At 61.3% G+C, this 230686-nt stretch carries 197 protein-coding genes, 1 other RNA gene, 1 pseudogene and 1 riboswitch (2 of these 200 running past the window's edge); of the genes and pseudogenes, 87 read left to right on the top strand and 112 right to left on the bottom strand.

From position 1 onward, the window contains the following. Positions 1–4307: the 5' portion of a hypothetical protein gene (locus ACWHXD_RS06065; protein ID WP_138761380.1), read on the bottom strand. 292 nt of this gene lie to the left of the window's left edge; 4307 of the gene's 4599 nt are visible here — the first part of the coding sequence; its start codon is at positions 4305–4307; its stop codon lies beyond the left edge, outside the window. Between the two features lie 790 nt (positions 4308–5097). On the opposite strand from ACWHXD_RS06065, the gene ACWHXD_RS06060 reads away from it, so the two are divergent. Beyond that, positions 5098–8187, top strand: coding sequence for a transglycosylase domain-containing protein (locus ACWHXD_RS06060; RefSeq protein ID WP_138761379.1), 3090 nt, complete (start codon positions 5098–5100; stop codon positions 8185–8187). 140 nt (positions 8188–8327) lie between these two features. On the opposite strand, the gene ACWHXD_RS06055 is transcribed toward ACWHXD_RS06060, so the two are convergent. The 6 genes from ACWHXD_RS06055 to ACWHXD_RS06030 all read right to left on the bottom strand — a co-directional run bounded on the left by ACWHXD_RS06055 (position 8328) and on the right by ACWHXD_RS06030 (position 15329). Continuing rightward, positions 8328–9572 carry a hypothetical protein gene (locus ACWHXD_RS06055; RefSeq protein WP_032893363.1) on the bottom strand — a complete coding sequence of 415 codons (1245 nt, stop codon included), beginning with the start codon at positions 9570–9572 and terminating at the stop codon, positions 8328–8330. A 43-nt stretch (positions 9573–9615) separates the two neighbouring features. Then, positions 9616–10098: a CS1 type fimbrial major subunit gene (locus ACWHXD_RS06050; protein WP_032893364.1), complete on the bottom strand. Its 483-nt coding sequence runs from the start codon at positions 10096–10098 to the stop codon at positions 9616–9618. A gap of 5 nt (positions 10099–10103) precedes the next feature. Beyond that, positions 10104–10862, bottom strand: coding sequence for a pilus assembly protein (locus tag ACWHXD_RS06045; protein ID WP_098949469.1), 759 nt, complete (start codon positions 10860–10862; stop codon positions 10104–10106). A gap of 60 nt (positions 10863–10922) precedes the next feature. Next, positions 10923–12017, bottom strand: a complete 1095-nt coding sequence (locus ACWHXD_RS06040; RefSeq protein ID WP_138761378.1) for a hypothetical protein — start codon at positions 12015–12017, stop codon at positions 10923–10925. 176 nt (positions 12018–12193) lie between these two features. Further along, the gene (locus ACWHXD_RS06035; protein ID WP_138761377.1) at positions 12194–14716 is read right to left on the bottom strand and encodes a CS1-pili formation C-terminal domain-containing protein; all 2523 of its coding nucleotides are present in this window, start codon (positions 14714–14716) and stop codon (positions 12194–12196) included. Positions 14717–14831: 115 nt separating this feature from the next. Next, positions 14832–15329: a CS1 type fimbrial major subunit gene (locus ACWHXD_RS06030; protein WP_032893367.1), complete on the bottom strand. Its 498-nt coding sequence runs from the start codon at positions 15327–15329 to the stop codon at positions 14832–14834. A gap of 493 nt (positions 15330–15822) precedes the next feature. On the opposite strand from ACWHXD_RS06030, the gene ACWHXD_RS06025 reads away from it, so the two are divergent. Together ACWHXD_RS06025 and ACWHXD_RS06020 are read left to right on the top strand one after the other, a co-directional pair. Then, positions 15823–16332: a PadR family transcriptional regulator gene (locus ACWHXD_RS06025; protein ID WP_078802544.1), complete on the top strand. Its 510-nt coding sequence runs from the start codon at positions 15823–15825 to the stop codon at positions 16330–16332. Continuing rightward, positions 16329–17096, top strand: a complete 768-nt coding sequence (locus ACWHXD_RS06020) for a siderophore-interacting protein (RefSeq protein ID WP_138761376.1) — start codon at positions 16329–16331, stop codon at positions 17094–17096. The genes ACWHXD_RS06025 and ACWHXD_RS06020 overlap by 4 nt, the downstream gene beginning before the upstream one ends. 636 nt (positions 17097–17732) lie before the next feature. Here the strand turns inward: ACWHXD_RS06020 and ACWHXD_RS06015 are convergent. Then, the gene (locus tag ACWHXD_RS06015; protein WP_032893371.1) at positions 17733–18359 is read right to left on the bottom strand and encodes a Pr6Pr family membrane protein; all 627 of its coding nucleotides are present in this window, start codon (positions 18357–18359) and stop codon (positions 17733–17735) included. Positions 18360–18363: 4 nt separating this feature from the next. Next, positions 18364–18597: a VF530 family protein gene (locus tag ACWHXD_RS06010; protein ID WP_032893373.1), complete on the bottom strand. Its 234-nt coding sequence runs from the start codon at positions 18595–18597 to the stop codon at positions 18364–18366. Between the two features lie 170 nt (positions 18598–18767). Here ACWHXD_RS06010 and ACWHXD_RS06005 point away from each other — a divergent pair, with 170 nt between their 5' ends. The 4 genes from ACWHXD_RS06005 to ACWHXD_RS05990 all read left to right on the top strand — a co-directional run bounded on the left by ACWHXD_RS06005 (position 18768) and on the right by ACWHXD_RS05990 (position 26126). Continuing rightward, on the top strand, positions 18768–20786 hold the full coding sequence (locus tag ACWHXD_RS06005) for a TonB-dependent receptor (RefSeq protein ID WP_138761374.1): 2019 nt from the start codon (positions 18768–18770) through the stop codon (positions 20784–20786). A 466-nt stretch (positions 20787–21252) separates the two neighbouring features. After that, positions 21253–23670, top strand: coding sequence for a glucose/quinate/shikimate family membrane-bound PQQ-dependent dehydrogenase (locus ACWHXD_RS06000; RefSeq protein WP_044272077.1), 2418 nt, complete (start codon positions 21253–21255; stop codon positions 23668–23670). A 169-nt stretch (positions 23671–23839) separates the two neighbouring features. Continuing rightward, a complete protein-coding gene (locus tag ACWHXD_RS05995) occupies positions 23840–24685 on the top strand; it encodes a 2OG-Fe(II) oxygenase (RefSeq protein ID WP_138761373.1) in 846 nt (281 codons plus the stop codon). A 34-nt stretch (positions 24686–24719) separates the two neighbouring features. Then, positions 24720–26126, top strand: a complete 1407-nt coding sequence (locus ACWHXD_RS05990) for a pyridoxal phosphate-dependent decarboxylase family protein (protein ID WP_138761372.1) — start codon at positions 24720–24722, stop codon at positions 26124–26126. On the opposite strand, the gene ACWHXD_RS05985 is transcribed toward ACWHXD_RS05990, so the two are convergent. The 9 genes from ACWHXD_RS05985 to ACWHXD_RS05945 form a co-directional block, all read right to left on the bottom strand. Continuing rightward, entirely contained in the window at positions 26123–28459 is a 2337-nt protein-coding gene (locus ACWHXD_RS05985) for a putative bifunctional diguanylate cyclase/phosphodiesterase (RefSeq protein WP_138761371.1), read from the bottom strand. The two genes, ACWHXD_RS05990 and ACWHXD_RS05985, sit on opposite strands and share 4 nt — an antisense overlap. Positions 28460–28666: 207 nt before the next feature. Then, positions 28667–29842, bottom strand: a complete 1176-nt coding sequence (locus ACWHXD_RS05980; protein ID WP_032893382.1) for an ABC transporter substrate-binding protein — start codon at positions 29840–29842, stop codon at positions 28667–28669. Continuing rightward, positions 29839–30813: a CobW family GTP-binding protein gene (locus tag ACWHXD_RS05975; RefSeq protein WP_032893385.1), complete on the bottom strand. Its 975-nt coding sequence runs from the start codon at positions 30811–30813 to the stop codon at positions 29839–29841. The genes ACWHXD_RS05980 and ACWHXD_RS05975 overlap by 4 nt, the downstream gene beginning before the upstream one ends. Positions 30814–30923: 110 nt before the next feature. Further along, a complete protein-coding gene (locus tag ACWHXD_RS05970) occupies positions 30924–31226 on the bottom strand; it encodes a hypothetical protein (protein ID WP_056789941.1) in 303 nt (100 codons plus the stop codon). A 13-nt stretch (positions 31227–31239) separates the two neighbouring features. Further along, positions 31240–31989, bottom strand: a complete 750-nt coding sequence (locus tag ACWHXD_RS05965; RefSeq protein WP_032893388.1) for an SDR family NAD(P)-dependent oxidoreductase — start codon at positions 31987–31989, stop codon at positions 31240–31242. Between the two features lie 69 nt (positions 31990–32058). After that, positions 32059–32820, bottom strand: coding sequence for an SDR family NAD(P)-dependent oxidoreductase (locus ACWHXD_RS05960; protein ID WP_032893390.1), 762 nt, complete (start codon positions 32818–32820; stop codon positions 32059–32061). A gap of 10 nt (positions 32821–32830) precedes the next feature. Then, on the bottom strand, positions 32831–34171 hold the full coding sequence (locus tag ACWHXD_RS05955) for an MFS transporter (RefSeq protein WP_138761370.1): 1341 nt from the start codon (positions 34169–34171) through the stop codon (positions 32831–32833). 142 nt (positions 34172–34313) lie between these two features. Continuing rightward, positions 34314–35192 (bottom strand): polysaccharide deacetylase family protein, encoded by an 879-nt coding sequence (locus ACWHXD_RS05950; RefSeq protein WP_032893393.1) that lies wholly within the window; start codon positions 35190–35192, stop codon positions 34314–34316. An 11-nt stretch (positions 35193–35203) separates the two neighbouring features. Next, positions 35204–36535, bottom strand: a complete 1332-nt coding sequence (locus ACWHXD_RS05945) for an amidase (protein ID WP_032893395.1) — start codon at positions 36533–36535, stop codon at positions 35204–35206. A 347-nt stretch (positions 36536–36882) separates the two neighbouring features. Here ACWHXD_RS05945 and ACWHXD_RS05940 point away from each other — a divergent pair, with 347 nt between their 5' ends. From ACWHXD_RS05940 to cmoB, 6 genes are all read left to right on the top strand, one after another. Continuing rightward, the gene (locus ACWHXD_RS05940; RefSeq protein WP_032893397.1) at positions 36883–37872 is read left to right on the top strand and encodes a GntR family transcriptional regulator; all 990 of its coding nucleotides are present in this window, start codon (positions 36883–36885) and stop codon (positions 37870–37872) included. A gap of 145 nt (positions 37873–38017) precedes the next feature. Beyond that, positions 38018–40438 (top strand): endopeptidase La, encoded by a 2421-nt coding sequence (gene lon, locus ACWHXD_RS05935; protein WP_044272071.1) that lies wholly within the window; start codon positions 38018–38020, stop codon positions 40436–40438. A gap of 185 nt (positions 40439–40623) precedes the next feature. Then, positions 40624–41013 carry a protease inhibitor I42 family protein gene (locus ACWHXD_RS05930; RefSeq protein ID WP_138761369.1) on the top strand — a complete coding sequence of 130 codons (390 nt, stop codon included), beginning with the start codon at positions 40624–40626 and terminating at the stop codon, positions 41011–41013. Between the two features lies 1 nt (position 41014). Continuing rightward, a complete protein-coding gene (locus ACWHXD_RS05925) occupies positions 41015–41671 on the top strand; it encodes a lysoplasmalogenase (protein ID WP_138761368.1) in 657 nt (218 codons plus the stop codon). A 36-nt stretch (positions 41672–41707) separates the two neighbouring features. Continuing rightward, positions 41708–42451: a carboxy-S-adenosyl-L-methionine synthase CmoA gene (gene cmoA / locus ACWHXD_RS05920; RefSeq protein WP_014717080.1), complete on the top strand. Its 744-nt coding sequence runs from the start codon at positions 41708–41710 to the stop codon at positions 42449–42451. After that, the gene (gene cmoB, locus ACWHXD_RS05915; RefSeq protein ID WP_499083608.1) at positions 42448–43404 is read left to right on the top strand and encodes a tRNA 5-methoxyuridine(34)/uridine 5-oxyacetic acid(34) synthase CmoB; all 957 of its coding nucleotides are present in this window, start codon (positions 42448–42450) and stop codon (positions 43402–43404) included. The genes cmoA and cmoB overlap by 4 nt, the downstream gene beginning before the upstream one ends. 138 nt (positions 43405–43542) lie before the next feature. Here the strand turns inward: cmoB and tadA are convergent, their stop codons facing one another. The 10 genes from tadA to lptF all read right to left on the bottom strand — a co-directional run bounded on the left by tadA (position 43543) and on the right by lptF (position 54138). Next, on the bottom strand, positions 43543–44043 hold the full coding sequence (gene tadA, locus ACWHXD_RS05910; RefSeq protein WP_032893402.1) for a tRNA adenosine(34) deaminase TadA: 501 nt from the start codon (positions 44041–44043) through the stop codon (positions 43543–43545). Further along, a complete protein-coding gene (locus tag ACWHXD_RS05905; RefSeq protein WP_138761366.1) occupies positions 44043–45425 on the bottom strand; it encodes a multicopper oxidase family protein in 1383 nt (460 codons plus the stop codon). The genes tadA and ACWHXD_RS05905 overlap by 1 nt, the downstream gene beginning before the upstream one ends. Before the next feature lie 224 nt (positions 45426–45649). After that, positions 45650–46393 (bottom strand): pyridoxine 5'-phosphate synthase, encoded by a 744-nt coding sequence (gene pdxJ, locus ACWHXD_RS05900; RefSeq protein ID WP_003188860.1) that lies wholly within the window; start codon positions 46391–46393, stop codon positions 45650–45652. 51 nt (positions 46394–46444) lie between these two features. Then, positions 46445–47134, bottom strand: coding sequence for a DNA repair protein RecO (gene recO / locus ACWHXD_RS05895; protein WP_032893405.1), 690 nt, complete (start codon positions 47132–47134; stop codon positions 46445–46447). 167 nt (positions 47135–47301) lie between these two features. Then, entirely contained in the window at positions 47302–48204 is a 903-nt protein-coding gene (gene era / locus ACWHXD_RS05890; protein WP_028618988.1) for a GTPase Era, read from the bottom strand. Further along, complete coding sequence (gene rnc, locus ACWHXD_RS05885; RefSeq protein WP_003188856.1) at positions 48197–48886, bottom strand: ribonuclease III; 690 nt, start codon at positions 48884–48886, stop codon at positions 48197–48199. Before rnc ends, era begins: the two co-directional genes overlap by 8 nt. Before the next feature lie 144 nt (positions 48887–49030). Continuing rightward, positions 49031–49885, bottom strand: a complete 855-nt coding sequence (gene lepB, locus ACWHXD_RS05880; protein ID WP_003188855.1) for a signal peptidase I — start codon at positions 49883–49885, stop codon at positions 49031–49033. A 5-nt stretch (positions 49886–49890) separates the two neighbouring features. Continuing rightward, positions 49891–51690, bottom strand: coding sequence for a translation elongation factor 4 (lepA, locus tag ACWHXD_RS05875; RefSeq protein ID WP_029297480.1), 1800 nt, complete (start codon positions 51688–51690; stop codon positions 49891–49893). 257 nt (positions 51691–51947) lie between these two features. Further along, positions 51948–53027: an LPS export ABC transporter permease LptG gene (gene lptG / locus ACWHXD_RS05870; RefSeq protein ID WP_138761365.1), complete on the bottom strand. Its 1080-nt coding sequence runs from the start codon at positions 53025–53027 to the stop codon at positions 51948–51950. Beyond that, positions 53020–54138, bottom strand: coding sequence for an LPS export ABC transporter permease LptF (gene lptF / locus ACWHXD_RS05865; protein WP_003188848.1), 1119 nt, complete (start codon positions 54136–54138; stop codon positions 53020–53022). Before lptF ends, lptG begins: the two co-directional genes overlap by 8 nt. A 284-nt stretch (positions 54139–54422) precedes the next feature. Between lptF and ACWHXD_RS05860 the strand changes: the two genes are divergently transcribed. From ACWHXD_RS05860 to rlmF, 5 genes are all read left to right on the top strand, one after another. Then, complete coding sequence (locus ACWHXD_RS05860; protein ID WP_032893406.1) at positions 54423–55913, top strand: leucyl aminopeptidase; 1491 nt, start codon at positions 54423–54425, stop codon at positions 55911–55913. Between the two features lie 141 nt (positions 55914–56054). Further along, complete coding sequence (locus tag ACWHXD_RS05855) at positions 56055–56483, top strand: DNA polymerase III subunit chi (protein ID WP_003188845.1); 429 nt, start codon at positions 56055–56057, stop codon at positions 56481–56483. A 7-nt stretch (positions 56484–56490) separates the two neighbouring features. After that, on the top strand, positions 56491–56865 hold the full coding sequence (locus ACWHXD_RS05850) for a hypothetical protein (RefSeq protein WP_044272055.1): 375 nt from the start codon (positions 56491–56493) through the stop codon (positions 56863–56865). Between the two features lie 210 nt (positions 56866–57075). After that, positions 57076–59922, top strand: a complete 2847-nt coding sequence (locus ACWHXD_RS05845; protein ID WP_032893408.1) for a valine--tRNA ligase — start codon at positions 57076–57078, stop codon at positions 59920–59922. Positions 59923–60160: 238 nt separating this feature from the next. Next, a complete protein-coding gene (gene rlmF, locus ACWHXD_RS05840) occupies positions 60161–61177 on the top strand; it encodes a 23S rRNA (adenine(1618)-N(6))-methyltransferase RlmF (RefSeq protein WP_047712663.1) in 1017 nt (338 codons plus the stop codon). A gap of 78 nt (positions 61178–61255) precedes the next feature. Here rlmF and ACWHXD_RS05835 read toward each other — a convergent pair whose 3' ends face one another. Next, the gene (locus ACWHXD_RS05835) at positions 61256–61537 is read right to left on the bottom strand and encodes an HU family DNA-binding protein (RefSeq protein WP_003188840.1); all 282 of its coding nucleotides are present in this window, start codon (positions 61535–61537) and stop codon (positions 61256–61258) included. 397 nt (positions 61538–61934) lie between these two features. Between ACWHXD_RS05835 and yejK the strand changes: the two genes are divergently transcribed. Both yejK and ACWHXD_RS05825 read left to right on the top strand, forming a co-directional pair. Further along, positions 61935–62939, top strand: a complete 1005-nt coding sequence (yejK, locus tag ACWHXD_RS05830; protein ID WP_032893412.1) for a nucleoid-associated protein YejK — start codon at positions 61935–61937, stop codon at positions 62937–62939. Beyond that, the gene (locus ACWHXD_RS05825; protein WP_069558070.1) at positions 62939–63289 is read left to right on the top strand and encodes a glutaredoxin family protein; all 351 of its coding nucleotides are present in this window, start codon (positions 62939–62941) and stop codon (positions 63287–63289) included. The genes yejK and ACWHXD_RS05825 overlap by 1 nt, the downstream gene beginning before the upstream one ends. Positions 63290–63909: 620 nt before the next feature. Here ACWHXD_RS05825 and ACWHXD_RS05820 read toward each other — a convergent pair. From ACWHXD_RS05820 to ACWHXD_RS05795, 6 genes and pseudogenes are all read right to left on the bottom strand, one after another. Further along, a pseudogene (locus ACWHXD_RS05820) lies at positions 63910–66145 on the bottom strand (TonB-dependent receptor domain-containing protein). 154 nt (positions 66146–66299) lie between these two features. Beyond that, entirely contained in the window at positions 66300–67277 is a 978-nt protein-coding gene (locus tag ACWHXD_RS05815; protein WP_138761362.1) for a FecR family protein, read from the bottom strand. Then, complete coding sequence (locus ACWHXD_RS05810; protein WP_032897601.1) at positions 67274–67852, bottom strand: RNA polymerase sigma factor; 579 nt, start codon at positions 67850–67852, stop codon at positions 67274–67276. Before ACWHXD_RS05810 ends, ACWHXD_RS05815 begins: the two co-directional genes overlap by 4 nt. A gap of 10 nt (positions 67853–67862) precedes the next feature. Then, positions 67863–68189, bottom strand: coding sequence for a DUF3325 domain-containing protein (locus ACWHXD_RS05805; protein WP_138761361.1), 327 nt, complete (start codon positions 68187–68189; stop codon positions 67863–67865). Beyond that, positions 68189–69763 (bottom strand): PepSY-associated TM helix domain-containing protein, encoded by a 1575-nt coding sequence (locus ACWHXD_RS05800; protein ID WP_138761360.1) that lies wholly within the window; start codon positions 69761–69763, stop codon positions 68189–68191. The genes ACWHXD_RS05805 and ACWHXD_RS05800 overlap by 1 nt, the downstream gene beginning before the upstream one ends. Continuing rightward, positions 69760–70062 carry a DUF3649 domain-containing protein gene (locus ACWHXD_RS05795; protein ID WP_056789881.1) on the bottom strand — a complete coding sequence of 101 codons (303 nt, stop codon included), beginning with the start codon at positions 70060–70062 and terminating at the stop codon, positions 69760–69762. The genes ACWHXD_RS05800 and ACWHXD_RS05795 overlap by 4 nt, the downstream gene beginning before the upstream one ends. Positions 70063–70233: 171 nt before the next feature. Here ACWHXD_RS05795 and ACWHXD_RS05790 point away from each other — a divergent pair, with 171 nt between their 5' ends. The 3 genes from ACWHXD_RS05790 (at position 70234) to fecA (ending at position 74201) form a co-directional block, all read left to right on the top strand. Continuing rightward, a complete protein-coding gene (locus tag ACWHXD_RS05790; protein ID WP_138761359.1) occupies positions 70234–70722 on the top strand; it encodes a sigma-70 family RNA polymerase sigma factor in 489 nt (162 codons plus the stop codon). Continuing rightward, on the top strand, positions 70719–71660 hold the full coding sequence (locus tag ACWHXD_RS05785) for a FecR domain-containing protein (RefSeq protein ID WP_138761358.1): 942 nt from the start codon (positions 70719–70721) through the stop codon (positions 71658–71660). Before ACWHXD_RS05790 ends, ACWHXD_RS05785 begins: the two co-directional genes overlap by 4 nt. A gap of 204 nt (positions 71661–71864) precedes the next feature. Beyond that, entirely contained in the window at positions 71865–74201 is a 2337-nt protein-coding gene (gene fecA, locus ACWHXD_RS05780) for a TonB-dependent Fe(3+) dicitrate receptor FecA (protein ID WP_138761357.1), read from the top strand. 132 nt (positions 74202–74333) lie between these two features. On the opposite strand, the gene ACWHXD_RS05775 is transcribed toward fecA, so the two are convergent. Next, positions 74334–75206, bottom strand: a complete 873-nt coding sequence (locus ACWHXD_RS05775; protein WP_032893424.1) for a LysR family transcriptional regulator — start codon at positions 75204–75206, stop codon at positions 74334–74336. Positions 75207–75310: 104 nt separating this feature from the next. Between ACWHXD_RS05775 and ACWHXD_RS05770 the strand changes: the two genes are divergently transcribed. Beyond that, entirely contained in the window at positions 75311–76822 is a 1512-nt protein-coding gene (locus ACWHXD_RS05770; RefSeq protein WP_138761356.1) for an MFS transporter, read from the top strand. Between the two features lie 56 nt (positions 76823–76878). Here the strand turns inward: ACWHXD_RS05770 and ACWHXD_RS05765 are convergent, their stop codons facing one another. Together ACWHXD_RS05765 and ACWHXD_RS05760 are read right to left on the bottom strand one after the other, a co-directional pair. Beyond that, entirely contained in the window at positions 76879–77289 is a 411-nt protein-coding gene (locus ACWHXD_RS05765; protein ID WP_003188815.1) for an HPF/RaiA family ribosome-associated protein, read from the bottom strand. A gap of 213 nt (positions 77290–77502) precedes the next feature. Further along, positions 77503–78450 carry a LysR substrate-binding domain-containing protein gene (locus ACWHXD_RS05760; RefSeq protein WP_032893426.1) on the bottom strand — a complete coding sequence of 316 codons (948 nt, stop codon included), beginning with the start codon at positions 78448–78450 and terminating at the stop codon, positions 77503–77505. A 137-nt stretch (positions 78451–78587) separates the two neighbouring features. On the opposite strand from ACWHXD_RS05760, the gene ACWHXD_RS05755 reads away from it, so the two are divergent. The 3 genes from ACWHXD_RS05755 to ACWHXD_RS05745 all read left to right on the top strand — a co-directional run bounded on the left by ACWHXD_RS05755 (position 78588) and on the right by ACWHXD_RS05745 (position 81910). Beyond that, positions 78588–79964 carry an L-serine ammonia-lyase gene (locus ACWHXD_RS05755; protein ID WP_032893429.1) on the top strand — a complete coding sequence of 459 codons (1377 nt, stop codon included), beginning with the start codon at positions 78588–78590 and terminating at the stop codon, positions 79962–79964. 61 nt (positions 79965–80025) lie between these two features. Then, positions 80026–81315 (top strand): serine/threonine transporter, encoded by a 1290-nt coding sequence (locus tag ACWHXD_RS05750; protein WP_089041336.1) that lies wholly within the window; start codon positions 80026–80028, stop codon positions 81313–81315. A gap of 277 nt (positions 81316–81592) precedes the next feature. Further along, complete coding sequence (locus tag ACWHXD_RS05745) at positions 81593–81910, top strand: DUF3509 domain-containing protein (RefSeq protein ID WP_078466754.1); 318 nt, start codon at positions 81593–81595, stop codon at positions 81908–81910. On the opposite strand, the gene ACWHXD_RS05740 is transcribed toward ACWHXD_RS05745, so the two are convergent. From ACWHXD_RS05740 to ACWHXD_RS05725, 4 genes are all read right to left on the bottom strand, one after another. Beyond that, the gene (locus ACWHXD_RS05740) at positions 81907–82395 is read right to left on the bottom strand and encodes a phosphate-starvation-inducible protein PsiE (protein WP_014717052.1); all 489 of its coding nucleotides are present in this window, start codon (positions 82393–82395) and stop codon (positions 81907–81909) included. The genes ACWHXD_RS05745 and ACWHXD_RS05740 overlap by 4 nt on opposite strands. A gap of 170 nt (positions 82396–82565) precedes the next feature. Further along, positions 82566–82835, bottom strand: coding sequence for a type II toxin-antitoxin system RelE/ParE family toxin (locus ACWHXD_RS05735; protein ID WP_138761355.1), 270 nt, complete (start codon positions 82833–82835; stop codon positions 82566–82568). Then, the gene (relB, locus tag ACWHXD_RS05730; RefSeq protein ID WP_138761354.1) at positions 82825–83013 is read right to left on the bottom strand and encodes a type II toxin-antitoxin system RelB family antitoxin; all 189 of its coding nucleotides are present in this window, start codon (positions 83011–83013) and stop codon (positions 82825–82827) included. The genes ACWHXD_RS05735 and relB overlap by 11 nt, the downstream gene beginning before the upstream one ends. A 151-nt stretch (positions 83014–83164) precedes the next feature. Beyond that, entirely contained in the window at positions 83165–83410 is a 246-nt protein-coding gene (locus tag ACWHXD_RS05725) for a DUF6124 family protein (RefSeq protein ID WP_138761353.1), read from the bottom strand. Positions 83411–83830: 420 nt separating this feature from the next. On the opposite strand from ACWHXD_RS05725, the gene ACWHXD_RS05720 reads away from it, so the two are divergent. Next, positions 83831–84091 (top strand): YebG family protein, encoded by a 261-nt coding sequence (locus tag ACWHXD_RS05720; protein WP_003188807.1) that lies wholly within the window; start codon positions 83831–83833, stop codon positions 84089–84091. A gap of 55 nt (positions 84092–84146) precedes the next feature. Here ACWHXD_RS05720 and ACWHXD_RS05715 read toward each other — a convergent pair whose 3' ends face one another. Beyond that, positions 84147–85166: a Glu/Leu/Phe/Val dehydrogenase family protein gene (locus tag ACWHXD_RS05715; RefSeq protein ID WP_044272022.1), complete on the bottom strand. Its 1020-nt coding sequence runs from the start codon at positions 85164–85166 to the stop codon at positions 84147–84149. 187 nt (positions 85167–85353) lie between these two features. On the opposite strand from ACWHXD_RS05715, the gene ACWHXD_RS05710 reads away from it, so the two are divergent. Further along, on the top strand, positions 85354–86157 hold the full coding sequence (locus ACWHXD_RS05710) for a SirB1 family protein (protein WP_138761352.1): 804 nt from the start codon (positions 85354–85356) through the stop codon (positions 86155–86157). Positions 86158–86265: 108 nt separating this feature from the next. Here the strand turns inward: ACWHXD_RS05710 and ACWHXD_RS05705 are convergent, their stop codons facing one another. From ACWHXD_RS05705 to hmgA, 4 genes are all read right to left on the bottom strand, one after another. Beyond that, complete coding sequence (locus ACWHXD_RS05705; protein ID WP_138761351.1) at positions 86266–87618, bottom strand: MFS transporter; 1353 nt, start codon at positions 87616–87618, stop codon at positions 86266–86268. Between the two features lie 148 nt (positions 87619–87766). Next, a complete protein-coding gene (gene maiA / locus ACWHXD_RS05700) occupies positions 87767–88402 on the bottom strand; it encodes a maleylacetoacetate isomerase (protein ID WP_138761350.1) in 636 nt (211 codons plus the stop codon). Positions 88403–88414: 12 nt separating this feature from the next. Continuing rightward, complete coding sequence (fahA, locus tag ACWHXD_RS05695) at positions 88415–89701, bottom strand: fumarylacetoacetase (protein WP_138761349.1); 1287 nt, start codon at positions 89699–89701, stop codon at positions 88415–88417. A gap of 3 nt (positions 89702–89704) precedes the next feature. Beyond that, positions 89705–90988, bottom strand: coding sequence for a homogentisate 1,2-dioxygenase (hmgA, locus tag ACWHXD_RS05690; protein WP_098949497.1), 1284 nt, complete (start codon positions 90986–90988; stop codon positions 89705–89707). A 120-nt stretch (positions 90989–91108) separates the two neighbouring features. Here hmgA and ACWHXD_RS05685 point away from each other — a divergent pair, with 120 nt between their 5' ends. Further along, positions 91109–91888, top strand: coding sequence for an IclR family transcriptional regulator (locus ACWHXD_RS05685; protein ID WP_098949498.1), 780 nt, complete (start codon positions 91109–91111; stop codon positions 91886–91888). 1 nt (position 91889) lies between these two features. Here the strand turns inward: ACWHXD_RS05685 and dacB are convergent, their stop codons facing one another. From dacB to ACWHXD_RS05650, 7 genes are all read right to left on the bottom strand, one after another. Continuing rightward, positions 91890–93344 (bottom strand): D-alanyl-D-alanine carboxypeptidase/D-alanyl-D-alanine endopeptidase, encoded by a 1455-nt coding sequence (dacB, locus tag ACWHXD_RS05680; RefSeq protein WP_138761348.1) that lies wholly within the window; start codon positions 93342–93344, stop codon positions 91890–91892. 555 nt (positions 93345–93899) lie between these two features. Then, a complete protein-coding gene (locus ACWHXD_RS05675; protein ID WP_138761346.1) occupies positions 93900–96314 on the bottom strand; it encodes a TonB-dependent siderophore receptor in 2415 nt (804 codons plus the stop codon). A 590-nt stretch (positions 96315–96904) separates the two neighbouring features. Next, positions 96905–97846 carry a glutathione S-transferase family protein gene (locus tag ACWHXD_RS05670; protein WP_098949501.1) on the bottom strand — a complete coding sequence of 314 codons (942 nt, stop codon included), beginning with the start codon at positions 97844–97846 and terminating at the stop codon, positions 96905–96907. 75 nt (positions 97847–97921) lie between these two features. Further along, a complete protein-coding gene (locus tag ACWHXD_RS05665; protein WP_032897605.1) occupies positions 97922–98194 on the bottom strand; it encodes a GIY-YIG nuclease family protein in 273 nt (90 codons plus the stop codon). Positions 98195–98230: 36 nt separating this feature from the next. Beyond that, positions 98231–98701, bottom strand: a complete 471-nt coding sequence (locus ACWHXD_RS05660; protein WP_003188784.1) for a nuclear transport factor 2 family protein — start codon at positions 98699–98701, stop codon at positions 98231–98233. A 90-nt stretch (positions 98702–98791) separates the two neighbouring features. Continuing rightward, a complete protein-coding gene (locus ACWHXD_RS05655) occupies positions 98792–99427 on the bottom strand; it encodes a response regulator (protein ID WP_032893444.1) in 636 nt (211 codons plus the stop codon). A gap of 198 nt (positions 99428–99625) precedes the next feature. Continuing rightward, positions 99626–100444, bottom strand: a complete 819-nt coding sequence (locus tag ACWHXD_RS05650; protein WP_138761344.1) for a response regulator — start codon at positions 100442–100444, stop codon at positions 99626–99628. Positions 100445–100828: 384 nt separating this feature from the next. Here ACWHXD_RS05650 and ACWHXD_RS05645 point away from each other — a divergent pair, with 384 nt between their 5' ends. The 9 genes from ACWHXD_RS05645 to ACWHXD_RS05605 all read left to right on the top strand — a co-directional run bounded on the left by ACWHXD_RS05645 (position 100829) and on the right by ACWHXD_RS05605 (position 109177). Beyond that, positions 100829–101452, top strand: a complete 624-nt coding sequence (locus ACWHXD_RS05645) for a DUF1120 domain-containing protein (protein WP_138761343.1) — start codon at positions 100829–100831, stop codon at positions 101450–101452. A gap of 15 nt (positions 101453–101467) precedes the next feature. Next, a complete protein-coding gene (locus ACWHXD_RS05640; RefSeq protein WP_138761342.1) occupies positions 101468–102097 on the top strand; it encodes a DUF1120 domain-containing protein in 630 nt (209 codons plus the stop codon). Positions 102098–102125: 28 nt separating this feature from the next. Continuing rightward, a complete protein-coding gene (locus ACWHXD_RS05635; protein WP_098949504.1) occupies positions 102126–102746 on the top strand; it encodes a DUF1120 domain-containing protein in 621 nt (206 codons plus the stop codon). Positions 102747–102757: 11 nt separating this feature from the next. After that, complete coding sequence (locus tag ACWHXD_RS05630; protein WP_138761341.1) at positions 102758–103378, top strand: DUF1120 domain-containing protein; 621 nt, start codon at positions 102758–102760, stop codon at positions 103376–103378. Between the two features lie 3 nt (positions 103379–103381). Then, positions 103382–104065, top strand: a complete 684-nt coding sequence (locus tag ACWHXD_RS05625; protein ID WP_138761340.1) for a DUF1120 domain-containing protein — start codon at positions 103382–103384, stop codon at positions 104063–104065. A gap of 33 nt (positions 104066–104098) precedes the next feature. Beyond that, complete coding sequence (locus tag ACWHXD_RS05620; RefSeq protein WP_044271993.1) at positions 104099–104803, top strand: fimbria/pilus chaperone family protein; 705 nt, start codon at positions 104099–104101, stop codon at positions 104801–104803. Between the two features lie 119 nt (positions 104804–104922). Next, positions 104923–107358, top strand: a complete 2436-nt coding sequence (locus tag ACWHXD_RS05615; RefSeq protein ID WP_192901618.1) for a fimbria/pilus outer membrane usher protein — start codon at positions 104923–104925, stop codon at positions 107356–107358. Between the two features lie 11 nt (positions 107359–107369). After that, positions 107370–108509, top strand: coding sequence for a DUF1120 domain-containing protein (locus ACWHXD_RS05610; protein ID WP_050499445.1), 1140 nt, complete (start codon positions 107370–107372; stop codon positions 108507–108509). 23 nt (positions 108510–108532) lie between these two features. After that, a complete protein-coding gene (locus tag ACWHXD_RS05605; RefSeq protein WP_032893461.1) occupies positions 108533–109177 on the top strand; it encodes a DUF1120 domain-containing protein in 645 nt (214 codons plus the stop codon). On the opposite strand, the gene ACWHXD_RS05600 is transcribed toward ACWHXD_RS05605, so the two are convergent. The 6 genes from ACWHXD_RS05600 to ACWHXD_RS05575 form a co-directional block, all read right to left on the bottom strand. Then, positions 109174–110439 carry a CynX/NimT family MFS transporter gene (locus ACWHXD_RS05600; protein WP_138761339.1) on the bottom strand — a complete coding sequence of 422 codons (1266 nt, stop codon included), beginning with the start codon at positions 110437–110439 and terminating at the stop codon, positions 109174–109176. The genes ACWHXD_RS05605 and ACWHXD_RS05600 overlap by 4 nt on opposite strands. Further along, positions 110429–111088, bottom strand: coding sequence for a FadR/GntR family transcriptional regulator (locus tag ACWHXD_RS05595; protein ID WP_032893463.1), 660 nt, complete (start codon positions 111086–111088; stop codon positions 110429–110431). The genes ACWHXD_RS05600 and ACWHXD_RS05595 overlap by 11 nt, the downstream gene beginning before the upstream one ends. Before the next feature lie 365 nt (positions 111089–111453). Next, complete coding sequence (locus ACWHXD_RS05590) at positions 111454–112218, bottom strand: amino acid ABC transporter ATP-binding protein (protein ID WP_003188759.1); 765 nt, start codon at positions 112216–112218, stop codon at positions 111454–111456. Positions 112219–112228: 10 nt separating this feature from the next. Then, the gene (locus ACWHXD_RS05585) at positions 112229–113326 is read right to left on the bottom strand and encodes an amino acid ABC transporter permease (RefSeq protein WP_003188758.1); all 1098 of its coding nucleotides are present in this window, start codon (positions 113324–113326) and stop codon (positions 112229–112231) included. Between the two features lie 10 nt (positions 113327–113336). Then, a complete protein-coding gene (locus ACWHXD_RS05580; RefSeq protein WP_098949510.1) occupies positions 113337–114518 on the bottom strand; it encodes an amino acid ABC transporter permease in 1182 nt (393 codons plus the stop codon). Positions 114519–114590: 72 nt separating this feature from the next. Beyond that, a complete protein-coding gene (locus ACWHXD_RS05575) occupies positions 114591–115622 on the bottom strand; it encodes an amino acid ABC transporter substrate-binding protein (protein ID WP_044271982.1) in 1032 nt (343 codons plus the stop codon). A gap of 346 nt (positions 115623–115968) precedes the next feature. Between ACWHXD_RS05575 and ACWHXD_RS05570 the strand changes: the two genes are divergently transcribed. Beyond that, positions 115969–116625, top strand: a complete 657-nt coding sequence (locus tag ACWHXD_RS05570) for an alpha/beta hydrolase (RefSeq protein WP_138761338.1) — start codon at positions 115969–115971, stop codon at positions 116623–116625. A gap of 95 nt (positions 116626–116720) precedes the next feature. Next, positions 116721–118187, top strand: coding sequence for an ATP-dependent RNA helicase RhlB (rhlB, locus tag ACWHXD_RS05565; protein WP_032893471.1), 1467 nt, complete (start codon positions 116721–116723; stop codon positions 118185–118187). Positions 118188–118319: 132 nt separating this feature from the next. Here the strand turns inward: rhlB and moaE are convergent, their stop codons facing one another. The 6 genes from moaE to ACWHXD_RS05535 form a co-directional block, all read right to left on the bottom strand. Next, entirely contained in the window at positions 118320–118769 is a 450-nt protein-coding gene (moaE, locus tag ACWHXD_RS05560) for a molybdopterin synthase catalytic subunit MoaE (protein ID WP_138761337.1), read from the bottom strand. A gap of 2 nt (positions 118770–118771) precedes the next feature. Beyond that, positions 118772–119014 (bottom strand): molybdopterin converting factor subunit 1, encoded by a 243-nt coding sequence (gene moaD, locus ACWHXD_RS05555; RefSeq protein WP_014717016.1) that lies wholly within the window; start codon positions 119012–119014, stop codon positions 118772–118774. Beyond that, positions 119011–119484 carry a cyclic pyranopterin monophosphate synthase MoaC gene (gene moaC / locus ACWHXD_RS05550; RefSeq protein ID WP_032893473.1) on the bottom strand — a complete coding sequence of 158 codons (474 nt, stop codon included), beginning with the start codon at positions 119482–119484 and terminating at the stop codon, positions 119011–119013. The genes moaD and moaC overlap by 4 nt, the downstream gene beginning before the upstream one ends. Before the next feature lie 181 nt (positions 119485–119665). Beyond that, positions 119666–123394 carry an autotransporter domain-containing protein gene (locus ACWHXD_RS05545; protein ID WP_138761336.1) on the bottom strand — a complete coding sequence of 1243 codons (3729 nt, stop codon included), beginning with the start codon at positions 123392–123394 and terminating at the stop codon, positions 119666–119668. 296 nt (positions 123395–123690) lie between these two features. Further along, complete coding sequence (locus ACWHXD_RS05540; protein WP_003188745.1) at positions 123691–125085, bottom strand: PhoH family protein; 1395 nt, start codon at positions 125083–125085, stop codon at positions 123691–123693. Positions 125086–125425: 340 nt separating this feature from the next. After that, the gene (locus tag ACWHXD_RS05535) at positions 125426–126550 is read right to left on the bottom strand and encodes a polysaccharide deacetylase family protein (protein WP_138761335.1); all 1125 of its coding nucleotides are present in this window, start codon (positions 126548–126550) and stop codon (positions 125426–125428) included. 204 nt (positions 126551–126754) lie between these two features. Between ACWHXD_RS05535 and ACWHXD_RS05530 the strand changes: the two genes are divergently transcribed. The 16 genes from ACWHXD_RS05530 to ACWHXD_RS05455 all read left to right on the top strand — a co-directional run bounded on the left by ACWHXD_RS05530 (position 126755) and on the right by ACWHXD_RS05455 (position 148010). Further along, positions 126755–127663, top strand: coding sequence for a hypothetical protein (locus ACWHXD_RS05530; RefSeq protein ID WP_138761334.1), 909 nt, complete (start codon positions 126755–126757; stop codon positions 127661–127663). Positions 127664–127798: 135 nt separating this feature from the next. Beyond that, entirely contained in the window at positions 127799–128578 is a 780-nt protein-coding gene (yaaA, locus tag ACWHXD_RS05525) for a peroxide stress protein YaaA (protein WP_138761333.1), read from the top strand. A gap of 878 nt (positions 128579–129456) precedes the next feature. Beyond that, positions 129457–130773, top strand: a complete 1317-nt coding sequence (locus ACWHXD_RS05520) for a nucleotide sugar dehydrogenase (protein ID WP_138761331.1) — start codon at positions 129457–129459, stop codon at positions 130771–130773. Between the two features lie 83 nt (positions 130774–130856). Beyond that, positions 130857–132338, top strand: coding sequence for a mannuronan synthase (gene alg8, locus ACWHXD_RS05515; protein ID WP_003188740.1), 1482 nt, complete (start codon positions 130857–130859; stop codon positions 132336–132338). 37 nt (positions 132339–132375) lie between these two features. After that, positions 132376–133542 (top strand): alginate biosynthesis protein Alg44, encoded by a 1167-nt coding sequence (locus ACWHXD_RS05510; RefSeq protein WP_138761330.1) that lies wholly within the window; start codon positions 132376–132378, stop codon positions 133540–133542. Positions 133543–133550: 8 nt separating this feature from the next. After that, on the top strand, positions 133551–135071 hold the full coding sequence (gene algK, locus ACWHXD_RS05505; protein WP_414478928.1) for an alginate biosynthesis TPR repeat lipoprotein AlgK: 1521 nt from the start codon (positions 133551–133553) through the stop codon (positions 135069–135071). After that, on the top strand, positions 135068–136558 hold the full coding sequence (locus tag ACWHXD_RS05500) for an alginate export family protein (RefSeq protein WP_138761329.1): 1491 nt from the start codon (positions 135068–135070) through the stop codon (positions 136556–136558). The genes algK and ACWHXD_RS05500 overlap by 4 nt, the downstream gene beginning before the upstream one ends. Next, positions 136558–138126, top strand: coding sequence for a mannuronan 5-epimerase AlgG (gene algG / locus ACWHXD_RS05495; RefSeq protein ID WP_138761328.1), 1569 nt, complete (start codon positions 136558–136560; stop codon positions 138124–138126). The genes ACWHXD_RS05500 and algG overlap by 1 nt, the downstream gene beginning before the upstream one ends. Before the next feature lie 11 nt (positions 138127–138137). Beyond that, positions 138138–139586, top strand: a complete 1449-nt coding sequence (locus ACWHXD_RS05490; RefSeq protein WP_138761327.1) for an alginate O-acetyltransferase — start codon at positions 138138–138140, stop codon at positions 139584–139586. An 8-nt stretch (positions 139587–139594) separates the two neighbouring features. Continuing rightward, positions 139595–140704: a mannuronate-specific alginate lyase gene (locus tag ACWHXD_RS05485; protein WP_032893490.1), complete on the top strand. Its 1110-nt coding sequence runs from the start codon at positions 139595–139597 to the stop codon at positions 140702–140704. A 226-nt stretch (positions 140705–140930) separates the two neighbouring features. Further along, complete coding sequence (locus ACWHXD_RS05480) at positions 140931–142463, top strand: MBOAT family O-acyltransferase (RefSeq protein WP_032893491.1); 1533 nt, start codon at positions 140931–140933, stop codon at positions 142461–142463. Positions 142464–142474: 11 nt separating this feature from the next. Further along, positions 142475–143647: an alginate O-acetyltransferase gene (locus tag ACWHXD_RS05475; protein ID WP_032893492.1), complete on the top strand. Its 1173-nt coding sequence runs from the start codon at positions 142475–142477 to the stop codon at positions 143645–143647. A 17-nt stretch (positions 143648–143664) separates the two neighbouring features. Then, positions 143665–144321 carry an alginate O-acetyltransferase AlgF gene (locus ACWHXD_RS05470; protein WP_032893493.1) on the top strand — a complete coding sequence of 219 codons (657 nt, stop codon included), beginning with the start codon at positions 143665–143667 and terminating at the stop codon, positions 144319–144321. Positions 144322–144544: 223 nt separating this feature from the next. Further along, positions 144545–145996 (top strand): mannose-1-phosphate guanylyltransferase/mannose-6-phosphate isomerase, encoded by a 1452-nt coding sequence (locus ACWHXD_RS05465; protein ID WP_032893494.1) that lies wholly within the window; start codon positions 144545–144547, stop codon positions 145994–145996. A gap of 722 nt (positions 145997–146718) precedes the next feature. Continuing rightward, positions 146719–147183: a multidrug transporter gene (locus ACWHXD_RS05460; protein ID WP_138761325.1), complete on the top strand. Its 465-nt coding sequence runs from the start codon at positions 146719–146721 to the stop codon at positions 147181–147183. Positions 147184–147197: 14 nt separating this feature from the next. Further along, positions 147198–148010, top strand: coding sequence for an SDR family oxidoreductase (locus ACWHXD_RS05455; protein ID WP_138761324.1), 813 nt, complete (start codon positions 147198–147200; stop codon positions 148008–148010). Here the strand turns inward: ACWHXD_RS05455 and ACWHXD_RS05450 are convergent. After that, positions 148007–148864 (bottom strand): LysR family transcriptional regulator, encoded by an 858-nt coding sequence (locus ACWHXD_RS05450; RefSeq protein ID WP_032893497.1) that lies wholly within the window; start codon positions 148862–148864, stop codon positions 148007–148009. The genes ACWHXD_RS05455 and ACWHXD_RS05450 overlap by 4 nt on opposite strands. Positions 148865–148975: 111 nt before the next feature. Between ACWHXD_RS05450 and ACWHXD_RS05445 the strand changes: the two genes are divergently transcribed. Together ACWHXD_RS05445 and ACWHXD_RS05440 are read left to right on the top strand one after the other, a co-directional pair. After that, positions 148976–150163 carry an MFS transporter gene (locus tag ACWHXD_RS05445; RefSeq protein WP_138761323.1) on the top strand — a complete coding sequence of 396 codons (1188 nt, stop codon included), beginning with the start codon at positions 148976–148978 and terminating at the stop codon, positions 150161–150163. Further along, complete coding sequence (locus tag ACWHXD_RS05440; protein ID WP_138761322.1) at positions 150156–150557, top strand: nuclear transport factor 2 family protein; 402 nt, start codon at positions 150156–150158, stop codon at positions 150555–150557. The genes ACWHXD_RS05445 and ACWHXD_RS05440 overlap by 8 nt, the downstream gene beginning before the upstream one ends. A gap of 916 nt (positions 150558–151473) precedes the next feature. Here ACWHXD_RS05440 and ACWHXD_RS05435 read toward each other — a convergent pair. The 4 genes from ACWHXD_RS05435 to ACWHXD_RS05420 are packed head-to-tail and all read right to left on the bottom strand — an operon-like array spanning position 151474 to position 156246. Next, positions 151474–152334 carry an efflux RND transporter periplasmic adaptor subunit gene (locus tag ACWHXD_RS05435; protein WP_032893500.1) on the bottom strand — a complete coding sequence of 287 codons (861 nt, stop codon included), beginning with the start codon at positions 152332–152334 and terminating at the stop codon, positions 151474–151476. 10 nt (positions 152335–152344) lie between these two features. Next, entirely contained in the window at positions 152345–152545 is a 201-nt protein-coding gene (locus ACWHXD_RS05430) for a DUF1656 domain-containing protein (RefSeq protein ID WP_003188711.1), read from the bottom strand. Beyond that, the gene (locus tag ACWHXD_RS05425; RefSeq protein ID WP_138761321.1) at positions 152535–154724 is read right to left on the bottom strand and encodes an FUSC family protein; all 2190 of its coding nucleotides are present in this window, start codon (positions 154722–154724) and stop codon (positions 152535–152537) included. The genes ACWHXD_RS05430 and ACWHXD_RS05425 overlap by 11 nt, the downstream gene beginning before the upstream one ends. Positions 154725–154734: 10 nt before the next feature. After that, positions 154735–156246, bottom strand: coding sequence for an efflux transporter outer membrane subunit (locus ACWHXD_RS05420; RefSeq protein WP_138761320.1), 1512 nt, complete (start codon positions 156244–156246; stop codon positions 154735–154737). A gap of 181 nt (positions 156247–156427) precedes the next feature. Here ACWHXD_RS05420 and ACWHXD_RS05415 point away from each other — a divergent pair, with 181 nt between their 5' ends. The 5 genes from ACWHXD_RS05415 to ACWHXD_RS05395 all read left to right on the top strand — a co-directional run bounded on the left by ACWHXD_RS05415 (position 156428) and on the right by ACWHXD_RS05395 (position 161421). Then, the gene (locus ACWHXD_RS05415; RefSeq protein WP_032893503.1) at positions 156428–157396 is read left to right on the top strand and encodes a LysR family transcriptional regulator; all 969 of its coding nucleotides are present in this window, start codon (positions 156428–156430) and stop codon (positions 157394–157396) included. 199 nt (positions 157397–157595) lie between these two features. Further along, the gene (locus ACWHXD_RS05410) at positions 157596–158570 is read left to right on the top strand and encodes a 2-hydroxyacid dehydrogenase (RefSeq protein WP_032893504.1); all 975 of its coding nucleotides are present in this window, start codon (positions 157596–157598) and stop codon (positions 158568–158570) included. A 610-nt stretch (positions 158571–159180) separates the two neighbouring features. Then, a complete protein-coding gene (locus tag ACWHXD_RS05405) occupies positions 159181–160083 on the top strand; it encodes a chemotaxis protein CheV (RefSeq protein WP_032893505.1) in 903 nt (300 codons plus the stop codon). A 3-nt stretch (positions 160084–160086) separates the two neighbouring features. Beyond that, entirely contained in the window at positions 160087–160569 is a 483-nt protein-coding gene (locus ACWHXD_RS05400; protein WP_138761318.1) for a GNAT family N-acetyltransferase, read from the top strand. Between the two features lie 108 nt (positions 160570–160677). Beyond that, the gene (locus ACWHXD_RS05395; protein ID WP_138761317.1) at positions 160678–161421 is read left to right on the top strand and encodes a YkgJ family cysteine cluster protein; all 744 of its coding nucleotides are present in this window, start codon (positions 160678–160680) and stop codon (positions 161419–161421) included. Positions 161422–161989: 568 nt separating this feature from the next. On the opposite strand, the gene ACWHXD_RS05390 is transcribed toward ACWHXD_RS05395, so the two are convergent. Both ACWHXD_RS05390 and ACWHXD_RS05385 read right to left on the bottom strand, forming a co-directional pair. After that, complete coding sequence (locus ACWHXD_RS05390) at positions 161990–162772, bottom strand: transporter substrate-binding domain-containing protein (protein WP_032897617.1); 783 nt, start codon at positions 162770–162772, stop codon at positions 161990–161992. 161 nt (positions 162773–162933) lie between these two features. Next, positions 162934–163167: a hypothetical protein gene (locus ACWHXD_RS05385; protein ID WP_044271955.1), complete on the bottom strand. Its 234-nt coding sequence runs from the start codon at positions 163165–163167 to the stop codon at positions 162934–162936. Positions 163168–163360: 193 nt separating this feature from the next. Between ACWHXD_RS05385 and ACWHXD_RS05380 the strand changes: the two genes are divergently transcribed. The 6 genes from ACWHXD_RS05380 to ACWHXD_RS05355 all read left to right on the top strand — a co-directional run bounded on the left by ACWHXD_RS05380 (position 163361) and on the right by ACWHXD_RS05355 (position 173051). Continuing rightward, positions 163361–164527: an efflux RND transporter periplasmic adaptor subunit gene (locus ACWHXD_RS05380; protein WP_138761316.1), complete on the top strand. Its 1167-nt coding sequence runs from the start codon at positions 163361–163363 to the stop codon at positions 164525–164527. Further along, the gene (locus ACWHXD_RS05375; protein WP_138761315.1) at positions 164524–167619 is read left to right on the top strand and encodes a multidrug efflux RND transporter permease subunit; all 3096 of its coding nucleotides are present in this window, start codon (positions 164524–164526) and stop codon (positions 167617–167619) included. Before ACWHXD_RS05380 ends, ACWHXD_RS05375 begins: the two co-directional genes overlap by 4 nt. A gap of 7 nt (positions 167620–167626) precedes the next feature. Further along, positions 167627–168319 (top strand): heavy metal response regulator transcription factor, encoded by a 693-nt coding sequence (locus tag ACWHXD_RS05370; protein ID WP_032893511.1) that lies wholly within the window; start codon positions 167627–167629, stop codon positions 168317–168319. After that, entirely contained in the window at positions 168309–169673 is a 1365-nt protein-coding gene (locus ACWHXD_RS05365; protein ID WP_032893512.1) for a heavy metal sensor histidine kinase, read from the top strand. The genes ACWHXD_RS05370 and ACWHXD_RS05365 overlap by 11 nt, the downstream gene beginning before the upstream one ends. A gap of 396 nt (positions 169674–170069) precedes the next feature. Next, a complete protein-coding gene (locus ACWHXD_RS05360; protein ID WP_138761314.1) occupies positions 170070–171392 on the top strand; it encodes an OprD family porin in 1323 nt (440 codons plus the stop codon). Positions 171393–171554: 162 nt separating this feature from the next. Then, complete coding sequence (locus tag ACWHXD_RS05355) at positions 171555–173051, top strand: GGDEF domain-containing protein (RefSeq protein WP_032893514.1); 1497 nt, start codon at positions 171555–171557, stop codon at positions 173049–173051. A 168-nt stretch (positions 173052–173219) separates the two neighbouring features. Here the strand turns inward: ACWHXD_RS05355 and lpxC are convergent, their stop codons facing one another. The 18 genes from lpxC to rsmI form a co-directional block, all read right to left on the bottom strand. Beyond that, positions 173220–174131: a UDP-3-O-acyl-N-acetylglucosamine deacetylase gene (gene lpxC, locus ACWHXD_RS05350; RefSeq protein WP_003171886.1), complete on the bottom strand. Its 912-nt coding sequence runs from the start codon at positions 174129–174131 to the stop codon at positions 173220–173222. Between the two features lie 112 nt (positions 174132–174243). Continuing rightward, entirely contained in the window at positions 174244–175440 is a 1197-nt protein-coding gene (gene ftsZ / locus ACWHXD_RS05345; RefSeq protein WP_032893515.1) for a cell division protein FtsZ, read from the bottom strand. Positions 175441–175515: 75 nt separating this feature from the next. Further along, on the bottom strand, positions 175516–176778 hold the full coding sequence (gene ftsA / locus ACWHXD_RS05340; protein ID WP_003188682.1) for a cell division protein FtsA: 1263 nt from the start codon (positions 176776–176778) through the stop codon (positions 175516–175518). A gap of 15 nt (positions 176779–176793) precedes the next feature. Beyond that, positions 176794–177663 carry a cell division protein FtsQ/DivIB gene (locus ACWHXD_RS05335; RefSeq protein ID WP_032893516.1) on the bottom strand — a complete coding sequence of 290 codons (870 nt, stop codon included), beginning with the start codon at positions 177661–177663 and terminating at the stop codon, positions 176794–176796. Between the two features lie 4 nt (positions 177664–177667). Continuing rightward, positions 177668–178624 carry a D-alanine--D-alanine ligase gene (locus tag ACWHXD_RS05330; RefSeq protein WP_003188679.1) on the bottom strand — a complete coding sequence of 319 codons (957 nt, stop codon included), beginning with the start codon at positions 178622–178624 and terminating at the stop codon, positions 177668–177670. After that, positions 178621–180069, bottom strand: coding sequence for a UDP-N-acetylmuramate--L-alanine ligase (murC, locus tag ACWHXD_RS05325; RefSeq protein ID WP_003188677.1), 1449 nt, complete (start codon positions 180067–180069; stop codon positions 178621–178623). The genes ACWHXD_RS05330 and murC overlap by 4 nt, the downstream gene beginning before the upstream one ends. Continuing rightward, entirely contained in the window at positions 180062–181132 is a 1071-nt protein-coding gene (gene murG, locus ACWHXD_RS05320; RefSeq protein WP_032893519.1) for an undecaprenyldiphospho-muramoylpentapeptide beta-N-acetylglucosaminyltransferase, read from the bottom strand. The genes murC and murG overlap by 8 nt, the downstream gene beginning before the upstream one ends. Further along, on the bottom strand, positions 181122–182345 hold the full coding sequence (ftsW, locus tag ACWHXD_RS05315) for a putative lipid II flippase FtsW (protein ID WP_003188673.1): 1224 nt from the start codon (positions 182343–182345) through the stop codon (positions 181122–181124). Before ftsW ends, murG begins: the two co-directional genes overlap by 11 nt. After that, positions 182342–183688 carry a UDP-N-acetylmuramoyl-L-alanine--D-glutamate ligase gene (gene murD, locus ACWHXD_RS05310; RefSeq protein ID WP_032893520.1) on the bottom strand — a complete coding sequence of 449 codons (1347 nt, stop codon included), beginning with the start codon at positions 183686–183688 and terminating at the stop codon, positions 182342–182344. Before murD ends, ftsW begins: the two co-directional genes overlap by 4 nt. Before the next feature lie 6 nt (positions 183689–183694). Continuing rightward, positions 183695–184777 (bottom strand): phospho-N-acetylmuramoyl-pentapeptide-transferase, encoded by a 1083-nt coding sequence (mraY, locus tag ACWHXD_RS05305; RefSeq protein WP_003188670.1) that lies wholly within the window; start codon positions 184775–184777, stop codon positions 183695–183697. Then, entirely contained in the window at positions 184777–186147 is a 1371-nt protein-coding gene (locus ACWHXD_RS05300; protein ID WP_032893522.1) for a UDP-N-acetylmuramoyl-tripeptide--D-alanyl-D-alanine ligase, read from the bottom strand. The genes mraY and ACWHXD_RS05300 overlap by 1 nt, the downstream gene beginning before the upstream one ends. After that, entirely contained in the window at positions 186140–187603 is a 1464-nt protein-coding gene (locus ACWHXD_RS05295) for a UDP-N-acetylmuramoyl-L-alanyl-D-glutamate--2,6-diaminopimelate ligase (RefSeq protein ID WP_138761313.1), read from the bottom strand. Before ACWHXD_RS05295 ends, ACWHXD_RS05300 begins: the two co-directional genes overlap by 8 nt. Further along, complete coding sequence (locus ACWHXD_RS05290; RefSeq protein ID WP_169918656.1) at positions 187603–189345, bottom strand: peptidoglycan D,D-transpeptidase FtsI family protein; 1743 nt, start codon at positions 189343–189345, stop codon at positions 187603–187605. The genes ACWHXD_RS05295 and ACWHXD_RS05290 overlap by 1 nt, the downstream gene beginning before the upstream one ends. Continuing rightward, positions 189345–189638 (bottom strand): cell division protein FtsL, encoded by a 294-nt coding sequence (ftsL, locus tag ACWHXD_RS05285; RefSeq protein WP_003188663.1) that lies wholly within the window; start codon positions 189636–189638, stop codon positions 189345–189347. Before ftsL ends, ACWHXD_RS05290 begins: the two co-directional genes overlap by 1 nt. Continuing rightward, a complete protein-coding gene (gene rsmH, locus ACWHXD_RS05280) occupies positions 189635–190582 on the bottom strand; it encodes a 16S rRNA (cytosine(1402)-N(4))-methyltransferase RsmH (protein WP_003188661.1) in 948 nt (315 codons plus the stop codon). The genes ftsL and rsmH overlap by 4 nt, the downstream gene beginning before the upstream one ends. Next, positions 190579–191034 (bottom strand): division/cell wall cluster transcriptional repressor MraZ, encoded by a 456-nt coding sequence (gene mraZ / locus ACWHXD_RS05275; protein WP_003171868.1) that lies wholly within the window; start codon positions 191032–191034, stop codon positions 190579–190581. The genes rsmH and mraZ overlap by 4 nt, the downstream gene beginning before the upstream one ends. A 355-nt stretch (positions 191035–191389) precedes the next feature. Continuing rightward, positions 191390–191743: RNase P RNA component class A (rnpB, locus tag ACWHXD_RS05270), an RNA gene on the bottom strand. 96 nt (positions 191744–191839) lie between these two features. Next, positions 191840–192745, bottom strand: coding sequence for a 16S rRNA (cytidine(1402)-2'-O)-methyltransferase (gene rsmI, locus ACWHXD_RS05265; RefSeq protein ID WP_125969538.1), 906 nt, complete (start codon positions 192743–192745; stop codon positions 191840–191842). A gap of 176 nt (positions 192746–192921) precedes the next feature. On the opposite strand from rsmI, the gene ACWHXD_RS05260 reads away from it, so the two are divergent. The 4 genes from ACWHXD_RS05260 (at position 192922) to ACWHXD_RS05245 (ending at position 196369) form a co-directional block, all read left to right on the top strand. Continuing rightward, positions 192922–194733 carry a penicillin-binding protein activator gene (locus ACWHXD_RS05260; RefSeq protein ID WP_138761312.1) on the top strand — a complete coding sequence of 604 codons (1812 nt, stop codon included), beginning with the start codon at positions 192922–192924 and terminating at the stop codon, positions 194731–194733. Continuing rightward, positions 194733–195104, top strand: coding sequence for a YraN family protein (locus ACWHXD_RS05255; protein WP_003188656.1), 372 nt, complete (start codon positions 194733–194735; stop codon positions 195102–195104). The genes ACWHXD_RS05260 and ACWHXD_RS05255 overlap by 1 nt, the downstream gene beginning before the upstream one ends. Before the next feature lie 93 nt (positions 195105–195197). Beyond that, positions 195198–195791 (top strand): phosphoheptose isomerase, encoded by a 594-nt coding sequence (locus ACWHXD_RS05250; RefSeq protein ID WP_007904374.1) that lies wholly within the window; start codon positions 195198–195200, stop codon positions 195789–195791. Further along, a complete protein-coding gene (locus tag ACWHXD_RS05245; protein WP_003188655.1) occupies positions 195788–196369 on the top strand; it encodes a BON domain-containing protein in 582 nt (193 codons plus the stop codon). The genes ACWHXD_RS05250 and ACWHXD_RS05245 overlap by 4 nt, the downstream gene beginning before the upstream one ends. Positions 196370–196591: 222 nt before the next feature. On the opposite strand, the gene ACWHXD_RS05240 is transcribed toward ACWHXD_RS05245, so the two are convergent. Together ACWHXD_RS05240 and ACWHXD_RS05235 are read right to left on the bottom strand one after the other, a co-directional pair. Beyond that, positions 196592–197362: a YiaD family glycine zipper/OmpA-like lipoprotein gene (locus tag ACWHXD_RS05240; protein ID WP_020301258.1), complete on the bottom strand. Its 771-nt coding sequence runs from the start codon at positions 197360–197362 to the stop codon at positions 196592–196594. Between the two features lie 178 nt (positions 197363–197540). Next, a complete protein-coding gene (locus ACWHXD_RS05235; protein WP_003188651.1) occupies positions 197541–198185 on the bottom strand; it encodes an MBL fold metallo-hydrolase in 645 nt (214 codons plus the stop codon). Positions 198186–198341: 156 nt separating this feature from the next. Between ACWHXD_RS05235 and ACWHXD_RS05230 the strand changes: the two genes are divergently transcribed. From ACWHXD_RS05230 to ACWHXD_RS05215, 4 genes are read left to right on the top strand one after another with little or no spacing between them, the layout of a single operon-like run. Beyond that, on the top strand, positions 198342–198932 hold the full coding sequence (locus ACWHXD_RS05230; RefSeq protein WP_014716964.1) for a paraquat-inducible protein A: 591 nt from the start codon (positions 198342–198344) through the stop codon (positions 198930–198932). Beyond that, positions 198929–199573, top strand: coding sequence for a paraquat-inducible protein A (locus ACWHXD_RS05225; RefSeq protein ID WP_034134887.1), 645 nt, complete (start codon positions 198929–198931; stop codon positions 199571–199573). Before ACWHXD_RS05230 ends, ACWHXD_RS05225 begins: the two co-directional genes overlap by 4 nt. Beyond that, the gene (locus ACWHXD_RS05220; RefSeq protein ID WP_032893527.1) at positions 199554–201203 is read left to right on the top strand and encodes a PqiB family protein; all 1650 of its coding nucleotides are present in this window, start codon (positions 199554–199556) and stop codon (positions 201201–201203) included. Before ACWHXD_RS05225 ends, ACWHXD_RS05220 begins: the two co-directional genes overlap by 20 nt. Before the next feature lie 14 nt (positions 201204–201217). Further along, on the top strand, positions 201218–201775 hold the full coding sequence (locus ACWHXD_RS05215; protein ID WP_138761311.1) for a PqiC family protein: 558 nt from the start codon (positions 201218–201220) through the stop codon (positions 201773–201775). A gap of 9 nt (positions 201776–201784) precedes the next feature. On the opposite strand, the gene ACWHXD_RS05210 is transcribed toward ACWHXD_RS05215, so the two are convergent. The 5 genes from ACWHXD_RS05210 to ACWHXD_RS05190 form a co-directional block, all read right to left on the bottom strand. Further along, positions 201785–204514, bottom strand: a complete 2730-nt coding sequence (locus ACWHXD_RS05210) for a winged helix-turn-helix domain-containing protein (protein WP_499083582.1) — start codon at positions 204512–204514, stop codon at positions 201785–201787. A 271-nt stretch (positions 204515–204785) separates the two neighbouring features. Beyond that, a complete protein-coding gene (locus ACWHXD_RS05205) occupies positions 204786–206150 on the bottom strand; it encodes a DUF1329 domain-containing protein (protein WP_003188642.1) in 1365 nt (454 codons plus the stop codon). 42 nt (positions 206151–206192) lie between these two features. Beyond that, complete coding sequence (locus ACWHXD_RS05200) at positions 206193–208052, bottom strand: DUF1302 domain-containing protein (RefSeq protein ID WP_056789674.1); 1860 nt, start codon at positions 208050–208052, stop codon at positions 206193–206195. Between the two features lie 332 nt (positions 208053–208384). Further along, positions 208385–210067: a fatty acid--CoA ligase gene (locus ACWHXD_RS05195; RefSeq protein WP_138761308.1), complete on the bottom strand. Its 1683-nt coding sequence runs from the start codon at positions 210065–210067 to the stop codon at positions 208385–208387. 624 nt (positions 210068–210691) lie between these two features. Further along, complete coding sequence (locus ACWHXD_RS05190) at positions 210692–211324, bottom strand: LysE family translocator (protein ID WP_014716957.1); 633 nt, start codon at positions 211322–211324, stop codon at positions 210692–210694. 84 nt (positions 211325–211408) lie between these two features. Here ACWHXD_RS05190 and ACWHXD_RS05185 point away from each other — a divergent pair, with 84 nt between their 5' ends. From ACWHXD_RS05185 to ACWHXD_RS05175, 3 genes are all read left to right on the top strand, one after another. Then, positions 211409–212374: a 2-hydroxyacid dehydrogenase gene (locus ACWHXD_RS05185; RefSeq protein ID WP_138761450.1), complete on the top strand. Its 966-nt coding sequence runs from the start codon at positions 211409–211411 to the stop codon at positions 212372–212374. 30 nt (positions 212375–212404) lie between these two features. Next, positions 212405–213403, top strand: coding sequence for a methyltransferase (locus ACWHXD_RS05180; protein WP_138761306.1), 999 nt, complete (start codon positions 212405–212407; stop codon positions 213401–213403). Positions 213404–213453: 50 nt separating this feature from the next. Beyond that, positions 213454–213575: riboswitch (yybP-ykoY riboswitch) on the top strand. 87 nt (positions 213576–213662) lie between these two features. After that, positions 213663–214247 carry a TMEM165/GDT1 family protein gene (locus ACWHXD_RS05175; RefSeq protein WP_032893536.1) on the top strand — a complete coding sequence of 195 codons (585 nt, stop codon included), beginning with the start codon at positions 213663–213665 and terminating at the stop codon, positions 214245–214247. A gap of 122 nt (positions 214248–214369) precedes the next feature. Here ACWHXD_RS05175 and ACWHXD_RS05170 read toward each other — a convergent pair whose 3' ends face one another. From ACWHXD_RS05170 to ACWHXD_RS05155, 4 genes are all read right to left on the bottom strand, one after another. Beyond that, positions 214370–215188 (bottom strand): M48 family metallopeptidase, encoded by an 819-nt coding sequence (locus ACWHXD_RS05170; RefSeq protein WP_014716953.1) that lies wholly within the window; start codon positions 215186–215188, stop codon positions 214370–214372. A gap of 120 nt (positions 215189–215308) precedes the next feature. Then, positions 215309–215929, bottom strand: a complete 621-nt coding sequence (locus ACWHXD_RS05165) for an SOS response-associated peptidase (protein WP_138761305.1) — start codon at positions 215927–215929, stop codon at positions 215309–215311. 37 nt (positions 215930–215966) lie between these two features. Continuing rightward, positions 215967–216227, bottom strand: a complete 261-nt coding sequence (locus ACWHXD_RS05160) for a putative signal transducing protein (RefSeq protein ID WP_032893538.1) — start codon at positions 216225–216227, stop codon at positions 215967–215969. 12 nt (positions 216228–216239) lie between these two features. Then, positions 216240–216422 carry a CPXCG motif-containing cysteine-rich protein gene (locus tag ACWHXD_RS05155; protein WP_003188623.1) on the bottom strand — a complete coding sequence of 61 codons (183 nt, stop codon included), beginning with the start codon at positions 216420–216422 and terminating at the stop codon, positions 216240–216242. A 132-nt stretch (positions 216423–216554) separates the two neighbouring features. Here ACWHXD_RS05155 and ACWHXD_RS05150 point away from each other — a divergent pair, with 132 nt between their 5' ends. After that, positions 216555–217718: a 1-acyl-sn-glycerol-3-phosphate acyltransferase gene (locus tag ACWHXD_RS05150; RefSeq protein WP_169918655.1), complete on the top strand. Its 1164-nt coding sequence runs from the start codon at positions 216555–216557 to the stop codon at positions 217716–217718. Between the two features lie 433 nt (positions 217719–218151). Here the strand turns inward: ACWHXD_RS05150 and ACWHXD_RS05145 are convergent, their stop codons facing one another. Next, positions 218152–218409, bottom strand: a complete 258-nt coding sequence (locus tag ACWHXD_RS05145; protein ID WP_044271660.1) for a GNAT family N-acetyltransferase — start codon at positions 218407–218409, stop codon at positions 218152–218154. Positions 218410–218591: 182 nt separating this feature from the next. Here ACWHXD_RS05145 and ACWHXD_RS05140 point away from each other — a divergent pair, with 182 nt between their 5' ends. Continuing rightward, positions 218592–218801, top strand: coding sequence for a hypothetical protein (locus ACWHXD_RS05140; RefSeq protein WP_003188620.1), 210 nt, complete (start codon positions 218592–218594; stop codon positions 218799–218801). Between the two features lie 59 nt (positions 218802–218860). Here the strand turns inward: ACWHXD_RS05140 and ACWHXD_RS05135 are convergent, their stop codons facing one another. Then, entirely contained in the window at positions 218861–219445 is a 585-nt protein-coding gene (locus ACWHXD_RS05135) for a YajG family lipoprotein (RefSeq protein WP_014716946.1), read from the bottom strand. Positions 219446–219627: 182 nt separating this feature from the next. Between ACWHXD_RS05135 and ACWHXD_RS05130 the strand changes: the two genes are divergently transcribed. Together ACWHXD_RS05130 and mqo are read left to right on the top strand one after the other, a co-directional pair. Further along, positions 219628–219861 carry a hypothetical protein gene (locus tag ACWHXD_RS05130; RefSeq protein WP_003188617.1) on the top strand — a complete coding sequence of 78 codons (234 nt, stop codon included), beginning with the start codon at positions 219628–219630 and terminating at the stop codon, positions 219859–219861. A gap of 728 nt (positions 219862–220589) precedes the next feature. Then, positions 220590–222128 (top strand): malate dehydrogenase (quinone), encoded by a 1539-nt coding sequence (gene mqo, locus ACWHXD_RS05125; protein ID WP_138761304.1) that lies wholly within the window; start codon positions 220590–220592, stop codon positions 222126–222128. A 103-nt stretch (positions 222129–222231) separates the two neighbouring features. Here mqo and ACWHXD_RS05120 read toward each other — a convergent pair whose 3' ends face one another. The 3 genes from ACWHXD_RS05120 to ACWHXD_RS05110 all read right to left on the bottom strand — a co-directional run bounded on the left by ACWHXD_RS05120 (position 222232) and on the right by ACWHXD_RS05110 (position 223742). Continuing rightward, entirely contained in the window at positions 222232–222519 is a 288-nt protein-coding gene (locus ACWHXD_RS05120; protein WP_032893541.1) for a PA4642 family protein, read from the bottom strand. Positions 222520–222713: 194 nt separating this feature from the next. Next, positions 222714–223181, bottom strand: coding sequence for a WbuC family cupin fold metalloprotein (locus ACWHXD_RS05115; RefSeq protein WP_138761303.1), 468 nt, complete (start codon positions 223179–223181; stop codon positions 222714–222716). A 3-nt stretch (positions 223182–223184) separates the two neighbouring features. Beyond that, the gene (locus ACWHXD_RS05110; RefSeq protein WP_003188610.1) at positions 223185–223742 is read right to left on the bottom strand and encodes a hypoxanthine-guanine phosphoribosyltransferase; all 558 of its coding nucleotides are present in this window, start codon (positions 223740–223742) and stop codon (positions 223185–223187) included. A gap of 164 nt (positions 223743–223906) precedes the next feature. On the opposite strand from ACWHXD_RS05110, the gene upp reads away from it, so the two are divergent. Next, complete coding sequence (upp, locus tag ACWHXD_RS05105; RefSeq protein ID WP_003188608.1) at positions 223907–224545, top strand: uracil phosphoribosyltransferase; 639 nt, start codon at positions 223907–223909, stop codon at positions 224543–224545. Positions 224546–224547: 2 nt separating this feature from the next. Next, positions 224548–225825 (top strand): uracil-xanthine permease family protein, encoded by a 1278-nt coding sequence (locus ACWHXD_RS05100; RefSeq protein WP_032893544.1) that lies wholly within the window; start codon positions 224548–224550, stop codon positions 225823–225825. 114 nt (positions 225826–225939) lie between these two features. Here the strand turns inward: ACWHXD_RS05100 and hisC are convergent, their stop codons facing one another. The 5 genes from hisC to ACWHXD_RS05075 form a co-directional block, all read right to left on the bottom strand. Then, on the bottom strand, positions 225940–226992 hold the full coding sequence (gene hisC / locus ACWHXD_RS05095) for a histidinol-phosphate transaminase (protein ID WP_138761302.1): 1053 nt from the start codon (positions 226990–226992) through the stop codon (positions 225940–225942). 3 nt (positions 226993–226995) lie between these two features. Next, on the bottom strand, positions 226996–228312 hold the full coding sequence (gene hisD, locus ACWHXD_RS05090; RefSeq protein WP_003188601.1) for a histidinol dehydrogenase: 1317 nt from the start codon (positions 228310–228312) through the stop codon (positions 226996–226998). Positions 228313–228440: 128 nt separating this feature from the next. After that, positions 228441–229076, bottom strand: coding sequence for an ATP phosphoribosyltransferase (gene hisG / locus ACWHXD_RS05085; protein ID WP_003188599.1), 636 nt, complete (start codon positions 229074–229076; stop codon positions 228441–228443). A gap of 234 nt (positions 229077–229310) precedes the next feature. Continuing rightward, positions 229311–230576: a UDP-N-acetylglucosamine 1-carboxyvinyltransferase gene (gene murA, locus ACWHXD_RS05080; protein WP_003188598.1), complete on the bottom strand. Its 1266-nt coding sequence runs from the start codon at positions 230574–230576 to the stop codon at positions 229311–229313. A gap of 23 nt (positions 230577–230599) precedes the next feature. Then, positions 230600–230686: the final stretch of a BolA family protein gene (locus ACWHXD_RS05075; protein WP_032893547.1), read on the bottom strand. It continues 153 nt past the right edge of the window; 87 of the gene's 240 nt are visible here — the last part of the coding sequence; the start codon falls outside the window, past its right edge; its stop codon occupies positions 230600–230602.

Below are 230686 nucleotides of genomic sequence, written 5' to 3'. Positions count from 1 at the left end.
TCCCGAGGTTTGCCTTTGATCGGCACACGTGCGCCCTGCCTCACAATGCGTACCTCATTGAGTGAGTGCAGAAAATCCACATCTTCCGCGCTGCTCAACTTGAGCTTGCTGGCATGCACCCGCGCCTGTACACCCGCTGCATCCAGGCGCACCGCCGCGGCCCGAAGGTCGCTGGCTCGGACGCGGGCGTTGGCCTGTTGCGTCGCCGCCAACCTCGACACGTCCAACTGGCGCAGTTTGCTGTCGATATCGGCGGCGAGCATCCGCCGGCTGTTGGCCTGCGCCACGAGCAAGGCCTGCAGCGACTGCGGCTCGCACTTGCCAGTCATGGCCTGCACGTTGTCGATGGCTTTGTCGACATCTGCCAGCAAGCGTTGCCCCTTGTTCATCAACGCACCCAATTGCGGGTTGGCCACACGCGGCCTGGCCGGCGGCTCCAGCGGCTCCCATACACCGTCCTGCGCCTCGGTGAAGGTGGCAATCACAGTGCCTTTGTTATCCACCAGTTCCGCCGTGCCGGTGTCGCCGACCTGGGTCGGCGCTTTGATACGGGCGACGTACACATCACGGTTGCGGGTACGAATGATCTTTTTCTGTCGTGCACCCGTCGCCTGGGCTGGCTTAGCCGGCCTGGTGCCTGGTGGCGGCGCGAGCAAATCGGCCAGCGCTTGCTCCACATGCTGATGCAGGCTGGCCAGCAAGGCCTGGAGTTTTTCCAGGTTAGCCAGGTCGAAGGTGTCCGGGGCCATGGCGCGCCAGAAATGAATATGATCATCGGTCGTGGCATAGACATGACTGAAGCTCTTGAGCAGCTCGACCCGCTCTTCACGGGTGGCGGGCATGTTTTCCAGCTCGGCCAGGGAGCGACTGGCCCAGCGGGCACGATTGATCACCTGGTTAAAGCTGTCGAAAAACTCTTCCTCCAAGGGCGGGCCCTCGATACTGATGGTGATGCCCCACAAGGTGACCAGTTGCAAGGCTTGCAGGTCGAGGATCGATGGGCGCGCCGGTACATCCGCCGCCAGCGCACGCGCCTTGTTACGCCCCAGGCGTGGCACCGCTTGCAGTTGGTCCAGGTAGGCGCGCTCCAGGGTGCGCCAATGGATCGCAGACTCTTCGGCGTCGACCTGTTCACGCATGCGCAAGTCAAGGTCGGCGTGGGCCTGGCGGTTGAGGTCGGAGCCGGCTTCGTCTTCGCTCTCGTTCTCCAGCACCTCCAGCAGCGGCTTGATGCGATCATTGATCTGCGCCATCTGCTCACGCATGTGCACATCCAGCAAACGCAGGCTCAAAATCAGCGACTCAAGGACTTCACACAGCTCCTGCTCATAATGGGGGCGTGGCTTGATTTCACGCATGCGCATCAGCAATTGCAGCTCCTCTTGGGAACATTGCACCTTGTTTTGCAGCTCCTTGCGGTAACGCTCGCGCAACGTGGCCCGTTGTTCCTCGCTGACCTTGCTGGTTGTCTCCCGCGCCAGATGACGTGCCACTTCCATCGTCGCGTTGGCCCTTGCCCGCCTGCGACCTGCCTCGCGGTATTGCTGCGCAAGGCTCGACAGCGACGCCTCGCCGGCCTTCAACTTGGCGTCGACGGCGGCGTCGGCATTGCCGCCCGCCAGGCGCAACTGCCCATCGAAATCCCATTGCCCCTCGCCCAAAGGTTTCAACCAGGGCCCCAGGGTGCTGCCATCGGCGCTGACTACCCGCACCGCACCGGCTTTGACCGTGACGCGGTACAGGTGCCCGCGTATCAGCGCCTGCCACTGCGCCGGGGTGTGCGAGGTATCGCGCAGCAAGCCACGCTGCGGTCCGCTTTGCTCGGCCCCGGCCCATGAACCGGAGAAAGCCCGGAGACTGAGGCCGCGCGCCCGTGCGATCTGTGCGGCATTCAGATTGCCGCGGGCATTGGCCCAGCCGGCCGGCGCAGTGAAGCGCATGGGCACCGGCACCTGCGTCGGCACCGGCGGGCTCGATTCTGGCCGCGCCAGCGAGGCAAACACCGGCGCCTCCAGTTGCAGAGGCCGCAGGGGGTCGTGGGGCGCCGCCTGATGAGCGAGGATCACCATGAGGTTGGTCAACACATCCATCACCGCCGCGCTCTTGGCCTGCGGATCATCGCTGGCCAGGCGCTGGATATCGCTTTGCAGGCTGTCCACCAATTGCAGCAACCACCCGCCCAGCATCAACGGCTCGCCGGCAAACGGCAGCACGGCACCCAACAGCAACCAGCCGGCCTGTTTCAACTGCGCCCAGCGTTGCTCGGCATTCGACACCGATTGCCGGTCGGCCAACGCCACCAGCGCCTTGGCAGTGCAGTGGAAAATCAGGCGGGCGGGGTCCTCGGTACTCAGTTGCTTGCTGAGTTGCACCGGCGCCGGTTTTTCATAAGCGGTGAACTCATCGCCAGGCAAAAAGTGGCGGATATGCGGCTCGTTGAAACCACCGTGGGCATACACCGCTTGCCGCGCCGGGGCCAGCCACGCCAGTACCTGGTCTTGCAAGGCACCCGGGGCCTTGATCGCGTCAAGCAGTGCCCGGATGGACACGAACGCCTGCAGCGTCGGCGTCAGCAAAGGTCGGTACAACAGGTGCACGCCAACACTTTCATCCCGAGGCCCGATGATGAACTGGTTGGTCACCTCGTCCGTCACCGCACCGGGCGCAGCCTTGAACGCCAACGGCCACACGGCCATGGCCCGGCCTTGCACTTTGCGTTGAGCAGCCGAGGCTTGCAACGCGGCGTGCACACATTGAAAGCCAGCTTCGGTCAGGCCCTGTTCGGCCTTGATCTTCAACGCCAGCGCCAGCATCGGCAGTTGCACCCGCAACTGGGCCTGGAACAACTGCAAACGGCGCGCCGACTCTTGCGGGTCATCCAGCAGTTTTTTCTTCAGCAGGTCCGGGTAGGCCTGGCCCACGTCGGCCTTGGTCACACAGCGTTGGAGCAGGCTGTAGGTCAGCCACTTGGGAGCTTTGGCGCCCTTGAGGGTGATGTCGCTGGCGGTATGGGGAAAGCCGGCCAGGTTTTCCAGGGCCAGTTCGGTCAAGGTCAGGGTGACCGGGTCCACTTCGCCGGCGATAAAGCCTCCCTCCACCGGGACGGCGGCGGCAACCACGCGATTGAATGTCAGTTGGATATCTTGCGCGCGCAGCTTCTGGGCAGCGGGCTCAGTGTGCAGACAGGTTTGCAAGGCGTTGTCGGCAAACTGCCGGATCGAGTCAATGCCGTCCAGAAAGTGCTGGCCGTTGCTGCGCTGGCGGGCCAGCACCAGGTTCTGGAGCAGGCGCGCATAGGCGATGCTGTCGGCATCGTCGGCCTGGGCAAGCCAGTTTGGCATGGCGCTGCGCAGGGTCTGTTGCAAGGGAGTCAGGCTGGCAACGAACCAGCGACGTGGGTCGGTGATGTGGTCCAACAGCCTCTGATGCTGCCCCGACAACAGGGGTTGGTGGCGGTCGATGCTGTCGATGTCGCGCAATTGCTGCGCCAGGTAACTGGCCGCCAGGGCATCGAAGGGATCGCCCTCAACGTCCTGGACAAACCATTGGCCTACCGCACCATAGGCCGGTAATAGCGCGGCGACGTCGTCCAGGCGGGCTAGCGGGTGGATACCACTGGCGGGGCTGAACACCAGGGCTTGCTGCCCATGGCTGAGCACCAGCACCGGCAGCATCTGCGGCCCGTCCGGGCCTGGCTGGTACAACGCCTGTACGCGCAAGGCTTCACCCTGAGCATTCCATTGTCGGTCTGGCCGCACGGGGTGCAGCAGATGCCTGGGGAACAGCGTGGCAAATTGCACTTGGCTCAAGCCAGGCGGTTTGGGTGAGTCGTACAGCAAGGCCAGCAGGTCGTCCGAGAGGTAACCCCAGCGCGTCATCTCCACCGGCAATGCTTCACGCCACCAGGCTTGCAGCCGTTGCGCATAGGCGCCGAGCAAGAGCGCGCCGCAGCGGTTGATCAGCGGCTCAAGCTGCGCAAGGGCCGGCCCGCCCGGCTCGAAGACCTCGCGACGCCGCTGCACGACCTTATGAAACTCCGGCACCAGCAACATGGTTTTCGCGCTGGCCAGCCGCTGCACCACACGCTCGGCCAGGGATTGGTAAGCCAGCGTGCCGTCGCTGTCGTTGGGAGTGCCGATGTAGATCAGGCCGGCTCGCCATATGCCGCTACCCAGGTGCTGGTCCAAGTAGGCCTGGGCGCTGTCTTGCGCAACCACTAGCAATGAGGGCGGCTCGCGAAACAGGGTTTCGATTTGCTCGAGGGTGGTTTGGCGGGGTGAGTCTGCAGAAGTATCGGGGGGCATCATGGAGGGCTCGGTATGCGGCTAAACCGCAGACGCTACTGGCTGGCGCAGCGTTGACGGCTGTAAACAGTTAGCGCTGTGAGAGATATGCCAGGCGCTAATTTTGTGAGCCATACATGACCACTGCGGGAGCTGGCTTGCTTGCGATAGCCATAGGTATCTACACAACTCTGCAGCGCTCAAAGGTAACCACGATGCGAAGCGAGTCGCTCTTGATCTGCTTTTGATCTTGATCTTAAGCGCCCCGTTAAACCACGCTGGCCGGAATTCGACAGGGATTTGGAGGGTAAACCGGCAGGGATGCCGGTTTAGCCGCCCCGCGCCATGGATGGCGCGTGGCGGCGGCCCCCCCAAATCTCTGGCGGATTACGGGCACACCGAGCCTAGGCGAGGTGCCGAGTGGTGGGGCAAGAGCGTTTTGCTTACTTTGCCGCTTTTGCAAAGTGAGCCGCCGTCAGGGCGGAACCCTAAGTGGCCGTTACGGCAGAAATGGATATGTACTCGGTATCTGTGTCGCCTGTCAGGCCGCCTTCGCGAGCAAGCCCGCTCCCACAGTTGGATCGCGGGGCGTCTGGTAGATAAGCGTTGGCTGTCAGGCCGCTATCGCAGGCAAGCCAGCTCCCACAGTTTGATCGCGGGGCGGCAGGTAGATGAGTGTCGGCTGGCAGGCCGCCTTCGCGAGCAAGCCCGCTCCCACAGAAAAATCCTCTGCCCGACAAACCTCGTGACGCAGGCAAACTGCGTCTACGCTTCAGACAAGTCCGATCAATCTGTAGGAATGGATCAATCGACTATGGGCGCTCTGCAGCACACCAATGCCACCCAGGCTGACCTCGACCCCGACAGCCCGTCACCAGCGCCTTTGCCGAAAAAAAACAGACCCTGGCGTCGCGTGGGCTGGCTGATTGTGTTGATGGCCTTGGTCGCCCTGGCTTTCGCCGTGCATCGGGAGGTGCAGACCTCACGCTGGCAGGCCCGCGTATTCAGCGAATGGGCGGCGAAGTTGACCTACCAGGTGGCCCCCGGCGCCAGCGATGCAATCGTGTACCCAGGCGCAGGCCCCTTCGATCAGCGCCTGGGCTATAGCGCACTGGGCGAGTTCCTGCCGCGCTTGCTCAAGCGCAACTACATGATCGAGTCCCAGGCACGCTTTTCCGAGGCGTTGATGGACTACAGCCGTCATGGCCTGTTTATCCCCTACGCCGAGAAAATCCAGGCCGGCTTGACCCTCACCGATTGCCGCGCAGCACCGCTGTATCAATTCAATTACCCGACCCAGCTTTACGCCCGCTTCGATGACATTCCGCCGCTGATGATCCACAGCCTGCTGTTTATCGAAAACCGTACGCTGCTCGATCCCGAGCCCGCGCAAGCCAACCCGGCCGTGGACTGGCCGCGCTTTGCCAAGGCGGCGTGGTCGCAGGTGGCGCGCCAGTTGCACCTGCCGGGGCAGGCGGCGGGCGGTAGCACCCTGGCCACCCAGCTGGAAAAGTACCGCCACTCGCCCGACGGCCTGACCCTGTCGGGCAGCGAAAAAATCCGCCAGATGCTCTCCGCCAGCGTGCGCGCTTACCAGCATGGCCCCGATACGCTTGCGGCGCGGCGCAACATAGTGCGCGATTACCTCAACAGCGTGCCTCTGTCGGCCGTGCCGGGCCATGGCGAAGTGCATGGCATGGCCGAAGGGTTGCGGGTGTGGTACGGCGCCGATTTCGCCCAGGTCAACCGCGCTCTTCAGGACACCGCCACCACACCGGCCAGCCTGGCGGCGCGGGGCTTGGCGCTGCGTGAGGTGTTGTCGTTGATGATCGCCCAGCGCCGCCCTTCCCATTACCTGGCCAACGGTCGCGACGAACTCAAGCAACTTACCGACAGCCACCTGCGGCTGCTGGCGCAGAACGCGGTGATCGACCCGCCGCTGCTCAAGGCCGCCCTGGCCGCGCGCGTCACTTATCGCGACTGGCTGCAACAGCCCACACTGCAACCGATCGACAGCAACAAGGGCGTGAGCGTGGCCCGCAGCCGCCTGGCGGCCCTGCTCAACCGGCCCCTGTACGACCTCGACCGCCTTGACCTCGCAGCCACCAGCACCTTGCAGGCCGAGCTGCAAACCCAGGTCACCGCCTACCTCAAGCAACTGGCCGACCCGGTATTCGCGGGCAACATCGGCCTGCTCGGCGAACGCCTGCTGACGCCTGCCAGCACGCCGCAAGTGCGCTACAGCTTTACGCTGTTCGAACGCACCGCCGACGGCTCACGGGTGCGGGTGCAAACCGACAACACCGACCAGCCCTTCGATATCAACGAAGGCAGCAAGCTGGAACTGGGCTCCACCGCCAAGTTGCGGGTGCTCACCACCTACCTGCAAATCATCAGCGAACTGCATGATCGCTACGCCACCCAAACCCCGGCGGCGTTGAAAAAAGCCGATATCGCCGAGCAGGACCGGCTCAGTCGCTGGGCCATCGATTACTTGCTGCAGGCCCCGGACAAATCCCTGGCAGCCATGCTAGAGGCGGCCCTGGACCGCACCTATTCAGCCAGCCCTAACGAAGGGTTTTTCACGGGTGGCGGGATGCATTACTTCCACAACTTTCGCAACGAAGACAACGGCCGCAGCCCCACATTGCGTGACGCGCTGCGCGAGTCGATCAACCTGCCGTTCATTCGCCTCATGCGCGACCTGACGCGCTACGTCACCTACGCGGGCGCCAACAACAGCGCACAATTGCTCAAGGATGACGGCGACCCACGCCGCCAGGAATACCTGGCCCGATTCGCCGACCGCGAAGGCACCACCTTCCTGCTCAAGTTCTGGAAGAAGTACCAGAAAAAAGACACCCAGGCGCGCCTGGAAACCTTCCTCGACAGCCTGCATCCCACCGCGATCCGCTTGGCGGCCGTGCATCGCTACCTGTTTCCTGAGGCAAACCCGGACACCTTCAACCGCTTCGTGCGCTCCCACCTGACCGGCGTCAAAACCACCGCTGCCCTCAGCGACGAGCGCCTGCAACGCCTGTACAAGGATTACGGCCCCGGTACCTACGACCTGCCCGACCAGGGCTATATCGCCAAGGTCCACCCCCTGGACCTGTGGTTGCTCGGCTACCTGCTCAACCATCCGCAAGCCACCTTCACCGAGGTGGTCAAGGCCAGTCAGTTCGAGCGCCAGGAGGTGTACAGCTGGCTGTTCAAGAGCCGTCATCAAGGCGCGCGTGACAGCCGGATCCGCACCATGCTGGAAGTCGAAGCATTCCTGGACATTCATCAGCGCTGGCAAGCGGTGGGGTACCCTTTCGATCATCTGGTGCCGTCACTGGCCACCGCCATTGGCAGCTCGGGAGACCGCCCCGCCGCGCTTGCCGAACTGATGGGCATCATCCTCAACGACGGGGTGCGCGGCAAAGTGCTGCGCATCGACAGCCTGCATTTTGCCGCCGGCACCCCTTACGAGACCCGCGTGGTCAACACACCCGACCCCGGCAAACGGGTGATGCCGTCCGAAGTCGCCAGTGCCTTGCGCGGGGCGTTGTCACGGGTGGTGGACGCTGGCACGGCCAAGCGCGTGTCGGGCAGTTTCACCCAGGCCGACGGCACGCCAATGGCCATGGGCGGCAAGACCGGCACGGGCGATAACCGCATCCAGGCAATGGGCGCGGGCGGGCGCTTGATCAGTTCCAAGTCGATCAACCGCACTGCCACGTTTGTGTTTTTTATCGGTGACCATCACTTCGGCACGCTCACCGCATTTGTGCCTGGCAGTTCGGCGCAAGGTTTCAAGTTCACCTCGGCGTTGCCGGTGCAAGTGCTCAAAGGCATGGCGCCGATGTTGATGCCTTATCTGCAAGGGTCGGGTGGGATGATGTGTCAGTCAAGTCAGTGATTGGCCGGGCGACCGCTTTCGCGGGCAAGCCCGCTCCCACAGGGACCGTGTGCGCCGCCAATCTTAGGCACGACACAAAACCAATGTGGGAGCGGGCTTGCCCGCGAAAGCGATGGATCAGCCACCGCACTATTTCAAACCTAGACCTCCGAATCCCAGATCACCGTGACCACCCCCGTGTAGGTGCTGCCGGGTTGTTTGAGCATTTCCTTCACGTCATCTCGCTCCACGGCAAAATGCAGGCTCGCGGGGCGGTTGTTGACGTAATAGCCGGGTTGGAACAGCTCGGTGCCGCTACCGTCCAGGCGCAAGGGCAGCTTGTTCACGGCTTGGCCGTACTGGTCTTGCAAGCCATAAGGCAAGGTCACCCCGACCTGCAGCGGCACCTCGTCGCCCGCGCCGTTGCGCAGGCCGCAGGTGTTGCCGATGGCCAGGCTGCATTCGAGCTGCATCTTGAAACGTCCGCTGGCGGAGATGACGAAGGTCTGGTCACGGAACAGTTTCGCCGGTTGTCGCCCGCGATTGAGCCAGGCTTGCCAGCCGCCTTCGGGCAGTAGTTCGATGCGATTGCCTCCCGGTGGCAGATCTACCTTGAGGTTGTGCTCGACCGACAGGGTGAAGTTGAAGGTCAACGTATTGTCGTTGGGCATCATCACATCGCCGAGGTCAAAGTCCCCGCCTGGCCCGATGCTGTACGTGACCGAACCGCGGTATTCACCACTGGCCATGCCCAACGGGTTGGGGGTCTTGAGCTCATAGCCATACTCGACGGGGTTATACCTCATCCGCGGAATAGGCGCGCCTGGGACCACATTGCACGCTCCGGCATTTTCCGGAATGGTCCAGAAATACAGCGCGTAAGTACTGGCAGCGGCGATGTACCTGACACCCTGGCAAGGCCCCATACCGTACAGCCAGGGATAGTTCCAAGCGTACCCATTGTTTGTCCACACGCTCACCCTGGCGCCACCGCCCAGGCTCCATCGGCCGCCGAAGCCGGCGATGCGCACCTGCACCGTTTCGATTTCGCCGGTCGCGACGTGGCGCACCTGCACGTCGCGCCAGGCAGAGGGCACCTTGAAGTACGCGCCTTTACGCGGGTCTTCATGGTTCGCCTCGATGGGCGCGATCGAGTCGAACGCCAACGCGTCGGTACGAATACTGAAGGTGTTGAGTGACTCGCAAAGCGCCGGCACGTGCCAGGCGCAGATGCCACTATGGGGTGTGGTGTTCTGGAATTTATTGACCATGGGGTTGGTCGGGTCCGGGCGAAACACCGCCGAGATATTTTGTTCCAGCGCCTGCACGGGCAGGCTCGCCCACCCGACGCCTAGCGCCAGCGCCCAAGGCCCCAGCCATTTTTTGGTTGCGGTGATCAACTGCATAAACACTCCGAATCTGCGGCGCTGGGGGTTTCACACACCGGGCTCACGGCGCGGGGAAATCGAACATCAAGTGCACCGTGCCGTAATAATCCCCGCCCTTGTAACCGTCCTGCGGCTCGATGGCTGAGATCTCCAGTTCGGCGCGCCGGCCCGTGCGCGCCTCGTCGGCGTTGAGTACCTGGGTCGAGTCCAACGTCAACGGCACCCGATTGAACAGCACCTGCAAGTCGATACGGTTGCGCCCACTCAGCAAATACGGCATGTCGCCCAGGCGCGCGGTCACGCCGCCATTGATGTTCTTGACGTCGAAATTCTTGCGCAGGCGGCCCAGACGCGCCGTCGCCAAGTCCCACGCCAAAACCTGGTCATGGCCCATCCAGTCAGGTTCGGAGGGCAGCACATAGGCCTCTTCGATCGGGATGGTCACCGACACATCGAAGCTGTGCCGCTCCTGGAACGCCTGCGCCGGCTCGCCCAGGAACACAGGGGTCATCAGTACCGCCAGTGCCGTCAGTTGCTTGAACATTGTCATCACCCGTTGCTGTTGACCGTCATCGGTTTTTTGTCGCGGCCTTCGATCAGCTGGAAACTGAACTGGCGCTCGGGCTTTTTCTCGAACACCAGCTGGCGGCCGGGCAGGATGTGGTGCTTGGTGGTGGCTTCACAGTCGGTTTTCTTCACCACCGAGCAATCCCTGAATTCATCGAGCACCACCACACTGTTGCCAGCGTTACGCAAGGTGTACTGGTTGGCGGTCTGGCTGATCTGCGTGTCGAAACGGGTGTTCTGTGGGCGTACGAAGAACACCGTGCCGTAACCGGCCATGACGTTGACCCCGGCCGCCAGCGCGTCCTTGTAATCGGCCCGCTCTTCGTCGGTGACGGCAAAGTCGTCTTCTTTTTCCGGCACCACCGGAATGAAGCGCACGCGGAAATACCGCTCCTTGTCACGCTGGCCCATGTACAGCAACCGCGTGCCCTGGCGCCCGCCGGCCGGCACGATCAGCCGCGCCGGGCTGGCCATCAGGCCGTCGCGGTTGGTGGCGGCGCCCTTGGCGTCGGTCATCGAGGCAACGGGCACTTCCCTGGACGTGCCATCGGCGTTGTAGACGATCTCCAGCACATTGACCTTGATAAACGCGGTGCTGGTGCCACCGTTGTAGACACGCTTGAGGTAGGAACTGCGATCACCTTCCAGGTAGTCATACACCACGCCGACATTGATTGCCGGCCCCGCCTGAGCGGTCAACGACAGCAGCAACAGCCCGACCGATAACACTGCATGTTTCATGTTTGATTACGCCTCAATGATTGAACCCAGCCCAGGGGCTGATATGCGGTAAATGCCCGCCTAGACTTCCGAATCCCAGATCACGGTGACCACGCCGTTGTAGGTGCTGCCCGGGTGTTTGAGCATCTCCTTGACGTCGTCGCGCTCCACGGCAAAGTGCAGGCTGGCCGGGCGGTTATTAACGTAGTGGCCGGGCTGGAACAGCTCGGAGCCGCTGCCGTCCAGGCGCAGGGGCAGCTTGTCCACCGCCTGGCCGTACTGATCACGCAGGCCGAAAGGCAGGGTCACGCCGACCTGCAACGGCACCTCATCCCCTGCGTCATTACGCAGGCCACAGGTGTTGCCGATGGCCAGGCTGCATTCCAGTTGCATCTTGAAGCGGGTACTGGCGGAGATGACGACGGTCTGGTCGCGAAACAGCCGCGCCGGTTGCCGCCCGCGATTGAGCCACGCCTGCCAGCCCCCCTCGGGCAACAGCTCGACACGGTTGCCCCCCGGTGGTAGGTCCACCTTGAGGTTGTGCTCTACCCGAAGGTCGAAGTTGAAGGTCAACACATCATCGTTTGGCTGGTAAATGTCACCAAAATCGAAATCCTGATGCGGCCCGACTCCGTAAGTAATCGACCCTCTGTATTGCCCAGCGTCCATGTCCAGAGGATTAGGCGTCCTCAGCTCATACGTGTACTCAAGCATGCTGAAACTGGAGGAGGGAACATCGAACGGCGTCACTAAATTGCACGCACCGGCACCTTCCGGTACCAGCCAGAACCACAGCCTAAATGTGGGGGCCGCCGCCCACATGCCGGTGTATTGGCACGGGGAAGGTGCATGCGTCCAGTTGGCGGGTAACGAACTCCAGGCATGCACGCCCGGAGGGTTGGTTGTATTGAAACGGCTGCCAATACCAGAGATGCGCATCTCCACGGTTTTGCGGTCGCCCTTGGGTGAGACCACCTCGAAACTGCGCCACTCGGAGGGAACCTTGAACATCAGGCCTTGACGCGGATCCGCATGGTTGGCGGCTATCGGGCCGCTGGCGACAAAGTTGATGTCCCAGGTGCGGATACTGAAAATCCCCAACGCCTCACAGCGTGCCGGCATATGCCCGGGGCACACCCCGCTCTGTGGGGTGGTATTGGTGAACCTGTTCACCATGGGATTGCTGGGATCCGGTCGGAATTCAGCGGTGATGTCTTGCGTGGCCGCAAGGCTCAAAGGGATGAACGAACACAACAAAGCGGCCAATACGACAGCGCGCCACGTTGTGTTGCCAGGCTTGTTCATGCTGATCAACTCGTTGCTGCGAACACAGGTTGTTGTGGGTGAAAAATTCATCCGGCCGCCTCTGACGCATGGGCGACTTCGGCCAAGGTATCCGGCGTACAGCGCAGATCACCGATCATCAACACGTCGCTTTCACTCGGCACGTTGCTCGGGTCCAGACGGAACTGGCACAGCAACTGGTTCTGGTAGCGCACTTGCAGGGTGGGCGAGCTGGAGCTCATTTCCATGGAGAAGAACCCGTCCACTTCGCTGACCCCGCGGCTGGCATGGTTGATCACGTGATGGCCGCGCAAGGGTGCGCCGCGTTCATCCAGCAATCGGCCCAGCACGGTGACGGTTTTCATCACGCTGACCTTGCGATAGTCCACGCCGCCCTTGTTCAGGTGGTAACTGGAACGTGCCGGCTGGATATTGGCCGCCGGTGGGTGGTTGCCTTCAAAGTCGAACGCCACACTGCTGCTCTTGTAGGCCGAGACCGGCACGTAGTTGCGCCCAGGCCTCAGCAGGGTGCTGCCGCCGCCCATGTCGTCGGCGCGCAGGGCGATCTCGTCGAGGTCGGTTTCTACATCGATGATCATGCCGGCGCCGTTGCCCTGGTACTGGCTGCTCAGCAATACCTTGCCGGCCCCGGCAACCAGGGTGCTGTTGAGGTTCAAGCCGCCGCTGAGGTCGCCGTTGAAGGAACTGCGCTGCACAAAACCGTCGCCGCTGACCGCGTCCGTACTGAAGCTGGCCATGCCGGACAGGCCAACGCCATAGGTGTCGGTGATCGCCGTGGCCGAGACGCTTTGCAGGAAGTGGTCGGTAAGGTCTTGGCGCAGGGTCACCGAAGCGTTGTTGTCGCGCCCGCCATCACGGGCGGTGCGGGTGCCGATGCTGCCGGAGATCTGCCGACCGTCACGGCCCAGATTGACGCTGACGCTCACATCCACGCCTCGGTTGCGCCGGTCGTTGGTGCCCGCGCTGCCGGGCCGGTCGAACACCGAGAAACGCCAGTTGGCATCGCTGCCGAACAGGTTGTCGTGGCGGCTCCAGCCCAGGTCGATACCGGCGCCCTCGACATTGCCTTCGCTGTGGGACAGGCGCATGTTCAGGGTGTTTTTCGCATCGAGCCGGTGGTTGACCGACAGCGCCGTGTTGCTGGCCTCGCCCACGAAGGTATTGCGGCGCAGGCGGGTGCCGTCCGGCAGGGTTTCGTAGGTGTCGCGGGTGTCGAGCCAACTGCGGTTGTGGCTGAACACCAGGTTGGTGGCGCCCAAGGTGTAGAGCGCTTGCAGGTCCATGCCGGTGCCGTGGTCCTGGGTTTGATACAGGTTGGTGTAGAGGCTGGTGTTGTTGGCCACCGTCCAGTCCACCGAACCGCCGTATTGCAATTGTTCACGCACTTGGCGCGCCGACAGGCCGAGGATCACCCGTGGGTGCAGCAGGTAGTTGATGGAGGCACCGGCGGTCATTGCGCCAGAGGCTTGTTCGTCCCAGTTACTGAACAGCTTGGTCTCGCGCCCGGCGAACAGGTTGTAGCGCCATGGGTCTTCGGCGTTGCGCCAGTTGCTGGGCTTGTACACCAGCTCCTGGGTGGTGCTGGTGGTCAGGCCATCTTCTACCAGGCGCACTTCCACTTCATAGATGCCGCCGGGCAGTGTCCGGGTGTCGAGGGTTTGCAGGCCAGCCGCCACGGCTTGAGTGTTGATCAACAGGCCGTTGCGGTAGATCTCCACCGCCGCCTGGCGGTTGGCGGTGACGTAGATCGGGTACACGCTGGGCTTGGCATTGTTGATGGCCAGGCTGTCGGAACTGCCATACATCAGGCCCAGCGCCGTATCGGGGCTGGCGCCGAAGCTGCGCAGTTGACGGGTCAGGCCATCGGAATTGGGGGTGAAATGGCCCAGGCGGAAAAACTGCCCTTGCATTTCTCGTTGGGTGTACAGCTCATGGACCGCGTGGCGCATCTGTTCGTTATCGCCACTCTGTCGCGCCAGTTGCAGGTTGAATACCTGGCTCCAGTTGCCGACGCTGGAACTGGCTTGCAACCCGTAGCGCCCGCCCAGTTTGTTGTCCTGGCCACCGTTGAGGTTGAGCTGGTTGTTGACGATCAGCCCGAGGCTGCCGCCTTCCGGTTGCGCGTAGAAGCGCGGTGCATCGTCGTTGAGCTCGACATTCTGGGTGATGATCGCCAACTGGGAGTTTTCCAGGTTGTAGAACGCCGAGAGCATTTTTTCCGGGCAGGACTGGGTACAGGTGCCCAGCGCCACGCCTTTTTCCAACAGTGCTTGCCAGGTGTCGCGGGTAGCGGCGGGCACTTTGCTGTCAGCGGTGTCGGTGAATTCGAGCAAGGTGACGCGATCATCCCGGGTCAACACAATCAGCGCCTCGCCCAGCAACTGCTGGTCAAGGTCTATGCGCACGGCCAGCGGCACGTCGAAAAAGTGATCGGTAAAACCAGCCGGCAGGCCTTGGGCCTGGCTCAGCAGGCTGCCCGTCGTCAAAGCGCCCGAGGCAGCAGGTGCGGCCAGGGCACTCGTACACATCAACAGCGCAAGCGCAGCCGCGATAGGCGTCATCGGAAACATGAACGGAACACTCTGTATGCCAAAAGACTGGAGAGAAAATCAGGCCGGCGGACCGAGGAGGGAAAGTCAGCCGACCTGCAAGTAAATGCCCGTGTTCAACGGGCATTCATTGGCATCAAGGCGTTGGCAATACCGCGTCGAATACCACCGGCATCACCGCGGTGTAGGAACCGCGTTGATTCGCCGAAGGCTTGGCCGCGACGATGCGCATTTCAGCGCCAATACCTGGGGTGGAGTCGGCTTCGTTGACCACTTCCTGCGGGGAGCCGGTCAGGGTCACGCCATTGAAGGTGGTGGTCAGCGCAATGTTTTGCGCGGCATCACCGTTGAACAGTACAGCCGGGCCACCTTCGATGTAGGCAGCAACCGAACCGTTGGTGTTCTTGACGTCGTAGATAGCGCTCAGCGGCGCCAACTCACCGCTGACCAGGTTGTAGGTCATGGTTTCGTCACGGCCCCAGTTCGGGTCACGTGGCTGGGCGTGGAACACGGTGGTGGGGATGTTTGCCTTGAGGTTGACGGTGTGGCTGGCTTCACCGGCAGCGATAGCCGTTACCGAGGAAGACAGCGCGAGTACAGCCAGGGGAACAGCGACAGCAAACTTCTTGAACATGGTCAATACCTGTAGTTGACAACATTGAGTGGTTCATTGCCAAGGAGGTCCCTAACAAAGAATTAGCAGGCGTGGTTAGTTGAACTACGCACTGCCAGACAATGATCAACCGAAACTAAAAGCAGGTATGCAGGCACATTCGAATACGCACGTAGCCCTTGTAAACAGGGCTTGAGCGAAAAAGATGGCATTTCGCCAAAACTTTAAAAGTATCCGTAGGAAATAAGCTACACGCTAAAAATACGCTAAAGAAGTTGCTGTAAGAAGCGTACCACAAGACTAAGCAGCGCCTGCCAGATAACAAGTTCAGATATAAATTCGAGCCACAACTCTAATTAAAGTTATAGCTCTAAAATTCAATCAGGTCCAATAGTTGTTAGTTGCTTCGTGGACCAAGCCTGTGCAGCCGCCAACGACCGTTGGTCGCCAGGCACTATCCTTGGAATTAAGATATATCTTACGTTATATCTAAACCTGCACAGAGGACCTGCCCATGAAACACGAACATCGCGGCGAGTTTGAAAAACGCGGCGGCCGCGGCCCACGGGTGTTCGCCCCTGGGGACCTGAAGCTGCTGCTGTTGTCACTGATCGCCGAGCAACCTTGCCATGGCTACGACCTGATCCGCCGCATCGAGGGCCTGTTCGACGGCGCCTACAGCCCCAGCCCCGGCGTGATCTACCCCACCCTGACCTTCCTTGAAGAGAGCGAGCTGATCAGCGGCGACGCCGATGGCGGAAAAAAACGCTACACAATCACCGACCCCGGTCGTCTCTTCTTGAGCGAGCAAGCCGTTGCCCTGGACGGTGTGCGCATGCGCCTGGATGTCAGCAAGCGCTCGCTGCGTGGCCACGACCGCCCACCCGAGATTCATGAGGCGGTGCACAACCTGCGTCACGCCTTGCATTCGCATAACGGGCACTGGAGCCCGGAAGAAATCATTCGTGTCGCGGCGCTGCTCAATCGCACCGCCCAAGCCATTGCCGACGGGACAGACCAATGAACACTCAAACCATTCATCGCGTAACCCACGAAATCAAACGCCGCCGCCTGCAAGTACTGCGGGTAGTTGATATCACCCCACGCATGCGCCGCGTCACCCTGGGCGGCCCGGAACTGGCGGGTTTTATCAGCCTGGGCAGCGACGACCACATCAAGCTGTTGTTCCCGCAGAACGCCCAAGAGCAAGCAGCGCTGGAAAGCCCGAGCTTCAGCATCAAGGGCGACGGCCCGCAACCGGCGATGCGCGACTACACGCCACGGCGTTACGACCTGAGCATTGGCGAGTTGGACATCGACTTCGTGCTGCACGGCGATGGCCCTGCCTCCACCTGGGCCGAGCAGGTTCAGGTCGGCCAGCATCTGTACATAGGCGGGCCACGTGGCTCGATGATCGTGCCGGATATCTTCGACAGCTACCTGCTGATTGGTGATGAAACGGCGATCCCGGCCATCGCTCGGCGCCTGGAAGAGCTGCCCGCGGGGCGCAAGGTATTGGCGGTGATTGAAATCGCGGATGCGGCGGAACAGCAGGTGCTCAGCAGCGCAGCCAAGGTGGAAGTGATCTGGGTGCTGCGCGGCCAGGATGACCTGCTCGACGTGGTGCGCAACCTGACGCTGCCCAGCGGCACGCTGTACAGCTTCGTCGCCACCGAAACCAAGCTGTCGCGCCAGGTACGGCGGGTGCTGCTGGACACGCACAAGGTCGACGAGCAATACCTCAAGGCCGTGGGTTACTGGCGTGCCGAGGGCAGCGAGGAAGAATAAATAATGTGGGAGCTGGCTTGCCTGCGATGCAAACACCTCGGTTTATCAGTTACACCGAGGTGATGCTATCGCAGCATAGGTATCTACATAACTTTGTGGGCTTTAGCAGCCGACGGTAACCACGATGCGAAGCGAGCCGCTCTTGATCTTGATCTGCTTTTGATCTTAAGCGCCCCGTCAAACCACGCTGGCCGTAATTCGACAGGGATTTGGGGGGTAAACCGGCAGGGATGCCGGTTTAGCCGCCCCGCGCCATGGATGGCGCGTGGCGGCGGCCCCCCAAATCACTGGCGGATTACGGGCACACCGAGCCTAAGCGAGGTGCCGAGTGGTGGGGCAAGAGCGCTTTGCTTACTTTCGCGCTTTTCGAAAGTGAGCCGCCGTCAGGGCGGAACCCTAAGGGGCCGTTACCGCAGCAATGGATATGTCCACAATCCAACTGTGTTGCCTGCCAGGCCGTCATCGCAGGCAAGCCAGCTCCCACAGTTTGATCGCGGGGCGGCAGGTAGATAAGTGTCAGCTGTCAGGTCGTCACGGGAGCAAGCTCCCTCGCCACAGGTTCAGCGTCGCACCAGAATTGTGTGGATACCTATGGCTATCACAGGCAAGCCAGCTCCCACATTAATGGTGCTCACTTTAAATCGAGGGGGATTTGAGGTGCTTGTCCAGGCCAATGATCGCCAGCGCGATGACGATGAACCCTGCCAAAATACCTGCGGCATTCACAAACACCTGTGGATAACCGAGGCTGTCCACATCCATGAACGGGTACTGATACTGCCCGAGCATATGCCCGCGCAGCAGCACATAACCGAAGTACACCAATGGGTAAATCACCCAGCCGGCAATGTGCTTGAACCGCAAGGTGCCCTTGGGCACACACCGCCACCAATACACCACAAACAGCAACGGCATGACGTCGTGCAGCAACTCATCGGCGATAAATTGAAAGCCTTGCGGGCTCCACAGATGCCGCAGCAGCAGGTTGTAGGCCAGGCTCACCACCACGATGCTCGCCGCTATCGCACTACTGATGCGGGGCGCGAGGAAAAACCGCTTGGCGCCAGAGTCGCGCTCGACCAGTGAGTAGCTGAGCACCACGACCACCAGGGTATTGGTCAGCACGGTGAAGAAGCTGAAAAAACTGATCAAGCCGCCCAGCAAGCTCGCGCCGCTGGTCCAGCGCGAATAGAGAATCAGGTATTGCTGGATCGCCAACCCCACCCAACCGGCCAAGGCGGCCGCCGCGACAAAGCGCTTCATGCTTTCAATCCAGGGGGCGCTTGGTACGCATCAGTTTGACGTACAAGCCTTCGACTTTTTCCCGCGCCCAAGGGGTTTTGCGCAGGAAGGTCAGGCTCGACTTGATGCTCGGGTCACTCTTGAAGCAGCGGATATCAATGCGCTCGGCCAAGCCGCTCCACTCGTAATGGTCCACCAGGGTGGTGAGCACGTGTTGCAGGGTCACACCGTGGAGCGGGTCGTTGCTTGTCGCGGTCATGCCGGGCCTTTTGCAAAAAGAGGAAACACAGCCGCGCACCTTAGCCGACGAGGCCTGCAGGTGGAAGCATCGCATTGAATATAGCCAGTGAAGAAAAGTTCCCCTTTTTCGCAAAAAAGAGATGTTATATTGTAACTTTACTTAACAACCTTTTTGCCTAGGAATATCCGATGTCGCTGCCTTCTCTCTGGTGCTTGTCGCCCCTCGCCGCCGCCCTGTTGATCGGCTCCCAGGCCCATGCCCTGGAACTGCCACCCCAAGTGGTCACCGGCAACCCGCTGGGCAGCGAACAGCTGGCCTCGCCCACCACCGTGCTGGAAGGCGATGACCTGACCCTGCAACAAAAAGGCAGCCTCGGTGAAACCCTGAACAAGCAGCCGGGCGTGTCGTCTTCGTACTTTGGCCCGGGGGCCAGCCGCCCGATCATTCGTGGCCAGGACGGCGACCGTATTCGCATCCTGCGCAACGGTGTGGGCGCGCTGGACGCCTCGTCGCTGTCCTATGACCACGCGGTGCCGCTGGACCCGGTCAACGTTGACCGCATTGAAATCGTGCGCGGCCCGGCCGCCCTGCTGTATGGCGGCAGCGCCATCGGCGGGGTGGTCAATACCTTCGACAACCGCATCCCCACCGAAGCCATCGAGGGCATCCATGGCGCGGGCGAGTTGCGCTACGGCGGCGCCGACACCACTCGCAGCAGCGCAGGCAAGCTGGAAGCCGGCAACGGCACCTTCGCCTTGCATCTGGACGCCAATGCGCGCGAGTTTAACGACCTGAAAATCCCAGGTTATGCGCGCAGCCGGCATGCCCCGGAGAGCGAGAACGGCCCCGGCAAAAACGGGCGCCTGGGCAACAGCAATGGGCGCCAGGACGGCGGTGCGGTGGGCGGCTCCTACACCTGGGACGATGGTTATGCCGGGCTGTCCTACAGCAATTACGACAGTAACTACGGCTCGCCGGCAGAGCAGGATGTGCGCATCCGCATGAAACAGGACCACTACGCCTTTGCGTCCGAGATCCGCAACCTGCAAGGGCCGTTTACCTCGGTGAAACTCGACGCCGGTTACACCGACTACGAACACCGCGAAATCGAAGGCGGCGAAACCGGCACCACCTTCAAGAACAAAGGCTATGAAGCGCGGGTAGAAGCGCGTCACCAGCCCATTGGCCCGTTCGATGGCGTGGTCGGCGCCCAAGTGACCCGCAACGAGTTCTCGGCCTTGGGCGAAGAAGCCTTCGTACCGCAGACCGACACCAACGCCGGCGCGCTGTTTATCCTCGAAGAAATGCAAACCACCGAGCGCCTCAAACTCAGCCTCGGCGCACGCCTGGAACACACCAGCGTCGACCCGAACGCCAAAGGCAACGAGCGTTTTGCCAATGCCGACAAGAGCAGTAACTTCACCGCCGGCAGCCTGTCATCCGGCGCGGTGTACACCCTCACGCCGATCTGGTCCCTGGCCGCCACCCTGGGCTACACCGAACGTGCGCCGACCTTCTACGAGCTGTACGCCAACGGCGCCCACGTCGCTACCGGTACCTATGAGTTGGGCGATGCCAACCTGAAGAAAGAAAAGGCCGTGTCCAGCGACCTGGCCCTGCGCTTTGACAATGGCACCCACAAGGGCAGCTTCGGCGTGTTCTACAGCCGCTTCTCCAATTACATCGGTTTGTTGGGCACGGGTCGCACCTTGAACGATGAAGGCGAAGAGGACGCGGGTGGTATTCCCGAGTATGAATATTCTGGCGTGCGCGCACGTTTTGCCGGCTTCGAAGCCCAGGATCACTGGAAGCTCGGCGAAGGCGCCTACGGCAAGTTTGCGCTGGAACTGTCGGGCGACTACACCCGTGCCACCAACCTGGACACCGGCGAAGCCTTGCCACGCATTGCCCCCCTGCGCATGAGCAGCGGCTTGCTGTGGGAACTGGACCGCTGGCAGGCGCGTATCGATGTGGAACATGCGGCAGGCCAGGGGCGTGTGCCGGATAACGAAAGCGGCACCGACGGCTACACCACCCTTGGCGCCAGCGCGGGGTATCGCTTCAATGTGGGCAGCAGCCAGTGGCTGGCCTTCGTCAACGGTGAAAACCTGACCAACCAGACCGTGCGCTATGCCAGCTCGATCCTGCGCGACATCGCGCCGGCGCCGGGGCGCAGTGTGCAGTTCGGCGTTCGCACCACCTTCTAACCGTCACCTCAACCCCCTGTAGGAGCGAGCTTGCTCGCGAAAAACGCCAACGATAACGCGCGCTTCCTGAATAAACGTGGCGCCTGTGAGTTTTTCGCGAGCAAGCTCGCTCCTACAGGGGGGCGTGCCCAACCCCTATTTTTGCAGCGACTATCTGTCACTGTTACCAAAACTGAAATGATGCATCTTGCGATTCACCCTTTCTCAAAACGCCCCGCCGCATTATCCTTCGCAACAATCTGAAACGCTTCACCTCCGGGTCGATCCCATTTGCTGAATTTCCCTGCACGCAAAGACAGCGCTGTCTTAAACCGACCTGCGCCGGGGAATCTGTTGCCCGCCTGTGGATAACCCGGTTATCCACAGAAAAACCCGAAAATAACGATGAACCAAGCCCGTGCTGAATCGTCATCTACAGTGAAGCACGGGGTTACATAATTATTCCAACGTCACGGAGAAACACACTATGAGCACTGATGGTGCTTCAAGCCCAAGCCGCCTGCTGCCCAGGCTGCTAGGCGTCTTGCTGCTGATCATGGGGCTGGCCTTGCTGGCTGGCGGCGTCAAGCTGAGCATGCTCGGCGGGTCGCTGTACTACCTGCTCGCCGGTATCGGCATCACCCTGACCGGCGTGTTGCTGCTGGCCACCCGCCGCGCTGCGCTGGGCTTGTACGCACTGGTGTTGTTCGCCAGCACCGTGTGGGCACTGTGGGAAGTCGGCCTGGACTGGTGGCAGTTGGTGCCGCGCCTGGCCCTGTTGTTCGCCTTGGGCATCGTCATGCTGCTGCCGTGGTTTCGCCGTCCGTTGCTGCGTGGCCAAGCCGCGCCGCTGGGCACTGGCGCGCTGAGCGTGGCCGTGGTGCTGGCGGGCGCTACTGCCCTGGCCAGCCAATTCACCAACCCAGGTGAAATGGTCAAGACCGGCCAACTGGACCGCGACGCGGTACCGGGCATGGCCAGTGCTGCGCCGACTCAAGCCGATGGCGACTGGAACTCCTATGGCCGTTCGGCCTTCGGTGACCGTTACTCGCCACTGGCACAGATCACCCCGGAAAACGCCCACAAACTGGTGCCGGCGTGGACCTATCGCACTGGCGACATCCCTGGCCCAGGCGACCCCGGTGAAACCACTGCGGAAAACACCCCGCTGAAAGTCAACGGCATGCTGTATGTGTGCACACCGCACAGCCAAGTGATTGCCCTGGACCCGGACACCGGCAAGGAAATCTGGCGTTTCGACCCGAAGATCACCACCCAGGGTGCTGAGAGCTTCAAAGGTTGGGCGCACATGACCTGCCGTGGCGTGTCGTACCACGATGACGCTGCCTACGCTTCCGAGCAAAGCCCGACTGGCACAGCCAGCCCGGCCGCCGCACCGAATGCCTGCCCGAAACGCATCTTCGTGCCGACCGCAGACACCCGTCTGATCGCCCTGAACGCCGACACCGGCAAGATGTGCGAAGACTTCGGTGACAAAGGCCAGGTCGACCTGCGTGCCAACATCGGCAGCTTCGCCCCAGGCGGTTACTACTCCACCTCGCCACCGGCCGTGACCAAGAACCTGGTCGTGATCGGCGGTCACGTCACCGACAACGTTTCCATCGACGAGCCAAGCGGCGTGATCCGTGCGTTCGACGTGCACACCGGCAAGCTGGTGTGGAACTGGGACAGCGGCAACCCGGACGACACCACCCCGTTGGCCGAAGGCAAGACTTACACCCGCAACTCGCCGAACATGTGGTCCATGTTCGCCGTGGATGAAAAACTCGGCATGCTCTACCTGCCGATGGGCAACCAGATGCCCGACCAGTACGGCGGCGACCGTACCGATGACTCCGAGAAGTACGCCGCGGGCCTGACCGCCCTGGACATCGACACCGGCCACGTGAAGTGGACCTTCCAGTTCACCCACCACGACCTGTGGGACATGGACGTGGGCGGCCAGCCTTCGCTGATCGACATCAAGACCGCTGCGGGCGTGAAGCAGGCCGTGATGGCGTCGACCAAGCAAGGCAGCATCTACGTGCTCGACCGCGCCACTGGCCAGCCAGTGGTGCCCGTCAATGAGATTCCGGTGCCACAGGGCGCAGTGGCGGGCGACCGCACCTCCCCTACCCAACCCAAGTCCGACCTGAACTTCATGCCGCCGCCGTTGAAAGAACGCGACATGTGGGGCGTGACACCGTTCGACCAGATGCTGTGCCGGATCGACTTCAAATCCATGCGCTACGACGGCCCGTTCACGCCGCCGTCCCTGCAAGGTTCGATCGTGTACCCAGGCAACTTCGGCGTGTTCGACTGGGGCGGCATCTCGGTTGACCCAGTGCGCCAGATCGCCTTCGTGAACCCAAGCTACATGGCGTTCAAATCCAAGCTGATCCCGGCGGCCGACATCGCCAAGCAAGGCCCACGCGTCAGCGAAACCGAAGGCGTGCAGCCGAACAAAGGCGCGCCGTATGGTGTGATCCTTGAGGCGTTGCTGTCGCCGATGGGCCTGCCGTGCCAGGCACCGGCCTGGGGCTACGTGGCCGCGGTCGACCTGACCACCCACCAGACCATCTGGATGCACAAAAACGGCACCGTGCGTGACAGCTCGCCGGTTCCAATCCCGCTGACCATGGGCGTGCCTAGCCTGGGCGGTACGTTCACCACCGCCGGTGGCGTCGCGTTCCTCAGCGGCACCCTGGACCAGTACCTGCGTGCCTATGACGTGAAAAACGGCAAGCAACTGTGGGAAGGCCGCCTGCCTGCAGGCGCGCAAACCACCCCGATGACCTACACCGGCAAGGACGGCAAGCAATACGTGCTGGTCATGGCGGGCGGTCACGGCTCCCTGGGCACCAAGCAGGGTGATTATGTAATGGCGTTCAAACTGCCAGATTAAGTAGTACTGGCGGTATAAAAGGCGGCTGCCCCGAATGGGCAGCCGCTTTTTTTTGCCTGTCGAAAATGCCCCGGCGGTCTCCCCTCAGCCCTTTAAAACTAATTTAGTGCGCACGCCCTGCGTAATACAAAAAGGCGTACGGATAACACTTTAAAGGGAGCTTCACTGCATGACGGACCATGTCGCTACAAAACCGATTTTTTCCACCCCCACAAAAATCCTGGAACTTGAACACCTCACTACTGCCAGTTTGAAAAAACTCATCAGTGGTGAAGTGCTCGCCATTCGCGTACCTGAATTTGCCAACGCAACCACCAGCGCACGGTTGATTCAGGCCATCGACGACACCGCCACCCTGGAACACTACGGCCATGAAACCTACGAAGAGGGGCGCGTGGTTCAGCACTTCTATGGTGTGCATCGCTGGGGCACCCCGTTCAACTCCACGTACGGCAAGGCCGCCGGCAGTGATGCCCAAGAGAAATATTATGCTGACGCGGCCCGTATGCGTGGCCTTATCGACAGCCTCTGTGCACCGCAAAAACCGCCCATTCAACAGCTGATGGAACAGTTCCAGGCGCTCTGGCCGCAAGGTGTAACAGCCGCTGCGTTCCAGGGCCAACCGATGTTTTGCGGGATCATCCGCGTCATGTTCCCGGAGACGGCGCACCTCTCGGAAACGGTGCCCCATGTGGATTGTCTGCCCCGTTCAATCGCTGAGTTGCAGCAGCAATTCAGCGCCAATATCTATCTTGAAACGCCGCCTTCGGGAGGCGAATTGATCATCTGGGATACCCAAGCCTTTAGCTATGACGAGGTCCAGCGCTTCGAGGGTGCCCAACTGCCCGAACAGTGTTTACAAAAACCGCTGCGCATCCGCCCGCGCCAGAACGAACTGGTGCTGATCAATACCCGCCGCCCCCACGCCATCTGCGGGTTCGATTCGGGAAAACGCGTCAGCATGCAGTCGTTTATCGGCTATACCCCCGGTGAACCGTTTTACTTCTGGTGCTAATACTTTTATCGCTCGTGCACATGGACGTTTATCTATGACCCCCGAAGAATTCCGCCAACATGGCTATGCCATGATCGACCTGATTGCAGACTACCGACAGAACATCGAACAACGCGGCGTGCAGCCCACCACCCAGCCTGGCGAGATCAAAGCTGCCCTGCCGGCCAGCCCGCCTGACACCGCCGAACCCTTCGAACAGATCATGGGCGACGTCGAAAAACTGATCATGCCCGGCTTGCTGCATTGGCAGCATCCCAGTTTCTTCGGGTTCTTCCCTTCCAATGTGGAACTGTCCTCAGTGCTCGGCGATTGCCTGAGCACCGGCCTGGGCGTGATTGGGTTGTCCTGGCAATCCAGCCCAGCCCTCACCGAAATCGAGGAAGTCACCACCGACTGGCTGCGCGACATGCTCGGCCTGGGCAACACATGGAGCGGTGTGATTCAGGACTCGGCGTCCACCTCCACGCTGGTGGCGCTTATCAGCGCCCGGGAACGCAGCTCCGATTACGCGCTGATGCACAACGGCCTGCAAAACAGCGGCGCGCCCCTGATCGTCTACACCTCAGCCCATGCCCACAGCTCGGTCAACAAGGCGGCGATCCTGGCCGGGTTCGGCCAGAACCATATCCGCACCATCGCCACCGATGCACACAATGCAATGTCGCCCCAGGCACTGGCGCACGCCATCGAACAGGACCTGGCCGCCGGCAACACGCCCTGCGTGGTGATTGCCACCACCGGCACCACGGCGGCCATGGCGATCGACCCTCTGGATGCGATTGGCGAGCTCACCCAACGCCATGGCCTGTGGCTGCACGTGGACTCGGCCATGGCTGGCGCGGCAATGATCCTGCCGGAATGCCGGGCCCTGTGGGATGGCATCGAAAAGGCCGACTCGCTGGTGCTCAACCCGCATAAATGGCTGGGCGCGGCCTTCGATTGCTCGGTGTATTTTGTACGTGACCCCGAGCATTTGATTCGCATCATGACCACCAACCCGAGCTACCTGCAGTCCAGCGCAGACGGCCAAGTGCGAAACTACCGTGACTGGCGGATCTCCCTGGGCAGCCGCTTTCGCGCCTTGAAGCTGTGGTTCCTGATACGCGAGCAAGGCGTCAGCGGCCTGCAAGCGCGGCTGCGGCGAGACCTGGCCAATGCGCGCTGGCTGGCAGAGCAGATCGAAGCCACTGAACACTGGACACTGGTGGCCACGCCCGCCTTGCAAACCCTGTGCATTCGCCACGAACCGCCGGGGTTGGATGGCCAGGCGCTGGATACTCACACCCGAGCCTGGGCAGAAAAACTCAACCAGTCAGGCGATGCCTACGTCACCCCCGCCCTCCTCGATGAGCGCTGGATGGTGCGGGTGTCCATCGGCGCGCTGGGCACCGAACGCCAGCATGTCCAAAGGTTGTGGGCGCGACTGCAAACACTGGTCTAAGTAGGCACCCGCTCACGCCGCATCCACCGCTCGAACGCCATGGCATTGAGCGGCCGGCTGATCAGGTAACCCTGGGCGGTGTCGCAGTTCCAGCGTTTGAGCAAGGTGAGGCTGTGTTCGAACTCCACGCCCTCGGCCACCACCTTGAGCCCCAGGCTATGGCTCATCTCGATGGTGGAACGCACGATCACGCCGTCGCCGCTGGTGCTGTCGAGGTTGCGTATAAAGGACTGGTCGATCTTCAGTTCTTGCACCGGCAGGCGCTGCAGCTGTGCGAGGGAGGAGTAACCGGTGCCGAAATCATCCACCGACAGGCTGATCCCGCAGTTGCGCAACTGCTCCAGCACGCTGAGGGCCTGCTGCGGGTTGTGCATGATGGCGCTCTCGGTGATTTCAAAAATCAAATGCTCGGCGCCCACGTGGTATTGGGCCAATAGCGCAGTGACGCGAATGGCCAAGTCGTCATCCGCCAAGTCGTTCACCGAGATATTCACCGACAGTTGGATCACCAGCCCACGCTGCGCCCATTCGGCAATCTGGCGGATGGCTTCCTCGATCACCCACAGCGTTAGCGCGCCCATGCTGCCGGTGCGTTCGGCCAGGGGAATGAACTCCCCGGGGGACACTTGCCCCAGCGTCGGGTGTTGCCAGCGCAGCAAGGCTTCGGCCTGGCTCACGTGCCCGTGCCGCAGGTCAAGCTTGGGCTGGTAGCACAGGAACAACTCGCCTTCGATCACGGCGCGGCGCAGGTCGCGAATTAGGCTGATCTGGCGTTGGTAGGCGAGGTCGCGGTCCGGTTGGTAGATCTGCAAATGCCCCGGCAGGTTGGCCGCGTCGTGCCGGGCGATGGCCGCGCGGTTGATCAATTCTTCCACCTGCTGCCCGTCAGCAGGGTACGCGGCGATGCCGATGCTCACCTCATGGCGCACTTCGTCATTGCCGATGCGCAGGGGTTCGGTCAATGCCCCATGCAACTGGTCGGCGCGGGCTACGGCAGAGTCGATCTCGGTGTTTTCCAGCAACAACAGAAACTCACTGCCGGCGATGCGCGCGGCGGTGTCGCTGGCCAACAGGCTGCTGGACAAGCAGCGGCTGGCCTCGCACAACATGTGCTCGACCCCTTCAGGGCCAAACCCTTCGTTGATGAGCCGGTAGTTTTCAATGCCTACGTACAGCAATACCACCGGCCGCCTCGCACTGATCGCACTGCCCAGGCGCTCCATGGCCAGGGCGCGGTTGGGCAGGCCGGTGAGCGGGTCATGCAAGGCATTGTGGGCCAGTTGCCGCTCACGCAGGGCAATGCCGCTTTGCATGGCATTGAACGCACGCGCCAGCAGGCCGAACTCGTCGTGGCTACGCACCCGCACCGGGGTGCGGTAGTCACCGGCCCCGATCCGTTCAGCGGCTTGCACCAGCGCATTGAGCGGGCGTGACACGCGCCGCGCCAGGAATAACGCCACCGCCAGGGACACCAGCAGCACCCCCAGGGCAATCCCCATGAACTGCCGGTCCAGCGGCGCGAAGGATTCCAGCGCATGGTCCAGCGGGCTTTGCAGCAACACGCGCACTTCATCGCCTTCGCCGCTGTTGGCCAAGGGCAATACCTGGCTGAGCACACGCTGACCATGGAACAGCTGGATCTTCGCCTCAGGATCGACCTGCGTGCCATGCAAGAGGCTGATAATGCTTGGGCGCCAATTGCCAGGGTGGGTGGTGAAGAGTTGACCGAGATGGCCGTCCTGCACGCTGAGAAACGACACCTCCAGGTTGCTCATGGAGCGCAGTTCATGGGCGAATTGCGTGTCCATGGGAAAGCCCATGACCACGCGGGCGATAGGCACAGGCCCGAGCACATCCTTTTGCACCAGCAAATAGGGGCGCCCGGCCATGGCGACGATCAACATTTGCTGGCCGCTGCGCCGCGCCTTGCGCAAAGCATCGGCATACGGGAACAACTGGCCGCGCGTCTGCACCAGCAGGGTACTGACCATGACCTTGTCATCCAGGCCCAGCACCACCACTTCGCTGGAACTGACCCCGGTGCCATGGGTGCCCAGCGCCTCCAGGATAGGCACCGTGCGGCCACCGGCCACCGCCTGCTTGAACGGCCCATCGGCGGTGAGCCAGTCCAACCCGTACTGCAAGCGCCGCCCGCGCAGGTCCAGCAGGCGCTCGAACACCTGCCGCCCCGTGTTCAGCTGCACGTCGGCCTGGTTCTCCACCGCGCGAGTGGTGGCGGCCTTCACGGCAAAATAGGTGGCGACCACGACCACCAGCAACAACAGCGCCAGCACCCCGGCTATGCGGGTCTGAAACGTGTGGCGCCAGTGCATGGCCGTACCCTCGGGCCGTGCTCGTCGCTCTTGGCCGTGCTTTCCTGATGTCATACGCGTCCCTGCCGACTGCTAACCGGCGTCAAAAAAACATCCTTTTTTATGGGGGATTTTATTAAAGCAGGTTAGCTGGGACTGGGGATAAGTAAACCCAATAAATAGAGGGGGTTTAGCGTCACATTATTGACTCGATTTTCACCAAGCCGACTAGTTACCTCGTGCCCGCATGAAATCCCCCCAACGCCTCACCAGATAGTTGTGTTCATCCATCACCGAGTTCCACACCGCAATATGCCCCATGCGTTGCTCATAAGAGCCTCCATCGCGCACCTCTCCAATATCAATCAACGGCAAGCCATCGCTGCCCAGCAACTCTTCGCGCGCGGGTTTGCCCGCGTACCAGTAATCCCATTCGGCACTGCTCAAGTGGTCTCGCGTACGCGCCGGGTTGCCGATGTAGTAACCCTGGCGGGCCATCACCGCGCCAGGCCAGCCGGACAGCCACCAATTCAAATATGCGTAGGCCGCATCCAGCACCGGCCCCTTGGCATGCCGTGACAGGGACAGGCCGCCGAACCAGGCGCGGTAGCCCTCGCGAGGCACGGCCAAGCGGTATTTCACCCCCGCGCGGTGCAGACGCATCAAGGTCGGCGACCAAAGGCTCTGGATATCGATGCTCGGGCTGAGCATCAATTGCGCGGCCTCTTCATCATCCGACCAGAACGCGGCGAAGTGCCCTTGTTTCTGCTTGCGCACCAGAATGTCGGCCAGCACGTCGATCTCTTCGATGCTCATGTTGCCGATGTCCTTGAACGTGGCGAGGCCGGCGCCCTGCACTGCCAACGCTGCATCCAGGGCGCCGATGGCGGCGTCGCTTTGCAGCGCAGTGCGGGCGCCCCAGGCCGGGTCGAGCAACCAGCCCCAGCTTTCATTGCCATGACAGAAACCATCGGGCAAACGTTCAGGGCGGTAGGCGAAGCTGTCGGCGTTGTGGGTCAACGGCAACATACTGATGCGCTCAGTGACGGTGCTGCCCAGGCTGCCATCGTGCTGCACGAACAGCCGCTCACTGGGCACACTGCCGCCGCCCAGGCGGTCATCGGCCGAGAGGCGGCCGCGCTTGGGCAGGTCATTGATCTCGTGCCACAGGGCGATACGCCGCGTGTCGATGGGCTGAATCGCCCGCGCCGGCCACACAAAGTCCACGTTATGGAACCATTGGTCATACAGGTCGTAGCTATCGGGCTGCATCACTGCAATGCGCTGGGCCTGCTCGACGTCATGCACTTGGTACACCAGGCGAATGCCCAACTCCTGCTCGGCGCGTCTACGCAACGTTTCGAGCAGGGTCACGGAAGTGCCGAGGACGCGTAAGGTGATCATGCCGCGAACCGCCGGGAGAACACCTCAAAGGAGCGGCGCAACAATGCCGGGTCAAGGCCGCGCAAAATAAACACCAACCGCGATTGCCGGTCGCTTCCCGGCCACGCGGGCAAATGGGTCGGGGTATGCAGGCAGTGCTGCACGCCATGAATGACGATGGGAGCGTTACTGGCGTTCACGTTGAGCAGCCCTTTGACACGAAGGATTCGTTCGCCGTGGCATCTTAGCAGCATCGACAGCCACACCCCGAAACCGACCCAGTCCAGCGGCTGATCGAAGGTCAAACAGCACACCTGCGCGGCGCCGTGGCAGGCCGTGGTGGTTTGATGCAGTTGCCAGCGGCTGACTTCCAGGGCCGGCTCGGCGCTGCGCAAGCCTTCCCCCAGCAGCAGTTGCTCACCGCTGTGGACAGCCTGGGTATCGAGGATCGGAGTACCGGCGTTGAGGGCCCGCAGGTGCGTGCGCAGGGGCTCGCAGTCGTCGACCAGGTCGGTCTTGCTCAGCAGCAAACGATCCGCTGCCGCCACTTGCGCCAACCACTCCGGGTGCAGGCGCTCTTGCAGAGCGGCATGGCTGGCATCGACCAGCGTGATGACCAGGCCGATATGAAAGCGCCCGCGCAACTGCATGTCGTTGTTCAAAGTTGCAAGGATCGGCGCCGGGTCGGCCAGGCCGGTGGTTTCCAGGATCACCCGTTTGAACGCCGGAATCTCCCCGCGCTCGCGACGCTGCAGCAGGCCAAGCAGCGCATCTTTCAACTCACCGCGAATCGAGCAGCACACGCAGCCGCTGGGCAGCAGCACGGTGTCGGGCGCGACCTCTTCCACCAGCAGATGATCGATCCCGACGTCGCCGAATTCATTGATCAGCAAAGCGGTGTCACCGAGGCTCTCGCCTTGCAGCAGGCGGGTAAGCAAAGTGGTTTTGCCACTGCCGAGGAAGCCGGTGATTACATTCAGGGCGATGCTCATTTTCTACCTCCACTCACTGTAGGAGCGAGCTTGCTCGCGAAAAACCTGAGAGCGCCGCGTTCATCCAGGCAGCGCGTTATCGTTAACGTTTTTCGCGAGCACGCTCGCGCCTACAATGGGTTGTGTTCCAAATGGTCGAGCAGGGTGGGATCGAGGGGATCCAAGGGCCGCCCCAGCATGCTTTCAGCTGCTTGCCAGAGTGGGTCTAAACCGCTCGCCAGTGCCTGTTTACCGGTGGCACCGATTAGCAGGTAAGAGGCACCTTGAAAGTCTTCGACCTTGAGCCGGAACACCGCCAGCACCTGGTTGATCGCCGCAATGCGGCGCAGGCGCTCACGCCGTCGCGGCAAGGCGTCGCCCAAAGGGTCGCTCCAATGCAGGTCTTCACCCAACAGCCCGCAGAGTCCACACATGGCTACACCCCGCTCATGGCATGACGTCGCCGGAATTCGGCCCCAGGGTCTGGCCCACGAACAGGTTGCCGCCGGGCTCGCTGGCCAGCAGTACCGCCACCGGCGCGACTTCATCCGCCAGGCCGAAGCGGCCCAGCGGCAGCTCGGCGGCCTTGGCGCGTTTCCAGGTGTCGCTGATGCCGCCCACCAACGGCGTTTCGATGGGCCCGGGGGCGATGGCGTTGACCAGCACATTGTCCTTGGCCACTTCCAATGCCAGGGATTTGGTAAAGCCGATCACCCCGGCCTTGGCTGCAGCATAATGGGTCAGCTCGGCGCCGCCCTTGATACCCAGTTGCGAGGCAACGTTAATGATCCGCCCCCAGCGCTGCGCAAGCATATGCGGCAAGGCGCGCTGGCTGGCGATAAAGACGCTGGTGAGATCGACGCGCAGCATGTCGTTCCACATCTCAATGCTCAGGTCGACACAACGCGCCTGGGTGAGCATGCCGGCGTTGTTGACCAGGATGTCGATGCCGCCAAAGTGTTCGACGCAGCGGTCGACACTGGCCTGGGCGCCTTCGACGCTGCCGACGTCGGCCAGGCATTCGACCACCTCGGCCCCCAGGTTGCGGCAGGTGATCGCGGTTTCAGCCAGACTCGCGGCATTACGGTCGGCCAGCAGCAGGCGTGCGCCTTCAGTGGCGTAGGCGCGGGCGATGGCGGCACCGATGCCGCTGCCGGCGCCGGTGATGACGGCGCGGCGGTGAGTGAGTTGACTCATAAAAACTCCTGAAAAAACACGGTTCCCTGTGGGAGGGGCTTGCCCCCTCCCACATTTAGGTTGAGCACGTCAGTCCGGCCAGCGCACGGTCAGGCCACCGTCGATCACAATGCTTTGGCCCGTCAGGTAGCTCGACGCATCACTGGTCAAGAACTGCACCAGCGACGCCACCTCATCCGCCCGCCCGACTCGCCCCAGCGGGATCGCCCGCGCCGCTTTCGCCAGGCCCTCAGGCCCCAACGAGTTCTGCGCATCCAACGACTGCGGCGTCTCGATCAAGCCGGGAATCACCGCATTGCAGCGAATCCCCAAGGGCGCCAACTCCACCGCCAATGAACGACACAGCCCCGGCACGCCGGCCTTGGCCGCCGCGTAATGGCTGTGTTCCTGCCAGCCATACACCCCACCGGCAATCGACGATATCGCCACCAGCGCACCGCCTTCGTTCATGTGCCGAGTCGCGGCGCGGAAGGTGCGCATTACCCCGGTCAAGTCGACATTGAGCATCTCGTCCCACAGCGCGTCGGTCATCTCCAGCAACGGCGCGCGGCGCAACAACCCAGCGTTGGCCACCGCGTAATCCAGGCGTCCGAAATGCTGCACGGCCTGCTCGGCCAGGGCGTCAACCGAGGCGCTATTGCCCACGTCCAAGGGCAGCATCACGCACTCGCCACCCGCCGCTTGCACCTGCGACACGGTGTCCTGCGGGTCATGGGGGTCAGCCGGGTAATACCCGCCCACCACCGCCACGCCATTGCGCGCATATGCCACGGCGAGGGCTTGGCCGATGCCGCTGGCGGCACCGGTAATCAAGGCAACTTTGCGTTTCATCGAACACTCCTTACTGGACAGTTTCCGGGCGTACGTGGCGCGCGGAGAACATCAGGGCTCCGGACAGGAAGCACGGCAACGCACCGAACCACAGCGCGGCGGTCTGCCAGTCACTGCCGGCGGCCAATACTTGGGTGGCACCAAAGCCTGCGATCACTGCACCAATCGGGCCCATGGCATGGATGATCGCGCCGCCGGTGGCGCGGATGCTGGTGGGAAAACTTTCGCTGATAAAAAACAGCGCCGCCGAGTACGGTCCGATCAAAAAGAACAGGCCCAGGCTATACAGCCCGACCACCATCGGCATATTGCTGGGCCCAAACAGCATGCCGGCGAACGCCAGGCCGCCGAGCATCCAGCCAAGGCCGATCACATTGCGGCGGCCGATCTTGTCGCCCATCCAGCCGTGGCTGAGGTAGCCGCAGTAACCCACCAGGTTCGACAGCACCAGGATGATCAGCGAATTCTCAAACGAGATGTGGTGCACGCTGACAATGACCGACGTTCCCAACACGCTGAACACCTGGATGGCCGCCCAGTTGAGCAGCAGCGCGGCACCGATCACCAGGGTGGCACGGCGCGCCGGGCCACGGAACGCGGCTTTGAGGCCGGCTTTGCTGTGCTCGTCGTAGTCCACGCCGTAAGTTTCAGCGACGTTCTGTGCTTCTTTTACCGCACCGCTTTTGCGCAGTTGACTGATGCGCTGGTGGATCTGGAACTGCGGGCTCTCCTTGAGCTTGCGCGCCATGATCGCGATCACAATGGCCGGGACGGCGGCGAAGATAAAGCAGCCCTGCCAGCCGACAATCGGCAGCAACAGCGCGGTCAAACCTGCGGCGATCAATGCACCGACCGGCCAGCCGCCCTGCACCAGGCTGTAGATAAACCCGCGCCGCTTGGTCAGCCGCGAATCCTCTGAGGCGCCATACAGTTCGCTCAAGTAGGTGGCGTTGACGGTTTCCTCGGCATAACCCAGGCCGCCCAACGAACGGATCAGAATCAGCGGCGACTTGCCCCACGCGCCGCCAATGGCGGTGAGTGCCGAGCACAACGCGGAGCCGGCCACGGTGAAGATAATGCCGGTGCGCCGCCCCAATTTATCGACCACGGGGCCAATGGCAAAGGCCACCACCGCCGTGCCCACTGCCACCCAGGTCGCAATCTCAGCTTGCTCGACTTCACCCCAACCGAAGTGCCGGCCAATTTCCGGCAGCAAGGTGCCGAACAGAATGAAGTCATACACCGCAAACACCCAGGCAAAAAACGCGATCCAGGTGGCAAAGCGCACTTCCTTGGATGTCAGTTGCCGGGGTTTCCAGCCAGTCAGGTCAAGCTTGTTGTAGATAGACATGAATCGCGCCTCAAGGGATAGGGGTTGCCCTTCTGTAAGAGCGTGCTTGCTCGCGAAGAACGCACAGGCACTGCGTAAAACCAGGTGGCCTGCGTTATCGTTGACGACCTTCGCGAGCAAGCTCGCGCCTACCGGGTGGACGTCAGGTACGCGGTTGGCGGCGAATAAAATCGTCGGCGATTTCGTTGAAGGTGACGAAGCGCACGCCGGCATGGCTCTGGATGTGTTCGATCAAGCGCTCCAGCATCAACAGCACTTGCGGGCGGCCAGACACGTCGGGGTGGATGGTCATGGTGAACACGGCATGTTCGTGTTCGCGGTAGACCCAGTCGAACTGGTCACGCCACATTTCTTCCAGATGGCGCGGGTTGACGAAGCCGTGGCTGTTGGGGGCTTTCTTGATGAACATCATTGGCGGCAGGTCGTCCAGGTACCAGTTCGCCGGGATCTCCACCAGGTCGGTTTCTTCGCCGCGCACCAAAGGCTTCATCCAGGTGTCGGGGTGCTGGCTGTAGTCGATCTTGGTCCAGCTATCCCCCTTGCGCACGTAGTAGGGGTGGAAGTCGTTGTGCATCAAGCTGTGGTCGTACTTGATGCCTTTTTTCAGCAGCAGCTCGTTGGTGACCTTGCTGAATTCCCACCATGGCGCAACGTAGCCGGTGGGACGTTTGCCGGTGACCTGGGTGATCAGGTCGATGGATTTGTCGAGCACGATCTCTTCTTGCTCGGCGGTCATGGCGATGGGGTTTTCGTGGCTGTAGCCATGCACACCGATTTCGTGGCCAGCGTCGGCCACAGCCTTCATCTGCTCGGGAAAGGTTTCCATCGAGTGGCCCGGGATAAACCAGGTGGTGCGCAAGCCGTAGCGTTCAAACAATTTGAGCAGGCGCGGCGCGCCGACTTCACCGGCGAACAGGCCACGGGAGATGTCGTCGGGCGAATCTTCGCCGCCATAGGAACCGAGCCAACCGGCGACGGCGTCCACGTCAACGCCAAATGCACAGAGAATATCTTTAGCCATGGTGTGTCTCCTTAACGAGTCAGTACGGATTCAACGGCCAACGCCGCGCCTAACAGGCGTGCGTCTTCGCCAGTCGGGGCGCTGAGCAGCAACCCGGTGGGCAAGCCCAGGGCGTCGCGGCCGCTGGGCAAGCTGACGCCTGGCATGTCGAGCAAACTGCCCGGCATGGTCAGGCGCAGGGTGGCGAGGTTGGTGGTGACGAACAGCTCGTCGTCGGCCTCCAACGCTGCCAAAGGCGGGGCGACGTGGGCGACGGTCGGTGTTATCAACAGGGCACCGTCGAGGTCATCGAGCAATTGCTGTTGCAGCCGCCGACGCGCGTCGATCACGTGCAGGCGTTGACTGGCCGGCAGCGCGCGTGCGGCTTCGAGGCGGCGGCGCACACGGGGGTCGAGTTGCTCGGCGTCGGTGCTTTTCAGCAAGGCTTCGTGCAGGGCAAACGCTTCGAATGAACCGAGCCAGCCGTGCTCTTTGATCAGCGCCAGGGTGGCCTGGAACGTGGCGGATGGGCGCACCTCGATCAACGCACCAGACGCCCTCAGCTGGTCGGCGGCGTGCAGCAGGTTATCGCGCACGGCCGGCTCGATACCTTCCAGCGCGCCTTGCTCCAAGACCAGGCGCAGGCCCTTGAGGCTAGTGGCGACATGGCGCTGGCTTCGGCCATGGAGCACGTCGTCGAGGGCCAAGGCATCACGCACACTGCGCGTCAGCGGCCCGAGGCTGTCGAGGCTGTGCGCCAGAGGAAAAACGCCCTCGCGACTGTAGCGCTGGCAACTGCTGCGATACCCCACCACGCCATTGAGTGCCGCAGGGATACGGATCGAGCCCGCGGTGTCGGTGCCCATGGCAATCGGCACAATGCCCGCCGCCACGGCGACCGCCGACCCCGAGGACGAACCGCCGGGAATGCGTGGCTGATCGCTGCTGCTCGGGTTATGGGGTGTTCCGAAATGCGGGTTCAGGCCCAGACCGGAGTAGGCCAGTTCGCTGAGGTTGGTCTTGCCCAGGCTGACCATACCGGCGCGACACAACCGTTCAACACAGGGCGCATCTTGCACGGCAGCCGGCGCATGGCGACGGTAGGCAGCACCGGCCGTGGTGACACTGCCGGCCATGTCGAACAAATCTTTCCAAGCCAGAGGCACGCCGTCGAACTGGCTCAAAGGCTGCCCGGCGCGCCAGCGTGCGGCGGATGCTTGAGCCTCACGCCGAGCACGCTCAGCCGTCAGAGAGATGAAAACGCTGGGGGCCATGCTTGCATGAAGAAGGGCTTGCTCAAGCACCTGCACCGGATCACTGCGACCACTGGCGAAGGCTTCGGCCATGGAAGTGGCATCTGACATCAAGATGACCCTCTAAAACGTACAAATTAATAAAATGTACATTTTATAAAGGCAGCTTTCGTGCCAGTCTCATCAAGGCGTGGTCCCCACGCTTCAGGTTTTATCTGCTGAGGTACGGGCTAGATACCTTTTGATAAGGTGAAAAAAATTGACGAAGGGATGGACATGCGTCCCGAATGAAATAATGTATCTTTTATTATAAAATACATTTTGGTGCAGAAAAGTAACATCCTGTCCTGCACAGCCCCAAAAATGTGCCGCCGACGTGGCGCAGAGTGACAGCCCATCTATGAGAGAATCCCCGGCCAGCGTCCTGCAAGCCCAGAGCTTTTTACTTAGAGAAACAGATGAAAACAGTGTCCGCCTCGGCCTCCCGTTACGCGATGATTCACCAGATTTTGCGCGACGCGATCGTCAACGGCACCGCCCGTCACGGGTTGGTATTGCTTGAAGCGCCGCTGGCTGAACTGTTCGGCACCAGCCGTGTGCCGGTGCGCAAGGCGCTGGACCTGTTGCATGCCGAAGGGCTGATTTGCCGCTTCAATGGCCGCGGTTACCTGATCAATCCTGACGGCCTAAACATGGAGCCTCTGCGCCTGCCCTTGAGTCATGGGCACCTGGGCCTCAACCACGATGATGAGCTGGTGGACACCCGGCCATTGGGCGAGCGAATTGTCGAGGAGATCGGCGCGGCGCTGTCCACCTGCATCGCGTTCGGCCATTACCGCCTGGACGAGCAAGCCGCGGCTGACCACTACGGCGTCAGCCGCGCCGTAGTGCGCGAAGCGCTGATGCGCCTGCGCGACCGCGGCCTGGTAGAAAAGGAGCCGTACTCCCAATGGCTGGCCGGGCCCTTGACCGCCCGCGAAGTCACCGAAGACTACGAGCTGCGTGCCTGCCTGGAGCCCGAAGCCCTGCGCCAGAGCGCGCCTGACCTTGACCGCGACCTGCTCCAGGCAATGTTGCAGCGCGTACTCGACGCCCAGGCCAGCCCCCATTGCAGACTGGAAGCCATCGAACAAATTGAAGAAGACTTGCACCAGCGCTGCCTGGCCGGCCTGCAAAACCGCAAGATCGCCGCACTGATCCGCCAGGGCCAGAGCCCGATGATCATCAGTCGAATCTTCTACCGTTTACTGGGGATCGGCGCCGATCCTGCCATGTTGGCCGAACATCGGCTGATACTTGAGCTGTTGCTGCATGGGGCATTTGATGCTGCGGCGCTGAACCTGCGCGAGCATTTGCAGCGGGCCAGCCAGCGCATGTTGCAGCGCCTGAAAGTGCTCTCGGTACTCCCCGAACAACCGCTGCCTGCCTACCTGCACAAAATCAGCTGAGAAGGTGAGTGAGGCTTGCTCCCTCCCCCACCTTGGCCGCACCTCTCCCGTTATTTCATGCAAATTGTTGCTAACGACGCCCCGCCATTGAAACCACCGCAACCCCGCCCCATCTAACCTGCATACTTACTGATGCAGGTGCCCCATGAGCGACCAGCAAGAATTTCCAGATTACGACCTCAACGATTACGCCGACCCCGAAAACGCTGAAGCCCCCTCGTCCAATACTGGCCTGGCGCTGCCTGGGCAAAACCTGCCGGACAAGGTCTACATCATCCCGATCCACAATCGGCCGTTTTTCCCGGCCCAAGTGTTGCCGGTGATCGTCAATGAAGAACCCTGGGCCGAAACCCTGGAGTTGGTGAGCAAATCCGACCACCATTCCCTTGCGCTGTTTTTCATGGACACGCCGCCCGAAGACCCACGGCACTTCGACACCTCCGCCCTGCCGCTGTACGGCACCCTGGTGAAGGTGCACCACGCCAGCCGCGAGAACGGCAAGCTGCAGTTCGTGGCCCAGGGTCTGACCCGCGTGCGCATCAAGACCTGGCTCAAGCACCACCGCCCACCGTACCTGGTGGAAGTCGAATACCCGCACCAGCCCAGCGAGCCGACCGATGAGGTCAAGGCCTACGGGATGGCGCTGATCAATGCGATCAAGGAACTGCTGCCCCTCAACCCGCTGTACAGCGAAGAGTTGAAGAACTACCTCAACCGCTTCAGCCCCAACGACCCGTCGCCGCTCACCGACTTCGCCGCCGCCCTTACCTCGGCCACCGGTAATGAGCTGCAGGAAGTGCTGGACTGCGTGCCCATGCTCAAGCGCATGGAAAAAGTGCTGCCGATGCTGCGCAAAGAGGTGGAAGTCGCGCGCTTGCAAAAAGAACTCTCCGCCGAAGTGAACCGCAAGATCGGCGAGCACCAGCGTGAGTTCTTCCTCAAGGAACAACTCAAGGTCATCCAGCAGGAGCTGGGCCTGACCAAGGACGACCGCAGCGCCGACGTCGAACAGTTCGAACAACGCCTGCAAGGCAAGGTGTTGCCGGCCCAGGCACAGAAGCGCATCGATGAAGAGCTGAACAAACTGTCGATCCTGGAAACCGGTTCGCCGGAGTATGCCGTCACTCGCAACTATCTGGACTGGGCCACCTCGGTGCCGTGGGGCGTGTACGGCGCAGACAAACTCGACCTCAAGCACGCGCGCAAGGTGCTGGACAAGCACCATGCGGGCCTGGATGACATCAAGAGCCGCATCCTCGAGTTCCTCGCCGTGGGCGCCTACAAGGGCGAAGTCGCCGGTTCCATCGTGCTGCTGGTGGGCCCGCCGGGCGTGGGCAAGACCAGTGTGGGCAAGTCCATCGCCGAATCCCTGGGGCGGCCGTTCTATCGCTTCAGCGTCGGCGGCATGCGCGACGAGGCCGAGATCAAGGGCCACCGCCGCACCTACATCGGTGCCCTGCCCGGCAAGCTGGTGCAGGCGTTGAAAGACGTGGAAGTGATGAACCCGGTGATCATGCTCGACGAGATCGACAAGATGGGCCAGAGCTTCCAGGGCGATCCGGCGTCGGCGTTGCTGGAAACCCTGGACCCGGAGCAGAACGTCGAATTCCTCGACCATTACCTGGACCTGCGCCTGGACCTGTCCAAAGTGCTGTTCGTGTGCACCGCCAACACTCTGGACTCGATCCCGGGCCCGTTGCTGGACCGCATGGAAGTGATTCGTCTGTCGGGCTATATCACCGAAGAAAAAGTCGCCATTGCCAAGCGTCACCTGTGGCCCAAGCAGCTGGAAAAAGCCGGCGTGGCTAAAAACAGCCTGACCATCAGCGACGGCGCCTTGCGCGCGTTGATCGACGGTTATGCGCGAGAGGCCGGCGTGCGTCAGTTGGAGAAGCAACTGGGCAAGCTGGTGCGCAAGGCGGTGGTCAAGCTGCTGGATGAACCGGACTCGGTGATCAAGATCGGCAACAAAGACTTGGAAAGCTCCCTGGGCACGCCCGTGTTCCGTAACGAGCAAGTGCTGTCCGGCACCGGCGTGATTACCGGCCTGGCCTGGACCAGCATGGGCGGCGCCACCTTGCCGATTGAAGCGACGCGCATCCACACGCTCAACCGTGGCTTCAAGCTCACCGGGCAGTTGGGTGAGGTAATGAAAGAGTCCGCCGAAATCGCCTACAGCTACATCAGCTCCAACCTGAAGTCGTTTGGCGGCGATGCGAAGTTCTTCGATGAAGCCTTCGTGCACTTGCACGTACCGGAAGGCGCCACCCCCAAAGACGGCCCGAGTGCCGGCGTGACCATGGCCAGTGCGTTGCTGTCTCTGGCCCGCAACCAACCGCCGAAAAAAGGCGTGGCGATGACTGGCGAACTGACCTTGACCGGGCATGTACTGCCGATTGGCGGCGTGCGCGAGAAGGTGATCGCGGCGCGGCGCCAGAAGATTCACGAATTGATCTTGCCGGAGCCCAACCGTGGCAGCTTTGAAGAGTTGCCGGACTATTTGAAGGAAGGGATGACGGTGCACTTTGCCAAGCGGTTTGCGGATGTGGCGAAGGTGCTCTTCTGACGGGTATGTAGTGCCTGAGCTGGCCCTTTCGCGAGCAAGCCCGCTCCCACATTTGGAATGCGATCAAATGTGGGAGCGGGCTTGCTCGCGAAGAGGCCAGCCAGATCAACGCAAAACCCCGCCTTGTCACACCTTGTCTCATCTTCGGTTATGCTCCCCCTTCGTCGTGTATTAACGGAGCCTTCATGACCGCTGCCCGCCTGTTTCTCCCCTTGAGCCTTGCCCTGCTGGCCGGATGCGCCAGTGCCCCTAAGCAAAACGTCAGCGTGGACAACCAGAGCGCCTGCCCGCTCCAGCTTGAAAACGGGCAAAACCTGATCCTCACCCTGCCCAGCAACCCCACCACCGGTTACCGCTGGGCCATCCAGGACTCCGCGGGCGGCGTGTTGCGCGCCTTGAGCCCCGAGGTCTACAGCAGCACCGAATCCGGCGTGATCGGCGGTGGCGGCCAGTCCACCTGGCGCTTCCAGGCGTTTGCCAAAGGGCAAGGGCGTTTGCGCCTGACGTCCCAGCAACCTTGGGAGCCGGAGGCCGAACCTGTCGAAACCTTTGACTGCACCATTACGGTGAACTGATATGCCCTGGCTGATCCTTGCCTTGATGAGCGCCGGCACCTTTGTCTACGGCCTGGCGACCCACGCGACGCTGCTGTGCCTGTTGGTCAAGCCACTGCCGGTGCTGGCGCTGCTGGGTTGGCTGCATGACGCGCCGCCCACCGAATATCGACGCTGGATCAGCCTGGGGTTGATTTTCTCCCTGGTGGGCGACGTGTTGCTCGCCTGGCCGGGCGACTTGTTTATCTTTGGCCTGGGCGCGTTTCTGTTCGCGCATCTGGCCTATCTCAAAGCCTATTTCAGTGACTGTCGGCGCTTAGCCTTGCTGCCACTGGTGCTGGCCCTCGGCGTGGGCGCAATCTTGCTGAGCATCCTGATCGCCCACGGCCTCGGAGAATTGCTGATACCCGTGGTGGTTTACGCACTGGTGATCAGCGCCATGCTCTGGCGTGCGTTGGCGCGACTGGGCAGCCAGGTGCCCAAACGTTCGGCATGGCTGGCGGCGGCGGGTGCGGTGTCGTTTGTGGTATCCGACGCGCTGATCGGCATCAACCGGTTCGTGCTGGCGTTCGAGGCAGCGCCGTATTTACTGATCGCCACCTACTGGCTCGGGCAGTGGGGCATCACCGCCTCGGCTTTCCATCAGACAACCCGCGCATCCGAGGAGCAACTTGGCTAAAATGCCGGCCTTTCCCCCATCGTCGCCGGAACAGCCGTGAGCAAAGAACCCGATCGCCTATTCGCCCAGCCCCTGCCCCAGGTGCCGGACTTCGCCTTTAACGAGGATGTGGTGCGGGTGTTCCCGGACATGATCAAGCGCTCGGTGCCGGGTTACCCCACCATCGTCGAAAACCTCGGCGTGCTGGCCGCGCAATTTGCCCAGCCGGGTAGCGTGCTGTATGACCTGGGTTCTTCCCTGGGCGCCGTGACCCAAGCCCTGCGTCGCCATGTACGCACCGAGGGTTGCCGGGTAATCGCTGTGGATAACTCGGCCGCGATGGTCGAGCGCTGCCGCGAATACCTCAATGGCCAAGACTCGATGTTCCAGGAGTTGCTGCCCGTGGAGGTGATCGAGGGCGATATCCTTGCCTTACAATTCAAGCCTGCCTCGGTGGTGGCGTTGAACTTTACCCTGCAATTTATCGCCCCCCAGGAGCGCCTGGCGTTGCTGGGGCGCATTCGCCAGGCGCTGCTGCCGGGCGGGGCGTTGATCCTGTCGGAAAAGCTGCGCTTTAACGATGTTGAAGAGCACGCACTGCTGACCGACCTGCATATCGCCTTCAAGCGCGCCAACGGCTACAGCGAACTGGAAATCGCCCAGAAGCGCAGCGCCATCGAAAACGTCATGAAGCCCGACAGCCTCGAAGAACACCGCGAACGCCTGCTGGCGGCCGGGTTCTCGAAAGTCGTGCCGTGGTTCCAGTGTCTTAACTTTGCCTCGTTGATTGCCTTGCCATGATTGATTTGTCCCCCCTCGCCCGCCATCTGGTCGGCACTCCCCTGGCCGTGTGGGCCCAGGGCCTGCAAGCGCAGCTCGATAGCAAGATGGAAAAGGGTCATGGCGACCTGGAGCGCTGGCAGAGTGCGTTGGATGCACTGCCGAAGATCCAGCCCAGCGAAGTCGACCTGTTGAATGGCCTGGTGCTCGACACTGATTGCGACGACGCCACCCGTGAGCAAATGCACACCGCCTTGATGGGCCTGAGCCCGTGGCGCAAAGGGCCGTTCCATCTGTTCGGCGTGCATGTGGACACCGAGTGGCGTTCGGACTGGAAGTGGTCGCGGGTGGCGCCGCACCTGAACCTCAAAGGCAAGCGCATCCTCGATGTGGGCTGCGGCAACGGCTACTACATGTGGCGCATGCTCGGCGCCGGGGCCGACAGCGTGATTGGCGTGGACCCCAACTGGCTGTTCTTCTGCCAGTTCCAGGCGGTGCAGCGTTACCTGTCCGAGCCCAAGGCCTGGCACTTGCCGTTCCCGTTCGAAGACTTGCCGGCGAACCTGGAAGGCTTTGACACGGTATTTTCCATGGGGGTGTTCTACCACCGCCGCTCGCCCATCGAGCATTTGCTGGCGCTGAAGGACACCTTGGTGAAGGGCGGCGAGCTGGTGTTGGAAACATTGGTGGTGGACGGCGATCAGCAACAAGTGCTGGTGCCGGAAGACCGTTACGCGCAGATGCGTAACGTGTGGTTCCTGCCGTCGGTGCCGGCGTTGATGCTATGGCTGCGCCGCGCCGGTTTCAGTGATGTGCGTTGTGTGGATGTGAGCGTGACCACGGTTGAGGAACAGCGTGGAACAGAGTGGATGAAGTATCAGTCGCTCAGTGACTTCCTCGACCCTGAAGATCACAGCAAGACCATCGAAGGGCTGCCGGCGCCGATGCGAGCGGTGATCATCGCGCGCAAATAACCCGCCGATCTTCTTGAATAAAGGGAGATCAAACTGTGGGAGCGGGCTTGCTCGCGAATGCGGTGTGTCAGTCAAAGATAATGTGACTGAAACACCGCATTCGCGAGCAAGCCCGCTCCCACATGGGTTTTTTCAGCGTTAGTTAGATTGTGGTTTGGCTCGGCGGGCTTTGAAGAACTCGCTGAGGACAGCCCCACACTCCTCGGCCAACACCCCACCTTCAAACAACACCCGATGGTTAAGAAAACCCTGGGTAAAAAACTGCCCCTGGCTCTGCACGATTCCCGCCTTCGGCTCCAACGCGCCATACACCACCCGCGCCACCCGCGAATGCACGATCAGCCCCGCACACATGCTGCACGGTTCCAGCGTCACGTACAGCGTGCTGCCCACCAGCCGATAGTTGCTGATCGCTTGCGCAGCGGCGCGGATCGCGACCATTTCGGCATGGGCGCTGGGGTCGTTGCCGCTGATGGGGCAGTTGAAACCGCGGCCGATGATTTCACCGTCCTGCACCAGCACGGCGCCCACCGGCACCTCGCCCAATGCCGCGCCTTGGGCGGCGAGCGCCAGGGCTTCGCGCATAAAGTCTTGGTCGCGGCTGCGGTCGATAATCGCGGCGGGGCGAATCTGGCGCATCACGCCACCTCGATGGCGGCCATCAGGCCGGTTTCCATGTGGTCGATCACATGGCAATGGAACATCCACACCCCGGGGTTATCCGCCACCAAGGCCACGCGGGCGCGTTCGTTCTTGCCCAGCAGGTAGGTGTCGGTGAAATACGGGATCACCTTGTGGCGGTTGGACGCGAGCACCTTGAAGCTCATGCCGTGCAGGTGGATCGGGTGCTGGTACTGGGTCATGTTCTTCAATTCGAAAATATAGCTCTTGCCCTTTTCCAGCTTGGCAATCGGGCGGTCGGCGCAGGTCTTGTCGGTGATGTCCCAGGCCTGGCCGTTGATCTGCCACAGGCTCGGCGGCTTGCCGTTCTCGACATTGACCGACACCGAGCCGACCCATTCGAAATTGAAGTTGAGTTTCTCGGCATTGGCCAGGTCTGGCTCGGCAACCGGGTTGGCCGGCAATGCCGGCGGCCACACGGTAGGCGCGTCGGTATTGGCGACCGAGCGGAAGGTGCCAAGACGCACCGGGCCGTTGCGCAGCGACAGTTCTTCGCCCGCCGGCGGTGCCTTGATCGCCAGGCAAATGCGCATGCCCGGGCCCAGCCAATATTCCTTGCCCAGCGGGCGCGGCTCGATGGGGTTGCCGTCCAGAGCATAGATCTGCGCTTCGACCCCGGGAATATTGAGACGATAAGTCAGGGTGTTGTCGAGGTTGAGCAGGCGCACGCGGGTGATTTGCCCGGCAGGCAGATCGATGACCGCCTGGGGCACGCCGTTGATGCTCGAGAGGCGCCCGGCCGTGCCGCCACGCGCCGCTTCACGGGGGATGCTGAATTCGACAAACTCGCCCTGTTCGTCGATGTGCCAGTTCTTCAGGCTCAAGGTGCGTTCGTACTTGAAACCGGTGGGTTCGCGCTCTTCCACGATCAACGGGCCGACCAGGCCACGGCCGAGTTCTTCACTGCTGCTGACATGGGGGTGGTACCAGTAACTGCCGGCATCGGGCACGCGGAATTTATAGTCGAAGTATTCGCCAGGCAGCACCGGCAATTGCGAGACGTAGGGCACGCCGTCCATTTCCAACGGCAGGCGGATACCGTGCCAGTGGATGGTGGTGGCGACTGGCAGGTGATTGATAAAGCGTACCCGCAGCCATTCGCCTTGGCGCACCCGCAACTCAGTGCCCGGCGCCGAAGGACCGAACGCCCAGGCCTGGGTCTTGTGCCCCGGCACCAACTCTACGTCCAGGGGGGCGGCGATCAGCTCGTAATCGTGCCCGGCCTCGGACTCAGCGACTTTCCCCAGCCAGTAGCGGTAACCACCGCCGGCACCGACGCCTACTACGGCCAGGCCAGCAAGACCACCCAGGATTTGTCGACGGGAAAAGGATCGGGACACAACAACCTCGCGTATCTGCCGCAGGCCAAGGGCCCGCAAAGGGCAGATACGATACACCTGCGCCGGCTAAACAGTAAGGCTTCGCATTGCCGCATGCCAAAAACACGACGGCTCATCCTGTGGGAGCTGGCTTGCCTGCGATTGCGGTGGGCCTGCTACGAATGCGTCAACTGACACTCCGCTATCGCAGGCAAGCCAGCTCCCACATTGATCTTCATTGGTTATTAATGCTTGGCAGCGGCCAAAATCAGGGCTTTCATCTCGGCCACCGCGCCTTTGAAACCAACGAACAGCGCGTGGGCCACCAGCGCATGGCCGATGTTCAGCTCGTTGATGCCTTTGATTGCGGCTACGGCTTCGACGTTGTGATAGTGCAGGCCATGGCCGGCGTTGACGATCAAGCCTTCGTTGAGGCCGCAGTTCACGCCGTCGATGATGCGTTGCAGTTCGTCGGCCACTTCGGTCGGCGTGGTGGCATCGGCATAACGGCCAGTGTGCAGCTCGATCGCAGGGGCGCCGACACGGCGGGAAGCTTCGATCTGGCGTTCGTCGGCGTCGATAAACAGCGAGACTTCACTGCCGATCCGCGACAAGCGCTCCACCGCAGCCTTGATCCGCGCTTCCTGGCCGGCGACGTCGAGGCCGCCTTCGGTGGTCAGTTCCTGGCGGGTTTCCGGTACCAGGCAGATATGCGCCGGGCGGATGCGCTCGGCGAACGCCATCATTTCTTCGGTGACGCCCATTTCGAAGTTCATGCGGGTTTGCAGCACGTCCTTGAGCAGCAATACGTCACGCTCCTGGATGTGACGGCGGTCTTCGCGCAGGTGCACGGTGATGCCGTCGGCGCCCGCTTCTTCGGCGTCCAGCGCGGCCTTGACCGGGTCAGGGTAACGGGTGCCCCGGGCCTGGCGCAGGGTGGCGACGTGGTCGATGTTGACGCCAAGAAGAATGCGATTGCTGGTGGTCACGGAAGCGCTCCTGAAAAGGGAAAGAATCGGTGCACAGCATACACGGGGATGTCAGGGCTTTCGAAACAACTCGCGACTGACCAGCGGCCGCCCGCCCAGATGCACGGCCAGGGCCTGGCGCATCAGGCGCTTGGCCGCAGACAGCGCGCCGGGAGCGTGCCAGTCGGCTTCGCTCATGGCCAACAGTTCGGTGCCCTGGAACAGACCGGGCTGCAGCAGGTACACACGCTCAAGCCCCGCATCGACTTGCAGGCGATACATGCCATCGGCGGCGATGGGCTCGCCGTGCAAGTCGTTGGCCAGTTCGAAGCCGTAGCCAAGGTCGTCGAGCAAACGCCATTCGAAAGCGCGCAGCAACGGCTCCAACGGACGGCCTTCAGCGAGGGCCAGCAAGGTGGCAGCGTAGTGATCGAAGACCGCCGGGTGCGGGTCTTCGGCGGGCAACAGGCGGATCAGCAGTTCATTGAGGTAAAGGCCGCTGAACAGCGCATCGCCATTCAGCCAGGCCGAGGTGCCGACGCTTTCCAGGCGGCCGACGTTTTTCAGCTCGCCCTTGCCGCGAAACTCCACGTCCAGCGCCACGAACGGCCGCGCCAAGGTGCCAGCCTTACCGCGCGCGCTGCGCAAGACTGCACGCAGGCGGCCTTGGGGCGTGAGGAAGTCCACCAGCGCGCTGGTTTCGCGGTAGGCGCGGCTGTGCAGGACGTAGGCGAGTTGGCTGGGGGGTTGAGTTGAGGACATAGGCTCTCGCTGCTGGAATGCGATTGTGACAACAACATAAACCTAATGTGGGAGCGGGCTTGCTCGCGAAAGCGGTGGGTCAGCCAATACATGTACCGACTGAAGAACCGTCTTCGCGAGCAAGCCCGCTCCCACATTTTTCGTCCTGCTGTGTGACTGGAGGCCGATTACAGGTCGCCGTAGCCCAGGGAGCGCAACGCACGCTCATCATCGGACCAGCCACCCTTCACCTTCACCCACAGGTTGAGCATGATCTTGGAGTCGAACAGCAACTCCATGTCCTTGCGCGCTTCGGTGCCGATGCGCTTGATGCGCTCGCCCTTGTCGCCAATGATGATCTTCTTCTGGCCGTCACGTTCGACGAGGATCAGCGCATGAATGTGCAAGGTCTTGCCCTGCTGCTTGAACTCTTCGATTTCAACGGTGATCTGGTACGGCAGTTCGGCGCCCATCTGGCGCATGATTTTCTCGCGCACTAGTTCGGCGGCGAGGAAGCGGCTGCTGCGGTCGGTGATCTGGTCTTCCGGGAAGAAATGCTCGTTCTCCGGCAGGTGCTCGGCGATCACGCGCTCCAGGGCTTCGAGGTTGTGGCCGTGCTGGGCCGAGATCGGGATGATCTGGGCGTTCGGCAGTTGTTCCTGCAGCCAGCTCAGGTGCGGCATCAGCTCGGCTTTGTCTTCGATACGGTCGGTCTTGTTCAACGCGACGATCAACGGGCCGGTCACGTACTGCACACGCTCGAGAACCATCTGGTCTTCGTCGGTCCACTTGGTGCGGTCGACCACGAAGATCACCACGTCGACGTCTTTCAACGCCGCCGAGGCGGTCTTGTTCATGTAGCGGTTCAGGGCTTTCTCGCCGCCTTTGTGCATGCCAGGGGTATCGACATACACCGCTTGCACGTTGCCTTCGGTCTTGATGCCCAGCATGTTGTGGCGGGTGGTCTGGGGCTTGCGCGAGGTGATCGCAAGCTTCTGGCCGAGGATGTGGTTGAGCAGCGTGGACTTGCCCACGTTCGGGCGGCCGACGATGGCAACATAGCCACAGCGTGTTGCGGTTGAATCAGTCATGGCCATTCTCCACGCCCAGGGCAATCAGTGCTGCAGCGGCCGCTACCTGTTCGGCAATACGACGGCTCACACCCTGACCTCGGCTTTTTTCGTTCAATAAGGTGATTTCACATTCCACGAAGAACACCCGGCAATGGGGCTCTCCCTGGATATCCACCACTTCGTAGCGTGGCAGTTCGCAACCGCGCGACTGCAGGTATTCTTGCAGGCGGGTCTTGGGATCCTTGTTGGTATCGACCAGCGTCAGGCTTTCGATTTCCGAGGCCAGCCAGGCGACAACGCGCTCCTTGGCCGTCTCCATGCCTGCATCGAGGTAGATCGCACCGATCAAGGCTTCCAGGGCATCAGCCAGGATTGACTCGCGACGGAAACCGCCGCTTTTCAACTCGCCGGAACCCAGCCGCAGGTACTCGCCCAGGCCGAAGCCTCGGGCCAGCACGGCCAGGGTCTCGCCTTTTACAAGGCGTGCGCGCAGGCGCGAAAGCTGGCCTTCTCGCGCTTGGGGGAAGCGCTCGAACAGCGCCTCGCCGGCGGCGAAATTGAGGATAGCGTCACCGAGAAATTCCAGGCGCTCGTTATTACGCCCTGCAAAGCTGCGGTGTGTGAGGGCAAGGACCATCAATTCCTGGTCCTTGAAGGTGTAGCCGAGCTGACGCTCGAGACGACTTAGAGAAACGGTCACGGTTTATCCATATCTAGTTGATGGCACCGGCGGCCATCGACGATTGACGCAGTGTTCAAATTAAAATCCTGATGGGTACCGGGCATCGGAAAATGTCCAAGCCCCAGAAAAGCATTCGGCGCTGTGTTCACAGCGCCGCTTGTATTACTTGATCAGCCCGACCCGCGAGAAGTTCGGCAGGTGGCTGAGCTTGGGTTCCGGCCAACTCATCCAGACCGCGAAGGCTTTGCCGACAATGTTCTCGTCGGGCACCATGCCCAGCAGGTCCTTGGGAATGTTGGGGTCATCCCAATAGCGGCTGTCGTTGGAGTTGTCGCGGTTGTCGCCCATCATGAAATAGTGCCCGGCAGGCACTTTCCACTGGCCATCCGGCATCGCACGGTAGCGGCTCATTTCCTTGCGGATCTGGTGCTCCACCGCGCCGAGTTTTTCCTGGTACAGCTCGGCGCTGCCCAAGGTATTCGGCTCGGCGCCCAACAGTTTCTCGGCCACCGACTCACCGTTGATGAACAGGCGCTTGTCGCTGGTGTAGCGCACCACGTCGCCCGGCAGGCCGACCACACGCTTGATGTAGTTGACGTTCGGGTCGCTTGGGTAGCGGAATACCATCACATCGCCGCGCTGCGGGTCACCCACCGGGATGACTTTCTTGTCGATCACCGGCAGGCGAATGCCGTAGGAAAACTTGTTCACCAGGATGAAGTCGCCCACGTCCAGGGTCGGTTTCATCGACCCCGAAGGGATCTGGAACGGCTCTACCAGAAACGAGCGCAGTACCAGCACGATGAACAACACCGGAAAGAACGACTTGCCGTACTCAACCAGCAAGGGCTCTTTGTTCAGCTTCTCGACCACCACCGCATCGGGCTGGCTGACGCTGCCCTGATAGGAAGCGATGGCCGCCCGACGACGCGGGGCGAAGAACACCAGATCGAGCAACGCCAGGAGACCACAGACGGCAACGGCAATGACCAGCAACAGCGGGAAATTTAGTGACATAGGACCTAACTATCCAACCTGAGCACCGCAAGGAAGGCTTCTTGTGGAATTTCCACGTTGCCTACTTGCTTCATGCGTTTTTTACCGGCCTTTTGCTTCTCAAGCAGCTTGCGCTTACGGCTTACGTCACCGCCGTAGCATTTGGCCAGTACGTTCTTTCTGAGAGCCTTGACGGAAGTCCGCGCAATGATCTGCCCGCCAATGGCGGCCTGGATCGCGACGTCGAACATCTGGCGCGGAATCAGTTCCTTCATCTTCTCGGTCAGTTGGCGACCTTTGTAGTGCGCGTTGTCCTTGTGCACGATCAGTGCCAAGGCATCTACCTTGTCGCCGTTGATCAGCACATCCAGTTTCACCAGATTAGCCGATTGGTAACGATCGAAATGGTAGTCCAGCGAAGCATAGCCGCGACTGGTGGACTTGAGACGGTCGAAGAAGTCCAGGACCACTTCGTTCATCGGCAAATCGTAGGTCACTTGCACCTGGGTACCGAGGAACAGCATGTCGTGCTGTACGCCACGCTTTTCGATACACAAGGTAATCACGTTGCCCAGGTGTTCCTGCGGCACAAGGATATTGGCGCGCACGATGGGCTCGCGCATGTCTTCAATGGAAGACAGGTCTGGGAGCTTGGACGGGTTGTCGACGTAAATCGTTTCACCGGTTTTCAGCGCCAGCTCAAAAATAACGGTCGGTGCAGTGGTGATCAGGTCCAGGTCGTATTCGCGCTCAAGGCGCTCCTGGATGATTTCCATGTGCAGCATGCCCAGGAACCCGCAGCGGAAGCCGAAGCCCAGGGCGTCGGAGCTTTCCGGGGTGTACTGCAACGACGAGTCGTTGAGGGTCAGTTTTTGCAGGGCTTCGCGGAAATCTTCGAAGTCATCGGAGCTGACCGGGAACAGACCGGCATAGACCTGAGGCTGGATGCGCTTGAAACCCGGCAGCACATCGACGTCAGGGGTGGAGCTCAAGGTCAGGGTGTCACCGACCGGCGCACCATGGATGTCCTTGATACCGGCGATGATGAAGCCTACTTCACCGGCTTTCAGGTCAACGGTGGCGGTGTGTTTCGGGTTGAATACACCGACGCTGTCCACCAGGTGGATCTTGCCGGTGGACTTGACCAAAATCTTGTCGCCCTTCTTCACCCGGCCATGGCGCACACGTACCAGGGAGACAACGCCCAGGTAGTTGTCGAACCAGGAGTCGATGATCAACGCTTGCAGCGGATCTTCGATGTTGCCGGTGGGGGCCGGAATGGTCTTGACCAGGCGCTCGAGCACTTCGTCGACGCCCAGGCCGGTCTTGGCGCTGCACTCGACGGCGTCGGTGGCGTCAATACCGATGATTTTTTCGATTTCTTCCTTCACCCGGTCCGGATCGGCTTGTGGCAAGTCGATTTTGTTCAGCACCGGCATCACTTCCAGGCCTTGCTCGATGGCGGTGTAGCAGTTGGCCACGGACTGGGCTTCAACGCCCTGGCCTGCGTCCACTACCAGCAACGCGCCTTCGCAGGCCGCCAGCGAACGGCTGACTTCGTAGGTGAAGTCAACGTGGCCCGGGGTGTCAATGAAGTTCAGCTGGTACTTGATACCGTCTTTGGCGGTGTAATACAGAGTAACGCTGTGGGCCTTGATGGTGATCCCGCGCTCGCGTTCGAGGTCCATGGAATCCAGTACCTGGGCTTCCATTTCACGCTCGGCAAGGCCACCGCACATCTGGATAAATCGATCGGCCAGCGTCGACTTGCCATGGTCAATGTGGGCGATGATGGAGAAATTGCGGATATGACTCAAATCACTCACGGATCAACACTCAAAAAGGCTGCAGGCAGATTGCCCGCTGAAAAATAGCCGGGAATTGTACCTGATGCTCAGGCCAGACGTCATCTTTGCTGACCAATACAAAAAAGCCCCGTTTCCACGGGGCTTGTTACTGTAGGAGCGAGCTTGCTCGCGAAGATCACCAACGATAACGCGCTTATCCTGGATAAACGCGGCGTTTCGTAGATTTTCGCGAGCAAGCTCGCTCCTACAGGGAGGGGCATTATGCGAGCGCGGCTTCAACCGGCCCGGCGCAGCAGCCAGAACCCGGCCACAGCACAAATGGCCGTGGGCACCAGCACCGCAAACAGCGGCGAGAAGCCGAATACCAGGCTTGAAGGCCCGAGCAAATCCTGGGCGATGCGGAAGGTGAAGCCCACCAGCACACCGGTAAATACCCGCTGGCCCAGGGTCACGGAACGCAATGGCCCGAAAATGAAGGAGATCGCCATCAACACCAAGGCGGCGGTAACCACTGGTTGCAAGACTTTCACCCAGAACGCCAGCCAGTAACGGCCATTGTTCAAACCCTGCTCCTTCAGGTAGTGGATATAGCTCCACAAACCGGAGATCGGCAGGGCTTCCGGCACCATCACCACGGTATTGAGCAATTCCGGCTTGAGGGCGATATCCCACTGTTCGGTCGGCACATTCACCACTTCGGTGCTGGACTGGGTGCCCTGGCCCACGTTACGAAAGTGCGTGGTGGTGACGTCGCTCAGTTGCCATTGTTCGCCACCGTACTGCGCGCGCTTGGCGAAGCTGGACGACAACATGTGCCGCTCTTTGTCGAAGGTGTAGCGGGTCACCCCGATCAACAAGCCACCCGGTTGCACGGCGTTGATGTGGATGAACTCGTCACCCTGGCGGTGCCACAGGCCGTGCTTGGCGCTTTGCGCATCGCCCGAACCCTGGGCCAGGGCGCGATTGGCCTGGGCGGTGGCTTCGGCCGGTGGCGCAACGTATTCACCGATCAGCACGCTGCACGCCATCAGCAGCAGCATCGGTTTCATGACCGCCCAGACGATACGGCCGATGGAAACCCCAGCGGCGCGCATGATGGTCAGCTCGCTGTTGCTGGCCAGGGTGCCCAGGCCGATCAGGCAGCCAATCAGCGCGGCCATTGGCATCATGTCGTAAAGACGACGCGGCGCGGTCAGTGCCACGTAGCTCAGCACGTCCGTGACGGTGTAAGTGTCGGTAACGTTGCCCACTTCATCAATGAAGGCAAACAGCAAGGCCAGGCCAAGGATGATGCCCAGTACCGCCAGGATGGCGATCAGTACGCTAATGCCGATGTAGCGATCAAGCTTAGCCACGAGCCAACTCCTTCAGGCCACGACGGCTCTTCATTTTCAAACGGATAGGTTCCCAATAGAGCAGCCCCAGGCCGATCATCAGGAAAACCCCGTGTACCCACCACAGGCCCAGGGCCGGCGGCAACTTGCCCTTCTCCAGGGAGCCACGGGCAGAAATCAGGATGGTCAGGTAGGCCATGTACAGCAGGATCGCCGGCAGCAACTTGAGGAAGCGCCCCTGGCGCGGGTTGACGCGCGACAGCGGCACGGCCATCAGGGTCACGATAAACACCAGCAGCGGCAGGGACAGGCGCCATTGCAGCTCGGCGATGGAGCGCAGTTCCGGGCTGCCGAACAGCGATGAGGTGGGCAGTGCGTCGCGGTCGGTGACCTCGTCACTGATCTCGGCCTTGGGCAGCATGACGCCATAGGTGTCGTACTTGATGGCGCGATAATCCGCCAGGCCCGGGCTGCCGTCGTAGCGGTAGCCGTTTTCCAGGATCAGGTAGCGGTTGCCATCGGGGCGGATTTCCTGGCGCCCGCTGTCGGCCACCAGGATGGTAATGCCACGGTCTTTCTGGTTCTGGCCGAGGTTCTTCTGGGAAATGAACACGCCGCCCAGGTTGGAACGGTCGTCGGTCATGGTTTCGGTGTAGGTCACCCGCGAACCGTCGCTGAGCGCCTGGAAGCGACCGGGCTCGAGGGTGTCGAACTCCGTCATCGCATCCTGCTTGTTCAGCAGCAGCTGGAATTGCATGGCCCCCTGGGGCGCCAGGCTCATGCTCAACCAGGCCACCACCAGGGCGACACCGGCGGCAGGCACCATGGTCATGGCCAGCAGGCGCTGCTGGCTCATGCCGGTGGCCGACAACACGGTCATTTCGCTTTCCAGGTATAGCCGGCCATAGGCCAGCAATATGCCAAGAAACAGGCCAAGCGGCAGGATCAACTGAAGCATGCCGGGCATCCGGTAGCCCATGATCAGGAACAGTGAGCCCGGATCCAGGGCGCCAGCGGCGGCTTGGGCCAGGAACTTGACGAAACGACCACTCATGATGATGACCAGCAACACCGCACTCACGGCACTCAGGGTCAACAGGACTTCGCGGGACAGATAACGGAAGACAATCAAACCAGACACTCCAGGGTTGTCAGGCTAAGGCGGCCAAACAAGCAAGCATACCGAGTCGACCCGTTTACCACGGGCCGGCTAAAAAGATGGCGCATTATCCTGTGATTGACCGCGCCTGTCACGGAGCTTACTCATGCGCACGCACAAAGCGTGCGCCAAGGGTTGTCAGGCTCCGCTGGCGAGGTTCAAACTGCGGCCTTTGTCGCTGGCGGTTTACAACGCTGCCGAGCTTTAAAGCCGGAGTACAAGCTCCCGGCTCACAGACCTTGATAAGGGACCCGAAAATGGAATTGGTTGTAAAAAGCGTTAGCCCCGAAACGTTGAAAACCGCCACCCTCGTGGTCGCTGTCGGCGAAGGCCGCACACTCGGCGTCGCCGCCAAGCAACTGGATGAACTGAGCGGCGGCGCTATCAGCGCTGTGCTCAAGCGCGGCGACCTGGCCGGCAAAGTCGGCCAGAGCCTGCTGCTGCAGAGCCTGCCCAACCTTAAGGCCGAGCGCGTTTTGCTGGTGGGCGTGGGCAAGGATGCCGAACTGGGCGACCGTCCGTTTCGCAAGATCGTCAGCAGCATCCTCACCACCCTCAAGGGCCTGGGCGGCAGCGATGCGGTGCTGGCACTCGATGAAATCGTGGTCAAGGGCCGCGACAGCTACGGCAAGACCCGCCTGCTGGCCGAGTCGCTGGTAGACGGCGGCTATATTTTCGACCAGTTCAAGAGCCAGAAAGCCGAACCCCGCGCCCTGAAGAAAATCACCCTGCTGACCATCAAGGCCGCCCAGGCTGAAGTCCAGCGCGCCGTCACCCACGCCCAGGCCATCGCCAATGGCATGTCGTTCACTCGCGACCTGGGCAACCTGCCGCCGAACATCTGCCACCCGACATTCCTGGGCGAACAGGCCAAGGCATTGGGCAAAGAGTTCAAGGGCTTGAAGGTTGAGGTACTGGACGAGAAGAAGATCAAGGACCTGGGCATGGGCTCGTTCTATGCCGTGGGCCAGGGCAGCGACCAGCCGCCACGCCTGATCGTGATGCAATACAACGGCGGCAAGAAGTCCGAGAAGCCTTACGCCCTGGTAGGTAAAGGCATCACCTTTGATACCGGCGGCATCAGCCTCAAGCCGGGCGCCGGCATGGACGAAATGAAGTACGACATGGGCGGCGCCGCCAGCGTGTTCGGTACCTTGCGTGCGGTGCTTGAGCTCAAGCTGCCGATCAACCTGGTGTGCATTTTGGCCTGTGCCGAGAACATGCCGAGCGGCGGTGCGGCTCGCCCGGGCGATATCGTCACCACCATGAGCGGCCAGACTGTAGAGATCCTCAACACCGACGCCGAAGGCCGTCTGGTGCTGTGCGACGCCCTGACCTACGCCGAGCGCTTCAAGCCCCAGGCCGTGATCGACATCGCCACGCTGACCGGCGCCTGCATCGTGGCCCTGGGCTCCCACACCTCAGGCCTGCTGGGCAACAACGACGAACTGATCGAGCAACTGCTCAGCGCCGGCAAGGCCGCCGACGACCGCGCCTGGCAACTGCCGCTGTTCGATGAGTACCAGGAACAGCTCGACAGCCCGTTTGCCGACATCGCCAACATCGGTGGCCCGAAAGCCGGCACTATCACCGCGGCCTGCTTCCTGTCGCGCTTTGCCAAGAACTTCAACTGGGCTCACCTGGACATCGCCGGCACGGCCTGGACCAGCGGCGGCAAGGACAAGGGCGCCACTGGCCGTCCGGTACCCCTGCTGACCCAATACCTGCTGGATCGCGCCAAAGCTTAAGCGGCCCCGGCCCTTCTGTAGGAGCGAGCTTGCTCGCGAAGATCGCCTTTGATAACGCGTTCATCCTGGATGAACGCGCTGCCCTCAGGTTTTTCGCGAGCAAGCTCGCTCCTACAGGACTGGCGCCCCCCAGGATTTCCAATGCCCCAAGTCGACTTCTATATATTGCCCAGCGCCGATCCTCTCGCGCGCCTGGACTTTGCCTGCAAACTCACCGAAAAAGCCTGGCGCATGGGCCATCGCATCTACCTGCACTGCAGCGATGCCGCCCAACGTGACGAACTCGATGCCCGCCTGTGGCGCTTCAAGGGCGAGAGCTTCGTGCCCCACGGCCCCGCCGAATCCGAACCCGAAAGCCTGGTGGTGCTGGGCTTGGGGGATAATTGCGGCGATCACCATGATTTGCTGGTCAACCTCGACCTGAAAGTACCGGCCTTTGCCCAAGCGTTCGCCCGTGTGGCGGAAGTGGTGGTCGAAGACCCGGCTATTCGTCAGGCCGCGCGGGAGAGTTTCCGTTTCTACCGTGAACAGGGCTATCCTCTGCAAGATCACCGGCTACAACGACTTTGAGTACATGATGGACACTCCCAACCCGCTGAAAAAAGACGACCACCTGCTGGATGACCTGGAGTCGATCCGTCAGTTGCTGGGTGATGACAACCTGCAACCGCCGCTGCTGACCGACACGGTCGAGGGCGAGGTACAGATTCCGCTGTTGTTCGACATGGTCGGCGGCAAGCCTGCCGCCCCTGCTCCTGTGGTTGCAGAACCCGCTCCCGCCGCCGAAAAAGCCCCGGACGCGCTGTTGCTGCACCTGGACAACGAACTGCGCGCCGCTGCGCAATTGATCATGCAGGATGTGATCGATGACTTTGCGCCGCATATCGAGGCTGAGATCAAGCGTCGGATGGATGCGCGGATGGAGCGGTTGCTCAGCCAATACCAGAACTGAAGATGCCCCAACCCCTGTGGGAGCTGGCTTGCCTGCGATGGCGGCGCATCAGCCGGCGAAGATGCTGACTGAAACACCGCCATCGCAGGCAAGCCAGCTCCCACATTAATTCTGCATCGACCTTAAACCGTCTTCACCTCGCCCTCGCCCCTATCCCCCGTTATACTTGCCGGCTTTCCTGAATAAATGCCAACTAGGGTCCCGCCGCGCATGGATAAGACCTACCAGCCCCACGCTATCGAAACTTCCTGGTACAACACCTGGGAGTCCGAGAACTATTTCGCCCCACAAGGTGCGGGCGACTCGTACACCATCATGATTCCGCCACCGAACGTCACTGGCAGCCTGCACATGGGCCATGGCTTCAACAATGCGATCATGGATGCGTTGATCCGCTTCCGCCGCATGCAGGGTCGCGACACCCTGTGGCAACCGGGCACCGACCACGCCGGTATCGCCACCCAGATGCTGGTGGAACGCCAACTGGAAGCCACCGGCCAGAACCGTCACGACCTGGGTCGCGAGAAATTCCTGGAGAAAGTCTGGGAATGGAAAGACCAGTCCGGCGGCAATATCAGCCGTCAGATCCGTCGCCTGGGGTCGTCCGTAGACTGGAGCCGTGAGCGCTTCACCATGGACGACGGCCTGTCCGAAGCCGTAAAAGAAGCCTTCGTGCGCCTGCACGAAGACGGCCTGATCTACCGCGGCAAGCGCCTGGTCAACTGGGACACCAAGTTGCACACGGCGATTTCCGACCTCGAAGTGGAAAACCACGACGAGAAAGGCTTCCTGTGGAACCTCAAGTACCCGCTGGCCGACGGCGCCAAGACCGCTGAAGGCAACGATTACCTGATCGTTGCCACCACCCGTCCGGAAACCATGCTCGGCGATGCCGCCGTCGCCGTTAACCCGAACGACGAGCGCTACCAGGCGCTGATCGGCAAGTTCGTCGAACTGCCCTTGGTTGGCCGCCGTATCCCGATCATCGCGGACGACTATTGCGACCCTGAATTCGGCACCGGCTGCGTGAAAATCACCCCGGCCCACGATTTCAACGACTATGAAGTCGGCAAGCGCCACAACCTGCCGCTGCTGAACATCTTCGACAAAAATGCCGCCGTATTGCCGGCCTGCCAGGTGTTCAACCTGGACGGCTCGCTCAACGACAGCATCGACGGCAAGATCCCGGCTGAATACGCAGGCCTCGACCGTTTTGAAGCGCGCAAGCAGATCGTTGCCGCCTTCGACGCCGCCGGCTTGCTGGTCAGCGTCGACGACCACGGCCTCAAAGTACCCAAGGGCGACCGCTCCGGCACCGTGATCGAGCCGTGGCTGACCGACCAGTGGTACGTGTCCACCAAGCCGCTGGCCGAGCCTGCGATTGCCGCCGTCGAAGATGGCCGCATCCAGTTCGTGCCTAAACAGTACGAAAACATGTACTTCTCGTGGATGCGTGACATCCAGGACTGGTGCATCAGCCGTCAGCTGTGGTGGGGCCACCGTATTCCGGCCTGGTACGACGAATCGGGCAAGGTCTATGTAGGCCGCGACGAAGCCGAAGTGCGCGCCAAGCACAACCTCGGCGCGGACATCGCGCTGCAACAGGACAACGACGTACTGGACACCTGGTTCAGTTCGGGCCTGTGGACCTTCTCTACCCTGGGCTGGCCGCAGCAGACCGAGTTCCTGAAGAAATTCCACTCCACCGACGTGCTGGTCACCGGCTTCGACATCATTTTCTTCTGGGTTGCCCGGATGATCATGCTCACCATGCACCTGGTGAAGAACGAAGACGGCACCCCGCAGGTACCGTTCAAGACCGTGTACGTACACGGCCTGGTACGCGACGGCCAGGGCCAGAAGATGTCCAAGTCCAAGGGCAACGTTTTGGACCCGCTGGATATCATCGACGGCATCGACCTGGAAACCCTGGTGCAGAAACGCACCTCGGGCCTGATGCAGCCGAAACTGGCGAAAAAGATCGAGAAGCAGACCCGCGACGAATTCGCCGACGGCATCGCCAGCTACGGCACCGACGCCCTGCGCTTCACCTTCTGCTCGCTGGCCTCCACCGGTCGCGACATCAAGTTCGACATGGGCCGCGTCGAAGGCTATCGCAACTTCTGCAACAAGATCTGGAACGCCGCGCGCTACGTGCTGGACAAAGGCGAAGACTGCGGCCAGAACGGCGAAGCCGTTGAACTGAGCCTGGCGGATCGCTGGATCATCTCGCAGTTGCAGCGCACCGAAGCCGAAGTGACCCGCCAGCTCGACCAGTTCCGTTTCGACCTGGCCGCACAGGCCCTGTACGAGTTCATCTGGAACCAGTATTGCGACTGGTACCTGGAACTGTCCAAGCCGGTGCTGTGGGACGAAAACGCGCCGGTCGAGCGCCAGCGCGGCACCCGTCGCACCCTGGTGCGTGTGCTGGAAGTGGCGTTGCGCCTGGCGCACCCGTTCATGCCGTTCATCACCGAAGAAATCTGGCAGCGCCTGGCGCCGCTGGCCGGTATCGAAGGCAAGACCATCATGCTGCAACCTTGGCCGGTGGCCAACGAAGCGCGCATCGATGAGGCCGCCGAAAGCGATATCGAATGGCTCAAGACCCTGATGCTCGGCACGCGCAACATCCGCGCCGAGATGAACATCGGGCCGGGCAAGCCGTTGGCCGTGTTCGTCAAGAACGCCAGTGCCGAAGATCAGCGTCGCCTCAGCGAAAACGACGCGCTGCTCAAGAAGCTGGCCAAGCTGGAGTCGATCACCGTATTGGCTGCCGGTGCCGAAGCACCGCTGTCCGCCACTGCGTTGGTGGGTGAAATGGAAGTGCTGGTGCCAATGGCCGGCCTGATCGACAAGGGTGCGGAACTTGCGCGTCTCGACAAGGAAATCGCGCGCCTGCAAGGCGAAGTGCAACGAGTGGGCGGCAAGCTGTCCAACGCGGCGTTCGTCGACAAGGCGCCGGCTGAGGTGATCGAGAAAGAACGCGCCAAACTGGCCGAGGCTGAACAGGCCTTGGGCAAGCTGGCGGAGCAACATGCGCGGATTTCCAGCCTGTAAGGGGAAGCCGTGTAGAGAAAGAGGCCTTCGGGCCTCTTTTTTTGTCCAGCAAAACGACACCATTTCCGACTCTGAACCCTATCCCTGTGGGAGCTGGCTTGCCTGCGATAGCATCACCTCGGTCTGCCTGATACACCCAGTCGCCTGCATCGCAGGCAAGCCAGCTCCCACATTTGGCCGAGTTGTGTTCAAGAATGTGTGACAATGCCCACCACTTTGAGCCAACACCAGAATCATCATGACCGCCCCCACTACGCCCAAACCACCGCGCAAGAAGCCTAAAACCGCCGCCACGGCCAAACCCGTCGCGCCGCGCAAAGAGGCCACCCTGCACCCGCGCAACCGCCACACGGGCCGTTACGACTTCCCGGCGCTGATCAAGACCACGCCTGAATTGGCCAAATTCGTGATCATCAATCCCTACGGCAAAGAGAGCATCGACTTCGCCAGCCCGGATGCGGTGCGGGTGTTCAACCGGGCGTTGCTCAAGTCGTTCTATGGCATCCAGCATTGGGATATCCCGGCCGATTACCTGTGCCCGCCGGTGCCGGGGCGTGCTGACTACGTGCATTTCCTCGCCGACCTGCTCGCCAGCGTCAACGACGGCAAGATCCCGCGGGGCTCGATCGTCAAGGTGCTGGACATCGGCATGGGCGCCAACTGCGTGTATCCGCTGATTGGCTATATGGAGTACCGCTGGAACTTCCTCGGCTCGGAGGTCGACCCGATCGCCGTGTCCGCCGCCAAGGCCATCGTGCAATCCAACGACCTGAGCAAGGTCATCCAACTGCGCCAGCAACCCAACCCCAAGCAGATCCTGTTGGGCCTGCTGGAGCCGGGTGAGCGCTTTGACCTTACGATGTGCAACCCGCCCTTCCATGCGTCCATGGACGAAGCCACCAAAGGTAGCGAGCGCAAGTGGCGCGCCCTGGGCAAGGCCGACCCGAAACGCAAATTGCCGGTGCTTAACTTTGGTGGTCAATCGGCCGAACTGTGGTGTGAAGGCGGCGAGGCGCGGTTTGTGACGCAGTTGATCGCCGAAAGCGCGCACTTTGCGCATAAAGTGCTGTGGTTCAGCACTCTGGTGTCCAAAGCCTCCAACCTGCCGGCGATCGAAACGGCGCTGAAAAAAGCCGGCGTGCTGGAAAGCCAGGTGGTGGAGATGTCCCAGGGGCAAAAGCAGAGCCGCTTTGTGGCCTGGACGTTCCAGACCAAGAACGAGCAGCAGATCTGGCGCCAGCGCTGGGTTCGATAAGCCCGCCACACAATAAAATCGCAGGCAATAAAAAACCGTGCCCGGATCACTCCGAAGCACGGTTTTTTTTGCTGCGTCTTACTTGTTAACAGCGTCGGTCAGGCCTTTAGCCACAACCAGCTTGATAACTTTCTTGGCAGCGATTTCGATGGCAGCGCCAGTCGAAGGGTTACGGCCAGTACGGGCAGGACGCTCGGTCACTTTCAGTTTGCCAACGCCTGGCAGAGTGATTTCGCCGCCATTTTCCAGCTGATCAGCAACAACTTGGCTCAGTTGGTCCAGCAGAGCACGCACGGTAGTTTTCGGTGCGTCTACTGCTTCAGCCAGGTCAGCGATCAGTTGGTCTTTAGTAATAGCCATTGTGGTGTTCCTTCCCTATCAAATTCATATGGATTGCAGAGTGCAGTGTCAGCCGTCGAGCCCGACCGTCATGGCCTGGCATCCCCGGCCATAACCACGGAGATCGGGGTTATAGATGCTTGAAACGGGGATTGGTTCGACCTGACAAATGCTGAATGCACGCTTAACGCCGAGACGTGGCGTAAGACGGGGCAAAACTAGCACAGAGACGGGGAAATATCCGCCTCAACATACCCATTTGGTCAGCTTTATCGCTCTAAACCGTGAAAAAAAGGCATATGGCCAGTCGGAGGGCGTGCAAAATGCCGTTCGAGGCACGTCTTGACCAATGGGTGCGGTACACTGGGCGACTTTTCGGGGAGGCCAACCGCTCCCCCTTCAACCAGCCGAGAAGCCTATGCCGATCCGTCATTGCATCGTCCACCTGATCGACAAAAAACCCGACGGCACACCCGCAGTTCTTCACGCCCGCGACACGGAACTGGCCGAGTCCGCCGCCATCGAGAACATGCTTGCCGACCTCAACGAGAGCTACAACGCCAAACAAGGCAAGGCCTGGGGTTTCTTCCATGCCGAGTCCGGCGCGCACCCGTTCAGTGGCTGGTTGAAGGACTACTTTGACGGTGGCCAGGACTTCACCACCTTCAGCCGCACGGCGGTTGAGCACCTGCAAAAGCTGATGGAGGAATCCAACCTCTCCACCGGCGGCCACGTGCTGTTTGCCCACTACCAGCAAGGCATGACCGACTACCTGGCCATCGCCCTGCTGCACCACAGCGAAGGCGTGGCGGTGACCGACGAGCTGGACGTGACGCCCTCGCGCCACCTGGACCTGGGCCAGTTGCACCTGGCGGCGCGTATCAACGTCTCCGAGTGGCAGAACAACAAGCAGTCCAAGCAGTACATCTCCTTCATCAAAGGCAAGAACGGCAAGAAGGTCTCGGAGTATTTCCGCGACTTTATCGGCTGCCAGGAAGGCGTCGACGGCCCGGGCGAAACCCGCACCCTGCTCAAGGCGTTCAGTGACTTCGTAGAAAGCGAAGACCTGCCCGACGAGTCCGCCCGCGAGAAAACCAAGACCCTGGTGGACTACGCCAGCAGCCAGGCCAAGCTCGGCGAACCCATGGGCCTGGAAGAGCTCTCCGGGCTGATTGATGAAGACCGGCCAAAAGCCTTCTACGACCACATCCGCAACAAGGATTACGGGCTGTCGCCGGAGATTCCGGCCGATAAACGCACCCTTAACCAGTTCCGCCGCTTCACCGGGCGCGCCGAGGGCTTGTCCATCAGCTTTGAAGCGCACCTGCTGGGCGACAAGATTGAGTACGACGAAGCTGCCGGCACCTTGATCATCAAAGGCCTGCCGACCCAACTGACCGACCAGCTCAAGCGCCGTAACTGATGCTGGGCGGGGTGCTCAAGAAAGTCCTGCTGGTGTTGCTGGTGGTGGTTGCGATCCAGAACTGGGGCAAGGTTGAGCGGCTGTTCAACCCGTCCCAGGTGGCACCGGAGCAGGTACGCGCCTCTGCGCGGGTGGTGCTCTATGCCACCGAGTGGTGTGGGTACTGCAAGCAGATCCGGCGTTTTCTGGACCAGAAGGGTATCCCGTACCAGGCCGTCGATATCGAGAAGGATGCCCAGGCGCGCAAGGCGTATGAGGCGCTGGGCGGTGGTGGGATTCCGTTTGTGGATGTGAACGGCACCTTGATTCGCGACTACAACCCTGAAGCGATCATGGCCGCATTGAAGTAACACAATCAAATGTGGGAGCTGGCTTGCCTGCGATGGCCATAGGTATCTACACAACTTTGGGGCGACGCTGGACCTGTGGCGAGGGAGCTTGCTCCCGTGACGGCCTGACAGCCGACGCATCTCTACCTGACACCCCAGGATCCAAATGTGGGAGCTGGCTTGCCTGCGATGACGGCCTTCCAGCCGACACAGCTATACCGAGTACATATCCATTCCTGCGGTAACGGCCACTTAGGGTTCCGCCCTGACGGCGGCTCACTTTTGAAAAGCGCAAAAGTAAGCAAAACGCTCTTGCCCCACCACTCGGCACCTCGCCTAGGCTCGGTGTGCCCGTAATCCGCCAGTGATTTGGGGGGCCGCCGCCACGCGCCATCCATGGCGCGGGGCGGCTAAACCGGCATCCCTGCCGGTTTACCCCCCAAATCCCTGTCGAATTCCGGCCAGCGTGGTTTGACGGGGCGCTTGAGATCAAAAGCAGATCAAGATCAAGAGCGGCTCGCTTCGCATCGTGGTTACCGTTGGCTGCTGCAACCTACAAAATTGTGTAGATACCTATGGCTATCGCAGGCAAGCCAGCTCCCACACAAGTCAGCGCTACACATTGGGGCTTTGGGGTGGGCTTAAAAGTTGGCCTCCAGCGACACCATCGCCGTACGCTCTTCACCCACGTTGTAATACGCCGTGCTCGCTCCCAACCCGTTGACCGGGGCCGAGTTGAACGCCACGGTACGCGCCGAGCTCAAGTACTCCTTGTCGAACACGTTGAGCATCGAAAACCGCAGCGCGGCCGACTTGATGACCTTCTTATCCACCGGTAAATAAATACCCGCGTTCAGGTCGAACACCGTGCGGCCCTCGATCTTCTCCTTGTTGGTCAAATCGCCGTAGAAGCTGCCGACATACTTGCCTGCAATGTTGCCGTAGAACCGCGAGTCGTCATACCCGAGCACCAGGTTGAACATGTTTTCCGGCACGTTGGCCAATTGCTTGCCCGAGGTCGGCAACAGGACGTTTTTGCTGAGCAAGTCGTCCTTCTGCTCGGACTGGGTGTAGGTATAGGACGCGTAGTAGTTGAAGTTGTGCGGCAACAGGCCGCTCCATTCCAATTCCAGGCCTTTGTTATCGACAGTGCCGACGTTGAGCACCATGTAGTCACCGCTGGCATCGGTGGTCGAGACCTGGCGATCCTTGAAGCTGATGTAGAACAGGGTCGCGCTCAACGCCATGTCGTCTGCGGTGTAGCGCCAGCCCAGCTCCTGGTTCCAGCTCAGCTCGGACTTGAGGCTCACGGAGTCGCCCTTGTTGTACAGCACGTAGTTGGGTGGCGTGCGCATATTGCGGGTGACGTTGTAGAACGCCTGGTTGCTTTCATCGACCTGGTACTTGGCGCTGAAGTTGGGCAGGAACTGGTGGTAACGGGTGTTACGTTTTTCCGGCGTGTCGTACAGGCTGCCGAGGTTGTTGCCGTCACGCTCGACATATTGGTAGGCCACGCCGCCAACAAAACTCAGGTCCGGTGTGGCTTGCCAGTTGTCCTGTACCCAGAGTTTCTGCGCCGGGGTGACGGTGTAGTAGTGGCGGCCCTGGACCGTAGCGCCGTTTTTGTCGACCACCTGGCCGCCGCTGTTGTAATCGCCCCACACATCGTCGGGGGCACCTTCGTTGTTGATGCCGATAAACGGCTGAGTCTGACGCTGGCGTGCGCGTTCATACCAATAGCCGTAGTCCAGGCTGTGTTCTTCGTTGATGTCCCATTTCATTTTCGCCGTAAAGCCGGGGCGCCAGGTTTCGGTCCACGAAGGGCGGTAATAGTTGGCCGATTGCAGGTTACTCAGGTCGTAATTGCCGGCCTTGTCGGACTTTGGCCCCAGGTTGGAAGCCGTCTGGCCGCTGAAGCTGCCACCGTTGGCCCAGTAGTAGTACGGCGTGAGTGTCAGCGACAAGTTGTCCTGCAGTTGCCAGCGCTGGGTCAGCGTGGCGTTGACGCTTTCGAACGGGTTGCGGTTGAGCTTGTAGGACGCCGACAGCAAACCGGCCTTATACACCGGGCTTTGCGCGTAATCCTTGCGCCGCCCTTCGGTGTCGAACTGCGCTTTGCTCAGGCTGTTGTAGTTGTAGTTTTCCTGCTTGTTGTACTTGATCGTGGCCAGTGTGGAGTTGCCGTTATCCCCTTCAAACAGGCTGCTCCACTCGATTTTGTCACTGCGCAGAGTGCCCTTGCCGCGCCACTTGTCACCCTCCAGGTGCGACGCCGATACCCAGCAGGCCACCCAGATCACCGGTGTTCGCTCGCACGAAGGTCTTGCGCAGGGCGTTGGCACCCACGATCTGTTTGGCGAACACCCCGGCGTCCTTGGTCGGGCGAATGGTGATCATGCCGATGTTGCCGCCGCTGGAGCCGATGTGCGGGCCGTCGGCCTCGGAGGAACCTTGGGTGGCGAACACTTCGGCCAGGTTTTCCGGGTCGCCCAACTGGTTGGAGTACACACTGTAGTTGCCCGAGTCGTTGATCGGCACGCCGTCCACCGAGACGCCGACCTGGTCGGAACTCATGCCGCGCATGGTGAAGCTGGTGCCACTGGTGCCGCTGGCGTCATCGCTGGAAACGTTGATGCCCGGCGTGTACTTGAGCTTGTCGATGGCGTTGGCGGTGGCCGACATTTCGTCCATGGCTTGCTTGGTCACCGTCGAGCGCGCCTTGGCGCTTTCTTCGAGAATCATGTGGCCGCTGCCAAGGGTTTGCTTGCCGGCGATGTTCACCGAGCCGACATCCTGGGCATCATCGGCCAAAACCAGCGGCGCAAAGCCGCCCAGGCCCGATGCCAGAAGCAGGGCATAAAGAGTGTTGTCGTTCACGTGTAGATCCCTTACTGACATTGTTGTGTTGTATGGGGCAGATGCGAGCTTCCTGACCACTTGTTCAGGAACCAGGGATGATCCACGGCACGTGTAACCGTTTGGTGACAGGTTTTGGTGATTGCGATGAAGGTTCGATGAAGGCGCTGCGGGCCTAGCGCAGCACAATCATGCGACCTAAGAGGGTGTGCTGTTCAAAGCCCAGCACCGCTTGCAAGGCGTTCAAGACCGCGACTGGGTCCTGGCTCGGAAAGCTGCCGCTGACGCGTTTGGCGGCCATGTCTTCGTTAAGCAAAAGAATGCGGCCGGGGTAATAACGCCGCAGGTCCTCGACCACCTCGGCCAGGGGTGCCTTGTAGTAGGTGAGCCAACCCTCGCGCCAGGCAAGGTGTGAGGCGCTGTCGACGCCATGCAAAGGAGCGGCAATGCCATGGGCGTAGGCCACTTGCTGGCCCGCGGTCAGCACCTGTTGCTGGCCCTGTTTGGAGGGCGTCACGCCGACACGGCCGGACAGCACAGTGACCTCGGCGCCGTCAGGTTGCAGGCGCACTTCAAACTGCGTTCCCAGTACCCGCGTTTCACCGCCGCTCGCCTCCACCACGAAGGGGTCGCCGGTGTGGGTCACGCTGAAAAAACCTGCACCACGGCGCAGTTGGATGTGCCGTTCGCCCTGGCTGAAATCCACCGCAATGGCGCTGTCGGCGTCGAGGGTGACCTTGGATTGATCGGCCAGGGTGAAGGTCTTCACCTGCCCTGGCGCCGTTACATAATCGGCGCCCCACTCATCGACCCAGCGTGACGGCTGCCAACCGGCGCCCATCGATACCATCAGCAGCAGGCAGGCGGCGACGGCCAAGGCACCGGACCAACGCGCTACCCGGGAGCGTTTGGAGGCGTTGATCGTATTGAGGTAGCCCTGCAAGGCGAGTGCGTCCTCGTCGGCCAGTTGGCGCGCTGGCACTTCGCTTAACTCCCAGAGCACCTGGGCTTGGGAGTAGGCCTCCACGTGTGCGGGATCTGCGCGTAACCAGCGGCTGAACGTGGCCTGGTCGCCGCTGCTGGGCTGGTCATGCAGCAGGCACAACCAGTCGAGCGCGGCCTGCTCCTGGGCGGGCGTGGGCGTGACGTTCACGGGGCTTTCCCTGGCGTGCGTGGCGGCGAGGGTTCGCGAAGGCTGGCCTTGCAGGCTTCGAGGGCGCGCATCATATGTTTTTCCACGGCACTTTGGGACAGGCCCATGGCCTTGGCGATTTCGGCGTACTTGCGGCCGTGGATGCGGTTAAGCAGGAAAATCTGGCGGGTGCGCTCGGGCAAGCTGCGCAAGGCAGCTTCCACATGGCGCAGATCATTGCCCGCCTCCAGCGCCGCCTGGGGTTCGCAGCCTTGATTGTCTGACTGCTCGGGCAGCCAGCCTTCACTGCTGCGTGCCCGTGCGCCTTCGCTGCGCAGGTGGTCGATGGCGATGTTGCCAGCGCAGCGCAGCAGGTAGGTGCTCAGCTCTTCGACCTGCACCAGCGGGCGACGCCAGAAGCGCAGGAACAAATCCTGCACCAAGTCGGCTGCCGTGGCGCGGCACCCGACACGGCGGCTGACCAACGCCTCCATTTGCGAACGCTGGGACAAAAACACCTGCAAAAAGTGCGCGCGCCCACCGGCCGCCTCCGCGTGCGGATTATCCTGGGGATTGGGCGGTGGGTTGATCCTGATCATGGCCGGCTCAAGATAGGGCGAACGCCGCAACAGGGCTGGCCAACAGGCCGAGGCCCGCCAGGATCAAGGCCAGCCTTGGCCGATACGGCAGCAGCAACACCAGCAGCAAGGCGCTGAGCATCAACACCGCGCACCACTCCACCAGGCCCTGGCCCCAACCGGCGCCAAGCACCGCCGGCCAGATCGACACGGCCAGCAGCAACCAGCCGCCCACCCGCAGCCCCAGACGCCGCGTGGGCGTGGGTTTGCTGTGCAGCAATTCGCCGTGGTGACGGTCGGTGGACAAACACAGCGCGGTAAACCCGGCGTAGCACATCAATAGCGCGAGGAGCATCAGTGGGCCTGCTGCTTGAGTGCCAACCCGCGGGCACGTTCAGCCTTGGGTTGCGGCGCGGTGCGGTGGTGCATCTTCCACGCCGCCCACGCCAGGAACATGCCGCTGGCCAGGCAGGTGAGGTCGAAGCCGGCCATGGCCCAGTCGCCGCTTGGCACGGAGACGCCCAAGTGGTGCGAGGTGGTGATGGCGTTAAGCAGTGGAATGGCGGCAAACAACAGCGCGCCGAGGCTCAGTTGCTCAACCCAACCCTGGCGACCGCGCCGCAGCAAGGCGTGCAACAGGCTCAGGCCCCAGGCGATAAAGAACGCCTGCACTTCCCAGTCGGAACGCGCAGCGAAGCTTACCGGCAACAGGCGGTTGGCCCAGAAAAACGCCGCAATGGCGATCATCAATCCGGACATGCTGGCAATATTCAGCACCTCCACCAGGCGCAGTTCAAAGGGCATGACCGCGGCCTTAGCGTGTTTGAGCTGGCGTTTGCCCAGCCAGATCACCAAGCCCGTGCCGATCATCGCCGTGCCCGCCAGGCCGCAGATAAAGTACAGCCAGCGCAGTACCGGGCCGGCGAAATGGCCCATGTGCAAACCGTAGAAACTGCCACCGATGGCCGTCGCCAATGACGGCTCGGCACTGCCTCGCAACAGCTCGCCGGTGGTGCCGTTGAACGACAGGGTACTGCCGGAGGCATGCACCACGCTGTCGGAGCCAGCGCGCGACACGTTGACCGAAGCGTTGACGTCGCCGGGGTTATTGACCGCCAGGCGCCCCACATGCCCGCCCGCCCACTGTTCCCGCGCCTGCTGGTACATCGGCATCAACGGCAGCAGTTTGCCCGGCTGGCCGAGGGCCGGCGGATTGTCGGTAGCGGGGAACAACTCGCTGAAGAACGCCCGGCTGTCGTCGCCATAGGACGCCACGATGGGCGCAGGCATGACCATGCTCATGAAAATCACCAGGCTGCTGTAGGTGATCATCAGGTGAAACGGCAATACCAGCACACCCACCGCGTTGTGCCCGTCCAGCCAGGAGCGCTGGCCTTTGCGCGGGCGGAAGGTGAAGAAGTCTTTGAAGATTTTCTTGTGGGTAATGATGCCGGTGATCAGCGCGACGAACATCACCATGGCGGCGATGGTCGACAGCCAGCGGCCCCACGGGTAAGGCATTTGCAGCTGGAAGTGGAAACGATAGAAGAACTCGCCGCCCTTGCTTTCGCGCGCCTGCACCGGTTGGCCGGTGACGGGGTCGAGGACTTTCTGGATAAAGGTGCCGCGCTTGCCGGCCTCGAGCTTGTCTTGCCACATTACCGATAGGCCGGGGTCGCGTCGGGTTGGCAAGGTAATGAACCAGCGCGCGGCGGTGGGTGCCTGCTGTTGCAGGTAATTTTGCGCCACGGCGAGGCTGCGCCCATCGTCCAGGGGATGGGCCTGCACTTCGGGCTGCATCCAATGGGTAATTTCGTCTTTGAAATAGGCCAGGGTGCCGGTCAGGAAAATCGCGAACAGCAGCCAACCGAAGATCAAGCCCGCCCAGGTGTGCAACCAGGCCATGGCCTGGCGAAAGCCCTCTTTCATGTGCGAGCCATCCAGAAACCAATGCCGGCCAGGGTGGCAAACAGCGCACTCGGCACCATCACCCCTGCCCAGGCGCGCCATGCCGTGCGGCAAGCAAAACACCAAAGCACCGCCAGCAGGTAGAACACAAAGGAACTCATCATGCCGGTGACCACCGCATCGGCACGGGTAGTGGGCAGCCACAGCGCCAGGCAAATGGCGGCCAGTGAGGCCATCAGGTAACCGCCAATCACCGCCGCCAGCACGCGCGAGGTGACAGCGAGGCGGTAGGAAGCGGGCAATGAGGTTTTACTTTTCATGCGGCAGGCGCCTGGTTCATCAGCGCGCAATATTAATGATAAATATTCTCATATGCAAAAGAGAACGGATGAATCACCTGCCTTGGCCGATTGCCGAACCTGGTCACGGGCCCTACAATGCGAACAATTCTTGTTCTCTAAAGCATATCGAATGCTTGCGGAGTGATCGCGTTGCAGCCGTCCAATCCCGTCGAAGTGTTGTACAACGACCATCACCACTGGCTCACCGGCTGGTTGCGACGCAAGCTCGGCTGCCCGGACAACGCCGCCGACCTGGCGCAAGACACCTTTATCCGCGTGCTCAGTGCCCGGGAAGCGCCAACGCTGATCGAGCCGCGCGCCTTCCTCACCACCGTGGCCAAGCGTGTGCTGTTCAACTTCTACCGCCGTCAGGACCTGGAACGCGCCTACCTCGAGACCTTGGCGCAGATGCCCGAACACGTGGCGCCGTCGGAAGAAGACCGCGCAATCATCCTGCAGACCTTGCTGGAACTGGACCAACTGCTTGACGGCTTGCCCAAGCAGGTCAAACGCGCCTTCCTGCTGGCCCAACTCGACGGCCTGACCTACGCGCAAATCGGCGCGCAACTGGGCATCTCCATCGCCACCGTCAAACGCCACCTGACCAAAGCGGCCATGCGCTGCTACTTCGCCCTATGAACGTCTCCAGCCAAGTCGCCGAACAAGCCGTGCACTGGTTGCTGGAAATGCAGCAAGGCGCGCTCAACCCACGCCAGCAGGCGGCCTGGCAGCAATGGTTGAATGCCCACAGCGAACACCAACGCGCGTGGGAGCAGATCCAGCGCGTCAACCAACGCCTACGCGGCGTGCCCTCGCCCCTGGCCCATGCGGCGTTGAACGCGCCCACCTCCAGCAGCCGGCGTCAGGCGCTTAAATTGCTGTTGATTCTGGGTGCCGGTTCAGCCGCTGCCTGGAGCCTGCACCAGCAACATATCCTGCCGCCGCTGACGGCTGACTATCGCAGCCCGGTGGGCCAGCGCCGCACAGTGCAATTGGCCGACGGCAGCCAGTTGCAGCTCAACACCGGCAGCGCGGTGGATGTGCATTTCGATGGCCAACAGCGCCTGGTGCGCCTGCTTGAAGGTGAAATCCTGCTCACCGCCCGCGCAGGCCAGGCGCCGTTGCACGTGCTGACCGGCCAGGGCCTGCTCAGCAGCCAGGCGGCGCGCTTGAATGTGCGCCAGTTCAACGACCACACCCAACTGGCGGTGCTGGCCGGCCAGGTCGAGGTAATGCCCAACCGCTACAACGGCTTGGCGCTGAACGTCGACGCCGCGCACCAAGTCAATTTCACCCGCAAAGGCTGGGACACCCCGCGCGCCACCGACGCCAACAGCGGCGCCTGGGCCGACGGCATGCTGGTGGCCGCACATATGCGCCTTGAAGACTTCTTGAGTGAACTGGGGCGCTATCGTCGCGGCCAGCTCCATTGCGATCCACAAGTGGCCAACCTGCTGCTGTCCGGCAGTTACCCATTGGATGACAGCGAACGCATCCTCGACCTGCTGGAGATCACCCTGCCGGTGAAAGTGCGGCGCTTTACCCGTTATTGGGTGACCGTGCAGGCACGTGCGTGATGCATAGCGCTTTCTTGCTCGCGCCCCCCCAACCTACCGCGTTAAACGGACAACCCGCGTTATCGTTGACGATTTTCGCGAGCAAGCTCGCTCCTACAGTGGCAGTGAACTTGAAATATTTTTTGCAACTGTGAGCCGTTTTCCGCACCTGGCGTGACAGAGAAGGAAAGCCCCCTTGATCCTTCCTTCTCAGGACCGCCCTTCATGCCCCAGCAACCGACGCTTCTCGCCCGTACACTGCGCCAACTCCTGCTCGGTGCCAGCCTCAGCCTGACCGCACTGCCGGCGGTGATGGCGGCCGATGCCAAGGCGTACCACATTGCGCCAACCACTTTGGAAGCGGCCTTGAATCAATTCGGGCGTGAAGCCGGTGTGCTGGTGTCCTTCGGTTCGGCAGTGACCGCCGGTATGCAAAGCCCCGGTTTGTCCGGCAACTTCAGCGCAGCCGAAGGCCTGCAGAAACTGCTGGAAGGCACCGGCCTGCAAGCCCGCGCCGAGGGTGATAACGCCTATAGCCTGCAACCGGCCGGCGCCCCTGCGACCCTGGAGCTGCAGACCTCCAACGTGGTCGGCGACTGGCTCGGTGATGCGGCGCAAACCAACGTGTTCGAGCACCCCGGCGCCCGTGATGTGATCCGCCGCGAAGAATTCGAACGCCAGGGCGCCACCCAGGCCCGCGATGTGCTCAACCGCATCCCCGGCGTCAACGCCCCGGACAACAACGGCACCGGTAGCCACGACATGGCGCTGAACTTCGGCATTCGCGGGCTCAACCCCCGCCTGGCGTCGCGCTCCACGGTGCTGATGGATGGCATCCCGGTGCCCTTCGCGCCTTACGGCCAGCCACAACTTTCCTTTGCGCCGATCAGCATGGGCAACATGGACGCGGTGGATGTGGTGCGCGGCGGCGGTGCGGTGCGCTACGGCCCGCAGAACGTGGGTGGCATCGTCAACTTCGTCACCCGTGCCATCCCGGATGCGCCGACGGTCAAGGGTGGCTTGCAGACCGAGACCAGCCCCTCCTCCAGCCACGACGGTTTCAAGACCACGGGCAACCTGCTGGCGGGCGGCACCGCCGACAATGGCTTGGGCGGTGCGCTGCTGTACTCCGGCACCCGCGGTGGCGACTGGCGTGAAAACAGCAACACGCGCATCGACGACCTGATCCTCAAGGGCAAATACCAGCTGGACGACGCCAACAGCTTCAACGCCATGGCTCAGTACTACGAAGGCCAGGCCGACATGCCGGGCGGTTTGAACGTCAAGGACTACAAGGCCGATCCGTACCAGTCCACTCGCCCTTACGACAAGTTTTGGGGGCGCCGCACCCTGTTCAATGTGGGCTATCGCTACGAACAGGACCGCCGCGAATTCACGGTTAACAGTTTCTTCACCAAGACCCTGCGCAGCGGTTACCTGGACCAAGGCAGTTTCCTGTCGCTGTCGCCACGGGAATATTGGGTACGCGGCCTGGAAACCCGTTTCGCCCAAGGCTTTGACCTAGGCCCTACCAGCCATGAAGTCGGCGTGGGTTACCGCTACATCAATGAGGCTGGTCACGAATTGCGCTACCGCACGCCGATTGCCGCCAACCAGCAGATCCCCACCACCAACAGCCGCAACGACCGCGACACGCGGGGCGGCACCGAAGCCAATGCGTTCTTCATCGACGACCGCATCGACATCGGCAAGTGGACCATCACCCCAGGCATTCGCTACGAGATGATCGAGTCCCAGCAGACCAACAACCTGAGCAACGTCAAATACAAGGGCGACTACAACACCGCACTCCCGGCGCTGAACGTGCTCTACCACCTCACCGATGACTGGAACCTCTACGCCAACACCGAAGGCTCGTTCGGCAGCGTGCAATACAGCCAGATGCCCAACCGCGTGAACAGCGGCGAAGTGAAACCGGAAAAAGCCCGCACCTGGGAACTCGGCACGCGCTATGACAACGGCAACCTGCGCGCGGAAATCGGCGCGTTCCTGATCAACTTCGACAACCAGTACGACAGCAACCAGACCAACGACACCGTGATCGCCCGGGGTGAAACGCGTCACCAAGGCATCGAGTCGAGCATCAACTACGCCCTCGACGGCCTGACCCCGGCGCTGGCAGGGTTTGATGTGTACGCCACCTACGCCTATGTCGACGCGACCATCCGCGAAGACGGCCCGAACAAAGGCAACCGCGTGCCCTTCTCCTCCAAGCACAAAGGTACCCTCGGCGTGGGTTACACCGAAGGCCCATGGAAGCTGAATGTGGACAGCAGCTACCAGAGCAGCCAGTTCGCCGACAACGCCAACACCCAGGCCGAAAGTGCCGACGGTGCAAATGGCCGCATCCCCGGCTACATGCTGTTCAGCAGCCGCGCAGCCTATGACTTCGGCCCGCAGTTGTCGGATTTGAATGTGGCGGTGGGGGTGAAGAACATCTTCAACAAGCAGTACTACACCCGCTCGTTTGATGACAATAACAAGGGCAAGTACGTGGGTGAGCCGCGCACGGTGTATGTGCAAACTTCTATCGCGTTCTGACCGCATTTTGTAGGAGCGAGCTTGCTCGCGAAAAACTCACAGGCGCCGCGTTCATTCAGCAAACACGCGTTATCGTTGATGTTTTTCGCGAGCAAGCTCGCTCCTACAGATGGTTTTCAGTGTGTTCAGGATCTAACTGCCCGCCAGGCAACTGGGGGTAGCGGCCACCAACGCGTCAATGGCACACCGCGTCTTGGCCGGCATATGCGCCGCCGTCGGCCAGATCACATGGATCGGCGCAGGTTGCTCACGGTAGCTGGGCAGCACGGCCTGCAACTGCCCACGTAGCGCATAGTGGGCAATCAACCAACTCGGCAACCAGGCCAGGCCCACGCCCGCGATGGCGGCATCGGCCACGGCCTGGAGGTCGTCCACGATCAAGGGCGAAGCCAGGCGCGAACACTGCGCGGTGTTGCTGCGGTAAGCAATGCCACGATGAACGGCCAGGTCTTCGATACTTTCAATGGCGCCCTTGCGCTGCAAATACGCCGGTGACGCCGCCAGCCCCATGGCCTGCTCTCCCAAGCGCCGTGCACTCAGGCGGTCGGTGTCGGGCAACGGCCCGATGCGCACGGCAATATCGAAGCCCTCCTGCACTAGATCGATCATGCGGTCGGAAAAACAAAGGTCGATTTCCAGTTCCGGATAGCTGTCCATCAGGGCCCACAACGCTGGCGCGGCATAGTGATGACCAAACGCCAGGGGTACGCTCACTCGCAAACGCCCGCGGGGTTGCTGACGGCCGCTTTCCAACACCGACTCGGCCGCCTCCAGCTCCGCCAATGCGCGCAGGCAATGCTCGTAGTACGCCTGCCCGTCCTCGGTCAACCGCTGGCGCCGAGTGGAGCGCTGTAACAGGCAAGTGCCCAAGCGCGCTTCCAGCCGCGCCAGGCCCTTGCCCACCGCCGAGCGCGTGAGGTTCAGGCGTTCGGCGGCTTCGGTGAGATTGCCGCTTTCGACAATCTGCAAAAAGAGTTCGACGCCATCAAAACGTGGGGTAGCCATGCTTAATTGTCGCCCTTTATTCCCTTATCAATGGAAAAGTTGTCGCCAATAAAGAACCTTATTCCCGAGAGAATAGCCCCTCCCGCTCTCGAAAGGAATGTCGTATGCCCCGCGCCGCCGCACTCTCGGCCCTCACTCCCCCGCGTACCGCCAGGAACGGCATGGCCCTCACCGCTGTCTGCCTGGTGGCCCTGATGTTCGGCCTGGAAATCTCCAGCGTGCCGGTGATCCTGCCGACGCTGGAGCAGGAACTGGGCACGGGTTTTCAAGACGCCCAATGGATCATGAATGCCTACACCCTGGCCTGTACCAGCGTACTGATGGCGGCGGGCACCTTGGCGGATCGCTTTGGTCGTCGGCGTGTATTGGTGGTGTGCCTATGGCTGTTCGGGCTAGCTTCATTGGCCTGTGGGCTGGCCGACAGCGCCGCCACGCTGATCGTGGCGCGGTTTGTTCAAGGTATCGGCGCCGGAGCAATGATGATTTGCCAGTTCGCGATCTTGTCCCACCAGTTCCGCGAACCGGCGGCGCGTGCGCGGGCCTTTGCGATATGGGGCGTGATCGCTGGCGTGGGCCTGGGTTTCGGGCCGATGGTGGGGGCGTTGATCCTGGCCGTGGCGGACTGGCGCTGGGTGTTCCTGGTGCACGTGCCGCTGACCCTGTTCACCTTGGCGTTGTTGCACATCAGCGTGCAGGAATCCCGCGACCCGGCCAGCCATCGCCTCGACATCGCCGGCATGCTGACCATGACACTCACGGTGTTTGCGCTGGTCTATTTCATCACCCAGGGCAGCGAAATCGGCTTTGGCACCTCGGCGATGCTCGGCTGGGCTGGCCTGTCGGTCTTCGGGCTGCTGCTGTTTATCTGGATTGAGCGGCGCAGTGCCCACCCGATGTTTGACTTCTCGGTATTGCGCATCCAACGTTTCAACGGCGCGTTGATGGGCTCGATCGGCATGAACTTCAGCTTCTGGCCGTTCATGATCTACCTGCCATTGTATTTCCAGGCGGGCCTGGGTTACGACACGCTGATCACCGGCGCCGCCTTGCTCGCGTACACCTTGCCCACTTTGCTGGTGCCACCGCTGGCCGAACGCCTGGCCCTGCGTTTTGGCGCCGAACGCATCATCCCCCTGGGCCTGGGCACGATGGGCGCGGGATTCGTGGCAATGGCCATCGTCAATGTTGCCGAACAACCCAGCATCGCGCTGGTGCTGCTCAGTTGCGTGATAGCAGGCATAGGACTGGGGCTGACGAACTCCCCCACCACCAATACCACCACCGGTTCAGTCTCGGCTGACCGCGCCGGCATGGCCTCGGGCATCGACTTCAGCGCACGGCTGATCACCCTCGCGCTCAATATCGCGCTGATGGGCCTGGTGCTGTTGTTGGGAATCAGCCATCACCTGGCCCATGTGCTGCCTGCCAGCACGACGTTGGAGTGGGCAAGCCTCAGCCAGCATATTGCCGCCGGCAAGTTGGATGCGCCGGGGCTGACCGTTCATGATGCGCAAACAGCGCTACGCAGCGGCGCCGGCTGGGCCATGCTGTTTGCGGGCTTGGGCGCTAGCGGGTTGGCGCTGTTGAGCCGGCATTTCTTCCGGCGCGAGCGCTGAACGAAAAACGGGCCTGCAAATGCAGGCCCGTTTTCAGTGGGGGAATGAAAAAACAATCAGCCGTTAATGGCAGCGTTTTCGTTTTCCAGGAATTCCTCTTCCAACGCGTCTTCGTTCACTTTGTTGATTGGCTGGTTTTTACCGGCAGCGCGCGGCTTGCCTTGCAGTTTGCCAAACAGATGTTCCAGTGCGTGGTCGAGCTTGACTGCGGCGCCATCGATCGCCTGTTCCAGCGTATCGGCTTTATGGCACACGGAAACTGGTTGATGGCCCTTTGGCCGTGCTTCCAGACGGCAACTCAAATCGTGGGGGCCGGGCTTGTCGCCGTTCTCGTCCCGCAGGTAGACCTCTACACGGGTCAGGTCTTCTTCGTAGCGTTCGAGCGTGCTCTCAATGGTAGTACGTACCCACTCCTCCAGTCGGATGCTGCTTTCAATATGGTTATCGCTATTGACTTGGATTTGCATAGTTCTTCCCTTATTTCAGCTAGCTCGCCAGAGGTCACAAACTGCAACACCGGGGTGGTGAAACCATGACCTCTTGATTACACAATTGAGCACCTGCTGAAACAATTCAAGTCCTTTGCAAAGATAAATCCTACATTACAAATTAACCCTGACGACGAGCAAAAACGCTGTTAGGGTGGGGAGTTAGTTACATCTTCTTACCCTCTGCGAAACTCACAATTGCCCCTCTCCCAACGGGTGCAATCCGCGAAAAATCCCCGCTTCCTCCACCAGCCAGTCATGCACCGCGCGCACGCCCGGATGGTTCAACGCGCCCGGCGCATACAGCAGCACGTAGCGTTTATGGTTGGGCACCGCCAGGCCGAACGGCACGATCAAGGTGCCGCGCTCCAGTTCATCGTTGAGCAAGGTGCGCCGGGCAATCGCCACGCCCATGCCGGCGATGGCGGCTTCGATGGTCAGGTGGTTGCGGTTGAAGGTGTGCCCGCGCCGTACGTCGGCACCGTGATAACCGATGGCATTGAGGTAAAACTCCCACTCGGCATATTCATAACTCCCACGCCAGGCCGTGATGTCGTGCAGCAGCGGGAAATGGGCCAGGTCCGCCGGGCCGTGCAAGGGCGGGCGGCCACGCAACAGGCTGGGGGCGCACACCGGGAATATCTGTTCATCCAACAGGGCTGTGGATAACAACCCCGGGTAGCTGCCGTCGTTGAGGTCGATGGCCAGGTCGAAGTCGCCTTCATGCAGGGCGATGCTGCTGTCTTCGGCGACCATGCGCAGTTGAATGTCCGGAAAACGTTGCTGAAAGCGCGGCAGACGCGGGGTCAGCCACTTGCCCAGAAACGAGGGGATCGAACGCAGGCGCAAGGTACCGCTGATCATCCCGGCGTCCAGGCGCTGCAACTCTGCATCAATGCTGCCGTAAGCCTCCCCCACCACGGCCGCCAGGCGCTGCCCCTCGGCGCTGAGTTCCACCCCCCGCGCGCGCCGATGAAACAGCCGAAAGCCGAGGCGCTCCTCCAACTGGCGAATTTGCTGGCTCACCGCTCCCGGCGTGATGTGCAGTTCTTCGGCGCAGCGGGTGAACGACAGATGCCGTGCAGCGCAGGAAAACACGTGCAACCAGACATAGGTCTGGCCGTGGAGGGGGCGGGTCATAGCGTTTAGTCCTGCTAAAGGGTGTCTTAGGATAATTCGTTGGTCAGTGCCGAGCCAGAGGCTCAGTATCGCGCCAATTCCGCCTGCTCTACAAAACATGGCAGCGATTTCTACTCCATTGCTTGTAAGGCTTTAGCATGGCTATCAGTGTTTTCGATCTATTCAAGGTGGGCATCGGTCCTTCCAGCTCCCACACCGTCGGCCCGATGCGCGCTGCCGCGACGTTCGCCCAAGCCCTGACCGACCAGCATGTGCTCAGCCAAACCCGTCGCGTCGAAGTGCGCCTGTATGGCTCGCTGTCCGCTACCGGCGTCGGCCATGCCACCGACCGTGCCTGTGTCATGGGCTTGATGGGCGAATGGCCAGACCGCGTCGACCCCACCTCGATCAACGGGCGTATCCAGCAATTGCGCGAGTCCGGCCGGCTGTTGCTGGCCGGCCAACAGGACATTGCCTTCAACTGGCACACCGACCTGTTGCTGTTGGACGAAAGCCTGCCTTACCACCCCAACGCCATGTCCCTGCATGCCTATGGCGACAGCGGCCTGCTGAGCGAACAAACCTATTACTCGGTGGGCGGTGGTTTCATCATCGAAGCCGCTGAAGCCGCATCAGGCGTTGCGCCTACCAGCGATGTGCAATTGCCCTATGATTTTTCCAGCGCCGTGGAACTGCTGGCCTTGTGCAACAAGCACGGCCTGCGGGTATCCGAACTGATGATGGCCAATGAACGGGCGTGGCGCAGCGACGAAGAAATCCGCAGCGGCCTGCTGCATATCTGGTCGGTGATGCGCGAATGCGTGGAACAGGGCCTGCGCGATGAAGGCATCCTGCCCGGCGGCCTGGATGTGCCGCGTCGCGCCGCGAAATTGCACCGCAGCCTGCTGGAAATCGGCAAGCCCAACGTGATCACCTCGACCTTGTCGGCCATGGAGTGGGTCAATCTGTTCGCCCTCGCCGTCAACGAAGAAAACGCCGCCGGCGGGCGCATGGTCACCGCGCCGACCAATGGCGCGGCCGGGATCATCCCCGCCGTGCTGCACTACTACATGAAGTTCAACGCCGACGCGTCGGACGACGACGTGGTCAACTTCTTCCTCGCCGCTGCCGCCGTCGGCATCCTCTGCAAGAAAAACGCCTCCATCTCCGGCGCCGAAGTCGGCTGCCAGGGCGAAGTAGGCTCGGCCTGCGCCATGGCCGCTGCCGGCCTGGCCGATATCCTCGGCGCCACCCCGGAACAACTGGAAAACGCCGCCGAAATCGGCCTGGAACACAACCTCGGCTTGACCTGCGACCCGGTTGGCGGCCTGGTGCAGGTGCCCTGCATCGAGCGCAATGCCATCGCGGCGGTCAAGGCGATCAACGCCACGCAGATGGCCCTGCGCGGTGACGGCAAGCACTTCATCTCCCTCGACCGGGTGATCCGCACCATGCGCGATACCGGCGCCGATATGCATGACAAATACAAAGAAACTTCACGGGGCGGCCTGGCGGTCAGCTGGGTGGAGTGCTGATCGGAGCACTGCTACCCGCCCCAACGTGAGCCCGCGCAAAAATAATAACGAGGCAATACCGATGACTGATGTACGTACACCTGCTGCCGAAAATCCCGATGTCAGAGAAAACACAGTAACCACCGGCTGGACCAAACACGACACCACCTGGATGCTCGGCCTCTATGGCACCGCCATCGGCGCGGGCACCCTGTTCCTGCCGATCAATGCCGGCGTCGGCGGTTTCTGGCCGCTGATCGTGCTGGCACTGCTGGCCTTCCCGATGACCTTCTTCGCCCACCGTGGGCTGACGCGTTTTGTGTTGTCAGGCAAATCCGGCGACATCACCGAAGTGGTCGAGGAACACTTTGGTGTCGGCGCCGGCAAGCTGATCACCCTGCTCTACTTCTTTGCGATCTTCCCGATCCTGCTGGTGTACAGCGTGGCGCTGACCAACACCCTGGGCAGTTTCATGGAGCACCAATTGCACATGGCGCCGCCGCCCCGGGCGATTCTGTCGCTGGTGCTGATCCTCGGCCTGATGGCTATTGTGCGTTGCGGCCAGGGCGTGATCGTCAAGGCCATGAGCGTGCTGGTGTACCCCTTCGTGGCCGCCCTGCTACTGCTTGCATTCAGCCTGATCCCCAACTGGAACGGCGCGTTCTTCGCCTCGGCCAGCGAGGGCATGCCGCTGCCGCTGTTCTTCAAGACGTTGTGGCTGGCGATCCCGGTGATGGTGTTCTCGTTCAACCATTCACCGATCATCTCCGCCTTTGCCGTGGACCAAAAGCGCGTCTACGGCGCCCAGGCCGAGCGCAAAAGCAGCGGCATCCTGGCCACCGCCCACGGCATGATGGTGCTGACCGTGATGTTCTTCTGCTTCAGCTGCGTGCTGGCGCTGTCACCGGCTGACCTGGCCGCGGCCAAGGCGCAGAACATCTCGATCCTGTCGTACCTGGCCAACCACTTCCAGACGCCGGTGATCGCCTACGCCGCACCGTTGATCGCGCTGGTGGCGATCACCAAATCCTTCCTGGGCCACTACATCGGCGCCAGCGAAGGCTTCCAGGGCCTGATCGTCAAATCCCTGCGTGGGCGCAACCGCTCGATGTCGTCCAAATGGCTGGAGCGTTGCACCGCGTTGTTCATGGTGCTGACCTGCTGGGCCGTGGCCACCTTCAACCCGAGCATCCTGGGCATGATCGAAACCATGGGCGGGCCGATCATCGCGTGCCTGCTGTTCCTGATGCCGATGTACGCGATCCGCCGAGTGCCATCTTTGCGCCAGTACTCAGGCCAGGCATCGAATGTATTTGTGGTGGTCATCGGGCTGATTGCGCTGTCTGCGATCGTTTTTTCCGTGATGCCCTGAATTAGCTCACTGATCTCAAAAACAACCAAAAATAATGTGGGAGCGGGCTTGCTCGCGAATGCAGTGCTTCAGCCAAGTATTTGTTGGCTGATACACCGCCTTCGCGGGCAAGCCCGCTCCCACATTTGGATTTCTGTGCCGGGTAAATCGCTGTACGGCACGGCCCTTGCTGTAGAGTTTTTGAGGAAAACGGAATTTGGCCGGTGGTCAGGCAATGCGAACTAATCCCGACACCGGCCGTCAATGACTGCATGTTCTTATCAGGCGGTAACGCACCATGGACAATCCTTTTCAGATCATCACCGACACGTTCAGCCCCCAATACCGCGTCAACCTGAGTATCCAACGGCTGGACGGCAGCATCATGCTCACCCTCTCTGACGAGACCGGTGTAGTGGCCAAGCGCATGATCAGCGCCGAACAACGCAACGACCCGCAACGCCTCAAGCGTCTGGTGCAAAGCATCCAGTTCGGCATCGCCATCGAACAGGGCCACAGCGCCGTGCAAATCCTGGAGCTGATGACGGACGGCGACAGCCACAAACTCCTGCAGCGACCGCCCGCCCGTACCCTGCCCTTCAGCGTCGGGCTTTAAAGCTCGCCCTTCTCGGTCTCCAGGCTCGCCTCGCCCTTGCGACGCGGGCTTTCGACCTTTACCGAAGGGAAGGCCGACGAGGCGTAGCGCACCACCAGGATCGCGAACGCCAACAGCAGAATCCCGCCGCACAGGTAGATGATGCCCAGGTCTGGCGGGTTGTGATGGGACACGTTGGAGATCAGCAAACGCGTGAGCGCGGTGATCGCCACGTAGATCAAAAAGCGCACCGGCATGTGGTTGGTCTTGAAGTAAATCCCGACCATCGCGCCCAATTCCAGGTAGATGAACAGCAGCAAGATGTCATCGATCTTGATGTGCCCGTTCTCCAGCATCCCCAGGAACTCCATCACCGCCGCCCAGGCGGTCACCGCACCAATGGCGAACAGCGCCAGGTAATGGAACGACTCGACAAACAGATTACCCAGCGACTCGGCCAGCCCATGTACTTGCTGACGCAGCCTTTCGGCCCAGTTGATTTTCACGATGATGCTTCCTTAGGTCGGCTCGACCGGATAATGCGGGGTGGACGTGACGGTTGTTCTGCATGCAGAAAAAAGGCCAAGGGGGCAGGCATGAGATGATGGCTAGGTAGCATGAGGCACGCAGGAGGATGAGCAGAGTAGATCTTTTGCTCATCCGAAAAACGAAAATTTCAAGGATATTGCTGGCGTGCGTGTAAAACCGAGAGAATCCGAATGTTGTCTGTCACTTTGTATACAACCAGATAATTCGGATGTACCACCATCTCTCGTGTTCCGCCGATTCTGCCTGGGCGGTAAAGATGGGGTCTGCGCGAGAGGGCAAGCACTGAAGCTTCGATTGATCGCTTAAGCTCAAGCGCTGCTACAGGATTACGATGACTGAGGTACTCAATAATTTGCCGGAGTTCTACCCGCGCTGCGGGCAGCCATTCAATCAGCATCGCCTTTCTTGAGTTTAGATTCGATCAGCGCTTGCATTTCGGCCATCACCTCGTCGTGAGGTATGCCTGGACTTGGGTCATCAAGAGCGGCTTGCACTCTGGCGCGAAACCAGCGGTCGTAGCTGTCAGCCTGCTCTTCGGTATCTGCTTGTGTACCCGAGGAAAAGGAATTGTCCATAAAAACCTCCGTTGTTGATGTAAAAGGAGTCTAGTCGCTAGCGTTTTCGCTGTCGTGCTCCCGGCGATGAAGTGAGTAACAGAAAAAATCCGTGTTCACCATTCACTTTTTAGACCGTCCCCACAGGCGTGGGAACGATCAGGTCATGGCATCAAGCTGGTGCAATTTGCTCCAGCGCTCGATCGACCAGCAGACCGCCCATTTCAATCAGTTGATGAATCGCCAGGACCAAGCTTCGCTGTGGACCATCAAGGTCGAATGCCAGAGTACTGGCCATCTCACGGGCGCTGTTCAAGGTTTCGCTGGCGTTTGCCAGCAAGGTTTCTGTATCAGCTTCAGGTGTGACACTGAATAGCACTGACTCGGTAGACGGGGGGCTGGGTGTGTGTTTTTTCATGGCCTAGTTCCTTAGTTAAGAAACCATCACCGTCTGCCGCCAAGCAGATTGGGTGACGGATTGCACAAGGTTGGCGGACCGGTAAGGAACAACCCGGCACCCCGAAGGGTCCATGCGCAACCCGCCATAAAAACAAGAGTGCCGTGTAAAAACCCAGCAATCTCATAGGGGGTCGTTGCGCTTCCTTGGTGGGCCGCCAAGCCCGCTCGCTGCAAATGCAGCGCACAAGGAAGGTAAGCCACCGGACAATTCCAGCGCAACCCCGGCAAGTTGTCAGAAATTTCCGGTGTAGCAAACCCCCATTTCCCAACTACATTAAAAACCTACTATCCAAACCCCAACGTTTGGCTTATCCTTTTCGCTGTATATAAATACAGTAGTCGCAAAAGACAACTATCGTGAAGGCATGTGAGGTGGTGAATGGCCGTCGAAGTGGTATACCGCAGCAGCCGAGATCTGGAGCGTTTGTTCATGGATAAAGCCGAAGCTGACCGTCATGACAAGATGCTTGAACTCGCTGAGTTGCTGGCAGAGGTGTTGCAAAAAGCCGTGCCGTCGTTGAGCGAGCAGCAGGTGGAAGAAGCCGGGATCTACATGGCGAAGAACCGCGATGTGTTTGCCAAGGCGTTCAAGAGCCAGCCGGACGCATTGTCCGAGTTGCTGAACCCGGCGGCGGAGTAAAGCCCGAATTGAACAGGCCCTGAATCATGGATTCAGGGCCTTTTTAATGCCTGGCCTATTTGTACAGCAGGCGTTCGGCCAGCTCATCAGCCACCCGTGCGGGCGAGCGTTTTTCGGCTTGGGCGTGGGCGAAGATTTCGGTCAGGCGGCTGCCGATGTTTGACAGGTGCGCGGTGATGCCGGGCAGGTCGGTGCCGGCGTGTTTGAGGGCGACGTAGATCAGCCCGCCAGAGTTGATCACATAGTCCGGTGCGTAGAGGATGCCGCGGCCTTCCAATTGGTCGGCGATGTCCAGGTTGGTCAGTTGCGCGCTGGCCGAACCCGCCACGGCGGCGCAACGCAGCTGGCCGACGCTGTTACGGTTGAATACTGCGCCGACGCCGCAGGGCGCAAGAATGTCGCACGGGGTGCTGAGCAAGGCGTCGTTGGCAATCGGGTGGGCGCCCAGTTGCTGCATGGCCAGTTGCACCTTGCCGTGATCGATGTCGCTGACCAGCAGCTCGGCACCGGCGGCATGCAGTTGCTCGGCAAGGGCGTAACCGACATTGCCCAGGCCCTGTACCGCGACGCGCAGGCCCTCGAGGTTGTCGCTGCCCAGGCGCGCCATAGCGGTGGTGCGGATACCGGCGAACACTCCCATGGCAGCATGGGGCGCGGGGTCGCCGGCGGCGGTGGTGCTGGTGACAAAGCGGGTGTTCTGGGCGATGCAGTCCATGTCGGCGACCGAGGTGCCGCTGTCGATCGAAGTGATGAAGCGGCCGTCGAGTTTTTCCACACAACGGCCAAACGCCTCGAACAGCGCCGCACGGCTTTCCACGTGCACGGGGCGGATGATCACCGCCGTGCCACCGCCCACCGGCAGCCCGGCCAGTGCGGCTTTGTAGCTCATGCCTTGCGCCAGGCGCGCAGCATCGGCTACGGCGGTTTCATCATTAGGGTAAGCCAGGTAACGACAGCCACCCAACGCTGGGCCCAGGCGACTGTTGTGGATGGCGATGATCGCCTTCAAGCCGGTCACCGGATCAACGCTCAGGTGCAGCGATTCAAGGCGGGTGCTGTGCATGAGCGCAAACATCAATGAGCTCCCGAATCACTTCTGGTAGTGGGCCAAGTATAGGCTTGCGGCAGAAAACTGCTGGATTGCGCTGGAATAAGCCGCGCGTTTTCGTGGGATCTACGACATAAGCGCGTGGGATATCTCTCAAGGTGCTGGACGAAAATTCTCAGCAAGGCTAAAACGGGGGCATACGCCGGAGAACTCGATGAACCCCCGCACAGCTTTTTTCGCCTGCCTGGACCGTTCACCCCCCGCGCTGTTCGAAGCCGCGCTGTGGATTGCTGCCGAGCATGACGCCAGCGTGCAGCCGGCGCTGATCCTGCACGAGCTTGGCGCGCTGCAACAACAGGTCAGCCTGGGCATGCCCCTGCTACCGGCGGATGAACTCGGCCAGCCGCTGCTGCGACGCATGAATGACCTTGGGTTTGCTCAGGATGACCATACGCCATTGCGCCCCGCCGCCGCGCTGTTGGACAAGGTGCTGCAACGCAAACGCGGGCAACCCTTGGCCATGGGCCTGATCGCCCTGGAGATGGCACGACGCCTGGATATCCCCATGGTCGGCGTGAACTTCCCCGGGCACTTCCTGCTGCGGGTACCGGGTGCCGATCACCTGCTGGACCCTTGCGGCGGCCGGCGCCTGTACCCTAACGACTGTCGCGAGTTGCTGGCGCGCCAATACGGGGAGAAGCTGAAATTGCAGGCCGACCACCTGCTGACTGCCGAGCCACGGGCGATCCTGCAACGGCTGTCGCGCAACCTGCGCCAACTCTACCTTGCCAACGACGAACCGTTGGCGGCCCTGGTGGACGCCGAGCGCGTACTGGAACTGGGCAACGCCAGCGCCTCCGACTACCTGGCGCGCGCCAGCCTGTATCAACGCCTGGATTGCCCCAGCGCCGAACGCTTCGACCTGGAACACGCCCTGATGCTCAGCGATGACCCGATCCAGCGTCTGCGCCTGACCGAGCGGCTCGGGCACCTGCCGCCCAACTCAGTAATGCACTGACCCAACTCCCAACTGTAGGAGCGAGCTTGCTCGCGAAGAACGCAAGGGCACCGCGTTAAACCAGGATGCCCGCATTATCGTTGACGTGCTTAGCGAGCAAGCTCGCTCCTACAGTGAGGGTTTGAGAACGTCGCTGTGCAGCGTGTTAGCTCCCGGCGCCCGCACTTGAATAATCAACAACGCTGCAATCACCGCCGGAATCGCGCAGAAGAAGAAAATCTGCTCGACCGGTATATGCATCGCCAGCAACAGGCTGCCAAACAGCGGCCCCAGAATCGACCCGAATCGCCCCACCCCCAACGCCCAGCCCGTGCCGGTGGCGCGCACGTGCGCCGGGTAGAAGTTGCTCGCGAAGGCATTGAGGGTCAGTTGCCCGCCGATGATGCAGAACCCGGCAGCGAACACGCAGGCCACCAGGTAGCGTGGGTTGTCGTGGTTCAAGCCCAGCAAGATGGTGCACAACGCTGCCGCCGCCAACACGCCGGACAGCAACCGTACTTTGCTTTTCAGGCGGTCGGCAAACCAGGCCATGAGAATGGCGCCCAAGGTGCCGGCGAACAGGAACATGGAGGTGACCAGGTTGGCTTCGTTCAACGCCAGGCCGCTTTCGAGCAATAGCGAAGGCAGCCAGCTGATCATGAAATACAGCAGGATCAGGCTGACAAAGAAAGTCGCCCAGATCAGCAGCGTCGGGCGCGCGTAGCCGTTGCGAAACAGCTCCACCACCGTCAGTTTGCTGCCTTGCTCCTTCAAGTTTTCCGCTTCGGTCGCGGGCGGTGGCTGCCAGTCGGGCAGCATCCGCGCCGTGACTCTGCGCAAACGCAGATAGGGCGGCGCATCGCGCAACAGACGCGGCAAGGATTCGGGCAACAGCCATACCAGAAACGGGAACAGCAGCAACGGCGTCACACCACCCGCCAGGAACACCGCCTGCCAGCCAAAACTGTCGATAAACCCGGCCGCCACAAAGCCACCCGCCGCGCCGCCGAACGAAAAGCCACAGGCGGCCAGCGTCACCATCAAGGTGCGCAGGCGTGGTGGCGAATACTCCGACATCAACGCCATGGCACTGGGCATCGCACCGCCCATGCCGATCCCGCAGATAAATCGCGCCGCCATCAACGTGGTCAGGGAATTGGCGAACACCATCAATACCGTGAGGCTGGCGTAGATCAGCACGCACGCCAGCAGAATGCGTCGCACACCAAACCGATCCGCCAGCGGTGTCACCAACAGCGAGCCGAGGGTGAGGCCCAGCAGGTTGGCGCTGAACACGGGGCCGAACGCGGATTTGTCCAGGCCCCAGTCCTGGGCCAGCGCCGGCACTACATAGCCCAGCACCTGGGCGTCATAGCCATCGGTGACCAGTAGCAGTGCCAGCAGCAGGAGAATCAACCATTGATAGCGCGACACCGGACGGGCGTCGAGTGCCGCGCGAAAGCTGGCAATCTGATTGTGCATCGCAAGGTACCTGTTTTTTTTATGATGGTTCCCACGCTCTGCGTGGGAATACAGCCCTGGACGCTCCGCGTCCGTTTTTAGAACCGTGACGCGGAGCGTCACATGAGGCGTTCCCACGCAGAGCGTGGGAACGATCATTAAAGGTGGTTCAGGGGGTGTCAGGTTGATTGGCGGGGTGTGCCTGCATGAAGGCCGGATGTTGGGCCGCCAACGCCGCCACCCGCCCGATGCGTGGGTATGCCGCCAAGGGCACCTTGAAACGCTCGGCCGCGTACAACTGCGGGATCAGAAACGCATCGGCCAGGCCCGGTTGTTCGCCAAAGCAAAACCCGGTGTCGCCAATCAACTGCTCCACCGCGCCCAGGCCCTGGCTGATCCAATGCCCGATCCACTCCAGCAATTGCGCCTCGTCGTGCCCCCACTTGCGCAGCAAGTTCTGGGTGCTGGAGTTATGCAACGGGTGGATATCACAGGCGATGATCGACGCCACCGCCCGCTCATGGGCCCTGGCGACCAAATCCTTGGCGAGCAGTGGCACCTGTGGATAACGCTCTTCCAGGTACTCGATGATCGCCTGTGACTGGATCAACAACGCCCCTTCATCGCTACGCAACGCCGGCACGCGCCCTTGGGGGTTGATCGCCAGGTAGTCAGGCTGGCGGTTGGCGCCGCCGGCCGGCACCAGCAGGTTGACCGGCAGCGCGGTGAAATCCAGGCCTTTGAGGGCCAGGGCAATACGTACTCGATACGACGCAGTAGAGCGGTAGTAGGTATAGAGTTCCATGGCCCTGCCCTCTCAGCGCGCCGCGACCACGGTGCCGCGGCATTCGCCGAAGCCGATGGAGGCAAAGCCCTCGCGGCTGCAACGGGCACGCAGGATGATTTCGTCGCCATCTTCAAGGAATTTACGCACCTCACCGCAAGCCAATTCAATCGGCTTTTTACCGCCTTCGGTAATCTCCAACAGGCTGCCGAACTGCCCAGGCTGCGGGCCAGACAAGGTGCCCGAACCAAACAGGTCGCCGGCCTGCAACTGGCAACCGTTGACGCTGTGGTGCGCCACCATTTGCGCCACGGTCCAGTACATATGCTCGGTATTGCTCAAGGTCAGGCGATGGGCGGGCAGGTTTTGTTCACGCATCGAGGCCGTGGTGAGCAGCACTTCCAGTTCGATATCAAAGGCGCCCGCGTTCTGATCACGCTTATCCAGCAGGTAAGGCAGCGGTTGCGGATCACCCTCGGGGCGCGGCGGCTGGGCCTTGCGGAAAGGTTCTAAAGCTTCGGCAGTCACCACCCACGGCGAGATGCTGGTGATAAAGCTTTTCGACAAAAACGGCCCCAGCGGCTGATATTCCCAAGCCTGGATGTCCCGCGCCGACCAGTCGTTGAGCAAGCAGAAACCAGCGATATGCTCGGCGGCATCGCCAATGGCAATCGCATCGCCCATGGCATTGCCCTGGCCGATCCAGATGCCCAGTTCCAACTCATAGTCCAGGCGTGCGCATGGCCCAAAGGTCGGCTCGGTCTGGCCGGCCGGCAAGGTCTGGCCTTTAGGGCGTCGCACCTCGGTACCCGAGGGGCGAATGGTCGAGGCACGGCCATGGTAGCCAATGGGCACGTACTTGTAGTTCGGCAGCAGCGGGTTATCGGGGCGGAACAATTTGCCGACGTTTTGCGCATGCTCGATGCCGACGTAGAAGTCGGTGTAGTCATTGATCTTGGCCGGCAGGTGCATCTGGCAATCGACAGCGCGGTGCAGTACTTGCGCTTCGCGGGTTTGCAGCTCGCTGCCTTCGGCCAGCAGTTCCAGCAGGCGCTCGCGCAGGGCAACGCGGGGGCCGCGACCGAGTTCGAAAAACGCGTTCAACTGCCCGCCCGCAGTGGCTTCAACGGCGCGCCGGGCTTCACCTTCAAACGCGTCCAGCGCGGCATGCAAGTCGAGAATCGCATCGCCAATCGCCACGCCACTGCGCGGTGCCGAGCCATTGATACTGAACACGCCCAGGGGCAAGTTCTGCAGGGGGAAATCCGCGTGACCATTGGCCGAGGATACCCAGCTGCGGGTCTGCGTTGGTTGAGTCATGGGTTATCTCCGGTTCGGGTTGAAGGTGGCGGGCAGCGCGGCCCAGCACGCGTCGTAAGCAGGTTGCAGTTGCGGGCACTCCAGGGCGAACTGGGTCGGGCGCAGCACTTGGCTGGTCTCGAACATGAACGCCATGGTGTTATCGATCTTGTGCGGCGCCAGGTCGGCGTTGATGGCCTTGGTGCAGGTCTCGCCATCCGGGCCGTGGGCGCTCATGCAACTGTGCAGCGATGCGCCGCCCGGCAGGAAGCCTTCGGCCTTGGCGTCGTAGGCGCCCTGGATCAGGCCCATGTATTCGTTCATCAGGTTGCGGTGGAACCACGGCGGACGGAAGGTGTTCTCGGCCACCATCCAGCGTGGCGGGAAGATCACGAAGTCGAGGTTGGCCAGGCCGTGCACGCTGGTAGGTGAGGTCAAAACCGTGAAGATCGACGGGTCCGGGTGATCGAAACTCACCGTGCCGATGGTATTGAAACGGCGCAGGTCATATTTATACGGCACGTTGTTACCGTGCCAGGCGACCACGTTGAGCGGTGAGTGGTCCAGCTCGCAGCCCCACAGCTCACCGAGGAATTTCTGTACCAGCGTGGTCGGTTGCTTGAGGTCTTCGTAGTGGGCAACCGGCGTAAGAAAGTCGCGCGGGTTGGCCAGTCCGTTGCTGCCAATAGGGCCCAGGTCGGGCAGGCGCAGCGGGGCGCCGTGGTTCTCAGCGACGTAACCGCGTGCTTGCGTGTCCAGCAGTTCGACACGGAACTTGAGACCACGGGGCAGCACCACGATTTCCAGCGGCTCGACGTCAAGCACACCCAACTCGGTGGCGATGCGCAGGCGGCCCTGCTCGGGGACGATCAGCAGTTCGCCGTCGGCATTGAAGAACACGCGCTCCATGGAGCGGTTGGCGCGGTAGTTATAGATGCTGATGCCCGAAGGTTTCTCTGCCCCCGCATTGGCGACCATGCCCACCAGGCCGTCAATAAAGTCCGTCGGCTCACTCGGGATATCCAGCGGGTTCCAGCGCAAGCGGTTCGGCGTTACCGCGCCCAGAGGGCCACCGGCCAATTGCCGCGCAAGCTTGGCGAATGCCGGGTGGTTGGCCGACGGCTGGATGCGGTACAGCCAGGTGCGACGGGCTTCGCTGCGAGCCATGGTGAAGGCGGTGCCGGAAAACAGCTCGGTATAGAGCCCGTAAGGGGCTTTTTGCGGCGAGTTCTGGCCGACCGGCAGCGCGCCGGGCAAGGCTTCGCTGGCGAATTCATTGCCGAAGCCCGACAGGTATTCGAGGTTCATGGATCGTCCTCTAAGGGTCAGTTGTATTTATCGTAATCCAGTTACGCATAACGTAATTTGATCACTCTCGACCGTCAAGCTATAAAGACGCCCATTCATCTCTCGGATTCTCGCCCTTCCATGGAAAAGCCCCGCGACACCGGTAAACAGAAAGTCCGCTCGGCGGAAGTCGGCACCGATATCCTCAAGGCCCTGGCCGAACTGTCCCCGGCCACCTCGTTGTCACGCCTGGCCGAACATGTGCAGATGCCGGCGAGCAAGGTGCACCGCTATTTGCAGGCCCTGATCGCTTCGGGTTTTGCCGAACAGAACAGCGCCACCAACCATTACGGCCTGGGCCGCGAAGCGTTGCGTGTAGGGTTGGCGGCGCTGGGCAGCCTGGATGTGTTGAAGGTCGGCGCCCTGCCCCTGGCCGAGCTGCGCGATGAATTGAATGAAACCTGCTTTTTGGCAGTGTGGGGCAACCAGGGCGCGACGGTGGTGCACATCGAGCCGGCGGTGCGTGCCGTCACCGTGGTGACGCAATTGGGCTCGGTATTACCGCTGCTCAGCTCGTCCACCGGGCTGGTGTTCAGCGCCTACCTACCGTCGCGGGAAACCGTGGAACTGCGCGAGCGCGAGGTTCAAGCCGGCACCGCCCACACCTTGGCGGACGATCAGGCCTATGCCAGCGTGTGCGAGCAAATCCGCAGCCGCGGCCTGCACTTCGTCCATGGGCTGCTGATGCCTGGCGTGGATGCATTATCAGCGCCGGTGTTCAATGCGGTCGGGCACGTCGCGGCGGTGATGACCGTAGTCGGCCCGACCTCACTGTTCCATGCCGATGAAGATGGCCCGGCGGCGCAACGCTTGCTGGCGGCGACCCGGGCCGTGAGTTGGCGCATGGGCTATCAGCCCTGAATCAATCGTCGCTACGGGACAGGGCCACGGCGACGCGGTTTTCCACGGCTTTTACCTGCGCGCCAGCGACCGCATAGTTGTTGGTCAACATCGCGAACACCAGCTTGCGCCCGTGAGCATCGGTGATGTAACCACTCAATGACGACACGCCGGCCATGGAGCCGGTCTTGGCATGCAGGTTATTTTCCGCCGGGGTGCCGCGCAGGCGGTAACCCAGGCTGCCGCCGGTCATGCGGTCGGCATTGCCGGCAACCGGCAGCGCGTTGTACCAGGCGTCGAACCACGGCTGTTTGCTCGCCGCCAGCAGCAGGTCGGTGAGGGTTTGCGACGACACCAGGTTACGCCGCGACAGGCCGGAGCCGTCCACTTGGCTCAAAGCGCTGGTGTCCAGCCCCTGGCGCTTGAGAAAGCCGGCCACCGCCACGGCGCCCGCCGCCGCCGTGCCATTGTTGGCCGTCTGGCGACCCATGGCCTTGAGCAAGGCTTCGGACATGGCGTTGTTCGAGAGTTTGAGCAGCGGCACGATCAGTTCCTGCAACGGCGCCGATTGGTGTTCAGCCAGCACCGCTACCCCAGCAGGACTCGCCCCGCCCATCACCCGATGCCCCAGCACCTTGATGCCCTGCTGCGCCAAGGCTTGCTCAAACAGGTTGGCCACCAGTTGCGTCGGTTCCCACACGCTGATCAATTGCTGGCTCTGCCGGCCCGGCGCCACCGCGCCGCTGAGCTGCAGCAGGTTGGTGCCATGGCGACGGTTGATCCCATAGCTGTTACCCGGCCCGCTGACGGCGCGGTTATTCAGTTGCAGGTAATCGGTGGGCGGGTAGATGTCCACGCCGACCGGCGAGCCGACGCGCAACGGCGCCTTGGCGGTGACCAGCACGCTGCCGGCATCAAAGTCGGTATTGGGCGCCACGGTCAACGCTGAAATCTGCGCGCCGTAGTAAGTGGTTTCATCATCATGGGACCAGTCCACGCCCAGCCGCTCGGCATCGAACCAGGTATCGTCGAACACCAGGTCACCCTGCACCTGGCGCACGCCCTGGCTGGCCAATTGCGCGGCGAGCGCCTGGTAGTCGGCAAACTGAATACTCGGGTCGCCCAAGCCACGCAGGTACAGGTTGCCAGTCAGCCGGTCGCCCTGGCGTATGCCATTACTCAGCAGTTGGGTGGCGAAGCGGTAGTGCGGCCCCAACACATCCATGGCCGCCGCCGTGGTCAACAGCTTGAGGTTGGACGCGGGCACCAGCCGGGTGCGTGGGTTGTGCTGATACAGCGTGGTGCCTGTGAGGGCGTCACGCACCATCAGCGAGACCGTGGCGCCGTGCAGCGCCGGGTCGCTCAACAGCTTATCCAGGATTGCCGGGGTGGTTTGGGAGACGCTGGCGCAGCCGCCCAGCAAAAAACTCAAGCCGACCAGCAGGGTGCTGGTGTGCAACCATTTTCCAAAGTGCATCAGTAGCGTTTTCCATAAGCCTGCAATGGCGGCAACGCTAACAGCTCGCTATCAATGTGGCGAGGGCACTGAATGCTATCCGCTTTCCTGTGGGAGCTGGCTTGCCTGCGATGGCGGCCTGCCAGCCGACGCCTACTACCTGACACCCCACGGTCCCAATGTGGGAGCGGGCTTGCTCGCGAAGGCGGCCTGGCAGTCCACACAGTTGGACCGGGTACATATCCGTTATTTAGGCAACGGCCACTTAGGGTTCCGCCCTGACGGCGGCTCACTTTTGAAAAGCGCAAAAGTAAGCAAAACGCTCTTGCCCCACCACTCGGCACCTCGCCTAGGCTCGGTGTGCCCGTAATCCGTCAGTGATTTGGGGGGCCGCCGCCAAATCCCTGTCGAATTCCGGCCAGCGTGGTTTAACGGGGCGCCTAAGATCAAAAGCAGATCAAGATCAAGAGCGACTCGCTTCGCATCGTGGTTACCGTCGATAGCTTCAGAGTTGTTAAATCCCTATGACCATCGCAGGCAAGCCAGCTCCCACAGAAGAATGCCACCAACAAGGAATCAGAAGGTCAACGTGCTTGAGACCGACACCTGCCGCGCATCGCCAATGGACACGAACTGCGTATTCACCGAAGAGGTGTAATAGGTGCGGTCGAACAGGTTCTTCACGTTGAGCTGAAACTTGACCTTCTGCCCATCAAGTTGCGTGTCGTAGCTGGCAAATACATCCGCCACGGTATAGCTCGGCAGTTCAAAACTGTTGGCCGCATCCCCTGCGCGCTCGCCCACATAGCGCGCACCGGCGCCGACCCGTAGTTGATCGCCACCCAGAATAGTGCCGAAGTCATACACCGCCGACAGCGAGCCGGTGTTTTTCGCCACGTTCTGCAGGCGCTTGCCTTTGAGCGTCGGGTCGTCGGTGACCTCGGCATCGGTGTAGGCATAGCTGCCGATCAGGCTCCACTTGTCGGTCAATTGCCCGCTGGCATCCAGCTCCAGGCCACGGGAGCGCACCTTGCCCGCCACGCTGTAGACCGAGGTTAGCCCCTCGCCCACCTGGACCAGCACGTTGCGTTTGTCGATGTTGAACAACGCCGCACTGGCGGTGATACGCCCCGGCAGGTCGAACTTGGTGCCCAGCTCCCAGGCCTTGGACTCTTCAGGGTCGAGGCTGCCATCCAGCACGGTTTTGTTGGCCAGCGGCGCGATGGTGGAGTTGGGTTTGAACGACTCGGTGTAGCTGCCGTAGAACGACAGTTCATCGGTGTAGCGGTACACCAGCCCGGCCCGCGGCACCCATTTCTGGCCGTTGCCATCGGTGTTGGCGGTGAACGGCACGCCTTTGCCGGCGTATTGATCGTACATCTGATAGCGTGCACCGCCGACCAGAATCCACTGGTCGTTGAGATGAATCGCATCCTGGAAGAACAGCGAGTCGCTGCGCAGCAGGTCCGTCTGGTTGCTGTCCGGCGCGCTGACGTTGGAGCCCGCCACTTCGTTGCCGTACACAGGGTTGTTGTAATTGAAGACACCGCGCGGTGCCTGACGGATCAGGTCGGCGCGGTAGATCTTGCGGTACTCGTCGTCCAGGCCGAACACCAGGTCGTGTTGCATACCCGCCACATTCAGCTTGCCTTCAAGGCTTGCGGTTGCGAAACGGTCGGTGGTCAGCGCGTCCTGGGTGCCGTCCATGCTGCGGGTCAAGGTGCCGTTGGGGTTGACCTTGACCACGCGCACCTGGCTGGCGTCGTAGGTTTCGCGGTTCCAGCTGTAGCCGAAGTGGGCTTTCCAGTCGTCATTCAGGTCGTGGTCGACGGTCAGGCGATACAGGTCGGAGCGCCCTTCCATATTGTTGAACGGCTCATCCAGGCGGCGGGTCGCGGGGATGTTCAGCGGGTGGCGGGTCTTGGGGTCGATGGCCGTGCCACGGTCAAAGGGCGAGAGAAACTCGCGGTGTTCATAGGCGACAACCACCTGGGTGGTATCGCCGTACCAGGCCAGGGACGGCGCCACCAGCGTCTCGCGATGGGTACCGTAGTTGCGCCAGTAGTCTTCGTCTTCATGATCCACGATCAGGCGATAGGCCAAACCGCTGTCACCGAGGGGCCCGGTGGTGTCGAGGTTGCCGCCACTGCCGTTTTTGCCGCTGCCGAAGGTTGAACCACGCGCGGTCAGAGCCGTGGACTGTACCAGCTCAGGCTTTTTGCTGACGATATTGACCACGCCACCCGGGTCCTGGATGCCGTACAGCAGCGAAGACGGCCCCTTGAGCACTTCGACACGATCAGCGGTGGCGTTCAACGCCCGGCCCTGCACCACCGGCATGCCGTCTTTCATGATCGAGCCATTACGGTTGTCGCCAAAGCCACGCAGCATCACCGCGTCCTGGGTGCTGCCGAGGGTGTTGGACTGGGTGATGCCACTGATATTGCCCAGGGCGTCATCCAGGTTACGCGGCTGTTGATCGCGCAATACTTGGGCGGGCACCACATTCACGGTTTGCGGGGTTTCCAGCAGCAAGCCACGGGAGCGCATCACCGAACTGGTGGGCGGAGGCTGGTAGCTGGTGCTGGCTTGGGTCAAGTCGATGCCGCTGATGGTGGTAGCGCCCAGATTGACCGCGCCATCGGTGGGCACCGGTTCCAGCGCCAGAGTACGGGCGTCGATCTGGCGAAAGGTGAAACCGGAACGGCCCAGCAGACGTTGCAGGGCCTGGCTCGCGCTCATCTGCCCACTGACCGCCGGGGCGTTGATGCCGTAGGGCGCTTCATCGGTGTAGATCACACTGATCCCGGTAACCCGGCTGAAATCGCTCAACGCCTGGGGCAACGGCTTGGCCGCCAGGGCAAAATTGAACTGGGCACTGTGCTGCTCCTGCGCCTGCGCCATCGCCAGGGGCAGCAAGGCCAACCCAGACACCGTGAATACCGAGGCTCCCAGCCACTGTTTGACCCAACCGCCCGCTGTCGATTTCATGCTGTGAGCACCCGTGTAGAAAACGCTGTTAATGCGAATTGATCGCAGTTTCATGCACTACACGAATGGGCCGGCGATTTACCTCACCTCTGCTGGCAATTATTTTTATTTACTGCATCTGGCTGCCACCGCTATCGCAGCATAGGTGTCTACACAACTTTCTGGGCTGTAGCAGCAGACGGTAACCACAATGCGAAGCGAGCCGCTCTTGATCTTGATCTGCTTTTGATCTTAGGCGCCCCGTCAAACCACGCTGGCCGGAATTCGACAGGGATTTGGGGGGTAAACCGGCAGGGATGCCGGTTTAGCCGCCCCGCGCCATGGATGGCGCGTGGCGGCGGCCCCCCAAATCACTGGCGGATTACGGGCACACCGAGCCTAAGCGAGGTGCCGAGTGGTGGGGCAAGAGCGTTTTGCTTACTTTTGCGCTGTTCAAAAGTGAGCCGCCGTCAGGGCGGAACCCCAAGTGGCCGTTACCGCAGCAATGGATATGTACACGGTCCAACTGTGTTGACTGTCAGGCCGCCATCGCAGGCAAGCCAGCTCCCACACTGGCCACGTAGTGCCTACAGGGGTGATTCGTTCACCCTTCAGGCAGCGATGCCCTGGATACGAAACCCCCAGCGCGGAAAATGCACATGCACCGTACCACCACGCTCATCCGTGCGACGCAGGATCAGCTCTTCACGCCCAGCGAACAGCAACTCCCCGGCCACCGGATCAACACCATAGTCGATAGCCGCAATGGTCACCTCCTGACCCACCTTAAAGCCGTTCAAATCCTCGAACACCTCATCCGGCAAAGGTGCCGGTGTAGCATTGCGGGCGATATCCAAAGCCTGCTCCGCGGTCATCTGACTGGCGGTTCCATGACCAAAACCCAGCACGCGCCCCAGCCAGGCCAGCACAGCCGGGTAAGCATCCACCAAAGGCGCGGTGACAGGCGTGGCCTTGAGGAACCACAGCGAGTGGGCCAAGGCAAAGTCGGCAATCGACGGCGCGCCGAACAGGAAGTCGCCGGACTCCCGCTGCAACTGTTGCTCCAACCGCGCCATGATCGCCGGCCATTGATGCTTGGCCAGTTCAGCCGGGAGCTTGCTCGCCGTGCCGCCACTGAACAGCGCGGCGCGGTCAGCGATAAAGGCCTTGATGGCCTCCGGCGGTAACTTGCCAAAGCGCACCGCCACCGACTCGGGCTGGAACACCAGGCTGACGGCATGGGCGAACACCACGCTGTCGGCCCAGGTGGCGAAGGTCTGGGTGATCATTTCCTGGCCCAGCGGAAACAGGGCCGGCGAGGACTTTTCCTGCTCCAGGCGGCGAGCGATCAGGGCGGTGTCGCAATAGATATCCGCTCCCACCTGCAGCACCGGAGTTTTGCGGTAGCCGCCGGTCAAGGCCGTCAAGTCGGGCTTGGGCATCACCGGCGAGATGTGTACGGAATGCCAGGACAGGCCTTTAAAGCCCAGCAACAGCCGCGCTTTTTCCGCAAAGGGTGAGGTCGGGTAATGGTGCAGGATGAGCTCAGACATATGGGTTTCCGCTTGGCGAGTGAGCGAGCAGATTACCGCGCAAACGGTCCTGACTGCGTGATGGGAACCTATCAGTCAGAGTGATGAGCCATTTGCGGCCAGGCATTCCTTGGCGCTCTTCTTCAACTTTTTGATCAGGCGTTCCTGACGCAACGCCTCCCCCTTGCTCGCACACTGCTCGGTGTACACCAGCGCCACTGCCGGGCTGGACAGAAAAAACCGCGCGCCCTTGCCGCTTTGGTGCGAAGCGAACCGGCGTACCGGGTCGTTGCTGATGCCGCAATACAGCGCGCCATTGGCGGCGCGCACCAGGTAGACATACCAAGGCTTGGGTTCAGGCGTACTCACGGACAGGTTCGGCAAGGCAAAGGGGCGCGCAGTTTATCAACGACTGGCCTGGAATGCCTTCAGGCCTTTGTTCGCCTGGGCGCGCACGGCGTTGCGTACCAGCGGCGTCCAGCCCAACAGCAGGCCCTTGGTGCCCAACGCCTGGCGCGACCAGCGCCACAGGTCGAAGTGGTCGTGGTGCTCGCAGATCTTGCCGTCACGCAATACAAAGCGCGCCTGGATATCGTTGACCACCGTATTGCCGGTTGCACTGAACAGGTAGGTGGCTACCCAATGCGCACTGCCGGTGCGCTCGTCGCTGCGCACTTGGTCGAAGGTCAACGAAAAATCCTTGGCACGGGTGGTGAGCATGCGCCACATGTCCCCTGCGTCACGGCCTCGCAGTTCGCCAAAGGCCGGGTCGCTGAACACCACGTCATCGCTGTAGCAGGCGACCATGGCCTCGGCATCCAGACGCTGGAAGGCGCTGTAGAACTGGCTGATCAGGGCATTATGGGCATCACTCATGGGCAGGCTCCGCAGGCGTCAAAAGAGTAGGCGCACGATAAGCCGCCCAGGCCGTCATGGCTACTGTCATTCGCCACGCAAATAAGCGCGCTACGGCGCTATCCCGGTACTGCGGGCATAGGCGAACAAGTCAACGTCGGTGGAAATACTCAGGCGCTGCATCGCCGTGCTTTTTTGCTTGCTGATGGTGGAGATGCTGCGGTTGACCTGGGCTGCAATCTGGCTGACGGTCATGCCGCTGGCCAGCATGCGCACCACTTCGCGTTCCTTGCCGGACAACTGCGGCTCCTGGGATTGATCGCCAGTGCCGGCTTCCACCAGTTGTACCCGCAGGCATTCACTGGCGAAGGTCTGGCCAGCACACACCGCCTTGATCGCCAAGGGCAACTCCTTGGCCGAAGCACTTTTGGCGACCACTGCCCTGGCGCCGTGGGCAAAGGCTGCGCGTAACGTGGCGACGTTGGCGAACATGGTGACCAGTACCACCGGCAACTGCGGATACTGGCGCTGCAACAGGCCCAACAAGCAGTAGCCATCGGCCTGCTGGCCGCCTGGCATGGCGAAGTCCGTGACCAGTACGTCGCACGGCGTGCGACTGAGCACGTCGAGTAACTGATCGGGACCGTCGGCCTCACCGACCACTTTGCACTTGCCATTCGCCTCGATCACAACTTTCTGTCCGACCCGGACAATAGGGTGATCGTCAGCAATAATTACTCGAAGCATAGGCACCCACGAATGATGGCAACTTGAATCCGCGCAAAATACCTCTGCCTGCGATCATCAACAACTGCTAACAAAGAGGCGCTTGCGGCCGAACCCAATGTTCAGTAGCGGCTGTTTTTTGGACTACAACACAATAGGAAAATACCTACAGCCAAACTTAGACCAACGACCAGGTAAAACGCTCTGCAACAGCATTCTTCACAACTCAGACAGATACTCCAGATAAGCGCACAGCCGTGCTTCAAACACTTCCAGTTGCGCCTTATGCGTAGCGACACCCTCGGCCTGGACCTGTTCGATCAAGCTCACGGCACTGGATTCCAACCCCGTGCCGCCCAGAAATACCAGGCTGCCCACCAGCCGATGCAGGCGCTCGGCGGTCAATGGCGCGTTCAACGTCACACGGGCATGACGTAACACCCGCTGGTCTTCCCAGGCCTCCATCAACAGGGTTTCCAGCATTTGGTCGACGACCAGGTCGCTGCCAAACGTGGTCACAAGCGTGGCACGGGTGGGCCAGTTCGCCACCGCAGCAGCAGCGTATGGCTCGACAGAACGGCCTTCCCCGCCTGGTAACCAGCGCACCAGCACGGCGTGCAGTTGTTCAAGGGTCAGGGGTTTGAGCAGCCAGGCATCCATGCCGGCCTTGCAGCAACGTTGGGGGCTGTCGTTTTGCAGGTTGGCGGTCAAGGCAATGATGGGCACCCGCTTCAACCCGTGCTTGCGCTCATGCTGGCGAATCGCACGGGCCATGCTGTAACCGTCCATGAAGGGCATCCGGCAATCACTGATCACCAGGTCGAAGGGCCGGTTGGTAAAGGCGTCCAATCCCATAAAGCCATCGGTGGCCAACGCGTGTCCGAGCCCCAGTTTTTGCAACAACCAACCCAGCAACAGGCGATAGGCTGAATGATCCTCCACGACCAGAACATTCAAGTCCTGCCAATGAGGCGGGGGAGAAAAAGGCGGTTTGACTGTCCGGCTCGCTCCTGCGGTTGAACCTCCTGGCGAACCCATCAGTACCTCTTCGTGGTGATTAATTCGGCAGCCATCCAGGGCACTGATACAGCAATGCCAGGCGCACCCTTTTGATTGTTATCGGCTTTCAACCTATAACCTTTTGAATGGCCTTACGCCGATACAACAACTACGAAAAACGCCGCGAAAATCTACCGTCCCGCACCGCGTTTACAGCCCAACCCGCCAATGTCGTATTAGTTGTATTTCCCCCTCAAAGCCCCCTCGCTAAATTGTGCCCACCCCAAAAGAGGGACGGCTTGCCACTTCCCGGCAACGCAAAAAAACAGTGAGAACGCCACCACGCCAACCACTCACCCACATAGGGCCGAGCGCTGACCTGTACGCGTCTCTATCTGCCAGACTGCAATGGAACAATTGGAAATGAAAACCCCTGCATCCCTGTTGAGCGGTGCCCTGCTGCTCGCCATGACATCCTCGGTGTTTGCCGCCAGCAGCGTCGACCTGAGTGTCAAAGGATTGATCACGCCCAGCGCTTGTACACCGAGCCTGCCAGGTGATATCGACTTCGGAAAAATCGCGGCAAAAGACCTGAATATCGACACCGGTACCTTGCTTGAACGCAAGACCGTGCCACTGAGCGTGAACTGCGATGCAGCAACGCTGTTTGCCATCCAGCCCATCGACAATCGAGCCGGCTCTGCGGTTAACAGGTTTTACTTTGGCCTGGGCATGACCAACGAAAACCAGAAGCTGGGGCGGTATCTGCTGGCGTTCACCAACCCGGTGGCCGAAACCCCCTCCACCCTGTTGGCCATGTACAACGCTGACGGGTTCTGGGTGACGTTGCTGTCTGACGAAGTCATTGGCCCCCACGTACTGGTGGCGCTGGGCAGTCGGGGCGACAGCGGTTGGGCGCCTCACCCGATCAAGGACGCGGTCATGGATGTCACGCTCGAAGCGACGATTAACCCCGCAAAAGACCTGACATTGACCGACGAAGTCGCGATCGACGGTTCCGCGACCTTTGAAGTCAAGTACCTGTAAATGGACGCCTCCCACATGAAAACCTGCATGCCCCTGCTGGGCGGTGCCCTGCTGCTCGCCCTGTCCAACGCCGTGTGCGCCGCCAGCAGCGTAGACCTGACCGTCAAGGGCCTGATCACGCCCAGCGCCTGTGCGCCCAGCCTTTCCAGCGGCGGCCTCGTCGACCACGGCAAAGTCGCAGCCAAGGATTTGAAGCCCGACCACTGGACAATGCTGGACAACCACACCCTGCAACTGGCGATTACCTGTGATGCGCCAACCCTGTTGGCTCTAAAGGGCATCGATAATATCGGTAACGCGTTTGACTCACGAAACAGCTATGGCTTGGAGTTGGTCGGCGACAAGAAATTGGGCGAATACCTACTGACGCTCAGTGATGCTATGGCTGACGGCGCGGTGATCTCCACGATTGAATCTGTGGATAACGGTCTCACCTGGCATGAAAGTTACCCAGGTGACGCCTGGCCGGTTACCTCCCACGCTTCGTTTGGCGATCGCTCCTCCGGCAGTTGGGCACCCTCCCCGGTCCAGCAGGTCACGGCAGACCTGATGGTGCACACCCTCATCGCTCCCACTGGCGGCATGGACCTGAGCACAGAAGTGCCGATCAACGGCTCCGCCACCCTTGAAGTGAAATACCTGTAACCGCCAACCCACCCACAGGACGTGACCCATGGTTAGCCCCCTCACCACCCTCACCGCGACATTGTTGCTGATCGGCGCCGGCCCGGTATGGGCCGCCAGTAGCCAGGACCTGACGGTCAAAGGGGTCATCACCCCCAGCGCCTGCGCGCCCGTGGTCTCCGGCGGCGGCACCGTCGACTTCGGCAAGGTATCGGTCAAAGACCTCAATGCCGACACCTACACCGACCTGCCCAGGGAAACCCTGCTGCTGAGTGTGCGTTGCGAAGGGCCGACCATTTTCACCCTGAACACCATCGACAACCGTGCGGGCACTGCCGCCAGCCACTTCAGCTGGCACGGCCTGGGGATGACGCCCAGTGATGAAAAAGTCGGCGATGCCGGGCTTGGCCTGTATAGCCCGGTGGCCGATGGAGTACCGGTACGCACCATCACCTCCCGGGATGGCGGCGTGACCTGGATCCCCTCGGTGATGCTCAGCCACACCTTGTTGACGGCCGTCGCCGACAGCGACGGCCTGGCGCCGATTGCGATCCAGGAACTGGACGCCGAAATACGCCTGATTACCCACATCGCCCCCGCCAGCAACCTGACGCTGACCGACGAAGTGCCCATCGACGGCCACGCCACTGTGCAAGTCAATTACCTCTAAGGAGCCTCCCGATGAAAACCCGATTGACCACCCTGGCCGCCAGCGCCCTGCTGCTCCACTCGGCCGCCACCTTCGCCGCCTCCAGCGTGGACCTGACTGTCAAAGGCCTGATCGTGCCCAGCGCCTGTACGCCGAGCCTGTCCGGTGGGGGCGTGATCGACCATGGCAAGATCTCCGCCAAGGATCTGAACCCGGACAACCCGACAGTTATCGGCAACCATACCCTGGTCATGGCGGTCAATTGCGACGCTGCGATCCAGTTCGCCGTGCACTCGATCGATAACCGCGCCTCTTCAGGTATCACGTCGAATTACGGCCTGGGCTTTGTCAACGATACCCAGAAATTAGGTGGATATAGCCTCACGCTTGCCAACCCGATTGCCGAGGATGGCGTAGTGGTGCAACCCATTGCATCGAACGACCAAGGCAATACCTGGTTTAAAGAAACGTTCTGGGATCCGGGCCTGTACATGTCGGTCGCCGCAATGGACGACGACAGCCAGCCGCTGGCGGTCAAAGACCTGCTGGTCGATCTGCAAGTACAGACCTTCATCATGGGCACTGCCGGCCTGGACCTCAGCAACGAAGTCACCATCGACGGCTCCGCCACCCTTGAAGTGAAGTACCTCTGACCCATGGCCGCCCCGTCCTTGAATAGTGGCAGGCATGGGCGGCGTCTGGCGTTGCCCGTGCTGATGGCATGGGGGCGAAATGTGGTCATGGTGCTTGGCCTGGCCGCGATGACCGATGCCCACGCAGCGTCGGCTGTCGACCTTACGGTTACCGGCCGGGTCACCCCGGACGCCTGCCATATCGAGCTGACCCATGACGGCACCGTCGATCACGGCAAGATTCCTGCTCACAGCCTCAACGCCGACGAGTTCACCGTGCTGCCCACCCAGACGCTCGACCTGCGTGTGCAGTGCGCCAGGCCCATGCTGTTTGCGTTGGTGGGCATTGACGAGCGCGCCGACTCCTCGTCGGCCCCGGCTTATTTCTACGGACTGGGCAGAAACATCCACGTCCCCGAAGAGCGCCTGGGTTCTGTGGCGTTGGCCTATCGCAACGCGGTGGGCGATGCGCAGGCCATGCAGGTAATGGCGTCCAGCGACAACGGTGAAACCTGGTCCCAGGAGCCCAATGCCTACCCCCGCACCTACATGGCCTTTGCGCCAGTCGGCGACCGCCAACCGGACTTCATCGGCCAACTGACCGTCCAGCTTCAGGTGAGCACCGCCATCAACTTTTCCCAGTACCTGACCCTGGACCAGGAAGTCCCGCTCGACGGCGCCATCGTCCTGGACCTGCGCTACCTCTGACCGCCCCTCTTTATTGGCTAATGGAAACCCGTCATGACGACGACATTCTCAAACACCGCTGTCGGCCTGATTGCCTTGCTCTTGATGCTCGGCGACCAGGTTAAAGCCGACGGCATGGTCCCGGACACCTCCGTGGTGATCGTGCACGAGGCCGAAGGCGAAGCGGCCGTGTCGGTGACCAACACCGACAGCCAACTCGCCCTGTTGCATGTGACCTTGCAGGACATTCCGGAAGACACCGAACCGCTGCTGGTGGTGACACCGCCGCTGTCACGCGTCGAAGCGTCCAAATCCCAGCTGGTGCGTTTCATTCTGCAAAACCAGCAACCGTTACTGACCCAGCGGCTTAAACGCGCGGTGTTCGAAGGCATGCCCCAGGGCCGCGCCGCCACCGCCGCCGGGCATGCCCGCGTGGGCGTGACCGTGCGCCAGAACCTGCCGGTGATCGTGCACCCCAAGGGCCTGGCGCCCAACCGCACGCCCTGGACCGACCTGACCTGGACACTGCGCGACGGCCAGTTGCAGGTGCGCAACGACACGCCGTACGTGGTGCGTCTGGCGCAGGAGTTGTTACTGCTGCCAGGCGACGGCAAGGCCCTGCTGCCGCGTACGTATGTGCTGCCCGGCGAAGCCTTGAGCGTGCCGGCCAGCAGCAGCCAGGCCAAGACGGTCAGGCTGCAACCGGCCACGGTGTACGGGTTTGCGGTCAAGGCTTACGACGCACCGATCAGCTTCTGACCGAACACCCCAGGCGGCGTACCACCCTGCGCCGCCTGAGTAACGAAGTGACGGCTTATTGATCGTCACCAGAACGCCCGGCCCACAAGGCCTGTGCGTTCACTACTCGAGTACCTTGCGTGAAAACAGTATTGAGTTACCGTGACGGCGAAGCCGTGCCCGCTCCCTCTGCCAGCCCTGCCCTGGTGCTGGCGTTGCTGCTGTGTGCGCTCATACCGGCCAAGGTGTGCGCCGAAGTTTCCAGCCCGTCCAGCTTCGATGCCCAGACCTTGCAACAACGTGGTATCGACCCACAGCTGGCCAGCCTGTTGCTCTCCGCACCGCGTTACGCGGCCGGGCAACACACCGTCAACCTGCGCGTCAACGGCCAGCGCCGTGGCCGGCTGGCGGTGAACTTCGATCAGCAAGGCAAGCTGTGCTTTGACCGCGCCTTGCTGGACGCCGCCAATCTGCTGCCGCTCGGTGAAATCGAGGGCTGCGATGATTTTCTTGCGCGCTACCCGCAAACCCTTGTGGAGCCAGACCCGTCGACACTGACGGTGTCGCTGGTGGTGCCCACCGACGCCCTGCGCCCCGTGCAGCAGGATATCTCCGGCTACGAAACCGGCGGCTTTGCCGGGCTGCTCAACTACGACCTCAGCGGCTTCTACAACCGCTTCGGCGATGACGCCAGCCGGTTTGGCTCGGCCAATACCGAGGTGGGGTTCAATGCCGGCGACTGGATCGTGCGCAGCCGCCAAGTGCAGACCTGGCAGGATGGCCTGTCACGCAGCACCCACCTGGAAGCCTATGCCCAACGTACCTTCGCCAGCCACCAGACGGTGCTGCAAGCCGGGCAAATCAACCTGTACAACCCGGTGCTGTCCGGCGCGCAGATCACCGGCGTGCAAGTGCTCACCGAGCACGCCCTTCAAGAACAGGGCCAGGGCGCGCTGATCCAGGGCATCGCCAACAGCCCGGCCCAGGTAGAGGTTCGCCAGAACGGCGCGTTGATTCATTCCACCGTGGTGCCCGCCGGGCCCTTTACCCTCACCGATGTGCGTCGCTTGAACACCCGCTCGGACGTTGAAGTCACGGTCAAGGAAAGCGTCGGCGCTGAACGACGCTTCACCGTGCCAGCGGCCATGCTCGGGCTCGGGTTACCAGCCCCGGGTTACTCCGTGGCAGCGGGCCGAGTGCGTAATGTGAGCGATGCCAAAGGCGAGGATCCGTGGGTAGTCAGTGGCGGCTGGACCGGCACCTTGCACCCGCAATTGACCCTCGGCACGGGCGTGCTGGCGGCCAGTCAATACCGCTCGGTGGGCGCCAGCCTGGGCTGGTTGCCGTGGCTGGACAGTCAGATCCAACTGTCCACGCAAGTGTCCAACAGCCAGGCGCAAGAAAAAGTCTCCGGCGTACAGACCGATCTGTCGTGGTCCCAGCGCCTGGGTGAGCAGTGGTCGATCAGCGCCGCCAATTCCTGGCGCAGCATCGGCTATCGCGAACTTGAAGAAAGCACTTACGCGCGCGACGACAACAACCGGGATTCGCGCTACCGCGACCAGCAAAGCCTCAACCTGGGCTGGTCCCATCCACGTCTGGGTGCGTTCAGCGCCGGGGTTTCGCGCTCGGCCAATTTTGCCGGTGACAGCAGCAGCCGTGCGCTGGCCTCCTGGGGCACGAGCATCGGTGCGGTGTCGTTGTCGGCCAGCGCCGAATGGCAAATGGGCGGCGACCAGCAGCAGGACAACGCGGTGTACCTGAATATCAGCGTACCGCTGGGCGAGAGTCGCCGGCTGCGCAGCTGGGTGCGCAATTCCGGCGGCGAAAACCGCACCGGCCTGGGCCTCACCGAACAGATCGACGACCAACTCAGCTACCGCGTCAGCGCCGAACACGACAGCAGCGACCATCAAGTGGAAACCACCCTGGGCATCTCCGCGCTGCCACGCTACAGCCAGCTGGATGTCAGCTACAGCCGCTCCGACGCCGAGCGTTCCAGCTATCAAGGCGGTGCGCGCGGCGGTGTGGTGCTGCATGGCGACGGTATGACCTTTTCCCCCTACCCGGTGCGCGACACCTTCGCGCTGGTGTCGGTCGGCGACATGAGCGGCATCAAGCTCAGCACCCCCAGCGGCCCGGTGTGGACCGACTGGCAAGGCCAGGCCGTGGTGCCGCAGGTCGCCGCCTACGGGCGCAGCCCGGTGGAAGTGCAAACGCGTTCATTGCCGCGCAACGCCGATATCAACAACGGCCTGGCCATGATTTCGGCCGGCCGTGGCGCCGTGGACCGCGTCGAGTTCGGTGTCGGCCTGACCCGCCGCCTGCTGCTCACCGTCAGCAACGACCAGGGCGCGCCGCTGCCGGCGGGTGCCTCGGTCAGCAGTGCCGACGGCGAGTTCATCACCCTGGTGCAGGAAGGCAGCCAGGTGTTTCTACCCAATGTGCTGGGCCAATCGACGCTGTGGATAACTACGCCCCAGGGCAGTCGTTGCCAATTGCGTTATTCGCTGCCGGAAAAAGCCGACCCCTCGGTGTACTTCGAAACGGCCCCCGCACGCTGTCACGCACCTTGAGGATTCCCGCCATGCCCCTTGCAAGCTGTTTGCGTCAACTGTGCCTGGGGCTGTTGGTCGGCGTCGCCGGCACAGCCCAGGCTTTTGAAGAATGCCAACTGAACGTCAGTGAACCCTTGCTGGATTTGGGCCTGATGAGCCGCCTGGCCCAGAACGACAGCGCACCGCAACGCCTGCTCGGCGAGCGTCGACTGAGTGTGACCGTCAGTTGCCCCCAGGCCGAAGACCTCAGCCTGTTCTACCGGGCGCAAGCTGCCAACCCACAGCGCTGGCAGTTTACCGAGCACGGCAGCTACGCCATTGAAGTCGGGAATGCGCTGCTCGACGGCCGCGCGGTGGAGCTGGGTGTGCTGCCCGCCGTGGGGCAGGCGCCCGTAGCCACCGGCAGCGTCATGCAATGGCGACCCGACCACGGCATCGCACCGGTGGAACGGGGCGTGGTGCTCAACGGAAAAACCCTGGCGCTGCAATTGACCCTGCGCGCCTGGGCCGACCCTGCCGCCACCCAAGTACGCGATGCGACCACCTGGGAAGTCGCCGGCATGTTGTATGGCCCGCGCCACGGGCGCTACCGGGAACTGACACTGCGTGCGCACTTCGCGCCTATCGCCTGCCTGCCGAGCTTGTCCGACCAAGGCGTGGTGGACTACGGCACCCTGTACGCCAAAGACCTCAACGCCAGCACTGAAACACCGCTGCCCACCCGCACCTTGCGCCTGAACGTGACCTGCGACGCGCCCATCCGCTTCGCCCTGCGCATGAAGGACAACCGCGACGGTTCGGCCACGGGCGGCACCGATGAAACGGCCTATGGAGTGGACCTGGATGCCAGCCGCAACAAGATCGGGCGCTTTTACCTGACCATCGACCCGGCCGAATTCAGCGCCGATGCCTTCCCCACGCTGTACCGCACCGACTCCACCAGCAATGGCGTGGCGTGGAGCAGTTCCACCGCACGGCAGATCCCCATGGCGGCCAACAGCATCATGGGCTTTAGCGACAAAACCGGCGTTACCACAGGGCCAGTCGCCCTGCAGACCCTGACCGGCACGATGCGCATCAAGACGTACCTGGCGCCGATGCAAACCCTGGACTTGCGTGACGTGGTGCACATCAACGGTTCCGGCACGCTCGAAATCGTCTACCCCTGAGCCCCCTGTAAGGAGTCCCTCCCATGAAAACCCGCATCCTTTCCAGCCTGTTGTCACTGGCCTGCGCGCCCTCGGTGCTGGCCGCCTCGACGGTAGACCTGAGCGTCCACGGCCTGATCGTCCCCGCCGCCTGCATGCCGCAGCTTTCCAGCGGTGGCCTGATCGACTACGGCAAGGTTGCCCAGCAAGACCTGAACCTGGAGACCGCCACGCGCCTGCCCTTGAAGACGCTGCATGTCGGCATCGCCTGCAATGGCCCCGTCCGCTACGCCCTTCGCATGCGCGACAACCGCGACGGTTCGGCCATGGTCAACAGCGAGATTTACTACGGGCTGGGGTTTGATAGCAGCGGCAACCGCCTGGGGGTTTACTCCATGACCTTCGACCCGCGGCAAACCCAGGCCAGCAACACCGCGCAGGTCTATGGCACCGAGTCCACCACCGGTGGCCTGGCGTGGCGCACCTCCAATCTCAACCCCATCGATATTGGCTCGCGAAGCTACCTGGGCTTTACCGACGTGGAGGGCAGCGTCAGTGGGCCCACGGCCATCGGTACCCTGGGGGGCAATGTCACGGTGCAGACCGTGATCAATGCCCGCCAGAACCTGGACCTGAGCGTGGAAACCCCGCTCGATGGCTCGGCCACGCTGGAAGTGGTGTATCTCTAGACCTTCTCGCTGGTGACCTGCACATAGCGCGCACGCCCGGCGCCCAGGCCGGCCACGATGGCACCCAGGCCGATCACCGCAAAGATCCAGCCAATGGCCGTCCAGCCGCCGGTCCAGTCATGCACCAGGCCGACCGCGAACGGGCCCATCGACGCCAGGGTGTACCCGATGCCCTGGGCCATGCTCGACAGGTTGGCCGCCACATGGGAATCGCGCGAGCGCAACACGATCAAGGTCAGTGCCAGGCTGAAGGTACCGCCCTGCCCCAGGCCGAGCACAATCGCCCAACCCCACAGGCCCTCCAGCGGTGCATACAGGCAACCGAACAGCCCGCCGAGGGTCAGCAGCATCACCACCACAATCGCCAGGCGCTGGTCCTTGCCGCGCGTCGCCAGCCACGGTGCGGCCAGGGAGCTGAGCAGTTGCACGATGATCGAGCCCGACAGCGCCAACCCGGCTTCGGTCGCGCTCAGGCCACGGCCGATCAGGATCGACGGCAACCAGCCGAACACGATGTAGGCCAGAGACGATTGCAGGCCCATGTACAGGGTGACCTGCCAGGCCAGGGGATCGCGCAATAAACCCTTTACACGATAGGCCACACGATGGGCTCCGTGCTTCTGCCCGACCTGGGGCAACCAGACCAGGGCCGCCACCAGGGCCGGCAGGATCCAGAAGCCCAGGCCGATTTTCCAACTGTCGCCAAAGGCGTGGCTCAGAGGTACGGAGGCGCCAGCCGCCATGGCGGCGCCCAAGCACAACGCCATGGTGTAAACACCGGTCATGGCCCCGGCCTGCCGGGCGAAATCGCGCTTGACGATACCCGGCAGCAACACGCCGATGATGCCAATGCTCGCCCCGGCAACCAGGCTACCGAGGAACAGCCCCACCTCACCGAACGAACTGCGCAGGATGATTCCGGCGGCCAGGGTCAGCAGGATACCGAGCACCACGCGCTCGGCGCCGAAACGTCGTGCCAGCATCGGCGCGGTGGGTGCAAACAGGCCCAGGCACAGCACCGGCAAGGTGGTCAGTAAACCGGCCTTGGCGGCAGACAAGCCCAAACTGCTCGAAACCTCTGCCAGTAACGGCGACAGGCTCGACAAGGCCGGGCGAAGGTTCAAGGCCACCAACACCAGGCCCAGCAACAGCAGCCATGGCCGAACCACGCTCGGCGGCGCCTGCTGCACGCTGTCGTCGTCAGCTTCGGCGTCGATCAACAGTTCTTCGAGTTCGGTCTTGCGTGGGGTTTCAGGGTTCATTGATCAACTGCCGGCAGAGGGATTTGGCGCGGTCCGGGTCTTGTTGTTCCACCGCATCGAGTAGCGCTCCATGCAGGTCGAACACCGCCTGGCGTCGCGGTGAGCGGTTCAGGGTCTGGCGCAGTTGCGCGCCGACAATGGCGGAGAAATAGTGGTACAGCTCGCTCAAGGCCGGGTTGTGCGCCGCGTCCACCACGTGCTGGTGGAACGCCAGGTCGGCGCTGATATAGGCCTCCAGGTCACCGTGATACCGCTCGGCGCTGAGAGCGAGCGCCTTGCGCAATGCCGTAAGGTCCGCTTCGGTACGACGCAATGCCGCAAGGCCGATGGCCTCCACTTCCAGAATCTGACGCGTCTCCTGCGCTTGCTCCAGCGTGCAATGAGACAGCGCCCGCATCGTGCCCAGCGGATCGGTCATCGAACGCAAATAGCTACCGTCGCCCTGGCGAATGTCGATCAAGCCCGAAAAGGCCAACACCCGCATGGCTTCACGCACGGTGTTCCGGCTGATCCCCAGCTCGGCGGACAACTCAGGCTCGGTGGGCAGGCGCTCGCCGATCGCCCATACGCCCTGAGAAATGCGCAGGCGCAGTTGCTCCAGGGCCTGGTCAACCAGGGAGCGTTTGATCAGCGGGGCGATGTCTGTCATGGGATTTGCGCTTTCGTCCAATCATAGGATGAATTTTCCTACAGGCTATTCGGAGTTGCCTACAAAGGCAACGCACTAGGGTTCTTAGGCAGGAAAAGGAGCAGTATTTTCGATTGAAAATTACCCTCAGAGGGTAATTATTGGACGCAGGTGTCTTATGGAAAAGTAGAAAACCTTATGGCGGCCCAAGCCTCCTGAACCATGCCGTGTAGGAGCGAGCTTGCTCGCGAAAAACGTCAACGAGAACGCGTGTTTCCTGATTGAACGCGGCGCCTGTGAGTTTCTCGCGAGCAAGCTCGCTCCTACAAAAATCCTTGACTGAACGGCATTAGGCTACCAGGCCGGGTTTATTTTTTAACGCTCCATCAATGCAGTATCTGGCTCAAGAACAACCGGGTCCGCTCATTCTGCGGGTTGTCAAAGAAGTCATTCGGCGCCGCCTGCTCGACGATCTCACCCTTGTCCATGAAGATCACGCGGTTGGCCACGGTGCGGGCAAAGCCCATTTCGTGGGTCACGCACAACATGGTCATGCCGTCTTCGGCCAGGCCGATCATGGTGTCCAGTACCTCTTTCACCATCTCCGGGTCCAGCGCCGACGTCGGCTCATCGAACAGCATGATTTTTGGCTTCATGCACAGCGCGCGGGCGATCGCCACGCGCTGTTGCTGGCCACCTGAAAGCTGCCCCGGAAACTTGTGGGCCTGCTCCGGAATGCGCACGCGCTCCAGGTAATGCATGGCGATTTCCTCGGCCTTGCGCTTGGGCATCTTGCGCACCCACATCGGCGCCAGCGTGCAGTTTTGCAGGATGGTCAAATGCGGGAACAGGTTGAAGTGCTGGAACACCATGCCGACTTCACGGCGGATCGCTTCGATCTGCTTGAGGTCGTTGGTCAGCTCCACGCCATCGACCACGATGCGGCCTTGCTGGTGTTCTTCCAGGCGGTTGAGGCAGCGGATGGTGGTGGACTTGCCCGAGCCCGACGGGCCGCACAGCACGATGCGCTCGCCCTGCTTGACGTTGAGGTTGATGTCTTTCAACACGTGGAACTGGCCGTACCACTTGTTGACGCCCTGCATCTGGATAATGCCTTCAGGGCTCACAGGCTGTTTGATTGCTTCGCTCATCAAAAAACTCCTAACGCTTGTGGCCAGTGTCGAGCTTGCGTTCCAGATGCATGGAATAGCGCGACATACCAAAACAGAAAATCCAGAACACCAAAGCGGCGAACACGTAGCCTTCAGTGGCCATGCCCAGCCATTTGGGGTCGGCGGCGGCTTGCTTGACGCTGTTGAGCAGGTCGAACAAGCCGATAATGATCACAAGGCTGGTGTCCTTGAACAGGGCAATGAAGGTGTTGACGATCCCAGGGATCACCAACTTCAAGGCCTGCGGCAAAATCACCAGGCCCATGCTGCGCCAGTAGCCCAGGCCCATCGCCGCAGCGGCTTCGTATTGCCCCTTGGGAATCGCCTGCAGACCACCGCGCACCACTTCGGCCACATAGGCCGACTGGAACAGGATCACCCCGATCAGCGCCCGCAGCAGCTTGTCGAAGTTCATGCCCTCGGGCAGGAACAGCGGCAGCATCACCGACGACATGAACAGCACGGTGATCAACGGCACGCCGCGCCAGAACTCGATGAAGGTCACGCAGACCACCCGAATGGCCGGCATGTTCGAACGCCGTCCCAGCGCCAGCACAATGCCCAGCGGCAAGGCGCCGGCGATGCCCACGGTGGCGATCACCAGGGTCAGCATCAGGCCGCCCCATTGGCTGGTCGCCACGTTGCTCAGGCCAAACACGCCGCCGTGCAGCAAGCAGTAGGCAATGATCGGATACAACACCAGAAAGCCCAGGCCGTAGATCGCCTTGCGTGGGAAACGCGAGATGAACAACGGCGCCACGCCGACGATGGCCAGCCATACCGTCATGTCCACGCGCCAGCGCAGGTCGACGGGGTAATAGCCATACATGAACTGCCCGAAGCGCTGTTGGATAAACACCCAGCAGGCGCCCTCCTTGGTGCAGTCGGCGCGGGTGGTGCCCACCCAGTTGGCATCGAGGATGGCCCAGTGCAGGATCGGTGGCACCACCAGGTACACCAGGTAGATCGCCAGCAAGGTCAGCAGTGTATTGAGCCAGCTCGAGAACAAGTTGGCGCGCATCCAGGCCACCGGCCCGAAGACTTTGCTCGGCGGTGGCATGTCAGGTTTGAACGTATGCGTAGTCATGGGGGTGTCCTCACCGCTCGATCAGCGCAATGCGCTTGTTGTACCAGTTCATCAGCAGGGAAATGCTGATGCTGATCGCCAGGTACACGCTCATGGTGATGGCAATGACTTCAATGGCTTGGCCGGTCTGGTTGAGCACCGTGCCGGCAAACAGCGAAACCATTTCCGGATAACCGATACCGGCGGCCAACGACGAGTTTTTCGCCAGGTTCAGGTATTGGCTGGTCAGCGGTGGAATGATCACGCGCAACGCTTGCGGGATGATGACCTTGCGCAGCGTCGGCCCGGGGCGCAGGCCCAGTGAACGTGCCGCTTCGGTCTGGCCATGGCTGACGGACTTGATGCCCGAGCGCACGATCTCGGCAATGAACGCCGCGGTGTACACCGTCAGCGCCAAGGTCAACGCCAGCAGTTCCGGGATCAGCACCCAGCCACCCACAAAGTTGAAGCCCGCAAGCTTGGGCATTTCCCAATGCAGCGGCGTGCCGAAGAGCAACACGCACAGCGTCGGGATCACCACCAGCAGCGCCAGGCCCGCCCAGAATTTATGGAAAGGAACCCCGGTCGCTTCAAAGCGCTTGTTGGCCCAGCGGGTCATCAGCACGATGGCAACGATGGCGACCGCCAGGCTGGCCACAAACGGCCAGAACCCGTCGGACGCCAGCGCTGCGGGCATGTTCAGGCCACGGCTGCTGACAAAGAAGGTGTCACCGAAGTTATGGCTGTTGCGCGGCCCTGGCATGGTCAGGAACACCGCGAAGTACCAGAACAGGATTTGCAGCAGCGGCGGAATGTTGCGGAACACCTCCACGTACACCGTCGCCAGCTTGTTGATCATCCAGTTGGGCGACAAGCGCGCCACGCCGATGATGAAGCCAAGCAGCGTTGCCAGCACCACACCGATGACGGTCACCAGCAAGGTATTGAGCAGGCCGATCACAAACACCCGGGCATAGCTGTCCGATTCGGTGTAGTCGATCAAGTGCTGCGCGATGCCGAAGCCGGCACTGCGCTCAAGAAAGTCGAAACCCGAGGTGATGCCCCGGTGTTGCAGGTTGGTCTGGGTGTTATGGAACAGGTACCAGCCCAGCGAGACCACTGCCACGATCGTGATGATCTGGAACAGCCACGCACGCACTTTGGGGTCGCTGAAGCTGAGCTTCTGCTTGGGTGCGCCGATTTGATTTTGCATGAAGTGCCCCGAAAATAATGGAACAGAACATCACCCGACAGTTGGCCTACCGGGTGACAGAACCATCAGCGATCAGCGCACAGGGGGTGCGTATTGAATGCCGCCGTTGTTCCACAGGGCGTTCAGGCCACGGTCGATTTCCAGCGGCGTGCTCTTGCCCAGGTTGCGCTCGAACATCTCGCCGTAGTTACCCACTTGCTTGACGATCTGTACTACCCAGTCCTTCTTCACTTTCAGGTCTTTGCCGTATTCGCCGTCGGCACCGAGCAGACGCGCAACGTCCGGGTTCTTGGTGGACTTGGCTTCAGCTTCGACGTTTTTGGAGGTCACACCGGCCTCTTCCGCGTTGAGCATGGCGTAGCCCACCCAGCGCACGATGGCCAGCCACTCGTCGTCGCCATTACGCACGACCGGGCCCAGTGGCTCCTTGGAAATGGTTTCCGGCAGCACCACGTAGTCTTTCGGCGAAGCCAGCTTGCTGCGCTGGGCGAACAGCTGGGATTTGTCGGACGTCAGTACGTCGCAACGCCCGGACTCCAGCGACTTGGCGCTTTCATCGGAGGTGTCGAAGGTGATCGGGGTGTATTTGAGGTTGTTGGCGCGGAAGTAGTCGGAAACGTTCAGCTCGGTGGTGGTACCGGCCTGGATGCAGATGGTTGCACCGTCCAGTTCCTTGGCGCTCTTGACGCCCAGCTTGTTGTTCACCAGAAAGCCGATGCCGTCGTAGTAGGTAATGAAGCCCGGGAATTTCAGGCCCATGCCCGCGTCGCGGGAGCTGGTCATGGTGGTGTTGCGCGACAAGATGTCGACTTCGCCTGACTGAAGCGCGGTGAAACGCTCCTTGGCGTTCAACTGGCTGAACTTGACCTTGGTGGCATCGCCAAACACGGCAGCCGCCACAGCGCGGCAATAGTCAGCGTCGATCCCGAGGATCTTGCCGCTGGCATCCGGCACCGAGAAACCCGGCAGGCCGTCACTCACACCGCACTGCACGAAGCCTTTCTTCTGCACGGCGTCCAGGGTGGCGCCCGCCTGGGCAAAACCACTGACACCCAGTACAGCCGCCGCAGTGACGATGGCCAGGGTGGATTTCAATACCTTCATTACAAACCTCCAATTGCTCTTGTTGTGTCGGAGCTCCAACCTCAGCGCACCCTTATGAGGCGATATCGACCCGTGTTGGTTTTTTTTGGGGCCAAGCAGCATGAGGTTTTTGCGGTAATTCCAGTTGCTTTCCCACGAGCGGCAGTCACTGATAGTGTTACCGTCCTAGGAGAGTTCTGACATCGAGATACACATAGCAAGGCGCGTACCAGAGTCTTGGCCGAGTGGCTGCAACTGCGGTTCAATGGCAAAAGATTCAGCCTTGCGACATTCTCTTAACAGATCAACCTGTCGCGCACCGTTCCGACGCACCTAATCGGAGCGCCCGCCCATCTATGGAGCAAACATGACCGAACCCTTGATTCTTCAGCCTGCCAAGCCCGCAGACGCCTGCGTTATCTGGCTGCATGGCCTGGGCGCCGATCGCTACGACTTCTTGCCGGTGGCTGAAGCCCTGCAGGAAACCTTGCTGAGCACCCGCTTTGTTTTGCCGCAAGCGCCCACGCGTCCGGTGACGATTAATGGCGGCTACGAGATGCCGAGCTGGTACGACATCAAGGCCATGAGCCCGGCCCGTTCGATCAGCCTGGAAGAACTGGAAACGTCGGCAAAAATGGTCACAGACCTGATCGAGACACAACAGAGAACCGGAATAGACACTTCGCGAATTTTCCTCGCCGGTTTTTCTCAAGGTGGCGCGGTGGTTTTCCACACCGCGTTCAAGAAATGGGAGGGACCCTTGGGCGGTGTGATCGCCCTCTCCACCTATGCGCCCACCTTCGATAATGAACTGGAGTTATCCGCCAGCCAGCAGCGTATTCCGACGTTGTGCCTGCACGGCCAGTACGATGAAGTGGTGCAGAACGCCATGGGCCGCAGCGCCTACGAACATTTGAAGGGCCGTGGTGTCACCGTGACATGGCAGGAATACCCAATGGGCCACGAAGTGTTACCCCGAGAGATACACGATATCGGCACCTGGCTGACTGAACGCCTGCGCTGAACCCCGTGTTTATGTAGCCGTATGACAGACGCACTACGCCGCGCCCGATTCTTGCATTACACTGGCCGGCGTACATTCCTTAATCAATTAATGAGATGACCGTGCTCAAAGCACTCAAGAAGATGTTCGGCAAAAGCGAGGCTGAGCCGCTCGCGCCTGTTCCCAGTGCACCTGCCCCCAAGCCCGGCAACCGCAATGACGGTCAACAGCCCGGCCGGAACGCGCCCGCCGCCTCACCGAACACAACCACGGTGACGCCGCCTGAACAGGTAAAGCCTGCCGAGCCGGCCCCGATGCCTGTGGCCAAGCCCCGTCGCGAACGTGCGCCCAAGCCGCCCGTGGCCCCATGGAAGCTCGAAGACTTCGTCGTCGAACCTCAGGAAGGCAAGACCCGCTTCCACGATTTCAAACTGGCCCCGGAACTGATGCACGCCATCCAGGACCTGGGTTTCCCGTACTGCACGCCGATCCAGGCGCAAGTGCTGGGCTTCACCCTCGCGGGCAAAGACGCCATCGGCCGCGCCCAGACCGGCACCGGCAAGACCGCCGCGTTCCTGATCTCGATCATCACCCAACTGCTGCAAACGCCGCCGCCCAAAGAGCGCTACATGGGTGAACCGCGTGCGCTGATCATCGCGCCGACCCGTGAACTGGTGGTGCAGATCGCCAAGGACGCCGCCGACCTGACCAAGTACACCGGCCTCAACGTCATGACGTTCGTGGGTGGCATGGACTTCGACAAGCAGCTCAAGCACCTTGAAGCCCGTCACTGCGACATCCTCGTCGCCACCCCTGGCCGCCTGCTCGACTTTAACCAGCGCGGCGACGTGCACCTGGATATGGTCGAAGTGATGGTGCTGGACGAAGCCGACCGCATGCTCGACATGGGCTTTATCCCACAAGTACGCCAGATCATTCGCCAGACCCCGCCGAAAACCGAGCGCCAGACCCTGCTGTTCTCCGCGACCTTCACCGAAGACGTGATGAACCTCGCCAAGCAGTGGACCACAGACCCGTCCATCGTCGAGATCGAAGCACTCAACGTCGCCAGCGAAAACGTCGAGCAGCATATCTACGCCGTCGCCGGTGCCGACAAGTACAAGCTGCTCTACAACCTGGTCAACGACAACGGTTGGGAACGCGTGATGGTATTCGCCAACCGCAAGGACGAAGTGCGCCGCATCGAAGAACGCCTGGTGCGCGACGGCGTCAACGCCGCGCAACTGTCGGGCGACGTGCCGCAGCACAAGCGCATCAAGACCCTGGAGGGCTTCCGTGAAGGCAAGATCCGCGTGCTGGTAGCCACCGACGTGGCCGGTCGTGGTATTCACATCGACGGCATCAGCCACGTGATCAACTTCACCCTGCCGGAAGTGCCGGACGACTACGTACACCGCATCGGCCGTACCGGGCGTGCTGGGGCTGCGGGTGTGTCGATCAGCTTTGCGGGCGAAGATGACTCGTACCAGTTGCCGTCCATCGAGGCGTTGCTGGGGCGCAAGATCAGCTGTGAGACGCCGCCGACGCATTTGTTGCGGGCGGTGGAGCGCAAGCGGCCTTAAGCTGAAATGCGGTAAAAATGTGGGAGCGGGCTTGCTCGCGAAAGCGGTGAACCAGTCAGTACATCTTTAACTGACAGATTGCTTTCGCGAGCAAGCCCGCTCCCACATGTGGACCTCCAATAGCCTCAGGTCCTATTTCCAGCGATCCGCTGCGGCGTGGTCACTGCTGCGCCCTTCTACCCAACGCGGCCCCTCGCAGGTATTTTCCTTCTTCCAAAACGGCGCCCGCGTCTTCAGGTAATCCATCACAAACGCACACGCCTCAAACGCCGCTTGCCGGTGCGCACTGGCCGCGCCGACAAACACAATCGGCTCACCCGGTTCCAGCGCGCCAATACGATGCAGCACCTCCAGCTTGAGCAACGGCCAGCGCTGCTCGGCTTCCACGGCAATCTTGGCCAAGGCTTTTTCCGTCATGCCGGGGTAGTGTTCCAGGAACATCCCTGACACGTCGCGCCCGTCATTGAAGTCGCGCACATAGCCGACAAAGCTCACCACCGCGCCCACGCCCACGTTGGCCGCGTGCATGGCGTTGACTTCGGCACCGGGATCAAAGGCTTCGACCTGCACACGAATGGCCATGTTCAGCCTCCGGTCACGGGGGGAAAGAAGGCGACTTCATCGCCGGCTTGCACCGGCTCGTCGAGGCTACACAGCTCTTCGTTGCGCGCACACATCAGGCTCGCTTCGTTGAGCACGGCGAACTCCGGGTCAGCAGCCAGCGCGAGGCGTACGGCATCAACGGTGGCGAATTCACCTTCCATTTCCAGCGAATCGAAGCCCACCGCTTCAGCGTAGCGCGCAAAAAACAGCACGTTGATACTCATTGTTCATCCGCCTTGAAATGCCCACTCTTACCGCCCAGCTTTTCCAGCAGGCGAATACTCTCAATGGTCATGCCGCGATCCACCGCCTTGCACATGTCGTAGATGGTCAGCGCCGCGACACTGGCGGCGGTCAGGGCTTCCATCTCCACGCCGGTCTGGCCGGAGAGCTTGCAGCGCGCAAGGATATGCACAGCGTCCGCGCCGTCGGCACGCAGTTCCACCTTGACGCCGGTGAGCATCAACGGGTGGCACAGGGGGATCAAGTCACTGGTTTTTTTCGCTGCCTGGATCCCGGCAATGCGGGCCACGGCAAACACGTCGCCCTTGGGGTGGGCGCCGTCGACAATCATTTGCAGGGTGTCGGGCAGCATGCGCACCCGCGCTTCGGCCACCGCCTCACGGAACGTCACGGCTTTGTCGGTGACGTCGACCATATGGGCGCGACCTTGGGAATCGAGATGAGTCAGCACAGGGATACTCCTGATCAGGAGCAGCGATTGTAAACCTGTGGGTCAAAATTTGCGCAGGGCTGTTTATCCCACCCTGTAGGAGCGAGCTTGCTCGCGAAAAACTCAAAGGCGCCGCGTTTACCCAGGGTGCACGCGTTATCGTTGACGTTTTTCGCGAGCAAGCTCGCTCCTACATTCAAGGTTAGAACAGGAAGGTAAACCCGGCATTGATCCCGTTGTTGTTACCACGGTTGGACAGCAAGCCGCTGTAGTTCAACGACACCAGGGTGTCCTTGGTCAGCGCCATTTGCGCACTGGCCTTGATCACCGCGCCATCCCTGGCCACAGGCACGCTGTTGACGGCGAAGGCCGTGTCACTGCCGGCAAACTTCAGAGAAGCTTCACGATCGGTATCACCAAACTGGTGCTCCCAACCCAGCTCACCGCGCAGGGTCACCGCCGAGGTGGACGTGAGCGGCAGCTGGGTATGGCCACGCACGCCCAGGGTGGAGAGTGTCGCGTCCTGGCTTTGCTGGCTGGCATGCAAGGCTGCGGCACCGCCTTTTTCCTTGAACGAGTCGCTTTGATAGTTCAGGTACGTGAGGTTGGCGAAGGGTTCAAACACGGTCCATTGGGTGTAACCGATCTCGGCAAACACTTGGTCGGTACGCGCGTTGTAGTCGGCCTTGGCATGGTCCGACTGATTGGCATAGGCCACCCGTCGCGAAGTGTCCAGACGGTGCCAGGTGCTGGCACCGCCCAGGCGCAGGGCAATCGCCTCGAAGCGTTTGCCGCCATAGACCGACAGGTGATAATTGTCGCTGTCCGCCGACGCCGACTGGCCGTTGAGGTGGCTTTGGGTATAACCGGTCGCCGCGCCCACGCGCCAGCCGTCGTTCACCTCGGTGTCCAGGCCCAGCAGTACGCCGCTGGTGGACGAGGAGTAGCCGCTGGCGTTGTTGTCACCACTGACGTTGTTGCGCCCCCCGAGCAGTTGTACCCAGCCGCCGTTGTCACGGCTGTCGATCTGCGCGCTGGAGTCCAGTGCCTGCACCTGTTGCAGGCGAGCGTTGACCGCTTCACGCAGGTAGCGACTGTCGGCCATTTGCGCCGCCGCCACATCCGAGTGCAGTTGCCCCGACAGTTGCCTGAACCCTTCCCGCGCCTGAGCGGCGGAATCCGACGCCAGCAGGCTTTCGTAGACCGGGCTGCCAGCGCCCAATGTCTCGGCCACCGTCGCCACCGACCGCTCATTGCGGGTTTGCGCGACGCTGGCGAAGGTGGTCTGGTTGCGGGCTATCGCCAGGGTCAACTGGTTCGGTTGATAGTTGAGCGCAGTGCCAATGAACAGGTAGTTGGGGGCGAACGCCGCAAACTGCCCCTGGATGCCTTGGCTGGCGCTGAGGATAGTGAACTGCTGGCCCAGCAAGCTGCGCGCCTCGGCGGCGGTCAACAGATTGGGGCTGTTCTCCAGGGACACGTTCACCACACCACCGTTGAGAGTCGCCACGCCATTGCTCTGGAGCTGGTCGCTCTGACCATTAGCGCCGACTTCGACGGCATACACCGAACCCGGATTGAACGTGACATCGCCGGTGCGCAGCGTGCCAATCGAATGCCCCGGGGCCACGCGCCCGCCGTTGTTGACGGTCAAAGCGCCCACCGTGCCGTTGCCGGCCAGGGTGCCGCCCAGTGTGGTCATCACGCCGTTATCGGCATTGCGCATGCCCACGGCGCTGCCATCTACCGTCACGGCAGAGGTCAACGCGCCGTCCACCGACAATTTGCCACCGCGTACCCAAGTGCTGCCCGAATAGCTGTTCTGGCCTTCCAGCACCAACTCGCCATCCCCGGACTTGACCAGGCTACCGACGTAGGTGCTGCCAGTGAGCAGGTCCTGGCCGCGGGTGAGTGTTGCCTGCTCGCGAGCATGACCGATGTCGTATTCGAACTGATCATCGGCCGAGGCATTGGCGGGCAGACCATTGAGCCAGCCTTTCTGCGCTTTAGTGGCGGCCCAGGTCGCCTGTTCGGCAGCGTCCTCTAGGCGACGGGCGCGAATGGCTTCATCGGAAATCGGGTTGGCCCAGATATCGCGGGTACCGCTGGGCAACGCCACTGCCACCGCACCGAGGAACTGCCCCGGCCCTTGCATGGCTTTTTGCAGGTTGGGCAAGCCCCAACCACTGACCACACCGGGCACTTGCGGCGTACCCGGCGGCGCATCGTGCACCGGTTGCAGGTTGTCGTAGGTGCGGCCACCGGTCAGCGTGCGAACCGGCGTGTCCGGGCCATCCGGCGCTTGCAGGCTGGAGGTGGTCAGCAACACGTCCCGCGCTTGGCTGGGTGTCATATAGGGGAAGCGCTGCATCACCAACGCCAAGGCGCCGGAAACGCTCGGCGCGGCGGCCGAGGTGCCGTTGGCATTCGGGATAATTTCGCCCTCGGGGCCGGCAGATGGAATGCCCGACACGCCCATCACACACCACCATTTTGAGGTACCGCAGCGGTTGTAGACCTGGGCACTGGTCTCGTCATAGCCCGTGATCGAGAGAAACTTGCCTTCGATATCCGGCTTGAAAAACGGCAGGTTCGCGTTGGTGTCCGGGTTGGCGCCGTGGCTGTCGTTGCCCGCCGAGATGATCTGGATGAACGTGTTTTGCCGGGCCGCATCGGCCATGGCGTCCATCCAGGTTTTGTGCCCGGCGTGGGCCTTGTCCCAGAACGGGCGATAGGCGGCGGTCATGTCCTGCAGGTTTTGCGCGGCGCTGTCGCCGACGTTGCCGAAGTGGTTCTCCACGTCATCGCGCGAGCTCTGCCCCCAACTCTGGTTGACGATCGCCACGTTCTTCGCCGCCAGGGCGTTGTAGCTGGCCATGAATGCGTTGTAGTCGAGGTCGTTGGAGCCTTGGTAGCGGTCGTTGTCGCTGCCGCCGGTGTTGGCGACAAACAGGTTGGCGTCAAAAGCAATGCCGTGCATACCGGTGCCGTTGCGGTTGGCAGCCAGCACCCCGGACATTTCCGTGCCATGCCCGTCGTTGAACGCCGGGTCGTATTCCCCAGGGATGCTGAAAGGCTCACCCTGCTTGAACTCGCCGCTGGGTACTTCAAGGCGGTAGCGCGGATGGGTGGCGTAGTACTCGCCCGTGGAGGTCACCGCCTGCACCCGGTCCTGGCCCTGGGCATTTTTGCCTTGGAACTCGGAGTGTTCGGTGAGGATGCCCGAGTCGAGTACGCCGACATTCACCCCCTTGCCGGTGATGCCCAAGGCATAGGCGTAATACGCGTTGGTGCGGTCCAGGCCGGAATTGACCTGAGCTTCCGGGGTCTTCCAGGTTTGCGCGTTGGCACTCCAGTCACGGGTTGCGCCAGCCCAAGACTGGCCTGCGTTCAACTGCCCGCTCAGGTTGCTGCTCACGCCCGGCTCGACGTAGGTGTAAGGCTTGGCGGCCGGCAGGTTGGCGATAATGGCCTTGGAGAAGTCCAGAATATTGGTGGTGTAGCGGCCGCTGTTGCTGAACAGCCGGCTGCGGTAGTAATCCAGGCGCGAGGCGTAGTCCAGTGGCCGACGGGTGTCGCCGAGCATGGCGCCAATGGTCAAGTTTTCGGGTTGCAGCTCATAGTTTTGCTTGAGGGCCGAATCGAACTTGCCGGACTGGGCCGCGAAGTCCTTGGCCGCAAGATCGACGATATCGGCGTAGGCAAACCTGAGGTTTTTGTACACGGCAGTCTCAGGGCCGAATGAGGCGACGGCTGTCCTGAACGCCGATTCCAACACCTGCGGGGTGTAAGGGTTGTCGTCTGCCCTGGCCACGGAACCGTGGCCCAGCCATAAGGCCAGGCCGAGTGCTATGGGTGTGAGGGGTGTGGTCTTGAAACGGGGGGTGCGATTGCGTTGCGACACAGTGAAGCCATTACCTGCTACGTCCATTTTCCTTTCCCTTTGGATATGTGCGTCATCAATGAGCGGTGTTTCGGGCTTTTGTAATAGGCAGGGTCACGGTGAAAACCCTGGACAGGTTTTCTAAACGTTCGTCGAATCAAGGAGGTGGTGTTCCGACGGGGTCTTGCAGTGTTCTTATAGTTTTTACCGCAAGAAAAAATGTAACAAAATAATTACAGAGACCACAAGCACCCGGGACGCGTTAACGCAGGCAAATGTCGCACAAAACAAAAAACCCGGACTTCGTGAAAAATCCGGGGCTTTTCGTCGCAGGTTCGCTGTAGTTACAGATGGGACTCGGCGTATTCAGCCAGAATCGAACGGGGTACCCCTTGCAGCGCAATGTGCACGCCGTTCGGGAAGTCTTTGAAGCGTTCCGTCAGGTAAGTCAGCCCGGAGCTGGTCGCGGACAGGTAAGGGGTGTCGATCTGCGCCAGGTTGCCCAGGCACACCACTTTGGAACCGGCGCCCGCACGGGTGATGATGGTTTTCATCTGGTGCGGCGTAAGGTTCTGGCATTCATCGATCAGAATCAGGCTTTGCTGGAAGCTGCGACCTCGGATGTAGTTGAGGGATTTGAACTGCAACGGCACTTTGCTGAGGATGTAGTCGACGCTGCCATGGGTGTTTTCGTCATCCATGTGCAAGGCTTCGAGGTTGTCGGTAATCGCCCCCAGCCACGGCTCCATTTTTTCCGCCTCGGTACCGGGCAGAAAGCCGATCTCCTGGTCCAGGCCCTGCACGCTGCGGGTGGCGATGATGCGGCGATAGCGTTTGGTGACCATGGTCTGTTCGATGGCAGCAGCCAGGGCCAGGATGGTTTTGCCTGAACCTGCGGCGCCGGTCAGGTTGACCAGGTGGATGTCCGGGTCGAGCAGCGCGTAGAGCGCCAGGCTCTGGTAGATATCGCGTGGTTTCAGGCCCCAGGCTTCCTGGTGCAACAGGGGTTCCTGATGCAGGTCGAGGATCAGCAGCTTGTCGACCTGGATCTCTTTGATCCAGCCCACAAAGCCCTGTTCATCGACAATGAACTCATTGATATGCACGGCCGGTAGGTTGTCGATCAGCTGTACCTGGTGCCAGGTGCGGCCGTGGTCCTGACGGGTTTCGACTTTGCTCACACGGTCCCAGAACGAGCCGGTCATCATGTGATAACCACGGGACAGCATCGACACGTCGTCGACCAGTTGGTCGGTGCTGTAGTCCTCGGCAGCGATCCCACACGCTCGTGCCTTGAGGCGCATATTGATGTCTTTGGTCACCAGCACCACGCGCAGGTCCTTGTCGCGCGCATGCAGGTCGATCAATTGGTTGATGATTTTGTTGTCGTTCAGGTTTTCCGGCAGCAGGCTGTTGGGCTCGCTGCGCTTGCTCATCAGGATCGACAGCAAGCCCTTCGGGCCGCCCTTGCCACGCTGGATCGGTACGCCGACCTCGACGTCCTCGGGCGAGGCTTCACCCAGGGTCTTGTCGATCAGGCGGATGGCCTGGCGGCATTCGGCGGCAACGCTGTGGTGGCCGCTTTTGAGTTTGTCGAGTTCCTCAAGCACGATCATCGGGATGGCGACGTGGTGTTCTTCGAAGTTCAGCAGTGCGTTTGGATCGTGGATCAATACGTTGGTATCAAGCACATAAAGGATTGGCTGGTCGGAAGAAGGGTTACGTCCATGATCATCCATACTCGGTCACCTTTGTGGGAGCCATTCGACGCAATACCTGGGCGGTGCTGCGCCTCGATTCGACCACCGATTGCACCTTGAGTAAGGTCAAGTGCAGTGCCCACAGGAGGAGTCTTGGAAGACGCCACCTGTGCTGCAGGTTTCGGCGATCTGACTTCGTAATACCGCAAAACCCATGACAGGAAAAAGCACTTTGACGCTTTTTTGAAGTTTATTTTTCAGGATGACGAATAGCACTAGCCGAGTGCCATGTACCCCGTTAAAGTCGGAAGTCCGCCTGCATCGAAATGTCGCAGCAAATCGCCCCGAAAACACCCCATCCCTAGCAAAGCCGGGCACTTCATCGAAATGCCTCGCGACACTCCTGCCAACCCAAGCCACTCTGCGCCGTAGCCTGCAACACCATCGGCAATGCCACCCGCGCCTTGTCCTGAGTGTCGTGAAACACGATCACGCCTTTGCGCCACAGCAGCATCAACGTCAGCACCCGTTGCGCCGACTCATCGGCCTTGAGCTTGCCCGGCTCGTCCTGGGAATCGATGTCCCATAACGCCACTTGCAGGCCCTGTTGCTGGAAGAAGCCCTGGCTGTCTGCGCGGCGCTGCCCATACGGTGGGCGGAACAAGGGCACATAATTTTCCGGCATCAGGTTCTGTACCAGCCCGGCACTGCGGGTGATGGAGCTTTGCCAGTCGACCCAATGGCTGTGGGAGCGGTACTGCCAGCCCTGAAGCCCCACGCACTGCCCTTGGTACAGCGCCTGCACATCGGCGGCGGAACTGCGCTCCACGCGGGTTTGCAAGCTGCTGCCAAGGACAAAGAACGTCGCGTTCATCTTTTGCTTGCGCAGGTAATCGGTGAGCCAGTCGGTATTGCCGCTGACAGGTGCAGGGCCACCGTCAAAGGTCAGCAAAAACATCCGGTCATTGAGTTCATCACCGTTGCGCTCATGATCGCCAAAGCGCGCCACTTCACTGCTGATCTGCGGAAACAGCGCAGCCTTGCGCAACAGCTCGTCCAGATAGCGCTCGTGGAAGTGCCGGCTGGGGGCGGCCCAGCCTATATAGAAAGAGTTGTCACTGACCTCGAACTTGCCGGCCTGCTCACGCAGGTCGTCCATGTTTTCCACCAGGTAGCAGAACGAGGCGTCTTCTTCGCAGCTCTGCTGGGCGAATGTGTAGTTCTCCAACAGCCGTTGCCAGAGCTGGCGACGCAGATCATCGATGGCGGCCAGGTTGATGATCTTCAGACCCAGCCGTTGCTTGAGCGCGGTTTCGTCCTGGGCTTCGCTGGCGATTAAACCATGGGCAAACATCAGGATTTCCGCCCGCGAGGCCACATCGAACAGCGCCGGGCTGCTGAGTTTTTCCGGCCAGGTGCTGCGGTCGAGGCTGGCTACATCAACCGGCGCGGCGTTAGCATTCAGACATAACAGACAGGCGCATAATAAAATCGCAATTCGCACAACCGGCCTCCCCCTCTCCAAAGACGAACGGCACTATAGCTGATCAACCACCCTTCCAAGACGCTGTGGAACCAGAGCCCTGCCATGCCCGTTGGTCAGCCACACAGTGGCGCGCAGACGCCTTTGCCCGGTAGAGTCAATGGCTACCCAACTCGTCGAACGCGCCCCAGGGCGCCTACTTGAACACCTAAGGGATTTTAGAAAATGCATGAACAAGCAAGATTGACCAGGGATCATGCAACATTGGGTCAAGTTGGCGACCTGGTTTCCATTGAAGACATCGAGAAGATCTACTCGACCTCAGCGAATGCGAATAATGCAGTAAAAGTTGCGTGTGCCAACGCGGACTGCAACGCCAAAGTCGGTATTGCCATCATTTCACGCGCCAAGCTGGGCAGAAAAAAAACACCGTCCTCCCATTTTCGTGGATCGCACATTTCCGGATGTGATCGCAAGCCTGCGCAGGCAGCCCAGGCCCCAGCCAATGTATCCCCCACGCTACCCGCCAACCCGCTTAAAAGCACTATACCCGTGGTATGGGTCGGCCCAGTCGGCACCTCCAAAGGTACGGGTAGCTCAAAACCTGGCTCCCCTGGTCAGGTAAATCCATCGGGCACATCTGCTTCAGGGCAATCCCGGGTAGGGGCCGGCACCAGCCAGAGCCAGTCGCAGCGGGTCGAAAGGTTCGCCAAGGCCTGGCTCGAACTGACACAACAAGCCCGCAAGGCACAGCCACTGGGAGCCGCTTGGAACACCGGAGGGACCTATGCGTCCGCCTTCTACCCGTTCGACTATCTAAATACGCAAACAATGGTGCCAATTGGGGAGAAAATCCATACGGCTTCCATAGCGTCTGGAAAGATATCCAACGGCGACTTTCATATTCACCTGAAAGAGCAAACGGCGAGCAATACACCTAAGGTTGTCATCATCGATGCCGCCATCCTCAACTCAAGCACTGCCGGCCAAGCGTTGGCTAAGCATTTGACTAACCAGACGCCACTGGCCAACAAAACCTACCTGTTTTTCTTTGGTGCATTTCAGGCAAACCCCACGTCCGGCCAGGAAGAATTGACCGTCGCTCATCGTTATCACTTCTACGTGCAGACCTGATTGCTCCTCAACCCGCTCGATTCATCGAGCACTGCCGGGGCGCGGCACACCTATCACCATCATAGGTGGAGTCAAATCGCCCCAACCCCTAGAATCGCGCCCACGCTACACGCCACGATTCCAGGAGCCAACTTCATGCTGATGGTGATTTCCCCCGCCAAAACCCTCGACTTCGAGTCCAAGCCGGTCACTGCGCGCTTCACCCAGCCGCAGTACCTGGACCACTCCCAGGAACTGATCGAGCAACTGCGCGAACTGAGCCCGGCGCAAATCAGTGAGTTGATGCACGTCTCCGACAAGATCGGTGGCCTCAACGCCGCGCGCTTCGGCAGCTGGACACCGGCCTTCACTGCAGACAACGCCAAGCAGGCGCTGCTGGCGTTCAAGGGCGATGTGTATACCGGCCTGAATGCCGAGACGTTCAGCGATGCCGATTTCAGCTACGCCCAGGACCACCTGCGCATGCTCTCGGGGCTCTACGGCTTGCTGCGCCCGTTGGATTTGATGATGCCGTACCGCTTGGAGATGGGCACCAAGCTGGCCAATGCCCGTGGCAAGGACCTCTATGCCTTCTGGGATACGCGCATCAGCGAGTGGTTGAATGAAGCACTGGCCGAGCAAGGCGACGATGTGCTGCTCAACTTGGCGTCCAATGAGTATTTTTCGGCGGTCAAGCGCACGGCGTTGAAGGCGCGGATCATCAATACCGAGTTCAAGGACCTGAAGAACGGTCAGTACAAGATCATCAGCTTCTACGCGAAAAAAGCCCGAGGCATGATGAGCCGGTTTGTGATTGAAGAACGCATCAACGACCCGGCGAAGCTCAAGCAGTTCGATGTGCAGGGTTACCGCTTCAATGCGGAGCAGTCCAAGCCGGACAACTTGGTGTTTTTGCGCGATCACGCACCGGAATAAGGCCTGTACAGCCACCAACATCAACTGTGGGAGCTGGCTTGCCTGCGATAGCGGTGGGTCATCCGACTCACCTGTTGCTGATACACCGCTATCGCAGGCAAGCCAGCTCCCACATTTTTGTCTGCATTTCAGCCCCGGGATCGTCATTTATTTGGCGTCAAAAAATATCCAGACACATCCCTAACAATTTCTTCACTCGACACTCGTCGGTTTTTTTCGTAGTGGCACCACTTTTTTTTAACGGTAGTGGCACAAAACTATCCTCTCGCACCAACTCCCCATAACTACTGGCCTAAATAGCAAGTGCTATCAATATAGTACCAGTGCCATCTTTTCTAATATTTCAAAAAATTTCCGGAAAGGGGATGAGCGGCCCGGAACTTCGTCCTGAAGCACCGCTCATACCACCGGTAACGAAATTCTCTGTTTACGTAAGAGATGACTTACATACCGACCAATGGAAGTAGCCAAGTTGTCATAAAGCACTTTGGCTCGAGGGTCATATCATCAACTGATTGAGTTGAGGGCGGCGATAAGGACTCATTGCCAACCCCCTAAAGGCCAAGGCAGCGCTGACCTAAATGAGCCAGTGTTAACACCCAAGGCATTGATATCAAAAGGCTTCTTGCCTGTATCAAAGCCCAGCGGCACTGGCGCCGGACCCTTCCGCCACGGAAAACCGGCTGCATTTCAGGGCAAGCCCCAATAACAAGGCCACGTTGCGCACAACTTGAGTGCAATAGTTAGTCACTCGCTATTTAACATGCCTGCACGCGGTAAGTCGGCGTCTATTCGCCTAACTTTCGCGGCATCAGTGACGCTTGCAAACATGAACTCCGGCCATCTAATGGCATGATTTAAACATAGAGGTAATTGCGATGCGCATCAGCATATTTGGTTTGGGTTACGTTGGCGCCGTGTGTGCCGGTTGCCTGTCTGCCCGTGGCCATGAAGTGGTCGGCGTAGACATCTCCAAGGAAAAGATCGACCTGATCAATGCGGGTAAATCCCCCATCGTTGAACCAGGTCTGGGCGAACTGTTGAGCCAAGGCATCGCAACCGGTCGACTGCGCGGTACCACCAACTTCGCCGAAGCCATCCGCGACACCGACCTGTCGATGATCTGCGTGGGTACGCCGAGCAAGAAAAACGGCGACCTGGAGCTCAACTACATCGAATCGGTATGCCGCGAAATCGGTTTTGTACTGCGTGACAAGACCACCCGCCACACCATCGTGGTGCGCAGCACCGTACTGCCAGGCACCGTGGCCAACGTGGTGATCCCGATCCTCGAAGACTGCTCCGGCAAGAAAGCCGGCGTTGATTTCGGCGTCGCGGTCAACCCGGAGTTCCTGCGTGAATCCACCGCCATCGCCGACTACGACCTGCCGCCGATGACCGTCATCGGTGAGTTCGACACCGCCTCCGGCGATGTCCTGCAGTCGCTGTACGAAGAACTCGATGCGCCGATCATCCGCAAGGACATCGCCGTCGCCGAAATGATCAAGTACACCTGCAACGTGTGGCACGCCACCAAAGTCACCTTCGCCAACGAGATCGGCAACATTGCCAAGGCTGTCGGCGTCGACGGTCGCGAAGTGATGGAAGTGGTCTGCAAGGACAAGACCCTCAACCTGTCCCAGTACTACATGCGCCCAGGCTTCGCCTTCGGTGGCTCGTGCCTGCCAAAAGACGTGCGCGCCCTCACCTACCGCGCCGGCTCCCTGGACGTGGAAGCGCCGCTGCTTAACTCGCTGATGCGCAGCAACGAGTCCCAGGTACAGAACGCCTTCGACATCGTCTCCAGCCACGAAAAACGCAAAGTTGCGCTGCTGGGCCTGAGCTTCAAGGCCGGCACCGACGACCTGCGCGAAAGCCCGCTGGTAGAACTGGCAGAAATGCTGATCGGCAAGGGCTACGACCTGAGCATCTACGACAGCAACGTCGAGTACGCCCGTGTACACGGCGCGAACAAGGACTACATCGAGGGCAAGATCCCCCACGTGTCGTCCCTGCTCAACTCGGATTTCGATGATGTGATCAACAACTCCGACGTGATCATCCTCGGTAACCGTGACGAGAAGTTCCGTGCCCTGGCGCATAACGCTCCGGAAGGCAAACAAGTGGTCGACCTGGTGGGCTTCATGTCCAAGGCCACCAGCGTGAGCGGCCGTACCGAAGGTATTTGCTGGTAACAGCAACGGCAAGTTTCAGGCTGCAAGTGGCTTTATCCCCAGCGCTTGCAGCCTGAAGCCTCCTCACCTTGCGGATGACGCTTATGTCCAAGTTAAAACATGTATTTCTGCAATCGGCCGGCTGGCTGTTCTTTCTCAGCCTGCTGATGGGTCTCGCCCTGCTGTTGCCGGCGAGCACCTTCGATTCGCAATCGAAGAATTTTATTTTCCTGATTGGTGCCGTGGGTATCTGGCGCTACTCGATGGGCGCGACGCATTTCTTTCGCGGCATGCTGTTCCTGTACGTGGTGTACCCGCACCTGCGCCGCAAAGTGCGCAAGCTGGGCAAAGCCGCCGACCCGTCCCATGTGTTCCTGATGGTCACCAGTTTTCGTATCGACGCGCTGACCACCGCCCAGGTCTACAGCTCGGTGATTCGCGAAGCCATCGACTGCGGCTTCCCCACCACCGTGGTGTGCTCGCTGGTAGAAATGTCCGATGAGCTGCTGGTCAAAAGCCTCTGGGAAAAGCTCAACCCGCCGGCTCACGTCAAGCTCGACTTCGTGCGCATCGCCGGTACCGGCAAGCGTGACGGCCTGGCGTTTGGTTTCCGCGCCATCTCCCGCCACTTGCCCGACGACCGCGCCGTGGTCGCCGTGATCGATGGCGACACCGTGCTGGCCGAAGGCGTGGTGCGCAAAACCGTGCCGTGGTTCCAGCTGTTCGGCAATGTCGGTGGCCTGACCACCAACGAATTCTGCGAAGTGCGCGGCGGCTACATCATGAGCGAATGGCACAAACTGCGCTTCGCCCAACGCCACATCAACATGTGCTCCATGGCCCTGTCCAAGCGCGTGCTGACCATGACCGGGCGCATGTCGGTGTTCCGTGCCAGCGTAGTGACCGACCCGGGCTTTATCGCCGACGTGGAAAGTGACTCGCTGCAACACTGGCGCCTGGGCCGGTTCAAGTTCCTCACCGGGGATGACAAGTCCAGCTGGTTCAGCCTGATGCGCCTGGGCTACGACACCTTCTACGTGCCGGATGCGGCGATCAACACCGTGGAACACCCGCCGGAAAAGAGCTTCATCAAGGCCAGCCGCAAGCTGATGTTCCGCTGGTACGGCAACAACCTGCGCCAGAACTCCCGCGCGCTCGGCCTGGGCGTACGTCGCCTCGGCCTGTTCACCAGCGTGGTGTTGTTCGACCAGCGCGTGTCGATGTGGACCTCCTTGCTCGGCCTGACCGTGGCCATGATCGCCACCTTCAAGTACGGCGGCGCGTTCATCCTCGCCTACCTGCTGTGGATCGGCATCACCCGCCTGATCCTCACCCTGCTGTTGTCGTGCTCCGGCCACAAGATCGGCCCGGCCTACCCGCTGATTCTCTATTACAACCAGATCATGGGCGCGTTGGTGAAGATCTACGTGTTCTTCCGCCTTGATCAACAGTCCTGGACCCGCCAGGACACCAAACTGACCCGCGATTTGGCCAGCTTTCAACGTTGGTTCAACACCTGGTCGTCTCGGACCATGACCTTCTCCGCCGGCAGCATCTTCGTTGCCGTGTTGCTGATGATGGTCTGACCCAGCCAAGCCTGAATTAACCTAGGAATTACACCCGATGAATAGCCAAGTAAACGCCAACGTTGTCCATGAATCCGAAGCTCAGCGCCAACACGCCCGGGTGAAAATCCCGGCCAAGCTTCGCTTCTTCAACAGCGACCGCACGCCGACTGAGGCGAAGGTTATCGACCTGTCCGCCGGCGGCCTGGCCTTCACCGCTACCCAGCCGCTCACCATCGGCCAAGTGCACAAAGGCCGCCTGCAGTTCGTGATCGATAACCTCGGCCTGGCCATGGACGTGGAGCTGCAGATTCGCTCTTACGACCGCCAGACCGGCCGCACCGGTTGCCAGTTCCAGAACCTCGATGCCCAGGATATTTCCACCCTGCGCCACCTGATCACCTCGCACCTGTCCGGCGACATCGTGACCATGGGCGACGTGCTCGCGACCCTGCAACGCGACAACTTCACCAAGGCACGCAAGGTCAAGGACGGCGGCAGCGGCATGACCGCGTTCGGTCGCCTGCGCGCCGTGACCTTCAGCCTGGCGATCTTTTTGGTGGGCCTTGCGGCCTTCGGTTTTGTGGTCAAGTCGCTCTACGGCATGTACTTCGTCAGCCACGCCCAGGCCGGCCTCGTCAGCGTACCGGGCATGAACGTGACCATGCCCCGTGACGGCACCGTGCAAAGCCTGCTCAAAGGTGATTCGGTAGCGGCCAAAGGCGCGCCACTGGCGACCTTCAGCACCAGCATGCTCGATGTGCTCAAGGGCCACTTGGATGAAGACCAGTTGCAACCGGCCAAGGTCGAAGAACTGTTCGGCAAACAAATGACCGGCACCCTGACCTCGCCGTGCGATTGCGTGGTGGCCCAGCAATTGGTCGCCGACGGCCAGTACGCCAGCAAGGGTGATGTAATCTTCCAACTGGTGCCACGCGGCAGCCAGGCCAACGTGGAAGCACGCTTCACCTATCGCCAGTTCGGTGATGTGCGCCCGGGTACGCAGGTGAACTTCCAGGTCGCCGACGAAGAACAGGTGCGCACCGGCACCATCGTCAGCAGCACCAGCCTGAACAGCGCCGACTTGTCTTCTGACATCCGTGTGCAGATCAAGCCTGACGCACCGCTGGACAGCACCTACGCCGGCCGCCCGGTGGAAGTCACCAGCGACCGTGGCCCATCGCTGAACTGGCTGATCGACAAAGCCATGGCTCACGGTCTGTAAGCGAGGACATGCCTGTGACTCTTCCAAATACACCGTTGACCCATGTGGGAGCCGGGCTTGCCCGCGATGCAGGCGACTCGGTGCATCAGTTGCACCGCAGCGATGCCATCGCAGGCAAGCCAGCTCCCACACAGAGCAGATTTCACTTGGCCTCTGCGTACTGCGCGCTGGCACTGGCCGTGAGCCTGGCCGGTTGCGCCGGCCTGCCCGACCAACGCCTGGCCAATGAAGCGCTGAAACGCGGCGACACCGCCACCGCGCAGCAGAATTACCAGCAACTGGCAGAACTGGGTTACAGCGAGGCCCAAGTGGGCCTGGCCGATATCCAGGTCGGCACCCGCGACCCGGCGCAAATCAAGCAGGCCGAAGCCACCTACCGTGCAGCGGCAGACACCTCGCCCCGCGCCCAGGCGCGTCTCGGTCGCCTATTGGTAGCCAAGCCCGGCGCCACCGAGGCCGAACACCATGAAGCCGAAAGCCTGCTGAAAAAAGCCTTTGCCAATGGCGAAGGCAATACCTTGATCCCGCTGGCGATGCTGTACCTGCAATACCCGCACAGTTTCCCCAACGTGAATGTCCAGCAGCAGATCAGCCAATGGCAGGCAGCCGGTTACCCGGAAGCCGGCCTGGCCCAGGTGCTGCTGTATCGCACCCAGGGTACCTACGACCAGCATCTGGATGATGTGGAGCGCATCTGCAAAGCCGCGCTGAACACCACGGATATCTGCTACGTCGAGCTGGCCACGGTCTATCAGAAAAAACAGCAGCCGGAACAACAGGCCGAACTGCTCAAGCAGATGGAAGCAGGCTACAGCCGCGGCACCGTCACCGCCCAGCGCGTCGACAGCGTCGCCCGCGTACTCGGCGATGCCACCCTTGGCACCCCGGACGAGAAAACCGCCCAGGCGTTGCTTGAAAAAATCGCCCCCGGCTACCCGGCGTCCTGGGTCAGCCTGGCGCAACTGCTCTACGACTTCCCCGAACTGGGCGACGTCGACCAGATGATGAAGTACTTGGACAACGGCCGCGCCGCCGACCAACCACGCGCCGAATTGTTGCTGGGCAAGCTCTACTACGAAGGCAAGTGGGTGCCCGCCGATGCCAAGGCCGCCGAGGCGCATTTCGAGAAAGCCGTGGGCCGTGAAGTGGCCGCCGATTACTACCTCGGCCAGATCTACCGCCGTGGCTACCTGGGCAAGGTTTACCCGCAAAAAGCCCTGGACCACCTGCTGACCGCAGCGCGCAACGGCCAGAACAGCGCCGACTTCGCCATCGCCCAACTGTTTTCCCAAGGCAAGGGCACCAAGCCCGACCCATTGAACGCCTATGTCTTCAGCCAGTTGGCCAAGGCCCAGGACACGCCAGAAGCCAATGACCTGGCCACCCAGCTCGAAGCGCCGCTGACCCCTGCGCAACGCGCCGAAGGCCAACGCCTGGTGCAACAGGAACTGGCCGCCCGCGGCACCCTGGCCCAAAGCACGCTGCAACTGCACGCCCTGCAAGAAGAAGACGGCGAGGAATCCCTATGAAGCTCAACCCATTCGTCAAGGCCGGCATCGGCCTGTCCTTCGCCCTGCTGTGGTCGTGCCCGACCCTGGCCGCGCTCACCGAAGCGAAGAACTTCGGCCTGGAAGTCAAAGCCACCGCGCAGTCTGAAGATGACCGCGACCTCGGCACCCAGAAAGGCGGCGACGTCAACGGCATCGGCCTCGACCTGCGCCCCTGGATCTACGGCGAAAGCGGCGCGTGGAGCGCCTACGCCATGGGCCAGGCAGTGGTGTCCAGCGACATCATCGAGACCGACACCCTGCAACAGTCGACCGATGACACCACCGAACAGCAGTCGAGCAACGACGACCGCAAGGCCAAGAAAAACTACTTGGCCCTGCGTGAGTTCTGGGTCGGCTACAGCGGCTTCACGCCCTACCCCGGCGAGATCCTCAAGTTCGGCCGCCAGCGCCTGCGCAATGACGACGGCCAATGGCGCGACACCAACATCGAAGCGTTGAACTGGACCTTTGACACCACCTTGCTCAAGGCCAATGTCGGCGCCGCCGAACGCTTCAGCGAATACCGCACCGACCTCAAGGAACTGTCACCGGTCGACAAAGACCGCCAGCACTTCTACGCCGACGCCGCCTACCAGTGGACGCCGGGCCAGTGGATCGGCGTGCGCGGCCACCACACCCACGACGACGGCAAGCTCGACTACGCCGAACCGGGTGTGGCCAGCGACCCGTTGGACAAGCGCGAAAACGGCGACCTGACCTGGCTGGGCATCGAAGCCAACAGCGATGCCTACAACTGGCGCAACACCAACACCGTCAACTACTGGGCGAGCATCACCGGCATGCGCGGCGACCGCGACAAGGTCAACGCCTTGAACGCCGACGGCACGCGTCCTACCAGCGCCAAGCGCAGCGATGACCTGAGCGGCTGGGCCACCGACATCGGCGTGCGCCTGCGCCTGGACCCGCAGTGGCAAGTCGGCGCGGCCTATTCGCGCGCCAGTGCCGAGTACGAGCAGAACGGCCTGCAAAGCAACCGCTCGAACTGGACCGGCACCCAGTCCCGCGTGCATCGCTTCGGTGAGGCGTTTCGCGGCGAGATGAACAACATGCAGTCCATGAGCCTGTTCGGTTCCTGGCAGTTGCGTGAGGACTACGACGCCAGCCTGGTGTACCACAAGTTCTGGCGCGTGGATGGCAACAAGCCGGTGGGCAGCAACGGTATCGACGCGGTGCAGAACAACACCGATGACGTCACCGGCGCGATCCTCTCCAGCACCTCCCTGCCGTTGGAAGACGGCAAGAAAGACCTCGGCCAAGAGATGGACCTGGTGGTCACCAAGTACTTCAAGAAAGGCTTGCTGCCTGCGGCGCTGAGCCAGTCGATCGACGAGCCATCGGCCCTGGTGCGCTTGCGTGCCGGCGTGTTCAAGCCCGGCGATGCCTATGGCAGCCAGGTCGACTCCTACATGCACCGCGCGTTTGTCGACGTGGTCTGGAAATTCTGATGGGAGCCCGCGCCATGAATGCTCAAAGCCTACTCGTCGCGGCAATGCTGATGGCCAGCGCCACAGCGTTCGCCGATACGGCGGCCAAGGCGCCGACCATCGCCAAGGAACTGCAACAGGCCAAGACCTACACCATTTCCAGCCCACCCACCGCGCCGCTGGAAATGGCCAAGCCGGCGCTGCCCGACCTGTCGGGCTACACCGCGCAGGCGATGGAAAAGAAGATCGTCAAGACCAAGACGGGCAAAATCAGCATCCGCCGCATGATGCAGGAAGACGCGCTCAAGGACTTTATCGGCGGCGATAACAAGATGGCCGAATGGGTGGTGCGCCAGCACGGCATTCCCCAGGCGATCTTCGTCGACGACGGCTACATGAACCTCAAGGACCTGCTGGGCAAGGTGCCCAAGCAGTACTTCAGCGAAACGTCGCCGGGGGTGTTCCTGGCCAAGTTGCCGATCGTGGTAGGCCGTAAAGGCATCCTCGATATCGACAAAAACACCCAGGAGCTGCGCCTGTCCCAGCAAGCCGGTTCGTTTTTGATCAACGACGGCCAACTGTTCGTGCGCGATACCAAGGTCACCGGTTGGGACGAAAAAGCCAACGGCCCGGCGCTGTTCAAGTCGGCCAAGGAGTTCCGCCCGTTCCTGCTGGCCTGGGGCGGCACCGAGACCTATATCTCCAAAACCAAGATGGCCAGCTTCGGTTACGCCAACAGTAAGTCGTACGGGGTGAGTATTTCCCAGTACACGCCGAACATGGCCAAAGTGCTCAAGCGCCCTGAGCCGACCGGTTGGATCATCGATTCCGAGTTCTCGGACATGTGGTACGGCTTCTACTGCTACGAGACCACAGGCTTTGTGATCAAGGGCAATACCTACAAAGACAACATCGTCTACGGCATTGACCCCCATGACCGTTCCCACGGCCTGATCATCGCGGACAACACCGTGTACGGCACCAAGAAGAAGCACGGCATCATCATTTCCCGGGAAGTGAACGACAGCTTCATCTTCAACAACCGCAGCTACGACAACAAGCTGTCGGGCCTGGTGATCGACCGTAACAGCGTCAACAACCTGATCGCCGACAACGAGATCTACCGCAACCACACCGACGGCATCACCCTCTATGAGAGCGGTGACAACCTGCTGTGGGGCAACAAAGTGATCAGCAACCGTCGCCACGGGATCCGCGTGCGTAACAGCGTGAACATCAAGCTCTACGAAAACACCTCGATGGCCAACGGGCTGACCGGCGTGTACGGCCACATCAAAGACTTGACCGACACCGACCGCGACATCGCCCTCGACCCGTTCGATGCCAAGGTCTCGCTGATCGTGGTTGGCGGGGAACTGGCGGGTAACGGCAGCGGGCCGCTGTCTATCGACTCGCCGTTGAGTATCGAGCTGTATCGCGTGTCGATGCTGGCGCCGACCAAATCCAGCGGCATCAGCTTCTCCGGCATCCTGGGTGACCGCCAGGAAGAAATTCTCGACCTGCTGGTACGCCAGCAGAAAGCCGTGCTGATCGACCCCGTCGAACGCCAGACCGAATTGCAGGACTGAGGATGACCCTTATGCACCCACACATGATCAAACTGCTGAGCCTCTCGGGTCTGACCCTCGGCCTGCTGGCGGCCAGCCAGGGCGTACGCGCCGATGAGGTCAAAGCCCCAACCTTCACCGCCGAACCGTGCTGCAGCCTGTGCCCGGCCGCCCATGACGCGAAGAACTACACCACGCGCTACCAGCAGAACTTCACCACCCTGGTACAAGCCCAGGGCGACTGGCTGTTCCGTACCCAGGAAGACCTGCGCACCGAGTTCGACACCACCCCGGCCGGCTACAAGCGCATGCAACAGTTGCACGATGCGTTCAAGAGCAAGGGCGTGGAACTGGTGGTGGTCTACCAGCCAACCCGTGGCTTGGTGAACCGCAACAAGCTCAACCCGGCGGAGAAAGCCGCGTTCGATTTCGACAAGGCCCTGGGCAACTACAAGACCATGCTCGGCCGCTTCGCCAAGATGGGCTACGTGGTGCCAGACCTGTCGCCGCTGACCAACGAACAACTGCCGGATGAATTGCCGGCCCACGATTTCTACTTCCGTGGCGACCAGCACTGGACCCCGTACGGCGCCCAGCGCACCGCGAAAATCGTCGCGGCCAAGGTCAAGCAGATGCCGGAATATGCCGAGATTCCCAAGCGTGAATTCGAGACCAAGCGCTCGGGCCGCATGGGCAAGACCGGCACCCTGCACAACATGGCCGGGCAACTGTGTGGCACCAGCTACGCGATCCAGTACATGGACCAGTTCACCACCGAGCCCAAGGGCGAAGCCGGTGACGGCGACCTGTTCGGCGATTCGGGCAACCCGCAGATCACCCTGGTGGGCACCAGCCACAGCGGCAAGAACTACAACTTCGCCGGCTTCCTGGAAGAAGAAATCGGTGCCGACATCCTCAACGTCGCCTTCCCCGGCGGTGGCCTGGAAGGTTCGATGCTGCAGTACCTGGGCAGCGATGAATTTCAGAAGAGCCCACCGAAGATCCTGATCTGGGAATTCTCGCCGCTGTACCGCCTCGACCAGGAAACCATCTACCGCCAGATGATGGCGCTGCTGGACAACGGCTGCGAAGGCAAGACCGCGCAAATGTCGGCCAGCACCACGCTCAAACCCGGCAAAAACGAACTGATGGTCAACAGCGCCAACAAAGACCTGCGCAACGCCAACCACCAGGTGGATATCCGCTTCGCCGATCCATCGGTGAAAACCTTGCAAGCCACCCTCTGGTACATGAACGGGCGCCACGAGGACATCAAGATCGAGAAACCCGAAACATCCGATACAGACGGGCGTTTCGCCTTTGAACTGCGCACCGATGAAGACTGGGCCTCGCAGAACTTGCTGGCCGTGGAAGTGCAGGGCCCTGAAGCGGGCGCTGCAGCGCAGAAGGTTGAAGCGAAAATTTGCACACGCAACGTATTTCCAAGCGGTGGTCAGCAGACCGCCCAACTCGGGAAGTGAGGTTACCTATGCAAAAGTTATTGCTCCCTGGCCTGCTGGGCCTGGCCATGTTCGCAGGTTCCGTCAATGCGGCGGCGCCACTGCGTCCGCCCCAGGGCTATTTCGCACCGATCGAAGCGTTCAAGACCGGCGACTTCAAGGAAAACTGCGACGCCATGCCAACGCCCTACACCGGGCCGTTGCAGTTTCGCAGCAAGTACGAAGGCTCCGACAAGGCCCGTTCGACCCTGAATGTGCAGTCGGAAAAAGCCTTTCGCGACAGCACCGCCGATATCACCAAGCTGGAAAAAGACACCAGCAAGCGCGTGATGCAGTTCATGCGTGACGGTCGCCCGCAGCAGCTTGAATGCACGCTCAACTGGCTGGTGTCATGGGCCAAGGCCGATGCGTTGATGTCCAAGGACTTCAACCACACCGGCAAGTCGATGCGCAAATGGGCGTTGGGCAGCATGGCCTCGGCCTACGTGCGCTTGAAGTTCTCCGAGTCGCAGCCACTGGCCAAGCACCCGCAGGAAGCCCAGCAGATCGAAGCCTGGTTCAACAAGCTGGCCGACCAGGTGGTGAGCGACTGGGACAACCTGCCCCTGGAAAAAACCAACAACCACTCCTACTGGGCCGCCTGGTCGGTGATGGCAACGTCCATCGCCACCAACCGTCGCGACCTGTTTGATTGGGCAGTGAAGGAATACAAGGTCGGCGTGAACCAGGTCGATGACCAGGGCTTCCTGCCGAACGAATTGAAGCGTCAGCAACGCGCCCTGTCGTACCACAACTACGCGCTGCCGCCGCTGTCGATGATCGCCAGCTTTGCCCTGGTCAACGGCGTGGACCTGCGCCAGGAAAACAACAGCGCGCTCAAGCGCCTGGGTGACAAGGTGCTGGCCGGCGTGAAAGACCCGGACATCTTCGAACAGAAGAACGGCAAAGAGCAGGACATGAAGGACCTCAAGGAGGACATGAAATTTGCCTGGCTTGAGCCCTTCTGCACCCTCTACACCTGCGCGCCGGATGTGATCGAACGCAAGCATGGCATGCAACCGTTCAAGACCTTCCGCCTGGGGGGTGACCTGACCAAGGTCTACGACCCGGCGCATGAAAAAGGCAACAAAGGTTCCTGACAAATTAATTGAAGAAATGGGTTCCCCATGTGGGAGCGGGCTTGCTCGCGAAAGCGGTGTGTCAGTCGGCACATCTGTAACTGAACTGCCGCTTTCGCGAGCAAGCCCGCTCCCACAGTTTGAACCGGTTTCGTCAGTAGAAATGCAATACAGCCTCCCCCGAAATCGTGGGGGGGTTTGGGGGGGCTCTGGCCCTTGACTGTTGGTTAAACATGGAGAGATCGGGATGGTTTTCTCGTCCAATGTGTTCCTGTTTCTGTTCTTGCCGATCTTTCTCGGCTTGTATTACTTGAGCGGGCAACGCTATCGCAATCTGCTGCTGCTGATTGCCAGCTACGTGTTCTACGCCTGGTGGCGAGTGGACTTCCTGGCGCTGTTCGCGGCCGTCACGTTGTGGAACTACTGGATCGGCCTCAAGGTCGGTGCCGCGGGCGTTCGCACCAAGCCGGCGCAGCGCTGGCTGTTGCTCGGCGTGGCGGTCGACCTGTGCATCCTCGGCTACTTCAAGTACGCCAACTTCGGCGTCGACAGCATCAACGTGATGATGAAGTCGGCGGGCCTGGAGCCGTTCATCCTCACCCACGTGCTGTTGCCGATCGGGATCTCGTTCTACATCTTCGAGTCCATCAGCTACATCATCGACGTGTACCGTGGTGACACCCCGGCGACCCGCAACCTGATCGACTTTGCGGCGTTCGTGGCGATTTTCCCGCACCTGATCGCCGGTCCCGTGTTGCGCTTTCGCGACCTGGCCGACCAGTTCAACAACCGCACCCACACCCTGGATAAATTCTCCGAGGGCTGCACGCGGTTCATGCAGGGTTTCATCAAGAAGGTCTTTATTGCCGACACCCTCGCGGTGGTGGCCGACCATTGCTTCGCCCTGCAAAACCCCACCACGGGCGATGCCTGGCTTGGCGCGCTGGCCTACACCGCGCAACTGTATTTTGACTTCTCCGGCTACAGCGACATGGCCATTGGCTTGGGCTTGATGATGGGTTTCCGCTTCATGGAAAACTTCAAGCAGCCCTACATCAGCCAGTCGATCACCGAGTTCTGGCGGCGCTGGCACATCAGCCTGTCCACCTGGCTGCGTGACTACCTGTACATCACCCTGGGCGGCAACCGCAAAGGCACGCTGACCACTTACCGCAACCTGTTCCTGACCATGCTGCTCGGTGGCCTGTGGCACGGCGCGAACATCACCTACATCGTGTGGGGCGCCTGGCACGGCATGTGGCTGGCGATTGAAAAAGCCATCGGCCTGAACACCGCGCCGCGCAGTTTCAATGTATTGCGCTGGGCCTTCACCTTCCTGCTGGTGGTGATGGGCTGGGTGATCTTCCGCGCCGAAAACCTGCACGTCGCCGGGCGTATGTACGGTGCGATGTTCAGCTTTGGCGAATGGTCGCTGTCGGAACTCAACCGCGCCAACCTCACCGGCCTGCAAGTGGCAACCCTGGTGGTGGCCTATGCAACGTTGGCGTTCTTCGGCCTGCGCGACTTCTACACCAACCGCCCTGCCGACAAGACCAAGCCAGCCGACCCGAGCCTGATCAAGGCCGTACCCGGCGACAACCCTGGCAGCATCCACGAGCCCGGTTTCAGCGTGGGCCGTGACGCTGCCGTGCAACCGGCCTACTGGACGGCTGACTGGCCACGCTACGCCATGCGCGGCGCGGTGCTGCTGCTGTTCGTGGCGTCGATTCTCAAACTGTCGGCGCAGAGTTTCTCGCCGTTCCTTTACTTCCAATTCTGAGGGAGCCGACCATGACCCGTTCATTACGCGTCCTCTACATAAGCCTGTTCCTGGTGCTGTTGCTGGCACTTGGCGCCTGGTCGCTGCGCAGCTTCTTTGGCTTCAGCACCAACGCCGATGCCACCGTGCTTAATGGTCGCTGGACCAAAGCCGTCGAGACCCACTACGACGACGAGTTCCCGATCAAGCGTCTGGGCACCAACCTGTGGGCGGCGCTGGACTACAAGCTGTTCAATGAAGGCCGTCCTGGCGTGGTGCTGGGCCGTGATCACTGGTTGTACAGCGACGAGGAATTCAACCCAGCCGTCAACGAGGACCAGAACCTGCAAGGCAACTACGCGCTGGTCGAAGGCGTGCGCCAGAAGCTCAAGGCTCAGGGTATCCAACTGGTGATGGCGATCGTGCCGGCCAAGGTGCGCCTGTATCCGGAGCATCTGGGGGAAGTGAAACCGGCCAGCGTGCACGCCAATCTGTACCAGGATTTCCACGCCCGAGTGGCTGCCGATAACATCCCGGCTCCGGACCTGCTTGGCCCGCTGCAACAGGCCAAGCTGAGTGGCAAGCAAGTGTTCCTGCGCACCGACACCCACTGGACCCCAGACGGTGCCGAAGTCGCCGCCAAGCAATTGGCCAAGGCGATTGCCGACAAGACCCCACTGAGCGGCGAGCCGCAGCGCTTTGTCACCGAAGCCGAGAAAACCGAGCCGCATAAAGGCGACTTGCGTTTGTTCCTGCCCCTGGACCCGCTGTTCGAAAACCTGATGCCGCCTAAAGAGCCGCTGGAAAAACGCGTCACCCACCTGGCCGAAGAGAAAGGTGACGACGCGCTGTTCAGCGACAGCGAAACCCCGGTGGCGCTGGTGGGCACCAGCTACAGCGCCAACCCCAACTGGAACTTCGTCGGTGCGCTCAAGCAAGCCTTGCACAGCGACGTGGTCAGCTACGCCGAAGACGGCCACGGCCCGATCCTGCCGATGCTCAGCTACCTCAAAAGTGATGACTTCAAGAACAGCCCGCCGCAGGTGCTGATCTGGGAGTTTCCTGAACGTTATCTGCCCGTTAACAACGAAATCGGTGATGCCGACCCGGCCTGGGTTGCGCAGCTTAAACAAGCCGGTTCGCGCCAACAGAACATGGCAATCAACACATCTAAATCCGAGACGCCCGACCGGGCGCAAAACTGAAAGAGAGGTAACTCACAATGACTTTCACTACTACTCCTCGTCGTCTCGCTAAAACCCTGGCTATCGCAGCGGGCCTGAGCTTCGTATCCCTGTCGGCCTTCGCGGCCGGTGACGCCGCCCTGTACGGCCCGACCGCGCCAAAAGGCTCCAGCTTTGTGCGTATCTACAACGCCAGCAACCAGGAAGTCAGCGCCACCGTCGGCAGCACCAACCTCAGCGACGTTGCGCCACTGGCCAGCAGCGACTTCAGCTTCATGCCCGGCGGTGACTACAGCGCCAAGGTCGGCAGCCAGACCCTGCCGGTCAAGCTGGCCGCCGACCACTACTACACCCTGGTCAACAGCGGCAGCGGCCAGCCGCAGTTGATCGAAGAACCGCCGTTCAAGAACAAGCAAAAATCCCTGGTGCGCGTACAGAACCTCAGCGACAAGGCCCTGACCTTGAAGACTGCCGACGGCAAGACCGATGTGGTCAAGTCGGTGGCCGCCAAGGGCCGTGGCGAGCGTGAGATCAACCCGGTGAAAGTGAGCCTGGCGTTGTATGACGGTGACAAGAAAGTCGGCGATGTGAAGCCGGTTGCGTTGGAACGCGGTGAAGCGGCGGTGCTGTATGTCACCGGTTCTGGTTCAAGCCTGTCGCCAGTGTGGGTGAAACGCCCAGTGTCGACCCGCTAACTATTTCCCGGACTGAACGCCCCCCCACTGTAGGAGCGAGCTTGCTCGCGAAAATCGCCAACGATGACGCGGGCATTCTGGATGAACGCGTTGACTGGAAGTGCTTCGCGAGCAAGCTCGCTCCTACAGGGGGCAGGGCTTTCAGTTCGGACCGAGACAAAAACAAGAGTGAAACGACAAACCTTCGTAGCTCTGACCCAAACTGATTCAAGGAGAAACACCCATGATCCCAGTAATCCTTTCCGGTGGTAGCGGCTCACGTCTTTGGCCGCTTTCGCGTAAACAGTTCCCCAAGCAGTTCCTGGCTCTGACCGGCGAGCACACCTTGTTCCAGCAAACCCTGGAGCGCCTGGTGTTCGAAGGCATGGACGCCCCCATCGTGGTCTGCAACAAAGACCACCGTTTCATCGTCAACGAGCAACTGAGCGCGCGTAAGCTCGACTGCCAACGCATCCTGATGGAGCCCTTCGGCCGCAACACTGCGCCGGCCGTGGCCCTGACCGCGATGATGCTGGTCAACGAAGGCCGTGACGACTTGATGCTGGTGCTGCCCGCCGACCACGTGATCGACGACCAGAAAGCCCTGCAACGCGCCCTGGCCCTGGCCACCGTGGCCGCCGAGCGTGGCGAGATGGTGCTGTTCGGCGTGCCGGCCACCCGCCCGGAAACCGGCTACGGCTACATCAAGTCCACCAACGATTCGCTGCTGCCTGAAGGCGTGAGCCGAGTGCAGCAGTTCGTGGAAAAGCCCGATGAAAAACGTGCGGTCGAGTTCGTCAAAAGCGGCGGCTACTTCTGGAACAGCGGCATGTTCCTGTTCCGCGCCAGCCGCTTCCTCGAAGAGCTGAAAAAGCATGATCCGGATATCTACGACACCTGCGTGCTGACCCTGGAGCGCAGCGAGCAGACCGCCGACACCGTGACCTTCGACGACGCCACCTTCGCCTGCTGCCCGGACAATTCCATCGACTACGCCGTGATGGAAAAAACCCAACGCGCCTGCGTGGTGCCATTGGCTGCTGGTTGGAGCGACGTGGGTTGCTGGGCTTCGCTGTGGGCGGTCAACGATAAAGACGCCAACGGCAACGTGAGCAAAGGCGACGTGGTGATCCAGGACAGCCGCAACTGCATGGTGCATGGCAACGGCAAACTGGTATCGGTGATCGGCCTGGATAACATCGTGGTGGTGGAAACCAAGGACGCGATGATGATTGCCCACAAGGACAAGGTCCAGGGCGTCAAGCAGATGGTCAACACCCTCAACGAGCAAGGCCGCAGCGAAACCCAGAACCACTGCGAAGTCTATCGCCCGTGGGGTTCCTACGACTCGGTGGACATGGGCGGGCGTTTCCAGGTCAAGCACATCTCGGTCAAGCCGGGCGCGTGCCTGTCGCTGCAGATGCACCACCACCGCGCCGAACACTGGATCGTGGTCAGCGGCACTGCCGAAGTCACCTGTGACGAGAACGTGTTCCTGCTCTGCGAAAACCAGTCCACCTACATCCCGATCGCCTCGGTGCACCGCCTGCGCAACCCGGGCAAGATCCCGCTGGAGATCATCGAAGTGCAATCGGGCAGCTACCTGGGCGAGGACGATATCGAGCGCTTCGAAGATATCTACGGCCGCTCGACACCGGTTGAACGTGGCGTATCGGTGAAAACTATCGCGCAGTAAAACAGTCGTACAAGAAGCCCTCGCCCAGCCCATTGCGTCCCCTATCCGCAGTGGGTTGGGTGGGGGCTTTTTTTTGGGGTTTGTGGTGCCTTTACAGGCCTCATCGCAGCATCAGTATCTACACAACTCTGTAGCGCTCAACGGTAACCACGATGCGAAGCGAGCCGCTCTTGATCTTGATCTTAGGCGCCCCGTTAAACCACGCTGGCCGGAATTCGACAGGGATTTGGGGGGTAAACCGGCAGGGATGCCGGTTTAGCCGCCCCGCGCCATGGATGGCGCGTGGCGGCGCCCCCCCAAATCGCTGGCGGATTACGGGCACACCGAGCCTAAGCGAGGTGCCGAGTGGTGGGGCAAGAGCCTTTTGCTTACTTTTGGGCTCTTTTCAAAAGTGAGCCGCCGTTGGGCGGAACCCTAAGTGGCCGTTACCGCAGCAATGGATATGTACACAATCCAACTGTGTTGACTGTCAGGCCGCCTTCGCGAGCAAGCCCGCTCCCACAGTTGGATCGCGGGGCATCAGGTAGATAAGTGTCGGCTGCCAGGCCGTCATCGCAGGCAAGCCAGCTCCCACAGTTGACCGCGCCCCCACTTTAGAATGCGGTCGAATGTGGGAGCTGGCTTGCCTGCGATAGCGTCCGCCCGGCCAACACAATGCTCAAGGTAACCAATCCCACCTACGCTTAAGTTAGGATGCTCATTCCCTATTCGAGGTGGTCTCCATGTTCTTCGGCGTTCTCCTGATCATCACCTGGCTGGTCCTGCTGCTGCGCTACCCCGCCAAGGCGCTGCCGGTATCGTTGGCCGCTGCCGTCGGCCTGGGGTTTGTCGCAGTGTGGGTGGTATGGCTGGACAACCGCGAAGCGTCGCAACTGGCGCGCCTTGAGCTGCGCATCACCTACGCGCCGCAAGACTGCCCCGCCGACCGACCGCTCAAACTGACCCTCAACAACGGCAACGACGTACCGCTCACCGAACTGCGCTGGCGCGTCGCTGCCTATGCACCGGGCGATACGGTCAACCTGGCCGACAATGTCTACGCCGCCCCGCGCTATCGTGGCCCCGGCGAGTTGCAGGCAGGTGCCACCTGGGATGACTGCCTGCCCACCCCGCCGCTGCGCCCTGGCTATCGCCCACAAACCCTGGAATTTTGCGCCGAGCACCTGCAAGGCAGTTTCTCGGACTGACAAAGGATGGACCCATGCCCAATGTACTGATCACCGGTTGCTCCAGCGGCATCGGCCGTGCCCTCGCCGACGCCTTTAAAGCCGCAGGCTTCGAGGTATGGGCCAGCGCCCGCCAACCCGATGACGTCGCCGCGCTTACCGCCGCAGGCTTTAATGCCCTACAACTGGACGTCAACGACAGCACCGCCCTGCAACGCTTGTCCGAGCAGTGGGGCGAGTTGGATGTACTGATCAACAACGCCGGCTACGGCGCCATGGGCCCATTGCTCGACGGCGGCACCGAGGCGATGCAGCGCCAATTCGAGACCAATGTGTTTTCCATCGTCGGCGTCACTCAGGCGTTGTTTCCGGCCTTGCGTCGCAGCAAGGGCATTGTGGTGAATATCGGCAGCGTTTCCGGGGTATTGGTAACGCCGTTCGCCGGCGCCTACTGCGCGTCCAAAGCCGCTGTGCATGCCTTGAGCGACGCCCTACGCATGGAGCTTGCACCGTTTGGCGTGCGCGTGATGGAAGTCCAGCCGGGTGCGATCAATACCAGTTTTGCAAAGAATGCCGGCGCCCAGGCCGAATTGCTGATCCACGAGCAGTCGCCATGGTGGCCATTGCGCGAGGGCATTCGTGCACGCAGCCAGGCGTCCCAGGACAAACCCACTCTAGCCAGTGAATTTGCCGCAGACGTGCTCAAGGCGGTGCAGCAAGGACAACCACCGCGCCTGCTGCGCTCGGGCAACGGCAGCCGGGCGCTGCCGTTGATGGCGGCGCTGTTGCCCAAGGGGCTGTTGGAGAAGGTGTTGAAGAAGCGCTTTGGCCTGGGCGGTACGCTCTAAGGCTTCATGAAATCAATAAACGCCCGCACCTTCAGCGGCAAATGCCGCGTGTCCGGATACATCGCGTAAACCCCTTGCGGGGCAAAACGGTGGTCAGTCAACAGGCGCACCAAGCGTCCCGCGTCCAGATCCTCCTGCACCAACCATTGCGGTAAAACCGCCACACCGTGGCCACGTACCGCAAACGCCTGGAGCACCGCCGCGCTGTCGGCCACCAAGGCTGCCGGGCCGGCTCGATAAGGGTGTTCGAGACCTGCCGGGTCGGTCACGCTCAATTCGCTCAAACGGCCATGGCCCAGCCTGGGCACCTGCTCTAACTCCTCCAGGGTCTGCAACCCGGCAAACTGCGGCGCCGCGACGGCAAACACCTCGAACGTCGACAACTGCACGGCGCGGTGGTTGGAATCCATCAAGCGCCCCAGCCGTATCGCCACGTCAAAACGCTCGGAGATCAGGTCGGCGTGGGTGGAAGATGTGGATAAGTGGATGTTCAGGTCCGGGTGCAGACGGCGAAACGCTTCCAAGGCCGGGGCGACCACGGCCAGGGCGTATTCGACAGTGGTAGTGATGCGCAGGGTGCCTTTGAGTTGGGCATGCTCACTGCGGGCTTCTTCTACCGCCAGGCGCGCCTCTTCAAGCATGCGCGTGCAGCGCAGGTAGAAGCGTTCGCCGGCGTCGGTGAGCGCCAGTTGGCGGGTGTTGCGGGTCAGCAGGGTGACGCCGAGTTCCGCCTCCAGGCGCTTGAGGTTGAAGCTGACCACGGCGCGAGTCTGGCCGAGCAGGTCCGCGGCGGCGGTGAGCGAGCCGGCCTCGACCACGGCCTTGAAGGTGTCAAAACGGTCCAGGCTGACCATGGTGGACGCCCTCCTTTGTCAAAATATTTTTGACAAACTAGCAGGCAAACCGACGTATCCCAACCCCTGCGTGCGGCCTACCCTGCCGGCTTCACTCGCAGGAACGCGTTCATGACCTACCGTTCGAAAGTCGCCTGGATCTTTTTATTGGGTTTTGCCCTGGACCTGGTGAACATGTTTGTCGCCACCGTCGCCTACCCGGACATCGCCCGCGAGCTGCACGCCTCGGTCACGCAACTGGCGTGGATCAGCAACGCTTACATGCTCGGGCTGACCCTGATCATTCCCCTGAGTGTCTGGCTGGCAGCGATCATGGGCGAACGCACGCTGATCGCCACCAGCCTGCTGCTGTTCGCCGGCGCCTCGGTGATGGTGGGCCAGGCCGGTTCCATCGAGGCGTTGATAGGCTGGCGCGCGGTGCAAGGGCTCGGCGGCGGCTTGCTGATTCCCGTGGGCCAGGCCATGGCGTACCGGCACTTCCCCGCCGCCGAGCGCAGCCAGCTGACGGCGCGGGTGATGTCGGTGGCGTTGCTGGTGCCAGCGCTGTCGCCGACGTTGGGTGGAGTGATCGTCGACAGTGTGTCCTGGCGCTGGATTTTCTACGCCAACCTGCCCCTGGCCCTGATCACCCTGCTGCTGGCCTTGCTGTGGATAAAACCCGACACGCCCACCCGCGTGCGCCCACCTCTGGACCTGAGCAGTATCTTCAAACAGGTTGCCAGCCCGATGCTGCGCGTGGCGATGCTGGTCTACCTATGCATCCCCGGCGTGTTTATCGGCACCAGCCTGATCGCCATCCTTTATGTGCGCAGCCTGGGCTATGACGCCACCCAAACCGGCGCACTGATGTTGCCCTGGGCGCTGGCCTCGGCAGTGGCAATCTACCTGAGCAAGCAACTCTTCAATCGCTGCGGCCCCAAACCCCTGTTGCTGGCGGGCATGGCGCTGCAATGCGCTGGGATCCTGTTGCTCAACGAGCCCGCGCTGATTATTGCGGCCTACGTCTTGATGGGCCTGGGCGGCAGCCTGTGCAGCAGCACCGCGCAAACCCTGGCCTTTCTGGATATTGCCGCCGAGCGCATGGGCCACGCCAGCGCGTTGTGGAACATGAACCGTCAAGTAAGCTTCTGCGTCGGCGCCGCCGTGCTCAGTGCAATCCTGTCGGCCTTGGATTCCTTCGCCATAACCTTCACGATGGCGGCAGCTCTGACCCTGTTGCCGCTTTTCGCAGTGTTGCGCCTGGATGCTTCCAGAGTACGCGCGCTGCTTCACCCTTGCAGCGAGCCCAAGCATGATTGACTACAGCGATTTTTTTGAAGAAGTGATCCAGACCCACGTCGAGATCGAGCAATGGTTTGCCGGGGTTGCGCCTCAGGGCACGCTGGAAAATCTGCTCGCGCGCTTCTCACCCGAGTTCAGCATGGTCGCGCCCGCCACCGGAACGCGGGTCAACAGAGCTGGGGTCAATGCGTTGTTCACGCGCCTGGGCGGGATGCGTCCGGGGTTGAAAATCACCTTGAGCGAAATGACCGGCATCGACCGCCATGCACGCGGCGCCACGGTGACGTATCGCGAGCATCAGATTGACGACAGCGGCACCCACACCGACCGTCGCGCCACGGTGGTGTTTGAGAAACAGGCCAGTGGCGCGCTGCTTTGGCGGCACTTGCACGAGACCTTTATCAAAGCCTGACGCAGTCAAATGTGGGAGCTGGCTTGCCTGCGATGGGCAACGGTAACCACGATGCGAAGCGAGCCGCTCTTGATCTTGATCTGCTTTTGATCTCAGGCGCCCCGTCAAACCACGCTGGCCGGAATTCGACAGGGATTTGGGGGGTAAACCGGCAGGGATGCCGGTTTAGCCGCCCCGCGCCATGGATGGCGCGTGGCGGCGGCCCCCCACATCACTGGCGGATTACGGGCACACCGAGCCTAAGCGAGGTGCCGAGTGGTGGGGCAAGAGCGTTTTGCTTACTTTTGCGCTTTTCAAAAGTGAGCCGCTGTCAGAGCGGAACCCTAGGTGGCCGTTACCTAAATAACGGATATGTACACGGTCCAACTGTGTTGACTGTTAGGCAGTCTTCGCAGGCAAGCCAGCTCCCACATTTGGACGGTGGTGTGTCAGGTACATCAGTGTCGGCTGCCAGGCCGTCTTCGCAGGCAAGCCCCACACATTTGGATGGTGGTGTGTCAGGTACATCAGTGTCGGCTGTCAGGCCGTCTTCGCAGGCAAGCCAGCTCCCACATTTGGATGCTGGTGTGTCAGGTACATCAGTGTCGGCTGCCAGGCCGTCTTCGCAGGCAAGCCAGCTCCCACATTTGGATGCTGGTGTGTCAGGTACATCAGTGTCGGCTGCCAGGCCGTCTTCGCAGGCAAGCCAGCTCCCACATTTGGATGCTGGTGTGTCAGGTACATCAGTGTCGGCTGCCAGGCCGTCTTCGCAGGCAAGCCAGCTCCCACATTTGGACGGTGGTGTGTCAGGTAGATCAGTGTCGGCTGTCAGGCCGTCTTCGCAGGCAAGCCAGCTCCCACATTTGGATGGTGGTGTGTCAGGTACATCAGTGTCGGCTGTCAGGCCACCATCGCAGGCAAGCCAGCCTCCCACAGTTTATTTTTGCGTTGGGTTCACGATGACAGTGCAGGTAATGCCTGCCGCCAACAACACGCCCTCCGGCACTTCATCAATGTGAATCCGCACCGGCACACGCTGGGCCAACCGCACCCAGTTAAAGGTCGGGTTTACATCGGCGATCAGTTCACGGCTCTCGGGGTTATCACGGTCGTAGATGCCACGCGAGATGCTTTCCACATGGCCCTTCAAGGTCTCGCCGCTCATCAATTGCATATCGGCTGTGTCACCCACCTTCACATGGGGCAGCTTGGTTTCTTCGAAGAAGCCATAGACCCAGAACGAATTCATATCCACCACGGCCATCTTCGCCTCGCCAATACGCGCATAGTCGCCGCGATGCACATTGAGGTTGGTGACATAACCGTCCACCGCCGCCAGCACTTGCGTGCGTTTCAAGTTGAGTTCGGCGGCCTCCAGTTGCGCCAGGGCGTGCTGATAATCGGCCAGAGCCGAGTCGGCGATGTTGCTGGCGTCGTCGCGGTTTTCCTTGGAGATCACCAAAGCGTCCAGGTCGGCACGGCGGTGGGCGTTGACCTTGCGCATTTCCCAGGTGGCCTTGCGTGAAGCCACCAGCGATTGCGCTTGCTTGACGGCAATGCGGTAGTGCTCGGGGTCGATCTGCATCAGCAGGTCGCCTTTTTTCACCAACTGGTTATCACGTACCGGCACGTCCACCACTTCACCGGTGACGTCAGCCGCCACATTGATGATGTCGGCGCGCACCCGGCCATCGCGGGTCCACGGCGTTTGCATGTAGTGCACCCACAACGTGCGGCCAATCCAGATCGCCAAGGCCAGAACCAGCAAGGTGGCGAGCAGGCTGAAAAACTTTTTCATCGGGGCATTCTCAACGGTAGACGCTCAGCGCCAGGGCGCCGAACAGGCAAGCGAACAGGCTCAGGCGCAGCAGCGCCGGGTGCCAGAAAAACCGATACAGGTCGAACCCGGCCAGGAAGCGGTCAACCGCCCAGGCCAGCCCCGCGGCGATCAGGAACATCAGGGTCATGGTCGGCATATAGATGCCGTGGAATGCAATTTCACGAGGCATTCATGGCTCCTTGCGTGGCACCTTTGAGGGCGGCCAGAGGCGATTGCGGGTCGAGCAACGAGGTGCGAATAAAGTGCAGGTAGCTCTTCACCCGACGCAGGGCCGAGGTGTCGAAGTGCGGGGCGAAGGGTTCGTCGGTGGCCTGCACGCGACTGATCGCATGGTCGACAGCAATCAACCCGCGCTCCAGGTTGCTGGCGCTGGGTTGCAGGAACAGCCGCACCAACGAGCGCCCCATCACACGGATCGCCTGGCGCCACGGCTGGGACTCGGCATACGCCGGGTGCACCGGCAAAATCGCCTGCTCCTTGCGCAACTCGATGATCGCGTGGCCGACCTCCAGCACCACGAACATCCAGCGCAGCAAATCGCGCTGCACCTGCGGCTGGCCGACCGCAAGCCCGTAGGCCTGGTGCAGTAGGTCGCGGGTACGGCTTTCAAAGCTCGACGCCAGGCCCTTGAGCTTGCCGCTGATGGCATACACCACTTGCTCACGCAGGTCTTGCTCCAGGCGGCGCCACAACCAGCGGCTGTTGGGCGGCAGAATGATCGCCCCCGCCGCCGCGCACACCAGCATGCCAATGACCATGGCGATGTAGTCGTTGATAAAGGTGTAGGGGTTGTAGACCGTGAGGTTATCCGGCACCGAACCGGTGCTGAAGAAAATCAGCAGGCCCACGCCCACGCCGGCGTATCGGGGGCGTGACGACAGAAAGGCACCGAAGATAATCACCGGTGCGAGCATCACGCACAGCAGCGGGAAACCGTCGATCCAGGGGAACACGAAGAACATTTCGACAAAGCCGACCAAGGCGCCGATCAAGGTGCCGCAGGCCATCTGGAACGCCATGCGCTTGGGGTTGGGCGTGGCGGCAGACAGGCCCACCGTGGCCGCCGCGATCAAGGTCATGGTGGCGCCGCTGGGCCAGGCTGTGGCCACCCAGTAACTGCCCAGCACAACCAGGATAAACGAGGCACGCACACCGGCCGCGGCGCAGGCCAGCCAGTTGGTTTTTGGCGTGTAGGCTTCGTGCCAATCCTCCCGCGCATGACGATGGTCGGCCAGGGACGCGTGGGTTTGCGCGTAGTTGTGCAGGTCGTCGACGAAGCGGTACAGCAGCTCGTAGGCGGTGTGGAAATCCAACTGCTCGGCGTCCGTCGGGTTGTCTTCCTGAAAGCTCGCCCGCAGGCTGCGCACCTTGGCGGGCAGGCCGTCCTTGTAGGCGCTCAGCTGGTTGACCAGGCGCGCGGCATCGGGGCTGGTGAGGGCGCGGCCAGAGAAGCTGTCGAGCACTTCGGCCAGGTCTTGCAGGCCGGGCTTGATCGCTGCCACCACATGGTCGGCCTCATCGGCGCGCAAGCGTTCAAGCAACTGGTGCAGGGCGTTGAAGCGTGTGGTGATGCTCATGAATTCGCTGTTGAGGCGACTGAGCCGCCCGTTGCGCCGACGCATGTGCGGGTCTTCGAACACGGTGACGCTGCGCAAGCCTTCCAGGCCCACAGCTTCGGCAATAAAGCGCACGTTGCTGGCCTCGAAGCCTTCGCGTTGGCTGCGCCCGCGCAGGCCGTCGGTCACGAACAGCGCGAACACACCAAAGCGCTGGTACAGCGCGTTGCGCATGGCGGCGCTGGAAGTCTGCGGCAGGATGGCGGCGCTGACCAGTGTCGAGCACAGTATCCCCAGGGAAATTTCCAGCACCCGCCACACCGCCGCCATAAAGGCGCCGTCCGGGAGGGCCAGGGCCGGCAGGCCGACCATTGCCGCGGTGTAGCCGGCGAGCACAAACCCATAGGCGCGAAAGTTGCGGTTGCGCGTGGCGCCAGCGGTGCAAATGCCCACCCAGATCGCCAGCGCACCGAGGAACAGTTCGGTGTTCTGCGCAAACAGGGCGATCAACAGCACCATCACCGCCGAGCCCGCCAAGGTCCCGAGGAAGCGATAAAAACTCTTGGCGAACACCTGGCCGCTCTGGGGCTGCATCACGATAAATACGGTGATCATCGCCGTGCGCGGTTGCGGCAGTTCCAGACGCATGGCCAGCCACAGCGTCAGGAACGCGGCGACCAGCACTTTGAAGATATACACCCAGGTCACGCCATCGCTGCGTGCCCAGTCGAAGAAACCACGGCGCCACTCAAGGGAATGCAGCCAGCGCAGCGGTGCAGGCAAGGGAGTCATCGAATCCTACTCAGTGATCAAACACGGCGAGCGCCGCCGGGGTCTTGCTTGGGCGTGTCTTGGCAGCCGTGGGCACATCGTCGCCAGCGCCGAGGCCGCCGCCCAGGGCGGTCACCAGTTCGGCATGGGCACTCAGGCGTGCGGCCTGCACCTGTTGTTCGATCTGCTGCTGACGAAACAACAAGGTTTGGGCGTTGAGCACGTTGAGGTAGTCCGTGAGGCCACGCTGATAGGCGATCATGGCGATGTCGTAGGTTTTCTGCGCCGAGGCCACCGACTGCGCGGCGAAGGCCGATTGCTTGTCCATGGAATCGCGACGGATCAACTGGTCGCTGATGCCCTTGAGCGCATTGACCAGGGTCTGGTTGTACTGGGCCACCGCGATGTCGTAGCCGGCACTGGCTTCACCCAATTGCGCACGCAGGCGGCCGCCGTCGAAGATCGGCAAGGTGATCGCCGGGCCGACGTTGTAGTTGAATTTCTTGCCGGCCAGAAATTCCAGCATACCGCCGCCGGTGGCCATGTAGCCGAGGCTGCCGACCAGGTCGACGTTGGGGTAGAAGCCTGCATGAGCCACATCGATACCCCGCGCCTGGGCCGCTACCTGCCAGCGGCTGGCGACCACGTCCGGGCGTTGGCCGAGCAACTGCGCGGGCAGGCTGGAGGGCAGTTTCAACGGCGCGGCGAGAGCCAGGGTCGGGCGCTGCAATTGCGCGCCCTCCCCCGGGCCTTTGCCGGCCAACGCCGCCAGTTGGTTACGGCTCAGGGCGATTTCCTCGTCCAGGGCATCCAGTTGGCGGTGGGTTTCCGGCAGCGGGGTTTCGGCCTGGCTGACGTCAAAGTGAGTGCCGATCCCGGCGCTCAGGCGTTTGTTGGCCAGGTCCAGGATCTGCTGTTGCTGGGCCAGGGTGGCGGCCGCGATGTCGCGGTTGGCGTACTGCAACGACAGCTGAATGTATGCGCGCACCACATTGTTTTGCAGTTCGAGCTGGGCCAGGCGCGCTTCGGCGGCGCTCACGTGTGCCAGGTCGACGGCGCGTTCGGTGCTGTTGCTTTCCCGGCCCCACAGGTCGAGAGCGTAGCTCAGGCCCAGGGACGAATTGTTGTCCCAAGTGTTGGCGCCGCTCAGTTCACCGGGGCCGTAGAACTGATCCTTGGGCCAGTTGTGGCGCTTGAGGGTGGTGTCGCTGTTGATCTGCAGCGACTCGGCCGACTCGGCCACCCCGGCCAGCGCCCGGGCTTGGCGCACGCGGGCGGCGGCCACGGCCAGGCTGGGGCTGTTGCGGGTGGCGAGTTCGACCCAACGGTTGAGCTGCGGGTCGCCGTAGGCCTGCCACCATTGGGCGGTGGGCCAGTGGGCGTCGCGGGCGGCGCTCTGGATCGCGGCGTCGGTGGCCAGGGTAGTGGCGTTGATCGCCTGGCCTTGGGGGGCGATTCCTCCGGTTCCGATGCAACCGCTGATGACTGACGTTAAAGCCCAAACACTGAGAGTCTTCAGCTCTCTGCTGATGCGACGCGGCACGGCAAGCGAATTCCTGAGAGGGTGTTGCGCAAGAGGTGGCGCAATTCTAGGCGGCGGCAGGGAGGACGATAAGCTGGCATTCCTGTGAATCTTTGTTACCGTTCAGGCGATAATCCGTTGGTAGGGATCACTCAAAGCGTAACTTTCTGTCACAATTTGCTATCTCCCTTGAGAACACTCCATGGACACTTTGCAAAACATGCGCGCCTTCAGTTGTGTGGCCGAGGCCGGCAGCTTCACCGCCGCCGCCGTGCAACTGGACACCACCACGGCCAACGTCTCGCGCGCGGTCTCCAACCTTGAGGCCCACCTGCAAACCCGCTTGCTCAACCGCACCACCCGACGCATCGCGCTGACCGAAGCCGGCAAACGCTATTTGCTGCGCTGCGAGCAGATCCTCGCCTATGTCGAGGAAGCCGAGGCCGAAGCCAGCGACGCCCACGCACGCCCCGCCGGGCAGTTGAAAGTGCACACCATGACCGGCATCGGCCAGCATTTCGTCATTGACGCAATTGCCCGCTACCGCCGCACCCATCCCGACGTGACCTTCGACCTGACCCTGGCCAACCGCGTGCCGGACCTGCTCGACGAGGGCTACGACGTGTCCATCGTGCTGGCCAGCGAACTGCCGGACTCAGGTTTCGTGTCCCAGCGCCTGGGCATCACCTACAGCATCGCCTGCGCCTCGCCGGACTACGTCAAGGCCAAGGGCTGCGCGCAACGCCCCCAGGATTTGCTCAACCATGCGTGCCTGCGCCTGGTCAGCCCGGTGGTCCAGCTGGACAAATGGACCTTCAACGGCCCGGAAGGCCAGGAAAGCGTGGCAATCAACAGCTCGCCGTTTCTGGTGAATTCGGCCGACGCGATGAAAACCGCGATCACCAGCGGCATGGGCGTCGGCCTGCTGCCGGTGTACGCCGCCATCGAAGGGCTGCGCAACGGCACGCTGGTACGGGTGATGCCGACCTACCGCTCCCAGGAGCTGAACTTGTACGCCATCTACCCTTCGCGCCAATACCTGGATGCGAAGATCAAGACCTGGGTGGAATACCTGCGCGGTTCGTTGCCGGAGATTCTGGCGGCGCACCAGGCGGAGTTGGTGGCGTATGAGTTGAGTGGTGGTGTGGGTGGCGTGCGGATGGCGACCTAACAACCCCTTTAACAACCCCTTTAACAACCCCTGTAGGAGCGAGCTTGCTCGCGAAAAACCTGAGGGCAACGCATTCAATCTGGATCAACGCGTTATCGTTGACGTTTTTCGCGAGCAAGCTCGCTCCTACAGGTTTTGTGCTGAGGGGATAAATGTTAGCGTGCTCAGCATTCTCCCGTAGTCGATGAGCCCGCCTGCCATGAAAAAGACTGTCCTGGCCTTCAGCCGCATCACCCCGCCGATGATCGAACGCCTGCAACAGGATTTCGAGGTGATCGCGCCCAACCCCAAGCTGGGTGACATCAATGCTCAGTTCAACGAAGCCCTGCCCCATGTCCATGGTTTGATCGGCGTGGGCCGCAAGCTGGGCCGCGAGCAGCTTGAAAGCGCGAGCAAGCTGGAGGTGGTGTCCAGCGTGTCGGTGGGCTACGACAACTACGATGTGCCGTACTTCAACGAACGCGGGATCATGCTCACCAACACCCCCGATGTGCTCACCGAAAGCACTGCCGACCTGGCCTTTGCGTTGCTGATGAGCAGCGCACGCCGCGTGGCCGAATTGGACGCCTGGACCAAGGCCGGCCAATGGAAAGCCAGCGTGGGCGCGCCGTTGTTTGGTTGCGATGTGCACGGCAAGACCCTGGGCATTGTCGGCATGGGCAATATTGGCGCAGCCGTGGCCCGGCGTGGGCGCCTGGGCTTCAATATGCCGATCCTTTACAGCGGCAACAGCCGCAAGACCGCGCTGGAGCAAGAACTGGGCGCGCAGTTTCGCAGCCTGGATCAGCTGCTGGCCGAGGCGGATTTCGTTTGCCTGGTGGTGCCGTTGAGCGACAAGACTCGTCACCTGATCAGCACGCGGGAGCTGGCGTTGATGAAGCCCAGCGCGATCCTGATCAATATCTCCCGTGGGCCGGTGGTGGATGAGCCGGCGCTGGTCGAAGCCCTGCAAACCCAACGGATTCGTGGTGCCGGGCTGGATGTGTATGAAAAGGAACCGCTGGCTGAATCGCCGTTGTTCCAGCTGAGCAATGCCGTGACCCTGCCGCACATCGGTTCAGCCACCGATGAAACCCGTGAAGCCATGGCCAATCGCGCGTTGGACAACCTGCGCAGCGCGCTGCTGGGCCAACGCCCGCAGGACCTGGTGAACCCACAGGTTTGGAAGGGCTGATACTGGACTTAATGTGGGAGCTGGCTTGCCTGCGATGACGGCCTGAAAGCCGACACCTATCTACCTGACGCACAGCGATCCCACTGTGGGAGCGGGCTTGCTCGCGAAGGCGGCCTGACAGTCAACACAGTTGGATTGTGTATATATCCATTGCTGCGGTAACGGCCACTTAGGGTTCCGCCCTGACGGCGGCTCACTTTTGAACAGCGCAAAAGTAAGCAAAACGCTCTTGCCCCACCACTCGGCACCTCGCTTGGGCTCGGTGTGCCCGTAATCCGCCAGTGATTTGGGGGGCCGCCGCCACGCGCCATCCATGGCGCGGGGCGGCTAAACCGGCATCCCTGCCGGTTTACCCCCCAAATCCCTGTCGAATTCCGGCCAGCGTGGTTTAACGGGGCGCCTAAGATCAAAAGCAGATCAAGAGCGGCTCGCTTCGCATCGTGGTTAGCGGTGGCTGCGGCGAGCTGCACAGTTGTGTAGATACCTATGGCCATCGCAGGCAAGCCGGCTTGCACATAAACAGTGGCCGACACAAAATCCGGTTAAAGCCCCGGCCAGCCAAGTCGATAACTCTCTATAGATCGTCATTCCTGATCCACAGAAGGTTTTTATGTCCACCACCAAAGCCCGCGCAGACTCACTCTCGCTTCTGCTCTTTACCTTGCGCAGCGGCAAGCTGATGGCCATCAACCTGTTGAAAGTCAGCGAGATCATCCCCTGCCCGCCGCTGACCAAGCTGCCGGAGTCACACCCGCACGTCAAAGGCATCGCCACCTTGCGCGGCGCGTCTTTGTCAGTGATCGACCTGAGCCGCGCCCTGGGTGAAATGCCCTTGCAAGACCCGGACGGCGGCTGCCTGATCGTCACCGATGTCAGCCGTTCCAAGCAGGGCCTGCATGTGCAGGCGGTGAGTAAGATCGTGCATTGCCTGACCACCGATATCCGCCCACCGCCCTACGGCTCCGGCGGCAATCGGGCGTTTATCACCGGGGTTACTCAGGTGGAAGGTGGCCTGGTGCAGGTGCTGGATATCGAGAAAGTCATCCATGGCATCGCCCCGGCACCGGTTGAAGCGGCGCCGACCGACCTGACCATGGAAGAAGCCGAAGTGCTGGGCAACGCCCGCATCCTGGTGGTGGACGACAGCCAGGTGGCCTTGCAGCAATCGGTACACACCCTGCGCAACCTCGGCCTGACCTGCCACACCGCCCGCAGCGCCAAGGAAGCCATCGACGTGTTGCTGGAGCTGCAAGGCACGGTTGAACAGATCAACGTGGTGGTGTCGGACATCGAGATGTCTGAGATGGACGGCTACGCCCTCACCCGCACCTTGCGCGAAACTCCGGATTTCAAGGATCTCTACGTGCTGTTGCACACCTCCCTGGACAGCGCGATGAACAGCGAAAAAGCACGCCTGGCCGGTGCCGACTCGGTACTCACCAAATTCTCATCCCCGGAGTTGACCAAATGCCTGGTCATCGCCGCGCAAACCGTGGCGAAAAAGGGCCTGTAAGCCTTGGCCGAGTATTACCAGCTGCTGCGTCGCGACCTCACCGGTAGCCTGCCCGCCCCGCAGTGGCCAGCGGATACCCGGCTGGATCATTATCGCGATGAACTGGCCCCGGCGATCCATGCCGTACTGCGCATGACCCAGGACCAAGGCGGCGGCCGTGTCGGCCATCTGGATGAGTGGCGCCGGCAGTTCGTCACCGATGCCGAGTACGACCCGACGCTGTGCCTGGTGGCCAGTAACCGCGACGGTATTCTCGGCGTGGCCCAATGCTGGACCAGCGCCTTTATCAAGAACCTGGCTGTCCACCCCTGTGCCCAAGGCCAAGGACTGGGCCGCGCCTTGCTGCTGCACAGCTTCCAGGTGTTCAAACAGCGCGGCGAACCCTATGTGGACCTCAAGGTGCTGGAGAGCAACCTGCGCGCCCGGCGCCTGTATGAAAGTGCGGGCATGGGGTTTGTGCTGCGCGACATCCTATCCAACGGCTGACCCTCACTGGCGCATAACTTGCTTCCAGAGCCCCTGAGCGGTCGATAGAGGTAAAAACCCGTCACCCCTCAAGCGTGCCCTCTGACCTTGCCTGGTGACAGATCCGCCATGAACACACACTTTTCCTGCGTCGGTTGCGGCAAATGCTGCAGTGACCATCACGTGCCCCTGACCCTCGAAGAAGCCCGCAGCTGGGCGGCGGACGGCGGCAACGTCATCGTTCTGGTCGAGGGCTTTCTTGGCAACGGCCTGGGCCTGCCCCTGCAACAACGGGAACACGCCGAGCGCCGTTCAGTGATCGTGCCCAGCGGCACTACCGAGGCATTTGTGGCAATCACCTTTGCCGCCTACAACGCCGGACGCTGCCGGAATCTTGACGAAGACAACCGCTGCCGCATCTACGAACGGCGCCCGCTGGTGTGCCGCATTTACCCGATGGAGATCAACCCGCATATCCCACTGAACCCAAGCGCCAAAGACTGCCCGCCGGAATCCTGGGAGCAAGGCCCCGCGCTGATCGTCGGTGGCGAGTTGATGGACGCGCAACTGGCCGAACTGATTCACCGTTCGCGCCAAGCCGACCGTGATGACGTACAGACCAAGGAAGCCGTATGCGCGTTGCTCGGCATCCGCACGACCGCCCTCAAGGGCGACGGTTTTACCGCGTACTTGCCGGACATGCAGGCGTTTGCCCAGGCCATTGAACAGGCGATTGAACAGCCAGCAGTGGCCAATGAATGGGTGTTTCATGTGTCCGGGATGGACATCGCCGAACAGGTGCTGGATGCCGGGGCACAAATTGCCACCGAAGTGCCGGCCAATTATGCGTTTATCTCGTTGAGAGCGGCTTAGGCCGCTGGGGCCTCATGGCGGCATAGGGAGCGACACAACTGTAGTTCGCAGCAACCAACGCTAACCACGATGCGAAGCGAGCCGCTCTTGATCTTGATCTGCTTTTGATCTCAGGCGCCCCGTCAAACCACGCTGGCCGGAATTCGACAGGGATTTGGGGGGTAAACCGGCAGGGATGCCGGTTTAGCCGCCCCGCGCCATGGATGGCGCGTGGCGGCGGCCCCCCAAATCACTGGCGGATTACGGGCACACCGAGCCTAAGCGAGGTGCCGAGTGGTGGGGCAAGAGCCCTTTGGTTACTTTGGGGCTTTTCCAAAGTGACCCGCCGTCAGGGCGGAACCCTAAGTAGCCGTTACCGCAGCAATGGATATGCCCACAACCCAACTGTGTTGACTGTCAGGCGCCTTCGCGAGCAAGCCCGCTCCCACAGTTGGATTGTGGGGTGTCAGGTAGAGAAGTGTCGGCTGGGAGGCCGTCATCGCAGGCAAGCCAGCTCCCACATTTGGATCCCGCTGTGTCAGGTAGATAGGCGCCTAACGGGTGCAGAACGGCACTCACACATTCGCGATCATGAATGGGGCGGCAATACATCGAGCCGATACGGCTGGAGAATGCGCTGGTACTCGCCATTCTGCATCAATTGCTCAAGCGCATGATTAAGCTCATTACGCAACGCCGTATCGGTTTTTCGCACCGCAATCGCCACGCTATTACCCAGCAAGCCCGACGACACAGGCGGCCCCATGTAATCGAAGTCCAGCCCCTGGGGCGTGTCGAGCAGGGCTTCACGGATCTCCACCGCGCCTTGCAGGGTCGCGTCGATATCGCCCGAAACCAGGCTCTGCACCAGTTGGTCGTTGAGCCAGAAACTCCTGATGATCACCCCCGCCGGCGCCCATTGCGACAGGGCAAAAGCTTCACGATTACTGCGCACCAGCACCCCGACACGCTTGCCCTTGAGGGACCGTCGATCAGGGCGCAGGCCCGAGGTTTTACGCGCCACCAGCCGGGTAGTGATCGGGTAAAGGTCATCGGTGAAGCTCACCCGTTGCCGCCGACGGCAGGTGGTCGCCATGCCCATGATCGCGTCGAACTGCCTGGCCTCGAGAGCCGGGAAGTTTTCCATGACAATTTGGTCAACCCAAGTACAGCGCACGTTGAGCTGCTCGCACAGGGCATTGCCCAGTTCGATATTCAACCCCACCAATTGCCCTTGGGCATTGCGGCTTTGAAAGGGCGGAAAATGCGCAGCAACGGCGAAACGGATTTCACGCCGCGGTTGAACGTCGGCGGCGACGGCACTCGTCGAGAGCAAGAGAGCAAGCACTGCACAGAGGTGTATCAGGGCCACGGGAATGTCCTTTTCCGGAAAGCTGACTCGCCACGCCCCGATGAGCGTCATCGGGACGAAGCAAACGCTGTGCAGCTTTCAAGAATCGGTGACGGCCCTACAAGCAGAAATGTCTACGCACGATGTAGGCAACTGCCTATAACGCACTCAACGCTTTAATCTCAGCGTTTACCCATCGAGCGGCGAGTGCCCGGCGGCGCCATGCCTGGCGTCTTGGTATGGCCGTTCTTGGCGCCGCCTTTGTACCAAGGCTGGCTGGCATGCTTGGCGCCAGCCAGTTCACCTGGGTTGAAAGGGAACTTGAACGCCGGGATCTCGGCTTTTTCAACGCCGTCGGCGGTGGCCGGATCGACGAGGTCGGCCGCGTCGACAGCGGGTTGGGTTGGGGAAGTCATAAGGGCTCCGGCACAGCTAATAGGTGTAAAAGCGCGAGTATACGGGGCCTGAGCTGCCAGCAGTAACTTCAAGCGACAAGCTCACATGGCCTAGCTGTCACGGCTGTCAGTTTGCCGTCACCGTGCTGACGGCGGAACAGCGCTATAAAGGACGTTCCGAACTCCAACGTGCAGTTTCCGCCGGCGTCCTCCTATGCAGATCAAACGAAACGTGGCCCTGATGCTGGGTGCTCTCCTGATACTGGCCGTTGCAGCCTGGGCGTTAACCCGGCCGGCCAAGGCCCGCCTGGCAGCGCCTACCGCCATTCCTGTGCGGGTGGTGAGCGTGACGCAACAGGATGTGCCTCGGTTTGTCAGCGGCATCGGCTCGGTGTTGTCATTGCACAGCGTGGTGATTCGCCCGCAGATCGACGGCATTCTCACCCAACTGCTGGTCAAGGAAGGCCAATCGGTGAAGGCCGGCGACCTGCTGGCCACCATTGACGACCGCTCGATCCGCGCCAACCTCGACCAGGCCAGGGCGCAACTCGGTGAAAGCCAGGCGCAGTTGCAAGTGGCATTGGTCAACCTCAAGCGCTACAAAGCGCTGAGCGTCGACGACGGCGTGTCCAAACAGACCTATGACCAGCAACAGGCACTGGTCAACCAGCTCAAGGCCACGGCGCAAGGTAATCAAGCGGCCATTGATGCGGCTCAAGTACAACTTTCCTATACCCAGATCCGCTCTCCGGTCAGCGGCCGCGTGGGCATCCGCAATGTGGACGAAGGCAACTTCCTGCGCATGAGCGATACCCAGGGGCTGTTTACCGTCACTCAGCTCGACCCGATTGCCGTTGAGTTTTCCTTGCCACAGCAGATGCTGCCGACCTTGCAGGGCCTGATCGCCGCCCCCACCCCGGCCACCGTCGACGCCTACCTGGGCGCCGACACCGATGGCCAGACCGGCGACCTGCTCGGCGAAGGCCACCTGAGCCTGATCGACAACCAGATCAGCTCCACCACCGGCACCCTGCGGGCCAAGGCCGAGTTCAGCAACCCGGCGCACAAGCTATGGCCGGGGCAATTGGTGACCATCAAGATCCAGACGGCCCTCGACAAGAACGCCCTGGTGGTACCGCCCACCGTGGTGCAGCGCGGCCTTGACACACATTTCGTGTACCGCGTAAGCGCTGACAAAGTCGAGGTGGTGCCGGTGCAGGTCGCCTACCAGAACAGCGCTATCAACATCATCAAAGGCGTGCAGGCCGGCGATGTGCTGGTCAGCGATGGGCAATCGCGGCTCAAGGCCGGTGCGCAGGTGGAGGTGCTCAAGGAGCCGCCACAAGTGATCCACACCGCCAACGCCCAGGTGCAACCATGAGCGTCAGCCGGTCGCCCTCGGCCTGGTGCGTTGATCACCCGGTCGCCACCCTGCTGCTGACCTTCGCCCTGGTGTTGCTCGGAATTATTGCCTTCCCCAACCTGGCCGTCGCGCCATTGCCGGAAGCGGAATTCCCGACGATTCAGGTCACCGCGCAACTGCCCGGCGCCAGCCCGGACACCATGGCCTCATCGGTGGCCACGCCTCTGGAGGTGCAGTTCAGTGCCATCCCCGGCATGACCCAGATGACCTCCAGCAGCGCCTTGGGCTCCAGCCTCTTGACCCTGCAATTCACCCTGGAAAAAAGCATCGATACCGCCGCCCAGGAAGTGCAGGCCGCGATCAACACCGCGTCCGGCAAGTTGCCCAGCGACATGCCGAGCTTGCCCACCTGGAGGAAGGTCAACCCGGCAGACAGCCCGGTGCTGATCCTCAGCGTCAGTTCCAGCAGCATGCCCAGCACCGAGCTGAGCGACTATGTGGAAACCCTGCTGGCACGCCAGATCAGCCAGATCGACGGCGTCGGCCAGATCAACATCACCGGCCAGCAACGCCCGGCGATTCGCGTGCAGGCGTCCCCCGACAAGCTCGCGGCCATCGGCCTGACCCTCGCCGATATACGCCTGGCCATCCAGCAGTCGAGCCTCAACCTGGCCAAGGGCGCGATCTATGGCGAAAACAGCGTGTCCACCCTGTCGACCAACGACCAGCTGTTTCACCCGGAGGAATACGGCCAACTGATCGTTTCCTACAAGGACGGTGCGCCGGTTCAACTGCGCGATATCGCCAAGGTCATCAACGGCTCGGAAAACGCCTACGTACAAGCCTGGTCCGGCGATACCCCCGGGGTGAACCTGGTGATTTCGCGCCAGCCCGGCGCCAACATCGTCGACACCGTGGACCGCATCCAGGCCGAGTTGCCGCGCCTGCAAGGCATGTTGCCGGCCTCGGTGCAGGTCAGCGTGTTGACCGACCGCACCAAGACCATCCGCGCTTCACTGCATGAAGTGGAAATGACCCTGCTGATCGCCATCCTGCTGGTGGTGGCGGTGATGGCGTTGTTCCTGCGCCAACTGTCGGCGACGCTGATTGTGTCTGCGGTGCTGGGTGTCTCGCTGGTGGCCAGTTTCGCCCTGATGTATGTGATGGGGTTCAGCCTGAACAACCTGACCCTGGTGGCCATCGTGATCGCCGTGGGCTTTGTGGTGGACGATGCGATTGTGGTGGTGGAGAACATCCATCGGCACCTGGAGGCTGGCCTGGGCAAGCGCGAAGCAGCGATCAAGGGCTCCGGCGAAATTGGCTTTACCGTGGTGTCCATCAGCTTCTCGCTGGTGGCGGCGTTTATTCCGCTGCTGTTCATGGGCGGCGTGGTCGGGCGATTGTTCAAGGAATTTGCATTGACGGCCACCGCGACCATTCTGATTTCAGTGGTGGTGTCGCTGACGTTGGCACCGACGCTGGCCGCCTTGTTCATGCGTGCCCCTACCCACCCTGCCCACGCCAAGCCCAGCTTCAGCGAACGCCTGCTGGCCGGCTATACGCGCAACCTTCGCCGTGCCCTGGCGCACCAACGCAGCATGGCCGCGATCTTCGTGGTGACCCTGGCGCTGGCGGTGGTCGGCTATGTGTTCATCCCCAAGGGGTTCTTCCCGGTGCAAGACACCGGTTTCGTGCTCGGCACCAGCGAAGCGGCGGCCGATGTGTCGTACAAGGACATGGTCGCCAAGCACAAGGCCCTGGCCAAGATCGTCAAGGCCGACCCGGCGGTGCAGGCGTTTTCCCATTCGGTCGGCGTCACCGGCAGCAACCAGACCATCGCCAACGGCCGCTTCTGGATCGCCTTGAAAGACCGCAGTGAGCGCGACGTGTCCGCCAGCCAGTTCATCGACCGCATCCGCCCGCAGTTGGCAAAGGTGCCGGGCATCGTGCTGTACCTGCGCGCCGGCCAGGACATCAACCTGAGCTCCGGCCCTAGCCGCGCCCAGTACCAATATGTGCTCAAGAGCAACGACGGCCCGACGCTGAACACCTGGACCCAACGCCTCACCGAAAAACTGCGCGCCAACCCGGCGTTTCGTGACCTGTCCAACGACCTGCAACTGGGCGGCAGCATCACCCATATCAGTATCGATCGTCAGGCCGCCGCGCGCTTCGGGCTGACCGCAACCGATGTCGACCAGGCGCTGTACGACGCCTTCGGCCAGCGCCAGATCAACGAGTTCCAGACCGAGATCAACCAGTACCAAGTGATACTCGAACTGGACAGCCAACAGCGCGGCAAGGCCGAAAGCCTCGACTATTTTTACCTGCGCTCGCCACTGACCAACGAAATGGTGCCGCTGTCGGCACTGGCCAGGGTCGACCCGCCCACGGTCGGGCCGTTGTCCATCAGCCATGACGGCATGTTCCCTGCTGCCAACCTGTCGTTCAACCTCGCGCCCGGCGTGGCCCTGGGCGACGCGGTGATTATGCTCGACCAGGCCAAGAACGAAATCGGGATGCCGAGCACGATCATCGGTAACTTCCAGGGTGCGGCGCAGGCGTTCCAGAGTTCGCTCGCCAGCCAGCCATGGCTGATCCTCGCGGCGCTGGTGGCGGTCTACATTATCCTGGGCGTGCTGTATGAGAGTTTTGTGCACCCGCTGACGATCATTTCCACCCTGCCCTCGGCGGGCCTCGGTGCGCTGATCATGCTGTGGCTGCTGGGCCAGGACTTTTCGATCATGGCCTTGATCGGCCTGGTGCTGCTGATCGGCATCGTGAAGAAAAACGGTATCTTGATGATCGACTTCGCCCTGGAGGCCCAACGTGTGCGCGGGTTGCCGCCGGAGGATGCGATTTATGAAGCCTGCGTCACGCGGTTCCGACCGATCATCATGACCACCCTTGCCGCGTTGCTCGGCGCGGTGCCGTTGATGCTCGGCGCAGGTCCGGGGGCGGAACTGCGCCAGCCGCTGGGCATCGCGGTGGTCGGAGGCTTGCTGGTGAGCCAGGCGCTGACGCTGTTCACCACGCCGGTCATATACTTGTACCTTGAACGTTTTTTCCACAGGCCCAAACCAGCGCTGGCGCTGGCGACCACACACTGAGGCGGTCATGCGCGTCCTGATTATTGAAGATGAAGAAAAAACCGCGGACTACCTGCACCGCGGCCTGACCGAGCAAGGCTACACCGTCGATGTGGCCCGTGAAGGCGTCGAGGGCCTGCACCTGGCGCTGGAGAACGATTACGCGGTGATCGTGCTCGACGTGATGCTGCCCGGCCTGGATGGCTTCGGTGTATTGCGCGCCTTACGCGCCCGCAAGCAGACGCCGGTGATCATGCTCACCGCCCGCGAGCGCGTGGAAGACCGCATCCGCGGCCTGCGCGAAGGTGCCGATGATTATCTGGGCAAACCGTTTTCGTTCCTGGAACTGGTGGCCCGCCTGCAAGCCCTGACCCGTCGCAGCGGCGGCCATGAACCGGTGCAGGTCACCGTCGCCGACCTGTGGATCGACCTGATCAGCCGCAAGGCCAGCCGCAACGGCCTGCGCCTGGACCTGACCGCCAAGGAGTTCTCGCTGCTCAGCGTATTAGCGCGGCGCCAGGGCGAGATCCTGTCCAAGACCGCGATTGCCGAGATGGTCTGGGACATCAATTTCGACAGCGATGCCAACGTGGTGGAAGTGGCGATCAAGCGCCTGCGCGCCAAGCTCGATGGGCCGTTCGAACACAAGCTGCTGCACACCATACGTGGCATGGGCTATGTGCTGGAGAACCGCATGCAGGAAAACCCCAGTGGTCGCTAATTCCATCGCCCTGCGCCTGAGCGGCATGTTCACCCTGGTGGCGCTGCTGATCTTTCTGTTGATCGGCGGCGCGCTGTACCAGCAGGTCGACCGTGGCCTGGGGTTGTTGCCTGGGGCCGAGTTGGATGCGCGCTACAGCGTGCTGGAGTCGTCGATCAATCGCTTCGGCACGCCGGAGCATTGGGCCAAGATCAGGTCCAAGCTCAAGCTGTTGGGCGAAGAAGACAAGCGCATCCGTTTCTGGGTGGTCAGCAGCGACCCGAGCTACGAATACGGTGAGCCAGATGCGCAGATTCGCGCCTTTGCCGAGGGCGCCACGGGTAAGCGCGACCTGCGCCTGCCGGGTCACGATTATCCGTTCAAGGTGCTGGTCAGCCAGTTTGCCGCCAAGGACCAGCGCCCGGCGTTGCGTTTCATGATCGCCATCGACACGGAGAACTTCCGCGCCACCCAGCATCACCTGCTGGTGGCATTGATCAGCCTGGCATTGGTGGGTGTGATACTGGCGGCGCTGTTGGGGTTCTGGGTCGCGCGTATCGGCCTCAAGCCCCTGGGCAAACTCTCCGATGAGGCGCAAAAACTTGCGCCGCCGAAACTCTCCGGGCGCCTGCAATTGTCGCCCTTGCCACCCGAGCTGAGCCAGTTCGTCAACTCGTTCAACGCCACCCTCGACCGGGTCGAGCAGGCATATTCGCGCCTGGAGTCGTTCAACGCCGACGTCGCACACGAACTGCGTTCGCCGCTCACCAACCTGATCGGCCAGACCCAGGTGGCCCTCACTCGCGGCCGTTCGGCAGAGCAATATTTCGAGGTGCTGCAATCGAACCTGGAAGAGCTGGAACGGCTGCGCTCGATCATCAATGACATGCTGTTCCTCGCCAGCGCCGACCAAGGCAGCAAGGCCACCAAGCTGATCGAAAGCGCCCTGGCCGATGAAGTGGCCACCACCCTCGACTACCTCGACTTCATCCTCGAAGACGCCCAGGTCGAAGTGCGCGTGCACGGCGATGCTGTGGTGCAGATCGAAAAAGCCCACCTGCGTCGCGCACTGATCAACCTGCTGAGCAATGCCGTACAACACACCGCGCCGGGGCACGTCATCGACGTGTGCATTGAAATGCAGGCACACCAGGTGACGATTGGCGTGACCAACCCCGGCGAGGCGATTGCCAGCGAACACTTGCCACGCCTGTTCGAACGCTTCTATCGAGTGGATGCCTCGCGCAGCAACAGCGGGGCCAATCACGGGCTGGGGCTGGCGATCGTCAAGGCGATTGCGTTGATGCATGGGGGGGATGTGTTTGTGCGCAGTGAGGGCGGTGGCAATACCTTTGGTATTACCCTGCCGGTCTAAATCGTAAGAACGCTTGAGTCACATGTGGGAGCGGGCTTGCTCGCGAATTCGGTGTATCAGTTACAGATATATTGACTGACACACCGAATTCGCGAGCAAGCCCGCTCCCACACTTAGATCGACGTACATCCGCACTGTTGCGATTTGGGCAATAGTTATTATCTTGTTACACTCTGTATCGCACCGCTCGCCTGCGTTACTTTGACGCATCGATGAGCGCGACGGCAAAGACAGCTGACCCGCTTACCCGAATTTCCCTCGACTTTTTTCCAGGGCTCTACACTGGGAATCTGTCTTAAAGCCGCTGACTTTCAGCGGCTTTTTTTTGCCGTAAAAAAAGGCCGGGCATACCCTCACGACACTGGCCGTTATGGATTGACCAAAGGAGCTTTACCGGTGAAGAACTCGCTGACGTTCACCCCGTTATTCCTCGCGATTGCAGCAACGATCGCCCCGCTGGCCCACGCGGCAGACACTACCCCCAACGACGGTTTCGTCGAAGGCTCCCACCTCACGATCAACACCCGCAACTACTACATGAACCGCGACCGACGCGATATTCACCAGGATGACAGCAAGGAATGGGGCCAGGGCTTTATCGGTACCTTCGAATCCGGCTACACCCAGGGCACCGTCGGCTTCGGCCTGGATGTCAACGCCATGCTCGGCCTCAAGCTCGACGGCGGTGGCGGTACGGATGGTTCCAGCATCCTTCCGTATGGCAGCGGCAACGGCAAGGCGCCAGGTTCGTTCTCGACGGCCGGCGGCACCTTGAAGCTGCGCGCCTTCGACACCGAACTGAAAGCCGGCGACCTGTTCCTCAACAACCCGGTGATCGCCGGCGGCATGACGCGCATGTTGCCGCAGACTTTCCGTGGCGTGAACCTGACCAACCACAGCTTCGACGGCTGGATGTTCGAAGGTGGCCAGGCCAGTTTCACCAAGCTCTACAACCAGAGCGGCCACCGGCGCATCGGCACCAGCTACGGCACACTGCCCGCCAACACCGACAGCCAGCACCTGAACTGGGCTGGCGTTTCATTCAGCGGGATCGAGGGGCTGACCAGCAACCTGTACGCCTCCGAACTCAAGGACGTCTGGCACCAGTATTACTACGACCTGGAATACACCTACGCCCTGAACGACCTGGTCAGCTTGACCCCCGGCCTTCACTACTACCATACCCAGGACACCGGCCAATCGCTGCTGGGGGATATCGACAACAACACCTACAGCCTGCATTTCACCGTGGGCGTGGGCAACCACAGCGTCACGGCGACGTATCAGCGGGTCAACGGCAACACGCCGTTCGACTACATCACCCAGGGCGACAGCGTGTACCTGGACAACTCCCAGCAGTACTCGGATTTCAACGGGCCCAACGAGCGCTCCTGGAAGCTCAAGTACGCGTACGATTTTGCCGGCCTCGGCGTGCCTGGCCTGACGTCCGCCGTGTCGTACATCAGCGGCAAGACCGACCTGACCAAGGTCGACCCCAACAGTCGCGGCTACAGCAACTGGTATAGCGCCGATGGCAAAGATGCCAAGCACTGGGAGCGCGATATCGACCTGAAATATGTGGTGCAGGGCGGCAAGGCCAAGGACTTGGCCGTGCGCCTGCAATGGGCGACCAACCGCGGCAGCAATGGCTACTCGGCGGTGGACCGCGATGTGGATGAGTACCGCGTGATCGTGGACTACCCAATCAACGTGTTCTGAATACAGGTAGGAGCGAGCTAGCTCGCGAAAAACGTTAACGATGACGCGTGCTTCCTGAATAAACGCGGCGTCTGTGAGTTTTTTGCGAGCAAGCTCGCTCCTACAGCCATATTTAAGAGTTGCTACTACGCTAAGGGCATTCTCAACGCAAAAGTGTGCCCGATGAGTTCAAGCCCTACCCGCCCCAACCGCCGCCCGGAGCGCCTGCTGATCTTGGGCAGCACGCTCACGGTGTTGCTGATCGTGGGGGTCGTCACTGCGCTGCTGATTCGTGAACATGCCAACACCCTGCAGACGGCCAAGCGCACCGCCAACACCATCACGCAATTGATCGACGCTGACGTGCTGCGCAATGTTGAACTGTACGACATGGCCCTCAAAGGCTTGATCACCGCCACCGAGCGCACTGACCTGCAGGACGTTTCCGAAAGCATCCGGCACCTGGTGCTGTTCGATCGTTCCGCAGCAGCGCCCTACAAGGGCGATATCCTACTGTTGGACCCGGCCGGCGAGGTGATTGCCGATTCGTCCCTGCTGACGCCCAAGCTGGGTAACTTTGCCGACCGGGATTATTTTCAGGCACACCGCACCAACCCCGACCTGGGCTTGTATATCAGCCGTCCGTTCATGGCGCGCTGCCAGTGTGCCGACCCCTGGCGCATCGCGTTCAGCCGTCGCGTTTCGTCATCGGATGGGCGTTTTCTGGGCGTGGCGGTCGCGTCCATGCGCCTGTCGTACTTTCATCAGTTATTCAGCAGCTTGAACATTGGCAACAACAGCACCATCAACCTGCTCAACCACCAAGGCATCCTGCTGGCGCAAGAGCCTTTGCTGGAAGTGGATATCATCGACAAGGACCTGAGCCAGCGCCCGAATGTGGCGCGCATGCTGCGCGAACGGGATGGCAGCTTCCAAAGCATCTCCAGCGTGGATCGCCAGGCACGGCTCTACAGCTTTTCTAATGTGGGCGACTTGCCGCTGATCGTGGCAGTGGCCTTGTCCAGCGATGAAATGTTCGCACCCTGGCGGCGTGCCGCGTGGCTGGTCAGCATCGCGACCGGAGTGTTGTGCGTGGGCCTGTTATGGCTGACCTGGGCGCTGTGCATGGAGCTGCGCCGTCGCCATCGCGCCGAACAGGTGCTGTCAGAACTAGCAGCCACCGACGCCCTTACCGGCCTGGCCAACCGCCGCACCCTGGACGAACGCTTGCGGCTGGAATGGGACCGGGCACAACGCTCCACCGAGTCGTTGAGCGTGCTGATGATCGATGTAGACAACTTCAAGGCCTTCAACGACCGCCATGGTCACCAGGGCGGCGATGAGGCCTTGCGTGTAGTTGCGCAGGTGATCGCCAGCCATATCCGCCGCCCTGCCGACCTGGCGGCGCGGTATGGCGGTGAAGAATTCGCGGTGGTACTGCCCAATACCGACGCCAAGGGGGCTTGGGTGATCGCCGAGCATATCCGCGAGGGGGTCCAGCACTTGCCGAGAGTGGCCGGGGACGAGCAACCGATCACCGTAAGCATCGGCTTGAGTACCTGGCAGAAGCACAGCCGTATTTCTCTTGAAGACCTGCTGCTCAAGGCTGATCAGGCGTTGTATCAGGCCAAGCACAGCGGCCGTAACCGGACAATGGATGCCACAACCCACCCCCTGTAGGAGCGAGCTTGCTCGCGAAGAACGTCAACGATAACGAGGGATTCCTGAATGCGCAGGGTGCTCTCAGGTTTTTCGCGAGCAAGCTCGCTCCTACAGGGGGCAAACGTCGGACATAAAAAAAGGCCACCCGAAGGCAGCCTTTCAAAACTAAAGAAAGAGAGTTGTTACTTACACCGCCGCGACGGGACGCATGTAAGAGATCGGTGCGGTGCTGGCATCTTCGAAGGTCACGACTTCCCAAGCGTCTGTCTGCTCAATCAACTTGCGCAGCAGCTGGTTGTTAAGGGCGTGGCCCGACTTGAAGCCTTTGAACTCGCCTATCAGGCTATTGCCCAGCAGGTAGAGGTCACCGATTGCATCGAGGATCTTGTGCTTCACGAATTCGTCTTCATAGCGAAGGCCGTCTTCGTTCAGTACACCATCCGCGTCGACCACGATGGCGTTTTCCACGCTGCCGCCGAGTGCGAGGTTGTGCTTGCGCAGGTACTCGATGTCACTCATGAAACCAAAGGTGCGGGCGCGGCTGACTTCTTTTACGAACGAAGTGCTGGAAAAATCCACGCTTGCACTTTGGGTGCGGTCACGGAATACCGGGTGATCGAAATCGATCTCAAAGCTCACTTTAAAGCCTTCGAACGGGACGAAGGTGGCGCGCTTGTCGCCGTCTTCTACTGTCACTTCCCGCAGAATGCGAATGAACTTCTTGGCTGCGTCCTGTTCTTCCAGGCCGGCAGATTGAATCAAGAATACGAAGGGGCCAGCGCTGCCATCCATGATCGGGACTTCGGACGCGGAGAGCTCGACGTAGGCGTTATCGATGCCCAGGCCAGCCATGGCCGAGAGCAAGTGCTCCACCGTGTCTACTTTGACGTCACCGTTGACCAATGTGGTCGACATAGTGGTTTCGCCAACGTTTTCCGCGCGAGCAGGAATCTGCACCACAGGGTCCAGGTCGGCACGCACAAACACGATGCCGGTGTCGACAGGTGCAGGCTTGAGGGTCAGGTATACCTTCTCCCCGGAGTGCAGACCTACACCTGTGGCACGAATAATATTCTTCAGGGTGCGTTGTTTAATCATGGCTTGGACCGCTTCAGCGCAAATTGCGAACTGGTATCAACAAAGGCTGGCGATAATAGCAGACCAGACCTTTGCTGAACACCAATCACCTTCATAGCCCTGATACATTCCATTAATCGGCCTGACGACGCAGGAATGCCGGGATGTCCAGGTAGTCCAAGTCATCTTGCGGATTCGGGCTACGGGACGCCGCAGCACCGGCCTGAGCCTGGTTGCGCATCACGGTCGGACGGTCCAGGTCACGGTAGTTCACCGACGGCAGTTCCTGGCGAGCAGGGGCTGGAGCGGCAGCTGCCTGGCTGGCCTGGGTGGTGTGCAGGGTGTTGTCGATGACCTTCACAGGCTTCTCGATTTTCGCACCCAGGCCGGTAGCGACCACGGTTACATGCAGCTCATCGCGCATGTCCGGATCGATAACGGTACCGACTTTGACCATGGCGTGCTCGGAAGCGAAGGCTTCGATGATGCTACCCACGTCGGAGTACTCACCCAGGGACAGGTCGGGACCTGCGGTGATGTTCACCAGAATGCCGCGTGCACCTTGCAGGTTCACGTCTTCGAGCAACGGGTTGCGGATGGCCGCTTCGGTGGCTTCGCGCGCACGGTTCGGACCGCTGGCGCAGCCAGTGCCCATCATCGCCATGCCCATTTCGCTCATGACAGTACGTACGTCGGCAAAGTCGACGTTGATCATGCCTGGGCGCTTGATGATGTCGGAGATACCGCGAACGGCACCGGCCAGTACATCGTCAGCCTTGGCGAAGGCGGACAGCAGGCTGGCATCCTTGCCCAGGATGGTCAGCAGTTTCTCGTTGGGGATGGTGATCAACGAGTCGACGCTTTCAGACAGCAGACGGATACCTTCGTCGGCGATCTGCATGCGCTTGCGGCCTTCGAACGGGAACGGACGCGTCACGACAGCAACGGTCAGAATCCCCATTTCCTTGGCCACTTCGGCAATGATCGGGGCCGCACCGGTACCGGTACCGCCGCCCATGCCGGTGGTGATGAACACCATGTTGGTGCCTTGCAGCACTTCGGCAATACGCTCGCGGTCTTCCAGAGCGGCTTGACGGCCGACTTCCGGATTGGCGCCAGCGCCGAGGCCTTTGGTCACCGCGGTGCCCAATTGCAGGATGGTCCGCGCGCCGATGCTTTTGAGCGCCTGGGCATCAGTGTTGGCGCAGATGAACTCAACGCCTTCAATGTTGCTCTTGACCATGTGGTTGACAGCGTTGCCGCCGCCACCGCCGACACCGATTACTTTGATAACCGGGCTAGCGGGGATGTTGTCTACGAGTTCGAACATGTTCCCTCTCCTTTCATTTTCTCTAGTTTTTTCGCCTACTGCTTGTTGCGGGTGTTGCGGTGTCGCGGTAAATCTTTAGAAATTGCCTTTTACCCAAGCCTGCAGCCGCTCGAACAATGGCGCTTTCGCCTCGTCGTCGCTGCGGTAGCTGTCACGGATGCTCGGGCCCGACAGGGAAATGCCGTCGGTCTGCTTTTGCAGCCCGTACAACAGCAAGCCCACACCGGTGGAATAAATCGGGTTACGCACCACGTCGCCCAGGCCCTTCACGCCATGGGGCACGCCCAGGCGCACCGGCATGTGGAAGATCTCTTCGGCCAACTCGACCGCGCCTTCCATCTTCGAGGTGCCACCGGTCAGCACGATGCCGGCCGGGATCAAATCTTCGTAGCCGCTGCGGCGCAGTTCAGCCTGGATCAGGGTGAACAGTTCGTCGTAGCGTGGCTCGACCACTTCGGCCAAGGCCTGGCGCGACAGCTCGCGAGGTGGACGATCACCCACGCTTGGCACCTTGATGGTCTCGCCGGCACCGGCCAGCTTGGCCAGGGCGCAGGCGTAGCGGATCTTGATTTCTTCGGCGTACTGGGTCGGTGTGCGCAGCGCCATGGCGATGTCGTTGGTGACCTGGTCGCCGGCAATCGGGATCACGGCGGTGTGACGGATCGCACCCTCGGTGAAGATCGCGATGTCGGTGGTGCCGCCGCCGATGTCCACCAGGCACACGCCCAGTTCTTTTTCGTCGTCGGTCAGGACCGAGTAGGCCGAGGCCAACTGCTCGAGAATGATGTCGTCGATTTCCAGGCCGCAGCGACGCACGCATTTTTCAATGTTCTGTGCAGCGTTGACGGCGCAGGTCACCACGTGAACCTTGGCTTCCAGACGCACGCCCGACATGCCCAGGGGCTCGCGAACGCCTTCCTGGTTGTCGATCACGTAGTCCTGCGGCAGGGTGTGCAGCACGCGCTGGTCCGCTGGGATCGCCACGGCCTGGGCAGCGTCGAGCACGCGCTCAAGGTCGGCCGAGCTGACTTCACGGTCGCGGATCGCCACGATGCCGTGGGAGTTCAGGCTGCGGATGTGGTTGCCGGCCACGCCGACGAACGCCGAGTGGATCCGGCAACCGGCCATCAGCTGCGCTTCTTCGATAGCGCGCTGGATCGATTGCACGGTGGACTCGATGTTCACCACCACGCCCTTCTTCAGGCCCCGGGACGGATGCGTGCCAATACCGACGATTTCGATCGCGCCGTCTTCCCCGACCTCGCCCACCAGCGCCACCACCTTGGAGGTGCCGATATCGAGACCGACGATCATTTTGCCGCTTTGCACGTTTGCCATGGGTCCTGCCTCTTCTTAATTCTTCGCGACAGCGGGTTGTGCTGCCGTGGGCGCAGCCGGTGTACGCCAGCCGACGGCCAGGCCGTTGGCGTAACGCAGGTCGACGCTCGCAATGTTCGTAATCTGTTCTTTCAAGGTTTTTTCATAGATGGCAATAAAGCGGCGCATCTTTTCCACCAAGCGGTCGCGTCCCAGCAACAACTCGATGCCCGGGCCGGAACTGCCTGCCCCGGTCGTCAAAAACCAACTGCCCCGCTCACGCAATTCCAGGCGTGCAATGGAGAAGCCCAGTGGCCGCAGCATCTGGCTCAAGGCCTGGTACTGCTGCATCACTTGCTGCTGCGCCCGCTGCGGCCCGAACAGCTGCGGCAGGTGTTCATAGTTGGCCAGCTCACGCGGGGTGAACGCCTGGCCCTGGTTGTTCAACAGCGCTTCATCGCCCCAACGGGCCACGGGCAGTTGTTCTTCCAGGCGGATCGTCACCTGGTCCGGCCATACACGGCGAACTTCGGCATGGGCGATCCACGGCATCTGTTCCAGCTCCGAGCGCATGCCCGCCAGGTCGATGGTAAAGAAGCTCGCCGCCAGGTATGGGCCGATGCGCTGCTGTACCGCTTGCTGGCTGATGTAGCTCAGGTCGCCCTGCACACTGATCTTGGTGATCGGCCGGTCGGCATACGGCAACAGGCGCTGCGCGCCTTCGTACGTACCAAAGCCCAACACCACCAGCAGCACCGGCCAGAACAGCGCCTTGATAAAACCAAAGTTGGCTTTTGGCAGGCGCGAAGACATCGGCTCTTTAGCCACCATTCGGCTTGCACCCCGTGGCACCGGCTTGCGGCTCGGTGCTTGTGGGGGCTGATGACGAAGCGATGCGCCGTTCATGTGTTTAGCCTCTTGGCTCAATGCTGTCGGCCAGGATCGCCAGCACTAACTGCTGGAAATCCAGACCGGCGGCACGGGCCGCCATGGGAACCAGGCTGTGGTCGGTCATGCCCGGTGCGGTGTTGACTTCAAGGAACCAGAAATTCCCTTGGTCATCCTGCATCACGTCTGCCCGCGCCCAACCGGCGATACCCAGCGCCTCACAGGCTTTCGCCGTGAGGTCCATCAATTCTTGTTCCTTGGTTGCTTCGAGGCCGCAGGGGATCCGGTACTGAGTATCGGAAGCCAGGTACTTGGCGTCGTAGTCATAAAAGGTGTGGGGCGTGCCCAAAGCGATGGGCGGCAATACCTGGCCACGCAGGGTGGCGATGGTGTACTCGGGACCGGAAATCCACTGTTCCACCAACACTTGCGAATCGTAGGTACTTGCCGCTTTCCATGCGTCGATCAATTCGGCGGCCGAGTTCACTTTGGCCATGCCGATACTGGAGCCTTCATGGGCAGGTTTGACGATCAAAGGCAGGCCCAGTTCCTTGGCCGCAGAAATACAATCGTCTTCGCTGCACAATACGGCGTGACGCGGGGTCGGAATGCCCAGGCTGTGCCACACCTGCTTGGTGCGCAACTTGTCCATCGCCAGGGCCGAGGCGAGGATGCCGCTGCCGGTGTAAGGGATGCCGGCGCATTCGAGCAGGCCTTGCATGCTGCCGTCTTCACCGCCGCGGCCGTGAAGAATGAGAAAGGCGCGGTCGATCTTTTCGGCCTGCAGGCGGGCGAGGAAATCATCGCCCACATCGATACCGAACGCGTTCACGCCAGCACTTTGCAGCGCCTCAAGCACCGCATTGCCGGACTTGAGCGACACTTCGCGCTCGGCGCTCTTGCCGCCGAACAGCACGGCGACGCGACCGAAGTCGGCAGGCGCAAGGGTGGAAAACAGGGAGCCGTAGTCAGTGATCATTTCGACTTCCCCTTGGCCGCGGCTGCAAACAGCGGGCTCGCCAGCAACTTGGGCGCAAGGCCACCGATATCACCGGCGCCCTGGCACAGCAGGATGTCGCCGGCACGCAGCAGCGGCTTGACGATAGGCGCCAGGTCCACGCCACGCTCGATGTAGATCGGGTCCAGCTGGCCGCGCTGGCGGATGCTGTTGCACAGCTTGCGGCTGTCAGCGCCCGGGATCGGTTCTTCACCGGCCGGGTAGACTTCCATCAGCAACAGGACGTTGGCATCGGCCAGTACATTGACGAAATCGTCGTACAGGTCGCGAGTGCGGCTGTAGCGGTGCGGCTGGTACACCATCACCAGGCGGCGCTCCGGCCAGCCACCGCGCACGGCCTTGATCACAGCCGCAACTTCGGTCGGGTGGTGGCCGTAGTCGTCCACCAGCATCACGTCACCGCCTTCAACCGGCAGCTGGCCGTAGACCTGGAAGCGACGGCCCACACCGGCAAAGCGCGACAGGCCTTCGACGATGGCTTCATCGCTGACGCCTTCATCGGTGGCAATGCAGATGGTCGCCAGGGAGTTCAGCACGTTGTGGTTGCCCGGCATGTTCACCGACACGTCCAGCGGCTCGCGATCAGGACGCAGCACGGTGAAGAAGGTTTGCATGCCTTCCTGGCGCACATTGATTGCGCGCACGTCGGCGTCTTCGCTGAAGCCGTAAGTCACGGTCGGGCGCTTGACCTGGGGCAGGATTTCACGCACCACCGGGTCGTCCAGGCACACCACCGCCAACCCATAAAACGGCAGGTTGTGCAGGAAGTCGACGAAGGTTTTCTTCAATTTGTTGAAGTCACCGTCGTAGGTGGCCATGTGGTCTTCGTCGATGTTGGTGACGACGGCGACCAGCGGTTGCAGATGCAGGAAGCTCGCATCACTTTCATCGGCTTCGGCGATCAGGTAGCGGCTGGTGCCTAGCTGGGCATTGGTGCCGGCTGCATTCAGGCGGCCACCGATGACGAAGGTCGGGTCCAGGCCACCGGCGGCGAACACCGAGGCGATCAGGCTGGTGGTGGTGGTCTTGCCATGGGTACCGGCGACGGCGATGCCGTGGCGATAGCGCATCAGCTCGGCGAGCATCTCGGCACGCGGCACCACAGGGATACGGCGCTCAAGGGCGGTGGCCACTTCCGGGTTGGAGGTGTTCACGGCGCTGGACACCACCAGCACATCGGCCTCGGCAGCGTTCTCGGCACGGTGGCCGATAAAGATCTGTGCGCCGAAGGACTTCAGGCGCTCGGTGACCGGCGACTCTTTCAAGTCCGAGCCGGACACCTGGTAGCCCAGGTTCAGCAACACTTCGGCGATGCCGCACATGCCCACGCCACCGATACCGACGAAGTGAATACGACGGATGCGGCGCATCTCGGGTTGCGGCATGGCTTTCTGATTCTCAACCATGGGCCACCTCCAGGCAGATATCGACCACGGTGCGGGTTGCGTCAGGTTTGGCCAGGCGGCTTGCGGTGCTCGCCATGCTGTTGAGTCGTTCCGGTTGCATCAAAACCTCGGTCAGGCGTGCGGCCAAATCGGCGGCGCCAGTCGTTCTTTGCGGCAGCAGGAAGGCAGCGCCCTCCCCGGCCAAATATTCGGCGTTGCGGGTCTGGTGATCGTCGATAGCGTGGGGCAAAGGCACCAGCAAGGACGGCAGACCGGCGGCCGCCAGTTCACTGACGGTCAGCGCACCAGCGCGGCAGACCACCAGGTCGGCCCAGCCATAGGCTTGGGCCATGTCTTTGATGAAGGGCTGTACATTGGCCTCTACACCGGCCTCGCGATAACGCGCGGCGGTGACTTCATCGTGGTTCTTGCCGGCCTGGTGGAAGATCTCCGGGCGCACATCCTCAGGAAGTTGCGCAACGGCTTCAGGCAGCAATTTATTCAGTGGCTCCGCGCCCAGGCTTCCGCCCAGGATCAGCAGGTGAGCCTTGCGCCCCGCCAGCGCGTCACGCGCAATGGCCATGAACAGTTCGGTACGCACCGGGTTGCCGGTGGTGCGCAGCTTGTCGGAGGCGGCGAAGGTTTTCGGGAAGGCTTCACACACCCGCGCGGCCAATGGCACCAGCAGGCGGTTGGCGGTACCGGCGACGGCATTCTGTTCGTGAACGATCACCGGCACGCCCGCGAGTTTCGCCGCGACGCCACCGGGGCCGGTCACATAACCGCCAAAGCCGAGCACACACACTGGCTTGAGCTCGCGAATGATCTTGCGCGCCTGCATGACCGCCTTGAGCAACACGAACGGCGCCTTGAGCAATGACAACTTGCTCTTGCCGCGCAGCCCGGTGACGTTGATCAAATGCAGCGGCAAACCGGCATTGGGCACCAATTCGTTTTCGATGCCACGGGGCGTACCCAGCCAGTGCACGCTGTAGCCACGGTTCTGGAATTCACGGGCGCAGGCCAGGGCCGGGAACACATGGCCCCCGGTGCCGCCTGCCATGATCAGCACATTAGCGCCCATGGGTCGGCTCCTCGGCGAAGTCGCTCTCGCTGAACTCCATCTCTTCGCTGCCCAAATGGGTACGGCTCTCCCACTCGATACGCAGCAACAAGCCGAGACAGGCGCAGCAAATCACCAACGAACTGCCGCCGTAACTGAGGAACGGCAAGGTCAGGCCCTTGGTCGGCAACAGGCCGACGTTCACGCCGATGTTGATCAGGAACTGGCCGATCCACAGGAAGGCCAACCCATAAGCCACGTAGGCAGCGAAGAACTGCTTGGCCTTCTCGGCCCACAAGCCGATGTACATGGCGCGCACGCAAACGAATACAAACAGTGCCACGGTGCACAGCGAACCCACCACACCCAGCTCCTCGGCCAATACCGAGAACACGAAGTCGGTGTGGGCTTCCGGCAGGTAGAACTGCTTCTGCACACTGTTGCCCAGGCCCACGCCCAGCCACTCGCCGCGACCGAAGGCGATCAGCGCTTGGGTCAACTGGTAGCCGGAGCCGAACTGGTCGGACCAGGGGTCGGTGAAGGTGATCAAACGCGCCATCCGGTAGGGCTGCGCCTGCACCAGGATGGTCACCGCCGCGACCGCCAGCACCACCATCAAGGTGAAGCGGAACAGCCCGACGCCACCCAGGAACAGCATCGCGGCGGCGGCGCCCATCATTACCACCGTGGCCCCGAAGTCGGGCTCCATCAGCAACAGGCCAGCCATGGGCAGCAGCACGATGAACGGCTTGAAGAAGCCCATCCAGCTCTCGCGTACTTCTTTCTGACGGCGCACCAGGTAACCGGCGAGGTAGATCACCACGAACACCTTGGCGATTTCCGAAGGCTGCACGTTGAACGCGCCGAAGCCGATCCAGCGCATCGAACCGTTCACCTCGCGGCCAATGCCCGGCACGATCACCATCACCAGCAAGCCGAACGCACCGATCAGCATCAGCCACCCCAGACGCTGCCAGGTGGCAATCGGGATCATCATGGTGACGATGCAGGCGCCCAGGCCGATCACCAGGTACACCAAGTGGCGGATCATCATGTACAGGGTGTTACCCGACTGCACGGCAGCCACTTCGGAGGACGCCGAGGTGATCATCACCAGGCCCAGGCCGAGCAGCGCCAGGCAACCGGCGAGCATAGGGAAATCAAGGTCAATGCCGCGCCCGGTAATGATCGGCGACGGGTATGGCTTGATGATGTTTCTCAGGTTGAGGCTCATGCCAAAGCCTCCACGGCGCGGGCGAACAGGTGGCCGCGCTCTTCATAGTTCTTGAACATGTCGAAGCTGGCGCACGCGGGCGACAGCAACACCGCATCGCCGGGCTGAGCCAGGGCTTTGCACTGGGCAATCGCATCGTCCAGGGAAGCTGCGCGTACTTGCGGTACAGCGTCACCGAGGGCGGCGGCGATCAGGTCCGAATCGCGGCCCATCAGCACCACGGCACGGCAATGGGCGGCCACTGGCGCTTTAAGGTCCTTGAAGTCGGCACCCTTGCCATCGCCACCGGCGATCAGCACCAGCTTGCCGTCGATATCGGCACCCAGGCCTTCGATGGCCGCCAGGGCAGCACCGACGTTGGTGGCTTTGGAGTCGTTGTAATAGCTGACGCCATTGAGGTCGCGCACCCACTGGCAGCGATGCTCAAGCCCGGCAAAGGTGCGCAGGCTGGCAAGCATGGCGTCGAATGGCAGGCCAACCGCGTGACCGAGCGCCAAGGCCGCCAGGGCATTGGACTGGTTGTGTGCGCCACGGATCTTCAGTTCGCGTACCGGCATCAGGTTCTGGAATTCGAAAGCCAGGTACTTCTCGCCGTTCTCTTCACGAATGCCGAAGCCTTTGAAGTCCGGTTTGCCCAGGCCGAAAGTCCAGCAGGGCATGCCCTCGCCCATCAGCGGACGGCTCAGGGCATCCTGGCGGTTGACTACAAATTGCTTGGCGCCACGGAAGATCCGGTGCTTGGCCAGGTGATAAGCCGGCAGGCCGCTGTAGCGGTCCATATGGTCTTCGCTGACGTTCAATACTGTCGCCACTTCGGCGCCCAGGTCGTGGGTGGTTTCCAGCTGGAAGCTCGACAATTCCATCACGTACAGCTCGACGTCGTCGCTGAGCAGGTCGAGCGCCGGCACGCCAAGATTGCCGCCGACGGCCACACGCTTGCCCGCCGCCGCCGCCATCTCGCCCACCAGGGTGGTGACAGTGCTTTTCGCGTTGGAACCGCTGATGGCCACGATCGGCGCCTTCGCGTTGCGCGCGAACAGGTCGATATCGCCAGACAGCTTCACGCCACGGGCCGCCGCCGCTTGCAGGGCCGGTGTCGCCAAAGCCAGGCCCGGGCTCACGTAGAGCTCATCGGCACGGCACAGAAACTCGACATCCAGCTCGCCACAACGCACTTCCACGTGCGGGTAGTCACGGCGCAGCGTGACCAGCTCCGGTGGATTTTCCCGCGTATCGGCCACGGCAAACGACGTGCCCCGGTTCGCCAGGAAGCGAACCAGGGACATGCCGCTCTTGCCGAGGCCGACAACGATGCGGAAGTGGTCTGAAGCGATCAGGGACACTCGTTTCTACCTCAGTTTCAGGGTGGCAAGGCCGACCAGTACCAGAATCACGGTGATAATCCAGAAGCGGACAATCACGCGTGGCTCAGGCCAGCCCTTGAGTTCAAAGTGGTGGTGAATCGGCGCCATGCGGAACACGCGGCGCCCGGTCAACTTGAAGGAAGCCACCTGGATGACCACCGACAGGGTTTCCATCACGAACACGCCGCCCATGATGAACAGCACGATTTCCTGGCGAACGATCACCGCGATGGTGCCCAAGGCCGCGCCCAGCGCCAGTGCGCCGACGTCGCCCATGAAGACTTGTGCCGGGTAGGTGTTGAACCACAGGAACCCCAGGCCGGCACCGATCAGCGCGCCGCAGAACACGATCAGTTCACCAGCGCCCGGTACATAAGGAATCAACAGGTATTCCGCGAATTTCACGTTACCCGACAGGTAGCAGAAGATGCCGAGCGCGCCGCCCACCATCACCGTCGGCATGATCGCCAGGCCGTCGAGGCCGTCGGTCAGGTTCACCGCGTTGCTGGAGCCGACGATCACGAAGTAGGTCAGCACCACAAAACCAACACCCAGCGGGATGCTCACGTCCTTGAGCATCGGGATGATCAAGGTGGTTTCCACGGCACTTGGCGCGGTGGTGTACAGGAAGATCGCGGCGGCCAGGCCGAACACCGACTGCCAGAAATACTTCCAGCGGCTTGGCAGCCCCTTGGAGTTTTTCTCGATCACTTTGCGGTAGTCATCCACCCAGCCGATGGCACCGAACAGCAGGGTCACCAGCAGCACCACCCACACGTAGCGGTTATGCAGGTCGGCCCACAGCAAGGTGCTGACGCCGATGGACGACAGAATCAGCGCACCGCCCATGGTGGGCGTGCCGGACTTGGACAGGTGCGACTGCGGGCCGTCGTTACGAACCGATTGACCAATTTGCAGGTTCTGCAGGGTGCGGATCATCCACGGCCCTAAAAACAGCGACAAAGACAGCGCGGTCAGCACACCCAGGATCCCGCGCAGGGTCAGGTACTGGAAGACCGCGAAGCCTTTGTGGAACTGTTGCAGATACTCAGCCAGCAGCAGCAGCATTAATGTTTCTCCGTACTTGAGCCACACAAGGCTGCGACGACGTTTTCCATCACCGCGCTGCGCGATCCCTTGATCAAAATGGTTGTGTGTTTGTCATGTTCAGCCGCCGTCAACGCCTGGATCAGCTCGGCCTGGCTGGCGAAATGCTGCGCGCCAGGGCCGAAAGCGTTGACCGCATGGGCCATGTTCGTGCCAACGGCGTAGAGCGCGTCCACTTTGCCAGCGGCATAGGCGCCGACTTCACGGTGACCTTGTTCAGCCCAATCGCCCAATTCGCCGATGTCGCCCAGCACCAGCACCTTGCGCCCCTCAAAGCCTTTGAGCAGGTCCACAGCGGCATTGATGGAGGACGGGTTGGCGTTGTACGTGTCATCAATCACGCGCATGCCGTTGCCGGCCAGTTGCGCCACGGTGCGGCCCTTGACCGGCTGCACCGCGCCCAGGCCTGTGGCAATACCGAACAGCGACACACCCAGGGCATGGGCGGCAGCGGCGGCGGCCAAGGCGTTGGCGACGTTATGATTGCCCAGCAGGTTCAACTGCACGTGCTCGTCACCCTGCGGGGTGTGCAAGGTGAAGGACGGGCAGCCACGGGCATCGACATTGATGTGGGAAGCATGGAAGTCGGCTGCGGCATTCAGCACGGCAAACGTCAGGACCTTGCGACCGGCGGCGCGTACACGCCAGGTCTCGAAGGCCTTGTCATCCAGGTTCAGTACCGCAGTGCCCGAAGCGTCGAGGCCTTCAAGGATTTCGCCCTTGGCTTCGACGATTTTTTCCGGGCCGCCGAACTCGCCGACATGGGCGGTACCGGCGTTGTTGATGATCGCCACGTGCGGCTGGGTCAGCGCCACGGTGTAGGCGATTTCGCCGATGCGCGAAGCCCCCAGTTCGATCACTGCCGCCGTGTGTTCCGGGGCCAGTTCGAGCAGGGTCAGCGGTGCGCCGAAATCATTGTTCAGGTTGCCACGGGTGGCGAGTACAGGCCCGCGCGTACGCAAGATGCCGGCAAGCAGTTCCTTGACCGTGGTCTTGCCGCTGGAACCGGTAATGGCCGCCACCGGCTTATCAAAAGCGGCACGGTTAAGCGCGCCCAGTTGGCCCAGGGCCAGGCGGGTGTCGGCTACCAGCAATTGCGGCAAGGCAGAGTCGGCCACTGCACGCTGTACCAAGGCACCGACGGCACCTTTGGCGGCAACGTCGTTGAGGTAGTCGTGACCATCGAAACGCGGGCCGGCCAGGGCGACAAACAGTTGCCCCGGCTGGATGTTACGGCTGTCGATACTCACGCCGTTGAATGTGCAGTCGCTCGACAGCACACGGGCCGACAGGGCCTGGGCCAGCTCGCTGAATGTCATCGCTTTAAGCATGGGCGACCTCCCAGGCGGTCAGGGCGTGATCCGCCTCGACCAGATCGGAGAAGGCATAGCGCTCACCGTTGATTTCCTGATAGTCCTCGTGACCTTTGCCCGCCAGCACCACTACGTCGTCCGCGCCGGCACTGGCGATCAACTGCGCAATGGCGGCGCCACGGCCCGCGACGAAGGTGACCTTGGAGGCATCTTTGAAGCCGACACGGATGTCGTCGAAAATCTGGCTCGGGTCTTCGCTGCGCGGGTTGTCGTCGGTGACGAGTACGCCATCGGCCAAGCGCTCGACAATCTCGGCCATCAACGGGCGCTTGCCGCGATCGCGATCACCGCCACACCCGAACAGGCACAGCAGCTTGCCCTTGGCATGTGGGCGCAGGGCTTCGAGGACTTTCTCCAGGGCATCCGGGGTGTGGGCGTAATCGACCACCACCAACGGTTGCGTGCCGCCACCCAGGCGCTGCATGCGACCGGCCGGGCCTTCCAGCTTCGGCAGTACCCGCAGGATTTCATCCAGGGCGTAATCCAGGCCCAGCAGTGCGCCGATAGCGGCGAGCACGTTGCTCAGGTTGAATCGCCCGAGCAAGGTGCTGCGCAAGTGGTGCTCGCCCTGCGGCGTCACCAACGTGGCGCGCACGCCTTCGTCATTGAATTGGGCTTCGCGGCAATACAGGTAGGCGCTGGCATCTTGCAGGCTATAGCTGATCAAGCGCGCATCGCTGTCTTGCTCCGCCAGTTGGCGGCCAAATGCGTCGTCGAGATTGACGACCCGGCACTTCAGGTCATTCCAGGCAAACAGCTTGGCCTTGGCGGCGGCGTACGCCTCCATGGTGCCGTGGTAGTCGAGGTGATCGCGGGACAGGTTGGTCATCACCGCCACGTCAAAGGCCAGGGCAGTGACACGCCCTTGGTCCAGGCCATGGGACGACACTTCCATGGCAACCGCCTTGGCGCCGGCCTTTTTCAGGTCGGCCAGGGTCGCTTGCACGGCAATCGGGTTCGGCGTGGTGTGCAGGCCGCTTTGCAGCGCGCCATAGAAACCGGTGCCCAGGGTGCCGACGATGCCGCAGTGCTGACCCAACAGGTCCAACGCCTGGGCAACCAATTGGGTCACGCTGGTCTTGCCGTTGGTGCCCGTCACGCCCACCAGGTTGAGTTGGCGGCTCGGGTCACCGTAGAAACGCCCGGCGATGTCAGAAAGCTGCGCAGCCAGGCCCTTGACCGGAATCAACGGCACATCGGTGATCGGCAGCACGGTGGCGCCTTCCACTTCATAGGCAACCGCAGCCGCACCACGTTGCAGGGCATCGGCGATATGCGCACGGCCATCGAGCTTGCCGCCAGGCACCGCCAGGAACAGATCACCGGCGCGCACATTACGGCTGTCCAGGGTCAGCTCACGAATCAGCAGATCGTGGCCGGCATGGGCAAAAATCTTGTTCAGGCTAAGAGACATCAGCCGCGCCCTCCATTGGCTTTGACAGCGGCGGCCGGTGGGCCGGCGTTGGCTTGTTGGGTCGGCGGCAGGTTGTCCGGCGTGATGTTCATCAAGCGCAGGGTGCCGGACATCACTTTGCTGAACACCGGCGCCGAAACCAGGCCACCGAAGTAGCCGGCTTTACTAGGCTCGTCGATGACCACGACGATGGCATAGCGCGGGTCGCTCATCGGGCCGAAGCCGGCGAACAGCGAACGGTAGGAGTTTTCGGCATAGCCCTTGGTGCCCACCGAAGTCTTACGCGCCGTACCCGACTTGCCCGCAACGTGGTACGCCGGCACCTGGGCGCGGAAAACGCCACGCGGTGCTTCGATCACTTGTTGCAGCATGCCTTGCATGGTCTTGGCGACTTTTTCCGGGATCACCTGGGTGGCTTTTGGCGCTTCGTCGACATGGATCAGGCTCAGTGGAACCATGCGGCCGTTATTGGCCAATACCGAGAAAGCGTGGGCCAACTGGATGGCGGTCACCGACAGGCCGTAGCCGTAGGACAGCGTTGCAGTCTCGGCTTTTCTCCACTCGCGGTAGTTCGGCAGGTTGCCCACGCGCTCACCTGGGAAATCGAGACCGGTGGGTTGCCCCAGGCCGATTTTTTGCGCCAGGTGATAGATGGTCTCGCCGCCGATATCGAAGGCAACTTTACTCATGCCCACGTTACTGGAGTTGATCAGGATGCCTGTCAGATCCAACACCGGACCTTCAGTGCGGGATACGTCACGAATGGTGTATTTGCCCAACTGCAAGGTGCCTGGGTAAACCTCGACCTTGTCGCTGGGTTTCCAGCGGCCGGTTTCCAGGGCAGCGCTCATGGAGATGGCTTTCATGGTCGAACCCGGCTCGAACACGTCGATCATTGCGCGGTTGCGCATCATCGCCGGCTGCAGGTTGCGACGGTTGTTCGGGTTGTAGGTGGGCTGGTTGACCATGGCGAGGATCTCGCCGGTCTTCACGTCCATGATCACCAGGCTGCCGGCCTTGGCGCCGTTCTCGATGATCGCGTTACGCAGCTCGCGGTTGGCCAGGTATTGCAGGCGCAAATCGATCGACAACGCCAGAGGCTTGCCGGCCTTGGCGTTTTTGGTGACCTGGACGTCCTTAATCAGCCTGCCGCGCCGATCCTTGATGACCTGCCGCTTGCCCGGAACCCCAGCCAGCCATTCGTCATAGGCCAGTTCGACCCCTTCGCGGCCGTGGTCATCGATATCGGTAAAGCCGACCATGTGCGCGGTGGTTTCACCGGCCGGGTAGAAACGCCGAAATTCCTCGATGCCATAGACACCGGGGATTTTAAGGTCGAGCACTTGCTGGCCTTGCTCAGGGGTAAGCCCGCGAACCAGATAGATGAATTCTTTATTGGCCTGGGCTTCCAGGCGCTCGGTCAGGGCCTTGCGGTCTTGCCCCAGAGCAGCAGCCAGTTCAGGCCACTTGTCCTTGGCAACTTGCAGCTCTTTGGCGTTGGCCCACAGAGTGGTCACCGGGGTACTGACGGCCAGGGGCTCGCCATTACGGTCGGTGATCAAGCCGCGGTGTGCAGGAATCGGAATATGCCGCAGGCTGCGGGCGTCGCCCTGGCCGATCAGGAAGTCGCGGTCGACGACCTGCAGGTCGAAGATGCGCCAGACGATCGCGCCCACCATCAATGCCAGCAAGCCGAGCATCAGGCGGAAGCGCCATGGGTAGAGTGCCCCTTCGAGCTTCATCATGGCGCCACCATGCGGACTTCCGCCGCGCCAGGGATGTGCATCTTCAACTGTTCGGTGGCCAGCACTTCGATACGGCTGTGGGCCGTCCAGGTGCTTTGCTCAAGGATCAACCGGCCCCACTCTGCCTGGGCTTTATCACGCACGCTCAATTCCCCGTACAGGGTATTGAGCAACTGACGGTTCCAGTGGGCGCTGTAGGACACCGCAATCGCGGATACCAGCACGCCGACAAACAGCAGCAACATAAAGAAGCTGCCGCCCGGCAGGGGTTTGGCGAAAAGCTTGCTCACCGCAACTTCTCCGCAACACGCATGACGGCGCTACGGGAACGTGGGTTGGCCTTGAGTTCGGCTTCGGAAGCGAACTGCGCTTTGCCATGGATTTTGATTTTCGGCACAAAGGCTTCGAAACGCACCGGCAGGTTACGCGGCAGGTTGTCGGATTCGCCCTTGACCAGACGACGCATGAAGAGTTTGACGATACGGTCTTCCAGGGAGTGGAAGCTGATCACCACCAGGCGACCGCCCACTTCCAAAGCATCCAGAGCGGCTTCGAGACCGGCTTCCAGGTCGCCCAATTCATTATTGACGTGAATGCGCAGGCCCTGGAACGCACGGGTCGCCGGATTCTTGCCCTTTTCCCAGGCCGGATTGGCGACTTTCAGCACTTCGGCCAGGTCTGCGGTGCGTTCGAACGGCTGGATTTCGCGGCGCTCGACCACGGCACGCGCCATGCGACCGGCGAAGCGCTCCTCACCGTATTCCTTGAACACACGGGCGATTTCTTCGACCGGCGCGGTGGCGATGAACTGTGCAGCACTGACCCCACGGGTAGGGTCCATGCGCATGTCGAGGGGGCCGTCGTTCATGAAGCTGAAGCCGCGCTCCGGGTCATCGAGCTGCGGCGAAGACACGCCCAGGTCGAGCAGAACCCCGGCCACCTTGCCCGCCATGCCGCGCTCGGCAACTTCGGCGCCCAGCTCGGCAAAGCTGCGCTGCACAACGACAAAGCGGCCGTCTTCGGCCGCTAGCGCTTGCCCGGTGGCAATCGCTTGAGGGTCTTTGTCGAACCCGAGGAGTTTGCCGTCGGACCCGAGTTGGCTGAGTATCAACCGGCTATGCCCGCCCCTGCCGAATGTGCCATCGACATAGCAGCCATCGGCACGTACGGCGAGAGCCTCAACGGCTTCGTCAAGCAGTACGGTGATGTGGTTAAAGCCGCTATCAATAGTCACAGGATCAAATCACGCAGTTCATCAGGCATGGCGCCCGGTTGTTGAATAGCAGCCAGGTCCGCTGCAGACACAGCATCCCAGGCATCTTCGTCCCACAATTGGAACTTGTTCAGTTGGCCTACCAGCATTGCGCGCTTGTCCAGCTTGGCGTACTCGCGCAGCCGCGGAGGCACCAGGAAACGACCGCTGCCATCGAGCTCAAGGTCGACGGCATTACCGATCAGCAAACGCTGAAGGCGGCGGTTTTCTTCACGCAATGAAGGCAGCGCGCGCAACTTGGTTTCAATCAACTCCCACTCGTCGAGAGGGTAAACACACAAACAAGGGTCAACGGCGTCAATCGTGATGATTAACTGCCCTGAACTTCGCGAAATGAGCTCGTCACGATACCGGCTCGGCATGGCGAGACGGCCTTTTGCATCGAGACTGATAGCGTTAGCTCCGCGAAACACAGATGCGTTTCTCCAAATTTTAGCGTTTTACGTTCAAAAAACCCACTTTGTGCCACTTTCCGCCACTTGCGCACACTATAGGAATGCGCCCACCACACCGTCAAGGCGCGTATTCAAGGAAAAGCCTTACAGAACGGAGATTTAGGAAGGTAAAGGGAGGAGAAACGAGAGTTTTGCGATGTTTTTGACTCAACAACAGCAAACAGCTCAAAGAGCTAGGGCTTAAAGTTAAAGTAATTTATTAAGAGTAAGATTTTTTTGGTATTACGAAGATGCATCTGCCAATGATTTGGCAGGGAGGGATTCTTGCGTTACTACCGGGTTTGCGCACGAGATTCGAACGCAAGGAAAAAAGGTGGAGAGTCGATCTGTAAGCCGGGTTCTGTCTTGAACAGTCATTCGTCTACGATGGCCATCACTGGACATCTTTAGCAACCTACCCGGTCCCAGCGCGGGCCACGCCTTGGGACCCTATTTGGTCTTGCTCCAAGTGGGGTTTACCTAGCCACGAACTGTTGCCAGTCGTGCGGTGCGCTCTTACCGCACCTTTTCACCCTTACCGGCACCGAAGTGCTTAGGCGGTTATTTTCTGTGGCACTTTCCGTAGGCTCACGCCTCCCAGGCATTACCTGGCACTTCGCCCTATGGAGCCCGGACTTTCCTCCCCCCCCTAATTTTCATAGAGGGCAGCGACTGTCCAATCGACTCTCCGCCGCGAAGGTTAACGGCACGGCGGCTTGAGGACAAGTATTAAAAGTGCAGCATTGCCATCACGTTCAGACGAAATACAGTTTTGGGCCCGGAACTATTCGGCCTTCTGTTTATCGAGCGCGACCTGATACAACACATTCTTGCGCACCCCGGTAATTTCGGCAGCCAGGGCGGCGGCGCGCTTGAGTGGCATTTCCTTGAGCAACAAATCGAGGACGCGCATGGCCTCGCTGCCCACCGCGTCTTCATTCTCCGGCGCGGTCCAGCCGGCTACCAGCACCACGCATTCGCCGCGCTGCTGATTGCTGTCGCCCTCGACAAACGCCCGCAACGCCTCCAGCGGCAACCCCTTGAGGGTTTCGAAGGTCTTGGTCAACTCCCGGGCCAGCAAGGCCAGGCGCTCGCCGCCAAACACCAGTTCCATGTCTTGCAGGCATTCAAGGATGCGATGCGGGGCCTCATAGAAGATCAAGGTGCGCGGCTCTTCTTTAAGTGCCTGCAGACGCGCCCGACGACCTACAGCCTTGGCGGGCAGGAAGCCTTCGAAGATAAAGCGGTCCGAGGGCAACCCGGCGGCCGATAATGCAGCAATCAGCGCGCAGGCTCCTGGAACAGGCACTACATTGATACCAGCGGCGCGCGCCTGGCGGACCAGGTGGTAACCCGGATCGGAAATCAGCGGCGTGCCCGCGTCGGAAATCAGTGCGACGTCATCACCCGCCAAAAGACGCGTGATAAAGCGGCTACCCTCTTCACGTTCGTTGTGTTCGTGGCAGGCGGCTAATGGCGTGCTGATACCAAAATGCTGCATCAACCGTTGGGAGTGCCGCGTGTCTTCTGCCGCGATCAATTTCACCTCGCGCAACACCTTCAGCGCCCGGGCACTGATGTCGTCCAGGTTGCCAATGGGCGTCGCCACCACAAAAAGCGAGCCAGCAGTGGAATTCAAAGGACCTGGAGCAGTCAAAGCGCACACCTCGATGGTTGGCAAAAGCCACATTGTAGCGCGTAGACGCCCTGAAAATATGCCATCACGGCCGATGCCGTTTCAGCCACCGTCAGCTATTAGCAACATTTGCACGACCTAAATCCACGGTTTAACGCCATGAACATCGCGCCTGGGCCAGTGCTTGGGTACACTTCCACGCTAATTTGATCGGTATCAGGAACACTTACATGATCGCTTGCCTGCGGCTGCTCTCCGCCCTCTGCCTCGCTGCCTTGCTGGCTGCTTGCGCCAGTTCGCCCTCCTCCAGTCTTGGCGAACTGCCACGCACGCCCGATGCCAGTATCGAGCAACTGCTCGAACAGGCGACGAACGCCAAGACGCCAGAAAAAGCCGCGTTGCTGCGCCTGAGCGCGGCAGACCTGGCCTACCAGCAGAACAATCCCGGCCGCTCCTCGCAGATCCTTGCGCAAGTGCCCCTGGATGTCCTGAAGCCAGCCGCGCAAGTATTTGCCAGCACCCTGGCCGCAGAACTGGCAATGGGCCGCAACCAGCCCAAGGCGGCCTTGGCAGCGCTGAACCACCCCAGCCTGCAAAGCCTGAAGGAACTGCCGACCGACCAGCAGATCCGCACCGGTACCGTACATGCGCGCGCCTATGAAGCCGACGGCCAGACCCTCGCCGCCGCTCGCGAGCGCGTGGCCATGGCGCCGCTGCTGACGGGTGAGGCTGCCAGCAGCAACCACGAAGCCATTTGGGTATTGATTGCCGCGCTGCCAGCCGAACAGCTGCAAGCCACCGGCAACCCGACACTCGATGGCTGGATCACCCTGGCCCAGGCGGTCAAGGGCGCCGGTACGCTGGAGCAACAACAAGCCGCCATCGACACCTGGCGCGCACAGAACCCGGGCCACCCGGCGGCGGTGCAACTGCCAGCGCCGCTGACCAAACTCAAGGAACTGGCCAGCCAGCCCCTGAACAAGATCGCCCTGCTGCTGCCCCAGGAAGGCCCGCTGGCCGCTGTGGGCAAAGCGCTGCGCGAAGGCTTCATGGCGGCTCACTACCAGGCTGAGCAAGCCGGGCAGAAGCCACCGGTTATCGAGTTCTATGACAGTTCGCGCCTGACCTCCCTCGACGACTTCTACGCCAAGGCCCAGGCCGCCGGCGTGCAACTGGTGGTCGGCCCGCTGGAAAAACCGCTGGTCAAGCAACTCAGCGCACGCCCGCAGTTGCCGATCACCACCCTGGCCCTGAACTACAGCGAGACCGATCAAGGCCCCGCGCAGTTGTTCCAGTTCGGCCTGGCCGCTGAAGACGAAGCCCGCGAAGTATCGCGCCGTGCCCGTGCCGATGGCCTGCACCGCGCCGCCGCCATGGTGCCCCGTGGCGAATGGGGTGAGCGTGTATACAAGGCGTTCCGCCAGGATTGGGAAGCCAATGGCGGCACCGTCATGGGCGTGGAGTATGTCGACCAGCCTGTGGCCCTGGCCCAGCAGATCGCCGATCTGTTCCAACTGCGCAAGAGCGAAGGCCGCGCCAAGAGCCTGCAAAGCACGGTCGGCACCGACGTTGCCGCCCAGCCTTCGCGTCGCCAGGACATCGAGTTCATCTTCCTGGCCGTAACGCCGCAACTGGCCCAGCAGATCAAACCGACCCTGAACTTCCAGTACGCCGGGGATGTGCCGGTGTACGCGACCTCTCACGTGTTCAGTGCCAGCGGTGACCGCAACCAGTACCTGGACATGACCAATGTGATGTTCTGCGAAACCCCTTGGCTGCTTAACACCACCGACCCGCTGCGCAACCAGGTCGCCGCGCAATGGCCGCAAGCCAATGGCAGCCTGGGCCGCCTCTACGCAATGGGCGTGGATGCCTACCGCCTGGCGCCACGCCTGGGCCAGCTCAAGGCACTGCCGGACACCCGTGTCGACGGCCTCTCGGGCAACCTGGGCATCAGCGCCAACCAGCGCGTCGATCGCCAGATGCCGTGGGCGAAGTTCGTTGGCGGCGACATTCAGCGCCTGCCCGATACCCCACGCTGATGCCCGAGCGGTCCAGCGCACAAAGCGGCAAGGATGCCGAACTGCATGCTCTCAACTACCTGCAACAACAGGGTCTGCGCCTTCTGGCGCAGAACTGGTTATGTAAACGCGGCGAGCTTGATCTGGTCATGCTTGACGGCGATACAGTAGTATTCGTCGAAGTCCGCTACAGAAAACACGCACAATGGGGTGGCGCGCTCGCCAGTATCGACGGGCGCAAGCGTCAAAAGCTGATACTCGCTGCGCAGTTTTTTCTGCAAAAAGAGCATCGCTGGGCTGACTGCCCCTGCCGTTTCGATGTGGTTGCCATGGAAAGCACCCCGTCAGGCACAGCTGATCTGACTTGGCTCAAAAATGCCTTCGACAGCTGATTCGCCGGGTACCTCCACCACTCATTTTTGCTCTTTGCTTTGCGGGCTGCACATTACCTGTGCCAAACAGCCGCGCTACTTAAGGTCACACAGATGGACATGCAATCCCGAATTCGCCAGCTTTTCCAGGCCAGCATCGACACCAAGCAACAGGCGATGGACGTACTTGCACCGCACATCGAGCAAGCCAGCCAGGTGATGGTCAATGCCTTGCTCAACGAAGGCAAAATGCTTTCGTGCGGCAATGGCGGTTCGGCTGGCGATGCCCAGCATTTTTCCTCCGAGCTGCTCAACCGCTTCGAACGTGAGCGCCCGAGCCTGCCGGCCATTGCCTTGACCACCGATTCGTCGACGATCACCTCGATTGCCAACGACTACAGCTACAACGAAATCTTCTCCAAGCAGATCCGCGCCCTCGGCCAGCCCGGCGATGTGTTGCTGGCGATTTCCACCAGCGGCAACTCGGCGAATATTATTCAAGCGATCCAGGCCGCACATGATCGCGAAATGATTGTCGTAGCCTTGACCGGTCGCGACGGCGGCGGCATGGCTTCGCTGCTGCTGCCTGAGGACGTGGAGATTCGCGTCCCGGCCAATGTCACTGCACGTATCCAAGAAGTTCATCTGCTGGCGATCCACTGCCTGTGCGATCTGATCGACAGCCAACTGTTCGGGAGTGAAGAATGACCGTTAATCGCCTCAGTCTTTTGGCCATCACGCTGTGCGTCGCCATCAGCGGCTGCAGCTCGGCTATCACCGCTACACGGGACACCCCTATCCAGGACGACCGGGGCACGCGCACCTTCGGCAGCACCATTGATGATTCGCTGATCGAAACCAAGGTCAAGGTCAACGTTGCCAAGGCGGCCACCGACCTGGGCAACGGGGCCTCGCGCATTGTGGTGACCAGCTTCAACGGTGTGGTCCTGCTGGCAGGCCAAACCCCGCGCGCCGATCTCAAGGCCCAGGCCGAGCAAGCCGCCGCCGGCGTGCAACGCGTCAAGAAGGTCCACAACGAACTGCAGGTCATGGACCCGATCACCCTGCTGGCCATCAGCAACGATGCCCTGCTGACCACCAAGATCAAGGCTCAGATGCTGACCGACAGTGCTGTGCCAGGTTCGCGGATCAAGATCGTCACCGACAACGGCATCGTCTACATGATGGGCCTGCTGACCCAGGCCGAAGCCACCCGTGCAGCCAATTTGGTACAGGGTGTGTCGGGCGTACAGAAGATTGTGAAGGTGTTCGAATACATCGACTGATGTAGAGTCCTTGATCGTTCCCACGCTCTGCGTGGGCACGCATCCCGTGACGCTCCGCGTCACCACCCCACAGGCCGCGACTTTTGCGCCATCAGTGGGACGCGGAGCGTCAGAGCGGGCATTCCCACGCAGAGCGTGGGAACGATCAACGCAGAGCGGGGAGAACGATCAAAAAAGGGCGCCGTGCATTGACTGCACGGCGCCCTTTTTAATGCCCAGCGTTTACTGGTATTGCTGGTACGGGTTGCCTTGGAACTGGTTGTTCTGCTGTGGCGCCTGCTGCTGGCCAGGCTGGCCGTATTGCTGACCAGGGATCGGGCCGAGGTTGACTTCGACTCGACGGTTCTGGGCACGGCCGTTCACATCGCCGTTGCTGGCAATCGGGTTATCCGGGCCGGCACCGCGTGCGCTCAGGTTGGCACCGTTGACACCTTGGGAGGTCAGGTAGTTGGCCACGCTCTGCGCACGACGCTGGGACAGGTCCATGTTCAGTTGGCGGCTACCGGTGCTGTCGGTGTAGCCAACGATCTGGATGGTGTTCTGGTTGAACTGCTTGAGGGAGTTGGCCAGGTTGTTCAGCGGCTGGTAGAAGCTGCTGGAGATCGCGTCCGAGTTGGTGGCGAAGGTAATGTTACCGGGCATGATCAGCTTGATCTGGTCACCCTGGCGCTGCACCTCAACCCCGGTGTTGGCCATGCTTTCACGCAGTTTTTTCTCTTGCTGGTCGGCGTAGTAGCCATAACCTGCCGCACCGGCACCCGCAACCACTGCGCCAATCAGCGCGCCCTTGCCACGGTTGTTATGGTCGATGGCCGCACCGGCCAAGGCGCCAGCCAGCGCACCGAGGCCGCCGTACTTGGCGGTTTTGCTCATGCCGCTTTCGGAACCATTGCTGGCCTGTCCCTGGCTGCCGTCATAAGGGTTAGGTGAGGCGCAGCCAGACAACAGGGCTACGGCGGTAGCGACAACAAGCAGACGACGCGGAGTGAACATGAAGGAAGCTCCTACTTTTGCATTCTGTGATGCAGAGGACATTGGCAATGGACCTGTGCCGAGTTTGGAACGCGACAAACGGCAAAAATTCCGTGAAGGGGTGCGTAAAGCATAGCTGTCTTTGGCTCGGGCCTGCGCCTGTGTGTCTGTACCGGCTTGTATCAGAGCCGACAACCCATCACGCACGCACGAAAGGATTCTCCCGCATCTCATCGCCCAGCAACGTATCCGGCCCATGCCCAGTGACCACCGTCGCGCCTTCGTCCAGCGTATACAGGCGCTGCTTGATCGACCGCACAATCGTCGCCTGGTCGCCGCCCCATAAATCCGTACGCCCTACGCCACGACGAAACAAGGTATCGCCGGCGATCAACAGCTTGGCGTCGGCAAACCAGAAACTCATCGAGCCCGGTGTATGCCCAGGAGTATGCAAGGCTACGCCGCAGCCGCAGGCGAGCTCTTCGTCATGCTCCAGCCAGCGATCCGGAGACGGCACCGGGACGTAGGGCACGCGAAACATCTGGCATTGCATTTCCAGGTTGTCCCATAGAAATTGATCCTCTTTGTGCAGGTGCAGCGTGGCGCCGGTCTTTTCTTTCAATTGCCCGGAGGCCAGAAAATGATCAAGGTGAGCATGGGTGTGGATAATGCTCACCACCTTCAGGCCCAGCGCATCAAGGCGCGCCAGGATCAACTCGTGATTGCCGCCGGGGTCGACTACGATGGCTTTTTTAGTGATCGGGTCACCAATGATGGTGCAGTTGCACTGCAACGGCCCGACAGGGAAGGTTTCGCGAATCAACGGTTGTTTTTCAATAGTCATGGGTGTCCTGCAAGCTCTCTGGCGCGTTCCAAGTGCAGTATGGTGTAGCTTGCCCCTGCTCTGGAAGGCATCGATTGCGCGGCCTATCCGCTGCTAAGCTACACAAGCGCCATTGAAATCCCCCTGCTGCAGTCAGTCGCATTTGGAGCAACACCCATGGCGAATCAACAGATCATCTGCGAACACTGCGACTGCGTGTACGAGAAAGTCACGCTCGCCAAACATCAGAAAGCCCTGTGCGTACGCTGCTCTGGCGTGCTGCAGCGCTATAACGGCCTGTCGGTGCAACAACGTCTGGCCCTGACGGTGACCGCCGCAGTGCTGTGGACCTTTGCCAACTTCTATCCGGTGATGAGCATCAGCCTGCAGGGCTTGAAAAACAGCGCCACCCTCTGGGACTCGGTGGTTGCGCTGAGCCTGGGGCCGATCACGTTCATTGCACTGGTGGCGGCGATTTCCATCATTATCGCGCCGGTGTTTCAACTGCTGTTGCTGATCTGGGTGCTGAGTTTCGCCTTGGCCGGCCGGCGCTCGCCGGCGTTCAAGCTGTGCATGCGCTGGCTCGAAGCACTCCGGCCCTGGAGCATGCTGGAGGTGTGCCTGTTGGGCGCGATGGTTGCGGTGTTCAAGCTGGCCGGCATGCTGGACGTTATTCCTGGTACCGGCCTGTTTGCCTTGGCTGCCCTGAGCCTGTTGCTGATCCGCATTGCCGGGCGCGATGTGCGTGACCTGTGGGACACCGTATGAACTCACCGCCTACCGCCCGCGAGCTGAACCTGTGCCTGTGCCACACCTGCGGCCAGCCCTGCGACATGCGCCTTGAACCCACCGAGTGCGAGCGCTGTGGCGCCGCGCTGCATCGGCGCAAGGTGCAGTCCCTGACCCGCACCTGGGCCTACATGCTCACCGCCCTCGCCTTTTATGTCCCGGCCAACTTACTGCCGGTGATGAACACCACCATGCTCGGCTCGGGTGCAGACAGCACTATCATGAGTGGCGTGCTGGAGTTCTGGCAGCATGGCGCCTGGGACATCGCGCTGATCATTTTCATCGCCAGCATTGCCGTGCCGGGCATCAAGTTCTTATCGCTGGGGCTGTTGCTGGTCACCGTGCAGCGCAATAGCCAGTGGGCGCGCAAAGAGCGCTCGAAGCTGTTTCGGTTTATCGAACTGATCGGCTACTGGTCGATGCTGGATGTCATCGTGGTCGCCTTGGTGGCCGCGCTGGTGAAGTTTCAAGCCCTGGGCACGATCGAACCGCGCCTGGGTATTCTGTTTTTTGGCCTGGTGGTCGTGTTTACGATGCTCGCGGCCATGAGTTTTGATCCCCGGCTAATCTGGGAAAACCCACCTAACGAGGAGACCTCGGATGAGCTCATCCAAGGCTGACACCCCTGCGGGGCAACCCGTGATCAAGACGCGTCGTTTCAGCGTTTCGCTGGTCTGGATCGTGCCGATTGTCGCTGTGCTGGTGGGGATCTCGCTGGTGATTCACAGCGTCATGCAACAAGGGCCGACCATCGTCCTCAATTTCAAGACCGGCAGCGGGCTGGTTGCCAACAAAACCGAGGTCAAATACCGCAACGTGGTGATCGGCCAGGTAACCGCCGTGGCCCTGAGTGATGACCAGAAAAGCGTCAACGCCACCGTCGAGCTGGTCAAACAGGCCGAAAGCTTCACCCGCGAAGATTCGAAATTTTGGGTGGTGCGCCCGCGCATTGGCGCAGGCGGCGTGTCGGGCATCGACACGTTGCTGTCCGGCGACTACATCGGCGCAGACATCGGCCAATCCGAGACCCGCGCCAAACACTTCACCGGTTTGGAAAACCCGCCGCCCATCACTTACGGCGAACCGGGCAAGCGCTTCACGCTGCACACCCAGGCCCTGGGCTCCCTGGACATCGGCTCGCCGGTCTATTACCGCAAAATCCCCGTGGGCCAGGTGGTGGCCTATAAGCTGGACAACGAGGGCAAGGGCGTGAATGTCGAGATCTTCGTGCATGCGCCCAATGATGTGTACATCACTGAAAACACACGGTTCTGGAACGCCAGTGGCGTCGACTTGAGCGTCGGCGCCAATGGCTTCGCGCTGAAAACCGAATCCTTGTCGTCCATGTTGATGGGTGGGATCGCTTTCCAGGCGCCGCCCTACAACCCCAATGACAAACCGGCCGAAGAAAGTCGCAGCTTTGAGTTGTTCGAAGACCAGCAAAGCGCCCTCGCCCCACCCAACGGCAAGGGGCAATACATGGTCCTGCGCTTCGATCAGGCCCTGCGCGGGCTGAAGGTCGACGCACCGGTGGAGTTCCTTGGCGTGGAGTTCGGCAGGGTTGTATCGATCAACCTGGATTTCGATGCGAAGAAACGCACCTTCCCGGTCAATGTCGGCATCGTGATCTACCCGCAACTGCTCGGCGAGGCCCACACCAAGCTGCTCAAGGCCATGAACAATAACCCTGACGATGAGGCAGCCGGCGTACGCCTGATCGGCACCTTCATCGAAAACGGCCTGCGCGCCCAGGCCCGCAGCGGCAACTTGCTGACTGGCCAGCTGTACATCGCCCTGGACTTCTACCCCAAGGCCGAGAAAGTCGCGTTCGACCCGAACCAGCGCCCGGTGGGCATCCCCACGATCCCGGGCAACCTGGAACAACTGCAAGAGAAGTTCGAAGGCATCGTCAACAAGATCAGCCAACTGCCTGTCGAGCGCATTGCCGGCAACCTCGACGCCAGCCTGGTCGAACTGCGCAAGGGCCTGGCGCAATTCAACGCCAAGACGCTGCCGGGTGTGCAGACGACCTTGGGCGACGTGAGCAAGACCCTGCAATCGGCCAGTTCAACCCTGGCCGAAGACTCGCCGCAGCGTGAACAACTGACCCAGACCCTCGACGAGTTGGGGCGCATGTCGCGCTCCCTGCGCGAGCTTTCGGATTACCTGGGCCGGCATCCGGAGTCGCTGATTCGCGGCCGCCCCGATAACGCCGCACCGACGGACCTGCAAGGGCCACCCCGCAAATGACCATTGGAGCCGCCATGACATTGCCGTTGAAGATCACATTGCTGGCCACCCTGCTGCTGCTCGGTGCCTGTCGCAGTGAACCCATCGCCTTTCACACCCTGACCCCGGCGCACTTGAGCCCGAGTACGCGAGCAGAGGCCGGTGGTGTACGCCTTGAGAGCATCAGCGTGCCGCCTCAGGTCGACCGTGCGCAAATAGTGATTCGCCAGGGCGACAGCGGCCTGGCGATTCTTGAAACCCAGTGGTGGGCCGCCACCCTCGCCGATGAGCTGAGGAGCGCGCTGGTGGATCAATTGGCCAACAGTAATGCCCGGCAAGCCGTGGCTTTGCGCGTAGAGGTGCAGCGTTTTGACTCGGTCCCCGGACAGTACGCGCTGCTCGATGTGCGCTGGCGCCTGAGGCAAGTCAATGGCGACCGCCCAGCGTTGACCTGCCGCACCACCTTGCAATCACCCGCCGGGCCGAGCATCGACGAGCTGGTGGTGGCGCATCAGAACAACCTCAAGCGGTTCGCGGCGCTGATCAATCAGACCGTCGACACCTCACTCAAAGGCTGCCCGACCGCGCCTTGAGCCATGGGCTCAGGCCAGCAAGCCCATGGACTTGGCCCGCGCGACTGCCTGGGTACGACGCTCCACGCCGAGCTTGCTGTTGATATGGCTGGCGTGGGTCTTCACCGTATGCAGGGAGATGAACAGCTGGTTGCTGATTTCCTGGTTTGAACAGCCTTGGGCAATCAGCTGCAGCACCGCCAACTCTCGGTTGCTCAGGGTTTCCTGTTGAGGTGAGGCTTCAACCGCGCTGGCCTGGGGCAGCAACGCCAGCAAGCTCTGGTTCAGCAGCCCATGGGGGTCCTTGCCCAACTGCTCGCGCATCCACTGCGGGTAACCCTCCAACAAGCGTTGAAACGGCTGCAACGCGCCGCCCGAGCCGGCTTGCAGGGCACGGGCCAATACCGGCCTGGCCTTGGCCTCCTGGCCATTCTCCAGAAGCAACTGCACCTGCTGGACCAGCGCCATCAGGGCAATCATCTGGCGCCCGCTGTCATGGGCCTGTTGGGCCAACGCTTCGAGGCGTTGCAGCGCGCTGTCGGGTTGATGGCGAGTGACATCAAGCGCGGCTTGTTGCAGCTCGATATGTTGCGGCAGGTGCGGATGAAACTCAGGGGCGGCCGCGGCGTGCTCGCCGTTGTAGGTCTGCCCCAGGCGGGCCAGCCAGGCGTCGGCCAGGTCAGTGCGCCCCTGGGCCAGCCACAGCTCGCACTTGATCAGGGTGATCATCGCCAGGTAATAGATCGGCGGTACATCCCAGATGTGCATCAAGCGCTCGGCCTCGGCCAGTTCGGCAAAGGCATTGGCAAACTCCCCGCGCCGCCCTTCGAAGCTGGCGATGACACAGTGCCCGATCAGCACACTGATATCGCGGCAGGCGCGAGCCTCGGCCAGGCCGGCGCGCAAACGCGCAAGGCCGGCTTCGGGCTGGCAACGCACCAGCAGCAGGTAACCTTCGTACAGCGACAGCCGTGCGCGCACGGCGTACAGGCGCTGGAGTGCCAGCCCATGCAGGCGCTCCAGGCCATGGCGAACTTCATCCAAAGACCGCAGGATCTCACCCCGCGACTGCAACACCCGGGCCCGGTCGTAATGGGCTAAGGCTTCAAACAAGGGGTTACCGACGCGCTGCGCCAGTTCCAACGATTCGCGGTTCAGGCCACGGGCGCGCCACAGGTCGGCATCGGCGATTGCCAGGTTGGACAGAGTCGAGAGGCACACCAGGCGCTGGCCGTAACGCTTTTGCGGCAGGCTTTCCAACGCCTCTTGGCAATAGCGCTGGGTCAGCTCACGGTCTCCGCGCCCACGGGCAATGATCCCGCTCAACGCCAACCATTGGGCCAACATGGATTTTTGCGCGGTGGCCGATGGCGCCGGCAGGAAGCGGCTAAGGTAACTGGACAGTTCCTGCGCCGCATCCAGTTGGCATGCGAGCCCCAGCGCCCAGCTGTACAGCACGATCAAACGCGGCGTGCTGATCAGCAGGCTGTCGGGCAGGTCCATCTTCCAGCGCAGCAGCATGCCGATGTTCTGCTCTGCCAGCAGTTGCTCTTCGGACAGGTTCTGCACCAGATTCGCCGCTACATCCAGGTGCCCGGCCCGCAGCGCCTGCTCCACCGCCTCGTCGATCAAGCCCTGGGCGTTAAACCAGCGACAAGCGCGCAAGTGCAAGCTGGCCGGCGGCAAGGTGGCGCTTTTCTCGCGGCGGGTGCGCAGCAGGTCAGAGAACAAATGGTGATAGCGGTACCAGTGCCCTTGCTCATCCAACGGCACCAGGAACACTTGATGAGCCTGCAAATAGCGCAGGATTTCTGCGCTGTCATGGGCCTCGCGAACGGCGTCACACAATTCGCTGCAAAAGCGCTCCTGCGGTGCAGTGTCGTAGAGGAACGCTTGCACCTCCGCAGGCAGGCAGTCGATAACCTCTTCGAGCAGGTAGTCGCGAATCAGCCCCTCGCCACCGTGCAGGCTTTGGGGCAAGGCGCCCTCACTGCCGGCTTCGGAGGCCGCCAACAGCCAGAAGCGCAGGCCGGCGACCCAGCCCTCGCTACGGCGGATCAGGTTTTCCAACGCTTCACCGCGCAATGCGTTGCCGTGCCCATCCAGCACCGCCAGGGATTCGTCGTGGGTCAGGCGCAGGTCTTGCTCATGCAGTTCCAACAGGTGCCGCGACAGGCGCAGGCGTGCCAGGTGCCAGTCCGGACGTTGCCGGCTGGTGACCAGCACCACCAGGCCATCGGGCAAATGATTGAGGAAAAATTGCAGGCAGCGATCCAGCACCGGGCCCTGGGCCAGGTGATAGTCATCCAGTACCAGCAATAACGGCGAGCGCGCAGACAGGTGCACGGCCAGCTCGTCGAGCAGGCCATCGAGCCATTCTTCGAAGGCAAAGGGTTGGTGACGCTGGCGCATTTTCAGCAAGCCCATGGATTGGGCGCCGAGTTGCGGGAAATACTGTTGCAAGCCGTCGAGCAGCCGCTCCAGGAAACGGCCGGGGTCGCTGTCCCGTGGGCTCAGGCCCAACCACAGGCTTTGCCACTGGGCTGGCAAGCCCTGGCAGAACTCCACCGCCAACGAACTCTTGCCGAACCCCGCGGGCGCGCTGACCAGCAACAGCCGCCCCTCCAGGCCGGCATTCAGGCGTTCGCACAGGCGCGGGCGCAGCACGTAGCCGTCAGGCAGCGGCGGCCTGTAGAAGCGGCCTTCCAGGGTCGGCATCACCACACTGGCAGGCCCATGGGTTCGGGACAGATCAGTCATCGCCGGGCTCTTGTAGAAGGCTGTTGTCGGCATTGCAGATGTCCGCAGACTAGCGGTAAAAGCGGCGGGATTGTAGATCTTTGCAACAAATGCCTGAAAAAGAACTGCGACAAGAAATATCCCTTCCAGCCTCCTGGAAAGAAGTAGGAGCGAGCTTGCTCGCGAAGGGCTCAAAAACAACGCGCCCATTCAGGATGGGCGCGTGAGGCGTGACGCAGAGCGTCACAGGAAGCGCTCCCACGCAGAGCGTGGGAGCGAGCATCAGCAGAGGTTAGCGAACACCGTCCTGGCGCAGGGCCGCCGGGGTGAAGTCGCTGGTGCTGGCGGTGAAGCCAAAGTCATAGGCCTGCTTCTCTTCGTTCTTCATGCCCAGTGCCAGGTAACGGCCGGACTGCAGGTCGTAGAGGGTTTCCAGGGCGTACCACGGCACTTGCTTGTCGTAGTAGTTCTCGGCATGGGCTTCGGCGACACGCCACAGTTGGCCGCGACCGTCGTAGTGGTCGATCACCGCGGCTTGCCAGGTGTCTTCGTCAATGTAGAAGTCACGCTTGGCGTAGATGTGGCGCTGGCCTTCCTTCAAGGTAGCGACCACGTGCCAGACACGGCGCAGCTCGTAGCGAGCCAGGTCCTGGTTGATGTGGCCAGCCTTGATGATGTCGGCGTACTTGAGCTTGGGATCGTCGACCTTGTAGCTGTTGGAGGCAATGTAGATTTCTTTCTTGCCTTCCAGCTTCCAGTCGTAGCGGTCCGGCGCACCGTTGTACATGTCGAGGTTGTCGGAGGTGCGCAGGCCATCGGCGGCAGTACCCGGCCCGTCATAGGACACTTGCGGCGCCCGACGCACGCGGCGCTGCCCAGCGTTGTAGACCCAGGCCGAACGCGGCTCTTTGACCTGGTCCAGGGTTTCGTGCACCAGCAGTACACCACCGGCCAGGCGCGCTGGCGCAGTCACTTGCTGCTTGAAGTAGAACAGCACGTTGCCTGGGTTTTTCGGATCGAAGTCCTTCATCTTGTCGCGGAACACGAACTGGTCGCGGAAGTACACCAGGCTGTAGGAGCCATTGGTTTGCGGAGTGGCCTGAGTGACCAGACGGGTCACGCTGCCGCCGCGATAACGGGTGATGTGGTTCCAGATCACTTCAACGCCGCTCTTGGGAATCGGGAACGGGACGGCGGTTTCGAAGTTTTCCAGGCCGTTGCCGCCGGACACCAGGTTGGTGGTGGTGGCGTTTTTCTTGATCGAGGCAAACACCTCAGCTGGCACGGTGGCGCCGCGATGGGTCGGGTACACCGGCATCTTGAAGCTGTCCGGGTAACGCTTGAACATCGCGTATTGCCCGGGCGCCAGCTTGTCTTTGTATTGCTCGACGTTCTGCGCGGTGATGGTGAACTGCGGTTGCTCGCTGGCATACGGGTTGGCGAGGAAACCACGGGCGTCGACCGCGCCGGCGTTGGTCGGCAATGGCGACCATTTTGGAATGGTGCCGGCCGCGTTACCGGCCATCTCGGCGCCCATCGGGGTCAGGGTCGTGCCGAGCTTGGCGGCTTCATCTGCCGAGACTGCCGCCATGACGTTACTCGCCAGGATCGACAGCCCAAGCACACCCACGTGCAACAGACTTTTTGTTATTTTCATGCTCTGGTCTTCCTGAATACATGCCACTTGAAAAGAGTGTGCTTAGAAGTTGGCGCCGAAGCTCAAGGCGACAAAGTCGCGGTCATCCACGGTGCTGAACTTGCCACCAAAGAAGTTGGTGTACGCCAGGCTCGCGGTGTAGGTGTTCTGGTACTCGGCATCCAGGCCCAGGCTGACCGCCTTGCGACCTTCTTCAAAGTTGCCGCCAGGGCCTGGCGAGTAACCTTTGACGTCATGGGACCAGGCCACGTTAGGCTTGAGGTTCACGCCCGCGAACACGTCCGGGTATTCCCAGATGGCACGGGCGCGGTAGCCCCATGACGTTGCGGTGGTGTAGCCGTCGTTATTGCAGTTGGTGTTCAGGCCTGCAGCGTTGGGCAAGCCGGCGCCGTTGGCGGTGGAGTTGTTGAGGGCGTTGCAGAACCCACCTGGCAGCGTGCCTGGACCGAACACCGGGTCGCGGCCGTAACGGGCCTGGGATTTGCTTTCCAGGCCACCCACGTGGGTCACGCCGATTTCACCGACGGTGGTCAGGCGGCTGGCGCCCATGACCTGGTCGAAGAAGTGCGTGAAGGTGGTCTGGAACTGGGTGACTTCCTTGCGGTTGTAGCCGTGCAGGTCCTGGCCCGGCGAGCCCTTGAGCACGGACGCATTGCCAAAGCCCGGGATCGGCGTGACACCGGCGAACAGAATGTCAGTGGTGCTCAACTGCACCGGCGCATTCGGACGGTAGCTCAACTCACCGCTCCAGGCGGTGCCGGTAGGCAGGGTGGTGGAGAAGCTCAGGCCGTAGAGGCGGATATCTTCCGGGTACTCGACGAAGTAATTCGAGCTGCCCGCCACAATCAACGGCCGCAAGGCTCCCAGTGGCCCCAGCGGACGCGTGTAGGCCGCCGATGGCGCGCCCTGTGCACTGAAGATCGGCGCACGGCTGTGGTAGTTCATGAAGTAGGCGCCGAATTCGGTATCCAGCGGTTCGAAGTTGTAGCGCATGGCCACGCCGAACTGGCCGCTGTCGCGTGCATCACGGTCCGGCCCACGGCGCACCAATACGCCTTCGCTGTTCACGTCCACACCCAAGGCCCCCAAGGTCGGCAGTGCAGCAGCAGGAATGGTGGAACGCTTGTTCAGTACCCGCAGGTTATTGCTGCAACCATCGGAGATCACGTCCGGCTGCGAGAAGAACGTGCCGCAGTTGTCAGTAACGGTCTGGTCCCACTCCAGCTGGTAAAACGCCTCGGCCGACAGGTTGTCGGTGAGCGACTGGGACACGTAGAACATGTTCACCGGGATCAAGCCTTCCTTGATCTCGGCCCCCGGACGACGAAACGCCGACACGTCGATCGGGTTGATGGAGTTGATGCCGCCACCGATGAAGGTACTTTCGCCCCAGCTCACCACCTGCTTACCAAAACGCACGGAACCCGGCGCATCGGCAATCGAGTAGTTGTGGTAGACGAAGGCGTCGAGAATCTGCCCGCCCGAAGACTTGGCGCCTTCCTTGCGGTTGTTGTCGCTGATGTCCTTGAACGGACGGCTTTCGTCCTTGAGTTCAAAGTCGTACCAGTACTTGCCTCGCACAAACACACCGGTGTCGCCGTACTTCAGTTCCAGGTCGTGGATGCCCTTGAAGATCTTCGAGAAGGTCTCGCCGCGCTTGAAGTTCAGGTGGCCGTCATCGGAGGTCTGGGACAGGCCCTTGCCGCCGTTGTTGGCACCGATCAGGTCACGATTGGGTTTGGCTGTGGACCAGCTAGCGCCCACGGAAAGCGACGAGTCAAAGCTCCCTTCGATTTCACCAATGTTGAAACTGACGCCGAATGCCGGCCCGGCGAGCGTAGAAGCGAGGCTGACGGCCAGGGGCAGTCTTGCCCGGCGCCAGAACTGGTTTACTGAGGTCATCGACGCTACTCCATGTGCATATTTTATTGTTATGGCAGTGAGCCCTTTCTTCAGATGTAACGGCCGGGATACAACGATTCCAATGCCGCATCGCCACCGAGCCTCCATGGCTCGAAGCGCAACATCCGCGAAAAACTCTGAAAGGGACTATAGCCAGAGGGGGGTAGTGCTTGATCCCTCTAAAGTGTGATTTGCATCACCAACCTGTCTGCCACAACCCTTTCGCCACGCCGACGAAGGTCGACGCGGGAAGGATGGCTGAAATTCGGCAAATCACAAGTAAAGGCTTGATATAGAGCATTGCCGCGCCCGAACGGACGCGGCGAGAGGGTTTAGAGCGTGGAGAGGAACGTGCTGTTGTTGGCCTGCCACTCGATGATGTCGACACGGATACGTTTCTTGTCGAGCTTGCCGACACTGGTCTTGGGAATTTCAGTAACAACGGCGATCTGGCTCGGGATCGCCCACTTGCTCAAATGCCCCAGCTCGACAAAAGGCTTGAGGTGCTCCTTGAGCTCTCGCGCGTCGATCACCTGCCCTTCGCGCACCACCAACAACGCGAAGGGGCGCTCGCCCCATTGCGGATCGGCAATGCCCACCACCGCCACTTCCCGCACCGCCGGATGACGGCTGACCAGGTCTTCCAGAGCCAGGGAAGAAATCCATTCGCCGCCGGTCTTGATCACATCCTTGATGCGGTCGCGGATATCAATCACGCCGAAGGCATCCAGCGTGGCCACATCACCGGTGTGCAACCAACCACCGGCCCAGAGTTCGGCGCCCTTTTGCGGCTCTTTGTAGTAACCCTCGGTGAGCCACGGCGCGCGCAGCACCAGTTCGCCCTGGGTTTCGCCATCGGCGGGCAGGAAACGACCGTCGGTGTCCATGATTGCCGCCTCAACCAACGGCCCCGGCACACCGGCCTTGATGCGGTAGGTGGTGCGCTCATCTTCGCTGCCAGCCATCAGCTCTTCGTTGAGGTGAGCACAAGACACCAGCGGCCCGGTCTCGGACATACCATACGCGGCGGTCAGTTGAATGCCCCGAGCCTTGGCGGCTTCGTACAGCGAACGATTGAGGGCGCTGCCACCGATGACGATTTTCCAACCGCCGAAATCCACGTTCTGCGCAGCCTTGGCGTTGAGCACCATTTGCAGGATGGTCGGCACACAGTGGGAGAACGTCACCTTCTCCTTGCGCCACAGCTCCACCAGATATTCCGGGTCGTAGCGGCCGGGGTACACCTGTTTGAGCCCGAGCATGGTCGCCACATACGGCAAGCCCCAGGCGTGTACGTGGAACATCGGCGTGATCGGCATGTACACGTCGTTGGTGCCCAGCAGCCGCACGCTGTCGACGCAGCCCATGATGGTCGCCACGCCAATGGTGTGCAGCACCAGTTGCCGGTGGGTGAAGTACACACCTTTAGGGTTACCGGTGGTGCCGGTGGTATAGAAGGTGGTGGCGACCGAGTTTTCGTCAAAATCCTCGAAGTCATAGCTGGGGCTGGCGGCGGCCAGCAGGGTTTCGTACTCACCGACAAGATTGGGTAGCTCGGCGGTGTGGGTGTCACCATCGGTAATCAACAAGGTCTTGTCGACAGTAGTGAGCTGCCCGGCAATCGCCTGGTAGAGCCCCACGAACTCACTGTTGACCAGCACAAAGCGGTCTTCGGCGTGGTTCATGGTGTACAGAATCTGTTCCGGCGACAGCCGCACGTTGATGGTGTGGATCACCGCGCCAATCATCGGGATGGCGAACATGCACTCCAGGTAACGGTGACTGTCCCAGTCCATCACCGCCACCGTGTCACCGGCCTTGACCCCGGCTTCGGTCAGCACATTGGCCAGGCGCGCGACGCGCTCGATCAGCGTGGGGTAGCTGTAGCGCAGCTTGTCGCGGTAGATAATTTCCCGGGTCTTCTCGTAGCGAGTCCCGGACATCAACAGGCGCTTGATCAACAGCGGATACTGGTACGCACCTTCGGCGGGCGGGATAACACGGGTCTGCAACATAAGAATCCCTTTAATGACTGCACGGTCTTGGCTTGAAGACCTGCACTGTAGAGCGCTTATGTTTCAGCCAAATCAGCCAAAGGAATGATTTGCAGGGGCCAGTAAATGCTAGCGTTGCGCCACTATCTGGACATCATAGCGCTCCAGCAATCGACAGTAACCACGATGCGAAGCGAGTCGCTCTTGATCTGCTTTTGATCTTGATCTCAAGCGCCCCGTCAAACCACGCTGGCCGGAATTCGACAGTGATTTGGGGGGTAAACCGGCAGGGATGCCGGTTTAGCCGCCCCGCGCCATGGATGGCGCGTGGCGGCGACCCCCCAAATCACTGGCGGATTACGGGCACACCGAGCCCAAGCGAGGTGCCGAGTGGTGGGGCAAGAGCGTTTTGCTTACTTTTGCGCTGTTCAAAAGTGAGCCGCCGTCAGGGCGGAACCCTAAGTGGCCGTTACCGTGGGAATGGATATGTACACAATCCAACTGTGTTGACTATCAGGCCGCCTTCGCGAGCAAGCCCGCTCCCACAGTTGGATCGTGGGGCGCCAGGTAGGTGTCGGATGGCAGGCCGTCATCGCAGGCAAGCCAGCTCCCACATTTTGTCCCTGCCCGCTTGAATGAACGCGCTTACTTCATGCTAGTGAAGGCCAACTTCACCCCAATGGCAATCAACACCGCGCCCATGGTCCGATCAAACCAATGACCCATCTTTGCAAACCCGGCCCGAACGCGTTGCTGGCTGAATAGCATGGCCACCAGGCAAAACCACAACGCCGTCGCCACCGCCAGGTACACCCCATAACCGGCCTGCACCGCCAGCGGTGTGTGCGGGTTAATCACCACGGTAAACAACGACAGGAAAAACAGCGTGGCCTTGGGGTTCAAGCCATTGGTCACAAAGCCTGCGGTAAACGCGCCACGCGGCGTGCGCTCACCCGCTTCACGGTGCAACTCGCCCTCGGCCGCAGGCTTGGCCGGCTGGGCACGCAGGGCCTTGAAGCCGATGTACAAAAGGTATGCCGCGGCCGCCCACTTCAACGCATTGAACAGCACAATGGACTGGGACACGATCAAGCCGATACCCAGCAACGAGTACCCCACATGCAGGAAAATCGCCGAACCGACGCCCAGTGCCGTCCATGTGCCGGCGCGGCGGCCATGGGTCACACTCTCACGCACCACCACGGCGAAATCCGGGCCGGGGCTGGCCACCGCCAGCAAGTGAATCAAGGCTACGGTCAAAAACTCGGCGACGTACATGCTCACTCCATTAAGTAACTGATTATTTCATCTGATAGGCTCGGCAGATTACGCCTTCGAACCTCGTCGCAAAAGGTACAGTTGATCATGAACAATCGCCGCGCCGTCTTCCTCGACCACCCTTCCCTGGACTTGGGCGACCTCGACCTCAGCGGTTTGCATGACTGCTTCAGCCAGTTGCAGCTGTTTGAACAGACCACGCCAGAAAATGTGCAGGAGCGCTTGCAGGGCGCCCATGTCGCCATCAGCAATAAAATCCCGCTCACGGCCCACACCCTGGCCGCCTGCCCCGAGCTCAAGCTGATCCTGGTATCGGCCACCGGCACCAACAATATCGACCTTGAAGCTGCCCGTGCCCAGGGGATTACCGTGAGCAATTGCCAGGGCTATGGCACGCCGTCGGTGGCCCAGCACACGATCATGCTGTTGCTCAACCTCGCCACACGCTTGAAGGACTACCAACAGGATGTAGCCGCGGGCAAATGGCAGCAGGCCAAACAGTTTTGCCTGCTGGACCATCCAATCGTCGAACTGGAAGGCAAAACCCTCGGCCTGCTCGGCCATGGTGAACTGGGCAGTGCCGTGGCGCGCCTGGCTGAAGCGTTTGGCATGCGTGTGGTGCTCGGCGCGATACCTGGGCGCCCTGCCCGCGCCGACCGTGTGCCGCTGGATCAATTGCTGACCCAGGTCGATGCGCTGACCCTGCATTGCCCACTCAACGAGCACACCCGCGACTTTATCGGCGCTCGTGAACTGGCGTTGCTCAAGCCTGGCGCGTTTATCGTCAACACCGCACGCGGTGGTTTGATCAATGAACAGGCCTTGGCCGACGCGCTGCGCAGTGGTCACCTTGGCGGCGCGGCGACTGACGTGCTGAGTGTCGAGCCGCCAGTCACGGGTAATCCGCTACTGGCTGAAGACATTCCACGCTTGATCGTCACGCCCCACAACGCCTGGGGCAGTCGCGAAGCACGCCAGCGCATCGTCGGCCAACTCACGGAAAACGCCCTGGGCTTTTTCAGCGGCGCCCCGCTGCGCGTCGTCAGTTGATAAACTGCGCCCCTTTTCAAGGAGCAGACTATGGATCCGCGCAGTGAAGTACTGCTTCGCCAGGCCGAACTTTTTCAAGGCAACCTGCTGCTCGTAGGTTTGCCTGCCGACGATTTGCTTGGGCGCCTGCCCAACGCCCACGGCTGGTGCTGGCATGCCGGTGACCAGGCGGCGCTCGATGCACGCTTCGCCGAACGCAGCCAGTTTGGCGTGACGGTGCCCGAGCGCGCCTTTGATGCGGCGGTGATTTTCCTGCCCAAGTCCAAGGACCTCACCGACTACCTGCTCAACGCTGTGGCTGCGCGCCTGCCGGGTGCCGAGTTGTTTCTGGTGGGCGAGAAAAAGGGTGGTATCGAAAGCGCCGCCAAACAGATGGCTCCGTTCGGCAAACCGCGCAAGCTCGATAGCGCACGGCATTGTCAGTTGTGGCAGGTCACCGTCGCCAACGCGCCGCAAGCCGTGGCGCTTGAGAGCCTGGCGCAAGTTTTCGAGGTACCGCTGGCCGAAGGCCCACTGAAGGTCGTGAGCTTGCCAGGTGTGTTCAGCCATGGTCGCCTGGACCGCGGCACCGAGTTGTTGCTGGAGCACTTGGACAAACTGCCCAGCGGCAACCTGCTCGATTTCGGTTGCGGCGCCGGCGTATTGGGGGCGGCGGTCAAACGCCGCTACCCGCATAACACCGTGACGATGCTGGATGTGGATGCCTTCGCCGCCGCCAGCAGTCGCCTGACGCTGGCAGCGAACGGCCTGGAAGCCGAGGTGTTGACCGGTGACGGTATCGACGCAGCGCCCATGGGTTTGAACGCGATTTTGAGCAACCCGCCCTTTCACGTCGGTGTGCACACCGATTATTTCGCTACAGAGAACCTGCTGCGAAAAGCGGCGAAACACCTGGCAAAAGGTGGCGAACTTCGCCTGGTTGCCAATAGCTTCCTGAAGTACCAACCTCTGATCGAAGAGCATTTGGGCATCTGCGCAATCAAGGCCGAAGGCAATGGTTTTCGCATCTACCGGGCCAAGCGCCCCTGATGGGCGTTTGAAAAAGAACGCTTGCCGAATGGGTTTTGCCTAGGCAGAATCCGCAGCGTCCTAGGGGAGTAGTCTCCCACGAGCGCCATGCTCGTCCGGCATACGTCAACATACTTGGTCAGCAGACCATGGCGTATGCGACCCAGGAGTCCGCACAGACGGACCGGGGTTTGACAAGACCTATGACACGCACACCTTACCCGGGGCGGGAAGGCTGTACGTGTCATAGCCGTGTCGACCCGCCCCTGGAAACTACCTGATGCTGGATTCACTACTCGTACCTACCGCAATCGTTGCCTTGGCCGAAATCGGCGACAAGACGCAACTGCTCGCACTCATCCTTGCTGCTCGCTTTCGCAAGCCCTGGCCGATCATCGCCGGCATTGTCGCCGCGACCCTGGCCAACCATGCGGCGGCCGGTGCCGTGGGCGCCTGGTTCGGGAGTTTCTTCTCGGATGCGGTGCTGCACTGGATCCTCGCCGCAAGCTTCTGCGCCACAGCGCTGTGGACCCTGGTGCCGGACAAACTCGATGATGACGAAGCCAGTACTACCCGTAAGTTCGGGCCCTTCCTGACCACCCTGATTGCGTTCTTCCTCGCCGAAATCGGCGACAAGACCCAGATCGCCACGGTGATGCTGGCGGCGCAATACCCGGAACTGTGGCTGGTGATTATCGGTACCACCCTGGGCATGTTGATTGCCAACGTACCGGTGGTGCTGGCGGGGAATTTTGCCGCGGATAAACTGCCGCTGACCTTGATTCGTCGCTTGGCGGCTACGGCGTTCTTCGTGCTGGCGATTATTGCGGTGTACAAGGCCATGCAAAGCAGCGGCTGGATCTAAGCCGAACACTGCCTGTAGGAGCGAGCTTGCTCGCGAAAAACTCACCGGCGCCGCGTTTATTCAGGCAACACGCGTTATCGTTGACGTTTCTCGCGAGCAAGCTCGCTCCTACACGGCGTCGATCAGGACTTCTTGGCCTGCTGGTAAAGCGGCATTACCTTCGGGATCGCCGCCTGCAACGACGCGATGCGGCTGTCGGAAGCCGGGTGCGTGCTCATGAATTCCGGCGGTGCGCCTTCCGAAGCCTTGGCCATCTTGTTCCACAGCGTGATCGCCGCGTTCGGGTTGTAGCCAGCGCGGGCGGCCAGTTCCAGGCCGATCAGGTCGGCTTCGTTTTCATTGCTGCGGCTGTTGGGCAAGGTCATGCCGTAGTTGGCCACGGTATCGGCCAGTGCCAGGCTGTCCTGGCCGAGACCGAATATCGCCCCGGCGCCCTGCTTGGCCATCTGGATACCGTAGGCCTTGGACATGGCTTCGCGGCCGTGTTCACGCAAGGCGTGGGCGATTTCATGGCCCATGACCGCAGCCAGTTCGTCATCGGTGAGCTTGAGGTTGTCGATCAAGCCGCTGTACACCAGGATCTTGCCGCCAGGCCCGCAGTTGGCGTTCATCTCATCGCTTTTGATCAGGTTTACGTCCCAGTTCCACTGGGCTGCATCCGCACGGAAGGTCGGAGCCTGGGCGATCAGGCGCTTGGCAATGGCCTGCACACGCTTGGCGTTGGCGCTGGTCTTGTCCAACACCCCTTTGCTGCTGGCTTCACCCAGGGTCTGCTGATAAGACTGGGCATACATCTGGTCGACTTCCTGGCTCGACAGCATGCTGAACATGTACTGCTTGCGCTCTACCCCAACGGCGCCGCCGCTGGTGGTATTGACCGACTGACAACCCGCCAGCAGCATCGCTGCAACCAAACCGCTTACCACCAATGACTTCTTCATGAACACGCTCCCTGAAAACATGGCGCGTATCGTAGGCGGTCATTTGTATCTGCGCCAGATACACAAGACGTTTAACCGCTGAATTTCAGATATATCCGAACGAGGAACGACTGGCAATGCTCACGCCGGGGTCAGGCACTCCGGCCCGTTGAGCTTCGGATCGTTGACCATATTGGCCAGCACCCGCTCGCGCAACACGGCAGGCTCAGCCGCCAACAGGGCCTGCAACACAGGCAGCGGTGTCTCGGGGTCGAGCCAGGCGGCTTGCCCTGCCGCGTCCAGGATCAATGGCCGGCGCTGACTTTGCGCCGCCTGGGTAACCACCGCCGTGCTCAGCCATACCTGCTCCTGCACCGGATACGCTTCCCACACTGCGGCAAAGAACAACGTGGAACCCTCCCCCGGTGTGAGCCAGTACGGGCGCTTGCGCTGGGTGCCGCGCCATTCATAAAAGCCATTGGCGGGCAGCAGGCACCGGCGCTGGCGGAAGGCTTCCCGGAACATCGGCTGTTCGGCCAGGGTTTCGGCGCGGGCGTGGGCCGGAGTGCGCGACAGGTCGGTGAGCCAGGGCGGCGTCAGGCCCCAGCGGGCACGCGCCAGGGTGAGGTGGCCTTCGCTCAGGCGCTGGATCAGCACCGAATCATTGGGAGAGATATTCCACTGGGCCTGCTGGTCGGCGGGGAAGCCCGGCAAGGCAGCAAAGGCAGGGTTCCAGCGAAACAGGGCATAACGTCCACACATGGGGCAACACGACTCTTGGGGTAAACCGACCGACAGCCTAACAGACCAATACGTCGGGGAAGCTGTCGGGTTCGTCGCCGGGCAACGGTTGCGCGCCGATATAGGCGGTAATCAGCTCGCGGGCGCAGGCGGCCTGGTCGTTGTCGACCTCCAGCCCCAGCAAGCCGAATATCGGCAACTCGCCCGTGCCGCCGAGCAAGTGACGCCCCACCAGATGCGCCTCGATGCCTTCACTGGCAAGCATCTGTTGCAGCAACTCGCCCTCCATGAGGTTTTCCGGTTCGTAGATTCGCTGCATGGGGCTTACCTGCTATTCATTTTCGCTGCGGGTTTCAAGCATCCACTCTTCACCATGAACTTGCAGGTCGAACGTGATCGGCCGGCAACACACTTGGCAGTCTTCTATATAGGTCTGGTCCCCGCCAGACAAATCCACCGTTGTCTCGACCGCTTCGCCACAATAAGGACAATCGTACATCGCAGTTTCCAGCATCGCAGTCTCCAAGGTGACTTGTGCGTATAATCGCCGGTCTATTTACAGGGCTATTTCCGGCAGAGCCAGTTTACTCACGCCGCCCCTGCTATTTCCTTTACTTACCCTAGCCGTTTCTAACAAGAGAGCATGATGGGCGAATTCGATACCATCCGACCTTACAACGACAGCGAAGTCCCGGCAGTGCTGGCGCGTCTGTTCAGTGACAAGGCCTTTCTGGACATCCTGACCCACTTCCGCTTCCCGCGCTTTGCCGGCGCCCTGGGCTGGCTGCTCAAGCCGATGATCGCGCGCAAACTGCGCCGTGAGTTCGCCGGCGTCACCACCGTGGCCACGCTGCAGGACAAAGTCGAGTACTACGTCGACCACACCATTGACCGGGCGACCGACGGCGTGACCTATACCGGCGTCGAGCAGCTGAAATCCGGCACCGCTTATCTGTTTCTGGCCAACCACCGCGACATCGTGATGGACCCGGCCTTCGTCAACTACGCCGTGTACCACGCCGGGCTGCCGACGCCGCGCATCGCCATCGGCGACAACCTGCTGCAAAAGCCGTTTGTCAGCGACCTGATGCGCCTGAACAAGAGCTTCATCGTGCACCGTTCGATCACCGGGCGAAAGGAGAAGATGGCGGCTTACAACCTGCTGTCGGCCTACATCAACCATTCGATCCGCAACGACTGCCAGTCGATCTGGATCGCCCAGGCTGAAGGCCGGGCCAAGGATGGCGATGACCGGACCGAATCGGCGATCCTCAAGATGTTCCACGTCAGCCGCAAGGACGAGCCGTTTGCCGAGGTCATCCAGTCGTTGAACCTGACGCCGGTGTCCATCAGCTACGAATACGACCCTTGCGATGCCGCCAAGGCCCGCGAGCTGTATATCCGCGCCACCACCGGCACCTACACCAAGGCACCGGGCGAGGATGATGTGAGCATTGCCCTGGGCATTACCGGCTATAAAGGCCGGGTACACGTGAACTTTGCGCCGCCGATCACCGAGCGGTTTGAAGACACCAAGCTGCTGGCAGCGGAAATGGACCGGCAGATCCTGGGCGGCTATCGGTTGTTCCCGGTGCACTACTTGGCGTACGCGCAGTGGGATGATGCTGACCCGCAATTGCAGGTGCCCAAGGCGGCGGATGTGTTCCCGGCCGATGAGCTGGCCAAGGCCAAGGCGGAATGGGAACGGCGCTTGAACGAGTGCCCGGCGGAGCACCGGCCTTACCTGGTGGTGCAGTATGCGACGCCGGTACGCAACCAATACCGAGTCAAGGCTGGGATCCCGCTGTAAACACCCAACCCAATAGGTGAGCAGGCTTGTGTGGGAGCTGGCTTGCCTGCGAAGACGGCCTAACAGTCAACACAGCTGGACCGGGTAAATATCCATTATTTAGGTAACGGCCACTTAAGGTTCCGCCCTGACGGCGGCTCACTTTTGAAAAGCGCAAAAGTAAGCAAAACGCTCTTGCCCCACCACTCGGCACCTCGCTTGGGCTCGGTGTGCCCGTAATCCGCCAGTGATTTGGGGGGGCGCCTAAGATCAAAAGCAGGTCAAGAGCAAGATCAAGAGCGGCTCGCTTCGCATCGTGGTTACCGTTTGCTGCGACAGCCTACAAAGTTGTGTAGATACTATGCTGCGATAGCGGTGGTTCAGTTAAAGACTCAGTGGCTGATACGCCGCCTTCGCGGGCAAGCCCGCTCCCACATTGGGTTTTGCAGTGGAATTAGAGGTGGGTGCTGAGCCAGGAGATGGCCAGGGCCAGGCCAAGGCAGGCAAACCCGACGCGGTACGCCAGGCGATGCGCCCGTTCGGTGCGCGTATCCAGAAACAGCATCGGCTGGTCGATAGCGCGCTCTTCGCTGCGCAGGGCCAGGTCGGCCATCGCACGTTGCGCATGCAGGCGGGTGATGAACAGCACCCATGCACCCGAGCAGGCAACCAACAGGGCAACAATATTAATGAGCAGTGCGGGCAGCGCCATCGCAAACCTCGGTGAATCAGTATTCGGGTATCGGTCCAGATACACACCTGAACGACAGTCGCCTCCTGCGCCTTTAATGCTCCTTCCCCATGGACGGCTAATGTATCCAGTAATTTACGCCGTCACCTGAACGTCACCTTAACAAGCCACTCTGTTGCCCTTCGACGCTTGAGGAGCTTGTCATGTTGCATGCGCAAAACCAGGATCGGCTGTACCTGATCGCCCAGAGCGAGGAACAGGAGGCGCTGATCGGCAGCCTCGCGTTCAACGTTCAGGACCGCCATTGGCTGGTGTATTGCGCCCTCGGCGGGCACCAGCATGCCGACCTGCCGGAGCTGGATTTGCTCACCGGCGTGAGCATGCTGGACTTTTATGTCGATACGGCGGCATGACCACACGCCAGGCACAAAAAAACCGGGCTCAGCGATGAGCCCGGTTTTTTGTATGCGGCTTATTGCGCGCTGAGCAGTTGACCGATGCTTGGGTCCTTGAACAGACGGGTCAAGGCATCGCTGAGCACGTCGCTGACCAGCTTGGTGTTGGTTTCCTGGTTGGGCGACATGCCGAAACGCTGGTTGAGCGAGGCAGCGTAGCGGCCGCTGTAGCGGCGGGTACCGGCGCTGACGTCAGACTTGAAAGTGGCGCCGATGGAAGCCTCGGTCACGTACAAGCCGTCTTTGGGCGACTGGTATTTCAGCTCGGCCAGGGTCACGGTCAGTTGCGGCACGCCTGGCGAGTTGGTCGGCGTAAAGCCCAACAAGCGCACGGCGGCTTCAGCCTGGGCCTGCAACTTGGGCAGCACATCCTGGCCGGTCACCGAAATCAGTGCGGTCTCAGGGTACAGGCCGCCACGCGAGCCCAGGGTTGGCGACGGACGACCGTCGACCACGCGCACCGACACCGGCTGGCCGTGGCCTACCGCAGCCAACGGCGCGGTGACTTTAGGTTGCGGGCTGAGTTGTTGCGGGCTGTTGGCGCAGCCGACAAGGGTCAAACTGGTCACAGTGATCAAACCGAACAACAGGCGTTGCAACATCGCATTTCTCCAGGACTAGGTGCAGACAGGTCGCCAGTATAACGGTGCACGCGCGCCACTCACCAGCGATCCTGAACGGCGGCTGAAGCCCCTGCGCAAATTACAAATTCGCATAAATTCGTCACCCCAGTGTCATGCCACACTGGCAACCTTCAAGCATGTAACACACCAGGTACAAAGCCATGCGCCTTCTCAAGACCCTGTTCATGTCGCACGCCCGTCATCGCCACTTTGCCCTGCTCGATGCCCACGGTCATTGCCTGGCCTTCAAGCAATGCAGCCTGCCGCCCGTCGGTGAAGGCTGGGTGGAAGTGACCGAGACTCACCTGGGCTGGATGCACCGTCCACTGCCGGCCAGCGCCCGGGTCAGCCCACAGGTTTTTCGCCCACGGCACCGGCAAGCGTTGGCCTCCTGACCGGCGCCCTAATAAAAGTCATAAAACACGCCCATTTCCCTGGCGTTCTTCGCTACAATCTCCCCCCGATTATAAGGACGTCTCCTGATCGGGCCTCGCAGCATCGTTAATGCCCAGGCATTAGCCCCCAAAATCGCCCACAGAGAGCCGCCCACACAGATCGAGTGAAGCTGGCGTGCTTGCTGTTTCCTTTGCAAACCACCCCGTCTTTTATCGAATCTGCCAGAGCTGCCATTGCGCTCGGCCACTTGAGTTGTTTGCCCGTTTTGCCGCGTGTCGGCAGAGGTTTGCGGGCCAGGTGCCAGGCTGGGGCAGCCCTTTTTTGAGGTTCACGTCTTCAAAAGAGCGTGAAAAAACGGGTTTTCACAACTTCACAAGAGTGTGGCGAGCAAATGAATAGTTTGGCGTTTGTACAAGCACCATCAGCGTCTGGAACAGCCCCATTACACAGGACCGAGCACGCCTCAAAAACCGGAGCTTGAGCCTGTCCGCTACGGATTGGTTGCACGAATCGCACGCTTTGACCATAAGTCGAATTGCCACAGGCGCCCATGAATGCGTTCATAGGCAGATTAGCCCGGCAGGAAGCGTGTGCTGAAGTTGCAAAGAATTGCGAATCGGACATGGCGATCCTGGCCATGGGTAACCTGGGGCAACACGTGAACCGCCCCGTCACTCCTGGCAGCCATGCCGACAATTTGGTGCTGCAGATTTTGGAGACGCGTTAAATGGCGCATAACGAAGCAGTCGACGTAGTACTGGTAGGGGCCGGCATCATGAGTGCCACCCTGGCCGTACTGCTCAAAGAGCTCGACCCCGGCCTCACGCTGGAAGTCGTTGAGCTGATGGATTCGGGTGCCGCGGAGAGTTCCAACCCGTGGAACAACGCCGGTACCGGCCACGCGGGGCTGTGTGAGCTGAACTACACGCCGCAGGCCGCCGATGGTTCCATCGACATCAAGAAAGCCGTGCACATCAACACCCAGTTCGAGGTGTCGAAGCAGTTCTGGGCTTACCTGACCAAGAAGGGCACCTTTGGCTCGTCCAAGTCGTTCATCAGCCCGGTGCCGCACCTGAGCTTCGTGCAGGGTGACAAAGGCGTGTCTTTCCTCAAGAAGCGCTTTGAGACCCTCAGCCAGCACCACGCGTTTTCGGACATGCACTACACCGAAGACCGCAGTGAAATGGCCGAGTGGATGCCGCTGATGATGCCCGGCCGCCCGCTCGACGAAAAAATCGCCGCCACCCGCGTGATGAACGGCACCGACGTCAACTTCGGCGCCCTGACCAACCAACTGCTCAGCCACCTGACCAGTTCGCCAGACGCCCAGGTCAAGTACTGCAAGCGCGTGACCGGCCTCAAGCGCAACGGCGCGGGCTGGACCGTGAGCATCAAGGACGTCAACAGCGGCAACAGCCGTGACGTCGACGCCAAGTTCGTGTTCCTTGGCGCTGGCGGTGCGGCACTGCCGTTGCTGCAGGCCTCGGGCATCGAAGAGAGCAAAGGCTTCGGCGGCTTCCCGGTGAGCGGCCAGTGGCTGCGTTGCGACAACCCGGAAGTGGTCAAGCGGCACCAGGCCAAGGTCTACAGCCAGGCTGCCGTGGGCTCGCCACCGATGTCCGTGCCGCACCTGGACACCCGCGTAGTGGATGGCAAGAAATCCCTGCTGTTCGGGCCATACGCCGGTTTCACCACCAAGTTCCTCAAGCACGGCTCGTTCCTTGACTTGCCGATGTCGATTCGCGCCGGCAACATCGGCCCGATGCTGGCCGTGGCCCGCGACAACATGGACCTGACCAAGTACCTGGTCAGCGAAGTGCGCCAGTCCATGGAACAGCGCCTGGAATCCCTGCGTCGCTTCTACCCCGAGGCGAAAGCCGAAGACTGGCGCCTGGAAGTGGCCGGCCAGCGCGTACAGATCATCAAGAAAGACCCGAAGAAAGGCGGCGTGCTGCAATTCGGTACCGAACTGGTCGCGGCCAAGGACGGTTCGCTTGCGGCGCTGTTGGGTGCCTCCCCAGGCGCCTCGGTGACCGTCTCGATCATGCTCGAGCTGATCGAGCGCTGCTTCCCGGAGAAAGCTGCCGGTGAATGGGCTACCAAGCTGCACGAGATCTTCCCGGCACGCGAGAAAGTGCTGGAGACGGACGCCGAGCTGTATCGCAAGATCAACACGCAAAACAACATCAGCCTTGAGCTGGTGGACCCTGTAGGAGCGAGCTCGCTCGCGAAAAACGTCAACGATAACGCAGCGCAAGTGGATTAACGCAGCGCTCTCAGGTTCTTCGCGAGCAAGCTCGCTCCTACAGGTAAAAGCAAAACGCCCCGGACTCTTATGAGGCCGGGGCGTTTTTTTGTGGCTTTGATAATCAGCCGCGGGCGTTGTCGATCAGCTCGATGTATTCGGCGGCGTTGCGCTGGTCCTTGATCAGGTCGACGAAGGTCTGGCCATGCTCGTCCTGGCCATCCAGGTCCAGGCCTGCTTCTTTGAAAAAGCCCAGGAAACGCTCGAAGTCGTCGATACGCAGGCCGCGATAAGCCTTGATCAGTTTGTGCAGGGACGGCGACGTCGCATCAACCGGCTCGAAGTCCAGGAACAACTTGATCTGGTCGTCACCGATTTCGTCGCCAATCACCTGTTTCTTATCTTTACGCATTACCGACTCCAGCCTGCAGACATTTACACGGGGCTTGAAGTCTACCTGCGCGACGCCGGATGTGGGAGGGGGCTTGCCCTAATACCTGTAGGAGCGAGCTTGCTCGCGAAAAACTCAAAGGCGTCGCGTTTATTCAGGAAGCACGCGTTAGCGTTGACGTTTTTCGCGAGCAAGCTCGCTCCTACATCTGGATTTCAGCCGAACTGGGCAAGCATCCAGCGATGATACTCAGCCATACCAGCCTCGCCTTCGCGGGGCGCCCAGTCGGCCAGTTCACCTTCACCGACAGCGCGGTAAGGGCCAGCCTTGCACTCAAACATGATGCTGTCCGGCTCAAGCACTACCAGGCCATGGAACACGCCGGGCGACAGGTCAACGCCCTGGCACTCCCCGCCCGCTTGCAATACACGCGTGCTCAACACCTCACCTGTCTCGCTGAAAATCAGGATACCCAGGCGCCCTTTGAGCACCAGCAAGGTCTCAGCCTTATCGGCGCTCAGGTGACGGTGAGGCTGCACATAGGTGCTGGGCTGCAAGCCGACCGCCATGCGATGACAAGGCTCTTGCATCTCATGGAAGTTAACGTTTTGACGGCCACGGGGATTGGCGGCCGCTTTCTCGGCCAACTCGGCAAACAGCGTCTGATCAAGAAAGCGGGCCATCGATTACATTCCTTTAACGGCGTAGATGCCATTGGCATTACGCCAGTAGCCCTTGTAGTCCATGCCATACCCGAAGATATAACGGTCAACGCACGGCAGCCCGACAAAATCGGCTTTGAGCTCTGGGCGCGCCTTGCGGTCGTGGTCTTTGTCGATCAGCACGGCGGTGTGCACTTTGCGTGCGCCGGCATGTTTGCAGAAGTCGATGATCGCACCCAGGGTGTGACCTTCATCGAGGATGTCATCGATGATCAGCACATCGCGGTCGATGAACGACACTTCCGGCTTGGCCTTCCAGAACAAGTCGCCGCCGCTGGTCTCATTGCGATAGCGGGTGGCGTGCAGGTAAGAGGCTTCCAGTGGGAATTGCAGGTGGGTGAGCAATTTACCGGCGAAGATCAGGCCACCGTTCATCACACAAAAGACCACCGGGTTGGTGTCGGCCATTTCGCGGGTGATGTGCGCGCCGACCTTGGCGATCGCTGCTTCGACCTGCGCTTCGGTGTACAGGCAGTCAGCCTCGTGCATGATTTGACGGATATGCTCGAGATCAGCAGACATGGCGCTCTCCAAGGGGGTGCTGTGGCAAGAAAAGCGGGCGAAGGTACGCTTCTCGTGCGCTCCAATCAAGCCTTTATGGACTAACGTACTTGATGTCTATAGGACAACACCCTCGGATAGATTAATCTAGGCCGGTTTTTTTGCCCGCCGCCGGAGCCTTTCCTATGCCCACTCGCGAGATCCGCCACCCGCTGATCCGACACAAACTCGGCCTTATGCGCCGTGCCGACATTAGCACGAAGAACTTCCGTGAGCTTGCTCAGGAAGTCGGAGCGTTGCTCACTTACGAAGCCACCAAGGATTTGCCCCTGGAAACCTACGAGATCCCCGGTTGGGCCGGTCCCGTACAGGTGGAGAAAATCGCCGGTAAGAAAATTACCGTGGTGCCGATCCTGCGTGCCGGTATCGGCATGCTTGAAGGTGTACTCAGCCTGATTCCGGGCGCCAAGGTCAGCGCCGTGGGCGTGGCCCGCAATGAAGAAACGCTGCAGGCCCACACCTACCTGGAAAAACTCGTCCCGGAAATCAACGAACGCCTGGCCATGATCATCGACCCGATGCTCGCCACCGGCAGCTCCATGGTCGCCACCATCGACCTGCTGAAAAAAGCCGGTTGCCGGGACATCCGCGCCATGGTGCTGGTGGCTGCGCCCGAAGGCATCGCCGCCGTCGAGAAGGCCCATCCGGATGTACAGATCTACACCGCATCCATCGATGAGCGCCTGAACGAACACGGCTACATCATCCCGGGCCTTGGCGATGCCGGTGACAAGATCTTCGGCACCAAGCAGAAGGACGCGTGAGCATGCAGGATGAGTTCAACGACCCGCTTTGGCGCCAGATCCTGTCTGGCGCACAAATGCTCTTCGTAGCATTTGGCGCGTTGGTGTTGATGCCGCTGATCACAGGTCTTGATCCAAACGTCGCGCTGTTCACCGCAGGCCTGGGCACGTTGTTGTTCCAGGTGGTGACAGGGCGGCAAGTGCCGGTATTTCTGGCATCGAGCTTCGCGTTCATCACCCCGATCATTCTCGCCAAGGGCCAGTTCGGCCTGGCGGCGACCATGGGCGGCGTGATGGCGGCGGGTTTCGTCTATACGTTCCTGGGCCTGGCCGTGAAGGTCAAGGGCACCGGTTTTATCGACCGGCTGCTGCCGCCCGTGGTGATCGGCCCGGTGATCATCTCGATCGGCCTGGCCATGGCGCCGATTGCCGCCAATATGGCCATGGGCAAGTCCGGCGACGGTGCCGAGTTGATCCATTACCAGACGGCGATGCTGATCTCGATGCCAGCGCTGCTCACCACCTTGATCGTGGCCGTGTTCGGCAAGGGCATTTTCCGCCTGGTGCCGATCATCTCCGGTGTGCTGGTGGGCTTTGCCATGTCGTTCTACTTTGGTGTGGTCGACACGGCGAAAATCGCCGCGGCACCGTGGTTCGCCCTGCCCCACTTCACCGCGCCGGAGTTCAACTGGCAGGCGATCCTGTTTATCGTCCCGGTGGCCCTGGCACCGGCGATCGAGCATATCGGTGGCGTGATCGCGGTAGGCAGCGTGACCGGCCGCGATTACCTGAAAAAGCCTGGCCTGCATCGCACGCTGCTGGGTGACGGTATCGCCACCACGGCTGCCGGCATGTTTGGCGGCCCTCCGAACACCACCTACGCCGAAGTGACCGGCGCCGTGATGCTGACCAAGAACTACAACCCGAAGATCATGACCTGGGCGGCAGTGTTTGCCATCAGCCTGGCGTTTATCGGCAAGTTCGGCGCACTGCTGCAGAGCATCCCCGTGCCGGTGATGGGCGGGATTCTATGCCTGCTGTTCGGCTCGATTGCCGCAGTGGGGATGAACACGCTGATTCGCCACAAGATCGACCTGGGTGAGGCGCGCAATCTGGTGATTGTGTCGGTAACGTTGGTGTTCGGGATTGGCGGTGTGCTGGTGGGTACCGGCACCGGCCCGGATGATTTCGGCCTCAAGGGCATCGCCCTGTGTGCGGTGGTAGCGATTGGCTTGAACTTGCTGCTGCCGGGCAATGATGGCTGGAAGAACAAGAAGCCGGATGATGAGCCGCTGATCTAAGTTTTCTGGTGTAGCTGATGGCCTCATCGCGGGCAAGCCCGGCTCCCACAGGGAAATGCAGCATCCTGTGGGAGCCGGGCTTGCCCGCGATGAGGCCCTTACAGCCTGTAAAAATTAGAGCTCGCCGAGGCCGTCGATCAGCGCCTGGTTCTGCTCCGGCGTCCCGATACTGATCCGCAGGAACTGGGCAATCCGCTCCTGCTTGAAGTGCCGCACAATCACACCTTGCTCACGCAACTTGGCGGCCAGCCCTGCAGCGTCATGCCGCGGGTGACGCGCGAAGATGAAGTTCGCCGCCGACGGCAATACCTCAAACCCCTTGCCTTGCAATTGCGCGACGACCTGGTTGCGGCTGTCGATCACCCACTGGCAGGTTTTCTCAAAGTATTCACGGTCGTCAAACGCGGCCGCCGCGCCAACAATCGCCAACCGATCCAACGGGTAGGAGTTGAAGCTGTTCTTGACCCGCTCCAGCGCCTCGATCAGGTCTGGGTGGCCCACGGCCAGGCCTACGCGCAAACCGGCCAGTGAGCGCGATTTGGACAGGGTCTGAGTCACCAGCAGGTTCGGGTAACGGTCGACCAGGCTGATGGCAGTTTCGCCGCCGAAGTCGATATAGGCTTCATCGACCACCACCACCGAATCCGGGCTGGCCTTGAGGATCTGCTCTACCGCGTCCAGCGCCAGTACGCAGCCGGTGGGCGCGTTCGGGTTGGGGAAGATGATACCGCCGTTGGGCCTGGCGTAGTCAGCGGCGCGAATCTGGAACTGCTCGTCCAATGGCACCGCGTCGAACGTGATGCCGTACAGGCCGCAGTACACCGGATAGAAGCTGTAGCTGATGTCCGGGAACAACAGCGGCAGATCGTGCTGGAACAGGCCGTGGAAGATGTGCGCCAGGACTTCATCGGAACCGTTGCCCAGGAACACCTTGCCGGCGTCGATCCCGTAATACTTGGCCACGGCCTGCTTGAGCAGGTCGCTGTTGGGGTCTGGGTATAGGCGCAAGTTGTCATTCAACTCGGCCTGCATTGCCGCCAGCGCCTTGGGCGATGGGCCGTAGGGGTTTTCATTGGTGTTGAGCTTGACCAGCTTGGTCAGCTTCGGTTGCTCACCGGGTACGTAAGGCACCAGGTCCTTGACGAAAGGGCTCCAGAATTTGCTCATGCCTTACTCTCCCTTGACGATGCGGTATTCGGCGCTGCGTGCGTGCGCGCTGAGGGATTCACCACGGGCCAGCACCGAGGCGGTCTTGCCCAGCTCGGAAGCGCCTTGTGGCGAGCAGAAGATAATCGACGAGCGCTTCTGGAAATCGTACACCCCCAGCGGCGACGAGAAACGCGCGGTGCCGGAGGTTGGCAACACGTGGTTGGGGCCGGCGCAGTAGTCGCCCAGGGCTTCGCTGGTGTGGCGCCCCATAAAGATCGCCCCGGCGTGACGGATCGACGGCAACCAGGCCTGAGGGTCCGCTACGGACAGTTCCAGGTGCTCCGGTGCGATGCGGTTGGCCACTTCGATGGCCTGCTCCATGTCACGCACCAGAATCAGCGCACCACGGCCGTTGATCGACTTCTCGATGATCTCGGCACGCTCCATGGTCGGCAGCAGTTTATTGATGCTGGCGGCGACCTTGTCGAGGAACTCGGCATCGGGGCTGACCAGGATCGCCTGGGCGTCTTCATCGTGCTCCGCCTGGGAGAACAGGTCCATGGCGATCCAGTCCGGGTCGGTCTGGCCGTCACACACCACAAGGATTTCCGAAGGGCCGGCGATCATGTCGATACCGACCTGGCCAAACACATGGCGCTTGGCGGTGGCGACGTAGATGTTGCCAGGGCCAACCACCTTGTCGACCTTCGGCACGCTTTCGGTGCCATAGGCCAGCGCCGCGACGGCCTGGGCGCCACCGATGGTGAACACGCGGTCGACGCCGGCGATGCAGGCGGCAGCCAGCACCAGCTCGTTGATTTCGCCACGCGGGGTCGGCACCACCATGACCACTTCGGTCACGCCCGCAACTTTGGCCGGGATCGCATTCATCAACACCGACGATGGATACGACGCCTTGCCGCCCGGCACGTACAGGCCGGCGCGGTCCAGTGGCGTGACCTTCTGGCCCAGCACCGTGCCGTCGGCCTCGGTGTAGCTCCAGGAGTCCTGCTTCTGTTTTTCGTGGTAGCTGCGTACCCGCGCCGCTGCGACTTCCAGGGCTTCGCGCTGTGGTGCGGTAATGCGCGTCAGCGCCAGCTCCAAGCGTTCACGCGGCAGGATCAGGTCGGCCATGGACTTTACGTCCAGCCCGTCGAACTGGCGGGTGAAGTCCACCAGCGCCGCATCACCGCGCTCGCGCACGGCCTTGATGATGTCGAGCACCCGCTGGTTGACCGAGTCGTCGGACACGCTTTCCCAGCTCAGCAGATGATCCAGATGATGGGCGAAATCCGGGTCGGCAGCGTTGAGTCGGGCAATTGCAGTGGACGTGGTCATAGCGAGGGCCTCAATAGAATTGGCAAAAACTCAGGCGCCCTAAACTAGCAGTCGTTTCCGCTTGGGCACCTGAGAATTCTGGCTATGAGGCGGATAGACGGGCGCAGCTTTTCAGCTACGCGGGTGAGTCAACCGCGGTGTCGCGACTCCACTGCCTTGCGCAGGGTGTCGATCAACGCCTGAATACGGGCGTGCTGCATCTTCATCGATGCCTTGTTGACGATCAGACGGGAGCTGATGTCGGCGATGAAATCCTGGGGTTCCAGACCGTTGGCGCGCAGGGTGTTGCCGGTGTCGACCACGTCGATGATCTTGTCGGCCAGGCCGATCAGCGGTGCCAGCTCCATGGAGCCGTAGAGCTTGATGATATCGACCTGACGGCCTTGTTCGGCGTAGTAGCGCTTGGCAACGTTGACGAACTTGGTGGCGACCCGCAGGCGGCCCTTGGGCTCGACGTCACCGACACGGCCGGCGGTCATCAGCTTGCACAGGGCGATGCGCAGGTCCAGGGGCTCGTAGAGGCCCTGGCCGCCGTATTCCATCAGCACGTCCTTGCCGGCAACCCCCAGGTCGGCGGCGCCATGTTCAACGTAGGTCGGCACGTCGGTAGCCCGCACGATCAGCAGGCGCACGTCGTCCTGGGTCGTGGGGATGATCAGCTTGCGGCTCTTGTCCGGATTCTCGGTCGGCACGATGCCCGCTTCAGCCAGAAGCGGCAACGTGTCGTCAAGGATGCGGCCCTTGGACAGTGCGATGGTCAACATGGGAAATGTCAGTCCTTCATCAGGCTATTGCTGTCCGGTCGCAAACGGCGCCAGACACAGATCGAGGCCATGACAGCCTCGATTTGAAACAAACCAGTGTTTGTAGGAGCGAGGGGGACGCCTAGTTCTTGCTCGCGAAGAACGTCAACGATAACGCGTTTATTCAGACTTCACGCGGTGACCATGAGCTCTTCGCGAGCAAGCTCGCTCCTACATCCTACAGTGCAGTGGGGGTTAGCCCGGTACGCGGCGGATTTTTGCGCCGAGCATCTGCAGTTTCTCTTCGATGCACTCGTAACCACGGTCTATGTGGTAGATGCGGTCGATCAGGGTGTCGCCTTCGGCGCACAGTGCCGAGATTACCAGGCTGGCCGAAGCACGCAGGTCGGTGGCCATGACTGGCGCGCCCTTGAGCTTGTCGATGCCGGTGACGATGGCGGTGTTGCCTTCGACCTGGATCTTGGCGCCCATGCGGTGCAGTTCATACACGTGCATGAAACGGTTTTCGAAGATGGTCTCGATCACGGCACCGGTGCCTTCGGCAATCGCGTTCAGGGAGATGAACTGCGCTTGCATGTCGGTCGGGAACGCCGGGTACGGAGCGGTACGCACGTTGACAGCTTTCGGCCGCTTGCCGTGCATGTTCAGCTCGATCCAGTCTTCGCCGGTGGTGATCTCTGCGCCGGCTTCCTTGAGTTTTTCCAGGACGGCTTCAAGGATGGTCGGATCGGTGTCCTTGACCTTCACACGGCCACCGGTCACGGCGGCGGCAACCAGGTAGGTGCCGGTCTCGATGCGGTCAGGCATGACTTTGTAGGTGGCAGTGTGCAGGCGCTCTACCCCATCAATAGTGATGGTGTCGGTGCCAGCGCCGGAAACCTTCGCGCCCATGGCGTTGAGGAAATTGGCCAGGTCGACCACTTCCGGCTCGCGCGCGGCGTTCTGCAGCACGCTGCGACCGTTGGCGAGGGCAGCGGCCATCATGATGTTCTCGGTACCGGTCACACTGACGGTATCAAAGAAGAAGTTCGCGCCCCGCAGGCCGCCTTCCGGCGCCTTGGCCTTGATGTAGCCGCCTTCGACATCGATGACTGCGCCCATGGCCTCAAGGCCACGGATGTGCAGGTCGACCGGACGCGAACCAATGGCGCAACCGCCAGGCAAGGCCACTTCGGCTTCGCCGAAACGGGCAACCATCGGGCCCAGCACCAGGATCGACGCACGCATGGTTTTCACCAGTTCGTACGGTGCGATCAGGGTCTTGATGGTGCGCGGGTCGATTTCGACGGCCAGTTTCTCGTCGATCACCGGCTCAATGCCCATGCGACCGAACAGCTCGATCATGGTGGTAATGTCGTGCAAGTGCGGCAGGTTGGCCACAGTCACTGGGCCATCGCACAGCAGGGTCGCTGCCAGGATCGGCAAGGCGGAGTTTTTCGCACCGGAAATGCGGATCTCGCCATCAAGGCGGGCACCGCCGGTAATAATCAATTTATCCATAAGAATCTCGACGCCTTGGGGGCTCAGGTGCGCTCGGCCCAGGCCGCGCGGCTGAAAAATTTCATAGTGACCGCGTGGATGCTGCCATCGGCGATCCATGGGTTCAAATG

It is taken from the genome of Pseudomonas fjordensis, from assembly GCF_976987115.1.
This window is presented reverse-complemented; position numbering and strand designations above follow the sequence as displayed.

Bases quoted from the DNA above. Each gene is read 5' to 3' on its own strand.
- rsmI (WP_125969538.1), bottom strand. From the start codon at position 192,745: ATGTGGCTTTTGCCAACCATCGAGGTGTGCGCTTTGACTGCTCCAGGT.
- ACWHXD_RS05335 (WP_032893516.1), bottom strand. From the start codon at position 177,663: ATGAACGGCGCATCGCTTCGTCATCAGCCCCCACAAGCACCGAGCCGC.
- ACWHXD_RS05970 (WP_056789941.1), bottom strand. From the start codon at position 31,226: ATGTGTGGACTCTGCGGGCTGTTGGGTGAAGACCTGCATTGGAGCGAC.
- recO (WP_032893405.1), bottom strand. From the start codon at position 47,134: ATGTCCTCAACTCAACCCCCCAGCCAACTCGCCTACGTCCTGCACAGC.
- ACWHXD_RS06030 (WP_032893367.1), bottom strand. From the start codon at position 15,329: ATGTTCAAGAAGTTTGCTGTCGCTGTTCCCCTGGCTGTACTCGCGCTG.
- ACWHXD_RS05670 (WP_098949501.1), bottom strand. From the start codon at position 97,846: ATGTCTGAGCTCATCCTGCACCATTACCCGACCTCACCCTTTGCGGAA.
- relB (WP_138761354.1), bottom strand. From the start codon at position 83,013: ATGGACAATTCCTTTTCCTCGGGTACACAAGCAGATACCGAAGAGCAG.
- ACWHXD_RS05330 (WP_003188679.1), bottom strand. From the start codon at position 178,624: ATGATCACTGACTACGGCTCCCTGTTTTCCACCCTTGCGCCTGCCGAC.
- hisD (WP_003188601.1), bottom strand. From the start codon at position 228,312: ATGACCACGTCCACTGCAATTGCCCGACTCAACGCTGCCGACCCGGAT.
- mqo (WP_138761304.1), top strand. From the start codon at position 220,590: ATGGCGCATAACGAAGCAGTCGACGTAGTACTGGTAGGGGCCGGCATC.
- ACWHXD_RS05450 (WP_032893497.1), bottom strand. From the start codon at position 148,864: ATGGTCAGCCTGGACCGTTTTGACACCTTCAAGGCCGTGGTCGAGGCC.
- ACWHXD_RS05405 (WP_032893505.1), top strand. From the start codon at position 159,181: ATGTCCACCACCAAAGCCCGCGCAGACTCACTCTCGCTTCTGCTCTTT.
- ACWHXD_RS05170 (WP_014716953.1), bottom strand. From the start codon at position 215,188: ATGAAGAAGTCATTGGTGGTAAGCGGTTTGGTTGCAGCGATGCTGCTG.
- ACWHXD_RS06060 (WP_138761379.1), top strand. From the start codon at position 5,098: ATGGGCGCTCTGCAGCACACCAATGCCACCCAGGCTGACCTCGACCCC.
- lon (WP_044272071.1), top strand. From the start codon at position 38,018: ATGAGCGACCAGCAAGAATTTCCAGATTACGACCTCAACGATTACGCC.
- ACWHXD_RS06050 (WP_032893364.1), bottom strand. From the start codon at position 10,098: ATGTTCAAGCAACTGACGGCACTGGCGGTACTGATGACCCCTGTGTTC.
- ACWHXD_RS05250 (WP_007904374.1), top strand. From the start codon at position 195,198: ATGGACATGCAATCCCGAATTCGCCAGCTTTTCCAGGCCAGCATCGAC.
- ACWHXD_RS05145 (WP_044271660.1), bottom strand. From the start codon at position 218,409: ATGGCGCTGCCCGCACTGCTCATTAATATTGTTGCCCTGTTGGTTGCC.
- ACWHXD_RS05465 (WP_032893494.1), top strand. From the start codon at position 144,545: ATGATCCCAGTAATCCTTTCCGGTGGTAGCGGCTCACGTCTTTGGCCG.
- ACWHXD_RS05835 (WP_003188840.1), bottom strand. From the start codon at position 61,537: ATGGCTATTACTAAAGACCAACTGATCGCTGACCTGGCTGAAGCAGTA.
- ACWHXD_RS05985 (WP_138761371.1), bottom strand. From the start codon at position 28,459: ATGCACTGGCGCCACACGTTTCAGACCCGCATAGCCGGGGTGCTGGCG.
- ACWHXD_RS05990 (WP_138761372.1), top strand. From the start codon at position 24,720: ATGACCCCCGAAGAATTCCGCCAACATGGCTATGCCATGATCGACCTG.
- ACWHXD_RS05860 (WP_032893406.1), top strand. From the start codon at position 54,423: ATGGAATTGGTTGTAAAAAGCGTTAGCCCCGAAACGTTGAAAACCGCC.
- algK (WP_414478928.1), top strand. From the start codon at position 133,551: ATGCCTGTGACTCTTCCAAATACACCGTTGACCCATGTGGGAGCCGGG.
- ACWHXD_RS05215 (WP_138761311.1), top strand. From the start codon at position 201,218: ATGACATTGCCGTTGAAGATCACATTGCTGGCCACCCTGCTGCTGCTC.
- fecA (WP_138761357.1), top strand. From the start codon at position 71,865: ATGCCCCAGCAACCGACGCTTCTCGCCCGTACACTGCGCCAACTCCTG.
- rlmF (WP_047712663.1), top strand. From the start codon at position 60,161: ATGACCGCCCCCACTACGCCCAAACCACCGCGCAAGAAGCCTAAAACC.
- ACWHXD_RS05950 (WP_032893393.1), bottom strand. From the start codon at position 35,192: ATGGCTAAAGATATTCTCTGTGCATTTGGCGTTGACGTGGACGCCGTC.
- ACWHXD_RS05675 (WP_138761346.1), bottom strand. From the start codon at position 96,314: ATGAAATCGACAGCGGGCGGTTGGGTCAAACAGTGGCTGGGAGCCTCG.
- ACWHXD_RS05845 (WP_032893408.1), top strand. From the start codon at position 57,076: ATGGATAAGACCTACCAGCCCCACGCTATCGAAACTTCCTGGTACAAC.
- ACWHXD_RS05115 (WP_138761303.1), bottom strand. From the start codon at position 223,181: ATGGCCCGCTTTCTTGATCAGACGCTGTTTGCCGAGTTGGCCGAGAAA.
- dacB (WP_138761348.1), bottom strand. From the start codon at position 93,344: ATGCACTTTGGAAAATGGTTGCACACCAGCACCCTGCTGGTCGGCTTG.
- ACWHXD_RS05595 (WP_032893463.1), bottom strand. From the start codon at position 111,088: ATGACAGACATCGCCCCGCTGATCAAACGCTCCCTGGTTGACCAGGCC.
- ACWHXD_RS05460 (WP_138761325.1), top strand. From the start codon at position 146,719: ATGTTCTTCGGCGTTCTCCTGATCATCACCTGGCTGGTCCTGCTGCTG.
- ACWHXD_RS05100 (WP_032893544.1), top strand. From the start codon at position 224,548: ATGCAGGATGAGTTCAACGACCCGCTTTGGCGCCAGATCCTGTCTGGC.
- ACWHXD_RS05620 (WP_044271993.1), top strand. From the start codon at position 104,099: ATGACGACGACATTCTCAAACACCGCTGTCGGCCTGATTGCCTTGCTC.
- ACWHXD_RS05975 (WP_032893385.1), bottom strand. From the start codon at position 30,813: ATGAGCATCGCCCTGAATGTAATCACCGGCTTCCTCGGCAGTGGCAAA.
- ACWHXD_RS05795 (WP_056789881.1), bottom strand. From the start codon at position 70,062: ATGAAAAGTAAAACCTCATTGCCCGCTTCCTACCGCCTCGCTGTCACC.
- ACWHXD_RS05435 (WP_032893500.1), bottom strand. From the start codon at position 152,334: ATGAAAAAGTTTTTCAGCCTGCTCGCCACCTTGCTGGTTCTGGCCTTG.
- algG (WP_138761328.1), top strand. From the start codon at position 136,558: ATGGGAGCCCGCGCCATGAATGCTCAAAGCCTACTCGTCGCGGCAATG.
- ACWHXD_RS05660 (WP_003188784.1), bottom strand. From the start codon at position 98,701: ATGAGTGATGCCCATAATGCCCTGATCAGCCAGTTCTACAGCGCCTTC.
- ACWHXD_RS05200 (WP_056789674.1), bottom strand. From the start codon at position 208,052: ATGACCTCAGTAAACCAGTTCTGGCGCCGGGCAAGACTGCCCCTGGCC.
- fahA (WP_138761349.1), bottom strand. From the start codon at position 89,701: ATGACTCAACCAACGCAGACCCGCAGCTGGGTATCCTCGGCCAATGGT.
- ACWHXD_RS05770 (WP_138761356.1), top strand. From the start codon at position 75,311: ATGCCCCGCGCCGCCGCACTCTCGGCCCTCACTCCCCCGCGTACCGCC.
- ACWHXD_RS05570 (WP_138761338.1), top strand. From the start codon at position 115,969: ATGACCGAACCCTTGATTCTTCAGCCTGCCAAGCCCGCAGACGCCTGC.
- alg8 (WP_003188740.1), top strand. From the start codon at position 130,857: ATGTCCAAGTTAAAACATGTATTTCTGCAATCGGCCGGCTGGCTGTTC.
- ACWHXD_RS05225 (WP_034134887.1), top strand. From the start codon at position 198,929: ATGAACTCACCGCCTACCGCCCGCGAGCTGAACCTGTGCCTGTGCCAC.
- ACWHXD_RS05735 (WP_138761355.1), bottom strand. From the start codon at position 82,835: ATGCTGATTGAATGGCTGCCCGCAGCGCGGGTAGAACTCCGGCAAATT.
- ftsW (WP_003188673.1), bottom strand. From the start codon at position 182,345: ATGAGCCTCAACCTGAGAAACATCATCAAGCCATACCCGTCGCCGATC.
- lepB (WP_003188855.1), bottom strand. From the start codon at position 49,885: ATGTCACTAAATTTCCCGCTGTTGCTGGTCATTGCCGTTGCCGTCTGT.
- ftsZ (WP_032893515.1), bottom strand. From the start codon at position 175,440: ATGTTCGAACTCGTAGACAACATCCCCGCTAGCCCGGTTATCAAAGTA.
- ACWHXD_RS05625 (WP_138761340.1), top strand. From the start codon at position 103,382: ATGGCCGCCCCGTCCTTGAATAGTGGCAGGCATGGGCGGCGTCTGGCG.
- ACWHXD_RS05385 (WP_044271955.1), bottom strand. From the start codon at position 163,167: ATGACTTCCCCAACCCAACCCGCTGTCGACGCGGCCGACCTCGTCGAT.
- ACWHXD_RS05540 (WP_003188745.1), bottom strand. From the start codon at position 125,085: ATGGATGATCATGGACGTAACCCTTCTTCCGACCAGCCAATCCTTTAT.
- ACWHXD_RS05430 (WP_003188711.1), bottom strand. From the start codon at position 152,545: ATGCCTCGTGAAATTGCATTCCACGGCATCTATATGCCGACCATGACC.
- ACWHXD_RS05600 (WP_138761339.1), bottom strand. From the start codon at position 110,439: ATGAACCCTGAAACCCCACGCAAGACCGAACTCGAAGAACTGTTGATC.
- ACWHXD_RS05380 (WP_138761316.1), top strand. From the start codon at position 163,361: ATGCAGATCAAACGAAACGTGGCCCTGATGCTGGGTGCTCTCCTGATA.
- ACWHXD_RS06035 (WP_138761377.1), bottom strand. From the start codon at position 14,716: ATGTTTCCGATGACGCCTATCGCGGCTGCGCTTGCGCTGTTGATGTGT.
- tadA (WP_032893402.1), bottom strand. From the start codon at position 44,043: ATGCGCCAGATTCGCCCCGCCGCGATTATCGACCGCAGCCGCGACCAA.
- ACWHXD_RS05150 (WP_169918655.1), top strand. From the start codon at position 216,555: ATGGGCGAATTCGATACCATCCGACCTTACAACGACAGCGAAGTCCCG.
- ACWHXD_RS05645 (WP_138761343.1), top strand. From the start codon at position 100,829: ATGAAAACCCCTGCATCCCTGTTGAGCGGTGCCCTGCTGCTCGCCATG.
- ACWHXD_RS05195 (WP_138761308.1), bottom strand. From the start codon at position 210,067: ATGTTGCAGACCCGTGTTATCCCGCCCGCCGAAGGTGCGTACCAGTAT.
- yaaA (WP_138761333.1), top strand. From the start codon at position 127,799: ATGCTGATGGTGATTTCCCCCGCCAAAACCCTCGACTTCGAGTCCAAG.
- ACWHXD_RS05240 (WP_020301258.1), bottom strand. From the start codon at position 197,362: ATGTTCACTCCGCGTCGTCTGCTTGTTGTCGCTACCGCCGTAGCCCTG.
- yejK (WP_032893412.1), top strand. From the start codon at position 61,935: ATGCCGATCCGTCATTGCATCGTCCACCTGATCGACAAAAAACCCGAC.
- hisC (WP_138761302.1), bottom strand. From the start codon at position 226,992: ATGAGCAAATTCTGGAGCCCTTTCGTCAAGGACCTGGTGCCTTACGTA.
- ACWHXD_RS06040 (WP_138761378.1), bottom strand. From the start codon at position 12,017: ATGGTGAACAGGTTCACCAATACCACCCCACAGAGCGGGGTGTGCCCC.
- ACWHXD_RS05650 (WP_138761344.1), bottom strand. From the start codon at position 100,444: ATGGGTTCGCCAGGAGGTTCAACCGCAGGAGCGAGCCGGACAGTCAAA.
- ACWHXD_RS05995 (WP_138761373.1), top strand. From the start codon at position 23,840: ATGACGGACCATGTCGCTACAAAACCGATTTTTTCCACCCCCACAAAA.
- ACWHXD_RS05190 (WP_014716957.1), bottom strand. From the start codon at position 211,324: ATGTACGTCGCCGAGTTTTTGACCGTAGCCTTGATTCACTTGCTGGCG.
- ACWHXD_RS05120 (WP_032893541.1), bottom strand. From the start codon at position 222,519: ATGCGTAAAGATAAGAAACAGGTGATTGGCGACGAAATCGGTGACGAC.
- ACWHXD_RS05140 (WP_003188620.1), top strand. From the start codon at position 218,592: ATGTTGCATGCGCAAAACCAGGATCGGCTGTACCTGATCGCCCAGAGC.
- ACWHXD_RS05180 (WP_138761306.1), top strand. From the start codon at position 212,405: ATGGATCCGCGCAGTGAAGTACTGCTTCGCCAGGCCGAACTTTTTCAA.
- ACWHXD_RS05960 (WP_032893390.1), bottom strand. From the start codon at position 32,820: ATGAAACGCAAAGTTGCCTTGATTACCGGTGCCGCCAGCGGCATCGGC.
- ACWHXD_RS05750 (WP_089041336.1), top strand. From the start codon at position 80,026: ATGACTGATGTACGTACACCTGCTGCCGAAAATCCCGATGTCAGAGAA.
- ACWHXD_RS05510 (WP_138761330.1), top strand. From the start codon at position 132,376: ATGAATAGCCAAGTAAACGCCAACGTTGTCCATGAATCCGAAGCTCAG.
- hmgA (WP_098949497.1), bottom strand. From the start codon at position 90,988: ATGAACCTCGAATACCTGTCGGGCTTCGGCAATGAATTCGCCAGCGAA.
- ACWHXD_RS05455 (WP_138761324.1), top strand. From the start codon at position 147,198: ATGCCCAATGTACTGATCACCGGTTGCTCCAGCGGCATCGGCCGTGCC.
- ACWHXD_RS05425 (WP_138761321.1), bottom strand. From the start codon at position 154,724: ATGACTCCCTTGCCTGCACCGCTGCGCTGGCTGCATTCCCTTGAGTGG.
- ACWHXD_RS05160 (WP_032893538.1), bottom strand. From the start codon at position 216,227: ATGCAGCGAATCTACGAACCGGAAAACCTCATGGAGGGCGAGTTGCTG.
- ACWHXD_RS06015 (WP_032893371.1), bottom strand. From the start codon at position 18,359: ATGAAGCGCTTTGTCGCGGCGGCCGCCTTGGCCGGTTGGGTGGGGTTG.
- ftsA (WP_003188682.1), bottom strand. From the start codon at position 176,778: ATGGCAAACGTGCAAAGCGGCAAAATGATCGTCGGTCTCGATATCGGC.
- ACWHXD_RS05940 (WP_032893397.1), top strand. From the start codon at position 36,883: ATGAAAACAGTGTCCGCCTCGGCCTCCCGTTACGCGATGATTCACCAG.
- ACWHXD_RS05800 (WP_138761360.1), bottom strand. From the start codon at position 69,763: ATGAAAGAGGGCTTTCGCCAGGCCATGGCCTGGTTGCACACCTGGGCG.
- ACWHXD_RS05370 (WP_032893511.1), top strand. From the start codon at position 167,627: ATGCGCGTCCTGATTATTGAAGATGAAGAAAAAACCGCGGACTACCTG.
- ACWHXD_RS05945 (WP_032893395.1), bottom strand. From the start codon at position 36,535: ATGTCAGATGCCACTTCCATGGCCGAAGCCTTCGCCAGTGGTCGCAGT.
- ACWHXD_RS06010 (WP_032893373.1), bottom strand. From the start codon at position 18,597: ATGACCGCGACAAGCAACGACCCGCTCCACGGTGTGACCCTGCAACAC.
- ACWHXD_RS05530 (WP_138761334.1), top strand. From the start codon at position 126,755: ATGCATGAACAAGCAAGATTGACCAGGGATCATGCAACATTGGGTCAA.
- ACWHXD_RS05655 (WP_032893444.1), bottom strand. From the start codon at position 99,427: ATGCTTCGAGTAATTATTGCTGACGATCACCCTATTGTCCGGGTCGGA.
- ACWHXD_RS05605 (WP_032893461.1), top strand. From the start codon at position 108,533: ATGAAAACCCGCATCCTTTCCAGCCTGTTGTCACTGGCCTGCGCGCCC.
- ACWHXD_RS05575 (WP_044271982.1), bottom strand. From the start codon at position 115,622: ATGAAGGTATTGAAATCCACCCTGGCCATCGTCACTGCGGCGGCTGTA.
- ACWHXD_RS06055 (WP_032893363.1), bottom strand. From the start codon at position 9,572: ATGCAGTTGATCACCGCAACCAAAAAATGGCTGGGGCCTTGGGCGCTG.
- ACWHXD_RS05500 (WP_138761329.1), top strand. From the start codon at position 135,068: ATGAAGCTCAACCCATTCGTCAAGGCCGGCATCGGCCTGTCCTTCGCC.
- ACWHXD_RS05590 (WP_003188759.1), bottom strand. From the start codon at position 112,218: ATGAGCGAAGCAATCAAACAGCCTGTGAGCCCTGAAGGCATTATCCAG.
- ACWHXD_RS05640 (WP_138761342.1), top strand. From the start codon at position 101,468: ATGAAAACCTGCATGCCCCTGCTGGGCGGTGCCCTGCTGCTCGCCCTG.
- ACWHXD_RS05965 (WP_032893388.1), bottom strand. From the start codon at position 31,989: ATGAGTCAACTCACTCACCGCCGCGCCGTCATCACCGGCGCCGGCAGC.
- ACWHXD_RS05580 (WP_098949510.1), bottom strand. From the start codon at position 114,518: ATGCAAAATCAAATCGGCGCACCCAAGCAGAAGCTCAGCTTCAGCGAC.
- ACWHXD_RS05220 (WP_032893527.1), top strand. From the start codon at position 199,554: ATGAGCTCATCCAAGGCTGACACCCCTGCGGGGCAACCCGTGATCAAG.
- ACWHXD_RS05290 (WP_169918656.1), bottom strand. From the start codon at position 189,345: ATGAAGCTCGAAGGGGCACTCTACCCATGGCGCTTCCGCCTGATGCTC.
- ACWHXD_RS05685 (WP_098949498.1), top strand. From the start codon at position 91,109: ATGGAAAAGCCCCGCGACACCGGTAAACAGAAAGTCCGCTCGGCGGAA.
- ACWHXD_RS05955 (WP_138761370.1), bottom strand. From the start codon at position 34,171: ATGTCTATCTACAACAAGCTTGACCTGACTGGCTGGAAACCCCGGCAA.
- ACWHXD_RS05485 (WP_032893490.1), top strand. From the start codon at position 139,595: ATGCAAAAGTTATTGCTCCCTGGCCTGCTGGGCCTGGCCATGTTCGCA.
- ACWHXD_RS05260 (WP_138761312.1), top strand. From the start codon at position 192,922: ATGATCGCTTGCCTGCGGCTGCTCTCCGCCCTCTGCCTCGCTGCCTTG.
- rhlB (WP_032893471.1), top strand. From the start codon at position 116,721: ATGACCGTGCTCAAAGCACTCAAGAAGATGTTCGGCAAAAGCGAGGCT.
- ACWHXD_RS05135 (WP_014716946.1), bottom strand. From the start codon at position 219,445: ATGTTGCAACGCCTGTTGTTCGGTTTGATCACTGTGACCAGTTTGACC.
- ACWHXD_RS05850 (WP_044272055.1), top strand. From the start codon at position 56,491: ATGGACACTCCCAACCCGCTGAAAAAAGACGACCACCTGCTGGATGAC.
- ACWHXD_RS05235 (WP_003188651.1), bottom strand. From the start codon at position 198,185: ATGACTATTGAAAAACAACCGTTGATTCGCGAAACCTTCCCTGTCGGG.
- ACWHXD_RS05355 (WP_032893514.1), top strand. From the start codon at position 171,555: ATGAGTTCAAGCCCTACCCGCCCCAACCGCCGCCCGGAGCGCCTGCTG.
- ACWHXD_RS05440 (WP_138761322.1), top strand. From the start codon at position 150,156: ATGATTGACTACAGCGATTTTTTTGAAGAAGTGATCCAGACCCACGTC.
- ACWHXD_RS05980 (WP_032893382.1), bottom strand. From the start codon at position 29,842: ATGATCACCTTACGCGTCCTCGGCACTTCCGTGACCCTGCTCGAAACG.
- ACWHXD_RS05630 (WP_138761341.1), top strand. From the start codon at position 102,758: ATGAAAACCCGATTGACCACCCTGGCCGCCAGCGCCCTGCTGCTCCAC.
- ACWHXD_RS05470 (WP_032893493.1), top strand. From the start codon at position 143,665: ATGACTTTCACTACTACTCCTCGTCGTCTCGCTAAAACCCTGGCTATC.
- ACWHXD_RS05760 (WP_032893426.1), bottom strand. From the start codon at position 78,450: ATGACCCGCCCCCTCCACGGCCAGACCTATGTCTGGTTGCACGTGTTT.
- ACWHXD_RS06000 (WP_044272077.1), top strand. From the start codon at position 21,253: ATGAGCACTGATGGTGCTTCAAGCCCAAGCCGCCTGCTGCCCAGGCTG.
- ACWHXD_RS05775 (WP_032893424.1), bottom strand. From the start codon at position 75,206: ATGGCTACCCCACGTTTTGATGGCGTCGAACTCTTTTTGCAGATTGTC.
- ACWHXD_RS05755 (WP_032893429.1), top strand. From the start codon at position 78,588: ATGGCTATCAGTGTTTTCGATCTATTCAAGGTGGGCATCGGTCCTTCC.
- ACWHXD_RS05745 (WP_078466754.1), top strand. From the start codon at position 81,593: ATGGACAATCCTTTTCAGATCATCACCGACACGTTCAGCCCCCAATAC.
- ACWHXD_RS06020 (WP_138761376.1), top strand. From the start codon at position 16,329: ATGAACACTCAAACCATTCATCGCGTAACCCACGAAATCAAACGCCGC.
- ACWHXD_RS05205 (WP_003188642.1), bottom strand. From the start codon at position 206,150: ATGAAAATAACAAAAAGTCTGTTGCACGTGGGTGTGCTTGGGCTGTCG.
- ACWHXD_RS05210 (WP_499083582.1), bottom strand. From the start codon at position 204,514: ATGACTGATCTGTCCCGAACCCATGGGCCTGCCAGTGTGGTGATGCCG.
- cmoB (WP_499083608.1), top strand. From the start codon at position 42,448: ATGATTGATTTGTCCCCCCTCGCCCGCCATCTGGTCGGCACTCCCCTG.
- ACWHXD_RS05825 (WP_069558070.1), top strand. From the start codon at position 62,939: ATGCTGGGCGGGGTGCTCAAGAAAGTCCTGCTGGTGTTGCTGGTGGTG.
- ACWHXD_RS05710 (WP_138761352.1), top strand. From the start codon at position 85,354: ATGAACCCCCGCACAGCTTTTTTCGCCTGCCTGGACCGTTCACCCCCC.
- ACWHXD_RS05490 (WP_138761327.1), top strand. From the start codon at position 138,138: ATGCACCCACACATGATCAAACTGCTGAGCCTCTCGGGTCTGACCCTC.
- ACWHXD_RS05725 (WP_138761353.1), bottom strand. From the start codon at position 83,410: ATGAAAAAACACACACCCAGCCCCCCGTCTACCGAGTCAGTGCTATTC.
- ACWHXD_RS05585 (WP_003188758.1), bottom strand. From the start codon at position 113,326: ATGACTACGCATACGTTCAAACCTGACATGCCACCGCCGAGCAAAGTC.
- ACWHXD_RS05155 (WP_003188623.1), bottom strand. From the start codon at position 216,422: ATGCTGGAAACTGCGATGTACGATTGTCCTTATTGTGGCGAAGCGGTC.
- ACWHXD_RS05720 (WP_003188807.1), top strand. From the start codon at position 83,831: ATGGCCGTCGAAGTGGTATACCGCAGCAGCCGAGATCTGGAGCGTTTG.
- ACWHXD_RS06045 (WP_098949469.1), bottom strand. From the start codon at position 10,862: ATGAAACATGCAGTGTTATCGGTCGGGCTGTTGCTGCTGTCGTTGACC.
- ACWHXD_RS05410 (WP_032893504.1), top strand. From the start codon at position 157,596: ATGAAAAAGACTGTCCTGGCCTTCAGCCGCATCACCCCGCCGATGATC.
- ACWHXD_RS05925 (WP_138761368.1), top strand. From the start codon at position 41,015: ATGCCCTGGCTGATCCTTGCCTTGATGAGCGCCGGCACCTTTGTCTAC.
- ACWHXD_RS06025 (WP_078802544.1), top strand. From the start codon at position 15,823: ATGAAACACGAACATCGCGGCGAGTTTGAAAAACGCGGCGGCCGCGGC.
- ACWHXD_RS05255 (WP_003188656.1), top strand. From the start codon at position 194,733: ATGCCCGAGCGGTCCAGCGCACAAAGCGGCAAGGATGCCGAACTGCAT.
- murC (WP_003188677.1), bottom strand. From the start codon at position 180,069: ATGGTTGAGAATCAGAAAGCCATGCCGCAACCCGAGATGCGCCGCATC.
- ACWHXD_RS05175 (WP_032893536.1), top strand. From the start codon at position 213,663: ATGCTGGATTCACTACTCGTACCTACCGCAATCGTTGCCTTGGCCGAA.
- mraY (WP_003188670.1), bottom strand. From the start codon at position 184,777: ATGCTGCTGCTGCTGGCTGAGTATCTGCAACAGTTCCACAAAGGCTTC.
- ACWHXD_RS05295 (WP_138761313.1), bottom strand. From the start codon at position 187,603: ATGTCTCTTAGCCTGAACAAGATTTTTGCCCATGCCGGCCACGATCTG.
- lpxC (WP_003171886.1), bottom strand. From the start codon at position 174,131: ATGATTAAACAACGCACCCTGAAGAATATTATTCGTGCCACAGGTGTA.
- ACWHXD_RS05480 (WP_032893491.1), top strand. From the start codon at position 140,931: ATGGTTTTCTCGTCCAATGTGTTCCTGTTTCTGTTCTTGCCGATCTTT.
- ACWHXD_RS05705 (WP_138761351.1), bottom strand. From the start codon at position 87,618: ATGCACAATCAGATTGCCAGCTTTCGCGCGGCACTCGACGCCCGTCCG.
- ACWHXD_RS05520 (WP_138761331.1), top strand. From the start codon at position 129,457: ATGCGCATCAGCATATTTGGTTTGGGTTACGTTGGCGCCGTGTGTGCC.
- murA (WP_003188598.1), bottom strand. From the start codon at position 230,576: ATGGATAAATTGATTATTACCGGCGGTGCCCGCCTTGATGGCGAGATC.
- era (WP_028618988.1), bottom strand. From the start codon at position 48,204: ATGACTGATTCAACCGCAACACGCTGTGGCTATGTTGCCATCGTCGGC.
- ACWHXD_RS05610 (WP_050499445.1), top strand. From the start codon at position 107,370: ATGCCCCTTGCAAGCTGTTTGCGTCAACTGTGCCTGGGGCTGTTGGTC.
- ACWHXD_RS05635 (WP_098949504.1), top strand. From the start codon at position 102,126: ATGGTTAGCCCCCTCACCACCCTCACCGCGACATTGTTGCTGATCGGC.
- moaD (WP_014717016.1), bottom strand. From the start codon at position 119,014: ATGAGTATCAACGTGCTGTTTTTTGCGCGCTACGCTGAAGCGGTGGGC.
- ACWHXD_RS05300 (WP_032893522.1), bottom strand. From the start codon at position 186,147: ATGCTTAAAGCGATGACATTCAGCGAGCTGGCCCAGGCCCTGTCGGCC.
- ACWHXD_RS05230 (WP_014716964.1), top strand. From the start codon at position 198,342: ATGGCGAATCAACAGATCATCTGCGAACACTGCGACTGCGTGTACGAG.
- ACWHXD_RS05715 (WP_044272022.1), bottom strand. From the start codon at position 85,166: ATGTTTGCGCTCATGCACAGCACCCGCCTTGAATCGCTGCACCTGAGC.
- upp (WP_003188608.1), top strand. From the start codon at position 223,907: ATGCCCACTCGCGAGATCCGCCACCCGCTGATCCGACACAAACTCGGC.
- ACWHXD_RS05805 (WP_138761361.1), bottom strand. From the start codon at position 68,189: ATGCTCCTCGCGCTATTGATGTGCTACGCCGGGTTTACCGCGCTGTGT.
- ACWHXD_RS05930 (WP_138761369.1), top strand. From the start codon at position 40,624: ATGACCGCTGCCCGCCTGTTTCTCCCCTTGAGCCTTGCCCTGCTGGCC.
- ACWHXD_RS05785 (WP_138761358.1), top strand. From the start codon at position 70,719: ATGAACGTCTCCAGCCAAGTCGCCGAACAAGCCGTGCACTGGTTGCTG.
- ACWHXD_RS05395 (WP_138761317.1), top strand. From the start codon at position 160,678: ATGAACACACACTTTTCCTGCGTCGGTTGCGGCAAATGCTGCAGTGAC.
- maiA (WP_138761350.1), bottom strand. From the start codon at position 88,402: ATGGAACTCTATACCTACTACCGCTCTACTGCGTCGTATCGAGTACGT.
- ACWHXD_RS05545 (WP_138761336.1), bottom strand. From the start codon at position 123,394: ATGGACGTAGCAGGTAATGGCTTCACTGTGTCGCAACGCAATCGCACC.
- ACWHXD_RS05375 (WP_138761315.1), top strand. From the start codon at position 164,524: ATGAGCGTCAGCCGGTCGCCCTCGGCCTGGTGCGTTGATCACCCGGTC.
- murG (WP_032893519.1), bottom strand. From the start codon at position 181,132: ATGGGCGCTAATGTGCTGATCATGGCAGGCGGCACCGGGGGCCATGTG.
- moaE (WP_138761337.1), bottom strand. From the start codon at position 118,769: ATGGCCATTCGTGTGCAGGTCGAAGCCTTTGATCCCGGTGCCGAAGTC.
- ACWHXD_RS05110 (WP_003188610.1), bottom strand. From the start codon at position 223,742: ATGTCTGCTGATCTCGAGCATATCCGTCAAATCATGCACGAGGCTGAC.
- hisG (WP_003188599.1), bottom strand. From the start codon at position 229,076: ATGTTGACCATCGCACTGTCCAAGGGCCGCATCCTTGACGACACGTTG.
- ACWHXD_RS05415 (WP_032893503.1), top strand. From the start codon at position 156,428: ATGGACACTTTGCAAAACATGCGCGCCTTCAGTTGTGTGGCCGAGGCC.
- ACWHXD_RS05130 (WP_003188617.1), top strand. From the start codon at position 219,628: ATGCGCCTTCTCAAGACCCTGTTCATGTCGCACGCCCGTCATCGCCAC.
- ACWHXD_RS05475 (WP_032893492.1), top strand. From the start codon at position 142,475: ATGACCCGTTCATTACGCGTCCTCTACATAAGCCTGTTCCTGGTGCTG.
- ACWHXD_RS05445 (WP_138761323.1), top strand. From the start codon at position 148,976: ATGACCTACCGTTCGAAAGTCGCCTGGATCTTTTTATTGGGTTTTGCC.
- ACWHXD_RS05765 (WP_003188815.1), bottom strand. From the start codon at position 77,289: ATGCAAATCCAAGTCAATAGCGATAACCATATTGAAAGCAGCATCCGA.
- ACWHXD_RS05855 (WP_003188845.1), top strand. From the start codon at position 56,055: ATGCCCCAAGTCGACTTCTATATATTGCCCAGCGCCGATCCTCTCGCG.
- ACWHXD_RS05165 (WP_138761305.1), bottom strand. From the start codon at position 215,929: ATGTGTGGACGTTATGCCCTGTTTCGCTGGAACCCTGCCTTTGCTGCC.
- ACWHXD_RS06005 (WP_138761374.1), top strand. From the start codon at position 18,768: ATGTCGCTGCCTTCTCTCTGGTGCTTGTCGCCCCTCGCCGCCGCCCTG.
- ACWHXD_RS05245 (WP_003188655.1), top strand. From the start codon at position 195,788: ATGACCGTTAATCGCCTCAGTCTTTTGGCCATCACGCTGTGCGTCGCC.